Origin of the sequence: Cellulomonas humilata, assembly GCF_013359775.1 — a bacterium.
In the GTDB taxonomy this organism is placed as follows: Bacteria; Actinomycetota; Actinomycetes; order Actinomycetales; family Cellulomonadaceae; genus Cellulomonas; species Cellulomonas humilata.
The window spans coordinates 285,377-506,273 of record NZ_JABMCI010000070.1; the positions used below are offsets into that span (position 1 = coordinate 285,377).

General features: G+C 72.9%; 230 protein-coding genes, 1 tRNA gene and 2 riboswitches (2 of these 233 cut by a window edge). Of the genes, 131 read left to right on the forward strand and 100 right to left on the reverse strand.

The window, feature by feature from the left end:
- The 3 genes in view from HP550_RS18400 to HP550_RS18410 are tightly spaced (at most 13 nt apart) and all read left to right on the forward strand, a layout consistent with a single transcriptional unit that may run on beyond the window.
- A protein-coding gene (locus tag HP550_RS18400; protein WP_175349123.1) for a polynucleotide kinase-phosphatase crosses the window boundary here: on the forward strand, positions 1-893 show its final stretch. The gene continues 1,624 nt to the left of window position 1, outside the view; the window shows 893 of its 2,517 coding nt (coding positions 1,625-2,517); the start codon falls outside the window, past its left edge; the stop codon is at positions 891-893.
- A gap of 13 nt (positions 894-906) precedes the next feature.
- Positions 907-1,473 (forward strand): sugar O-acetyltransferase, encoded by a 567-nt coding sequence (locus HP550_RS18405; RefSeq protein ID WP_175349124.1) that lies wholly within the window; start codon positions 907-909, stop codon positions 1,471-1,473.
- Positions 1,473-2,423 carry an LLM class flavin-dependent oxidoreductase gene (locus HP550_RS18410; protein ID WP_175349125.1) on the forward strand — a complete coding sequence of 317 codons (951 nt, stop codon included), beginning with the start codon at positions 1,473-1,475 and terminating at the stop codon, positions 2,421-2,423. Before HP550_RS18405 ends, HP550_RS18410 begins: the two co-directional genes overlap by 1 nt.
- On the opposite strand, the gene HP550_RS18415 is transcribed toward HP550_RS18410, so the two are convergent.
- Complete coding sequence (locus HP550_RS18415) at positions 2,350-3,375, reverse strand: helix-turn-helix transcriptional regulator (RefSeq protein WP_175349126.1); 1,026 nt, start codon at positions 3,373-3,375, stop codon at positions 2,350-2,352. The two genes, HP550_RS18410 and HP550_RS18415, sit on opposite strands and share 74 nt — an antisense overlap.
- Positions 3,376-3,461: 86 nt before the next feature.
- On the opposite strand from HP550_RS18415, the gene HP550_RS18420 reads away from it, so the two are divergent.
- The 9 genes from HP550_RS18420 to HP550_RS18460 all read left to right on the forward strand — a co-directional run bounded on the left by HP550_RS18420 (position 3,462) and on the right by HP550_RS18460 (position 11,253).
- Positions 3,462-4,403, forward strand: coding sequence for an alpha/beta fold hydrolase (locus tag HP550_RS18420; protein WP_343048253.1), 942 nt, complete (start codon positions 3,462-3,464; stop codon positions 4,401-4,403).
- A 120-nt stretch (positions 4,404-4,523) separates the two neighbouring features.
- On the forward strand, positions 4,524-5,525 hold the full coding sequence (locus HP550_RS18425) for an NAD(P)-dependent alcohol dehydrogenase (protein ID WP_246281002.1): 1,002 nt from the start codon (positions 4,524-4,526) through the stop codon (positions 5,523-5,525).
- Complete coding sequence (locus HP550_RS18430) at positions 5,525-5,953, forward strand: hypothetical protein (RefSeq protein WP_056086680.1); 429 nt, start codon at positions 5,525-5,527, stop codon at positions 5,951-5,953. The genes HP550_RS18425 and HP550_RS18430 overlap by 1 nt, the downstream gene beginning before the upstream one ends.
- On the forward strand, positions 5,947-6,162 hold the full coding sequence (locus tag HP550_RS18435; RefSeq protein ID WP_175349128.1) for a helix-turn-helix domain-containing protein: 216 nt from the start codon (positions 5,947-5,949) through the stop codon (positions 6,160-6,162). The genes HP550_RS18430 and HP550_RS18435 overlap by 7 nt, the downstream gene beginning before the upstream one ends.
- A gap of 67 nt (positions 6,163-6,229) precedes the next feature.
- On the forward strand, positions 6,230-6,880 hold the full coding sequence (locus HP550_RS18440; protein WP_175349129.1) for a DUF4386 domain-containing protein: 651 nt from the start codon (positions 6,230-6,232) through the stop codon (positions 6,878-6,880).
- A gap of 9 nt (positions 6,881-6,889) precedes the next feature.
- Positions 6,890-8,689, forward strand: a complete 1,800-nt coding sequence (locus HP550_RS18445; protein WP_175349130.1) for an SLC13 family permease — start codon at positions 6,890-6,892, stop codon at positions 8,687-8,689.
- A gap of 11 nt (positions 8,690-8,700) precedes the next feature.
- Positions 8,701-10,179, forward strand: coding sequence for a leucyl aminopeptidase (locus tag HP550_RS18450; protein ID WP_175349131.1), 1,479 nt, complete (start codon positions 8,701-8,703; stop codon positions 10,177-10,179).
- Between the two features lie 7 nt (positions 10,180-10,186).
- Positions 10,187-11,068: a cation efflux transmembrane domain-containing protein gene (locus HP550_RS18455; RefSeq protein WP_175349132.1), complete on the forward strand. Its 882-nt coding sequence runs from the start codon at positions 10,187-10,189 to the stop codon at positions 11,066-11,068.
- Positions 11,065-11,253 carry a hypothetical protein gene (locus HP550_RS18460; RefSeq protein WP_175349133.1) on the forward strand — a complete coding sequence of 63 codons (189 nt, stop codon included), beginning with the start codon at positions 11,065-11,067 and terminating at the stop codon, positions 11,251-11,253. Before HP550_RS18455 ends, HP550_RS18460 begins: the two co-directional genes overlap by 4 nt.
- Before the next feature lie 629 nt (positions 11,254-11,882).
- Here HP550_RS18460 and HP550_RS18465 read toward each other — a convergent pair.
- The gene (locus HP550_RS18465) at positions 11,883-13,451 is read right to left on the reverse strand and encodes an AbgT family transporter (RefSeq protein WP_175349134.1); all 1,569 of its coding nucleotides are present in this window, start codon (positions 13,449-13,451) and stop codon (positions 11,883-11,885) included.
- Between the two features lie 83 nt (positions 13,452-13,534).
- Between HP550_RS18465 and HP550_RS18470 the strand changes: the two genes are divergently transcribed.
- The 4 genes from HP550_RS18470 (at position 13,535) to HP550_RS18485 (ending at position 17,687) form a co-directional block, all read left to right on the forward strand.
- Positions 13,535-14,506: an aldo/keto reductase gene (locus HP550_RS18470; protein ID WP_175349135.1), complete on the forward strand. Its 972-nt coding sequence runs from the start codon at positions 13,535-13,537 to the stop codon at positions 14,504-14,506.
- Positions 14,503-15,360, forward strand: coding sequence for an NAD-dependent epimerase/dehydratase family protein (locus HP550_RS18475; protein ID WP_175349136.1), 858 nt, complete (start codon positions 14,503-14,505; stop codon positions 15,358-15,360). The genes HP550_RS18470 and HP550_RS18475 overlap by 4 nt, the downstream gene beginning before the upstream one ends.
- Positions 15,361-15,486: 126 nt before the next feature.
- Positions 15,487-16,512, forward strand: coding sequence for a semialdehyde dehydrogenase (locus HP550_RS18480; protein WP_175349137.1), 1,026 nt, complete (start codon positions 15,487-15,489; stop codon positions 16,510-16,512).
- Positions 16,509-17,687, forward strand: a complete 1,179-nt coding sequence (locus tag HP550_RS18485; RefSeq protein WP_175349138.1) for an NAD(P)/FAD-dependent oxidoreductase — start codon at positions 16,509-16,511, stop codon at positions 17,685-17,687. Before HP550_RS18480 ends, HP550_RS18485 begins: the two co-directional genes overlap by 4 nt.
- Positions 17,688-17,784: 97 nt before the next feature.
- On the opposite strand, the gene HP550_RS18490 is transcribed toward HP550_RS18485, so the two are convergent.
- Positions 17,785-21,132: a discoidin domain-containing protein gene (locus tag HP550_RS18490; RefSeq protein ID WP_175349139.1), complete on the reverse strand. Its 3,348-nt coding sequence runs from the start codon at positions 21,130-21,132 to the stop codon at positions 17,785-17,787.
- A 288-nt stretch (positions 21,133-21,420) separates the two neighbouring features.
- Between HP550_RS18490 and HP550_RS18495 the strand changes: the two genes are divergently transcribed.
- The 8 genes from HP550_RS18495 to HP550_RS18530 all read left to right on the forward strand — a co-directional run bounded on the left by HP550_RS18495 (position 21,421) and on the right by HP550_RS18530 (position 25,913).
- Positions 21,421-21,999 carry a 1-acyl-sn-glycerol-3-phosphate acyltransferase gene (locus HP550_RS18495; protein WP_175349140.1) on the forward strand — a complete coding sequence of 193 codons (579 nt, stop codon included), beginning with the start codon at positions 21,421-21,423 and terminating at the stop codon, positions 21,997-21,999.
- An 85-nt stretch (positions 22,000-22,084) separates the two neighbouring features.
- Positions 22,085-22,531 (forward strand): SRPBCC family protein, encoded by a 447-nt coding sequence (locus tag HP550_RS18500; RefSeq protein ID WP_175349141.1) that lies wholly within the window; start codon positions 22,085-22,087, stop codon positions 22,529-22,531.
- Between the two features lie 36 nt (positions 22,532-22,567).
- Positions 22,568-22,738: a CsbD family protein gene (locus tag HP550_RS18505; protein ID WP_056086725.1), complete on the forward strand. Its 171-nt coding sequence runs from the start codon at positions 22,568-22,570 to the stop codon at positions 22,736-22,738.
- A 140-nt stretch (positions 22,739-22,878) separates the two neighbouring features.
- Positions 22,879-23,538 carry an ArsR/SmtB family transcription factor gene (locus HP550_RS18510; RefSeq protein WP_175349142.1) on the forward strand — a complete coding sequence of 220 codons (660 nt, stop codon included), beginning with the start codon at positions 22,879-22,881 and terminating at the stop codon, positions 23,536-23,538.
- 1 nt (position 23,539) lies between these two features.
- Complete coding sequence (locus tag HP550_RS18515; RefSeq protein ID WP_175349143.1) at positions 23,540-23,728, forward strand: hypothetical protein; 189 nt, start codon at positions 23,540-23,542, stop codon at positions 23,726-23,728.
- A 50-nt stretch (positions 23,729-23,778) separates the two neighbouring features.
- Positions 23,779-24,336, forward strand: a complete 558-nt coding sequence (locus HP550_RS18520; protein ID WP_175349144.1) for a GyrI-like domain-containing protein — start codon at positions 23,779-23,781, stop codon at positions 24,334-24,336.
- 177 nt (positions 24,337-24,513) lie between these two features.
- Positions 24,514-25,089 (forward strand): ECF RNA polymerase sigma factor SigK, encoded by a 576-nt coding sequence (gene sigK, locus HP550_RS18525; RefSeq protein WP_343048257.1) that lies wholly within the window; start codon positions 24,514-24,516, stop codon positions 25,087-25,089.
- Positions 25,086-25,913 carry an anti-sigma factor gene (locus tag HP550_RS18530; protein ID WP_175349146.1) on the forward strand — a complete coding sequence of 276 codons (828 nt, stop codon included), beginning with the start codon at positions 25,086-25,088 and terminating at the stop codon, positions 25,911-25,913. The genes sigK and HP550_RS18530 overlap by 4 nt, the downstream gene beginning before the upstream one ends.
- 259 nt (positions 25,914-26,172) lie before the next feature.
- Here the strand turns inward: HP550_RS18530 and HP550_RS18535 are convergent, their stop codons facing one another.
- Positions 26,173-26,853, reverse strand: a complete 681-nt coding sequence (locus tag HP550_RS18535) for a fasciclin domain-containing protein (RefSeq protein ID WP_175349147.1) — start codon at positions 26,851-26,853, stop codon at positions 26,173-26,175.
- A 126-nt stretch (positions 26,854-26,979) separates the two neighbouring features.
- Between HP550_RS18535 and HP550_RS18540 the strand changes: the two genes are divergently transcribed.
- The 3 genes from HP550_RS18540 to HP550_RS18550 all read left to right on the forward strand — a co-directional run bounded on the left by HP550_RS18540 (position 26,980) and on the right by HP550_RS18550 (position 29,805).
- Positions 26,980-28,881: a cytochrome c biogenesis protein DipZ gene (locus tag HP550_RS18540; protein WP_175349148.1), complete on the forward strand. Its 1,902-nt coding sequence runs from the start codon at positions 26,980-26,982 to the stop codon at positions 28,879-28,881.
- Positions 28,882-29,002: 121 nt separating this feature from the next.
- Positions 29,003-29,077, forward strand: a riboswitch (cyclic di-GMP riboswitch).
- A gap of 16 nt (positions 29,078-29,093) precedes the next feature.
- Positions 29,094-29,246 carry a hypothetical protein gene (locus HP550_RS18545; RefSeq protein ID WP_175349149.1) on the forward strand — a complete coding sequence of 51 codons (153 nt, stop codon included), beginning with the start codon at positions 29,094-29,096 and terminating at the stop codon, positions 29,244-29,246.
- A gap of 181 nt (positions 29,247-29,427) precedes the next feature.
- On the forward strand, positions 29,428-29,805 hold the full coding sequence (locus tag HP550_RS18550; protein WP_175349150.1) for a PLDc N-terminal domain-containing protein: 378 nt from the start codon (positions 29,428-29,430) through the stop codon (positions 29,803-29,805).
- Positions 29,806-29,830: 25 nt separating this feature from the next.
- Here the strand turns inward: HP550_RS18550 and HP550_RS18555 are convergent, their stop codons facing one another.
- Positions 29,831-32,368 carry a lysylphosphatidylglycerol synthase transmembrane domain-containing protein gene (locus HP550_RS18555; RefSeq protein WP_175349151.1) on the reverse strand — a complete coding sequence of 846 codons (2,538 nt, stop codon included), beginning with the start codon at positions 32,366-32,368 and terminating at the stop codon, positions 29,831-29,833.
- Positions 32,369-32,517: 149 nt separating this feature from the next.
- On the opposite strand from HP550_RS18555, the gene HP550_RS18560 reads away from it, so the two are divergent.
- Positions 32,518-33,105: an HdeD family acid-resistance protein gene (locus HP550_RS18560; protein WP_175349152.1), complete on the forward strand. Its 588-nt coding sequence runs from the start codon at positions 32,518-32,520 to the stop codon at positions 33,103-33,105.
- Positions 33,106-33,109: 4 nt separating this feature from the next.
- Here HP550_RS18560 and HP550_RS18565 read toward each other — a convergent pair whose 3' ends face one another.
- Positions 33,110-33,943 (reverse strand): CPBP family intramembrane glutamic endopeptidase, encoded by an 834-nt coding sequence (locus HP550_RS18565; RefSeq protein WP_175349153.1) that lies wholly within the window; start codon positions 33,941-33,943, stop codon positions 33,110-33,112.
- Between the two features lie 111 nt (positions 33,944-34,054).
- Here HP550_RS18565 and HP550_RS18570 point away from each other — a divergent pair, with 111 nt between their 5' ends.
- Genes HP550_RS18570 through HP550_RS18585 form a run of 4 tightly spaced genes read left to right on the forward strand, consistent with a single transcriptional unit; the run spans position 34,055 to position 36,660 of the window.
- Complete coding sequence (locus HP550_RS18570) at positions 34,055-34,696, forward strand: hypothetical protein (protein WP_175349154.1); 642 nt, start codon at positions 34,055-34,057, stop codon at positions 34,694-34,696.
- Complete coding sequence (locus tag HP550_RS18575) at positions 34,689-34,991, forward strand: transcriptional regulator (RefSeq protein ID WP_175349155.1); 303 nt, start codon at positions 34,689-34,691, stop codon at positions 34,989-34,991. The genes HP550_RS18570 and HP550_RS18575 overlap by 8 nt, the downstream gene beginning before the upstream one ends.
- Entirely contained in the window at positions 34,988-35,890 is a 903-nt protein-coding gene (locus HP550_RS18580) for an ABC transporter ATP-binding protein (RefSeq protein ID WP_175349156.1), read from the forward strand. Before HP550_RS18575 ends, HP550_RS18580 begins: the two co-directional genes overlap by 4 nt.
- Positions 35,887-36,660, forward strand: a complete 774-nt coding sequence (locus HP550_RS18585; RefSeq protein WP_175349157.1) for an ABC transporter permease — start codon at positions 35,887-35,889, stop codon at positions 36,658-36,660. The genes HP550_RS18580 and HP550_RS18585 overlap by 4 nt, the downstream gene beginning before the upstream one ends.
- Positions 36,661-36,663: 3 nt before the next feature.
- Here the strand turns inward: HP550_RS18585 and HP550_RS18590 are convergent, their stop codons facing one another.
- From HP550_RS18590 to HP550_RS18600, 3 genes are read right to left on the reverse strand one after another with little or no spacing between them, the layout of a single operon-like run.
- Positions 36,664-39,033 (reverse strand): heavy metal translocating P-type ATPase, encoded by a 2,370-nt coding sequence (locus HP550_RS18590; protein WP_343048258.1) that lies wholly within the window; start codon positions 39,031-39,033, stop codon positions 36,664-36,666.
- Positions 39,030-39,272, reverse strand: a complete 243-nt coding sequence (locus HP550_RS18595) for a heavy-metal-associated domain-containing protein (protein WP_175349158.1) — start codon at positions 39,270-39,272, stop codon at positions 39,030-39,032. Before HP550_RS18595 ends, HP550_RS18590 begins: the two co-directional genes overlap by 4 nt.
- A 24-nt stretch (positions 39,273-39,296) precedes the next feature.
- The gene (locus tag HP550_RS18600; RefSeq protein WP_056086768.1) at positions 39,297-39,578 is read right to left on the reverse strand and encodes a metal-sensitive transcriptional regulator; all 282 of its coding nucleotides are present in this window, start codon (positions 39,576-39,578) and stop codon (positions 39,297-39,299) included.
- A 94-nt stretch (positions 39,579-39,672) separates the two neighbouring features.
- Between HP550_RS18600 and HP550_RS18605 the strand changes: the two genes are divergently transcribed.
- A complete protein-coding gene (locus HP550_RS18605) occupies positions 39,673-40,131 on the forward strand; it encodes an RrF2 family transcriptional regulator (RefSeq protein WP_175349159.1) in 459 nt (152 codons plus the stop codon).
- Between the two features lie 6 nt (positions 40,132-40,137).
- On the opposite strand, the gene hemL is transcribed toward HP550_RS18605, so the two are convergent.
- The 6 genes from hemL to hemE form a co-directional block, all read right to left on the reverse strand.
- Complete coding sequence (hemL, locus tag HP550_RS18610; RefSeq protein WP_175349160.1) at positions 40,138-41,478, reverse strand: glutamate-1-semialdehyde 2,1-aminomutase; 1,341 nt, start codon at positions 41,476-41,478, stop codon at positions 40,138-40,140.
- Complete coding sequence (hemB, locus tag HP550_RS18615; protein WP_175349161.1) at positions 41,475-42,464, reverse strand: porphobilinogen synthase; 990 nt, start codon at positions 42,462-42,464, stop codon at positions 41,475-41,477. Before hemB ends, hemL begins: the two co-directional genes overlap by 4 nt.
- A complete protein-coding gene (locus tag HP550_RS18620; RefSeq protein WP_175349162.1) occupies positions 42,464-43,291 on the reverse strand; it encodes a uroporphyrinogen-III synthase in 828 nt (275 codons plus the stop codon). The genes hemB and HP550_RS18620 overlap by 1 nt, the downstream gene beginning before the upstream one ends.
- On the reverse strand, positions 43,288-44,259 hold the full coding sequence (hemC, locus tag HP550_RS18625; protein ID WP_175349163.1) for a hydroxymethylbilane synthase: 972 nt from the start codon (positions 44,257-44,259) through the stop codon (positions 43,288-43,290). The genes HP550_RS18620 and hemC overlap by 4 nt, the downstream gene beginning before the upstream one ends.
- Positions 44,260-44,438: 179 nt before the next feature.
- On the reverse strand, positions 44,439-45,731 hold the full coding sequence (locus tag HP550_RS18630) for a protoporphyrinogen/coproporphyrinogen oxidase (protein WP_175349164.1): 1,293 nt from the start codon (positions 45,729-45,731) through the stop codon (positions 44,439-44,441).
- 2 nt (positions 45,732-45,733) lie between these two features.
- Positions 45,734-46,798: a uroporphyrinogen decarboxylase gene (gene hemE, locus HP550_RS18635; protein WP_175349165.1), complete on the reverse strand. Its 1,065-nt coding sequence runs from the start codon at positions 46,796-46,798 to the stop codon at positions 45,734-45,736.
- Positions 46,799-46,844: 46 nt separating this feature from the next.
- Between hemE and HP550_RS18640 the strand changes: the two genes are divergently transcribed.
- The gene (locus HP550_RS18640; protein ID WP_175349166.1) at positions 46,845-48,104 is read left to right on the forward strand and encodes a glutamyl-tRNA reductase; all 1,260 of its coding nucleotides are present in this window, start codon (positions 46,845-46,847) and stop codon (positions 48,102-48,104) included.
- 194 nt (positions 48,105-48,298) lie between these two features.
- On the opposite strand, the gene HP550_RS18645 is transcribed toward HP550_RS18640, so the two are convergent.
- Positions 48,299-49,153 (reverse strand): hypothetical protein, encoded by an 855-nt coding sequence (locus tag HP550_RS18645; protein ID WP_210768312.1) that lies wholly within the window; start codon positions 49,151-49,153, stop codon positions 48,299-48,301.
- Between the two features lie 246 nt (positions 49,154-49,399).
- The gene (gene purB / locus HP550_RS18650; RefSeq protein ID WP_175349168.1) at positions 49,400-50,830 is read right to left on the reverse strand and encodes an adenylosuccinate lyase; all 1,431 of its coding nucleotides are present in this window, start codon (positions 50,828-50,830) and stop codon (positions 49,400-49,402) included.
- A 109-nt stretch (positions 50,831-50,939) separates the two neighbouring features.
- On the opposite strand from purB, the gene HP550_RS23120 reads away from it, so the two are divergent.
- The 7 genes from HP550_RS23120 (at position 50,940) to HP550_RS18685 (ending at position 56,711) form a co-directional block, all read left to right on the forward strand.
- On the forward strand, positions 50,940-51,662 hold the full coding sequence (locus HP550_RS23120; RefSeq protein WP_175349169.1) for a DUF4129 domain-containing protein: 723 nt from the start codon (positions 50,940-50,942) through the stop codon (positions 51,660-51,662).
- Positions 51,659-52,147: a hypothetical protein gene (locus HP550_RS18660; protein ID WP_175349170.1), complete on the forward strand. Its 489-nt coding sequence runs from the start codon at positions 51,659-51,661 to the stop codon at positions 52,145-52,147. The genes HP550_RS23120 and HP550_RS18660 overlap by 4 nt, the downstream gene beginning before the upstream one ends.
- Positions 52,140-53,120, forward strand: a complete 981-nt coding sequence (locus HP550_RS18665; protein ID WP_175349171.1) for an AAA family ATPase — start codon at positions 52,140-52,142, stop codon at positions 53,118-53,120. Before HP550_RS18660 ends, HP550_RS18665 begins: the two co-directional genes overlap by 8 nt.
- Complete coding sequence (locus HP550_RS18670) at positions 53,117-54,388, forward strand: DUF58 domain-containing protein (RefSeq protein WP_175349172.1); 1,272 nt, start codon at positions 53,117-53,119, stop codon at positions 54,386-54,388. The genes HP550_RS18665 and HP550_RS18670 overlap by 4 nt, the downstream gene beginning before the upstream one ends.
- Positions 54,385-54,900, forward strand: coding sequence for a hypothetical protein (locus HP550_RS18675; RefSeq protein ID WP_175349173.1), 516 nt, complete (start codon positions 54,385-54,387; stop codon positions 54,898-54,900). The genes HP550_RS18670 and HP550_RS18675 overlap by 4 nt, the downstream gene beginning before the upstream one ends.
- A 69-nt stretch (positions 54,901-54,969) precedes the next feature.
- Positions 54,970-55,215: a hypothetical protein gene (locus HP550_RS18680; protein ID WP_175349174.1), complete on the forward strand. Its 246-nt coding sequence runs from the start codon at positions 54,970-54,972 to the stop codon at positions 55,213-55,215.
- A complete protein-coding gene (locus tag HP550_RS18685; RefSeq protein ID WP_175349175.1) occupies positions 55,212-56,711 on the forward strand; it encodes a hypothetical protein in 1,500 nt (499 codons plus the stop codon). The genes HP550_RS18680 and HP550_RS18685 overlap by 4 nt, the downstream gene beginning before the upstream one ends.
- Here the strand turns inward: HP550_RS18685 and HP550_RS18690 are convergent.
- Positions 56,701-57,111 (reverse strand): phage holin family protein, encoded by a 411-nt coding sequence (locus tag HP550_RS18690; RefSeq protein ID WP_175349176.1) that lies wholly within the window; start codon positions 57,109-57,111, stop codon positions 56,701-56,703. The genes HP550_RS18685 and HP550_RS18690 overlap by 11 nt on opposite strands.
- A gap of 104 nt (positions 57,112-57,215) precedes the next feature.
- On the opposite strand from HP550_RS18690, the gene hisC reads away from it, so the two are divergent.
- The 9 genes from hisC to HP550_RS18735 all read left to right on the forward strand — a co-directional run bounded on the left by hisC (position 57,216) and on the right by HP550_RS18735 (position 65,524).
- Positions 57,216-58,283, forward strand: a complete 1,068-nt coding sequence (gene hisC, locus HP550_RS18695) for a histidinol-phosphate transaminase (RefSeq protein WP_343048259.1) — start codon at positions 57,216-57,218, stop codon at positions 58,281-58,283.
- Positions 58,284-58,448: 165 nt separating this feature from the next.
- A complete protein-coding gene (gene pdhA / locus HP550_RS18700; RefSeq protein WP_175349178.1) occupies positions 58,449-59,582 on the forward strand; it encodes a pyruvate dehydrogenase (acetyl-transferring) E1 component subunit alpha in 1,134 nt (377 codons plus the stop codon).
- Positions 59,579-60,565: an alpha-ketoacid dehydrogenase subunit beta gene (locus tag HP550_RS18705; protein WP_175349179.1), complete on the forward strand. Its 987-nt coding sequence runs from the start codon at positions 59,579-59,581 to the stop codon at positions 60,563-60,565. Before pdhA ends, HP550_RS18705 begins: the two co-directional genes overlap by 4 nt.
- An 11-nt stretch (positions 60,566-60,576) precedes the next feature.
- The gene (locus HP550_RS18710; RefSeq protein ID WP_175349180.1) at positions 60,577-62,019 is read left to right on the forward strand and encodes a 2-oxo acid dehydrogenase subunit E2; all 1,443 of its coding nucleotides are present in this window, start codon (positions 60,577-60,579) and stop codon (positions 62,017-62,019) included.
- 28 nt (positions 62,020-62,047) lie between these two features.
- On the forward strand, positions 62,048-62,695 hold the full coding sequence (locus HP550_RS18715) for a hypothetical protein (RefSeq protein ID WP_175349181.1): 648 nt from the start codon (positions 62,048-62,050) through the stop codon (positions 62,693-62,695).
- Between the two features lie 76 nt (positions 62,696-62,771).
- Positions 62,772-63,308 carry a hypothetical protein gene (locus tag HP550_RS18720; protein WP_175349182.1) on the forward strand — a complete coding sequence of 179 codons (537 nt, stop codon included), beginning with the start codon at positions 62,772-62,774 and terminating at the stop codon, positions 63,306-63,308.
- Positions 63,309-63,336: 28 nt separating this feature from the next.
- Positions 63,337-64,359 (forward strand): amidoligase family protein, encoded by a 1,023-nt coding sequence (locus HP550_RS18725; protein ID WP_175349183.1) that lies wholly within the window; start codon positions 63,337-63,339, stop codon positions 64,357-64,359.
- Positions 64,356-64,892, forward strand: a complete 537-nt coding sequence (locus tag HP550_RS18730; protein WP_175349184.1) for an RNA polymerase sigma factor — start codon at positions 64,356-64,358, stop codon at positions 64,890-64,892. The genes HP550_RS18725 and HP550_RS18730 overlap by 4 nt, the downstream gene beginning before the upstream one ends.
- A complete protein-coding gene (locus tag HP550_RS18735; protein WP_175349185.1) occupies positions 64,889-65,524 on the forward strand; it encodes a hypothetical protein in 636 nt (211 codons plus the stop codon). Before HP550_RS18730 ends, HP550_RS18735 begins: the two co-directional genes overlap by 4 nt.
- On the opposite strand, the gene HP550_RS18740 is transcribed toward HP550_RS18735, so the two are convergent.
- From HP550_RS18740 to HP550_RS18750, 3 genes are all read right to left on the reverse strand, one after another.
- Positions 65,490-65,882, reverse strand: coding sequence for a hypothetical protein (locus HP550_RS18740; RefSeq protein WP_175349186.1), 393 nt, complete (start codon positions 65,880-65,882; stop codon positions 65,490-65,492). The two genes, HP550_RS18735 and HP550_RS18740, sit on opposite strands and share 35 nt — an antisense overlap.
- Positions 65,883-65,885: 3 nt before the next feature.
- Positions 65,886-66,314, reverse strand: a complete 429-nt coding sequence (locus HP550_RS18745) for a QcrA and Rieske domain-containing protein (protein WP_343048260.1) — start codon at positions 66,312-66,314, stop codon at positions 65,886-65,888.
- 168 nt (positions 66,315-66,482) lie between these two features.
- A complete protein-coding gene (locus HP550_RS18750) occupies positions 66,483-68,270 on the reverse strand; it encodes an MDR family MFS transporter (protein ID WP_175349188.1) in 1,788 nt (595 codons plus the stop codon).
- Between the two features lie 140 nt (positions 68,271-68,410).
- Between HP550_RS18750 and HP550_RS18755 the strand changes: the two genes are divergently transcribed.
- The 3 genes from HP550_RS18755 (at position 68,411) to HP550_RS18765 (ending at position 71,934) form a co-directional block, all read left to right on the forward strand.
- Positions 68,411-69,055, forward strand: coding sequence for a hypothetical protein (locus HP550_RS18755; protein ID WP_175349189.1), 645 nt, complete (start codon positions 68,411-68,413; stop codon positions 69,053-69,055).
- Between the two features lie 67 nt (positions 69,056-69,122).
- The gene (locus tag HP550_RS18760) at positions 69,123-69,785 is read left to right on the forward strand and encodes a copper resistance CopC family protein (RefSeq protein ID WP_175349190.1); all 663 of its coding nucleotides are present in this window, start codon (positions 69,123-69,125) and stop codon (positions 69,783-69,785) included.
- Between the two features lie 46 nt (positions 69,786-69,831).
- Positions 69,832-71,934, forward strand: coding sequence for a bifunctional copper resistance protein CopD/cytochrome c oxidase assembly protein (locus HP550_RS18765; protein ID WP_175349191.1), 2,103 nt, complete (start codon positions 69,832-69,834; stop codon positions 71,932-71,934).
- A gap of 71 nt (positions 71,935-72,005) precedes the next feature.
- Here HP550_RS18765 and HP550_RS18770 read toward each other — a convergent pair whose 3' ends face one another.
- Both HP550_RS18770 and HP550_RS18775 read right to left on the reverse strand, forming a co-directional pair.
- Entirely contained in the window at positions 72,006-72,767 is a 762-nt protein-coding gene (locus HP550_RS18770; protein ID WP_343048261.1) for a hypothetical protein, read from the reverse strand.
- A 107-nt stretch (positions 72,768-72,874) separates the two neighbouring features.
- Complete coding sequence (locus tag HP550_RS18775; RefSeq protein WP_175349192.1) at positions 72,875-73,327, reverse strand: DUF6318 family protein; 453 nt, start codon at positions 73,325-73,327, stop codon at positions 72,875-72,877.
- A 513-nt stretch (positions 73,328-73,840) separates the two neighbouring features.
- Here HP550_RS18775 and HP550_RS18780 point away from each other — a divergent pair.
- The 3 genes from HP550_RS18780 to HP550_RS22505 all read left to right on the forward strand — a co-directional run bounded on the left by HP550_RS18780 (position 73,841) and on the right by HP550_RS22505 (position 77,323).
- Positions 73,841-74,641: a hypothetical protein gene (locus HP550_RS18780; protein ID WP_343048262.1), complete on the forward strand. Its 801-nt coding sequence runs from the start codon at positions 73,841-73,843 to the stop codon at positions 74,639-74,641.
- 229 nt (positions 74,642-74,870) lie between these two features.
- Positions 74,871-76,922 (forward strand): S9 family peptidase, encoded by a 2,052-nt coding sequence (locus HP550_RS18785; protein ID WP_175349193.1) that lies wholly within the window; start codon positions 74,871-74,873, stop codon positions 76,920-76,922.
- 92 nt (positions 76,923-77,014) lie between these two features.
- Entirely contained in the window at positions 77,015-77,323 is a 309-nt protein-coding gene (locus HP550_RS22505) for a DUF6458 family protein (RefSeq protein ID WP_246281005.1), read from the forward strand.
- A 46-nt stretch (positions 77,324-77,369) separates the two neighbouring features.
- Here the strand turns inward: HP550_RS22505 and HP550_RS18795 are convergent, their stop codons facing one another.
- From HP550_RS18795 to HP550_RS18820, 6 genes are all read right to left on the reverse strand, one after another.
- Complete coding sequence (locus HP550_RS18795; protein ID WP_343048265.1) at positions 77,370-78,068, reverse strand: anti-sigma factor; 699 nt, start codon at positions 78,066-78,068, stop codon at positions 77,370-77,372.
- 7 nt (positions 78,069-78,075) lie between these two features.
- Positions 78,076-78,690: an RNA polymerase sigma factor gene (locus HP550_RS18800; RefSeq protein ID WP_175349195.1), complete on the reverse strand. Its 615-nt coding sequence runs from the start codon at positions 78,688-78,690 to the stop codon at positions 78,076-78,078.
- Between the two features lie 59 nt (positions 78,691-78,749).
- Entirely contained in the window at positions 78,750-79,361 is a 612-nt protein-coding gene (locus tag HP550_RS18805) for a class F sortase (RefSeq protein ID WP_246281007.1), read from the reverse strand.
- Positions 79,362-79,468: 107 nt separating this feature from the next.
- Entirely contained in the window at positions 79,469-80,293 is an 825-nt protein-coding gene (locus tag HP550_RS18810) for a DUF4397 domain-containing protein (protein ID WP_175349197.1), read from the reverse strand.
- A 99-nt stretch (positions 80,294-80,392) separates the two neighbouring features.
- On the reverse strand, positions 80,393-82,084 hold the full coding sequence (locus tag HP550_RS18815; RefSeq protein ID WP_175349198.1) for an RCC1 domain-containing protein: 1,692 nt from the start codon (positions 82,082-82,084) through the stop codon (positions 80,393-80,395).
- Between the two features lie 87 nt (positions 82,085-82,171).
- Positions 82,172-82,873 (reverse strand): alpha/beta fold hydrolase, encoded by a 702-nt coding sequence (locus tag HP550_RS18820; RefSeq protein ID WP_175349199.1) that lies wholly within the window; start codon positions 82,871-82,873, stop codon positions 82,172-82,174.
- Between the two features lie 64 nt (positions 82,874-82,937).
- Here HP550_RS18820 and HP550_RS18825 point away from each other — a divergent pair, with 64 nt between their 5' ends.
- The 6 genes from HP550_RS18825 to HP550_RS18850 all read left to right on the forward strand — a co-directional run bounded on the left by HP550_RS18825 (position 82,938) and on the right by HP550_RS18850 (position 90,334).
- Positions 82,938-83,651, forward strand: coding sequence for a helix-turn-helix transcriptional regulator (locus HP550_RS18825; RefSeq protein WP_175349200.1), 714 nt, complete (start codon positions 82,938-82,940; stop codon positions 83,649-83,651).
- Between the two features lie 78 nt (positions 83,652-83,729).
- Positions 83,730-85,613 (forward strand): ABC transporter ATP-binding protein, encoded by a 1,884-nt coding sequence (locus HP550_RS18830; protein ID WP_175349201.1) that lies wholly within the window; start codon positions 83,730-83,732, stop codon positions 85,611-85,613.
- On the forward strand, positions 85,610-87,397 hold the full coding sequence (locus HP550_RS18835; protein WP_175349202.1) for an ABC transporter ATP-binding protein: 1,788 nt from the start codon (positions 85,610-85,612) through the stop codon (positions 87,395-87,397). The genes HP550_RS18830 and HP550_RS18835 overlap by 4 nt, the downstream gene beginning before the upstream one ends.
- Before the next feature lie 80 nt (positions 87,398-87,477).
- Positions 87,478-88,473, forward strand: a complete 996-nt coding sequence (locus HP550_RS18840; protein WP_175349203.1) for a chymotrypsin family serine protease — start codon at positions 87,478-87,480, stop codon at positions 88,471-88,473.
- 55 nt (positions 88,474-88,528) lie between these two features.
- Entirely contained in the window at positions 88,529-88,744 is a 216-nt protein-coding gene (locus HP550_RS18845; protein WP_175349204.1) for a hypothetical protein, read from the forward strand.
- Between the two features lie 153 nt (positions 88,745-88,897).
- Positions 88,898-90,334 (forward strand): GGDEF domain-containing protein, encoded by a 1,437-nt coding sequence (locus tag HP550_RS18850; RefSeq protein ID WP_175349471.1) that lies wholly within the window; start codon positions 88,898-88,900, stop codon positions 90,332-90,334.
- A gap of 4 nt (positions 90,335-90,338) precedes the next feature.
- Here HP550_RS18850 and HP550_RS18855 read toward each other — a convergent pair whose 3' ends face one another.
- The 5 genes from HP550_RS18855 to HP550_RS18875 form a co-directional block, all read right to left on the reverse strand.
- Entirely contained in the window at positions 90,339-90,716 is a 378-nt protein-coding gene (locus tag HP550_RS18855; protein WP_210768271.1) for a hypothetical protein, read from the reverse strand.
- A 149-nt stretch (positions 90,717-90,865) separates the two neighbouring features.
- Positions 90,866-92,821 carry a thioredoxin-like domain-containing protein gene (locus HP550_RS18860; protein ID WP_175349205.1) on the reverse strand — a complete coding sequence of 652 codons (1,956 nt, stop codon included), beginning with the start codon at positions 92,819-92,821 and terminating at the stop codon, positions 90,866-90,868.
- Between the two features lie 28 nt (positions 92,822-92,849).
- Entirely contained in the window at positions 92,850-93,515 is a 666-nt protein-coding gene (locus tag HP550_RS18865) for a hypothetical protein (RefSeq protein ID WP_175349206.1), read from the reverse strand.
- Between the two features lie 32 nt (positions 93,516-93,547).
- The gene (locus tag HP550_RS23125; protein ID WP_343048266.1) at positions 93,548-94,690 is read right to left on the reverse strand and encodes a methyltransferase; all 1,143 of its coding nucleotides are present in this window, start codon (positions 94,688-94,690) and stop codon (positions 93,548-93,550) included.
- Between the two features lie 6 nt (positions 94,691-94,696).
- On the reverse strand, positions 94,697-95,326 hold the full coding sequence (locus HP550_RS18875; RefSeq protein WP_175349207.1) for a TetR/AcrR family transcriptional regulator: 630 nt from the start codon (positions 95,324-95,326) through the stop codon (positions 94,697-94,699).
- Between the two features lie 137 nt (positions 95,327-95,463).
- On the opposite strand from HP550_RS18875, the gene HP550_RS18880 reads away from it, so the two are divergent.
- The 5 genes from HP550_RS18880 to HP550_RS18900 all read left to right on the forward strand — a co-directional run bounded on the left by HP550_RS18880 (position 95,464) and on the right by HP550_RS18900 (position 100,638).
- Positions 95,464-96,720: a sigma-54-dependent transcriptional regulator family protein gene (locus tag HP550_RS18880; RefSeq protein WP_175349208.1), complete on the forward strand. Its 1,257-nt coding sequence runs from the start codon at positions 95,464-95,466 to the stop codon at positions 96,718-96,720.
- 196 nt (positions 96,721-96,916) lie between these two features.
- Positions 96,917-98,440: an acetaldehyde dehydrogenase ExaC gene (exaC, locus tag HP550_RS18885; RefSeq protein WP_175349209.1), complete on the forward strand. Its 1,524-nt coding sequence runs from the start codon at positions 96,917-96,919 to the stop codon at positions 98,438-98,440.
- A gap of 61 nt (positions 98,441-98,501) precedes the next feature.
- A complete protein-coding gene (locus HP550_RS18890; RefSeq protein ID WP_175349210.1) occupies positions 98,502-98,891 on the forward strand; it encodes a DUF779 domain-containing protein in 390 nt (129 codons plus the stop codon).
- A 63-nt stretch (positions 98,892-98,954) separates the two neighbouring features.
- Complete coding sequence (locus HP550_RS18895) at positions 98,955-99,482, forward strand: DinB family protein (RefSeq protein ID WP_175349211.1); 528 nt, start codon at positions 98,955-98,957, stop codon at positions 99,480-99,482.
- A gap of 226 nt (positions 99,483-99,708) precedes the next feature.
- Positions 99,709-100,638 carry a hypothetical protein gene (locus tag HP550_RS18900; RefSeq protein WP_175349212.1) on the forward strand — a complete coding sequence of 310 codons (930 nt, stop codon included), beginning with the start codon at positions 99,709-99,711 and terminating at the stop codon, positions 100,636-100,638.
- Position 100,639: 1 nt separating this feature from the next.
- Here the strand turns inward: HP550_RS18900 and HP550_RS18905 are convergent, their stop codons facing one another.
- Both HP550_RS18905 and HP550_RS18910 read right to left on the reverse strand, forming a co-directional pair.
- The gene (locus HP550_RS18905; RefSeq protein WP_175349213.1) at positions 100,640-101,554 is read right to left on the reverse strand and encodes a transglutaminase N-terminal domain-containing protein; all 915 of its coding nucleotides are present in this window, start codon (positions 101,552-101,554) and stop codon (positions 100,640-100,642) included.
- Positions 101,551-104,136: a circularly permuted type 2 ATP-grasp protein gene (locus HP550_RS18910; protein ID WP_175349214.1), complete on the reverse strand. Its 2,586-nt coding sequence runs from the start codon at positions 104,134-104,136 to the stop codon at positions 101,551-101,553. Before HP550_RS18910 ends, HP550_RS18905 begins: the two co-directional genes overlap by 4 nt.
- 23 nt (positions 104,137-104,159) lie before the next feature.
- Between HP550_RS18910 and HP550_RS18915 the strand changes: the two genes are divergently transcribed.
- Positions 104,160-104,627 carry a nuclear transport factor 2 family protein gene (locus tag HP550_RS18915; protein WP_343048267.1) on the forward strand — a complete coding sequence of 156 codons (468 nt, stop codon included), beginning with the start codon at positions 104,160-104,162 and terminating at the stop codon, positions 104,625-104,627.
- Positions 104,628-104,629: 2 nt separating this feature from the next.
- Complete coding sequence (locus HP550_RS18920; RefSeq protein WP_175349215.1) at positions 104,630-105,739, forward strand: alpha/beta fold hydrolase; 1,110 nt, start codon at positions 104,630-104,632, stop codon at positions 105,737-105,739.
- Here HP550_RS18920 and HP550_RS18925 read toward each other — a convergent pair whose 3' ends face one another.
- On the reverse strand, positions 105,740-105,979 hold the full coding sequence (locus HP550_RS18925) for a hypothetical protein (RefSeq protein ID WP_175349216.1): 240 nt from the start codon (positions 105,977-105,979) through the stop codon (positions 105,740-105,742).
- 73 nt (positions 105,980-106,052) lie between these two features.
- Between HP550_RS18925 and HP550_RS18930 the strand changes: the two genes are divergently transcribed.
- Complete coding sequence (locus tag HP550_RS18930; protein WP_175349217.1) at positions 106,053-106,658, forward strand: GNAT family N-acetyltransferase; 606 nt, start codon at positions 106,053-106,055, stop codon at positions 106,656-106,658.
- A gap of 4 nt (positions 106,659-106,662) precedes the next feature.
- On the opposite strand, the gene HP550_RS18935 is transcribed toward HP550_RS18930, so the two are convergent.
- A complete protein-coding gene (locus tag HP550_RS18935) occupies positions 106,663-107,430 on the reverse strand; it encodes an ion transporter (RefSeq protein WP_175349218.1) in 768 nt (255 codons plus the stop codon).
- Positions 107,431-107,746: 316 nt separating this feature from the next.
- Here HP550_RS18935 and HP550_RS18940 point away from each other — a divergent pair, with 316 nt between their 5' ends.
- Positions 107,747-109,351 carry a methyl-accepting chemotaxis protein gene (locus HP550_RS18940; protein WP_343048268.1) on the forward strand — a complete coding sequence of 535 codons (1,605 nt, stop codon included), beginning with the start codon at positions 107,747-107,749 and terminating at the stop codon, positions 109,349-109,351.
- A 64-nt stretch (positions 109,352-109,415) separates the two neighbouring features.
- Here the strand turns inward: HP550_RS18940 and HP550_RS18945 are convergent, their stop codons facing one another.
- A complete protein-coding gene (locus HP550_RS18945; RefSeq protein WP_175349219.1) occupies positions 109,416-110,207 on the reverse strand; it encodes an SRPBCC domain-containing protein in 792 nt (263 codons plus the stop codon).
- Positions 110,204-110,785: a winged helix-turn-helix domain-containing protein gene (locus tag HP550_RS18950; protein ID WP_175349220.1), complete on the reverse strand. Its 582-nt coding sequence runs from the start codon at positions 110,783-110,785 to the stop codon at positions 110,204-110,206. The genes HP550_RS18945 and HP550_RS18950 overlap by 4 nt, the downstream gene beginning before the upstream one ends.
- 121 nt (positions 110,786-110,906) lie before the next feature.
- Here HP550_RS18950 and HP550_RS18955 point away from each other — a divergent pair, with 121 nt between their 5' ends.
- Positions 110,907-111,323, forward strand: coding sequence for a hypothetical protein (locus HP550_RS18955; RefSeq protein WP_175349221.1), 417 nt, complete (start codon positions 110,907-110,909; stop codon positions 111,321-111,323).
- A gap of 42 nt (positions 111,324-111,365) precedes the next feature.
- On the opposite strand, the gene HP550_RS18960 is transcribed toward HP550_RS18955, so the two are convergent.
- The 3 genes from HP550_RS18960 to HP550_RS18970 all read right to left on the reverse strand — a co-directional run bounded on the left by HP550_RS18960 (position 111,366) and on the right by HP550_RS18970 (position 114,969).
- A tRNA-Gly gene (locus HP550_RS18960) sits at positions 111,366-111,439 on the reverse strand.
- Positions 111,440-111,497: 58 nt separating this feature from the next.
- Complete coding sequence (locus tag HP550_RS18965) at positions 111,498-112,478, reverse strand: aldose epimerase family protein (RefSeq protein WP_175349222.1); 981 nt, start codon at positions 112,476-112,478, stop codon at positions 111,498-111,500.
- Between the two features lie 28 nt (positions 112,479-112,506).
- On the reverse strand, positions 112,507-114,969 hold the full coding sequence (locus HP550_RS18970) for a glycoside hydrolase family 94 protein (RefSeq protein WP_175349223.1): 2,463 nt from the start codon (positions 114,967-114,969) through the stop codon (positions 112,507-112,509).
- Positions 114,970-115,243: 274 nt separating this feature from the next.
- On the opposite strand from HP550_RS18970, the gene dcd reads away from it, so the two are divergent.
- Genes dcd through HP550_RS18990 form a run of 4 tightly spaced genes read left to right on the forward strand, consistent with a single transcriptional unit; the run spans position 115,244 to position 117,952 of the window.
- Complete coding sequence (gene dcd / locus HP550_RS18975; RefSeq protein WP_175349224.1) at positions 115,244-115,819, forward strand: dCTP deaminase; 576 nt, start codon at positions 115,244-115,246, stop codon at positions 115,817-115,819.
- A 3-nt stretch (positions 115,820-115,822) separates the two neighbouring features.
- Complete coding sequence (locus HP550_RS18980) at positions 115,823-116,962, forward strand: hypothetical protein (RefSeq protein ID WP_175349225.1); 1,140 nt, start codon at positions 115,823-115,825, stop codon at positions 116,960-116,962.
- A 13-nt stretch (positions 116,963-116,975) separates the two neighbouring features.
- Positions 116,976-117,491: an AAA family ATPase gene (locus HP550_RS18985; protein WP_343048269.1), complete on the forward strand. Its 516-nt coding sequence runs from the start codon at positions 116,976-116,978 to the stop codon at positions 117,489-117,491.
- The gene (locus HP550_RS18990; protein WP_175349226.1) at positions 117,488-117,952 is read left to right on the forward strand and encodes an NUDIX domain-containing protein; all 465 of its coding nucleotides are present in this window, start codon (positions 117,488-117,490) and stop codon (positions 117,950-117,952) included. Before HP550_RS18985 ends, HP550_RS18990 begins: the two co-directional genes overlap by 4 nt.
- A gap of 6 nt (positions 117,953-117,958) precedes the next feature.
- On the opposite strand, the gene HP550_RS18995 is transcribed toward HP550_RS18990, so the two are convergent.
- The 5 genes from HP550_RS18995 to HP550_RS19015 are packed head-to-tail and all read right to left on the reverse strand — an operon-like array spanning position 117,959 to position 122,160.
- Positions 117,959-118,774, reverse strand: coding sequence for an MBL fold metallo-hydrolase (locus HP550_RS18995; protein WP_175349227.1), 816 nt, complete (start codon positions 118,772-118,774; stop codon positions 117,959-117,961).
- A gap of 5 nt (positions 118,775-118,779) precedes the next feature.
- Complete coding sequence (locus tag HP550_RS19000; RefSeq protein ID WP_175349228.1) at positions 118,780-119,397, reverse strand: DinB family protein; 618 nt, start codon at positions 119,395-119,397, stop codon at positions 118,780-118,782.
- A gap of 41 nt (positions 119,398-119,438) precedes the next feature.
- The gene (locus HP550_RS19005; protein ID WP_175349229.1) at positions 119,439-119,921 is read right to left on the reverse strand and encodes a hypothetical protein; all 483 of its coding nucleotides are present in this window, start codon (positions 119,919-119,921) and stop codon (positions 119,439-119,441) included.
- The gene (locus tag HP550_RS19010; RefSeq protein ID WP_175349230.1) at positions 119,918-120,265 is read right to left on the reverse strand and encodes a VOC family protein; all 348 of its coding nucleotides are present in this window, start codon (positions 120,263-120,265) and stop codon (positions 119,918-119,920) included. The genes HP550_RS19005 and HP550_RS19010 overlap by 4 nt, the downstream gene beginning before the upstream one ends.
- Positions 120,262-122,160, reverse strand: a complete 1,899-nt coding sequence (locus HP550_RS19015; RefSeq protein WP_175349231.1) for an ABC transporter ATP-binding protein — start codon at positions 122,158-122,160, stop codon at positions 120,262-120,264. The genes HP550_RS19010 and HP550_RS19015 overlap by 4 nt, the downstream gene beginning before the upstream one ends.
- A 140-nt stretch (positions 122,161-122,300) precedes the next feature.
- Between HP550_RS19015 and HP550_RS19020 the strand changes: the two genes are divergently transcribed.
- The 3 genes from HP550_RS19020 (at position 122,301) to HP550_RS19030 (ending at position 125,648) form a co-directional block, all read left to right on the forward strand.
- Positions 122,301-122,714, forward strand: coding sequence for a MarR family winged helix-turn-helix transcriptional regulator (locus HP550_RS19020; RefSeq protein ID WP_343048270.1), 414 nt, complete (start codon positions 122,301-122,303; stop codon positions 122,712-122,714).
- Positions 122,715-122,805: 91 nt separating this feature from the next.
- Positions 122,806-124,296, forward strand: coding sequence for an HNH endonuclease signature motif containing protein (locus HP550_RS19025; RefSeq protein ID WP_175349232.1), 1,491 nt, complete (start codon positions 122,806-122,808; stop codon positions 124,294-124,296).
- A gap of 86 nt (positions 124,297-124,382) precedes the next feature.
- Positions 124,383-125,648, forward strand: a complete 1,266-nt coding sequence (locus HP550_RS19030; RefSeq protein WP_175349233.1) for a threonine/serine exporter family protein — start codon at positions 124,383-124,385, stop codon at positions 125,646-125,648.
- Between the two features lie 3 nt (positions 125,649-125,651).
- Here the strand turns inward: HP550_RS19030 and HP550_RS19035 are convergent, their stop codons facing one another.
- Positions 125,652-127,424 carry an ABC transporter ATP-binding protein gene (locus HP550_RS19035; RefSeq protein ID WP_343048271.1) on the reverse strand — a complete coding sequence of 591 codons (1,773 nt, stop codon included), beginning with the start codon at positions 127,422-127,424 and terminating at the stop codon, positions 125,652-125,654.
- 174 nt (positions 127,425-127,598) lie between these two features.
- Here HP550_RS19035 and HP550_RS19040 point away from each other — a divergent pair, with 174 nt between their 5' ends.
- From HP550_RS19040 to HP550_RS19070, 7 genes are read left to right on the forward strand one after another with little or no spacing between them, the layout of a single operon-like run.
- On the forward strand, positions 127,599-129,038 hold the full coding sequence (locus HP550_RS19040) for a pyridoxal phosphate-dependent decarboxylase family protein (protein ID WP_425484466.1): 1,440 nt from the start codon (positions 127,599-127,601) through the stop codon (positions 129,036-129,038).
- Positions 129,035-130,288 (forward strand): lysine N(6)-hydroxylase/L-ornithine N(5)-oxygenase family protein, encoded by a 1,254-nt coding sequence (locus HP550_RS19045; RefSeq protein WP_175349235.1) that lies wholly within the window; start codon positions 129,035-129,037, stop codon positions 130,286-130,288. The genes HP550_RS19040 and HP550_RS19045 overlap by 4 nt, the downstream gene beginning before the upstream one ends.
- Positions 130,285-130,815: a GNAT family N-acetyltransferase gene (locus HP550_RS19050; protein ID WP_175349236.1), complete on the forward strand. Its 531-nt coding sequence runs from the start codon at positions 130,285-130,287 to the stop codon at positions 130,813-130,815. Before HP550_RS19045 ends, HP550_RS19050 begins: the two co-directional genes overlap by 4 nt.
- Complete coding sequence (locus tag HP550_RS19055; protein ID WP_246281009.1) at positions 130,812-132,566, forward strand: IucA/IucC family protein; 1,755 nt, start codon at positions 130,812-130,814, stop codon at positions 132,564-132,566. The genes HP550_RS19050 and HP550_RS19055 overlap by 4 nt, the downstream gene beginning before the upstream one ends.
- Positions 132,563-134,545 carry a penicillin acylase family protein gene (locus HP550_RS19060; protein ID WP_175349237.1) on the forward strand — a complete coding sequence of 661 codons (1,983 nt, stop codon included), beginning with the start codon at positions 132,563-132,565 and terminating at the stop codon, positions 134,543-134,545. The genes HP550_RS19055 and HP550_RS19060 overlap by 4 nt, the downstream gene beginning before the upstream one ends.
- A complete protein-coding gene (locus HP550_RS19065) occupies positions 134,542-135,099 on the forward strand; it encodes a GNAT family N-acetyltransferase (protein ID WP_343048273.1) in 558 nt (185 codons plus the stop codon). The genes HP550_RS19060 and HP550_RS19065 overlap by 4 nt, the downstream gene beginning before the upstream one ends.
- A complete protein-coding gene (locus HP550_RS19070; protein WP_175349238.1) occupies positions 135,096-135,872 on the forward strand; it encodes a siderophore-interacting protein in 777 nt (258 codons plus the stop codon). The genes HP550_RS19065 and HP550_RS19070 overlap by 4 nt, the downstream gene beginning before the upstream one ends.
- A 76-nt stretch (positions 135,873-135,948) precedes the next feature.
- Here the strand turns inward: HP550_RS19070 and HP550_RS22795 are convergent, their stop codons facing one another.
- Positions 135,949-136,392: a nitroreductase/quinone reductase family protein gene (locus tag HP550_RS22795; protein WP_175349239.1), complete on the reverse strand. Its 444-nt coding sequence runs from the start codon at positions 136,390-136,392 to the stop codon at positions 135,949-135,951.
- Entirely contained in the window at positions 136,389-138,455 is a 2,067-nt protein-coding gene (locus tag HP550_RS19080; RefSeq protein WP_175349240.1) for a heterodisulfide reductase-related iron-sulfur binding cluster, read from the reverse strand. Before HP550_RS19080 ends, HP550_RS22795 begins: the two co-directional genes overlap by 4 nt.
- A 208-nt stretch (positions 138,456-138,663) precedes the next feature.
- On the opposite strand from HP550_RS19080, the gene HP550_RS19085 reads away from it, so the two are divergent.
- From HP550_RS19085 to HP550_RS19115, 7 genes are read left to right on the forward strand one after another with little or no spacing between them, the layout of a single operon-like run.
- Positions 138,664-141,771, forward strand: a complete 3,108-nt coding sequence (locus HP550_RS19085) for a Na+/H+ antiporter subunit A (protein WP_175349241.1) — start codon at positions 138,664-138,666, stop codon at positions 141,769-141,771.
- 5 nt (positions 141,772-141,776) lie between these two features.
- Positions 141,777-142,262, forward strand: a complete 486-nt coding sequence (locus HP550_RS19090; protein WP_175349242.1) for a Na(+)/H(+) antiporter subunit C — start codon at positions 141,777-141,779, stop codon at positions 142,260-142,262.
- A complete protein-coding gene (locus HP550_RS19095; RefSeq protein WP_175349243.1) occupies positions 142,259-143,803 on the forward strand; it encodes a Na+/H+ antiporter subunit D in 1,545 nt (514 codons plus the stop codon). Before HP550_RS19090 ends, HP550_RS19095 begins: the two co-directional genes overlap by 4 nt.
- Positions 143,800-144,351, forward strand: a complete 552-nt coding sequence (locus HP550_RS19100) for a Na+/H+ antiporter subunit E (protein ID WP_175349244.1) — start codon at positions 143,800-143,802, stop codon at positions 144,349-144,351. The genes HP550_RS19095 and HP550_RS19100 overlap by 4 nt, the downstream gene beginning before the upstream one ends.
- Entirely contained in the window at positions 144,348-144,761 is a 414-nt protein-coding gene (locus HP550_RS19105; protein WP_175349245.1) for a monovalent cation/H+ antiporter complex subunit F, read from the forward strand. The genes HP550_RS19100 and HP550_RS19105 overlap by 4 nt, the downstream gene beginning before the upstream one ends.
- The gene (gene mnhG / locus HP550_RS19110) at positions 144,758-145,159 is read left to right on the forward strand and encodes a monovalent cation/H(+) antiporter subunit G (RefSeq protein ID WP_175349246.1); all 402 of its coding nucleotides are present in this window, start codon (positions 144,758-144,760) and stop codon (positions 145,157-145,159) included. Before HP550_RS19105 ends, mnhG begins: the two co-directional genes overlap by 4 nt.
- Before the next feature lie 16 nt (positions 145,160-145,175).
- On the forward strand, positions 145,176-146,672 hold the full coding sequence (locus tag HP550_RS19115; protein WP_175349247.1) for a phytoene desaturase family protein: 1,497 nt from the start codon (positions 145,176-145,178) through the stop codon (positions 146,670-146,672).
- Here the strand turns inward: HP550_RS19115 and HP550_RS19120 are convergent.
- A complete protein-coding gene (locus HP550_RS19120; RefSeq protein WP_175349248.1) occupies positions 146,626-146,913 on the reverse strand; it encodes a DUF4235 domain-containing protein in 288 nt (95 codons plus the stop codon). The genes HP550_RS19115 and HP550_RS19120 overlap by 47 nt on opposite strands.
- Positions 146,914-147,002: 89 nt before the next feature.
- Positions 147,003-147,118, forward strand: a riboswitch (TPP riboswitch).
- 66 nt (positions 147,119-147,184) lie between these two features.
- Between HP550_RS19120 and HP550_RS19125 the strand changes: the two genes are divergently transcribed.
- From HP550_RS19125 to HP550_RS19140, 4 genes are all read left to right on the forward strand, one after another.
- Positions 147,185-148,222, forward strand: a complete 1,038-nt coding sequence (locus HP550_RS19125; protein ID WP_175349249.1) for a thiamine ABC transporter substrate-binding protein — start codon at positions 147,185-147,187, stop codon at positions 148,220-148,222.
- Positions 148,223-148,227: 5 nt separating this feature from the next.
- Positions 148,228-149,970 carry an ABC transporter permease gene (locus tag HP550_RS19130; protein ID WP_175349250.1) on the forward strand — a complete coding sequence of 581 codons (1,743 nt, stop codon included), beginning with the start codon at positions 148,228-148,230 and terminating at the stop codon, positions 149,968-149,970.
- Positions 149,967-150,953, forward strand: a complete 987-nt coding sequence (locus HP550_RS19135) for an ATP-binding cassette domain-containing protein (RefSeq protein ID WP_175349251.1) — start codon at positions 149,967-149,969, stop codon at positions 150,951-150,953. The genes HP550_RS19130 and HP550_RS19135 overlap by 4 nt, the downstream gene beginning before the upstream one ends.
- A 68-nt stretch (positions 150,954-151,021) precedes the next feature.
- Positions 151,022-151,804, forward strand: a complete 783-nt coding sequence (locus HP550_RS19140) for a hypothetical protein (protein WP_175349252.1) — start codon at positions 151,022-151,024, stop codon at positions 151,802-151,804.
- Here HP550_RS19140 and HP550_RS19145 read toward each other — a convergent pair.
- Positions 151,791-152,900 carry a GNAT family N-acetyltransferase gene (locus HP550_RS19145; RefSeq protein ID WP_175349253.1) on the reverse strand — a complete coding sequence of 370 codons (1,110 nt, stop codon included), beginning with the start codon at positions 152,898-152,900 and terminating at the stop codon, positions 151,791-151,793. The two genes, HP550_RS19140 and HP550_RS19145, sit on opposite strands and share 14 nt — an antisense overlap.
- A 69-nt stretch (positions 152,901-152,969) precedes the next feature.
- Here HP550_RS19145 and HP550_RS19150 point away from each other — a divergent pair, with 69 nt between their 5' ends.
- Both HP550_RS19150 and HP550_RS19155 read left to right on the forward strand, forming a co-directional pair.
- The gene (locus HP550_RS19150; protein WP_175349254.1) at positions 152,970-153,602 is read left to right on the forward strand and encodes a YgjV family protein; all 633 of its coding nucleotides are present in this window, start codon (positions 152,970-152,972) and stop codon (positions 153,600-153,602) included.
- Positions 153,603-153,695: 93 nt separating this feature from the next.
- The gene (locus HP550_RS19155) at positions 153,696-154,943 is read left to right on the forward strand and encodes an Nramp family divalent metal transporter (RefSeq protein ID WP_175349255.1); all 1,248 of its coding nucleotides are present in this window, start codon (positions 153,696-153,698) and stop codon (positions 154,941-154,943) included.
- A 74-nt stretch (positions 154,944-155,017) separates the two neighbouring features.
- On the opposite strand, the gene HP550_RS19160 is transcribed toward HP550_RS19155, so the two are convergent.
- The 6 genes from HP550_RS19160 to HP550_RS19185 form a co-directional block, all read right to left on the reverse strand.
- On the reverse strand, positions 155,018-155,959 hold the full coding sequence (locus HP550_RS19160; protein ID WP_175349256.1) for a hypothetical protein: 942 nt from the start codon (positions 155,957-155,959) through the stop codon (positions 155,018-155,020).
- A gap of 158 nt (positions 155,960-156,117) precedes the next feature.
- The gene (locus HP550_RS19165; protein ID WP_425484467.1) at positions 156,118-157,551 is read right to left on the reverse strand and encodes an RNA polymerase sigma factor; all 1,434 of its coding nucleotides are present in this window, start codon (positions 157,549-157,551) and stop codon (positions 156,118-156,120) included.
- Entirely contained in the window at positions 157,548-157,778 is a 231-nt protein-coding gene (locus HP550_RS19170; protein ID WP_175349258.1) for a YciI family protein, read from the reverse strand. The genes HP550_RS19165 and HP550_RS19170 overlap by 4 nt, the downstream gene beginning before the upstream one ends.
- A complete protein-coding gene (locus tag HP550_RS19175; RefSeq protein WP_175349259.1) occupies positions 157,775-158,179 on the reverse strand; it encodes a YciI family protein in 405 nt (134 codons plus the stop codon). Before HP550_RS19175 ends, HP550_RS19170 begins: the two co-directional genes overlap by 4 nt.
- A gap of 80 nt (positions 158,180-158,259) precedes the next feature.
- Positions 158,260-158,610 carry a YciI family protein gene (locus HP550_RS19180; protein WP_175349260.1) on the reverse strand — a complete coding sequence of 117 codons (351 nt, stop codon included), beginning with the start codon at positions 158,608-158,610 and terminating at the stop codon, positions 158,260-158,262.
- Positions 158,607-158,969, reverse strand: a complete 363-nt coding sequence (locus HP550_RS19185; RefSeq protein ID WP_175349261.1) for a YciI family protein — start codon at positions 158,967-158,969, stop codon at positions 158,607-158,609. The genes HP550_RS19180 and HP550_RS19185 overlap by 4 nt, the downstream gene beginning before the upstream one ends.
- 110 nt (positions 158,970-159,079) lie before the next feature.
- Here HP550_RS19185 and HP550_RS19190 point away from each other — a divergent pair, with 110 nt between their 5' ends.
- Together HP550_RS19190 and HP550_RS19195 are read left to right on the forward strand one after the other, a co-directional pair.
- On the forward strand, positions 159,080-159,367 hold the full coding sequence (locus tag HP550_RS19190; protein ID WP_343048274.1) for an ArsR/SmtB family transcription factor: 288 nt from the start codon (positions 159,080-159,082) through the stop codon (positions 159,365-159,367).
- Entirely contained in the window at positions 159,367-159,762 is a 396-nt protein-coding gene (locus HP550_RS19195; RefSeq protein WP_210768272.1) for a VOC family protein, read from the forward strand. The genes HP550_RS19190 and HP550_RS19195 overlap by 1 nt, the downstream gene beginning before the upstream one ends.
- Before the next feature lie 34 nt (positions 159,763-159,796).
- On the opposite strand, the gene HP550_RS19200 is transcribed toward HP550_RS19195, so the two are convergent.
- Complete coding sequence (locus tag HP550_RS19200) at positions 159,797-160,165, reverse strand: YciI family protein (RefSeq protein WP_175349262.1); 369 nt, start codon at positions 160,163-160,165, stop codon at positions 159,797-159,799.
- A gap of 138 nt (positions 160,166-160,303) precedes the next feature.
- Between HP550_RS19200 and HP550_RS19205 the strand changes: the two genes are divergently transcribed.
- Together HP550_RS19205 and HP550_RS19210 are read left to right on the forward strand one after the other, a co-directional pair.
- Positions 160,304-160,753, forward strand: a complete 450-nt coding sequence (locus HP550_RS19205) for an SDR family NAD(P)-dependent oxidoreductase (RefSeq protein WP_175349482.1) — start codon at positions 160,304-160,306, stop codon at positions 160,751-160,753.
- Positions 160,754-160,891: 138 nt separating this feature from the next.
- Positions 160,892-161,623 carry a PadR family transcriptional regulator gene (locus tag HP550_RS19210; RefSeq protein ID WP_175349263.1) on the forward strand — a complete coding sequence of 244 codons (732 nt, stop codon included), beginning with the start codon at positions 160,892-160,894 and terminating at the stop codon, positions 161,621-161,623.
- 63 nt (positions 161,624-161,686) lie between these two features.
- Here the strand turns inward: HP550_RS19210 and HP550_RS19215 are convergent, their stop codons facing one another.
- Positions 161,687-162,517 carry a DivIVA domain-containing protein gene (locus HP550_RS19215; RefSeq protein ID WP_175349264.1) on the reverse strand — a complete coding sequence of 277 codons (831 nt, stop codon included), beginning with the start codon at positions 162,515-162,517 and terminating at the stop codon, positions 161,687-161,689.
- 44 nt (positions 162,518-162,561) lie between these two features.
- Here HP550_RS19215 and HP550_RS19220 point away from each other — a divergent pair, with 44 nt between their 5' ends.
- Positions 162,562-162,753, forward strand: coding sequence for a helix-hairpin-helix domain-containing protein (locus HP550_RS19220; RefSeq protein ID WP_175349265.1), 192 nt, complete (start codon positions 162,562-162,564; stop codon positions 162,751-162,753).
- A gap of 6 nt (positions 162,754-162,759) precedes the next feature.
- On the opposite strand, the gene HP550_RS19225 is transcribed toward HP550_RS19220, so the two are convergent.
- On the reverse strand, positions 162,760-163,476 hold the full coding sequence (locus HP550_RS19225) for a YqjF family protein (RefSeq protein ID WP_343048276.1): 717 nt from the start codon (positions 163,474-163,476) through the stop codon (positions 162,760-162,762).
- Positions 163,477-163,743: 267 nt separating this feature from the next.
- Positions 163,744-164,796, reverse strand: a complete 1,053-nt coding sequence (locus HP550_RS19230; protein WP_175349266.1) for an NAD(P)-dependent alcohol dehydrogenase — start codon at positions 164,794-164,796, stop codon at positions 163,744-163,746.
- Positions 164,797-164,919: 123 nt separating this feature from the next.
- Here HP550_RS19230 and HP550_RS23130 point away from each other — a divergent pair, with 123 nt between their 5' ends.
- The gene (locus HP550_RS23130) at positions 164,920-166,140 is read left to right on the forward strand and encodes a histidine kinase (RefSeq protein ID WP_175349267.1); all 1,221 of its coding nucleotides are present in this window, start codon (positions 164,920-164,922) and stop codon (positions 166,138-166,140) included.
- Positions 166,137-166,784 (forward strand): response regulator, encoded by a 648-nt coding sequence (locus HP550_RS19240; protein ID WP_175349268.1) that lies wholly within the window; start codon positions 166,137-166,139, stop codon positions 166,782-166,784. Before HP550_RS23130 ends, HP550_RS19240 begins: the two co-directional genes overlap by 4 nt.
- Here the strand turns inward: HP550_RS19240 and HP550_RS19245 are convergent.
- Genes HP550_RS19245 through HP550_RS19255 form a run of 3 tightly spaced genes read right to left on the reverse strand, consistent with a single transcriptional unit; the run spans position 166,781 to position 168,632 of the window.
- Positions 166,781-167,116 carry a hypothetical protein gene (locus HP550_RS19245; RefSeq protein WP_175349269.1) on the reverse strand — a complete coding sequence of 112 codons (336 nt, stop codon included), beginning with the start codon at positions 167,114-167,116 and terminating at the stop codon, positions 166,781-166,783. The two genes, HP550_RS19240 and HP550_RS19245, sit on opposite strands and share 4 nt — an antisense overlap.
- Positions 167,113-167,928: a class I SAM-dependent methyltransferase gene (locus tag HP550_RS19250; protein ID WP_175349270.1), complete on the reverse strand. Its 816-nt coding sequence runs from the start codon at positions 167,926-167,928 to the stop codon at positions 167,113-167,115. The genes HP550_RS19245 and HP550_RS19250 overlap by 4 nt, the downstream gene beginning before the upstream one ends.
- A complete protein-coding gene (locus HP550_RS19255) occupies positions 167,928-168,632 on the reverse strand; it encodes an SAM-dependent methyltransferase (protein WP_175349271.1) in 705 nt (234 codons plus the stop codon). The genes HP550_RS19250 and HP550_RS19255 overlap by 1 nt, the downstream gene beginning before the upstream one ends.
- Before the next feature lie 121 nt (positions 168,633-168,753).
- On the opposite strand from HP550_RS19255, the gene HP550_RS19260 reads away from it, so the two are divergent.
- Together HP550_RS19260 and HP550_RS19265 are read left to right on the forward strand one after the other, a co-directional pair.
- A complete protein-coding gene (locus HP550_RS19260; protein WP_175349272.1) occupies positions 168,754-169,542 on the forward strand; it encodes a DUF6345 domain-containing protein in 789 nt (262 codons plus the stop codon).
- A 28-nt stretch (positions 169,543-169,570) separates the two neighbouring features.
- The gene (locus tag HP550_RS19265; protein WP_175349273.1) at positions 169,571-170,362 is read left to right on the forward strand and encodes a hypothetical protein; all 792 of its coding nucleotides are present in this window, start codon (positions 169,571-169,573) and stop codon (positions 170,360-170,362) included.
- A 54-nt stretch (positions 170,363-170,416) separates the two neighbouring features.
- On the opposite strand, the gene HP550_RS19270 is transcribed toward HP550_RS19265, so the two are convergent.
- Entirely contained in the window at positions 170,417-171,064 is a 648-nt protein-coding gene (locus tag HP550_RS19270) for an NADPH-dependent F420 reductase (RefSeq protein ID WP_175349274.1), read from the reverse strand.
- A 52-nt stretch (positions 171,065-171,116) separates the two neighbouring features.
- Between HP550_RS19270 and HP550_RS19275 the strand changes: the two genes are divergently transcribed.
- From HP550_RS19275 to crcB, 3 genes are read left to right on the forward strand one after another with little or no spacing between them, the layout of a single operon-like run.
- The gene (locus HP550_RS19275) at positions 171,117-171,632 is read left to right on the forward strand and encodes a universal stress protein (protein WP_175349275.1); all 516 of its coding nucleotides are present in this window, start codon (positions 171,117-171,119) and stop codon (positions 171,630-171,632) included.
- Complete coding sequence (locus HP550_RS19280) at positions 171,629-172,039, forward strand: CrcB family protein (RefSeq protein ID WP_175349276.1); 411 nt, start codon at positions 171,629-171,631, stop codon at positions 172,037-172,039. The genes HP550_RS19275 and HP550_RS19280 overlap by 4 nt, the downstream gene beginning before the upstream one ends.
- Complete coding sequence (crcB, locus tag HP550_RS19285) at positions 172,036-172,401, forward strand: fluoride efflux transporter CrcB (RefSeq protein ID WP_175349277.1); 366 nt, start codon at positions 172,036-172,038, stop codon at positions 172,399-172,401. Before HP550_RS19280 ends, crcB begins: the two co-directional genes overlap by 4 nt.
- Here crcB and HP550_RS19290 read toward each other — a convergent pair.
- The 3 genes from HP550_RS19290 to fabI form a co-directional block, all read right to left on the reverse strand.
- Positions 172,398-172,709 (reverse strand): DUF2249 domain-containing protein, encoded by a 312-nt coding sequence (locus tag HP550_RS19290; RefSeq protein WP_175349278.1) that lies wholly within the window; start codon positions 172,707-172,709, stop codon positions 172,398-172,400. The two genes, crcB and HP550_RS19290, sit on opposite strands and share 4 nt — an antisense overlap.
- A gap of 75 nt (positions 172,710-172,784) precedes the next feature.
- Positions 172,785-174,239 (reverse strand): nitronate monooxygenase, encoded by a 1,455-nt coding sequence (locus HP550_RS19295; RefSeq protein ID WP_175349279.1) that lies wholly within the window; start codon positions 174,237-174,239, stop codon positions 172,785-172,787.
- A gap of 83 nt (positions 174,240-174,322) precedes the next feature.
- Complete coding sequence (gene fabI / locus HP550_RS19300) at positions 174,323-175,090, reverse strand: enoyl-ACP reductase FabI (RefSeq protein ID WP_175349280.1); 768 nt, start codon at positions 175,088-175,090, stop codon at positions 174,323-174,325.
- Between the two features lie 112 nt (positions 175,091-175,202).
- Here fabI and HP550_RS19305 point away from each other — a divergent pair, with 112 nt between their 5' ends.
- Together HP550_RS19305 and HP550_RS19310 are read left to right on the forward strand one after the other, a co-directional pair.
- Positions 175,203-175,787, forward strand: a complete 585-nt coding sequence (locus HP550_RS19305) for a TetR/AcrR family transcriptional regulator (protein WP_175349281.1) — start codon at positions 175,203-175,205, stop codon at positions 175,785-175,787.
- Positions 175,788-175,807: 20 nt separating this feature from the next.
- Complete coding sequence (locus HP550_RS19310; protein ID WP_175349282.1) at positions 175,808-176,677, forward strand: alpha/beta fold hydrolase; 870 nt, start codon at positions 175,808-175,810, stop codon at positions 176,675-176,677.
- Here HP550_RS19310 and HP550_RS19315 read toward each other — a convergent pair.
- Both HP550_RS19315 and HP550_RS19320 read right to left on the reverse strand, forming a co-directional pair.
- Positions 176,674-177,309 (reverse strand): cation diffusion facilitator family transporter, encoded by a 636-nt coding sequence (locus HP550_RS19315; RefSeq protein WP_175349283.1) that lies wholly within the window; start codon positions 177,307-177,309, stop codon positions 176,674-176,676. The genes HP550_RS19310 and HP550_RS19315 overlap by 4 nt on opposite strands.
- Entirely contained in the window at positions 177,300-177,632 is a 333-nt protein-coding gene (locus HP550_RS19320) for an ArsR/SmtB family transcription factor (RefSeq protein WP_175349284.1), read from the reverse strand. Before HP550_RS19320 ends, HP550_RS19315 begins: the two co-directional genes overlap by 10 nt.
- A 60-nt stretch (positions 177,633-177,692) precedes the next feature.
- On the opposite strand from HP550_RS19320, the gene HP550_RS19325 reads away from it, so the two are divergent.
- Both HP550_RS19325 and HP550_RS19330 read left to right on the forward strand, forming a co-directional pair.
- The gene (locus HP550_RS19325; RefSeq protein WP_175349285.1) at positions 177,693-178,895 is read left to right on the forward strand and encodes an MFS transporter; all 1,203 of its coding nucleotides are present in this window, start codon (positions 177,693-177,695) and stop codon (positions 178,893-178,895) included.
- On the forward strand, positions 178,892-179,227 hold the full coding sequence (locus HP550_RS19330) for an ArsR/SmtB family transcription factor (RefSeq protein WP_175349286.1): 336 nt from the start codon (positions 178,892-178,894) through the stop codon (positions 179,225-179,227). The genes HP550_RS19325 and HP550_RS19330 overlap by 4 nt, the downstream gene beginning before the upstream one ends.
- A 1-nt stretch (position 179,228) precedes the next feature.
- Here HP550_RS19330 and HP550_RS19335 read toward each other — a convergent pair whose 3' ends face one another.
- Together HP550_RS19335 and HP550_RS19340 are read right to left on the reverse strand one after the other, a co-directional pair.
- On the reverse strand, positions 179,229-179,720 hold the full coding sequence (locus HP550_RS19335; RefSeq protein WP_175349287.1) for a GNAT family N-acetyltransferase: 492 nt from the start codon (positions 179,718-179,720) through the stop codon (positions 179,229-179,231).
- On the reverse strand, positions 179,717-180,091 hold the full coding sequence (locus tag HP550_RS19340) for an ArsR/SmtB family transcription factor (protein ID WP_175349288.1): 375 nt from the start codon (positions 180,089-180,091) through the stop codon (positions 179,717-179,719). Before HP550_RS19340 ends, HP550_RS19335 begins: the two co-directional genes overlap by 4 nt.
- Before the next feature lie 106 nt (positions 180,092-180,197).
- On the opposite strand from HP550_RS19340, the gene arsM reads away from it, so the two are divergent.
- Together arsM and HP550_RS19350 are read left to right on the forward strand one after the other, a co-directional pair.
- Positions 180,198-180,965, forward strand: coding sequence for an arsenite methyltransferase (gene arsM, locus HP550_RS19345; RefSeq protein ID WP_175349484.1), 768 nt, complete (start codon positions 180,198-180,200; stop codon positions 180,963-180,965).
- A 3-nt stretch (positions 180,966-180,968) separates the two neighbouring features.
- The gene (locus tag HP550_RS19350; protein ID WP_175349289.1) at positions 180,969-181,157 is read left to right on the forward strand and encodes a hypothetical protein; all 189 of its coding nucleotides are present in this window, start codon (positions 180,969-180,971) and stop codon (positions 181,155-181,157) included.
- 15 nt (positions 181,158-181,172) lie between these two features.
- On the opposite strand, the gene HP550_RS19355 is transcribed toward HP550_RS19350, so the two are convergent.
- Genes HP550_RS19355 through HP550_RS19365 form a run of 3 tightly spaced genes read right to left on the reverse strand, consistent with a single transcriptional unit; the run spans position 181,173 to position 183,714 of the window.
- A complete protein-coding gene (locus HP550_RS19355) occupies positions 181,173-182,402 on the reverse strand; it encodes an APC family permease (RefSeq protein ID WP_343048277.1) in 1,230 nt (409 codons plus the stop codon).
- Positions 182,399-182,812, reverse strand: a complete 414-nt coding sequence (locus HP550_RS19360; protein ID WP_175349290.1) for an arsenate reductase ArsC — start codon at positions 182,810-182,812, stop codon at positions 182,399-182,401. The genes HP550_RS19355 and HP550_RS19360 overlap by 4 nt, the downstream gene beginning before the upstream one ends.
- Positions 182,809-183,714: a metalloregulator ArsR/SmtB family transcription factor gene (locus tag HP550_RS19365; RefSeq protein ID WP_175349485.1), complete on the reverse strand. Its 906-nt coding sequence runs from the start codon at positions 183,712-183,714 to the stop codon at positions 182,809-182,811. Before HP550_RS19365 ends, HP550_RS19360 begins: the two co-directional genes overlap by 4 nt.
- Before the next feature lie 124 nt (positions 183,715-183,838).
- On the opposite strand from HP550_RS19365, the gene HP550_RS19370 reads away from it, so the two are divergent.
- On the forward strand, positions 183,839-184,516 hold the full coding sequence (locus HP550_RS19370; RefSeq protein ID WP_175349291.1) for a hypothetical protein: 678 nt from the start codon (positions 183,839-183,841) through the stop codon (positions 184,514-184,516).
- Positions 184,517-184,519: 3 nt separating this feature from the next.
- Here HP550_RS19370 and HP550_RS19375 read toward each other — a convergent pair whose 3' ends face one another.
- From HP550_RS19375 to HP550_RS19395, 5 genes are all read right to left on the reverse strand, one after another.
- On the reverse strand, positions 184,520-185,764 hold the full coding sequence (locus HP550_RS19375; protein ID WP_175349292.1) for an MFS transporter: 1,245 nt from the start codon (positions 185,762-185,764) through the stop codon (positions 184,520-184,522).
- Between the two features lie 34 nt (positions 185,765-185,798).
- Positions 185,799-186,236: a hypothetical protein gene (locus tag HP550_RS19380; protein ID WP_175349293.1), complete on the reverse strand. Its 438-nt coding sequence runs from the start codon at positions 186,234-186,236 to the stop codon at positions 185,799-185,801.
- A 21-nt stretch (positions 186,237-186,257) separates the two neighbouring features.
- Positions 186,258-187,034, reverse strand: a complete 777-nt coding sequence (locus tag HP550_RS19385) for an SDR family oxidoreductase (RefSeq protein WP_175349294.1) — start codon at positions 187,032-187,034, stop codon at positions 186,258-186,260.
- 72 nt (positions 187,035-187,106) lie between these two features.
- Positions 187,107-187,661, reverse strand: a complete 555-nt coding sequence (locus HP550_RS19390; RefSeq protein ID WP_175349295.1) for a GNAT family N-acetyltransferase — start codon at positions 187,659-187,661, stop codon at positions 187,107-187,109.
- Positions 187,658-188,065 (reverse strand): type II toxin-antitoxin system VapC family toxin, encoded by a 408-nt coding sequence (locus HP550_RS19395; protein WP_175349296.1) that lies wholly within the window; start codon positions 188,063-188,065, stop codon positions 187,658-187,660. Before HP550_RS19395 ends, HP550_RS19390 begins: the two co-directional genes overlap by 4 nt.
- Positions 188,066-188,130: 65 nt before the next feature.
- Between HP550_RS19395 and HP550_RS19400 the strand changes: the two genes are divergently transcribed.
- The 8 genes from HP550_RS19400 to HP550_RS19435 all read left to right on the forward strand — a co-directional run bounded on the left by HP550_RS19400 (position 188,131) and on the right by HP550_RS19435 (position 196,428).
- Positions 188,131-188,559 carry a nitroreductase/quinone reductase family protein gene (locus HP550_RS19400; RefSeq protein ID WP_175349297.1) on the forward strand — a complete coding sequence of 143 codons (429 nt, stop codon included), beginning with the start codon at positions 188,131-188,133 and terminating at the stop codon, positions 188,557-188,559.
- Positions 188,560-188,588: 29 nt separating this feature from the next.
- Positions 188,589-189,698: an AAA family ATPase gene (locus HP550_RS19405; RefSeq protein WP_175349298.1), complete on the forward strand. Its 1,110-nt coding sequence runs from the start codon at positions 188,589-188,591 to the stop codon at positions 189,696-189,698.
- A gap of 132 nt (positions 189,699-189,830) precedes the next feature.
- The gene (locus tag HP550_RS22520) at positions 189,831-191,957 is read left to right on the forward strand and encodes a DUF6055 domain-containing protein (protein WP_343048278.1); all 2,127 of its coding nucleotides are present in this window, start codon (positions 189,831-189,833) and stop codon (positions 191,955-191,957) included.
- 31 nt (positions 191,958-191,988) lie between these two features.
- Positions 191,989-192,606, forward strand: coding sequence for a class I SAM-dependent methyltransferase (locus HP550_RS19415; RefSeq protein WP_175349299.1), 618 nt, complete (start codon positions 191,989-191,991; stop codon positions 192,604-192,606).
- Positions 192,607-192,681: 75 nt separating this feature from the next.
- Positions 192,682-193,101 carry a YciI family protein gene (locus tag HP550_RS19420; protein WP_175349300.1) on the forward strand — a complete coding sequence of 140 codons (420 nt, stop codon included), beginning with the start codon at positions 192,682-192,684 and terminating at the stop codon, positions 193,099-193,101.
- The gene (locus HP550_RS19425; RefSeq protein WP_175349301.1) at positions 193,074-194,345 is read left to right on the forward strand and encodes a DUF6596 domain-containing protein; all 1,272 of its coding nucleotides are present in this window, start codon (positions 193,074-193,076) and stop codon (positions 194,343-194,345) included. Before HP550_RS19420 ends, HP550_RS19425 begins: the two co-directional genes overlap by 28 nt.
- Positions 194,346-194,437: 92 nt before the next feature.
- Positions 194,438-195,433, forward strand: coding sequence for an ABC transporter ATP-binding protein (locus tag HP550_RS19430; protein ID WP_343048279.1), 996 nt, complete (start codon positions 194,438-194,440; stop codon positions 195,431-195,433).
- The gene (locus HP550_RS19435; protein WP_175349302.1) at positions 195,430-196,428 is read left to right on the forward strand and encodes an ABC transporter permease subunit; all 999 of its coding nucleotides are present in this window, start codon (positions 195,430-195,432) and stop codon (positions 196,426-196,428) included. Before HP550_RS19430 ends, HP550_RS19435 begins: the two co-directional genes overlap by 4 nt.
- Before the next feature lie 5 nt (positions 196,429-196,433).
- On the opposite strand, the gene HP550_RS19440 is transcribed toward HP550_RS19435, so the two are convergent.
- The gene (locus tag HP550_RS19440; RefSeq protein WP_175349303.1) at positions 196,434-197,210 is read right to left on the reverse strand and encodes an ABC transporter permease; all 777 of its coding nucleotides are present in this window, start codon (positions 197,208-197,210) and stop codon (positions 196,434-196,436) included.
- On the reverse strand, positions 197,207-198,148 hold the full coding sequence (locus HP550_RS19445; protein ID WP_175349304.1) for an ATP-binding cassette domain-containing protein: 942 nt from the start codon (positions 198,146-198,148) through the stop codon (positions 197,207-197,209). Before HP550_RS19445 ends, HP550_RS19440 begins: the two co-directional genes overlap by 4 nt.
- Positions 198,149-198,234: 86 nt before the next feature.
- Here HP550_RS19445 and HP550_RS19450 point away from each other — a divergent pair, with 86 nt between their 5' ends.
- Entirely contained in the window at positions 198,235-199,011 is a 777-nt protein-coding gene (locus HP550_RS19450; protein ID WP_175349305.1) for a TetR/AcrR family transcriptional regulator, read from the forward strand.
- Positions 199,012-199,020: 9 nt separating this feature from the next.
- Positions 199,021-199,281 carry a GlsB/YeaQ/YmgE family stress response membrane protein gene (locus HP550_RS19455; RefSeq protein ID WP_175349306.1) on the forward strand — a complete coding sequence of 87 codons (261 nt, stop codon included), beginning with the start codon at positions 199,021-199,023 and terminating at the stop codon, positions 199,279-199,281.
- 91 nt (positions 199,282-199,372) lie between these two features.
- Here HP550_RS19455 and HP550_RS22805 read toward each other — a convergent pair whose 3' ends face one another.
- From HP550_RS22805 to HP550_RS19485, 6 genes are all read right to left on the reverse strand, one after another.
- Complete coding sequence (locus HP550_RS22805) at positions 199,373-201,271, reverse strand: glycoside hydrolase family 11 protein (RefSeq protein WP_175349307.1); 1,899 nt, start codon at positions 201,269-201,271, stop codon at positions 199,373-199,375.
- 249 nt (positions 201,272-201,520) lie between these two features.
- A complete protein-coding gene (locus tag HP550_RS19465; RefSeq protein WP_343048280.1) occupies positions 201,521-203,206 on the reverse strand; it encodes a cellulase family glycosylhydrolase in 1,686 nt (561 codons plus the stop codon).
- A 163-nt stretch (positions 203,207-203,369) separates the two neighbouring features.
- Complete coding sequence (locus tag HP550_RS19470) at positions 203,370-203,573, reverse strand: helix-turn-helix domain-containing protein (protein WP_056087253.1); 204 nt, start codon at positions 203,571-203,573, stop codon at positions 203,370-203,372.
- Positions 203,573-204,070, reverse strand: a complete 498-nt coding sequence (locus HP550_RS19475) for a DUF2975 domain-containing protein (protein ID WP_175349308.1) — start codon at positions 204,068-204,070, stop codon at positions 203,573-203,575. The genes HP550_RS19470 and HP550_RS19475 overlap by 1 nt, the downstream gene beginning before the upstream one ends.
- A gap of 72 nt (positions 204,071-204,142) precedes the next feature.
- Entirely contained in the window at positions 204,143-204,565 is a 423-nt protein-coding gene (locus HP550_RS19480; protein ID WP_246281013.1) for an iron chaperone, read from the reverse strand.
- Between the two features lie 34 nt (positions 204,566-204,599).
- Positions 204,600-207,029 carry an ATP-binding cassette domain-containing protein gene (locus HP550_RS19485; RefSeq protein ID WP_210768342.1) on the reverse strand — a complete coding sequence of 810 codons (2,430 nt, stop codon included), beginning with the start codon at positions 207,027-207,029 and terminating at the stop codon, positions 204,600-204,602.
- A gap of 74 nt (positions 207,030-207,103) precedes the next feature.
- Between HP550_RS19485 and HP550_RS19490 the strand changes: the two genes are divergently transcribed.
- Entirely contained in the window at positions 207,104-207,913 is an 810-nt protein-coding gene (locus HP550_RS19490; RefSeq protein ID WP_175349310.1) for an SDR family NAD(P)-dependent oxidoreductase, read from the forward strand.
- Here the strand turns inward: HP550_RS19490 and HP550_RS19495 are convergent.
- Positions 207,906-209,093 carry an RNA polymerase sigma factor gene (locus tag HP550_RS19495; RefSeq protein WP_175349491.1) on the reverse strand — a complete coding sequence of 396 codons (1,188 nt, stop codon included), beginning with the start codon at positions 209,091-209,093 and terminating at the stop codon, positions 207,906-207,908. The genes HP550_RS19490 and HP550_RS19495 overlap by 8 nt on opposite strands.
- Positions 209,090-209,530, reverse strand: a complete 441-nt coding sequence (locus HP550_RS19500) for a YciI family protein (RefSeq protein ID WP_175349311.1) — start codon at positions 209,528-209,530, stop codon at positions 209,090-209,092. The genes HP550_RS19495 and HP550_RS19500 overlap by 4 nt, the downstream gene beginning before the upstream one ends.
- Before the next feature lie 98 nt (positions 209,531-209,628).
- On the opposite strand from HP550_RS19500, the gene HP550_RS19505 reads away from it, so the two are divergent.
- Positions 209,629-209,979, forward strand: a complete 351-nt coding sequence (locus HP550_RS19505; RefSeq protein ID WP_175349312.1) for a hypothetical protein — start codon at positions 209,629-209,631, stop codon at positions 209,977-209,979.
- Between the two features lie 30 nt (positions 209,980-210,009).
- Here the strand turns inward: HP550_RS19505 and HP550_RS19510 are convergent, their stop codons facing one another.
- The 6 genes from HP550_RS19510 to HP550_RS19535 all read right to left on the reverse strand — a co-directional run bounded on the left by HP550_RS19510 (position 210,010) and on the right by HP550_RS19535 (position 217,672).
- Positions 210,010-211,644: an endo-1,4-beta-xylanase gene (locus tag HP550_RS19510; RefSeq protein WP_175349313.1), complete on the reverse strand. Its 1,635-nt coding sequence runs from the start codon at positions 211,642-211,644 to the stop codon at positions 210,010-210,012.
- Between the two features lie 162 nt (positions 211,645-211,806).
- The gene (locus HP550_RS19515; RefSeq protein WP_343048281.1) at positions 211,807-212,013 is read right to left on the reverse strand and encodes a YbdD/YjiX family protein; all 207 of its coding nucleotides are present in this window, start codon (positions 212,011-212,013) and stop codon (positions 211,807-211,809) included.
- Entirely contained in the window at positions 212,010-214,262 is a 2,253-nt protein-coding gene (locus tag HP550_RS19520; RefSeq protein WP_175349314.1) for a carbon starvation CstA family protein, read from the reverse strand. Before HP550_RS19520 ends, HP550_RS19515 begins: the two co-directional genes overlap by 4 nt.
- An 80-nt stretch (positions 214,263-214,342) precedes the next feature.
- The gene (locus HP550_RS19525; protein ID WP_175349315.1) at positions 214,343-216,028 is read right to left on the reverse strand and encodes a glycoside hydrolase family 9 protein; all 1,686 of its coding nucleotides are present in this window, start codon (positions 216,026-216,028) and stop codon (positions 214,343-214,345) included.
- Between the two features lie 22 nt (positions 216,029-216,050).
- A complete protein-coding gene (locus HP550_RS19530) occupies positions 216,051-216,833 on the reverse strand; it encodes an MBL fold metallo-hydrolase (protein ID WP_175349316.1) in 783 nt (260 codons plus the stop codon).
- 2 nt (positions 216,834-216,835) lie between these two features.
- A complete protein-coding gene (locus HP550_RS19535; protein ID WP_175349317.1) occupies positions 216,836-217,672 on the reverse strand; it encodes an alpha/beta hydrolase in 837 nt (278 codons plus the stop codon).
- 230 nt (positions 217,673-217,902) lie between these two features.
- Between HP550_RS19535 and HP550_RS19540 the strand changes: the two genes are divergently transcribed.
- Positions 217,903-219,828: an oxidoreductase gene (locus HP550_RS19540; protein ID WP_175349318.1), complete on the forward strand. Its 1,926-nt coding sequence runs from the start codon at positions 217,903-217,905 to the stop codon at positions 219,826-219,828.
- A gap of 28 nt (positions 219,829-219,856) precedes the next feature.
- On the opposite strand, the gene HP550_RS19545 is transcribed toward HP550_RS19540, so the two are convergent.
- Positions 219,857-220,360 (reverse strand): hypothetical protein, encoded by a 504-nt coding sequence (locus HP550_RS19545; RefSeq protein WP_175349319.1) that lies wholly within the window; start codon positions 220,358-220,360, stop codon positions 219,857-219,859.
- 115 nt (positions 220,361-220,475) lie between these two features.
- Positions 220,476-220,897 carry the 3' end of an RNA polymerase sigma factor gene (locus HP550_RS19550; protein WP_343048282.1) on the reverse strand. It continues 748 nt past the right edge of the window, so only the last 422 of its 1,170 coding nucleotides appear in the window; its start codon lies off the right edge, out of view; its stop codon occupies positions 220,476-220,478.

Sequence of the window (220,897 nt, forward strand, 5' to 3'; positions counted from 1 at the left end):
CTCCCGACGGCGAGACCGGGGCGGTCTGGACGAGGACCGGGCGGGCGTTCTTCGACCGGCCGCTGACCGAGGTGTTCCTGGCGGGTGTCCGCGCCGCGGTCACGCGAGCCGGGCTCTGGGAGGAGCTCGGCACCGACTGGCTGCTGCTGGACGCCGAGCTGCTGCCCTGGTCGCTCAAGGCCGCACCCCTGCTGCGCGAGCAGTACGCCGCGACGGGCGCGGCCGCGCGGGCGATGCTGCCGTCGGCGGTGTCCTCGCTCGAGGCCGTCGCCGGTCGGGGGCTGGAGATCGGCGACCTGCTCGACCGGACGCGGCGGCGGGTGGAGGACGCCGGTCTCTTCGTCGACGCCTACCGCCGCTACGTCTGGCCGACCGACGGGCTCGAGGGCGTCCAGCTGGCACCGTTCCAGGTGCTGGCCGCCGCGGGCGCCACGTTCCACGACCGCGACCACGGCTGGCACCTGTCCGTCATCGACCGGCTGGTCGACGCCGACCCGGCGCTGCTGCGCACCACGAAGCGGCTGGAGGTCGACGTCGCCGAGCCGCAGCCGGGCATCGACTGGTGGGAGGAGCTCACCGCGGCCGGCGGGGAGGGGATGGTGGTCAAGCCGTTCGCCAACCTGGTGCACGGCCGGCGCGGGCTGGTGCAGCCGGGCCTGAAGGTCCGCGGGCGCGAGTACCTGCGGATCATCTACGGCCCGGAGTACACCCAGCACCTGGACCGGCTGAAGGTGCGCTCGCTCGGGCGCAAGCGTGGTCTGGCGCTGCGCGAGTACGCGCTCGGGCTGGAGTCGCTGGACCGGCTGGTCGCCGGGGAGCCGCTGTGGCGCGTGCACGAGCCGGTGTTCGCGGTGCTGGCCCTGGAGTCCGAGCCGGTGGACCCGCGGCTGTGAGAGCGTCGGACGCATGACTGACGAGGACACCCGGACGCAGTACGAGCGCATGGTCGCCGGCGACTGGTACGAGGCCGACGCCCAGATCCAGGAGCTGACCGGCGCCGCCCAGGCCCGCGCGGAGCGGTTCGCGCAGGCCGTGAAGGACGGCGACGACGACGCCGTCGACCGCCTGCGCGAGCTGCTGGGCTCACTGGTCGAGGACACGTGGATCCGCCCGCCCCTGTACGTCGACTACGGCGTGCACCTGCACGTGGGTGCGCGGACGTTCGCCAACTTCGGGCTCGTCGCGCTCGACGTGGCGCCCATCCACATCGGCGACGACGTGCAGATCGGCCCGAACGTCCAGCTGCTCACCCCGATCCACCCGGTGGACCCCGAGCCGCGGCGGAACAAGCTCGAGGCCGCCAAGCCGATCACGATCGGCAACAACGTCTGGCTCGGCGGCGGGGCCATCGTCTGCCCGGGCGTGACCATCGGCGACAACACGGTGGTCGGCGCCGGCGCCGTGGTCACCAAGGACCTGCCCGCCAACGTCGTCGCGGTGGGCAACCCCGCGCGGGTGATCAAGGAGATCTGATGACTGAGCGTGCCATTGGCGTCATGCTCCCGCGGGACCTGCCCGCCGACCTGTTCCGGACCTTCGCACGGCGGGCCGAGGCGCTCGGGTTCGACGAGCTCTGGGTGGTCGAGGACTGCTTCTTCCGCGGCGGCGTCGCGCAGGCCGCCGCCGCTCTGGCGATGACCGAGCGCATCCGGGTCGGCATCGGCATCCTGCCGGCGGCGGTCCGGAACGCGGCGTTCACCGCGATGGAGGCCGCGACGCTTGCGGAGCTGTTCCCGGGGCGGATCGACGTGGGCATCGGGCACGGGATGCGTGGCTGGATGACGCAGGTCGGCGCGTGGCCGGCCAGCCCGCTGACCATGCTCGGGGAACACCTCGACGCGGTGCGGGCTGTGCTCCGCGGAGGGCCAGTGGACGCCGAGGGCCGCTACGTGAACCTCGACGCGATCGACCTGAACACCCCGCCGAGCAGCGTGCCGCGCGTGCTGGCCGGGGTCCGCGGACCCAAGTCGCTCGCGCTCGCGGGCCGCTCTGCGGACGGCACGATCCTGGCCGAGCCGGTCACGCCCGAGTATGTGGCCGACGCGCTCCGGCACATCGCGCCGACGCGGGAGCACCGGATCGTCGCCTACTGCGTCGCGGTGGTCGACGACTCTGCCGACGCCGCCCGCACCGCCGCCCGGCCCGCGCTGGAGTGGATCGGCGAGCCCGACTGGGACGTGCACATCGCGCCCCTGCCGTTCGCCGACGAGTTCCGCGCGCTCCGGGCGTCGGCGGCGACCCGGGCGGAGTTCGTCGCGGCGCTGCCCGACGGGTGGGTCGACCAGCTCGCCGTCGTCGGGACGACGGACGACGCCCGCACCCGCATCGGGCAGCTGCACGACGCGGGGGTCACGACGACGGTGCTGATCCCGGTCGGCCCGGACCCGCTGGTGGCGCTGGAGAACCTGGCGCGGGTGCTCTAGCGAGGTTCGAGGCGAGCCGGAGGACCGTGTCGGCGAGCTCGGCTGGTTCGACGACGGACACCGGGCCGGTGAGCGCGATGCGGGCGACGATCACGGCGAGCCACTCGAGATCCTCGCTGCGGATCTGGACGACGCACGAGTCCGCCTCCGTCTCGACCGGTGTGTGGTCCACCCAGCGGAGCGCACCCTCGAGCTCGTCGAACGGGGCGCCGATGACGAGCGTCGCTCGGTGCTGACGGAACAACGAGCCGAGTGAGCTCGCGACGAAGCTCGCCGCATCGCCACCCGGGATCTGGCGCGGCGCGAAGTGACTGCCCGCCGGCCGGGGCTCCCGAAGCCGGTCCAGCCGGAACGTGCGCCAGTCGTCGCGCCCCTGGTCCCAGGCCACGAGGTACCAGCGACGGCCGGCGGTGACGAGCTGGTGTGGCTGGACGAGCCGTCGGCTGGCCGTGCCATCACGTCGTCGGTAGTCGAAACGCACGTCCTCACGGTCGCGGCACGCCGCGGCGAGCACGCTGAGCGCCTCGGGGTCGACGACGTCGTCCTCGGCCGGAGATCGCATCGACGCGACGCTCGAGCGGAGCGCCGACACCCGTCGGCGGAGGCGATGCGGCAGCAGCTGTTCGATCGTGGTCAGTGCGCGGAGCGACGCCTCCTCCATGCCGCCGATCGCCGCCTCGGCGGCGTAGCGCAGCCCGACGGCGACCGCGACGGCCTCGTCGTCGTCGAGGACCAGGGGTGGCAGGTGCGCGCCCGTGGCAAGTCGGTAGCCCCCGTGCTTTCCCGACGTGGCGTCGACCGGGTAGCCCAGCTCGCGCAGCCGGTCGACGTCACGGCGCACCGATCGCTCTGTGATCTCGAGGCGTTCCGCGAGCTCGGCTCCACGCCACCAGCGATGGGTCTGCAGGAGCGAGAGCAGCTGGAGCGCTCGACCGGTGGGGTCCTTCCGCATGGTCGAAGTCTGGCATCGATCGAGGACCGATCCTGTCCGCAATGCTTCCTACGGTGATGGCGTCACCCACCGAGAGGAACGTCGCCGTGTTCGATCCCACCAGTTTTCCCGAGCCGACCTTGATCTCCGTCAACGGCGTGAAGTTGGAGGTGTTCGACGCAGGCGCGCACAACGCCGGACGGCCCGTCGTGCTCTGTCACGGCTGGCCGGAGCACGCGTTCTCCTGGCGCCACCAGGTGCCCGCCCTCTTCGCAGCGGGCTACCACGTCATCGTCCCGAACCAGCGGGGCTACGGGAACTCGTCCCGTCCGACCGAGGTGACGGACTACGACATCGCGCACCTGACGGGCGACCTCGTGGCACTGCTGGACCACTACGGGTACGACGACGCCACGTTCGTCGGGCACGACTGGGGGGCCAACGTCGTCTGGGGGCTGGCCCAGCTGCACCCGCACCGCGTGAACAAGGTGATCAACCTGAGCCTGCCGTACATGGAGCGCGGCCCGGTGCCCCCGATCGAGTTCCTGGAGGCGGTGTTCGGCGGCGACCTCTACCTCGTCCACTTCAACCGACAGCCCGGTGTCGCAGACGCGGTGCTCGAGGCGAACACCTCCCGGTTCCTGCGCAACCTGTACCGGAAGAACGAGCAGCCCGCGGAGCCGGCGCCGGGTATGGCGATGATCAACCTCGCCCTGGCGGAGACGCCGAGGGGTGAAGCCGTCCTGAGCGACGACGAGCTGGCCGTCCTTGTCTCCGCATTCGAGTCGTCGGGGTTCACGGGCGGCCTCAACTGGTACCGGAACCTCGACCGCAACTGGCACCTGCTGGCGGACGTGGACCCGATCGTCCGGCAGCCCGCCCTCATGATCTACGGCGACCGGGACACGGTCGCGAAGTCCGAGAACCTGACCGACTTCGTGCCGCGCGCGGACGTGGTCAGCCTCGACTGCGGTCACTGGATCCAGGAGGAGAAGCCGGAGGAGACCAACGAGGCGATCCTGACCTGGCTGGAGCAGCAGGAGTCGTGACTGGACGCGGCGCGGGTCGGTCCCCGCGCCGCGCCCCTTCCGACGTGTAAAGAACTCTTGACACGGTGTCTGGTTCGCCATACCTTCGCCGTGTCAACAATTCTTTACACGGAGGCTCCGATGAGCGTCGAGACCGAGACTCGCACCATGCAGGCGATCGTCCAGAGCGCGTACGGAGCGCCCGAGACCGTCCTCACCCACCGGACCGTCGCGCGGCCGGAGCCGAAGCCGGACGAGGTCCTCGTCCGGGTGCACGCGTCCTCGCTGAACTTCGCCGACGTCGCCATGGTGACCGGCAGGCCGTCGCTGATCCGGGCCGCCATGGGGTTGCGGCGGCCGCGGTACACCGTCCCCGGCAGGGACCTCGCCGGGGTCGTCGAGGCTGTCGGTGCGGACGTCACCGACCTGGCGGCAGGTGACGAGGTCTACGCCGAGGCGTCCGCGGGCTCGTGGGCGCAGTACGTGGCCGTGCGGGCGAAGCTCGTCGGTCGCAAGCCCGTGAACCTGAGCTTCGCGGAGGCCGCCACGCTGCCGCTGGCCGCCGGCACCGCTCTCGACTGCGTCGCCGGGGTCCGGCCCGGGCAGAAGGTGCTGGTCAACGGCGCCTCCGGAGGGGTCGGCTCGTTCGCGGTGCAGGCGGCCAAGGCGCTCGGCGCCGAGGTGACCGGGGTGTGCAGCGGTCGGAACGTCGAGCTCGTCACGAACCTCGGTGCGGACCACGTCGTCGACTACCAACGCTCCGACTTCACCAGCGGCAGCACCCGGTACGACCTGATCATCGACCTCGTCGGCAACCGGAGCCTCGCGGCGTACCGGCGGGCACTGGCCCCGCGCGGCACGCTCCACCTGTCCGGTGGCGGCGGCGGTCGGGTGATCGGGCCGATGGCCCGGCTCGCGCAGGCGCTCGTCGTGAACCCGTTCGTCTCCCAGCGACTGCGCCCCGTCTTCGCGACGCCGAGCCGCGCCAAGCTCGACCGGCTCCGCGAGCTCGCCGAGGCAGGGTCGCTCACCCCCGCGATCGAGCGGACCTACCCTCTGAGCGACGCCCCGGAGGCCGTGCGCCGGCTGATCGCCGAGCACGCCCGTGGCAAGACCGTCCTCACTGTCGCCCAGGAGCGTTGATGTCCTACGAAGAGCGGAACGTCTGGGTCTCCCTCGTCGTCTCCGTGCTCGCGTACGGGGTCTACGTCGTGGTGGTGCTGGCCCGGGCGCGGGACACGCCCCTGACCGAGGTCGCCTACGCCGGTCCGCTGCTGTGGTCGATCGGCGGCGCGATCGTGTTGGCCATCATCGGGTCCATCGGGGTCGCGCTGGCCAACCGCCGCGACGGGCACCTCACGGACCAGCGTGACAAGGAGATCAGCCGGCTCGGCGATCGCACCGGCCAGTCGTTCGTCGTGATCGGTGCGCTCGCCGCGATGGTCCTGGCGCTGCTCGAGGTCGACTGGTTCTGGATCGCCAACGCCGTCTACCTCTGCTTCGTCCTGTCCGCGATCCTCGGCGGCGTCACCAAGCTCGCCGCCTACCGACGGGACTTCTCCACGTGGTGAAGCCCACGCAGGTCACGAACGCCATCCGCGCCCTCCGGTTCACGCACGGGGAGATGACCCAGGCCGAGCTGGCCGAGCGCATCGGCGTCACCCGCCAGACCGTCATCGCGATCGAGCAGGGCCGCTACTCCCCGTCGCTCGAGATGGCCTTCCAGATCGCCCGCGTGTTCGACGTCCCGCTCGACGACGTCTTCCAGTACCCGGGCTGACGCCAGGTTCCACCCGCACGAGGCCACGCGGTCTCGCGATCCGTCCTGCCCACAGAGAGGCACTGCCATGCGCACTGCTCGACTTGCCGGTCTGCTCTACCTCGTCGTCGCCGTCTGCGGTGGGTTCGCGGAGCTGGGAGCGCGATCGACCATCAAGGCGTCCGACGACGTCGCCCAAGCCCTCCGCGACAGCGCCGGGCTCATGAAGGTCGCGTTCGCCGCCGACGTCGTCGCCTACACGTGCTTCCTGCTCGTCGGCCTCGCCCTCTACGCGCTGTTCAAGGACGTCCACCGCGTCGCGGCGGTCGCGATGCTCACCATGAACGCGGGCAGCGTGGCCATCCAGAGCCTGGACCTCGTCAACCACGCGGGCGCCGTGCTCGCGGCGCAGCGGGGGGCCGACGAGCTCGCCGTGCTGTTCCTCGACCTGCACGGGGTCGGTTACCTGATCGCGCAGGTCTTCTTCGGCGGCTGGCTCATCCCGCTCGGCTACCTGGTGGTCCGGTCGGGAATGATGCCGCGCGTGCTCGGGTACGCCCTGATCGTGGGTGGAGTGGGGTACCTGCTCGGGCTCGTCGTCGAGCTGGTCGCGCCGGGTGCGGACGGCGTCGCGCTCGCCCTGGGTGTGGTCGGGGGGATCTCCGAGATCGCGTTCCTGCTGTGGTTGCTGGTGAAGGGTGTGTCGGCACCCGTTCGCGAGCGGGTGCTCGTGCCCTAGTTTGGCGATATGTCCGACGCTACCGTCAGCCTGCTGGTGCTGGCGGGCTGCGTCGGGCTGTTCGTCTGGAACCGCCTCTCGGTCGGCGTCGTCGCGATCCTCACCGCGCTGACCCTCTACGCCACCGGCCTGATCACCGCCAACGAGGCGGTCGCCGGGTTCGGGGATCCGGTCGTCGTGTTCATCGCGTCGCTGTTCGTGCTCAGCGAGGGACTCGAGTCGTCGGGCGTCACTGCGTGGGCCGGTCAGCAGCTGATCGCCCGCGCGGGGACGGCACGGAACCGGCTGCTGATCGCCCTCATGTTCTTGTCCGCACTGATGGCGGCACTGGTCACCCCCAACGGCGCGGCCGCCGCGCTGCTGCCGGTGGTGGTGCTGGCGTCGCGACGCTCGAAGCAGTCGACGTCGCAGATGCTCATGCCGCTCGCGTTCGCGGCCAGCGCCGGGGCGCTCCTGGTGCTCAGCGGCAGCACAGTGAACGTCATCGTGTCCGACGCGCTGGTCACCGCCACGGGCGAGCAGTTCGGGTTCTTCGAGTTCGGCCTGATCGGGCTGCCGCTGGTGCTCGCGACGATCGCGGTCTCGGTGCTCGTCGGCCAGCGCCTGCTGCCCGACCGCTCGCCCACCGCGCTGCCCGCCGACTACTCCCGGCACGTCGACACCCTGGTCGAGCACTACAGCCTGGACGTCGGCTTCTTCCGCCTCGCGGTCGACCCGGGGTCCGACGTGATCGGCAGCCGGCGCGTGCAGGTCGAGGTGCCGGACGGCGTGGTGCTCATCGGGGTGCAGCGGGCCACGGGTGAGCCTGCCGCCGAGGACGAGACGCTGAGCGTCGGGGACGTCGTCGTGGTGACGGGCGACAACGCGGGGATCGCGTCATTGGTCGAGCGGCACGCGCTGACCGTCGCGACGACCCCGCTGTCCCGGGGCACGCGCGAGGCGCTCCTGGGCCGCGAGGTGGGCGTCGCGGAGATGGTGGTCCGGCCGCGCTCGCGGGTGATCGGCCAGGTCGTGTTCGCGGGGCTGGTCCGCTCCGGCGTCACGGTGCTGGGCGTACGCAGGCTGGGCAAGGACCGCGGGGCCGACCACCTGGTGCTGGCCGAGGGGGACTCGCTCCTGGTGCACGGCCCGTGGCCCGCCGTCGAGGCGTTCGCGGCCGGGGACGACGTGCTCATCGTCGACAGCCCCGAGCTGGTCCGGCGGCAGACCGTGGCGCTCGGGCCGAAGGCGTGGCGGGCGGTCGCGGTGCTCGTCGTCACGGTCGCGCTGCTGGCCACCGGAGTCGTCCCGCCCGCGATCGCCGGGCTGATCGGGGCGACGCTCATGGTGATGACCGGCGTCGTCGGCGTACCGGAGGCGTACCGGGCGGTGTCGTGGCAGGTCGTCGTCCTGGTCGGCGGGCTGATCCCGCTGTCGGTCGCGATCGCCTCGTCCGGTGCCGCCGACCTGGTGGCCGGCCGGTTGGTGGACCTGATCGGCGACGGGGGTCCGCGCGTCGTGCTGGCCACCCTGTTCGTCCTGACGCTCGCGCTCGGCCAGGTGGTGAGCAACACGGCCACCGTGCTCATCGTCGCGCCGATAGCGGTCGCCATGGCCGACGCCTCCGGGGTGGCGCTCGCGCCGGTCCTCATGCTCGTCGCGGTGGCGGGAGCCGCGTCGTTCCTCACCCCGATCGCCACCCCCGCGAACATGATGGTCATGGGTCCGGGCGGCTACACGTTCAGCGACTACTGGAAGCTCGGCCTCGCGACCACGACGGCGTGGTTCGTCGTCGCCATCCTGCTCATCCCAGTCATCTGGCCCACGTAAGGAGCACGACGATGACGTTCGACCCGATCCCCTCACGCGCGCTGTTCGAGGACGTCTCGGTCCGGGTGGCGCCACCCGGTGCGGGAGCCGGTCGCGCTCTCGGGCTGGCCGTGACCGCCACCGGCGAGGTGCCCTCGGGAGTGCCCCTGGACCGCGCCGGGCTCACCGAGTGGGGGTTCCGCGGGTCCGTGGGCGAGGTCCTGATCCTGCCGCGCGAGGGGGGCGCGGTGGTCGCGACCGGCGTCGGCGACGACCCGTCCGCCGCCTCGTTGCGCGACGCGGCGGCGGCGTTCGCGCGAGCCGCGGGTCGCGACGACGTCCTGACCACCGACCTGGTCGGGGCCGGTGCCTCGGTGGCGAGCGCGGCCCAGGCGGTCGTCGAGGGGATCCTGCTCGGCCGCTACCGGTACGACGCGCTCAAGACCGACCCGTCGACGGTGCCGGTCCGGGAGATCGTGCTCCTCGTGGCCGACGAGTCCGCCGACGATGCCCGCCGCGGTGCCGACCGAGGTGTCGTGCTCGCCCGGGCAGCATCCCTGTCCCGCGACCTGGCCAGCACCCCCGCCGGACACCTGACCGCCCCGGACCTGGCCGACATCGCCGTCTGGCTGGCCGGCGAGCACGGGCTGGACATCGAGGTCTTCGACCAGGAGGCCCTGATCGAGATGGGCTGCGGAGGGCTGCTCGGCGTGAACGCGGGGTCGGTGGTCGAGCCGCGCATGATCGTCATCCGCTATGTGCCCGCGACCGAACCGACAGGTCACCTCGGGTTCGTCGGCAAGGGCATCACCTACGACTCCGGCGGGATCAGCCTCAAGCCGTCCAACGCGATGCACGCGGCGATGAAGATGGACATGAGCGGTGCCGGCGCGGTGCTGGCGGCGATGACGGCACTCGCGGACCTGGACGTCCCCGTGGCGGTCAGCGCCTACCTGGCCTGCACGGACAACATGCCGTCGGGCTCGGCGACCAAGCTCGGGGACGTCCTCACCAGCCGCAGCGGGCGGACCATCGAGGTGGTGAACACCGACGCCGAGGGGCGCCTGGTCATGGCCGACGCGATCGCGCTCGCGAACGAGGACGGCGTCGACGCGATCGTGGACATCGCCACGTTGACCGGGGCCGCCCTGGCCGCGCTCGGCATGCTGACGGCGGCAGTCATCGGCAACGACGACCGCATGCTCGACCTGGTCGAGGCCGCCGCTGAGCACACCGACGAGCAGGTGTGGCGGCTGCCGCTGGACCGGCGGTACCGCAAGCAGCTGGACTCCGAGGTGGCGGACATCAAGAACCTCGGCGGCGAGTACGCCGGGGCCATCACCGCCGCCCTGTTCCTGGCCGAGTGGGTGGGGGACACCCCGTGGACGCACCTCGACATCGCCGGGACCATGCGGTCCGACGCCGACGACGCCTGGCGGACCAAGGGTGCGACCGGGTTCGGTGCGCGGCTGCTCGTGGAGGTCGCGTCGACGTTCGCGGCCGCCCGGTGACCGCGACGTGACCGAGCGGCGCGCGATCCACGAGTCGATCGCCGGAGCCGCCGTCCTGGGCACCCTCGCGGTCGTCTGGGGCATCGCTGCCCAGTCGCGCGTGCTGCTGTTCGACGGCGCGTTCATCCTGCTCGGCATCGTGCTCTCGGCACTGTCCTTGATGGCGTCGCGCGCCGCCGCGGAGAGCCCCACCACCCGGTTCCCGTTCGGCAAGGCGGCCGTCACGCCCCTGGCCATCGCGGTCCAGGGGGTGGCGCTGCTGGGCACCCTGCTCTACGCCGCGGTCGACGCCGTCGCGATCATCACGGCCGGCGGCTCGGACGTCGCGGCCGGCACCGTCGTCGCGTACGGGCTGATCACGATGACGTGCTCCTACGCGCTGGCCCGCTGGCTGACCCACCGCGCACCCTCCTCGGAGCTGGTGGCGGCGGAGGTGGCGCAGTGGCGGGCGGGTGCGCTGCTGAGCCTGGTGTTCGCGGTCGGCGCGGGTCTCGCGTTGGCGCTGTCGTCCGTCGGCGACGTCGTCCGGTACGTCGACCCGGTGCTCGTCCTGGTGGCGTGCCTGGTGCTGGCGCCGATCCCGCTGCGGCTGCTGCGGGCGGCCGGGCTCGAGCTGCTGGAGGCGGCGCCGCCTCCCCTCGTGCAGAACACCCTCGACGCGGCGGTGGCGTCGGTGCGAGCAGAGTTCGGGCTCGACGAGCCGTTCGTCCGCTCCACCAAGCTGGGCAGCCGGCTGTACGTGGAGGTCGACTTCGTCGTGCCGTCCGGCGAGTGGGACGTGGCCGGCGAGGACCGCGTCCGCCGAGCGCTCATCGCCCACCTGGAACCGCTCGGGTACGAGCTGTGGGCCAACGTGGAGCTGACCACCGACCCGGAGCTTGCGCGGTGACGACGGTGCTCGACGCGCTGCTCGTGGTCTCGGGCCTCGGTCTCGTCGTGACGACCGTGGTGGACGTCACGCGCAGGCCACCGCACATGACCGTGCTCGAGGGGTGGGGCAACCCCTCCGGTCCGCGCACGGCGTGCGTGGCGGTCTTCGTCGTGACGGTGCTGGTCCGCCTCCTCGTGAGCTGACGGCTCCGCTACATTGCGCGCGTGACCGTGCAGGCGAAGGCGCAGAGCGTCGTGTCGACAGGCGTGGTCACCGCGTTCCACCGGCTCGGAGGGTGCGTTGTCTGAGGCGCTCGCAGTGGTGGCCGGGCTTCTCGGGTTGGTCGGAGCGTGGAGCGGCGGGGCGGTGTTCCACTTCGGGCGTCGCGACCGGTGGAACTCGGGGGGGCACTGGGGTGCGACCGCCGAAGCGCTGGGAGCGGCACTCGCCGGCATGGCTGCGTTCATCGCGATCCAGCACGGGAACGACGAGCCGATCGAACCCGGTGCACTCCTCAGCACGGTCGTGCTGGTCGGCGTCGCGGGCGTCCTGGCGGTGATCTACCTGTGCCTCCTGGTGGTCCTCACGCCGTCGGTCCCGGGATCGCGGCGACGACATCCGGCGCAGACCCTCGGGGCAGGGGGTCGTCGTGACGCTGAAGAAGCCGTCCGCGGTGAGCTGGGTCGTGATGGTGCTGGCGCTCGCCACGATCGTGTGGCTGGAGTGAGGGCGGCGCCCGAACCGTCCCCCGCAGGAGCCGCGTCCAGCCGTCCTCGTGTGAAGACTTCGTCGCTCTGAGCGCGACCAAGTCTTCACGCGAGCACCAGGAACGCTAGGTGAGGTAGATCGACGCCCCCGGGCCCAGCGGGATGCCCAGCAGGTACCAGACCACCAGGAGCGCGGACCACGTGATCAGCAGGACCACGGTGTACGGGAGCATCAGCGAGATGACGGATCCGACGCCGACCTTGCGGCGGTACCGCTCGGCGAAGATCACGATGAGCGCGAAGTACGGCATCAGCGGCGTGGCCACGTTCACGGGCGAGTCGCCCACGCGGTAGGCGGCCATGGCCAGGTCCGGGGAGATGCCCAGCTGGATGAACAGCGGCACGAACACGGGCGCGAAGATGGCCCACTTGGGCACGACGCCGCCGATGAAGATGTCGATGATCGCGGTCATCGCGATGAGCCCGAGGATCAGCCAGACGGTGCTCAGGTTGGCGGCCTCGAGGGTGTCGGCCATGTTCACCGCGGCGATGGTGCCCAGGTTCGAGTAGTTGAAGTACGCGATGAACTGGCTGATCACGAGGAGCAGGAAGATCAGCCCGGAGAGGCCGGCGATGGTCTTGGTCATCGGGTTGATGACGTCCATCGAGCCGTGGATGGTGCCGGCGCCCTTGCCGTAGGCCAGCCCCATCACGAAGAAGTACACGAGGATCAGGAAGATGATCGAGTTCAGCAGCGGAGAGTCCTCGATCAGGCTGCCGGTCTCAGGGTTGCGCAGCAGGGCGTTCGGCGGGAGCGAGAGCGCCAGCACGACCGCCGTGGTGCCGAGGAAGGCCCAGAACGCCCAGCGCAGGCCGTTCTTCTCCGCGTCGCTGAGCTCGCCGGAGGGTGGCTCGTCGGCCGTGTCGGGCCCTTCCGACGGGTGGTAGACGCCCAGGCGCGGCTCGACGAACTTCTCGGTGAGCAGCGTGACGACGACCGTGACCAAGAGCGTCGAGACGATCCCGAAGAACAGGTTGCCGGTGATGGCGACGTGGTTGGCCGGGTCGGCGATGGCCTCGTTGGTGATCTCCGCGAGCATCCCGTCGACGGGCGTGATCAGCACGTTCACCGCGAAGCCGCCGCCGACGCCGGCGAAGGCGGCCGCGAGTCCGGCCAGCGGGTGCCGGCCGAGGGACAGGAACACCGCGGCGGCCAGCGGGATGAGCACCAGGTAGCCGGCGTCGGTGGCGATGGAGGACAGGACGCCCAGGAGGACGATGATGAACGTGATCGCACGCGGCGGGGTGACCTTGACCAGGCGCTTGATGAACGAGGCGATCAGGCCGACCTCCTCGGCCATGCCCACGCCGATCATGGCCACGACGATGACGCCGACCACGCCGAAGTTGTTGAAGTTGGCCACCGGTGAGGTGAACACGAACCGCAGGCCATCACCGTCGAGGAGGCTCTGCGCGGCCACCGTGACGGTGACGGGTTCCTCGGCGCCGATCTGCGCCTGCTCGAACGTGACGGTGCTCCCGGCCGCCTGGAACGCCGCCGAGAGCACCATGATGAACGCGATGAGGATGAGGAAGATGATCACCGGATGGGGGACCTTGTTGCCCACCCGCTCGATCCAGTCGAGCACCCCTTGCAGGGGCGACGGCTTGGCGACGACCTCGGCCTGGCTCATGTGCGCTCCCCTGCTCGAACCGCTGTGCGCCTGACGCTAGCGAACGACCGGACATTTCTGACCCCCCGTGATGGGATGGCGTGATGAAGCAGCCCGACTACGCCCCTGGTCAGTCCGCCTGGATCCGCGACCTCGGCCCCACGGGCCTGAAGGTCTCGGCCGTCTGTCTCGGCGGTGGACCCCTCGGCAGCATGCCGGCGCTCTTCGGCCGGGACGTCTCGGCCGACGAGGGCGTCGCCACCGTGCTGGCCGCGCTCGACAGCCCGATCCGGTTCATCGACACGTCCAACGGCTACTCCGACGGTGAGAGCGAGCGCCGGATCGGTGCCGCCCTGGTCGAGGCCGGAGGCGTCCCCGAGGGCGTCGTCATCGCCACCAAGGTGGACCCGTCCGGCCGCGACTACTCGGCGGACCGGGTGCGCGCGTCGGTGGCGGAGAGCCGCGAGCGCCTCGGCCTCGACCACCTGCCGCTGGTGCACCTGCACGACCCGGAGTCGTTCGACTTCGCGGAGATGTCCGCACCGGGTGGACCGGTCGAGGCGCTCGTGCGCCTGAAGGAGGAGGGTCAGGTCGGCGCGATCGGCCTGGCGGGCGGCCGCGTGCAGGAGATCGCGAAGTACCTGGACCTCGGCGTCTTCGACGTCCTGCTGGTGCACAACCGCTGGACGCTCGTGGACCGCAGCGCGGGACCGCTGCTCGACGAGGCGGTCCGGCAGGGGATGGGGATCCTCAACGCGGCGGTCTACGGCGGCGGGATCCTGGCGTTCCAGTCCGGCGGTCCGTCGAGCTACGGCTACCGGCCGGCACCGCCCGAGACCCTCGCGGCGATCGACGCGATGCGGGGGGTGTGCGCCGACTTCCACGCCGACCTCGGCACGGCCGCGCTCCAGTTCTCGCTGCGTGACCCCCGCATCGCCTCCACGATCGTGGGCATGAGCCGCCCCGGCCGCGTCGCCCGCACCCTGGATCTGGCCTCCGAGCCGCTGCCACCGGCGCTGTGGCCGGCGCTGGAGGCCCTGGTCCCGCCGTCGCACGTGTGGCTGGACGCCTCATGAGCCGCGTCGTGGTGACCGGCGGCAGCGGCAAGCTCGGTCGTGCGGTCGTGGCGCACCTGGCCGAGCACGGGTACGACGTGGTGAACGTCGACACGGTCCTGCCACCGGAGGGTCAGAAGGCGGTGTTCAGCCGGGTCGACCTCACCGACCTGGGCCAGGTGACCGAGGCGCTGACCGGCATCGACGACCGGTACGACGGCGTCGACGCGGTGGTGCACCTCGCCGCGATCCCCGCGCCGGGCCTGCGCCCGAGCGGTGCCACGTTCGCCAACAACGTCGTCGCCACCCACCACGTGTTCAGCGCCGCGCGCCGGGCGGGCATCAAGAACGTCGTCTGGGCGTCCAGCGAGACCGTCCTCGGCCTGCCCTTCGAGACACCGCCGCCGTACGTCCCGGTCGACGAGGAGTACGCGGTCCGCCCGGAGAGCACCTACTCGCTGGGCAAGGCGGTCGAGGAGGAGATGGCCCGGCACTTCACGCGGTGGGACCCGGAGCTCAAGCTCATCGGCCTGCGCTTCTCGAACGTGATGGACGTCGCCGACTACGCCGCGTTCCCGTCCTTCGCGGACGACCCCCGCAGCCGGATCTGGAACCTCTGGGGCTACATCGACGCCCGCGACGGGGCGCTGGCGGTACGGCTCGCGCTCGAGAGCGACCTCACGGGGTTCGAGGCGTTCATCGTCGCGTCGCCGGACACCGTGCTGGAGAGGCCGTCGGCCGAGCTCGTCGCCGAGTACTTCCCGGACCTTCCCGTCACTCGTCCGATCGAGGGCCGCGAGACGCTGCTGTCCATCGACAAGGCCCGACGCCTGCTGGGCTATGACCCGCAGCACACCTGGACCACGGAAGTGTGAACCTGCGGGTGAACCCACCCGCGCGCCATCTCACCGACACATTCGCTTGCTTGGCTTCCCCTGTATCTCCGTGGTGCGTACGCGCCCCTTCGGGGCACAGACCCACCCGCCACAGGGGAGCAACCGATGAGCACCGCTGCACCGTTCGCTTTCCTGGTCCACCCACGGGGCCGCATCGCGCAGGACCTCGCGCGGATCTGGCGACCGCTGGGTCGCGTGCCGGAGGGGATCGTCGAGACCGCCGTCCGCCGCCTCCCGCCGTACGCGATGTCCCGGATCCTGCTCGACGACCGGCCGGTGGGCCACGTGGTGCTCGTCCCGTTCGGGGCGCGGCACCTGCTGTCCGAGCCGCACGAGGGCCGCGCGCGCGTCGGTCGGGCGATCGACCACGCCGCGCGGCTCGGTGCGGGCGTCGTCGGCCTCGGGGCGCTCACGGCGACGGTCACCGCGGGCGGCGCCACGCTGCGCGGGCGCACGGACATCGGCGTCACCAACGGCAACGCGTACACCGCCGCGATCGTCGAGGACCAGCTGCTGGACCTGGTGGCGGACCTGTCCGACCGTCGCGTGGCGGTCGTCGGCGCCACGGGGTCGGTGGGCACCACGCTGGTCCGCCTGCTCGCCGCCGGCGGCTCGGTCGACTCCCTGCTGCTGGTCGCCCGCGGGGCCGTCAAGCTGCAGGCGCTGGCCGCGGAGGTCGGGGGCCGGGTGCCGACGACCACCTCGACCGACCTTCACGACGTGCGCGGCTGCGACGCCGTCGTGCTGCTGACGGCGTCGGCGGACGCCCTGCTCGGCGCCGAGCACCTGGCGCCGGGCGCTCGCGTGCTGGACGCGACGCAGCCCCGGAACACCTCGCCCGACCTCGCGGCGGCGCGGCCCGACGTGACGCTGGTGGACGGCGGGGTCGTCGAGATCCCCGGCATGCACCTGCGCGGCGGGGACATCGGGCTGCCGCGCGGCCAGGCGTACGCGTGCTTCGCGGAGACGTTCCTGCTGGGGCTGGCCGGGCACGTGGGCCACTTCTCGACGGGAGTGCCGACGCTCGACCACGTGTCGCACATCCGGGGCCTGGCCGACCGGTTCGCGCACCACGGGTTCACCGCGGCCGCACCGGCGAGCTTCGGTCGGCCGTTGGCGGCCGCGCGATGAGGCGCGTCGTTCTCCTCGGCGGCGGTTACGTGACCCTGCACGCGTACGGCGCGCTCGTGCGCCGGCTGCGCGGGGCCCTGCGGCGTGGTGAGGTCGAGATCGTCGTGCTCAGCGCTGACACGGTGCACAACTTCCACGGGTTCACCGGGGAGGTGGTCGCCGGGCTGCTGCCGATCGCGCTGACGCAGACGCCGCTGACGGAGGCGATGCCGCGCGCCCGCGTGCTACACGCCCGGGTCACGCGGGTGGACCTCGTCGCCCGGCGGGTGCACTACTCCGGGGTCGACGGGGACGAGGACCTGACCTACGACGCGCTCGTCGTCGGGACAGGCGGGCGCGAGCCCCTGGACGCGGTCGACGGGCTCGCCGGTCGAGGGCTGACCCTGCGCGGACCCGGCGACCTGGCCGAGCTGCTCCAGCGGGTGCGCGTGGTGGACGGTCCCGTGGTGGTCGTCGGCGGCGGGCTCGCGGGGGTCGAGCTCGCCGCTGCGCTCGCCGCACGGGTGCCGCAGGTGGTGCTGGTGCAGTCGGCGGACCGGGTGGTGCCCGCGCTGCACACCGAGCAGCCCCGACTGGCCGCGCGCTGCACCACCGAGCTGTCGCGGCTCGGTGTCGACGTCCGCACGGGGGTGCGGGTGGTGGCGGCCGAGGACGGGTCGGTCACCCTGTCCGACGGGTCGGTGGTCCGCACGCACACCGTCCTGGCCACCACCGGTCAGCGCGCGGTCGCCCTGCCCGGTCTCGAGCGGCTGCCTCGCGACGACCGCGGACGCCTGGTGACCACGCGGGAGCTGCTCGTCGCACCGGACGTCTGGTCCGCCGGCGACGCGGCGTCGGTCGCGCACCCGCGCAGCGGGATCCCGGTGACCGCCAACGCGCTGTGGGCGATCAAGGCCGGCGACCAGGTGGGCCGCAACGTCGCCCGCGCGCTGGCGGGCCGTCCGGGCCGTCGGTTCCGGTACCTCGGGCTCGGGCAGGCGGCGTCGTTCGGGGTCGGTCGCGGTGTCGCCGACCTGTACGGGCTGCCGCTCACCGGGTGGGTGGCGTGGGCGATGCGGGTCGGGTTCTTCGTGCGGTTCATGCCGACGCGATCACGCGCGGTGCGCGTGCCCGGGGAGCTCATCCGTCGCGCCCGGGCAGCTCAGCCTCCCGCGCGACTCGCCGTCACGCGCTGACGTCTCCGTACGACGACGGACGGTCGGGACCGCACACCGACCGTCCGCCGTCGCCCGCCCGGGCCCTCGGGAGGCCCGGGCGAACCGTGGGGTGTGACTAGTTGCGGATGATCGTGAAGGTGGACGTCGTGTTCTTGATGTCCTGCGCGTTGTTGCTCAGGCGCAGGTTGGTGAACGTCACCGAGCCCACCGCCGGACCCTGACCCTGCTCGGGCATCTCGTTGGCCCAGATGCCGAACCCGGACTTGGCGTCCCAGGCGTCGCCGCTCTTGCGGGCCCCCGTGATCGACACGTTGGTGAACGTGGTGTCGGTGATGGGGTTCTGCGGTGAGGTGGGGCCGGTGTAGTTGGTCTGGAACATGATCCCGGAGTACGTCGGGTCGACGATGTCCACGTCGCTGACCCGGATGCCCTGGAACTTCTTGGACGCGGAGAACACCCAGATGGCGGGGAACGTCTGGTTGCCCCAGAAGTGGCCGCCCGCCCGCACGATCGAGATGTTCTGGAAGCTCGTCGGCGCCGCGGAGCCGAACTCGTCCATCGGGTACCCGAAGTCGAGCGAGCTGATCGTGATGCCGGAGTACACGAGCGTGTCCGCGATGTAGATGTTCCGGAACGTGTTTCCGTACCCGCCGTAGACCGCCAGCCCCGCCGCGCGCCACGTGACCAGCGACGTGAGGTTCTCGTAGACGTTGCCGGTCTGGCCCGTGCCGCCCGCGTCGGTGGCCGCGAACAGGGCGAACGAGTCGTCGCCCGTGCCGCGCGCCTCGATGTTGGCCACCCGGTTGTTGGCGCTGCCGTTGGTCATGTTGATGCCGTCGGCGAACGTGTTCCGGATGCGCGAGTCGGTGATGGTGCTGTTGTCCATGTTGGACGCCCAGAACATGCAGATCATGTGCTCGACCCAGAGGTCGTCGACCGTCATGTTGGCGACGTTGGTGAAGTCCAGCACCTTGCCCGGGCCGTCGATCCGCGACGTGTAGTTGCCGAAGTAGGCGAACCCGCGGAACTTCGACCCGTTGGACGACGCCTCTGCGCGGAAGCCGACGTCGGTGTTCTCCTGACCGATGGGCGCGAAGAACCGCGTGAACCAGGGGCCGGCGCCGACGATGTCGACCGCCTTGCCGTACACCTGGAACTTGCTCGACGTGGAGTAGTCGCCGGCGGGCAGGTAGACGCCCTTGACCGTGCCGGTGGTGTCCATGCGGGCCTTGTCGAGCGCGTTCTGCACGTCCTGGTGCGTGAACCCGGTGGGCTGCACGTACTGCGCCGGGTTCGGGTTCGGGTCGGCGGTGGCCAGCTCGGTGTTGATGAAGTCGATCGTCACCGGCTGCGGGTTGCTGGCCGTGCGCTGCAGGCGGATGGTCGCGCCGGCCGGGACGGTGGTGCCCAGCAGGGTGCTGGCCTCGTCGTAGACGTGCCGCGGCCCTCCGGAGCCCGGCTGGTTGTTGGGGCTGCGCTCGTCGCCGTACAGCCACGCGAACCGTGAGGTCAGGTCGAGGCGCTTGAGGTAGGTGCCGTTGACGACGATGTCGATGCTGCCCGACTGGCCCGTCCCGGCCGCGTTGTCCGGGATGGAGAAGCGGGTGACCAGGGTGTTCGTCGGGTTCTTCGTCGTCCACTCGACGTACGAGCCCGTGGCGGACAGGGTGGCAGCGCGACGGCCGGAGGCCTCGCCGGCGAGGTCGCCGACCGTGCGGTTGGGGCCGACGAGCACCGCGCCGCCGCCCGTGCGACCGTCCTCGGCCTCGTACATGTCGAACGGCAGTCGGGCGCCGCGGCCGACGAAGATGCCGCCGGTGACCACGTTGTTGGCCTGCTTGCCGGGCACCTCCATGGAGTCGGCGGCGACGGCGCTGGACACGTCGTACGTGCCGTTGCCGGCCGTCCAGGTGCCCAGGGTCACGGTCCCGCTCGTCGTCCCGGCGGCGATCGCGCCGCCGATCGAGCCGGTGAGCGTCTTCACCACCGTGCCGGTCGTCGAGTCCTTGATGGTGACCGTCAGTCCGTGCGCCGCGGTCGACGTGGCGATGTTGCCGTTGTTGGCGACCGCTCCGGTGAACGTGACGACCGCACCCGCCGCCGGGTTGCTCGGGCTCCAGCTGACCACGGGGACCAGGTCGGAGCTGGGCACGGGAGACACGACGAGCCGGGTGGGGTTGGTGAACGCGTTGTTGGACTCGTTCTGCTCGACCACGGTGTTGGCCGGGTCCGCCACCGCGCCGATCGTGTACGAGCCGGCGGCGCGGGCGCCGATCGATCCGCTCACGGTGGCCGTCGCACCTGCGGCGAGCGCACCGACGCTCGCGTTGACGGCGTTCTGGCCGTCGACCACGAAGGCGAGCGCCGTGGCAGCCGACGCCGACGTGCCGATGTTCCTCACCGTCGCGGTGAGCGTGACAGGCGTGGACTCGGTCGCGTTCGCCGGGCCGGTGACGCCGGTGACCGTGAGGTCGGGGTTCGGGGCCGCTGCGCCGAACACCTGCAGCTCGGCCACCTGGCCGTTGCCCGCGCCGGTGTTGCCGGCGAACACGAGCCGGACGTCGGTCGCGGTGCCGCTCACGGGCACGGTGACCGTGTTGCCGGTCGACGGGCTGAACGCGCGGGCGGCCGACGGCGCCAGCGTGGTGAACGCGCCGGTGCCGGTGCGGCCCTCCACGGAGAAGGTCTGGGTGCGGTTGCCCCACGCGCCGTCCGGGTTGAGCTTGACCGTCACCGCCGAGAGCTGGCTGGCCGACGCGAGCGTGACCGTGAGGTTGCCCGGGTACTGACCGCCGGCGCCCTCCCAGTACGTGCCGAGGTTCCCGTCGACCGCGTTCGCGGCCACGTAGGTCCACTCGGTGGAGGACGCGGCGATGGGCCGGCTGAGCGCGAGGTTCTGGCCGGTGGGAGGCGTGGTCGGCGTCGGCGTCGGCGTCGGGTCCGGCGTCGCGGTGCCGTGCACCTCGAGCTCCGAGAGCTGCCCCGCCGGCCAGCCGGTGTTCCCGGTGATGCTCAGCCGCACGTACCGGACGGACGTGTCGGTGACGTCGACGCTCACGGTGCTGGCGGTGCCCGGGTCGAACGTGTAGCCCGCCTGGGCCTTGAGCGTGGTGAACGTCGAGCCGTTGGTGGAGCCCTGGACCGTGAGGGTCTGCGTCCGCGCGCCCCACGCCCCGGTCGGCAGCTTCAGCGTGAGGTCCGTGACCGTGGCGGCGCTGCCGAGGTCCACCTGCACCCACTGCGGGAACTGGTTGTTGGCGGACTCCCAGTACGTGGCCTGGTTGCCGTCCGTGACGTTGCCGGCGCCGTAGACGTCCACGGTGCTGCTGGCGGTGGCGGGCCTGCCCGCGGCGAGGTTCGGGCCGGCCGCGGCCGCTCCCTGCGCGAAGACCGCGAGGCCGAGCGGTGCGACGAGCGCCGCCGCGGCGGTGGCCACGACGGCGAGCCTGACGTTCCTTCTCATGGGTCGTCCTCGTTCTCCCGCCGGGGCGGCGGGGTCGATACCGAGTGCGCTGCCCGTGTCTCGAGCGCCCGACGCTGGACGCAGGGGGCCGGACCGGCGGAGGGGCGTCGGTGCCCCAGGGCCGAGTAGTGCCAGTCTCCGCACCACTTTGTGCGTGCTGACTGTCGAATTCTTGCGAGGTAGTGACCAGACACTACGAACGGTCGCCCGCACAGTCAAGAGACCATCGAAAGACTGCACACGAGGGTGTGACTCGGAGCGGGCCGATCGTTCGGGTACGGTCCCGGCGTGACGCTCCGACGGACCCTGGCCCGCGCCTACTGGCGCCTGAGCCGCTGGACCCTGCTGACCGAACGCGTGCCGGTCGACGGCGCCGGCCTGCTGATCGGAGCGCCGCACACGTCCAACTGGGACTTCATCCTCATGCTCGCGATCAGCGGCGAGGCCGACCTGACCGTCAAGTGGCTCGGCAAGCACCAATTGTTCCGCGGACCCGCGGGACCGGTCATGCGGGCGCTCGGCGGCATCCCGGTGGACCGTCGCGACCCCGCCGGCCTGGTCGACGAGCTCGTGGCGCGGATCCAGGGCGGCGACCGCTTCTACCTCGTCGTCACCCCCGAGGGGACGCGCAGCGGCTCCGGCTGGAAGTCGGGGTTCTACCGGATCGCCCGCGCGACGGACCTGCCGGTGACGCTCGGCTACGTCGACCGGACCACCATGACGGCCGGCCTGGGCCCGACGCTGCACCTCACGGGCGACGTCACCGCGGACATGGACGAGGTGCGCGCGTTCTACGCCGACAAGTCCGGCTTCGCCCCGTCCCGGCGGACCGAGCCGCGCCTGCGCGAAGAGGCCGCCACCGACTGAGCCGGGCGGCCGGCGCCCGGCGCGCGGGGATCGCCACGATGTCCGACGATGGCAGCGAGACCACGCTCACCGCAGGGGAGGGTCCATGTCGGAGAACCATGTCGCCCGGGCATCCGTCGACGTCCCGGCGTCGGCCGAGACCGTCTGGGACACCCTCGTCGATCCGGAGGCCACCTGGATGATGGGCGCGCGCGTGACCAGCGCCTACGTGGTCGGCGTGCCCATCACCTTCGACGGCGAGTGGGACGGCAGACCGTTCCAGGACCACGGCGAGATCCTCGAGGTCGACCGTCCCCGACGCCTGCGCTACACGCACTACTCACCCCTGAGCGGGCAGCCTGACGTGCCCGAGAGCTACCACCACCTGACGTTCACGTTCGACGAGGACGAGGGGTCCACGACCGTCACGCTCGAGCAGGACGGGAACGGTTCGGCCGAGGAGGCGTCGCACGCCACCGCCAACTGGGAGCAGGTGCTGGGCGCCCTGCGCGACGCGGTCGTTGCGGATGCGGGGCGCGCGGGCTCGTCGTAGCGTCGAGGAGTTGCCAACCCGAGAGGAGTGATTCTGATGGGTCTCGACGACAAGATCAGCAACGCTGCGGAAGAAGCCAAGGGCAAGGTCAAGGAAGCGGCCGGCAAGGCGACTGACGACGAGCGTCTCGAAGCAGAGGGCAAGGGCGATCAGGCCAGCGCGAACGTGAAGCAGGCTGGCGAGAACATCAAGGACGCGTTCAAGTGATCTGACCCGTCCCCGCACCACGCGAAGGCCCCCACCATGGCGGTGGGGGCCTTCGTCGGCGGTGGGGGCCTTCGTCGTCCACAACATCTCTTTCGCAAGAACTATTGCGCAACGACCATTGCGCGTTCTACAGTCGCACCATGAGCACCGAGCAGACCAACGAGACCCGGCTGAGCCGGAGCGACCCGGAGCGGATCCGCGCGCTGGCGCACCCCCTGCGGCTCGCGCTGCTCGAGTACCTCGACGACACCGGCGAGGCCACCGCCACCCAGTGCGCCAAGCACACCGGCGAGTCGGTGGCCAACTGCTCGTTCCACCTGCGCCTGCTGGCCCGCTACGGGTTCATCGAGCCCGCCGAGCCGCGCGGACGTGAGCGGCCCTGGCGCCCCAGCACCCACCGCGAGCAGTTCGTGCCCGACGAGTCGGTCCCCGGGTCGGTGCGCGCGGTCGTCGAGCTGGCCGAGGTCGCCGTCCGCCAGGAGGCCGAGGGCTTCATCGGCTTCCTGCACCAGCGCGCCGACCGTGGCGCGGAGCTGGCCGGCCGGCCGCTCCCGGCGTCGATGACCAAGGACGCCTTCTGGGCGACGCCCGACGAGACGGACGCCCTGCTCCAGGCGGTCGGCGCCCTGCTCGAGCCGTACGTCGCCCGCACCAAGGACGCCTCGACGCGTCCGGCGGGCGCCCTGCTCATGCGCTGGTTCGCCACCAGCCACCCCGACCTCGCGGTCGATCCCGCACCCGGTCCGGAGGCGCCCGACGCCCCCCACCCGCTCTCTCCCGACGCATCCAAGGAGGCGTGACATGGTCGCGCTGACGTACGACGTGCGCACCGTGCGCATCCCCGTCCCCCGGCTGGCGCTCCGCACGCGAGCTCCCCGCCGGACCCCGCGGCCCCGGGTCGTCCTCGAACCCTGGCAGCGAGCCGAGCGGGAGGCCGCGGAGCGCCGTCACGACGCCCACCGCTCCGCGGCGCTCGCTCTGCACCGCTGAGGCTGCGGCACCCACCGCACGGTCGTAGCCTCTGCCCAGGAGGCTGAGCGATGACGCGTTCGACGGAGATCCCGGTGCTGGTGGACCGGCCTGCCACGCCCTACGTGGGCATCAGTGCGTCGGTCACCCCAGGCACGTTCGCCCGCGCCGCGGGTGGGTTCCCGGAGCTGTTCGCCTGGCTCACCGCGCACAGCCTGCACCCGGCCGGCCCGCCCTTCTTCCGGTACGCCGTGATCGACCCGGGACGCGGCATGGTCGTCGAGGCCGGCGTGCCGCTCGCCGAGGCAGTGCACTGGACGGACGGGGGCGTCGTCACCGGCGTCCTGCCTGCCGGTCGGTACGCGGTGACCAGCCACGTCGGTCCGCCCGACGAGCTGGTGCAGGTCGCGGCGGGGATGCAGGCGTGGGCCGCGGCCGAGGGGCTGCGGTTCGACCGCTGGGACACCCCCGAGGGCGAGGCGTGGGGGTGCCGGCTCGAGCTCCAGCTGACGGACCCGCTGATCGAGCCCGAGATGGCGCGGTGGGAGACGCAGCTCGCGCTCCGGCTCGCCGACGACGAGCCGGCCGCCGGCACCGGAGGGGACCTGGGGGACATCGGGTTGCTCTGAGCCATCCGTGCGGGCGTCGGCGTCGAACCACTGCTGACCCATCCGACCCGACGGACGACGGACCCGATGTCCCTGCTAGAGCTGTCGACTCCACCGGTGTGCCTCCCGCGGCGCACCGGCGTGCGGCGCGCGACCGTCGAAGGGCGAGCGGCGATGCGGTGGGGCACACTGGCCCGCGTGGAGCGAGGACCGGACGAGGCTGACGTGCCCCGCTCCGCCGAGTCCCTGCTTGCGGACGTCGCGCAGGGTGACGACTCGGCGTTCGCCGTCCTCTACGACACCCTCGGCCGCGGGGTGTTCGGCACCTGCCTCGGCGTCCTGCGGGACCCCGACCACGCCGCGGAGGTCGCGCAGGAGGTCTGGGTCGAGGTCTGGCGCACCGCCGCCCGGTTCGACGCCGCCCGCGGCTCCGCCCGCACCTGGACGCTGACGCTCGCCCACCGGCGGGCCGTCGACCGCGTCCGTGCCGTGCAGGCCCAGCGCGACCGCGACCAGCGCGTGCTCGACGCGAGCACCGAGCGGGAGTTCGACGTGGTCGCCGACGAGGTGGAGTCCGCTCTCGAGCAGGTCCGCGTCCGCGACTGCCTGGGCACCCTGACGTCCACCCAGAAGCAGGCCGTGGTCCTCGCCTACTACGGCGGCCGGACCTACCGTGAGGTGGCCGACGACCTCGCCGCGCCGCTGCCCACCGTGAAGAGCCGGATCCGGGACGGCCTGCTCCGCCTGCGCGACTGCTTGGGGGTGACGTCATGACGATCTCCGACGACGACCCCCGCTCCCTGCTCGGCGCGTACGCGCTGGACGCCGTGGACCCCGACGAGCGCGCGGTCGTGGAACAGCTCGTCGCCAGCGACCCCGAGGCCGCCGCCGAGCTCGCGCAGCTCGCCGCCGTCGCGGCGACCCTGGGCGACGCCGTCGCCGGCGAACCCCCGGCCGCGCTGCGCGCCTCGGTCCTGGCCGCGATCGCCGACGTGCCGCAGCTCGGCCCGCTAGCAGGCCCGCGCCACGCGGTGGCGGACGCTCCGGCGGGTCCCCCGTCCGCGTCGGATGGCGTCCCTGCGTCGCCCGAGGGTCCCGCATCGTCCGACGCCCAGACGCCGGGCGTCACGAACCTCGCCGACCGGCGTCGTCCGTCGCGCACGCGCTGGCTCGCCGTCGCGGCGGCCGTCGTCATCGGTGCCGCAGTGCCGACCGCGCTCGCGGTCCAGCAGGCGCAGCGCGCCAACGAGGCGGAGCAGCAGCAGCAGGCGCTCGCGGACCTGCTCACCGACCCGTCGGCCGTCGTCGTGCACGGCGACGTCACCGGCGGCGGCACCGCCACGGCGATCCTCACCGACGACCGTGCCCTGTTCAGCGCGACCGGCCTGCCGGACCCCGGCGACGACAAGGCGTACCAGCTCTGGGTCGTCGACGCCGACGGCGCCGCCTCGGCGGGTGTGATGGCCGACGACGCCGGCTCGGTCCGTCAGCTGGCCGACGACTTCACCGCAGGCTCTGCACTGGCGATCACGATCGAACCGGCGGCCGGCTCCACGCAGCCGACGACGGACCCGCTGGTCGTCCTCTCCACCACCTGACCGGCTCCGCCCGCGCCGTCCCGCTGCGCGCCGCCCCGCGCCGTCCCGCACGAGTTCGTGAGTTGCAGGCGTGATCGGCAGTTCGAGCTCACGAACTCGACCGGAACCCACGAACTCGAGGACGGGTGACGGCCGGCTGATCCGCACCCGGACGCGACGAAGCCCCCTCGCCGTACCCTGCGAGGGGGCTCCGCTGCTCGCCCGCTGACCGGGCGAGCGCAGACGGGCCGATCGCCTCAGCGACCGGCCCGTCGGGTCGTCACATCGTCGGCATGAGCACCGAGTCGATGAGGTAGACGGTCGCGTTGGCGGTGTGCACGCCTCCGCAGACGACGGTGGCGCCGTTGACCATCAGCGAGTCGCCGGAGCCGGTGACCTCGACGGTCCCGCCCTGGACGGTGGTCTGCGTGCCGGCCACCATGTCGGGCGACAGCTGCCCGGGCACCACGTGGTAGGTGAGGATCGACGAGAGCGTCGTGGCGTCGGTCTTGAGCGACTCGATGGTGGCGGGGTCGATCTTGGCGAACGCGTCGTCGACCGGCGCGAACACCGTGAACTCGGCACCGTTGAGGGTGTCGACGAGGTTGACGTCGGGGTTGAGCTGCCCGGACACGGCCGCGACGAGGGTGGTCAGCAGCGGGTTGTTGGACGCGGCCACGGCGACCGGGTCGGTCGACATGCCGGTCACCGAGCCGGGGCCGTCGGGGACGGCGGCGGCGTAGTCGGCACAGCCGGGACCGACGAGGTCGGCGGCCGGGTCGGCCGTCATCATGTCGTCCTCGGTCGCCATGTCCGACGGCGTCTCCATGGGCGTCTCCATGGCCGACGAGTCGGAGCCGGCGGTGTCGTCGCTCGCGCCGGAGCTGCACGCGGTCAGGGCGAGGCCCGTGACGCCGGCGAGCAAGACGGCGGCGATGCGGGTGCGGTTCGTGGTGCGCATGGTGACTCCTTTGACGGTTTCCGGTCATCTCTCGGGTGGGGTTCGGGACCGTCGGTGGAGCGGATGGGTGGGAGTTCCGACGAGTTCTCGACCCATCCCCGGGGGCCGCCGCGGCGAACCCCCGCCATGGACCTGCTCACGCTCGCGCTCATCGGGCTCGTCGGTGGCCTCATCACCGGCATCTCGCCGTGCATCCTGCCCGTGCTGCCCGTGGTGTTCTTCGCGGGTGGCGTGCAGGGGGCACGCGGTCGACCCGCCACGAAGGTGGTCTCGGGAGGCGCCGGCAAGGGCGCGGCCGGCTCGGTGGGGGCGATGGCGCAACCGTCGTTCCTCTCGGGGACCCGGGTCGCGACCGGCACCGGCACGACGAGCACCGGATCAGCCCTCGGTGGCGTCGCGATCCTGGAACCGCCTGCCGAGGAGAACGAGAAGCGCGACACGTCGTCGGCGCGCCGCCCCTACCTCGTCATCGCCGGCCTGGTCACCAGCTTCACGCTGGTCACCCTCGTCGGCACCGTGCTGCTGAACCTGCTCGGGCTGCCGCAGGACCTGCTGCGCTGGGCGGGCATCGCGGTGCTGGCGCTGCTGGGGGTCGGCCTGCTGGTGCCCCGGTTCGAGGAGGTCCTGGAGCGCCCGTTCCAGCGGCTGACCCCGAAGCGCGCGCCGGGTGCCGGCCGCGGCGGCTTCGTGCTGGGCCTGGGGCTCGGCGCGGTGTACGTGCCGTGCGCGGGACCGGTGCTGGCGGCGATCACGGTGGCCGGAGCGACGGGCTCGGTGGGCCCGGGCACGGTCGTCCTGACGGTGTCGTTCGCGCTGGGCGCGGCGATCCCGCTGCTGATCCTGGCGCTGGCGGGCCGTCGCGTGGCCGAGCGCATCGCCGCGTTCCGCACCCACCAGCGAGCGATCCGCGCGGCGGGCGGGGTGCTGATGGTCGCGCTGGCCCTGGCGTTGGCATTCAACCTCACCGACGCCATCCAGCGCGCGCTGCCCGGCTACACGGAGCAGCTCCAGGCGAGGGTCGCCGCCAACGAGACCGTGCGCGAGCAGCTGGACCTCGGCGGGCTGGTGACGGACGAGAACCGGCAGCTGGCCGAGTGCAGCAACAACTCCGCGGAGCTCGAGGACTGCGGACCCGCGCCGGCCATCCGAGGCATCGACACCTGGCTGAACACGCCGGACGGCGCCCCGGTGGACCTGGCGGACCTGCGCGGCAAGGTGGTCCTGCTCGACTTCTGGGCGTACTCCTGCATCAACTGCCAGCGCTCGGTGCCGCACGTCACGGCCTGGGAGGAGGCCTACCGCGACGACGGCCTGGTCGTGATCGGGGTGCACACACCCGAGTACGCGTTCGAGCGCGAGACCCGGAACGTCGTCGACGGCGCCGAGCGGCTGGGCATCACCTACCCCGTGGCGCAGGACAACGCGTACGCCACCTGGACCGCCTACCGGAACCGCTACTGGCCGGCGCACTACCTGATCGACGCCGACGGTCAGATCCGCCAGGTGTCGCAGGGCGAGGGCGGCTACGCCCAGACCGAGACCCTGATCCGGGAGCTCCTGACGCAGGCGGACCCGGGGGTGACCCTCGGCGCGCGGACGCAGGTGGACGACACCACCCCGGTGGCCGACGTGACCCAGGAGACCTTCCTGTCGGTGAGCAAGAAGTCCAACGTGTCCGGCGAGTACCGCGAGGGCGAGTCGACGTACACGCTCCCCGAGGACCAGCCGGCGGACACGGTCGCGCTCGGCGGGACGTGGACCACCGACTACCAGGGGGCGACCGCGGGACCCGACGCACGGCTGCGCCTGCGATACCACGCCGAGGTGGTGCAGGTGGTCCTCGGCGGGACGGGGGCGGTCACGGCCACCGTCCGCGACGAGGACGGGACGGTCGTGGACCGGGTGGAGCTGGCGGTCGACGGCTCGCCGCGGGCGTATGCGCTGGTCGATGACGATTCAGTACGCAGCGGCACCGTCGAGCTGACTGCGCAGTCAGGGGTCCAGGTCTTCTCGTTCACCTTCGGGTGACCGGCGACGAGCGTGGAGCAACCGCTCAGATACGCCCGAGCGGGTGAAAAGGGCGTATGTCCGGTTCTGGTTGCGGTGACACGCTTCCACGGACTCTCATGTTGCTCTAATGTCGGACTTGTCAGCGAAACGGCAAACCCTCTGCAAGGAGGGGACGCAAAGCCACGGGACCTACAGGGTCAGCCGGGCTACCGAACAGACAGGACAGTCCCATGGACCAGCGCGGATACTCAGCGGACCCTTCCGAGACCTCCAACATCACCCCGGTGATCCCGGCCCTGCGCGTCACCGCGTGGGCTGGGCTGGCTGCGCGTCGCAGCGTGATCGAGCTGGTTCCGGCCCAGCGTGAGCACGCGGCCGCCTGAGCACAGGCACCGCAACCCTCTTCCCAGAACCCCTCGGACCGTCATGGTCCGGGGGGTTCTGTGATGCCGCAGGTCAGGGCCGCGCAGCCGCACGTCGAGGGTGCCGTTTGCGTGGGATGTCCGATACTGTCGGACGCGAGCGAGCTCGCCGCTCGGGGGGCTGCCGTCGAGAGAGGGTGCCATGAACAGCTTCTTGGATTGGTTCTGGCTGCTGGTCTACTGGTTCCTGTTCTTCGCGTACCTCATCATCCTGTTCCAGATCATCGGGGACCTGTTCCGCGACCGGGATCTCGGCGGATTCGCGAAGGCCGTGTGGCTCATCGCGCTGGTCTTCCTCCCGTTCCTGACCGCGCTGATCTACGTGATCGCCCGCGGCAAGGGGATGGCGGAGCGCCAGGTCGAGGCGATCCAGAAGGCGAAGTCCGACACCGACACCTACATCCGCGAGGTGGCGGGCAAGTCTCCGGTGGAGCACATCGCGGAGGCCAAGGCCCTCCTCGACGCCGGCACCATCGACGCGGGCGAGTTCGCGACGCTCAAGGCCAAGGCCCTCGCCTGACCGGTCGCTCTGACCGACGAGCTGCCTAGAGCTCGCCGGTCTTCTGCAGCACCCGCATGGCCACCCAGCCGAGGGGGATGCGCAGCCAGTAGGTGGCCACGCGGAACAGCACGGCGATCGACGTCGCGATACCGGGGTTGATGCCGGTGATGAAGGTGAGCGTGCTCGCGAGGGACAGCTCGATGGTGCCCATGCCGCCGGGGGTCGGGACGAGGGCGCCCGCGGTGTTGCCCGCCAGGTAGACGAGTGCCACCTGGATGAGCGTGGCGTCCTGCCCGAACGCGGCGAGGCTCGCGTCGAACGCGAAGATGAAGCCGAGCGTCATCAGCAGGTTGCCGCCCACGGCCAGCGCCAGCCGCCAGGGCTGCCCGAGCACCTCGATGAGGCGCGGCCACGTCTGGCGCAGGGTCGGCATGGTCTTGGCCAGCGCCCACTGACGCACCTTGGGCACCAGGAGCGCCGACGCGACCAGCGCGGCGACGATCCCCAGGACGAGCAGGACGACGGGCGAGACCGGCAGCGCCGACTCCTTGTTGCCGGACGCGATGGTCAGGACCAGCAGCAGACCGAGCGTGACGACGAACTGGCTCACCTGGACGAGTGCGACGGTGGCCGCGGCCAGGGTGGTCGACACCCCGCGCTTGGTGAGCATCCGCAGGTTCAGCGCGGCGGGTCCGATGCCGGCGGGTGCGGCCAGCCCGACGAAGGTGGCGGCGGTCTGCACCAGCGTGGCGCGCCACAGCGGGAGCTTGACGGGCGAGAACGCGACGAACGCCAGCGCCGCCCCGACGAGTGTGATGAGCCCGAGCGCGAACGCGACCACCGTCCAGCGCCAGTCACCGGCGGCGAGCGCGGAGGTGATCTCGTCGACGTTGATGCTGGTGATGACGAAGACGATCGCGATGATCGGCACGACGATCGTCAGCACGGTGCGGGCGCCGAAGCGGACCAGCTGCTGCGGCTCCACGTCGGCCTCGGGGAGCCGGGCGACGAGTGCCGACCGGAGCTCCGCCAGCACCTTCTTGTCCGCCCGCATCTCGTCGCGGGTCAGGCGGGGCAGCGTGATCGTCTGGAGCAGGGGGCCGATCGCCGCGACGTGCTCGGCGGGGACGACGTTCGCGGCCGACTCGAGCGCGCGCGTGGCCCCCACCCGCAGGGCGAGCAGCGCGACCAGCTGGGTGACGTCCATGCGACGGGCCAGCTCCGAGGAGGCGACGTCGCCCTGCTCCCAGCTGGTCAGCCAGACGACGGGGCGGCCGACGACCGTCTCGACCAGCAGGACGTCGCTGGTCAGCGAGCGGTGGGCGATCCCGGCGTCGTGCGCGAGCTGGAGCTGCGCCCAGAGCTCCTGGAGGACCTCGTCGGTGAGCTCCTCGGTGGCCAGGTCGCTCAGCGGGACCGCGTGCCCGGGGCGCTCCTGGACCAGCAGCATGGAGTCGTCGGCCTCGGCGATGCTCAGCAGCTTGGGGGTGCGGACGCCGGCGGCGCGCGCGGCGTAGGCGAGCAGGGCGGTCCGCTCGGCCGCCTGTCGCAGCGACACCACCGAGCGCCCTTCGATCCCGCGCAGCCGCAGCGACCGCCACAGCCGGGTCAGCATGCCGACCACCTGCCGGTCGCCGTCCACGACCACCAGGTCCAGCTCGTCGCCGTCGTCGGTCGTCAGCTCGTACACGCGGTGGTCGGTGGAGCGGGTGAGCGCCCGGGCGGCGGAGTCGCCGTCGAGCTCGTCGGCCCCGACCTCGGACTCCGCCTCCGTCGTCGCGTCCGCCACCCGGCTCAGCTGGACGGGCTCGAACCCGGCGCGCCGCACGCCGGCCACCAGGCTCGCCCCGTACGCCCGCTCCGACTGCACGCCGGACAGGTAGCGCACCCCGAGCCCCGTCACCCGGCCGATCAGGAAGGAGACGGCCAGCCCCGGCAGCGAGACGCCGGCGGTGATGAGCAGCACGCCGACCGCGACCCAGATGAGGTTCCACGACCACTTGACCGTCCGGCGGCGACCACGCGGACCGACGACCGTGAGCAGGCCGACCAGCAGCGCGACGTACCCGGGGAGCGTGACGATCCACTCGTTGTCCGACCGGATCGACATGCCGATCACGAGCTCGTCGGACCCGAGCGTGGTGATCGCCCAGTAGACGGCCGCGTTGAGGGCGAGGGCGGCGAGCGCGGCGACCAGACCCTCGACCAGCTGCCGGCCGAGCCGGCGGATTGCGAGCTCGGTGATGACCGCGAGGGGGACGGCGACGATGACGAAGCCCTCGAGCAGCGTGACGGGGACGAAGAGGATCCGCTTGAGCAGCGTGGCGAAGCCCTGGACGTCCTCCGCCACGCCGGTGGTCGTGTTGTGGGCGTACGTCGCCAGCACCAGCACGAGCGCGATGCCGAGGGCGGACAGCACGGTGCCCAGCAGGTCGCTCGGGTGGTGCACGCGGACGGTGGGCACGTCGTGGATCACGACCTCGCGTGCAGGATCTGCCGCCACCTCGACCTCGGCGGGCGCGACGACGTCCGTGGGCGCAGCGGCGTCTGCCGCTGCGCGACTGGCGGGCGTCGCGGGCATAGGGGCGAGTCTAGGCAGCCACGCCGCACGCGCTCGGTAGGGCGCGTGACCTGCCGGGACGGGTTCGCGCGCGTCGGGGTGCTTCGTCCGGATCCTCCAACTAGCGTGAGGAGCGGGATCATGTCGCTCCAACGTGCCGGGAGGCTCCGATGTCCGACGAACTCACGGCCGACGTCTCGTCCGCGCTCCGCCGGATCTGGTGGCTCCCGATCCTGCGCGGCGTGGTGCTGGTGATCCTGGGGCTGTTCATGCTGGTGCAGCCGCTGGGCACGGTGAAGGCGCTCGTGTGGGTGTTCGGGGTGTTCGCGATCATCGACGGGCTGGTGGCCATCGCGCAGTGGCTGGGCAACCGCAAGGAGCCGGGTGCCGGCTGGTGGCTGATCTCGGGCCTCGTCGGCATCGCGTTCGGTGTGACCGCCGTGGTGTGGACCGGGCCGACCGCGCAGGTGATCTTCTACCTGATCGCGCTGTGGGTGCTGGTGCTCGGGATCCTGTCGGTGATTGCCGCGGTGGTCCTGTACCGGTCGCGGGACATCGGCTGGTACTGGGTGCTGACCTTCGGCCTGATCGCGTTCCTGTTCGGGCTGCTGCTGATCATGAACCCGCAGACGTCGGTGAGCGTCATCGTCGTGCTGCTGGGCCTGTACGCGTTCGTCGGCGGCGTGGTGCTCATCGTGAGCGGCTTCGCCACCAAGCAGCTGGCGAAGCAGCTGGACCAGGGGTCGGCCACGGTCTGACGACCTAGTTCAGCCCGATCGCCGCGAGCCACGCGGCGGGGACGAGCGCGTAGCCGACGAACACGACCATGTCCATGAGCGTGTGCGCCATGACGAGCGGCATGACCCGTCGCCTGCGCCGGTAGTACTCGGCGAACAGCAGGCCCATGATCGCGTTCCCGACGAACGCGCCCCAGCCCTGGTACAGGTGGTAGGAGCCGCGTAGGAGGGCGCTGGCCACGACGATCGCAGGCGCGCTCCAGCGCAGCTCGCGCAGCCGCTCCATGAGGTAGCCGACGACGATGACCTCCTCGAGCAGCGCGTTCTGCAGCGCCGCGAGCAGGAGCACGGGGATGGTCCACCAGGCGGCGTTCAGGGCGGACGCCTGCACCTCGACGGCCAGCCCGAGCGCCCGCGCCGCCGCGTACAGGCCGAGCCCGGGGATGCCGATCAGGGCGGCCAGGCCCACGCCCACCGCGAGATCCCGCCAGGGGCGCGTGAGCTCGAGCCCGATGCGGCGGACCGCCGACTTCCCGTTGGCCGAGAGCAGGTACAGGGCCAGCGCGACCGGGACCAGGGCGAAGCCGATCTGGAGCAGCTGGTAGGTCAGGTCGAGCCAGGGGCGCGGCGAGCGGCTGGGGTTGAGGGTGGTCGACTGGTCGGCCAGCGGGGGACCGGCGGTGAGCCGGTCGATGATGTTGACCACCGCGTAGAGCCCGGACTTGCCCAGCGACAGCCCGAGCACGATCCAGATCTCGGTGGTCAGCCGACGGCGGTAGGCGCGCTGGCTGGGCGGCGGGGCCGCGAGCGCCGAGGCGGCGAGGTCAGGGGTCGCGTCGGCGGGCGTCGGCGCAGTCATGGCTCGCAGCGTAGGCCGCGCACCTGGACGCCGGCTGGACCGGACCTGAAACTCCCCCTTGCCAGGATGCACGGTGACAAACTACTTTGTGGTGCAAACCTAGGAGGAGCGATGACGACCGAGCAGCCGCGCGACGCGAGCCCGGCCGGTGCGGACGAGGCACCGGACCCGGCGGACGCCCTCGCGATCATCGCCGCGCAGCGCGCCCGGGCCGAGGGCACCCGCCCGTCGAGCACCTGGATCTTCGGCCTCTGGGGCATCGCCTGGCTGGTCGGGTACGGCGCGATGTGGCTGACCGCCCGCGACGACCGCCGCCCGTCGGTGCTCGCGGTGGTCGTCGCGATCGGCCTCGGCCTGGTGGCCGTGACGCTGACGATCGTGCACGTGCTGCGCCGGACGCACGGGATCGCCGGGGCCGGGGCACGTCAGGGAGCCCTGTACGGCTGGGCGTGGCCGATCGGGTTCGCCGCGCAGAGCCTGATCGTCGCCGGGCTGGGCCGGGCGGGGGCGTCGGACGAGGTGACCGGGCTGGCCGCCAACGCGATCGCCGCCCTGGTGGTGGGCCTGCTGTACCTCGCGGGCGGTCTGCTCTGGCAGGACACGCCGATGTACGTGATCGGCGGCTGGATGGCGCTCGTCGGGGCGGCCGCCGCGCTCACCGGCCTGCCGGGGTCGTACCTGGTCATGGCGCTCGCGGGCGGCGGCGGGATGCTCGTGCTCGGACTCGTCTCGCGGCTGCGGTCCCGTGCCTGACGAGCAGCTGGACCCCGTCATCCACGCGCAGGCGCGGCTCCGGGTCGTCGCCACCCTGGCGTCCCTCGGTGCGCGCGACCGCATCTCCTTCCCGCGGCTGCAGAAGCTGCTCGACATGACCGCGGGGAACCTGTCCACCCACCTGCGCCGACTCGAGGAGGCGGACTACGTGCAGATCACCAAGACCCATGAGGGCCGGACCCCGGCCACGTACGTGGAGCTGACGCTGGCCGGACGGCTCGCGTTCGAGAGGTACACGCAGTCGCTGCGTGCTCTGTTGGGAGGAACGTCATGACCGCCGTCGTGGAGCTGGAGCGCGTCACCCGCACGTTCGGGGCGGTGACCGCGCTGGACGACGTGTCCGTCACGGTCGGCGAGGGGGAGCTGGTCGGGCTGCTCGGTCCCAACGGCGCGGGCAAGACCACGCTGCTCAGCCTGGTCAGCGGCCTGCGCAAGGCCGACTCCGGCACGGTCCGGCTGTTCGGCGGCGACCCCCGCCACGCCTCGTCGCGGATCGCGCTGGGGACCACGCCGCAGGAGACCGGGCTGCCGCCGACGCTGACGGTCGGGGAGGTCGTGGACCTCGTCGCGAGGCACTACCCCGCTCCCATGACGCGGGCCGAGGTGCTCGCGCGGTTCGGGCTCGAGGAGCTGGTCGCGCGGCAGACGGGCGGTCTGTCCGGTGGGCAGAAGCGGCGGCTCGCCGTGGCGCTCGCGCTGGTGGGCCGGCCGCGGCTGGTGCTCCTGGACGAGCCGACCACCGGGCTCGACGTCGAGGCGCGGCACATCTTGTGGCAGGCGCTGCGCGACTACCACGCGGACGGCGCGACCGTGCTGCTGACCAGCCACTACCTCGAGGAGATCGAGGCGCTCGCGGAGCGGGTGGTGGTGATCGGCGGCGGGCGCGTGCTCGCCGACGACACCCTGACCTCGGTGCTCGGGCTCGTCGGGCTGCGCCGCGTGCTCTTCTCGGTGCCGCGCGTTGACGCCGTCGACCTGGCGCGGCTGCCCGGAGCAGCCAGTGCGCAGCAGGGCGCCGACGGGCGCTGGACGGTGCTCGCGTCGGACGCCGACCGCGTGGTGCGCGCCCTCGTCGAGCAGGACGTGCCGTTCGAAGGCCTGGAGGTGCGCGGTGCCTCGCTGGAGGAGGCGTTCCTCACGCTCACGCAGAAGAAGGAGGAGGTCGTCCGATGAGCACCGTGCTCGCCCCACGCCCGTTCTGGTCGCTGGCCGTCCTGCACGCCAGGTTCCAGTTCCTGGAGACCGTCCGCATCCCCATCGCGGTGATCGGCAACCTGCTGTTCCCGTCGCTGGCGCTGCTGTTCTTCGTCATCCCGCAGCGGGCGGTCGCCGACGACCCAGGGATCGCCACCGCCGCGATCGCGCAGCTCGGGGTGTTCGCGGTGATGTCCACGTGCCTGTTCTCGTTCGGCGTGGGGGTCTCCGAGGACCGTGCGCTGCCGTTCGACCCGTTCCTGCGCACGCTGCCCGCGGGCGCCGGACCGCGGCTGGTCGGACGCGTGCTCAACGGCGTGCTCTGGTCCTACCTCGCCCTGGTGCCGCTGGTCCTGCTCGGGACGTTCCTCACGGCGGCCACGCTCACCCCCGGCCAGGCGGTCGCGGCGATCGCGATGGTGCCCGCCGTGGCGGTGCCGTTCCTGCTGCTCGGGCTGGCGATCGGGTACCGGCTGAGCTCGAAGGCCGCGATCGCGGTGGTCCAGGCGACGCTGTTCCCGCTCGCGTTCGCCGGCGGGCTGTTCCTGCCGCCGGAGGCGTTCCCGGGGTGGCTGGACACCCTGTCGAAGTTCCTGCCGTCGCGGGCCGCCCGTGACCTGGCCGTGCAGGCGGTGACCGGGTACGAGGCCTACGCGGGGGCGCTCGTGGTGATCCTCGCGTGGACGGCGGTGTTCGCGGCCCTCGCCGTGACGGCGTACCGCCGCGACGAGGGCCGCCGGTTCCACTGAGCCCTACTCGAACCGTCGCAGCCGCAGGGAGTTGCCCACCACCAGCACCGACGAGAGCGCCATCGCGGCGCCCGCGATCATCGGGTTGAGCAGGCCGAGGGCGGCCAGCGGGATCGCGGCGACGTTGTAGGCGAACGCCCAGAACAGGTTCTGCTTGATCACGCGGAGGGTGCGCCGGGACAGCCGGATCGCGTCGCCGGCGGAGCGCAGGTCACCGCGGACCAGCGTGATGTCGGCGGCCTCGATGGCCACGTCGGTGCCGGTGCCCATGGCAAGGCCAAGGTCGGCGGTGGCCAGGGCGGCGGCGTCGTTGACCCCGTCGCCGACCATCGCGACGCGCGCGCCCTCGGCCTGCAGCCGGGCCACGACCGCGACCTTGTCGGCGGGCAGCACGTGGGCGATGACGTCGTCCTCGGAGATCCCGACCTCGCGCGCGGCCGCGCGGGCCGCGCCCGCGTTGTCGCCGGTGAGCAGGACCGGGCGCAGGCCGAGCGCGCGGAGCTCGGCGACCGCCTGCGCGGAGGTCGCCTTGACCGGGTCGCGCAGCACCAGCACGCCGCGTGGCGAGCCGTCCCAGGCGACCATCACCGCGGTGGCGCCGTCGGCCTCGGCGGCGTCGAACGGGCCCTGGAAGCCGGTCGGGTCGATGCCCTGCTCCGTCAGCCACGCGGGCTTGCCGACGAGGACGCGACGACCCAGCCCGACGCCCGCGTGCGCGGTGCGGACCACGCCGGAGACGCCGTGCCCGGCCTCGGCGCGGAAGTCGAGCACCTGGTCGGAGCCGATGATGACGCCGTCGCCCCCGGTCGGGCCGTCCGTGCGGCCGGCGGCCGCGGCGATGGCCTGACCGATCGGGTGCTCGGCGAGCTGCTCGACGGCGGCGGCGTACCGCAGGACCTCGTCCCCGCCGACCACCTGGACCAGGGACATCCGGCCCTCGGTCACGGTCCCCGTCTTGTCCAGCACGACGGTGTCGATGGTGCGGGTCTGCTCGAGGATCTCGGGGCCCTTGATGAGGATGCCCCGCTGCGCGCCGCGGCCGGTGCCGACCAGCAGCGCGGTGGGCGTGGCCAGGCCGAGGGCGCAGGGGCACGCGATGATCAGCACGGCGACCGCGGCGGTGAACGCGGCCTGCACGCCCGAGCCGGTGAGCAGCCAGGCGGCCAGCGTGCCGAGCGCGAGGACGAGCACCACGGGGACGAAGACCGCGGAGATCCGGTCGGCGAGCCGCTGCACGGGGGCCTTGCCGGTCTGCGCGGCCGCGACCAGCCGGCCGATCTGCGCCAGCCGCGTCTCGGCGCCCACGCGGGTGGCCCGCACGACGAGCGCGCCGGAGGTGTTGATCGTCGCGCCGGTGACCTCGTCGCCGGGGCCGACGTCGACCGGCACGGGCTCGCCCGTGAGCAGCGAGGTGTCCAGCGCGGAGGTGCCGCTGACCACCAGCCCGTCGGTGGCCACCTTCTCCCCCGGACGCACGACGAACTCGTCGCCGACGACCAGCCGGTCGACGGGGACACGCCGCTCGATGCCGTCGACCAGCAGCGACGCGTCCTTGGCGCCCAGGTCCAGCAGCGCGCGCAGGGCGTCGCCCGCACGGCGGCGCGACCGGTGCTCGGCGTACCGGCCGGCCAGCAGGAACGTGGTGACGACGGCCGCGACCTCGAAGTACAGCTCGGGGACCGTCATGCCCTCCTCGGCCGCCCGGGGCCAGAGCGTGGGCGTCATGGTCATGCCGGGCTCGCCGGCTCCGCCGACCAGGAGGGCCCACAGGGACCACGCCGTCGCGGCGATGATGCCGATGGAGACCAGCGTGTCCATGGTCGAGGCGCCGTGCCGGGCGGCCCGGAACGCGGCGCGGTGGAACGGCCAGGCCGCCCAGGTGACCACGGGCATGGCCAGCGCGGCGACGACCCACTGCCAGCCGGTGAACTGGAGCGCGGGGATCATCGAGATCAGCAGGACGGGGACCGTGAGCACCGCGGCGACGCGCAGCCGGCTGCGCAGGTCGTTGCCGCGGGTGTCGGTCGGGGCCGACGTGTCCTCGTCGGGGTCCATGTCGTGGCCGGGCGCCATCGAGTGGCCCGAGAGGGCGTGCTCGATCGGGTCCATGTCGGCGTGGTGCGGCTGCTGCTGGTGGGGCGGGGTGACGACCGTGGCGCCGTACCCGGCGGCGCGGACCGCGGCGAGCAGGTCCTCCGTGGCAGTGGGCCCGTCCACGCGGACGTGCGCCGACTCCAGCGGCAGGTTCACGGTCGCCTCGACGCCCGGCAGCCGGTTCAGCTTCTTCTCGACGCGCGCCACGCAGGAGGCGCAGGTCATGCCCTCGATCGCGAGATCGACGGTCCGCTCGGTCCGGGCCTCTGTCTCTGTCACAGCAGTGACCTGCGCGGGGTCACGGCGTAGCCGGCCTCGACGACTGCCGCCGCGATCGCGTCGTCGGCCAGGGGCGTGTCGGAGACGACCGAGACCGTCGACGACCCGCCGACCACCAGCTGGACGGTGACGTCCTTGACGCTCGGCACGGCGGACAGCTCGGAGGTGACCGCGGAGACGCAGTGGCCGCAGGTCATGCCGTCGACGCCGAACGTGGTGGTGATCGTGTTGGTGCTCATGGTGGTGCTCCTTGGTTGGGTGTCTTAGCTGCGGACGAGGCGGGCGATGGCGTCGGAGGCTTCCTTCACCTTCGCCGCTCCCTCCTCGGGGGACTGGCGGGCGGCGTCGACGACGCAGTGCGCGAGGTGGTCCTCGACCAGGCCGATGCTCACGGCCTGGAGGGCCTTCGTGACGGCGGCGACCTGGGTGAGGATGTCGATGCAGTACACGTCCTCGTCGACCATCCGGGCGATGCCGCGCACCTGGCCCTCCACCCGGCGCAGGCGCTTGAGGTAGTCGTCCTTGGCGTCCGTGTAGCCGTGCATGGGGGCCTCTTTCGTCGTCGAGCGGGTGCTCTTTGCGCAACACGATACCCCCATGGGGTATTCCGGACGCAGCCGGGGGGGCAGAATCAGCGGCATGCGGGTCTCGGCGAAGGCGGACTATGCGGTGCGGGCGTGCGCCGAGCTGGCGGCGTCCCCTCACGGGGACCCGGTGCGCGCGGACGACCTGGCCGGCGGGCAGCAGCTCCCGGTCGCGTTCCTGGAGCGCATCCTCGGTGACCTGCGACGCGGCGGCGTGGTGTCCAGCGTCCGCGGGCGGTCCGGTGGCTACCGCCTGGCGCGGCCGGCCGACGAGATCACGCTGGCCGACGTCATCCGCGCGGTCGACGGTCCGCTGGTCACCGTCCGCGACGAGCGGCCCACCGCGCTCGAGTACGGCGGGTCGGCGGAGGCGCTGCTCCAGGTGTGGGTCGCGCTGCGCGTGAGCGTCCGCGACGTGCTCGACCAGGTGACCTTGGCGGCGCTGGTGTCCCGTGAGCTGCCCCCGCACGTGCGGGAGCTCGGCGCCCGCGAGGACGCCTGGCTCAACCCGTAGGGACGGTCAGTCGGTCGGCGCCGTGGCCTGCGCGGCCGCGCGGACGGCGACCGGGAGGGCGGAGACGATCCGGTCCACCGCGGCGTCGTCGTGCGCAGCCGAGACGAACCAGGCCTCGAACGGCGACGGCGGCGCGTACACCCCGGACTCCAGCAGCGAGTGGAAGAACGGCGCGTACCGCCACGACTCGGTGGCCAGCACGGCGTCGTAGTTCCGAGCCCCGTGCGCGGCGGCGTCGGCACCGAAGAACGTGCTGAACAGGTTCCCCGCCCACTGGATCGCGTGCGGCAGACCCTCGGCGGACAGGGCGGCACCCAGCTCGGCGCGCAGCTGCGCGGAGACGGCGTCGACCCGCGCGTACACGTCCAGGTCGGCCAGCCGCAGCGTCGCGAGGCCCGCGGCCGTCGCCACCGGGTTCCCGGACAGCGTGCCGGCCTGGTAGACCGGGCCGACGGGGGCCAGCAGCGCCATGACGTCCCGGCGCCCACCGACCGCGGCGACCGGCAGGCCACCGCCGATGACCTTGCCGAACGTGTGCAGGTCCGCCGACCAGCCCTCGCGCAGGCCCTCGAGCCCCCACCAGCCGGAGTACCCGACCCGGAAGCCGGTGAGGACCTCGTCCTGGATGAGCAGCGCGCCGTGCAGGAGCGTGAGGCGGCGCAGGTTGGCGTTGAACCCGGGCAGCGGCGGGACCACGCCCATGTTGGCGGGTGCGGCCTCGGTGATCACCGCGGCGATGCGGTCGCCGTGCTCGGCGAACGCGGCCTCGAGGGCCTCGACGTCGTTGTAGGGGACGACGATCGTCTCGGCGGCGACCGCGGCGGAGACGCCGGCGGAGTCGGGCAGGCCGAGGGTCGCGACGCCGGAGCCGGCCGAGGCCAGGAGCGCGTCGACGTGGCCGTGGTAGCAGCCGGCGAACTTCACGATCAGGTCCCGGCCGGTGAACGCCCGGGCGAGACGCAGCGCGGTCATGGTCGCCTCGGTGCCGGTGGACACCAGGCGCACCTTCTCGGCCGGGGGGACCCGCGAGCGGATCTCGTCGACGAGGTCCACCTCGGTGACGGTGGGTGCGCCGAAGCTCAGACCGTGTCCGGCGGCCTCGCGGACCGCCTCCACCACCTCGGGGTGCGCGTGGCCGAGGAGGGCCGGGCCCCAGGAGCCGACCAGGTCGACGTACTCGTTGCCGTCGACGTCCGTGACGTAGGCGCCCTGGGCGGACGCGAGGAACCGGGGGGTGCCGCCGACGTTGCCGTACGCGCGGACGGGGGAGTTGACCCCGCCTGGGATGACGGCTTGCGCGCGCGCGAACACCGTCTCGCTCGTCGTCGCGTTGGTGGTGACGCTCATCGGATCTCCTCTGCCAGCCATCCGGCCAGCTCTGTCGCAGAGTACGTAAGCACGTGATCGGCACCGGCACGACGGATGCTGAGCACGGACTCCAGGATCGCCCGTCTGCGCTCGATCCACCCTCTCGCGGCGGCGGCCTCGATCATGGCGTATTCGCCGGACACCTGGTAGGCCGCGACCGGAACTGACGACATCGCGGCCACGTCGGCGAGGATGTCGAGGTACGCCAGGGCCGGCTTGACCATGACGATGTCGGCGCCCTCCGCGATGTCGAGGGCCACCTCGCGGACGGCCTCCCGACGGTTCGCCGGGTCCATCTGGTAGGTCCGGCGGTCGCCGTCGAGCTGCGACTCGACCGCGTCGCGGAACGGACCGTAGAAGGCCGACGCGTACTTGGCGGCGTAGGCCAGCACGGCGACGTCGTCGCGACCGGCCGCGTCCAGGGCGTCCCGCACGTACCCGACCTGGCCGTCCATCATCCCGCTGAGCCCCACCAGGTGGGCGCCCGCCTCCGCCTGCGCCAGGGCCATCTCCGCGTACCGCACCAGGGTCGCGTCGTTGTCCACGGCCCCGCCGGGCGTGAGCACCCCGCAGTGCCCGTGGTCGGTGAACTCGTCGAGGCACAGGTCGGCCTGGACGACGAGCGCGTCCCCCACCTCGGCGACCGTGTCCGCGATCGCGAGGTTGAGGATGCCGTCGGGGTCCGTGGCCTGCGACCCGACCGCGTCCCGCACCGTCGGGATGGCGAAGAGCATCACGCCGCCCAGCCCCGCGCCGGCCGCCTCGGCGACCGCCTTCCGCAGCGAGTCGCGGGTGTGCTGGTAGACGCCGGGCATGGAGCTGATCTCGCGCGGCTCGGCCAGCCCCTCCTTGACGAACACCGGGAGCACCAGCTGCGCGGCGTCGAGGCGCGTCTCGGCGGTCAGGCGGCGCAGCGCCGGGGTGGCGCGCAGGCGCCGGGGGCGGATCCGGCGTGCGTCCGTCATCAGAGCTCCTCGGGGCTGGGGATCGGGCCGGGCAGCACGGTGGTGACCGCGCGGGTCAGGGCGTCGACCATGCCGAGCATCGTCTGCTCGGTCGCGATGCCCGCCAGCGGCAGGCCCAGGCGGGCGGCCTCCGCGGCGGTCGACGGGCCGATGCCGATCAGCAGCGTGGTCGTCGGGGGTGTGCCCAGGCGCGCGGCGAGCTCCCGGACGGTGCTCGCCGAGGTGAGCAGGGCGGCGCGGATGGTGCCGTCGGTCCAGGCCTCGCGGACGTCGTCGGGGGGCGGTGCCGCCGAGATGGTCCGGTAGGCCACGACGTCGGTGACGTCCCAGCCGCGGTCGCGCAGCCCGTCGGTGACCGTCGCCGCCGCCAGGTCGCCGCGGGGGAACAGCACGCGGGCGGGATCGGCGGGTTCCGGCCACGCCTCGACGAGGGCGCGGGAGGAGGACTCGCCGCGCGGCACCAGGTCGGCCTCGACGCCGGCCTCCCGCAGCGCGCGAGCGGTGCCGGGGCCGATGGCGGCGACGCGCACCTTCCCGTCGGCGAGCAGCTGCGTCAGGCTGCCGGCGCTCTCCTGCGCACGGTCCACCAGCACCGGGACCGCGGCCGCGCTGGTGAGCACGAGCCACGAGTACCAGCCCGACTCCAGGGCCAGCAGGGCGTCGTCCAGCTCGGTGGGGTCCTCGGGCGGCACGGTCTCGATGAGCGGCACGACGACCGCCTCGGCGCCGGCGGCGGCGAGCGCGACCTCGGCGGGGCTGCGGCCGGCAGAGGGGCGGGGGACGAGCACGCGCCAGCCGGACAGGGGGAGCACGGGCGGCGCGGTCATCGGGCGGCGCCCAGGACGGCGAGGTCGGCGGCGCCGGCTCCGAGCAGGAGCTCGGCCAGCTCCACGCCCAGGCGGCGGGCGTCGGCGGCGCTGTCCGCGCCGAGCGTGGTCGCGGCGCCGCGGCGCAGGGACGCGGAGCCGTCGGGGCGGGCGATCACCGCCTCGAGGCTCAGCGACCGGCCGTGGTCGGCCAGCTGGGCGACGGCGCCGATGGGCGCGGCACAGCCGGCCTCGAGGCGGGCGAGCAGGGCCCGCTCGGCGACGACGGCCAGGTGGGTGGGTCGGTGGTCGAGCGCGCGCAGGGCCGCGTCGAGGGGGGTGCCGGGCACGCGGTCGGCGGTGCGGACCTCGACCGCGAGTGCCCCCTGCCCGGGCGCGGGGGCCATGACGTCCACGCCGAACGTCTCGGTGACCGCATCGAGGCGGCCCAGCCGGGCCAGACCGGCTCGCGCCAGGACCACCGCGTCCAGGTCGCCCGTCCCGCTGCGCGCGCCCGCCACGCGCCCGAGGCGGGTGTCGACGTTGCCGCGGATGTCGACGACCACGAGGTCGGGGCGGGCGGCGAGCAGCTGGGCGGCCCGGCGCGGGGACCCGGTGCCGACGGTGGCGCCCTGTGGCAGGCCCGCCAGCGTCAGGCCGTCGCGGGCGCAGAGCGCGTCGCTCGGGTCCTCGCGCGGCGGCACGACGACCGAGATGCCGTCGACGTCACCCGTGGGCAGGTCCTTGAGCGAGTGCACCGCGACATCGCAGCGGCCGTCGAGCAGGGCGTCGCGCAACGCGGTCACGAAGACGCCGGTGCCGCCCAGGCTCTGCAGCGAGCCGGTCAGCCGGTCGCCGTCCGTGCGGACGTGGACGGTCTCGAGGGTGAGGTCGCCGCGCCCCAGGGTGGACAGGGCGTCGACCACGTGGCCGGTCTGGGTGAGCGCGAGGGCGCTCGCGCGGGTCCCGACCCGCACGTGCTGGAGCATGCCGTCAGTGTCCCCCTCCGTCGCGGGGATGTCGAAGTGCGGGAGAAGTCCGGGGACTTCCGAGAAAAACTGTGACGCGGTGGTGACAGCCTGTCAGAAAATATCGGCGGAGAATGTGACCTGCGACATTCTTCCACCGTTGGCGACGCGTTGTCAGAAAATGACCCGGTGAATGTCGATCAGAGCACCGAGAGCGCTGCGGCGCGGGCATCGGGGATCACCGACGCGAGCCCGTTGCCGGCCACCCAGGCGCCGCAGACGGCCACCCCCGGCATCGCGTCCACCGCGGCCCGGACGTCGGTCACCACCCGCGCGTGCTCCGCGCTGGGCCGCGGGAGGGCCTGCGTCCACCGGACGGCAGCCTGACCGACCAGCTGGTCCCGGGTCAGCGGGACGCCCAGCAGCGTCGCCGCGTCGCGCAGGGCCAGGTCCACGTCGGGCTCGGGGGCGTCGACGCCCGCCCGGCCGTACGACAGCCGCACGACGTGCCGCCCGGGGCCGGCCGCCCGCGCGAGCCAGGCCCACTTGGCGGTGCCGTGCGTGAGCGCCTTGGCCGTGACGTCGGTGGCCTCGCGCGCGACGAGCACGCCGGTGCCGCGTGGTGCGGCGTCGAGCGCGGGGGCGTCGAGCACCAGCGTGACCAGCGTGACCTGCGCCCCCGGGTCGGGACTGCCGACCGACAGGCCGAGCAGGTCGCGCGCCGCCGGGGTGGCGAGCACCCAGCGGTCCGTGCGCTCGTCGTCCAGGGACGTGACGGTCGCGTGCGTGCGGACCGTGCCCCCGTGCGCCTCGATGTCCGCGACGAGGACGTCCACGAGCACGTGCAGCCCGCCGTCGATCCCCTGCACTGCCGAGCCGGCGGGCGCCGCCGCGCGCAGGCTCCGGACCGCCCGGGAGAGGGAGCCGCGCTCGCGGCGGAGGGCGTCGGGCAGGCCGGGTGAGACCGCGTCGACCGCGAGATCGTCGGGATCGGCTGCGTGCACCCCGCCGACCACGGGCCGCACCAGGCGGTCCAGCACCCGGGCGCCCATGCGTCGGCGGACCAGCTCGCCGAGCGTGTCCGCGTGGGTCGGCGGGAGCGCGAGGTCGAGGCTCGCGCGCAGCGCACCCAGCGGTCCGAGCGTGCGGCGCACGTCGGCCGCCCACGGGTCCGCGGGGATGCCGAGCAGGCCGGTGCGCGGCAGCGGGCCGTCGCCGTGCGGCAGGTGCACCCAGGAGCCGTGCGGCTCGGGCGTGCGGACGCGGTCGGTCAGGCCGAGCTCGTCGAGCAGCGCCGTCACCGTGCCGCCGCGCGTGGCGAAGGACTCCGCGCCGGCATCGAGCCGCAACCCGGCGACCGTGTGCCCGCGGACCGCCCCGCCGGGTGCGTCGCGCCCCTCGAGCACGAGCGTGCGCACGCCCTCGTGGACGAGCTCCCGGGCCGCGACGAGGCCCGCGATGCCGCCGCCGACGACGACCGCGTCCCAGGTCATCGTCAGATCTCGTGGACCAGCTGGGCCACCCGCGTCAGGACGGTCGGGTCGGTCTCCGGCGGCACGCCGTGACCGAGGTTCACCACGTGCCCGGGGGCCACCGACCCGCGCGCGACGACGTCCCGGACGTGCGCCTCCAGCACCGGCCAGGGGGCGGCCAGCAGGGCCGGGTCGATGTTCCCCTGGAGGGGCGTCGTGCCGCCGAGCCGCCGGTTCGCCTCGTCCAGCGGCAGCCGGTAGTCGACGCCGATGACATCCGCACCCACGTCCCGCATGGCGCCGAGCAGCTCGCTGGTGCCGGTGCCGAAGTGGACCTTCTTCACGCCCAGGTCCTGCACGTGGCTCAGTGCGCGGGCCGACGCCGGCGCGACGTGGGCCGTGTAGTCGGCCAGGCCCAGCGAGCCCGCCCACGAGTCGAAGAGCTGCGTCGCGCTGGCGCCGGCCAGCACCTGCGCGCGCAGGAAGGCCCCGGTCACGTCCGCGGCCCACTCGGTGAGCGCGGTCCACGTGGCCGGGTCGGCGTGCATGAGGGTGCGGGCGGCCAGGTGGTCGCGCGACGGCCCGCCCTCGACCAGGTAAGCGGCGAGCGTGAAGGGCGCACCGGCGAAGCCGATCAGGGGTGTGGAGCCGAGGGCCGCGACCGTCAGCGCGACGCCGTCCGAGACCGGCTGGAGCGCCTGCGGGGTCAGCGGGCCGAGGTCGCGCAGGCGCGCCACGTCGTCGGCCGTCCGGACCGCGGAGCCCATCACGGGGCCGACGCCCGGCTTGATCTCCACGTCGACGCCCGCGAGCTTGAGTGGCACGACGATGTCCGAGAAGAAGATCGCCGCGTCCACGTCGTGCCGGCGCACCGGCTGCAGGGTGATCTCGCTGGCCAGCGCCGGGTCCAGGCAGGCGTCCAGCATGGCCGTGCCGACGCGCGCCTCGCGGTACTCGGGCAGGGACCGTCCGGCCTGCCGCATGAACCACACCGGCCGACGCGCGGGCCGCTCGCCGGAATAGGCGCGCACGAGCGAAGAATTCTCCGTGCGGCCGTCGACGAGGGGGTGCGAGGAAGGAAGGATCACGGGTTCGATTGTGCCGGACAATTGTCGAGATGATTAACTCGGGGACGTGGTGCTGCTGTCCCTCGCTGCCAGCCACCACGACCTCGACCTCGATGTGCTGGAACGTCTCTCGTCGGACGTGCAGGCCGTCGCGTCCGAGCTCGTGGGCTCGGTCGCGTCCGTGTCCGGTGCCGTCGTCCTGGCGACGTGCAACCGGTTCGAGCTGTACCTGGAGGTCGACGACGCCGCCGACACCCCGTCGGCTCTGGCCACCGCTGCCGTCGCCGTCGCCGGCCGCTCCGGCTACACCGCCGACCAGGTCTCCGGCCACCTCCGCGTGCGGACCGGGACCGAGGCGGCCGCCCACCTGTTCTCCGTCGCCAGCGGCCTCGACTCCATGGTGGTCGGCGAGCGGGAGATCGCCGGTCAGGTCCGCCGCGCGCTGACCACCGCCCGCCGCGACCGCACCACCACCTCCGGCCTCGAGTCCCTGTTCCAGGCGGCGTCGCGCGTCTCACGCTCGGTCGAGAGCCGGACCGGGCTCGGCGCCACCGGACGCTCGGTGGTCGGCGTCGCGCTGGACATCGCCGAGCAGCACCTGCCCGACTGGTCCGCCGTGCGCTGCGTGCTCATCGGCACCGGCTCCTACGCGGGGGCCTCGCTGGCCGCCCTCAAGGCCCGGGGCGCGCGGGACATCCGCGTCTACTCCGCCTCCGGCCGCGCCGGTTCGTTCGCGGCCGCCCGCGGCGTCCGCTCGCTGCCGGCGTCGGCCGACCTCGCGGCCGAGGTGTCCGACGTGGACCTGGTGGTCGCGTGCAGCGGTGCCGCGGGTGCGGTGCTCGGCGTCGACGCGCTCGCCGCCGCGCGCGTCGGGACGCCGTCCTCGCTCACCGTCGTGGACCTCGCCCTGCGGCACGACGTCGATCCGGGCGTCCGCAGCCTGCCCGGCGTCCGGCTGGTCAGCCTGCACACCGTCGCGGAGCACGCCCCCGCCGAGCACGCCGCGGTGCGCGCCGCGCACGAGGTCGTCGAGGCCGCAGCCGAGGCGTACGAGGCCGACCGTCGGGTGCGCGACTGGAACCCGGCCGTCGTCGCGGAGCGGACCCGCGTGCTCGGCGGGCTCGAGGCCGGCCTGAGCGCGCTGCCCACCGAGCTTCGCGACGAGCGCGCGGAGCGGGCCCTGCGCCGCCGCACCCGTGCGGCGCTGCACGCACCGACCGTCCGCGCCCGCGAGGCGGCCCGCGCCGGTGACGCGGCGACCTACGCGGTCGCGCTGACGGAGCTGGCGTCGATCCCGGTGCCGGCCGTGGCGGCCAACGCGCACTGAGCCTGCTGGGGCGCTGACCACGTCCTTGTGATCGCTCAGAGGACGGATACCGAGCTCAACGACATGGTCGTCGGCGATCCGGAGGTGGAGCGTGCCGGGCCTGGACGGGGGGGAGGGCCAGGCCCGGCACGCGTTCCGCGAGGGTCACAGCAGCTGTGGCGTGACCCTGGTGAGGAACCCTCGGGATGATGCGCTCAGGAGCGCACCACCTGCTGTCGGGGGGCAGCAGGTCCGGGGGCCCAGGTGTGAGGGACCACCTGGTTGGTCTGGATGTCGGTCAGCTCGGCGGCGTAGACGATGCCCTCGTACACGCCGGCCTCGACGCGGTTGAGGTGCAGACGCTCGGCACGCTCGATGTCGTCGCCCAGGTGCGAGATGCGGGCGACGACGTAGCGCTGGGCGTCCTGCCACTGGTCGACGACCCGGACGCTCAGGCCGTTCCAGCGGGCCGTCAGGTCCAGCTCGAACAGCTCGGTGACGTCCTCGCGGGCCACACGGCGGTACCAGCGGCCCGACGGCGACTGGTGGAACCCGGTCTCGGCCAGCGGGGGGTTGGCCAGGGCGAGGACCACGGTGTGGCCGTTGTCGACCACGTCGGCCTCGAGGTAGGCGCCGTGCCACTTGGCGACGGGCCCGACGCAGCGGGACAGGGAGGCGAGCGAGGGGCGGGGCGCGCCCAGCTGCGTGACGGTCCAGCCGGCGCCGACGTCGCCGTAGCGGGCCAGCAGCGTGGACGTGCCGTTGTCGTAGATGCGGATGAGCTCGGCGCCCGGGGGGATGCGGGAGTGGCGGAGCCACCACAGCGGCAGGATGTAGCCCGGCACGTCGCGGTACTGGAGCTGCGGGGACGACTCGAAGCGCAGCACGTCGATCGAGCGGTCGTACGGGCTGAAGGGGGAGCCCTCATAGCCCAGGCCGTGCACCTCGAACAGCTGGGCCGGAGTCGTCGCGAAGGCGACGTCCTCGGCGCGCACCACGTACCCCGCCAGACGATCGTGCCCCGCGGTGAGGTGAGCGCGGGTGAGCGCTGGCGTGATCGCCTTCTGCATGAGCGTCACGATGGGCTTCCTTGCCAGAAAAGGGATGAACCGGATGTTTCCGACCGGTCGGTGCACGATTGTGCAACCCAAATAGGGCACGTGTCCAGGAGGGATCACTCATTTGAGTGAAGATGCAGGTCAGAGGCCCTGAGAGCGGTCCCGTCGAACCGATTCGCCTTCCGTCGGGCGGCAGGCATAAGTGGCAAAGTGGACGCCCCGCGTTCACCCGAACGGCCTAGTTGCTCTGGCGGTCCGTCAGGCGTCGAGGTATACGACCAGATCGCCCGCCAGTCCCGTGTAGGACGCGGGCGTGAGGGCGGCGAGGCGCGCGGCGACGTCGTCGGGAAGCCCGAGCCCGCCGATGAACTCGCGCATGTCGGCGGCCGTCAGGCGGCGGCCCCGGGTGAGCTCCTTGAGCCGCTCGTACGGGTTCTCCATACCGGTGACGCCGGCCACCGACGCGGCGCGCATCGCCGACTGCACGGGCTCGCCGAGCGTCTCCCAGTTCTCGTCGAGCTCGCGCGCCAGCAGGGCCGTGTCGACCGACAGCGCGCGCAGACCGCGGGCCACGTTGTCGATGGCCAGCAGCGAGTGCCCGAAAGCGGGACCGATGTTGCGCTGCGTGGTGGAGTCGGTCAGGTCGCGCTGGAGCCGGCTGGTCACCAGGGTGCTGGCCAGGGTGTCCAGCAGGGCCGACGAGAGCTCCAGGTTGGCCTCGGCGTTCTCGAACCGGATCGGGTTCACCTTGTGCGGCATGGTCGAGCTGCCGGTGGCGCCCGCGACCGGGATCTGGATGAAGACCCCGCGCGAGATGTACGTCCACACGTCGGTGGCCAGGTTGTGCAGCACGCGGTTGAACCGCGCGACGTCGGCGTACAGCTCGGCCTGCCAGTCGTGCGACTCGATCTGCGTGGTCAGCGGGTTCCAGGTCAGGCCCAGGTGCTCGACGAACGTCTTGCTGACCGCGGGCCAGTCCGCACCCGGGACCGCGACGACGTGGGCCCCGTACGTGCCGGTCGCGCCGTTGAGCTTGCCCAGGTACTCGTCGGACGCGATCCGCCGCAGCTGGCGCCGCAGCCGGTGCGCGAGGACCGCGAGCTCCTTGCCGAGCGTCGTCGGCGTCGCCGGCTGCCCGTGCGTCAGCGCCAGCATCGGCTGGTCCTTCAGCTCGTGCGCGAGCCCCGCGACCTGGTCGACGAGCTCCGTCGCCGCGGGTGCCCAGACGTCCTGCACCGCACCGCGGACCATCAGCGCGTACGACAGGTTGTTGATGTCCTCGCTCGTGCACGCGAAGTGCACCAGCTCGCCGACGTCCCGCAGCGCCGACCCCTCGGGCGCGGACGCGAGCCGGCTCTTGAGGAAGTACTCCACCGCCTTGACGTCGTGCACGGTGATCTTCTCGATCGCGGCCAGCTCCGCGACCTCGTCGGGACCGAAGGTGTCGACGACGTCCCGCAGGTACTGCTCGTCGGCCGCCGTGAGCGTGGGGGCGCCCGGGACGACTGGGCTTCCCGAGTACCCCGCCAGGTGGATCAGCCACTCGACCTCGACGTGCACCCGCTCGCGGTTGAGCGCGGCCTCGCTCAGGTGGTCGACCAGCGGCGCGACGGCGGCACGGTAGCGACCGTCGAGGGGGCCGAGCGCGATGGGGGGCGTGACGTCCGCGAGCCGGACACGAGAAGGCATGGGGCCAGTGTCCCAGAGCGGTCCGGTCGCGTGCGGCGGTGTCCGAGGACGCGGTCAGTAGCCTGACCCCACCGGCGCATCCCGTCGGTTCCCGACGACGAGGAGCTCCGTGGCGCCCCCAGCACGCAGGCCCGGCGCGGTCCTGCTGGTCGGCGCGTTCGTGGTGGTCGCGGTCGTCGGAGCCGCGCTGGCAGGTCCGTTCCGGCTCGGCCGGCGCAACGCGGTCCGTGAGCCGTTCACGTTCCCTCCGCCGGTGCTCGCGACGAGCACCGCCACCCCGATCCCCGTGGAGACGCCCCTCGACGGCGAGCTGGTGTCGCTGGGGGGCCAGCGCTGGGTCTACCTGCTGCTCACCGCGATCATCGGTGCGCTCATCGTGATCGGTGTCGGGCTGCTGGTGCGGCGGATCCGGGAGCTGTTCGGCCGGCGGGCACCGCAGGAGGTGGACTCGGCGGCGCCGGACATCGAGCTCGGTGGTGACGTCGTGGACAGTGCGACGCCCGCGCTGCGCGAGGGGGTCCGGCGGGCCGCGCAGGTGCTCGAGGACGAGGTGCCGCCCGGGGACGCGGTGATCGCCGCCTGGGTCGCGCTGGAGGCGTCGGCTGAGCGCAGCGGGCTCGTGCGGGACCGCGCGCAGACGGCGACGGAGTTCACCGTCGAGGTGCTCGATGCCACTCGGGCGGACCCGGACGCGACCCGCGCGCTCTTGCAGCTGTACCTGGCGGCGCGGTACTCCGAGCACGTGCTCACCCCCGAGGACGTCGCGCGCGCCAGGGACAGCCTGGCCGCGATCGCCGACGACCTCGGCCGACGGCCGGAGGAGGACGCATGAGGTGGTGGGACTGGCGACCGCTCGCCGGGTTGGCCGTCGGCTTCCTCGGAGCGTGGGCGGCGGGGCTGGCCGTGCAGACGTCCGCGCTGCTCGGCCTGATGGTCGCCGTCGGGGTGCTGCTGCTCACGCGCCTGGACGGCACCCCGGACCCCGGGTGGACCCGTGATCGCCTGGACCGCCGGCACGGTGCGCGTGGCGAGGTGCAGGACCTGGCGTGGGCGATGGTCGGGCGGGACGGGCGGATCGGCGAGCGCGTGCTGCGGCGGCTGCGCGAGGTGGCGCGGAGCCGGCTCGCCCGGCACGGGCTGACGATCGACGACCCCGGGACCGAGACCCTGCTGGGCACCCGCGCCGTCCGCACCCTGACCCGGACCAGTGCGCCGCTGCCGACCATCGCCGACGTGGCGCACACCCTGGACGTGCTCGACCGCCTCGGACCGAGGCGTGCCACCCCGACCGACGATGGAGCCCCCGCCGATGACTGACCAGCCCACGCCCCTGACCGTCGCGCAGGTCGCGGACCGTGGGAGCGCCGTGCTCGACGAGGTCGCGACGCTCGTCGTCGGCATGCGCGAGCCCCTGAAGGTCGCGCTCGCGGCCATCCTCGGCGGCGGCCACGTGCTCTTCGAGGACGTGCCGGGGCTCGGCAAGACGCTGGCCGCACGGAGCCTGGCCACCGCGCTCGGCCTCGCGTTCCGGCGGGTGCAGTGCACGCCCGACCTGCTGCCGTCGGACATCACCGGGTCCAGCGTCTTCGACCCGGCGACGGCGTCGTTCCTGTTCCGGCCCGGACCGGTGTTCGCGGGTCTCCTGCTGGCCGACGAGATCAACCGGACCGCCCCGAAGACGCAGTCGGCGCTGCTGGAGGCGATGGCGGAGCGGCAGGTGACCGTGGACGGGGAGACGTACCCGCTCCCCGACCCGTTCCACGTGGTCGCGACGTCCAACCCGGTGGAGTACGAGGGCACCTACCCGCTGCCGGAGGCGCAGCTCGACCGGTTCATGGTCCGCGTGGCAGTCGGCTACCCGGAGCGGGACGCGGAGGTCGACGTGCTGTCGCGGCGGCTCGCGCGGCGGCAGGAGATGGGGTCGGTGCGGACCGTCGTCGACGCCCCCACCCTGCGGGCGATGCAGGCAGGGGTCGAGGAGGTCACGGTCGACGGCGACATCCTGCGGTACTGCGTCGACCTCGCGGCGGCCACCCGCACGCACGACGCCGTCGAGGTGGGTGCGTCGCCGCGCGGGTCGCAGGCGCTCGTGCTCGTCGCGCGGTCGCTCGCCGTGCTGAGCGGCCGTGACTTCGTCACCCCCGAGGACGTCAAGGCGGTCGCTGTTCCCGCGCTCGCGCACCGGCTCTCCCTGACCCCGCAGGCGTGGGCCACCGGCACGGCGCCGCAGAAGGTCGTGGCGGACGTGCTGACGCGGGTGGCGGGGCCGACGACGGCGCGACGCGGATGATCTGGGAGCGCTCGCGCGCGACGGCTGCCGGGGTCGTCGTCGGCCTCGCGCTCGTCGCCGTCGGGGCGCTGGCCGGGCGGCCGGACGTCGCGGTGCTCGGCGCGGCGCCACTGGTCGCGGGGGTGTGGGACTGGCGTCGCCGACCGTCGACGGACCCGACCGTGCGGCTGGAGGCGTCGGAGGAGCCGCCCGCCGCCGGGAGCCTGCGCGCCGACATCGTGACCACCGCGCCCACCGACGTGCTGGTCGGGGTGCGCCGCGGGGCGCGCGTGCTCACGGAGGCGTGGGTGCGGGTCGAGCGCTCGCGGCGGCTCCCGCTCGTCGTCCACACGGTCCGGACGGGTCCGCAGGAGGTGGCGTTCGTCGACGTGCAGGGCGTCGGGCCCGGCGCCGCCAGCGTGTCGGAGCCCAGCCCGGTCGCGTCGCGCTCCGCCCTCGTGCTCCCCGCTCCTCGACCGCTCGGCGACCTGCCGCTGCCCCCGCGGCTGCGCGGGCTCACCGGCGCGCACGAGTCCCGACGGCCCGGCGAGGGCGGTGGCCTGCGCGACGTCCACCCGTTCTCGCCCGGCGACCGGCTGCGGCGGATCGACTGGCGCGTCACCGCCCGACGCGCCCCCGACCTGCACGAGCTCTACGTCCGGCGGGAGCACGCGCTCGCGGAGGCGGTCGTGGTGCTCGTCGTGGACTCGCGCGACGACGTCGGCCCCGACCCGATGACCTGGCGCGGCTCGACCCCGGCGAAGGCCGAGGACCCGACGTCCCTGGACCTGGCCCGGCAGGCTGCGACGTCCGCGGCGCAGGGGTTCCTCGACCTGGGCGACCGCGTCGGGCTCGACGACCTCGGCGCGCTGCGCCGACCGCTCCCGCCCGGCGGCGGACGCCGGCAGCTGGACCGCATCCGGCACGCGCTGGCCCTGACCCGGCCGGAGGGGGACCCGCTGCGCCGGCTGCGCGCCCCGCAGATCCCGTCGGGTGCGCTGGTCCTGCTCTTCTCCACGTTCCTCGACGACGAGGCCGCGCTGGTCGCCTCCGTCTGGCGGCGTGCCGGGCACCGCGTGATCGCGGTCGACGTGCTGCCCACCCTGCGCGAGCGCCAGCTGGGCGATCGCGAGCGGCTGGCGATGCGGTTGATCCGGGTGGCGCGCGAGGACCGGCTGGCCGAGCTGGTGGACCTCGACGTCGAGCTGGTGACCTGGCGCGACCAGCCGCACCTCGCGCTCGCGTCCCTGGCTCGGCGGGCGCAGCGGCGGGCGGGGGCGTCGCGATGAGCGAGATCACGCTGGAGCTGGACCGGCCGGTGCCCGCGTGGGCGCTGCGCGCCTCCCTGGCGCTCCTGTCGGCGGCCTCGCTGGCGGTGGTGTGCGCGGGCCCCGGCCCGCGGCCGCCCGCGGTGCTCGTCGCCGGGCTCGTCGCGCTGGTCGGGGCCGCGGTGCTCTCCCCGGGACTCGGTCTGGCCGCGCTCGTGGTGCTCGTCGCCGGGACGCGGCTGCTCGTCGGCGACCCGCCCGCGCTCTCCGTGGTGATGGTCCTCGTCCTGCTCGTGCACCTGACCCTGTGGGCGGGAGCCGTCTGCGCGCGGACGTCGTGGCGGACGCGGGTCGAGGTCGCCGTCCTCGTGCGCGGGCTGCGCGAGGTGGCGGTCGTGCAGGTAGGCGCGCAGCTGCTGACCGTGGTGGCGATGCTGCTGGTCGGCGTGGCGGAGGGCGACCTCTGGCGCGCGGCAGCGCTGGTGGCCGCCCTCACGCTCGCCGCGGTGATGCTTCCGCGACCGACCGCCTGATCCGCCCACAGCCCCCGGGCGCGCACAGGTCAGGTCCACAGGTTCGTCGGGCTTCGTAGCGTCCTGCGCATGCATCGCGACGCCGGACTCCCCCTCGTGCTCCGGGCCCTGGACGACGTCGAGGGCGCGACCCGAGCGCTGCGCGGCGCCGCGCAGACCGAGTGGTCCTCCGACGCCGCCGACCGGTTCCGCATCGCCCTGGACGAGGCCACGGTGTGCGTCGCGCAGGTGCGGACGGTGATCGAGCAGACCGTGCAGCCGGTCGCCGCGAGCGACGTGGAGGCGCAGTCGCTCGCCCCGGCGTGGTACCGGTGAGCGCGGTGGCCGACTGGGCCAGCGGGTACCGCGTCCTCGGCGGTCCCGGCCCGACGGTCGTCGACCTCGAGGAGCTCACCTTCGCGTGCCGGCTGCTGGAGGGCGCCGCGGACCGGCTCGACGCGGCGGCGTGGTCCCTGGGGCTGGCGTCGCGGACGTGCTCCGTGACCCCGGTCGGTGCCGAGGCGCGGCGCGCCCTCACCGACGCCCGGGAGGCGTCCAGCTCGCCGGGTCGGGTCGCGGACCACCTGCGCGAGCTGGCCGCCGCGCTGTGCCGGGTGGTCGAGGTGTACACGGAGGCCGAGTCGATGGCGCACCTTGCCCTGCGGGTGGGTGTCGTCACCACGGCGTCGCAGCTCGGCGAGCAGCCGGTCGCCGCGGGCCTTCTCGGGGCCGCCGGCGTCGTGCTCGGGGTGGCGGCGGTCGGCAGCGTGCTCGCGGGCAGCGTCGGACGCGCCCTGCTCCTGCGCCGGCCCGACCCGGTGCTCCCCTGGCTCGCGCGGCGCCTGGGCCCGGCGGCGCGCGAGACTCCCGGGATGCTCACGGCCGACGGCCGCGCGGAGCTGGGCATCCTGGCGGCCGGCGCGTTCGTTCGCTCGGCGGCGCCCGGGCGCCAGATCCCCAGGCTCCGGCCCGTGCAGGACGCCGCCGGGCTCCTGTCCGGTCTGCTCCCGCCGGCAGGTCCCACGGCTCTCCTGGTGCGGGCGCGTCCTCCGCAGCTGCCCGTGCCACGGACGACCGCGGGAGTGCTGGCCAACGTGGGCCGGAGCTACCAGGACGGCACGGAGACCGGCCTGGCGGGCACCCCCACGGGCGTCATCTCGGTGCAGCAGCTCACGCACCCCGACGGCACGCGCGCCTGGATCGTCGAGATCCCGGGCACGGAGAGCTGGCTGCCCAACGACGTGACGCCGCTGGACCTGACCACCGACCTGCGGCTGCTCGCCGCGCTGTCGGACGACGTGACGGACGCGGTGCTGGACTCGATGCGGCGGGCGGGGATCCGGGCCGACGAGCCGGTGATGCTCGCGGGGCACAGCCTGGGCGGGATGGTCGCCGTGTCGGTCGCCGCGGCCGTCGGGAGCACGTACACCGTGCGCGCCATCGCCACGGCGGGCAGCCCGGACCTCCCCCGGTCTGCACCCGCCGGCGTGGAGGTCCGGCACTACCGGCACACGGGCGACGCCGTCCCTCAGCTCGACGGCACGCCGGACACGACTGCCGGCCGGGTGACGGTGGTGACCCGCGACCTGGACGTGACGGGCGGCCCGCCCGTGCCCGACCCGGTGGGTGCGCACGCGATCGCGCGGTACGTCGAGACCGCGGACGTCGCCGACCGTGAGCTGGCGGGCAGCCCTGGCCTGCGGGCGTTCGACGCCGCCGTCGCGGACGTGCTCGGTCCGCCGGGCACCACGGGAGTGACCCGGCAGTTCCAGGCGACGCGGGACCCGGCGCTCGTCGCCGCGCAGCCGCCGAGGGTGTGGCCTAGTAGCTGACCTCGGTCGACGACGAGCTCCGCGTGCGGTCGCCGGGGATCAGGACCGACAGGACGAGGCTCACGATCGAGACGATGATCGCCCCCCAGCAGGCGGTGCCGAAGTTGTCGATCCGCAGACCCCAGCTGGTCGCCTCGGTGATCCAGGCGGTGAGCATGAGCATGAGCGCGTTCACGATGATGGTGAACAGGCCGAGCGTGAGGATGTACAGCGGGATCGAGATGAACGCGACGATCGGCTTGACGATCGCATTGACGAGCCCGAAGACCAGCGCGATGAGCAGGATGATCCCGAGGGTCTCCCAGTTGCTGTCGCCGCCGACGATGTGGAGCCCCGGCAGGATCAGCGTCGCGAACCAGAGGGCGACTGCGTTGATGAGGACGCGGACGAGGAAGGCCATGCGGTCGATCCTGCCACCGCAGACCGGGGCACTGTCGAGAACTACGGGAGTCGCGTTCTGCGGTCGCGCCGGGGTCCTAGGTGCGCGGTGGCATGCTGAGGCCCGTGACCCGCGTCCCCCTCCGCCAGGCACTGTCCGACCTGCCGCCGTACGTCCCGGGGGCGCGCGTCCCCGTCGGTGCGGCCGCGTACAAGCTGTCGTCCAACGAGAACCCGTACCCGCCGCTGCCCTCGGTGATCCTGGCCATCTCCGACGCGGCCGAGGACGTCAACCGGTACCCGGACATGTACGCCACGGAGCTGACCGGGGCCATCGCGGCGTCGCTGCGGGTGGCCCCGGAGAACATCGTTGCGGGCTGCGGCTCGGTCGCGGTGCTGGGCCACGTGCTCACCGCGGTGTGCGAGCCCGGCGACGAGGTCGTGGTCCCGTGGCGCTCCTTCGAGGCGTACCCGATCGCCATCACGCTGGCAGGCGGTGTCGGGGTGCACGTGCCGGTGCGCGACGACGGCCGGCTGGACCTGGAGGCGATGGCGGCGGCGATCACCCCGCGCACCAAGGCGGTGCTGGTCTGCACGCCCAACAACCCGACCGGCCCCGCGGTGCACGCCGACGAGCTGGCCACGTTCCTGGCCGCCGTCCGCAAGGACGTGCTGGTGGTGCTGGACGAGGCCTACGTCGAGTTCGTCCGCGACGCCGACGCCCCCGACGGCCTGGCCGTGTTCGCCGACCACCCCAACGTGGTGCTGCTCCGCACGTTCTCCAAGGCGTTCGGGCTGGCCGGTCTGCGGGTGGGCTACGCGGTGGCGCGTCCGCGGCTGGCGGCGGGGATCCGCGCGGCGTCGACGCCGTTCGGGGTGTCCCACGTCGGCCAGCTGGCCGCACTGGCGTCGCTGCGCGCGACGGCCGAGCTGATGACCCGGGTGGACGCGATCGTGGTCGAACGTTCGCGCCTGCTCGCCGGGCTGCGGAAGCAGGGGTGGACCGTGCCGGACAGCCAGGCGAACTTCGTGTGGCTGCCGCTCGCCGACCAGTCGTCGGCGTTCGCGGAGCGATCCGGCCGCGCCGGCGTGCTCGTCCGGCCGTTCCAGGGCGACGGCGTCCGGGTGAGCGTCGGGGAGCCCGAGGCCACCGACCTGCTGCTCGAGATCACCTCGGAGTGGCTGGCTCGCTGAGCGTGCTAGCCGATCCGTGGTGGGTGTAGACAGTCCACAAGGCCGTGCGCCGAGGCTTGTCGGGGTCCTTCGCGCGCTACCTACGGTGCCGTAGCCTACGCTGACGTAGGTTTCGAGACTGATCCCGGCGCGGCCCCCGCCGCAGCACCCGCGAAGGAGAACCGCGTGGTCCCGAACGGCCCGCTGACCGACGACGGCCTCGTGCAGCTGCTGACCCCCGCAGGTCACCGCACGGCTCACCCCGACTACGACCCCCGCGTCGCGCACCTCGACGCCGACGCCCTGCGCGGGCTGTACCGCGACATGGTGCTGGTGCGCCGGTTCGACAACGAGTCGACGTCCCTCCAGCGCCAGGGCGAGCTGGCCCTGTACGCCCAGTGCCTCGGCCAGGAGGCCGCGCAGGTGGGCTCCGGCCGCGCGCTCCTGCCGCAGGACCAGGTGTTCCCCAGCTACCGCGAGCACGGGGTCGCCCACACGCGCGGCGTCGACCTGGCGGAGGTGCTGCGGCTGTTCCGCGGCATCGACCACGGCGGCTGGGACCCGACGGCGTACGGGTTCCACCTGTACACGCTGGTCATCGGCTCGCACACGCTGCACGCCACCGGCTACGCGATGGGCCTCCAGCGCGACGGGGCGGTCGGCACGGGCGACCCGGCGCGGGATGCGGCCGTCGTCACGTACTTCGGTGACGGCTCCACCTCGCAGGGCGACGTGAACGAGGCGCTCGTCTTCGCCGCGGTGAACAACGCCCCGGTCGTCTTCTTCTGCCAGAACAACCAGTGGGCCATCTCGGAGCCCACGAGCCGGCAGTCCCGCGTTCCGCTGGCCGACCGCGGTCCCGGCTTCGGCATCCCGAGCGTCCGGGTGGACGGCAACGACGTGATCGCCACGTACGCGGTCACGGCGGAGGCCCTCGAGCGGGCGCGGTCCGGTGGCGGGCCGACGTTCATCGAGGCGTTCACCTACCGGATGGGCGCGCACACCACCTCCGACGACCCGAGCAAGTACCGCTCGGCCGCCGAGGAGGAGTACTGGCGTCAGCGCGACCCCATCGACCGGCTCCGGCTGCACCTCGAGGACCGCGGCGAGCTGCCGCAGGACTACGTCGACGGGCTGGCCGCCGAGGGCGACGCGCTCGGCGAGCGCATCCGGACCGCGGTGCGGGGGATGGGTCGCCCGTCGGCCGCCTCGATGTTCGAGCACGTGTACGCGACGCCGCACGCGGTCGTCGAGTCCGAGCGCCAGTGGTTCGAGGCCTACGAAGCCTCGTTCCTGGAGGGCGAGGGGAGCCACCGATGACTACGATCACGTTCGCCAAGGCGATCAACCTCGGGCTGCGCAAGGCGCTCGAGCAGAGCCCCAAGGTGCTCCTCATGGGCGAGGACATCGGGGCGCTGGGCGGGGTGTTCCGCGTGACCGACGGCCTCCAGAAGGACTTCGGCCAGGACCGCGTCGTCGACACGCCGCTCGCGGAGTCGGGCATCGTCGGGACCGCGATCGGCCTGGCCCTGCGCGGGTACCGGCCGGTGTGCGAGATCCAGTTCGACGGGTTCATCTTCCCGGCGTTCGACCAGATCACGACGCAGCTGGCCAAGATGCACTACCGGTCGAAGGGCCGGCTGACCCTGCCCGTCGTCATCCGCGTGCCCTACGGCGGCGGCATCGGCGCGGTCGAGCACCACAGCGAGTCGCCCGAGGCGCTGTTCGCGCACACGGCAGGCCTGCGCGTGGTCAGCCCGTCCAGCCCGGCCGAGGCGTTCGCGATGATCCAGCAGGCGATCGCGTCGCCGGACCCGGTGCTGTTCTTCGAGCCCAAGGGTCGCTACTGGGAGAAGGGCGACGTCGACCTCGACGGCGCGGTGGACGCCCCGCACCCCGCGCTCGACACGGCCAAGGTGCTGCGCGAGGGGACCGACCTCACGCTCGTCGCCTACGGCCCGACCGTGCAGACCGCGCTGAAGGCCGCCGAGACGGCCGCCGCCGAGGGCACGAGCGTCGAGGTCGTCGACCTGCGGACCCTGTCCCCGCTGGACACCGCGACGGTCGCAGCCTCCGTCAAGCGGACCGGCCGCTGCGTCGTCGTGCACGAGGCGCCCGTGCTCTACGGCACCGGCGCCGAGGTGGCCGCGCGCATCACCGAGGAGTGCTTCTACCACCTGGAGGCCCCCGTGCTGCGGGTCGGCGGGTTCCACACCCCCTACCCGGTGGCCAAGATCGAGCACGACTACCTGCCCGGGCTCGATCGCGTCCTCGATGCGGTCGACCGCTCGCTGGCCTTCTGAGGAGACACCCCGTGCCGACGTACCAGCAGTTCCCGCTCCCCGACGCGGGCGAGGGCCTGACCGAGGCCGAGATCGTCGCGTGGCACGTGGCGGTCGGCGACACGGTCGAGGTCAACCAGACGATCGTCGAGATCGAGACCGCCAAGTCGCTGGTCGACCTGCCGAGCCCCTGGGCCGGCGTCGTCACCCGCCTGATGGTCGAGCCGGGGCAGACGGTGGACGTCGGGACGCCGATCATCGAGGTCGACACGGACCCGACCGGCGCGGCGCCCGTCGACGAGACACCCGCACCGGTGGCGGCCGCGCCGAAGGGTGGCGCGATCGAGCACGGGCACCGAGGCGGCGGCAACCGGCACGCGGGCGTCGAGCCGGGCGGGTCCGACGAGATCGAGGCGGCACGTCCGGCGCGCGCCCCCGAGAAGGAGCCCGAGCCCGCCCGCGAGGCCGTGCTCGTCGGCTACGGGTTGGCCGAGACCAGCACGACCCGGCGGGACCGGACCCCCGACGGGACCCCGGCGGCGGCCACGCCCTCGCAGCGCGAGGCCACCCGGCACGCGCTGGCCAAGCCGCCCGTCCGCAAGCTCGCGCGCGAGCTCGGGGTGGACCTGGACTCGGTCTCGCCGACCGGCCCCGGCGGCATCGTCACCCGCGAGGACGTGCTCGGCCGTGCGGCCCAGGCCGAGGCGCGGACGCTGGCCACCTACCCCGGCGACGACGCGCCCTGGCTCGCCAGCGGCACGGTCTCCTCCGACGGCCGCCAGACGCGCGTCCCGGTGAAGTCGGTGCGCAAGCGGACCGCCGAGGCCATGGTGACCAGCGCGTTCACCGCCCCGCACGTCACGGTCTTCCACACCATCGACGTCACCAAGACCATGAAGCTGGTCGAGCGCCTGCGGGCCGACCGGGAGTTCGCCGACGTCCGCGTCACGCCCCTGCTGATCGCCGCCAAGGCGCTCATGCTCGCCGTGCGCCGGCACCCGGACGTGAACGCCAGCTGGGACGACGCGTCGCAGGAAATCGTCTACAAGCACTACATCAACCTCGGCATCGCGGCGTCGACCCCCCGCGGCCTGGTGGTCCCGAACATCAAGGACGCGCACCGCCTGGGGCTCAAGGAGCTGGCGACCGCCCTGGCGGAGCTCACCGCAACCGCCCGGTCGGGGAAGGCGACGCCCGCCGACATGTCCGACGGCACCATCACGATCACCAACGTCGGGGTGTTCGGCATCGACACGGGCACGCCGATCCTCAACCCGGGTGAGGCCGCGATCCTCGCGTTCGGCGCCATCCGCGAGCAGCCGTGGGTGCACAAGGGCAAGATCAAGATCCGCCACGTCACGCAGCTGGCCCTGAGCGTCGACCACCGGCTGGTGGACGGGGCGCTCGGGTCGCAGGTGCTGGCCGACGTGGCCCGCGTGCTGCACGACCCGTCCCACGGGCTCGTGTGGGGCTGAGCCTCGCCTGCCGTGTGACACTCGCGGGATGACCCGCACCCTCACCGCGCACGACGACCTCGAGCTGCACCGGGTCGGCTACGAGCGCGGCGACGTGCTGGTGCGCACCCCGCTGGGCCCGGTCGCGCACCGCTACCGGGTGGACACGACCAGCCCGCTGGTGGTCGACGGGCTGGTCCGCCTCGACGAGGTCGGGGACGACGGAGTGCGGTTCCTCGACACCAACCTGGTCCCGCTGACCGTCCGGGACCTGCGGCGGTTCCGGATCCTGGTGAAGGTGGCTGGTGCCGTCCGGTCGCCTTCGACACCGACCGGCACGTCATCCCCGGCGGGATCCCCGGACCTAGCCGACCTGCGCGACGACGCCCTCGACAACGGCCTGGTCGACGGCGCGGACTTCACGGTCGGCGGTCCGCCGGGCGACGAGTGCATCACGTTCGTGGACGGGCCCGACGGATTCGTCGTGGGCTACCGGGACGCCGGCGCCGAGAGCACCCTGTTCGCGTCGCGGTCGTTCGCGCAGGCGCGGGCGGTGTTCCTCGACGAGGCGTGCTGGCTCGGCGCCGAGCGGGGCCGCGGACCGTACGTCGGCCGCGACCAGGCCGTCGGCACCGAGGGCTGGACGTCTGCGCAGGTGGTGGCCGCCTACGAGCGCCGGCTGCTCGACGGCGCGTAGCCCGGACTGCACACCTGGGCGTCGAGCCGCGTTCTAGGGGGGTAAGCCCATCCGCACGCAGCTCCCGGAGGACGCCATGAACCCCAGCACCACCCGCACCCGACGCTTCGTCGCCGTCGGAGCCGTCGCCGTCGGCCTCTGCGTCGCCGGCACCGGCGTCGCCACGGCGGCCGCCCCCACCTCGGCCCTGTCGCGGTCGGTCACCGAGATCCTGCAGTCGGCGGGCGTCGACTGGTCGACGATGCCCGACGGGTACACGCCGGAGCAGTACCAGGCCTTCTGGGGTGCGGGGTACACGCCCGAGAACGTCGAGGAGCTGGGTGCGCTCTGGAACCTGGACACGACGGAGACCAAGGCGCGGGCCGGCCAGCTGCTGCTCGACGGGCAGCCCGTGCCGGTGGCGCCGGGCGGCGGCGAGTCGACCCCGACGGTCGAGATCACCGGCGCCCAGCTCGACGCGCTCTTCGGCGCCGGGTACACGGGGGAGGACGTCGAGGCGCTCGCCGAGCTCTGGCACAGCGAGTTCGGCGAGACCAAGGCGCGCGCGGGCCAGATGATCCTCGACGGGCAGACTCCTCCCGTGGCCCCGAGCGGTACCCCCGCCACCTCCTGACCTGACGACCTTCGCGAGGGGAGACGACGTGGACGTGCTGTCGCTGCGGACCGGCTTCGAGATCGAGCTGCTGGCGCCCGCCGGTTCCGACCGGCAGGTGCTGGCCGACGAGCTCGCGGCGCGCTGCGACGGCCGGGTGCGGCGGTCCTTCCACACCGACTCCGAGCCGTCGGTGGTGCCCGGCGTGGGCGTCTTCCGGCACCTGTCGCCGGCGTTCGACGTGGTCGACGCCGACGGTCGTCCGGTGGCGCGGCTCGTCGACGACATCACCCTCGAGGCCGATCTGCTCCCGGTGCCCGGACGCTCCGGGCACCGGGGCTGGTACCGGGTGCTGTGCGACGACGCCCGGCTGCTGCGCCTGGTCGAGCGGCACGCGGACCCGGACGCACCCCTGACGACGGTGCTGGACCGGGTGGCCGAGCTGTTCGGGGTGCGGGCGGAGGTCGTCGGCTCGGCGGTGCGCGTCGACGACACCCGCGGCGCCACCGTCGCCGTGGCGATGCCGCTGCCGGCGGGTCGGGAGCGACCCTGCGAGATCATCACGCCGCCGCTGTCCGCCGACCACGCCGTCGCGCTGGAGCGGCTGCTCGCCCCGGCTCGCGAGCTCGGCTTCACCGTTCCGCAGGAGGCCGCGGTGCACCTGCACGTGGACGGGGCACCGTTCCGCCGGCCGGAGTCGTTCGCCAACCTGGTACGGCTGTTCGGCCACCGGCGCGAGGAGCTGTGGGCCGCCCTGGGCACCAACCCCGCCTGCCGACGGCTCGCGCCGCTGCCCGACGCGTTGCTCGAGCTCGTCGAGCAGCCGGGGTTCACCGTCGCCGCAGCGCGCTCGATCGGCCTCACCAAGTACGCCGACGTGAACCTCACCCAGCTCGTCACCGACCGCCCCCTGCGCGACACCGTCGAGGTGCGGATCCTGCCCGGCGACCTCGACGGACCCGCGATCGTCAGGCGCGCCGCGTTGGTGGAGGCCCTGCTCGCCCGGTGCCTCGACCCGCGCCCCCTGCCCCGGGGCGCGCCGCTGGACGACCTGGCCGGAGTCCGACGATGAGCGTCGACAGCGCCGCGATCCCCGTGGTGGAGCCCGCGCTCGACGACCTCGTGCGCGTCCACCTGGCCGGGCTGCTGCGGTACGCCACCGTGCTGACCGGCGACGGCCACACGGCTGCCGACCTCGTGCAGGAGGTCCTGCTGCGTGCGCACGTGCGCTGGACCCGGATCGCCCTGCTGGAGCGGCCCGACCTGTACCTGCGCCGGATGGTCACCAACGAGCACCTGTCCTGGCGCCGGCGCTGGCACGTGCGGACCATCCGCCCGGCCACGGACGAGGTCCTGGCCGCCCACTCCGACGCGCACGGCGACCACGCCGACGACGTCGTGCACCAGGACGCGATGTGGAGACGCCTCGAGGCCCTGCCTCCGCGTCAGCGCGCGGTGCTGGTGCTCCGGTACTACGAGGGCCTCAGCGACATGGAGATCTCCCAGGTCCTGGGCACGTCCCCGGCCACGGTCCGCTCCCACGCCTCGCGGGCGCTGGCGACCTTGCGTGACACCGACAGCTCGACCCGAACGGAGAAGCGATGAGCGAGCACCCGCACGACGACGAGCTGATCGCCCGGATCACCCGTGCGCTGCACTCTCGCGACGCCGAGCAGCCCGACCCTGCTCTCGTCGCGGCCCGGCTCCGGGCCGAGCTCGCCCACCCGCCGGAGGCCACGGTGACCACCCTGCGGCGACGCGGCGGGAAGCTGGTCGCGGCCGGCGTCGTCACGTCCGCGCTGGCCGTCGCCGGGGCGGGTGCGGCCGCAGCGGCCAACCCGTACTCCGACGCCGCCCGCAGGTTCGAGGTCGTCGTGCAGTCGGTGGGGATCGACTGGTCGGCGATGCCGGCGGGCTACACCCGGGAGCAGTACGAGGCCTTCTGGGCTGCCGGGTACACCCCCGAGGACGTCACCGCGCTCGAGGAGCTGTGGCACACCGACACCACCGAGACGAAGGCGCGCGCCGGGCAGCTGCTCCTGGACGGCGACACGCCCCCCGTGGCACCCGGCCGGGTCGCGCTGCCCGGGCAGGCCGAGGCGGACGCGTTCTGGTCCGCCGGCTACACGATCGAGGACGTCGAGACGCTCAGTGCGCTGTGGCAGACCGACCCGTTCGAGACGAAGGCGCGCGCGGGCCGGCTCATCCTCGACGGACAGCAGCTCCCGCTGGACTGACCGCACCCCGGCGTTCCACGACGAGCGCCGCGCCGCCGAGCACGATCGCGCCGATCTCCGAGATGGCCGACAGCCACACCGGCAGACCCACCCAGCGCTCGTGCACCCCGAAGAACCCGCTCGGCGTCGTCGAGATGACGAACGCCGTCAGCGTGGCGACGCCGAACCCCACCGCGCCGAGCAGCGGGATCCAGTGCCGCCAGACGATCACCAGGACGGCGATCACCAGGCCGCCGACGCCGTTGAGCAGGAACGCCGGGCCGACGACGTCGACGGACTTCATCCCGTCCTGCCACAGGTAGAGGTGGACGACCGCCGACACCGCGACGCAGACCGCTGTGAGCACCCGCAGGACCATGGCTCAGGCCTTTCCCGCGAGGACCGCGCCGTCGCTCACGTGCACGTCGAACGCGGGCAGGGGCTTGTCCGCCGGTCCGGAGACGTTGGCACCGGTCAGGTCGAAGACCGACCCGTGGCAGGGGCACGCCAGCTCCTCGCCGTCGACCGCGACCGTGCAGCCCTGGTGCGTGCAGACGGCCGACAGGCCGACCACCGTGCCGGCCTCCGGCTGCACCAGGAAGATCGGCTTGCCGTCGGCGTCCGTCGCGGAGATCGCCCCGCCCACCGGGATGTCGGAGACCTGCGCCAGGGCACCCCCCGCCGCCGCGGACGACTCACCCGCCGATCCGTCGGACGAGCCTTCCGACGGGGTGTCCGTCCCGCCGCCGCAGGCAGCCAGGACACCCGCCGCGGCGACGCCCATCGTCACGAGGCCTGCCCGGACGAGCACCTCCCGACGTTCCAGACACCCGTCACACGTGTGCGAGTCGAGCGGTGCTGCTGCGGGAAGCTCCTTCGTCGACCGGGACATCTCCACCTCCGTGTCGGGACGTGCTCGGGACCATCACCCAGTGTCACGGTGCCGGGGCCGTCCAGGTTCACCGATCAGCAGACCAGTTCACTCGGTCCGGTGGGAACCCTGCGCGTGCGCGCGGTCGACGGCGGCCTCGTCGGCGACGATCCCCGCGACCCCGCCGACAGCGGTCGCGGCGGCGGCGGGCTGCGGCTGCGCGGCGGCCGCGGCGTCGTCGTCGAACCTCCCCTGGATGCCGGACACGTTCCGCAGCGGGAGCTCGGGGAGCAGGACCGTGAGGATCACGCCGAACGCCATGATGATCGCGGCGAGCAGCAGGACGGTGTCCACCGACTGCGCGAACCCGTCGAGGAACGGCTGCGCGAGGCGCGGGTCGAGGTTGTTGATGAACGACGAGTCGTCCAGCGACGGCACTCCACCACCGCCCTGCACCATCGCCAGGACCGGGGCGTTCGCCGGGTCGGCGACGACCGCGGGGTCCGCGAGGGCGGCCTGGAACTCGGGCGTCGCCGACGCGGTCCGGAACGCCGACGCGATGTTGCCGCCGACCGTGGAGAAGAGGACGGAGAGGAACACGGCGGTGCCCAGCGTCCCGCCCATCTGCCGGAAGAAGAGGGACGACGAGGTGGCGACGCCCATGTCCCGCACGGGCACCGCGTTCTGCACGGCGAGCACGAGCGGCTGCATGGTGAGCCCCAGCCCCAGCCCGAACACGATCGACACCGCGAACACGTAGGGCAGGCCGGTCCCGGCCTCGAGGCGCGAGAACAGCAGGGCGCCGATGCCCATGAGGATCGTGCCGATCACCGGGAAGATCTTGTAGCGCCCGGTGCGGGAGGTCATCTGACCCGCGACGATCGAGCCGGTCATGATGCCGAGCGTGAACGGGATGAGCGTCAGGCCGGCCTCGGTGGGCGACTGGCCCTTGACGATCTGGAGGTAGAGCGGGAGCGTCGCCAGGCCGCCGAACATGCCCAGACCGATGACGGTGTTGGCGCCCGCGCCGACCGAGAAGGTGCGGTTGCGGAACAGGTAGAGCGGCAGGATCGCGTCCGCCTTGGCGTACCGCTCGGCCAGGATGAACGCGACCACCCCGACCACCCCGATCACGTAGCAGGCGATCGAGCGGGTGGAGTCCCAGCCCCAGATGCGGCCCTGCTCGGCCACCACCAGCAGCGGGACCAGGGCGACCACCAGCGCCAGCGCGCCCGGGTAGTCGATCCGGTGGTCGACGCGCTTCAGCGGCGGCAGGTGCAGCACGCGCGAGATGACGAGGATCGCGACGATCCCGATGGGCACGTTGATCAGGAAGACCCAGCGCCAGCCCTCCACCCCGAGGATCGTGTCGGCGCCCGCGAAGAACCCGCCGACCACCGGCCCGAGCACCGACGACGTCCCGAACACGGCGAGGAAGTACGCCTGGTAGCGGGCGCGCTCCCGGGGGGCGACGAGGTCGCCGAGGATCGTGATGGCCAGCGCCATGAGCCCGCCGGCGCCGAGGCCCTGCACGCCGCGGTACACGGCCAGCTGGTACATCGAGTCCGCCGTGCCGGACAGCAGCGAGCCGACGACGAAGATCGAGATCGAGATCATGTACAGCGGCTTGCGGCCGTAGATGTCGGAGAGCTTGCCGTACAGCGGGGTCGAGATCGTGGCGGTCAGCAGGTACGCCGTGGTGACCCACGCCTGGAGGGACAGTCCGTGCAGGTCGTCGCCGATGGTCCGGATGGAGGTGGCGACGATGGTCTGGTCGAGCGCGGCCAGGAACATGCCGAGCATCAGCCCGCCGAGGATCGTGAGGATCTCGCGGTGGGTCGGCGGCGTGAAGGTGGCCGGTGCGGCGTCGGCCGGGGCGGTGCTCTGCTGCGACATCGGACCTTCTCGCGGATTGATTGCGCAGGACAACCATCCTGCGACGTGTCGCAACAACCGGCCACCCGGGATGTGTTCCCCGTGCGGATAATCGCTTCGCACCTGCGGACGCGCGGTGCGCCGGCCGCTACCGTGTCGGGATGCCTGCGCCCGCGACCGGACCGTTGCGCCTCGTGCGCGCCGGGGTGGTCGCCGCCGTCACCGTCGCGCTGGCGTCGCTGGCGCACGTGCTGGCGGGCGGGGCGCTGCCGCCGACGGTCGTGCTGGTCACCCTGACCGCCGTCACCCTCGCGGCCGCCGTCGTGCTCACCGCGCGACGCGTCGGCACGGTCGGGGCGCTCGCGCTCCTCGGCGTGGGCCAGCTCGCCATCCACTCGTCGTTCAGCCTGTTCACCACGATGGCCTGCGTACCGGGTCCGGACGGCCAGGCCGCGCTGTTCGGGCACGTGCACCACGCGGGCATGGCGATGGAGCCGCTGGCAGCCTGCTCGGCTGTCGAGCAGACGCTCGCGCCGCCGCTGCTGGGCGCCTCGGCCGTGCTCGTCCTGCACGTCGCCGCGGCCGTCGTCGCTGCGCTCGTCCTCGCCGGCGCCGACCGCGCACTGTGGGGGATCGCCGCCTGGCTGGCGCCGCTGGTCGGCTCGGAGGCGGCCGCCGTCGTCGTCCCGCGGCCGACGCTGCCGACGCCCGTCGACGTCCCCTGGTCCGGGTACGCGTGGTGGCGCGACGCGGTGCCCCTGCGCGGTCCACCCGCCTGGCAGTCGCCCGTGGTCCCTCCGCGCTGATCGGTCGTCGAGGGAGCCGCCCGCCCGCGTCCGCCCTCACCCCTCGTCCCGATCCCAAGGATCCGTCATGCCCTCGCTCCGCCCTGTCCGCACCGCCACCCTCGCCGGGCTCCTCGGCGTCGCCCTCGCGCTCGCCGCGGTGGTCCTCGCCGCCCCCGCCGCGCAGGCGCACACCGTGCTCCAGAGCACCGACCCCGCCGCCGGCTCGACCGTCCCCGTGGTGCCGGAGATCATCACGATGACCTTCAGCGAGCCGGTGCTGGCCGTGGGGACGACGATCATGGTGCACGCGTTCGACGAGCGCATGGTGAACATCGGACCGCCGGTGCTCGTCGACAACACCGTCTCCCAGGCCGTCACCGGCGAGCTCCCGGCCGGCGAGTACACGGTCCTGTACCGGGTCACGGCGGCGGACGGGCACCCCGTCGAGGACCAGTTCCGGTTCACGGCCGCGGGGGCCACGTCGTACGGGGTCGCGACGCCTGCGCCGACCATGACGGCGTCGCCGACACCGACACCGACGCCCAGCACCTCGGCCGAGGTGACGCCGGCACCGTCGGCCTCGCCCACCTCCCTGGCCGCCACCGAGCTGGCGGGTCGCGTCTCCGGGCCCGTGCTCGTCGGCGTCGTCGCCGTGCTCGTCGTGGTCGGCGGCGTGGTCGCGTTGCTGCTGGTGCGCAGGCGGCCCGCACCCACGGCGACCGGGTCGTCGGAGGGCCCGACGCCGTGACCGACGGCATGTTCGACGGGCGCGCAGAGCGACCTACGCTGGTGAGATGACTGCGCCGGTGACGAGCGCCGGCCGCGCGGGCGCCGGCAGGCCCGGGGTCGACGAACGTCGGCCGCCGAGCCCGTGGCGCGTCCTCGCCCTGGTGGTCGCGGCCGTCGTCGCCGCGCTGCTGGGCGTCGCGTTCTCCGGAGCCGCCCTCCCCGCGCTGCTGCGCGACCCGGGCTCCGCGGTCCGCTGGGGTCTGCCCGCCACCGAGGCGCTCACCGAGCTCGCCGGGACGGTGACGCTCGGCGCACTCGTGCTCGCCGTGTGCGTGCTGCCCCGCCGGGCGGCCGTGGCGTCGACGCGCACCGCCCGGGCGGGAGTCGGCACCGCGGACGGGCGGGCGTACCCGCGCAGCACGGTCCTGGCCGGGTTCGCCGCCGGCGTGTGGACGCTCCTGTCGATCGCGCACCTCATCCTCACGTACGCCGGCGTCGCCGGCCGGAGCCTGGACTCCGCGACGTTCGGCGCCGAGCTCGGCGTGTTCGTCACGCAGATCGACCTCGGGCGCACCCTCCTGCTCGTCACCACGGTCGCCGCCGTGGTCACCGCCCTCGCGCTCGTCGTCGCCACACCCACCGGCGCGGCCTGGACCGCGGCGCTCGTGCTGGTCGCGCTCTGGCAGCAGGCTCAGCTCGGGCACGCCGCGGGAGCCTCGGGGCACGACATCGCGACGTCGTCGATGGTGGTGCACCTGGTCGGCGCGGCGATCTGGATCGGGGCCCTCACCGCGCTGGCGCTGCTGGTCCGGCGCGTCGGCACCGACCTGCCCGCGTCGGTCGCGCGGTACTCGGCCATCGCCGGCTGGTGCTTCGCGGCCGTGGCCGTGTCGGGGCTGGTCAACGGGCTGCTGCGCACCAGCGGCTGGTCGGACCTGACCAGCTCGTACGGTCTGCTCCTGCTCACCAAGGTCGCCCTGTTCGGCGTGCTCGGGCTGCTCGGTCTCGCGCACCGGCGGTCCGTCCTGCCGCGACTCGCGGCGCGCACCAGCGACTGGCTGTTCTGGCGCCTCGTGCTCGTCGAGCTCACCGTCATGGGGGCGGTCTCCGGGGTCGCGGTCGCGCTCGGGGAGACCGCGCCGCCGGTGTCGGAGGAGCCGCCGCTCGACCAGTCCCCGGCCTACCAGCTGACCGGTCACCCCCTACCGCCGGTTCCCACCGGCCTCCGCTGGCTCACCGAGTGGCGCTGGGACCTCGTGCTCGCGTCCGCGGCGGTGGCCGGCCTGATCGTCTACTGGCGCTGGGTGCTCCGGCTCCGTCGGCGCGGCGACACCTGGTCCTGGCTGCGCGCCGCGTCGTGGACCGTCGGCATGGTCCTGTTCTTCTGGGCCACCAACGGCGGACCCGCGCTCTACGGGCACGTCCTGTTCAGCGCGCACATGGTCCAGCACATGGTGCTCGCGATGGTCGTTCCCCTGTTCCTGGCCCTCTCCGCCCCCATCACCCTGGCCTTGCGCGCCCTGCCCGTGCGGTCGACGCAGCTGCGCGACGACGCCTCCCGCGGCCCCCGCGAGTGGATCCTCACGATCGTCGACAGCCGCGTCGGGCACTTCCTGGCGCACCCCGTCGTCGCCGCCGTGAACTTCATCGGGTCGATGCTGCTCTTCTACTACTCCGGCCTGTTCGAGTGGTCGCTGCGCAGCCCCGTCGGGCACCTGGCGATGGTCGTGCACTTCACCGCGGCCGGGTACCTGTTCGTCAACGCGCTCGTCGGGATCGACCCCGGTCCGCGCCGGCTGGCCTACCCGCAGCGCCTCCTGCTCCTGTTCGCGACGATGGTGTTCCACGCGTTCTTCGGAGTCACCCTCGTCACCGGGGACGTGCTGCTGGTCGCCGACTGGTTCGGCCTCATGGGCCGCCCCTGGGGCGCGTCCGCGATCGCCGACCAGCAGGCCGGCGGGGCGATCACCTGGGGCATCGGGGAGATCCCGACCCTGGCCCTGGCGATCGGGGTCGCGATCGCCTGGTCGCGCGACGACGACCGCACCGCCCGCCGACGCGACCGGCAGGTGGACCGCGACGGCGACGTGGAGATGGACGAGTACAACGCGATGCTGGCGCAGCTGGCCGACCGCGACGCGCACCCGGAGCTGCCCCCGAGGCCCTGAGCTGCCTCGGTTCAGCGCGGTCCTGCGCGGCCCCGCCCGGCCCTGCACGCGTCTGCTCGGCGTCTGCTCGGTCAGCCGCATCCGGGCTGGTCGGGGTTCTGGTTGCAGTCCTCGGCGACCAGGTGCGAGCGCCGTTCGACGATCTCGAACGGTGCCGTGGTGCTCGTCGTCTCGGCGGTTCCGACGACCTCGCGCCACGTGCCGTCGCCGTCGACCCGGTAGCGGCCGGACCACGTGGTGGTCAGGCTGATCGCGGTGGTGCCCGGTTGGTCGTAGACGTGGAAGACATCGAAGCCCGGGTATGGGTGGCCGGGGCTGTCCGTGGTGAGGTGCGTGGACTCGTCGCGGAAGTCCCACGTGTACTGGGTTGGCGTGGCGATGACGTCGATGCCGTAGCCGAACAGGTCCGTGCGGAACGTCTGCTCGGCGGGGTCGGTCAGGACGATGGTCTCCTTGTTCACCAGCACCCACCCACGGTCCGGCTGCATCTGGATGACCTGCGGGACGATCGGCAGACGGCGGAAGTCCTCCGCGGTGAGGGTGGGCAGCAGGTCGTCAGGGCACGACCAACCGGCAATCATGCGCCAGGGTTGCCACGGGTCGGTGGGCAGCGCACGGTCGCGGCGCCAGAGGGGTTGCACGGGTGGATCGCCGTCGCAGTTGGGGACGACCGACCCGTCGGCGGGGGCGCACACGCCGCCGATGTCGGACTCCAGGGTGCCGGAGGTGACATTGCACAGGGCGGCGCGGCGCAGCTGGTAGAGCTCGATGCGCGGCGAGACGGCGGCACGGACGTAGGCGCGCAATGCCTGCTCACCTTCGAATGCGGTCACGCTGACGGCATCGCCACCGGCCGTTCCGTCATAGCTCCTGGCCGCGGATGGGGCTGCGAAAGCAACCAGCAGGAACACCGCAGACAGAGCGATCGCGGCAGGTCGCTTCACGAGCCAGGCGCCCTTGTCGGGGTTGCCTCACGGATGGCCCACCGGCCCTCTTCCCAGACTGCGGCGATGTCGAAGTGGAATGCATGCGGCCCGGGATACTCCTCCACGGTCTCGCCTGCTGCGTTCACGGACCGCGACGCCGACTGAGTCAGGTCAATGTCCACCTTGTAGAACGCGCCGGGGCTCACTTCAGCACCACTCGCGGACTGGACGACGGCTTCTCCGCCTACGTCGTGAAGCCCCTGGGCAAGCTGATCCTGTACTTCCGTCCGGACATTGGCGCAGTAGAGGCACTTGGGATGGCCGAGCGCGTCCCACGGTTCTAGGTCGCCCGTCGCGAACGCGTACGGATAGAGCGCTAGGAAGTACTTCGCCACCGCCACCGCTCCCTCGACACTCGGCGGCTCGTCCAGCGCCGCCGGCCGCTCGGGTTTCACGGTGACGTCCACCGTGGGCGTGGGCGTCGGGGTCGGGGTCGGGGTCGGGGTGGGGGTCGGCGTAGGCGTCGAGGTCTCCACCGGGGGAGCCGTCGTCGACTCGGTCGCAGTCGGTGGACCTCCGGTGCAGCCGGTCAGGAGCAGCACGGCAGTCACAGGCACAGCGATCAGGGCACGTGCGCGACGACCGCTCCACCAGGGCATGCGGGCGAACGTACCGAAACCGGACACTCCCCGTCACGGCCGCCCACGCAACTGTGGACAACGGGTGTGACCCGCACGGTTCCCGCCATCCGTCCACAGCCCACCAGATGCGCGCTCGAACCACCGGTCGGACGGGTGTGCGCCCACCGCGGAGCGTCTGTGGCTGTGCTGGTGGACGTGCGTACTCCGCGGCCCGTGCCCCCGACGCTCAGGTCGCTCGCGTTTCGGCAGGAAGGGCTCCTGGCAGCGGCTCAGCTCGCGGCGGCTGGCGTCGACGCGCACCGACGCGGACGCCTCGTCGACGCAGGAGTGGTCCAGCGGGTGACTCATGGCGTCTACGACATCGAGCCGGCCCGGGATCGTCGGCGTGACGCGGATCATCGGCGTCGTCGTGCCGCGTGGATCGGTCTGCTCGCGTACGGACCCGACGCGATCGCGGTGGGGTCGTGTGCGCTCGCCCTGCTCGGAGTGGCGGGTCTGCCGCTGGACATCGTCCCCGAGGTGGCGCTGCCCGAGGGCCGGTTCGGGCGCGGCAGGGACGGGATCCGCGTACGGCAGGTGAGGGCGCCGGTCGTGGGCACGTTCGCCGGGCACGGGATCGTGGCGCTGGGCTCGGCACTCGTGCAGGCGCTGCCAGGGCTACCTCGTGCGAACGGGGTCGCGGTGCTCGACGACTGCCTCCGGCGGGGGCTCCAGACGCCTGCCGATCTCGACGACATCCGCCACCGCCTCCGGGGCCGACGCGGGAGCGCACGGCTCGCTGACCGGGTGTTCGGACACGTGGATCCCCGCGCAGAGTCTCCGCTCGAGACGTTCGCGCGGCTCCAGTGCGTGGACGCCGGTGTTCCGCCGCACCAGCTCCAGGTCGAGATCAGGTCACCGAGCGGTCGGTTCCTGGGCCGCGGCGACCTGGGCTGGCGGCTGGACGACGGTGGATGGCTGATCGCCGAGATCGACGGGCGGGAGTTCCACGAGACACCCGACGCGCTCTTCCACGACCGTCACCGGCAGAACGCGCTCGTCACCTGGGGCTCGGCACGGGTGCTCCGCTTCACGGCATCAGACGTCGCCACCGGCACCACGATCCCCACCGCGATCCGAGCAGCGCTGAGAACAACATGAGTCGCGCTTCGGGGCTGCATTCCGCGACTCATGTTGTTCTCACCGCCGACCTCCAACCACGACCGGGACCGTCGGTGCCGAGAACAACGAGGGTGGCGGATGGGCCGTCGAGACAGTCACTGGTGTTGTTCTCGCCGCCCGACCGGCGGCGGACCGCGCCGGCCGTGGGAACCAACCGGCCGCGCAACTCGGCGGACGGGGCCCAGGTCGGGGTGGTAGGACGGTGCGCATGACTTCGACGCCCTTTGATGACCTCGACCAGTACGTCGCCGTCCCTCGGCTGAGCGGCCTCGTGCTCGATGCGGACGGCACCCGGCTCGTGACCAGCGTCGCGACGCTCGACGCCAAGAAGACCAAGTTCGTGACCGCCCTCTGGGAGGTTGACCCGACCGGCGAGCGGCCTGCGCGCAGGCTCACGCGCAGTGCCAAGGGCGAGTCGAGCGCCGCGTTCACCAGCAGCGGGGACCTGCTGTTCACCAGCGCTCGGCCGGACCCGGACGGGAAGGACGGCGGCGACGACGAGCCGGTGCCGGCGCTGTGGCTGCTGCCGCGGGACGGTGCGGAGGCGCGCGTGGTGGCGGACCGGGCGGCCGGTCTGGGCGGGGTGCACGTGGCCAAGGACGCGGACGTCGTCCTGGTCGGCTCCGACGTGCTGCCCAGCGCCACGGACGCCGAGGCCGACGAGAAGCTGCGCAAGACGCGCAAGGAGAAGAAGGTCGCGGCGATCCTGCACGACGGCTACCCGGTCCGGTACTGGGACCACGACCTCGGCCCCGAGTCGCCGCACCTGTTCGTCGCGGATGTCGGCTCGGACGTCGTCGCACCCCTGGCCGACGCCAAGGACCCGCGGCTCACCCTCAAGGACGTGACTCCCGGGGCGCGGTCGGCGCTGGTGGAGCAGGGCTCGGCGATCAGCCCCGACGGTCGCACCGTGGTCACCGGGTGGAACCTGCCGTTGGCCAAGGGCGAGCAGCGGGGGCGGCTGGTGGCGATCGATGTGGCGTCGGGGGAGCACCGCGTCCTCGTCGACGACCTGGGCGCCGACCTGTGGTCGCCCGTCATCTCGCCGGACGGGCAGTGGGTCGTGTTCGCGCGCGAGTCCCTGAGCACGCCGCACGTCGCTCCGCGCGTCACCCTCCAGATCGTCCCGCTGGCCGGCGGCGAGGCGCGGACGCTCGTCGAGAGCTGGGACCGGTGGCCGTCGGCCTCGGTCTGGCTGCCGGACAGCACGGGCCTGCTGGTGACGGCGGACGACGACGGCCGCGGCCCGGTGTTCCGGCTCGACCTGGAGTCGGACGAGATCACGCGTCTGACCAGCGATGACGCGACGTTCACGGACGTGTCGGTCAGCCCGGACGGCACGGTCGCGTTCGCGCTGCGGTCGTCGTACGAGGCGCCCTCGCACCCGGTGCGGATCGACCTGGAGACGGGGGCGACGACCCCGCTGCGCAGCCCGGCCGCGACCCCGGAGCTGCCCGGCACGCTGACGGAGGTCGAGACGACCACGGAGGACGGCCGACGGGTGCGCGGGTGGCTGGCGCTGCCGACCACCACGGAGAAGGCGCCGCTGCTGCTCTGGATCCACGGCGGCCCGCTCGGCTCGTGGAACGCGTGGTCGTGGCGGTGGAACCCGTGGATCCTCGTCGCGCGGGGGTACGCGGTGCTCCTCCCGGACCCGGCGCTGTCCACCGGCTACGGCCAGGAGTTCATCCAGGACGGCTGGGGGGCGTGGGGCGCGGCGCCGTACACCGACCTCATGGCGATCACGGACGCGGTCGAGGCGCGCGACGACATCGACGAGACGCGCACGGCCGCGATGGGTGGCTCGTTCGGCGGCTACATGGCCAACTGGGTGGCGGGGCACACGGACCGGTTCCGGGCGATCGTCACGCACGCGAGCCTGTGGGCACTGGACCAGTTCGGGCCGACGACGGACGCGGCCTACTACTGGCAGCGCGAGATGACCGACGAGATGGCGCTGGAGAACTCCCCGCACCGGTTCGTCGACAAGATCGTCACGCCCATGCTCGTCGTGCACGGCGACAAGGACTACCGCGTGCCCATCGGCGAGGGTCTGCGCCTCTGGTACGAGCTGCTGGCCAAGAGCGGCCTGCCCGCCGACGAGGACGGCAAGACCCCCCACCGGTTCCTCTACTTCCCCGACGAGAACCACTGGGTGCTCAGCCCGCAGCACGCCGTGGTCTGGTACCAGGTGGTCGAGGCATTCCTGGCCGAGCACGTCCTCGCCCGATCGGGTGAGTATCCGCAGATCCTCGGGTGACGAGCGCTCTCGACGTGCGGGGTGGCCCGGTCGGCACCAGACTCACCGGTCAAGGCCGCGCGACACCCGCGCGCCTCGACGGAAGGACCGACATGGGTATCGGAGGCGGAATCGCCCTCATCGTCATCGGCGCGATCCTCTCGTTCGGCGTCAGCGACGCCGTCGAGGGTGTCAACCTGACGGTGATCGGCTACATCTGCATGGGCGCCGGTGTCATCGCGCTGATCCTGGCGATCGTCCTCAACAGCCAGCGCAACCACACGTCACACACGGCGGTCGTCGAGCAGCGCACCACGCCGAACGCGCCGCCCGCCCAGGCAGCTCCCGCGGCCCCGCCGGCCGCGCCGGTGCAGCAGACGTACCAGCAGCAGCCGCCGCCGGCGGCACCGCCCGCCGTCTGACGCAGTGCACCACGAGAACGCCCCCTCCCTCGGGAGGGGGCGTTTCTCATGCCTCGAGCGGTCCCCGCACGATCGAGTCGCCGGAGTGCGCCGGGTCGCCGTCGAACTGCTCCTCGGACACATCGACCACGGAGAACTGGCTGAGGTCGAGGCCCGCGGGCAGGTCGAACCGCCCGGACGTGCCCTCGAGGGTGCCCAGGCTCACCAGCCCGCTGACGTCGGGCTTGAGCAGCCAGACCTCGCGGAACGCGTCGTCCGACGGGGTGTCCTTGGCGAGGTCCACCACCAGCACGCGGCTGCCGTCGGAGCGCGTCTCGACGACCGCGGACCCCGACGCGTCCCAGCCCGGCAGGGGCTCGAGCACCGCGGTCGCCTGCACGGTCACCGGGTCGGCGCGGTTGGCCACCCACCAGGCACCGCCGCCCCCGACCACCAGGCCCGCGGCCGCAGCGCCGGCGATCCAGCCCCACGCGGTCGGGCGTCGGCGGCGGGAGTCCAGGGACACGACCGGTGCGGGCTCTGCCGCGGCGGCGACGGCGGCGAGGCCGAGCTCGCCGGCGATCCGGTCCCACACCTGCGGGGCGGGCGCGACGAGCGGACCGTCGCCGGTGCGGGCCAGGACCACGACGTCGCGCAGCGAGTCGAGCTCGTCGGAGCACCGCTCGCACTCCTCGATGTGGGCAAGGTCCGACGTCGACGCCACGGGCTCCCCGAGGGCGAGGAGCGCGAGCACGTCGTCGTCCACGTGGGACTCATCGAACGGCACCATCCACCTCCCATCGGGTCCGCAGCCGGGCGAGGCTGCGCCGGACGTGGCTCTTCACCGTGCCGAGCGGCAGGTCGAGCCGGGTCGCGATCTGGTCGTGCGTGAGGTCGTCGAAGAACGCGAGCCGCAGGATCGTGCGCTGCGGGTCCCCGAGCCGGTCGAGCTCGTCGGCGACGACCACCCGGTCGACCACCCGGCCGTCGACCGATGGCACGGGCAGGTCGGAGGCGCCGGCCACCGTCTTGTCGCGCAGACGGCGGTCGCGCGAGCGTCTCTCGTGGGTGTCGGCGACGACGTGCCGCGTGATGCCGAGCAGCCAGGCGGGGAGCCGGGACTTGTCCGGGTCGAACCGCTCGCGGCTGCGCCACGCCTCGACGAACACCTGCTGCGTGACGTCCTCCGCGTCGGTGACGCTGCCGAGCGAGCGGAGCGCGACCGTGTGCACGAGCGCGGACCAGCGCCGGTACGCCTCGGCGATCGCCGTCTCGTCGCCGCGCACGAACGCGGCACCGAGCTCCTCGACACCCTCGCCGTCGGGGTCGAGCCGATGCACCGCACGAGGGCGCGTCGAGTCAGCGGACCCGGTCCCGGGTGCGCTCACGGACGGCTCCTCCCTCGTCGGCCCCCGACGGACGGGAGCGCTCAGCAGCGTAGTCACGGCTACCCACCGATCGGCTCGGCGGTGACGACGACGTTGTCCGTATAGTGCCCGATGTCGCGGCGGAACGTGCCACCGCAGGTCACCAGCACGAGTCGCGGCGCGCCGGACCGGTCGAACCACTGGTCCACGGGCGCACCCTCCTTCGCGATCCTCTCGACGCCGACTACCCGGTACTCGCGCACGCCGCCGTCGGCCGACGTCACGGTGATCCCCGCCCCGACCGCCACCTCGAGCAGCCGGGCGAACTGGCCGATCCCGGTCTGCACGCTGTCCACGTGCGCGGCGACGACGGTCGCACCGGTGGGGTCGGCGGGCGCGGGACCGAAGCGGTACCACCCCGCGCGGTCGGCGTCCTCGGGGATCTCCATCTCGCCGTCGTCGCGCACCCCGACCGGGTCGACGGCCATGTCGATGCCCACGTCCGGCACGACGAGGCGCACGGGCGGGGGTGTCGCGGCGACGGGGGCGCCGAGGGCGGCGTCGACCACCGGGACCTGCGGGAGCACCGTGGTGGGGGTCGGTCGCGGCGTCGCCGTGGGAGACGGTGACGCCGCGACCACCGGTCCGGCAGAGGGTTCCGGGCCGGTGCACGCGGTCAGCGGGCTGATCATCAGACTCAGAGCAGCGCCGAGTGCGACGATGGCCGCGAGCGCGCGTGCCGAGGCCCGGGAGCGCGCGAACGCTCTCCCGGGCCGCGACGTGACGTTCATGTGCAGGATCAGCTCCGCTGCATCGCGGCGCGACGTGCGAACCCGGCACCGACCAGGCCGGCGACGGCCAGCCCCGCGATCGCGAAGGTCCACGCGGACGAGCCGTCGTCGGAGACGAGACCGACCTGGCCCGCGTTCACGCCGGACGGGTTGCTGTGCAGGCCGGCGATGGTCTGCGTGGCGAGCGCCAGGGTGGACGGCGACGCGGTCGCGTTGCCCCAGGCGTAGACGATCGTGCTGGTGCCCTCGACGATCGCGACGTCGGCCGGGCCGAGCAGCGCGGGCGTCGTGGTCCCGGTGGCGGTCACGCTGGCGGACACCGTGCCTGCCGGGAGGTTGAGCACCTTCTCGGTCGGGTTGGTGAGGTTGGTGATCACGGGCGTCGTGCCGGCGAGCACGTCGACCCCGGGGGCCGCGGCGACGTGCCGGACCGTGAGCCGGCCCTCGCCCGCGGCGGTGGTGGAGATGTCGTTGGTGAACAGGGTGGCGGTCGGCGCGGCCGCGGCGTCGAGGTGCGCGACGGCCGTGTAGTTCTTGCCGGCCTCGAGAGCGAGGTCGACCGGGCCGATGGCCGGCGAGCTGGCGTCTGCCGCGTCGGCCGCCGTGATGGCGACCGTGTACGTGCCGGCCGGCAGGTCGAGCGGGCCGGCGAGCGAACCCGGCGTGAAGTCGTCGAGCGTGCGCTCGCCGTTGACCCAGACGTCCACGGTGAGGCCGGGGACGCCGTGGAGCACGCTCAGCTTGGCGGGGTCGGCCGCGGTCGCGGGGACCGCGGCGAGCGTGACGAGGGCGAGGGTTCCGGCGGCGATGCCGGAGAACAGGCGTGTGCGCATGGTGCGTCCTTCGAGGACTGGCCCTGGCGGGTACGCCGGGGCGGCCGATGTGCTGACACCCCCTCTTCGGCCGCGTGCCCGTCCGTGGATGCACCTCGATCACTTGGCGATGGCGATGCTGTGCTGGAAGCCCGCGGCCGCGTCCACCCACTGCCGGCCGAGGCCCACCTGGACCGGCGTCGGGCGGGCGGTCGTGGTGCCGTCGCCGAGCTGGCCGTCGTCGTTGGCCCCCCACGCCCAGAGGCTCCCGTCGGCCCGCAGCGCGAGGCCGTGCCCGCCGCCCGCGGAGGCCCTGACCCAGCCCGCGTCGGTGCCCACCTGCGTGAGGGGCGTGAAGGGTCCGAACGTCCAGAGGGTGCCGTCGCTCCGGATCGCGACGTCGAAGCTCCATCCCACGTCGATCGCGACCCAGGTGTACCCGGCGCCGAGCTGGACGGCTGCGTCCATGAGCATCCACATCGTGCCGTCCTTCTTCAGCGCGACGGTGTGGGAGTCGCCGCCGGAGGAGACCACAGCCCAGTCGGTGTCCGTCCCTACCTGGAAGGGGATGGTTCTGGTCCCACCTGAGGGATCGCCGAACGGCCCGGGGTCGTTGGCGCCCCACCCCCAGAGCGTGCCGTCGGTGCGCACGCCGGCAGAGTGGAACAGCCCGGCGGCGATGGACGCCCAGTTCCGGTCGGTCCCGACCTTGACCGGCGCGTCCTGCGTCTGCGGTTCCGGCCCGGGGTACGGGCCGGTGCCGAGCGCGTAGTACTCGTTGTCGCCCCAGCCCCACAGGCTGCCGTTGGTCCGGATGGCCATCGTGTGCTGGTAGCCGGCGGCGACGACCCCCCAGTCGGCCTGGGTGCCCACCTGGCGCGGGAGCAGGGTCCCGTAACCCGGTCCGGTCCCTACCTGACCCCAGCCGTCGTTACCCCAGCCCCACAAGGTGCGGTCGGCCCGGATGGCGAAGTCCGACCACGTGCTGGTCTCGACGTCCGCCCACTCTCCGCTCAGGACGCGCACGGGCAACGATCGATCGGCGGTCGTGCCGTCGCCGAGCACGCCCGTCTGGCCGTCCCCCCAGGTGTAGACGCCTGCGGTGCTGGTGACGGTGACGGTCAGAGTGCCGGTGATCGTGGTGTCGGTGGCGGTCAGGGTGCGGGGTCCGGGGCTGCGCAGGACGAGGCCGGGGAAGGTGTGCACGCCGTTGTCGGTGGCGGTGAACGTGTAGGGAGCGGGCAGGGTGGCGGCGGGGTCGGTGCTGGTGAAGGTGATGGTGCCGCGGTAGGTGCGGGCGTAGTTGAACCAGGGGTCCTTGGCGACGACCTGCACGGTGAACGGTTGGCCGGGGTCGGTGGTGGTGGGGCCGGTGACGGCGAACCGGGTGGCGGCTGCGGCGGTGACGGTGGTGCGGGCGGTGCCGGTGAGGGTGGTGCCGGTGCCGGTGGCGGTCAGGGTGTGCGCGCCGGCGGTGCGCAGGGTGGCGACGAAGGTGTGCACGCCCTTGTCGGTGGCGGTGAAGGCGTAGCCGCTGTGCAGGGTCGGGTTGCGGGGGTCGTCGCTGGTCAGGGTGACTTTGCCGCGGTAGCCGGTGGCGATGTGCCCGGCCGAGTCCCTGGCGGTGACTGTCACGGTGAACGCCACGCCGGCGGTCGCGCTCGCCGGTGCCCGCACCGACAGGGTCGTCGCCGGACCGGGGCCGGCCGCCACCGAGGGCGGAGCCCCCAGCAGGACCAGCGCGACCAGCGCCCACGCGCTGACGAGGACCGTCAGAGTCCGACGGACCGAGGTGGCTGCTGCGACACCCATGCTTCCCCCGAGGGACGGCGCGACCAGGCACCCCCTGGCCGACGTCCGCGCCGTCCACCGTGCTCCCGTGGGACAAATCGTGTCAAGTCACGCGCGGGCGGCCTCCGCGAGGACCGCGGCGAGGTCCGCCGGCCGCGAGAACATCGGCCAGTGGCCCGTCGGCAGGTCCACCCAGGCGAGGTCGTGGATCTCGCCGAGCTCGGTGTGGAACGGCGGCCCGCCGTTCACCATCGTCTTGAGCTGCGCCGCCGGGATGCTCGTGCAGACCGCGGTGGCCGGCACGTCGAACCGCCGCGGGTCGCCCACGTGCACCGCGCCGCGCACGACCTCGGCCGGGTGCGGGACAGCGCGGCGACGGAACTCCGCGAGGCCCTCGTCGTCGATGCCCTCGGTGCTCGACCCCTGGGCCGCGAACTCCTCCCAGCTGGGCAGCGGGACCTCGACCTGCTCGGTCGCGGAGGCGTCGATCGCGGCGCCCTCGACGAGCGGGCCGGAGTCCACGTAGATCGCGCGCCGCACGCGGTCGGGTCGCTGGTCGACGACCTCGCCGACGAGCGCTCCACCGCCGCTGTGCCCGACGAGGACGACGTCGCCCTCCAGGGAGTCGACGAGGTCGGTGACGGCGCGGACGTGGTCGGCGCGCGTGATGCCGGCACGGTCGGCTCCGGGCTCGACACCGGGCAGGGTCGGTGCGTGCACGTCGAGCTCGTCGGGCAGGGCGGCGACGACGTCGTCCCACGCCCAGCCGCCGAGCCAGAAACCGGGGATGAGGATCAGTGAGGTGGTCATGGACCCAGCGTGAACCCGGGCTGGTGACAACGGGGTGTCACCTTTGTGTCACCATGCTGGAACCATGAACCGCACCGACCGTCTGTACGCGCTCGCCGAGGAGCTGCGCCGCGTCGGCCGCTCCGGCACGACGAGCACGCGGCTGGCCCGCCTCTTCGAGGTGTCGCCGCGCACGGTCAAGCGGGACGTGTCGGCGCTCCAGCAGGCCGGGCTGCCGGTCGTTGCGCAAGCGGGTCTCGGCGGGGGCTACGTGCTCGACTCGTCGGTCGGCCTGCCGCCGGTGAACTTCACGCCTGCGCAGGCGGTCGCCCTGTCGCTCGCCGTCCGGGCGCTGCCGGCGGGGAGCCCGTTCGGCACCGACGCCGCGGCCGCCCGCGCCAAGGTGCTCGACGCGCTCCCGCCGGCCGACCGCGCCCGCGCCGACGAGCTGGCCGGTCGGGTCTGGTCGCGGCCGGACCGGGCGGGGGACGACGTGCCACCGCAGGTGCTCCGCGGGGTCGAGGAGTCGCTGGGGCGACGCCGCGTGCTGGCCATCGAGTACCGCCGCACGGACGGCATGGTCAGTCGTCGGCGCATCGAGCCGGTCGTCCTCGCCCGGACCGAGGGCACCTGGTACGTCGTCGCGTGGTGCCAGGCCCGGCAGGACCTGCGGTGGTTCCGGCTCGGGCGCATCTTGCGTGCGGACGCGACGCCCGAGCCGTACGAGCCGCGTCCCGTGGCGGACATCGGAACCGCGCCACCGGACGCCCGCCCGGTGTCGTCACGCCCCTCCGACTGAGCCTCGCCAAACCTCGTGCACCGGGTGAGGCCCGCCACTAGGTTGGACGCGCTCCCACAGCCCGGTCGAAGGAGTCCCATGCTCCGGTCCTGGTACCGCACCGCGGTCCTGCCCCGCCGGGACATCGCGCGCCTGCTGCCCACGGCGGGCTCCGGCCTGGTGATCGGGCTGACGACGCTCAACCTGGTGCTCGGTCTCCTCCCGGTCGCGTTCGTGCTGGCCACCAGCGTGGTGGTCGGGCAGGTGCCCGCGGCGGTCGAGGGCGGCACGGGCTCTGCCGCGTGGAGCTCGCTCGTGCGGACCTTCGTGCTGGCGGCGGTCCTGTTCCTGGCCAGGCAGGTGCTCGCGCCCGTGCAGACCGCGCTGGGTGTGCGGATGCAGCGCCGGATCGACGGCGCCCTGCGCGACCGGGCGCTGCGCATCGCCCTGCGGTCCACCTCCATCGCGCCGATGGAGGACCAGGCCACCCTCGAGGCGCTGACGGAGGCGACGAGGGAGTTCGAGGCCGACTTCCGCAGCCCGGGGGCGTCGGCCGCGGGGCTGCTCGCCCTGGTCGCGCGGTACGTGCAGCTGCTCGGTTTCGTCGCAGTCATCGGCGTGGTGGTGTCCTGGCCGGCCGCGGCGGCGGTCCTCGCGGCCACCCTCGTGTTCCGGTACGGGCAGCGCGGCGGGCTGCGGCGGTACTCGCAGGTGTGGAGGAACGTCATCGGCTTCCGTCGGAGGTCCGTGTACCTGCGCGAGGTGGCCATGGGCCCGGCGGCCGCCAAGGAGATGCGGGTGTTCGGGCTGGCCGGCTGGTTCACCGACGAGTACAGCGACGCCACCCGGCGGATGCTCGACCCGGTCGCGGCGCGCCGCCGGCAGATCTACCTGGTCCCCTACCTCGTCTACACGGCGATCGGGCTGGTGGTCGGCGCCGCGGTGCTGGTGTCGATCGGGCGGTCGGCGGCCGCGGGCGAGATCACGCTCACCGCGCTGGCGCTCGGCATCCAGGCGGTCGTCGCCGCGATCGCGCTCGGCGAGTACTACCCGGAGTCGGACGTGCAGACGCAGTACGGCATGCAGGCCGTCGCGGCGCTGGCCGAGTTCGAGGAGCGGATGGACGCGGCCGAGGCGCGGCTGGCCTCGTCGGGACCCGGACGGCCCGTTCCGCCCGGGGCGCCCGAGGCGTCGGTGCGGTTCGAGGACGTGCACTTCACGTACCCCGGCAGCGGTCGGCCGGTGCTCGACGGCCTCGACCTGGACCTGCCGGCGGGGCTGTGCACCGCGATCGTCGGCGTCAACGGTGCCGGCAAGACCACGCTGGTCAAGCTGCTGACCCGGCTGCACGAGCCCACCGCGGGCCGCCTCACGGTCGACGGGACCGACCTGGCCGACCTCGACGTCGCCGCCTGGCGCCGCCAGGTCAGCGTGGTCTTCCAGGACTTCGTCCGCTACGAGCTGTCGGCGTCGGACAACATCCTGGTCGGCGCCGTGCACGCCCCGCGGGACCCGGCCGTCGTCCGCGGCGCGGCGGAGCGCGCGGGGATCGCCGACGCCGTTGACGCCCTGCCTGCCGGCTTCGACACCACCCTGTCCCGCGCCTACGAGGGCGGCGCGGACCTGTCCGGCGGCCAGTGGCAGCGGATCGCCATCGCGCGCTCGCTGTACGCGCTGGAGGCGGGAGCGCGGCTGCTGGTGCTGGACGAGCCGACCTCCGCGCTCGACGTCCGGGCGGAGGCGGCGTTCTTCGACCGGTTCGTCGACCTCACGCGCGGGGTGACCTCGGTGCTCATCTCGCACCGGTTCTCCAGCGTGCGCCGGGCGGACCGGATCGTCGTCATCGACGCCGGCCGGGTGGTCGAGCAGGGCACCCACGACGAGCTCGTCGCGGCCGACGGGCACTACGCGCGGCTGTTCCGGCTGCAGGCAGAACGGTTCGCCGCCGGGCTGGACGCGGACGGGAACGAGGTCGACGCATGAGGCAGACGGTGCGGGGGAGCTGGGCGCTGCTGCGGCTGGCGGCGAGCATCAGCCCCGGCAAGCTGACGCTCTCCGCAGTCCTCATGGTGCTGCAGTCGGTGGCGCTGCCGCTGGCTGCGCCCGCGCTCGCCGCGCTGACCGACGCGGCCGTGGCGGGGGACGCCCGGCGTGCGTCGGTGGCGGCGGTGCTCGTCGCGGTGCTGGTGGTCGCCGCGCTCACGGCCGGGCACTTCGCGCACATCTTCTACTTCGAGCTCGGTGACGAGGCGGTCATGCGCCTGGAGCGCGACCTCATCGGGCTCTCCCACGACTCCCCCGGCATCGAGCACCACGAGCGGCCGGAGTATGCGGACCGGCTCCAGGTGCTGCGCACCGAGCTCGACCGTTCCGGCTGGGGGTCCATGCAGGCGCTGCTGTCGGCGATCGGGCTCGGCGTCGCGCTGCTCATCACCGGCGTCCTGCTGGCGCAGCTGAACCCGTGGCTCCTGCTCCTGCCGCTGGCCGCCGTGCCGCCGCTGGTGCTCGGCCGCCGCGCGGAGAGCGTGCTGGGTGCCGCGCGGACCGCCGCCGCGACCGACAACCGCCGCGCACGGCACCTGTTCGTCCTGTCGCTCGACGCCAACGCCGCCAAGGAGCTGCGCACCTGCGGGCTGGGCGAGGAGGTGCGGACGCGGCTGGCTCGGTCGTGGGACGCGGCCACCGCGGTGCTCTGGGCGGGCGAGGTGCGTGCCGACGCCCTGCGTGCCGCCGGTCAGCTGGCGTTCGCGGTCGCGTACGTCGCCGCGACCCTGCTCGTCCTGCGCGACGCCGTCGCCGGCCGCCGGACCGTCGGCGACGTCGTGCTGGTGATCACGCTGGCGTCGCAGGTGAATCAGCAGGTCACCGCCGCGGTCACGATCCTCCAGCAGCTGCAGCGGGCAGCCCGGACCATGACCGACCTCGCCTGGATGCGGTCGCTGGTGCAGGCACAGACGGTGCGGGGAGCGTCCGTCTCCGCCCCGGACGTGCTGCGCGACGGCATCCGGTTCGACGGCGTCTCGTTCACCTACCCCGGCACGGACGCGCCCGTCCTGGAGGGCGTCGACCTGGTGCTGCCGGCCGGCACCAGCGTCGCCATCGTCGGCGAGAACGGTGCCGGCAAGACCACGCTGGTCAAGCTCCTGTGCCGGTTCTACGCACCGACGACCGGCACGATCACGGTGGACGGCGTCGACCTGCACGACCTCGACCCCGTGGCCTGGCGCGACCGCACGGCTGCGGGGTTCCAGGACTTCTGCCGGTTCGAGCTGCTCGCGCGGCAGAACGTCGGTGTGGGGGACCTGCCCCGGATCGGGTCCGACGACGCGGTGCTCGGCGCCCTGGACCGGGCGCACTCCGCGGACGTGCTGGACCGCCTGGAGGACGGGCTCGACACGCAGCTGGGCACCAGCCACGCGGACGGCGCCCAGCTGTCCGGCGGGCAGTGGCAGAAGCTCGCGCTCGGCCGGGCGATGATGCGCGAGCAGCCGCTGCTGGTGGTGCTCGACGAGCCGACGTCGGCCCTCGACGCCCAGGCCGAGCACGACCTGTACGAGCGGTACGCGGCCCACGCGAGGGCCGTCGGCGCGACGACCGGCGCCGTGACCCTGCTGGTCTCGCACCGGTTCTCCACCGTCCGCATGGCCGACCTGATCCTGGTGGTCGCCGACCGCCGGATCGTCGAGTCCGGCTCGCACGAGGAGCTGGTGGCCCGTGGCGGCCTGTACGCCGAGCTGTTCGGGATCCAGGCGGCGGCCTACCTCTGAACCCCTGCGCGTGTGGGCGGTGACCGGCAGACTGGCAGCGCTCCGGGACGGACCGGGCGAACCGACCAGCAGGGGGATGCATGGACAAGGGCAAGGCACGCGAGGTCAAGGCACAGGCGACGGACCTGGTCAGGGAGCTGTCCGAGCGGGTGGTGCGGCCGTCGGACCTCGCCGACGGCGGCCCGGCGCTGGCCATCGGTCTCGCACCTCAGCCCGACGGGTCGTACGCGCTGGCGGTCCGCTACCGCCTGGGGCTGCCGTCCGTCCGCAGCATCGCGCGCAAGGTCGTCGCCGAGGTCGGGCCGGACGTCGACGTCCGCCGCACGGGCCGGATCTCCACCCTGGCCGACGACCCGACCAAGGTCCGGCCGCGCCCCCCGGTGATCACCGCCCGGTCCCTGGGCGAGACCGGTCGCGTGCGTCCGCTGCGGCCGGGCGTCTCGATCGCCCACGTCGACGTCACCGCCGGGACGCTCGGCGCGTTCGTGCACAAGGACGGGGTGGTGCATGCCCTGTCCAACTACCACGTGCTCTCCGGCCGCCCGCAGGCCCGGGTGGGCGACGTCATCCTCCAGCCCGGGCCGGCGGACGGCGGACGGTCGCCGCGGGACCAGGTCGGCACGCTCGCCGCGCGGGTGGACCTGGAGCCCGGCCGTGACGCCACGGTGGACTGCGCGCTCGCCCTCCTGACCGACCAGGAGGTGGACCCGGAGTACCCGGTCGGCCGGATCACCACCACGGCGGTCGCGCTGGGCGGCGAGAAGGTCAGCAAGATCGGCCGCACCACGTCGATCACCTACGGGCAGGTGACGGCGATCGAGCTCGACAACGTGGTCGTCGGCTACGGCGAGGAGCTCGGGGAGCTGAGCTTCGACAACCAGATCGAGGTCGAGTCCACCGGCACCGGTCCGTTCTCCCGCGGCGGTGACTCCGGCTCGCTCGTCTTCCGCGAGGACGGGGTCGCCCTCGGTCTGCTCTTTGCAGGCTCGGAGTCGGGAGGGGACAATGGCACCGGGTTGACGTACCTCAACCCGATCGATGCCGTTCTGGACGCACTCGGGGTCACACTGGTCTGACGATCGTCGGACCGTAGCCCCCGCTGCGGTCGCGGTCGGCGGGAGGCGGGACACCATGGCGGACCTCGAGCAGGCCCGGGCAGCGAAAGAGCACCTGCGGATGGCCTTGAAGGGGCGCTCGGACGTGCGCGGGATCGGCATCGCCCGCGCCTCCGACGGCTACCAGCTCCAGGTGAACGTGTCCCGGAGCCCCGGACCGGACCTGCCGGGCGCGGTCGACGGGGTGGACGTGCGTGTGCGTGTGGTCGGTGCGATCCGCGCCAGCGCCTGACGAAGGCTCATCTCGGCCGTGCGCGGCGAGCTCCGGACCCACCCGCCGGGCGAGCACGCACCGCCGTCGGAATCGTTATCGCTTCCCCAAGACGGGTGATCTCACGCACCTCTCATCCGTGTGCGTCGCACCAGGCGGGATCGAGGGTCGATGATGGGCGACGTGACGCGACCAGGTACGGCCGCTCAGGGTGCGCGCGCGGAGAGCAGGTCTGCCGCGGGCGTCGTCGGCGTGCGCGCGCTCGCGCTCGCTGCGCACCGTCTGGAGCGCTGCCGGACGATCGACGAGGTCGCCCAGGTGGCGGCGACCACCGGCGTCGAGATGCTCGGCGCCCGGCGCATCGCGGTCTGCCGGATCGACCAGGACACGTGCCGGGTGGTGCTCGTCGACCCCGCCCCCACCGACCCCCGGGCGGTGTGGATGGCACGGGGGTCGTACCGCGCCGACGACCGCCCCGCGCTGCGCGCGCTCATCCGTGACCGCTCCAGCTGGGTGGCCCACGCCCGCACCGTGCACGACGAGCTGACCGTGCCGGACGACCCCGACGCGGGCGACCCGGTCGAGGTGGACACGCTCAAGGAGCTGGACGCCGCCAGCGCGCTCGCGGCTCCGCTGGTGGTGAACGGCAGCGTCTGGGGCCAGATCTACGCGGTCCGCACGCGGCCGGGCCCGCCGTTCCGGGTGGACGACATCGCCCGGGCCGAGGTGCTCGCGGCGCTCGTCGCCGGCGCGATCGCGCGGGTGGACCTCGAGGCGCAGGTCCGCCACCTCGTCGCCGACGACCCGCTGACCGGGCTGGCCAACCGCCGGATCGCCGACGCCGAGGCCGAGGCCGCGCTCGAGTCGGGCAACGAGACGTGCATCGTCATGTGCGACGTCGACGGGCTCAAGCGCGTGAACGACGAGCTGGGCCACGACACCGGCGACGACCTCCTGCGCTCGGTGGCGGACGTCCTCAGCCGCGCCTCCAACGCGCTGCCCGGCTCCACCGCCGCGCGCATCGGCGGCGACGAGTTCTGCCTGGTGACGGTCGGGCGCCGGCGCGCCGAGGTGGCGGACGTCATGGCCGCAACCATCGCCGAGTTCCCCCTGCCGCACGGCGCTGCGATCTCCTACGGCATCGCCTCCACGGCCGTGACCGGGTCGGTGTCCGCGCGGCACCTGTTCCGGCAGGCCGACACCGCGCAGTACAAGGCCAAGCGGGCTCGCGCCCGGGCGCTGCGGTCGATGGTGCCGGCCGCGGCCGACCCCGCGGTCACCGCCGAGCGCGTGCTGGTGGCCGCGACCGCCGCGATCGTCGCCGCCCAGTCCGGCGTCGTCCCGCGCCTGTGCGCGTTCGCGGCCGCCGCCACCGAGACGCTGGGCGGGTCCGCGTGGGCCGTCCTGACCCGGCGCAGCCCCGACGAGCCGCCGTCCGCGGTCGCCCGTGGCGGCAGCCCCGCCGAGATGGGCGTCGAGTCGTCGACCGCCGTCGTCATCCACGACCTGTGGCAGGTCGAGATCGGCATGTCGGCGACGGCCGCCACCGGCGAGGTCGTCGCGACGTCGCTGGACGCCCTCGCCGCGGTGGCGGTGCTCGGAGCGCGCTGAGCGCCTACTGCGACGCCTGCTGCGACTCCGCAGACTCGGCGTCCGCCTCGCTCAGCCGGACACCGTGCTTGCGCGGCGGCGCCTTGATGCCCACCATGACGTCGACCACGTCGATGTACGCCGCCTTGGCGCCCATCCGGAACTCGGTCGCGGCGGCGTGGATCTGCTCGAGGGTGTCGGCCTCGACGATCGTGATCTGGTCGTACTTGCCGTTGAGCCCGCTGGTCACCACGTGCGTGAGCAGGTCGGAGAACTTCGAGAGGTCGTCGGCGTGGCTGACGGAGACCTCATGGATTCCCTTGCGCCCGAGCGCGAAGTACTCAGGACTGATCTTCATGAACAGGAAGCCGACGTACTTGTTCTTCGCCGCGAGCCGGTGCATGGCCTACCCCCCAGGTCGGTGGCGGGCGAGAGTGAGTTCCCGCCGTCGCGGCTCCCTTGCCCGCTCACCCCGAGCGCCCGCCCTGCGCGTAGCTCGCCGCTCCCGATCCGTTCAGGCTCCTCGCGCGCGGTGCGAGGCGTCAACCCCGGTCAGCCGTGCAGGGGCAGGGTCAGGACGGCCGGTGCGCCCTCGACCAGGCGGATCGGTACGCCCCAGTCCTGCGCGTTGAGGTGGCACGCCGGGTACTCGATCGCGGGGTCGGCGTCGCAGCTGGCGGCGTGCGCCGTGACGTGCAGGACGCCCTCCGTCACGGTCGGGTCCAGCCGCAGCACCCGGTCCAGCGGGACGTCGTCGCCGGCGCCGTCGAGCAGCAGCCCGGGCGGCGTCGACGAGACCTGGAGCCGGGTGGACGGACCGTAGCGGTCGTCGTACTTCTGCCCGGCCGCCGGGGTGAACACCACGTCCAGCCGCACCTCACCGGGCGCCAGCTCGGTGACCGGGCGCTGCGTGCGGTGGCTGCCGGAGTCGAGGATCTGGCCGACGAGCCTGGCGGCCAGGGCGATCCGCGTGAGCCGGTGCGCCGCCGACTCGACGACGAGCAGGGTCGAGCCGCCGTCGAGCACGACGATCCCGCTGGGCTCCGCGAGGTCGGTGGCGAGCGTGCTGACCTCCCCGTCGGCATACCGGCGGACGGCGCCGTTGTAGGTGTCGGCGACGACCACCGAGCCGTCGGGCAGGACCGCCACGCCGAGGGGGTGCTGGAGGCGGGCCTCGGCGGCCGGACCGTCGCGGTGGCCGAAGTCGAACAGCCCCTCGCCGACGACCGTGTGCACGGTCCGCTCCACCGGGTCCACCCAGCGCAGCGCGGAGGTCTCGGAGTCGGCCAGCCAGATCCGGTCGTCGGAGGCGACCGCGAGCCCCGACGGCTGCGCGAACCACGCCTCGTGCAGCGGACCGTCGAGCAGGCCCTCGTTCATGGTGCCGCCGAGCAGGTCGATCGACCCCTGCTTGTCGTCGAACGCCCAGAGGGTGTGGTTGCCGGCCATCGCGACGACGAACGCGCCCAACGGCTCCGACCAGGCGACGTCCCAGGGGGAGGACAGCTTGTGCCGACGAGGGCCGGGGACGAACGTGCCGGCGCGTGCCGTGAGTCCCGCGACGGCGTCGCCCGGCTCCCCGATCACGGCGACGGACGCGAGCTCCTCGTCTGCCTCGTCCTCGTCCTCGTCCGACGCCAGGAAGTTGTCCGCTGCCCCGACCATGTACTGCTCGCCGGTCCCGGCCACGGTGGTGACCGACCCGTCCGCGAGGCGCACCCCGCGCAGCGCGTGGTTGACCGTGTCGGCGACGAGCACGTCGTAGCCGAGGACCGACCGCAGCTCGTCCGGGACCAGGCACAGGCCGTTCGGCTCGCTGAACCGGGCCTGGTCGGGACCGCCGTCCACCAGCCCCCGCTCGCCCGAGCCGATCCGCCGGACCAGCGTCTCGCCGTCCGCCTCGAGCTCGGCCAGGCTGTGGTGCCCGGCGTCCGCGACCAGCAGGTGCCCGTCGGGGAGCACGATCGCCTTGGCGGGGAACCGGAGCGTGCCCTCCGCGGGCGCCGGCGGGACGTAGGGTCCGTCGCCGCGGTGCAGCGTGCCCTTGGCCTCGTGCTCGGCGATCAGCTCGCCGACCAGGATCTCGACGTTGCGCTTGTGCCCCTCGCCGGCCATCTGCGCGACCACGTAGCCCTCGGGGTCGATGACGACGAGCGTCGGCCACGCTCGCGCGGTGTACGCCGACCACGTGACCAGCTGCGGGTCGTCGAGCACCGGGTGGTGCACCTCGTACCGCTCGACCGCGGCGGCCAGCGCCACGGGATCGGCTTCGTGCACGAACTTCGGGGAGTGCACGCCGACGATCACCAGCACGTCGCGATGCTGCTCCTCGAGCTCGCGCAGCTCGTCCAGGACGTGCAGGCAGTTGATGCAGCAGAACGTCCAGAAGTCGAGGAGGACGATCTTGCCGCGCAGGTCGGCCAGCGTGACGTCACGGCCGCCGGTGTTCAGCCACCCCCGCCCGACCAGCTCGGACGCACGGACCCGGGGCAGTCTGCTCTCACGCACGGGACCATTCTCACCGACATCGGTCGGGTCAGAGCGCGTTGTCCGCCTCCGGGAGGCCGCGGCGGGCGGACTCGACCAGGGCGGGCAGGCCGAGGATCGGGATGCCGTCGGGCTGCGGGTCGCCGGTCCAGGTGACGGCGCCGATGCCGGCCTCGACGGCCTCCTCGCCGAGCAGGGCGTCGAGGAACAGGAACGTGACCTGTCCGCGGACCTCCTCGGGCGCGCCGGCGAAGGCCGGGTGGCTGACGGCGACGTGCACCTCGCGACCGTCGACCTGCGGGACGACGGTCATCGAGGCGATGTCCACCACGGTGTCCCCGAAGCGCAGGGACGTGCCGGAGGGGTCGGCGACCGGCTGACGGAACGCGGCGTACTCGAACGCGTCGTCAGGCGCCGGCGCCGCGGCGAGCCAGCGCTGCGCGAGCTCCCGCAGGTTCGGGTCACCCGCGGCCGTCACGACGAGGACGTGCCGCGCGACCCTGCCGGGTCCGGTCTCGAACGCGAGACCCAGCGGGTCGGTCCTGCTGGCGACCGCCCTGGCGAACGCGTTGAGGTCCTGCGACGTCCGCGCGTCGTCGTCGAACACCGCGGCCGCCTGGTCGTGGCCCTCCGTCGACCACCACGACCAGAAGTCGGCGATGGCGGCGTCCTGGCGCGTGCGGACCTGCTCGGGGGAGCGGCGGAAGAGTCCCATGGCCGGGGAACGTAGCAGGTCGGAGGGGCGGATCAGGTGCGGTCGAGGACGTAGATGCGCGGGTGGTGGCCCTTGGCGAACACCCTGGTGGTGGAGCGGATCCGCCAGAGGGCGTCGGCGTCGCGCAGGCAGCGCTCCATGACCTTGACCTCGTGCGTGAGGACGACGAACCGCGCGCCCGGAGCGGCGGCGTCGTAGGCCGCCTGGAGCATCCCGGCGTGCACCTCGGCGTTGGTGGCGTGCGTGCCGTGCAGCGTGCCCCACGGGGGGTCGGCGAGCAGCAGGTCCCAGCCGGTGCCGACGGCCTCGACCAGCGCGGGGCCGGTGCAGTCGGCGGTCAGCAGTCGGGCGTCGCCCGCATGCGCGGCGGCGCCGAGGTTCTCCGCGGACGCGGTGAGGGCGTCGGCGGACAGGTCCACCCCGACGGCCTCGGCTGCGGGACCGGCGGACAGGCGCTCGACCAGCAGGGTGCCGGAGCCGCACATGAGGTTGAGCACGCGGTCCTGCTCGCGGACCTCGCCCAGCCGCACCATCGCGGCCGCGATCGTCGCGTTCACCGCGCCGGGGAAGTCGGTGACGCGCCAGCGGCGGGCGGACAGGGGCCGCGAGCCGAGCCGGACCAGGACGTCCCAGCCGGGGTCGCCGGACGGGCCCGGACGCACGCCGCGGCGCACGCGCAGGACGAGCTCGCCCTGCGCCTCGTCGTACCGCAGGCCGGTGGCCTCGGCGAGCAGGTCGGCCAGCCGCGCGAAGACCGTGGAGTCGCTGCCCGCGGCCTCGAACCGGAACGTCGAGGAGCTGCCCGTCCGCAGCGACGTGTACATCGCCTCGACGATCCGGGACAGGTGGTCGCCGCTGGTCAGCGACTTGGGGCGGGGGACGTCGAACCGGAGGACGAGGAAGGCCGCGACCGCGGTGCGCAGGCCGAGCACGTCGGCGGGCGGACCCCACGTCGCGACGTCGAGGGCGTCCTCGCGGCCGGGCACGGGCGTCGGTGCGCCGTCGAGCATGAGGACCTCGGCGGCCTCGTCGGCGACCGCGGACTCGAGCCCCGGCAGGAAGGTGAGCTCGAGCTCGGTGGACCGCCGCGGTGCGGGGCGGGTCCTGGGTCGTCGGTCGGAGGGGTGGCTGCCGTGGTGGGCGGGGGGCGGTCCGCCGCGTGCGCGCTTGGCCACCGGGGGTCAGGCCGACACGAAGGACGGCGCCGAGAGAGGCACGGAGGCGGTCGCCCCGACGGCGCGGAGCACGAACGCCTCGGTCTGCTCGATCGCCCGCTCGCGCTCGGGCCCCTCGGAGGGCACGCCGCGCCCCGACAGGCAGGCGTTGACCAGGGGAACCGTGACGTCCAGGTCCTGCGCGGGGAACGCGCCGGACTCGATGCCGGCCGCGAGGATCCGGCGCAGGATCTGCTCGACCACCATCACGTGCTCCCGGACGCGCTGCTGGGTGCCGCGGGACAGGACCGACCGCAGCTCCGGCCCGGGGGCCAGGTGGTAGACGCGGGTCAGCGCGGCCTGCTGGCGGACGTAGGTCTGGAGCTGCTCGGTCGGGTCCTCGATGTCGTCGAGCGAGCGCTGGAGCGTGGCCGCGTACTGCTCGGTCTCGTGCGTGATGAACCCGAGCAGGAGGGACTCCTTGTCGGGGAAGTGGTTGTAGACAGCCGTGCGACCGACGCCGGCGGCGGACGCGATCTCCGCCAGCGTGATGGCGTCGAACCCCTGCTCGGCCATGAGTGCCGAGAGCGCCGCGAAGAGCTTCTGGCGCGTCTGTTCCCGGTGCTCGTGCAGGGAGCCGCCGATGATCTTGGGCATCGTGACATCATCGCACGTTCTGTCACCAAAAGCGCACGGGCCGATCGAGCGGGATCTTCGTACACTGCCTACAGCGCGGGGGCCGGTCGGCCGCCGCGCGCGTGCACGATCTCGACGACGACGTCGAGGGGAGACCGATGACGGACCTCACCGACACCGCTCGTCTGCGCGCTGCCCACGAGCGGTTCGTCACCACCGGCCGCGCCCCTGACAGGACCGTCCGGACCCTGGTCGCCGACTCGTGGCGCCGGAGCCTGCGCAGCGGGGTCGACCCGGAGGTGCAGAACGCGCCGGTCGACATGGCCGGGAACGTCCTCGACGGGTACCGGAACGGGCTGCCGCTCGCGGTCGCGATGCCCGTGGTCCGCGACCTCCTCGTGGCCCCGGGATCCGACGCCGGCTGGGTCACGGCGCTGACCGACGACGTCGGCCGGCTCCTGTGGGTCGAGGGCGACCGCGCCCTGCGCCGCCGGGTCGAGGGGGTCGGGTTCGTCGAGGGGGCCGTCTGGCGCGAGGACTGCGCCGGCACCAACGCCCCCGGCACCGCGCTCGCCACGGACCGGCCGGTGCAGGTGGTGGGCAGCGAGCACTACGCGCGCAAGGTCCAGCCGTGGAACTGCGCGGCCGCCCCGGTGCACTCCCCGACCGGCCAGGTGCTCGGGGTGCTCGACGTGACCGGGGGACCGGCGGTGGCGTCGGCACTCGTGATGTCCCTGGTCAGAGCGACGGTCGCGGCGGTCGAGGCCGAGCTCGCACGTGTCGTGGCCCGCCCGTTCCTCGCCGGGCGGTCCGCGCCGACCCCGTCGCGGCTGCGGGTGCTCGGCACCCCGCTCCTGCACGTGGCCGGCTCGGACGTCCGCCTCAGCCTGCGGCACGCCGAGATCCTCCTGCTGCTCGCGCGCCACCCGGCGGGCCTGTCCGCCGACGAGCTCGCCGTGCTGCTCAGCGAGCACGAGCTCTCCGACGTGACCGTCCGCGCCGAGGTGTCGCGGCTGCGGCGGCTCGTCGGCCCCCTGCTCAGCGAGTCCCGGCCCTACCGGCTGACCGGCCCGCTGCGCACCGACGCGGACCGGGTCCAGGAGCTGCTCGCCGCCGGCGACCCCGACTCGGCACTGGCCTCCTACCCCGGTCCGGTGCTGCCCCGGTCGGTCGCACCGGGCATCGAGCGGATCCGTGAGGAGCTCTCGGCCGACCTGCGCGCCGCGGTGCTGGCCAGTCCGCTGCCGGGCGTCGTCAGCCGGTGGGTCGCGTCCGACGAGGGCGCCGACGACTGGCAGGCGTGGGAGCGTCTGGCGTGGCTGGCGCCGAAGGGCTCCCCGGTGCACGTGCGCGCCGCGGGCCGCCTCGACCTGCTGGGCCGCCGGCTGGACCCGCCCCCGGCCCGCCGGACCTGACGTCCGCTGCCCGTCCGCCGCCCCCGTCCGCCGCTGCCCGAGAACAACCTGGGTCGCGTTCTGCGGGCCACTGGCGCGACCCAGGTTGTTCTCGCGCCCGCGAGCCCCGGCTGCAACCCTCCTGCAACCTCGGCCGACCTAGCGTCCGACTCGGACGCGGCAACGGTGCCGCGGCCAGGAACTGCCAGGAGGCGCGATGACCGTCTACGCAGCACCCGGGACGCCCGGGAGCATCGCCACGTACCGCGACCGCTACGACCACTGGATCGGCGGCGAGTTCGTCGCCCCGGCGGCCGGCCGCTACTTCGAGAACCCGAGCCCCGTGACCGGCAGGACGTTCTGCGAGGTCGCCCGGGGGGACGCCGACGACATCGAGCGGGCGCTCGATGCGGCCCACGGCGCGGCGCGCAGCTGGGGCAAGACGTCCCCGACCGAGCGCGCGGTGATCCTCAACAAGATCGCCGACCGCATGGAGCAGAACCTCGAGATGCTCGCCGTCGCGGAGTCGTGGGAGAACGGCAAGCCGGTGCGCGAGACCCTCGCGTGCGACATCCCGCTGGCGATCGACCACTTCCGGTACTTCGCGGGGGCGATCCGGGCGCAGGAGGGGTCGATCTCGCAGCTCGACGAGGACACCGTGGCGTACCACTTCCACGAGCCGCTCGGCGTGGTCGGGCAGATCATCCCGTGGAACTTCCCGATCCTCATGGCCACGTGGAAGCTGGCGCCGGCGCTCGCGGCGGGCAACTGCGTGGTGCTCAAGCCGGCCGAGCAGACGCCCGCGTCGATCCTGCTGCTCATGGACCTCGTCGGGGACCTCATCCCGGCAGGTGTGCTCAACATCGTCAACGGGTTCGGGGTCGAGGCCGGCAAGCCGCTGGCGTCGTCGCCGCGGATCCGCAAGATCGCGTTCACCGGCGAGACGACGACCGGCCGGCTGATCATGCAGTACGCGTCGCAGAACATCATCCCGGTGACCCTGGAGCTGGGCGGCAAGAGCCCGAACCTGTTCTTCGAGGACGTCGCGCGCGCGAACGACGAGTTCTACGACAAGGCGCTCGAGGGCTTCGGCATGTTCGCGCTCAACCAGGGCGAGGTCTGCACGTGCCCGTCGAGGGCGCTGATCCAGGAGTCGATCTACGACGGCTTCCTGGCCGACGCCATCGCGCGCACCGAGGCGATCGTGCAGGGCAACCCGCTGGACACCGAGACGATGATCGGCGCGCAGGCGTCCAACGACCAGCTCGAGAAGATCCTCAGCTACATCGACATCGGCAAGGCCGAGGGCGCCAAGGTGCTCACAGGCGGAGGGCGCAGGCACCTGGACGGCGACCTCGCCGACGGCTACTACGTGCAGCCGACGATCTTCGAGGGCAAGAACTCGATGCGGATCTTCCAGGAGGAGATCTTCGGGCCGGTGGTCGCGGTGACGAGCTTCTCCGACTACTCCGACGCCATCCACATGGCCAACGACACCCTGTACGGCCTGGGTGCCGGCGTGTGGACCCGGGAGGCGAACATCGCCTACCGCGCGGGCCGGGACATCCAGGCGGGCCGCGTCTGGACCAACTGCTACCACGCGTACCCGGCGGCGGCCGCGTTCGGCGGCTACAAGGGCTCGGGCGTCGGACGCGAGAACCACAAGATGATGCTCGACCACTACCAGCAGACCAAGAACCTGCTGGTGTCGTACTCGGGCGCCAAGCTCGGCTTCTTCTGACAGGTCCGGTGCGTCGGGCGTGGGCCGGCGGGGAGCCCACGCCCGACGAGAGGGAGGGTCGATGACCATGGCGGACCGGGTTGATCTCACCGACGCCGCGGCGAGACTGCTGCGGCAGCTGCGCGCGCAGCACGGTGAGCTGATGTTCCACCAGTCGGGGGGCTGCTGCGACGGGTCGTCGCCGATGTGCTTCGCGCAGGGGGACTTCCTGACCGGCGACGCCGACGCCTACCTCGGCGACCTCGCGCTCGGGGACGGCGGCGCGGTGCCGTTCTGGATGAGCAAGGCGCAGTACGAGTACTGGAAGCACACGCACCTCACGGTCGACGTGGTTCCGGGCCGCGGGGCCGGGTTCTCGCTGGAGGCACCCGAGGGGGTCCGGTTCATGATCCGGTCGCGGCTGCTCACCGACGAGGAGGTGGGGGACCTGCGCGCCGCGGGGGTGCTCTGAGCTGGCGGGAACTCGATGGTCGGTGGCGGACGATCCGGCGGTCCGTCGTCTAGCGTGCCGTGCATGAGCAACGAGGAGATCCAGCCGGACACCAAGGACTGGACGTGGGTGCTGTCGCAGCGCTGCCCCGAGTGCGGGTTCACCGCGACCGACGTCGACGGGCCGGCCATCGGCGGCACCGTCCGGGACCTCACGCCGCGATGGGTGTCCGCCCTGCACCGCCCCGACGCCCGCGTGCGGCCGGCGCCGACCACGTGGTCGACCCTCGAGTACGGCGCGCACGTGCGGGACGTCCTGCGGATCTTCGACGGCCGTCTCGAGCTGCTGCTCACGCAGGACGACCCGCTGTTCGAGAACTGGGACCAGGACGCCACGGCGCTCGCGGACCGGTACGACCTCCAGGACCCGCTCGTGGTGGCCGACGAGCTGGCGGACGCGGCCGAGGTGGTCGCCGACCGGTTCGACTCGGTGGCCGACCCGCAGTGGGACCGGGCGGGCCGACGCTCGAACGGGTCGGAGTTCACCGTGCTGACCCTCGGCCAGTACTTCCTGCACGACGTCGTCCACCACCTCCACGACGTCCACGGGTGACGGGAGCGTTGGTCCGGAGTGCAGCGGAGGGTGGGGGCGCGCCAGCGCACCCGCCCGCAGCGGAACGCAGGAGCAGAGCGACCTGGAGTTTTGTCCACAACGTCCGTCCACAGACGTGAGCAACAACGTTTAAGTTGTGGATAACCCGGTGACCAGCGCAGACTCGCCGAGCAGGCGCGCCGGGACGTAACACGCCCGCATCACAACCTGTGTACCGTCCGGCCGCATGATCCTGCCGCTGGTCGTCCTCCCGAGGGAGCTCGACGGCCGCCACGTCCTCGTCGTGCCGCGCGGCGCCGACGTCGTCGCGATGGCCACCGCGTGGTTCCCCGACGCGGCATGGAGCCGCGAGCCGGTGACCGCCGCGCAGGCCTCGGCGAGCGCGCGACCCATGACCGGCGCGCGGTTCCGGGGCATCGTCGCCGACGTGGCCGAGCCGACGCCGGGCCTGCTGCGGCTGGACGGAGCCGCCTCGCTCGAGGGTCCGACGCCCGCCGGCCCCGCGGACGCGCAGGCCGCCGGTCTGTCACCCCAGGACGTCGACCTGTACGCCCTCGTGCCCGCCGACCCGCGCGCGTCGCTCGACCTGGTCTACGGCTGGATGTCCGCGGCCGCCCGCCGTGCCGCCGGCAGCATCGTCCCGGCGGAGCGCACCCAGGTCGTCGTGCCCGATCCCGGCTCCGCGATCGACCTGACCCTCTGGTCGCCCATCCCGTTGTCCGCGCAGGACGCGCTCCCCCTCGTGCGGCCGGCGATGACCGGCGCGCGGGTAGGCCCCACCGACGTCCCGCGCCCGCAGCAGGCCGAGGGCAGCTCCGGCCCGCCGACGTTCTCCGTGACCGCGACGTTCGAGTACGACGGCGCGATCACCGTGAAGACCGGCCGCTCCAGCGAGGTCCCCGTGGCGCTGTCCCGGCTGGACTGGCGGGAGTTCGGGCCCTGGTCGTACCACGTCAGCTGGCAGCCGCCCGAGCCGGCCGAGCTGCGCAACGAGCACCCGTCGCAGCTGCATCTGATCGCCCGGTCGCGGGTGCAGCCGTCGATCGCGCGCGTCGCGGCCGCCCTGTGGCGGGCCGTCGGCGGGACGGTCGTGGACAACGGCGGGTTCGTCGTGTCGCCCGACGAGCTGCGGGACCGGGCGACCGCGCGACGCTAGGTCAGAGGTACGGCTCCGCGCCGGACGGGACCAGGTCGACGGACACGGTCAGGCGCGAGCCGGAGCCCTCGGTGAAGATGACCCCGCGCAGCGGCGGCACGTCGTCGTAGTCGCGGCCCCAGCCGAGCAGCACGTACCGGTCGTCCACCAGCTGGTCGTTGGTGGGGTCGACCTCCACCCAGCCGGCGCCGGGGACCCACGCCGACACCCACGCGTGCGAGGCGTCGGCGCCCCGGAGCTTCTCCCGCCCGGGGGCCGGACGCGTCTCGATGTAGCCGCTGGAGTACCGGGCGGGCAGCCCGTGCAGGCGCAGCGCGGCGATCATCAGGTGCGCGAAGTCCTGGCAGACCCCGGCCTTCTGCGCGAGCAGCTGCGCCTGCGTCGTGTGCACCGTGGTGGAGCCGGAGCGGTACGCGATCTCCGTGCGGATCCGGTGCGCCAGCTCGACCAGCACCTCGACCACCGGCCGGTCCGTCTCGAACGTCGGGGCGGCCCAGTCGCGCACCTCGTCGGCGAAGGCCACGTGCGGGGACGGCAGCATGGCCTCGCGCAGGTCGACGATGCTCGGGTCCAGGCGACCGACCTCGCCGGTCGCGACGCGACGCGCGACCTCGTGCCACCCGACGGTCGGCAGCGCCGCGGGGTCGGGGGCGTGCCGGGTGACCTCGATGGTGGAGCGCGCGGTGACGACCAGCCGGGTGTGGGGCGTCGTGACCCCGAAGTAGGTGGTCCGGTTACCCCAGTAGTCCACGTGCGCGGCGGTGTCGGAGGGCGACGGCTCGATCTCGACGGTCGTCGACAGGCAGGCCTGCCCGGGCACGTCCCGCGGGGTCATCGTCGTGCGTCCGTAGGAGTCGGTCACCACGTTGGCGTAGGTGTACGTGGTGCGGTGCACCAGGTCGTAGGTGCGGGTCACTCGCCACCACCGTCCCGGGCGTCCCACGGGTCCTCGAGCGCGCGGCTCGGGGCCAGCCGGACGAAGTGCACGCGTTCGATCTCGTCGGCCGCCGCGTGCAGCCGCCAGAGCATCGACTCGAGGGCCTCCGCCAGCCGCGCGCGCCGCCCGTCCTCGGTGACCGCGCCGGCGATCGCCACGGGGTCCACCTCGGCCAGCAGGTCGACGACGTCGGACAGCAGGTGGTCGCGCTGGTCGGGTGCGCGGCCGGCCAGGGGGACCAGCGCGAGCGACTCCTGGAGCCGGTCCAGCTGGTAGGCCAGCGAGCGGGGGTTGGTGGGGTCGAGGAGGAGCAGCTCGAGCACCTCCGCCAGGCCTGCGCCGGTCTGGTGGCGACGCCGGAAGGTGATGGCCGACTCGTGCGCCAGCAGCACCGACTCGCGGACCACCGAGTCCACGTCGGCGGGCCGCTGCTGCACCACGGTGGCCAGCAGGCTCTCCACCAGGTGCTGCGCGCGCTCGATGCGCCGACCGGCGTCGAGGAACTGCCAGCCGACGTCCCGCACCAGCCCCTCGGCCGTGATGCCGGCGATGGCGAGCAGGCCTTCCAGCACCTTGTCGAGCACGGGTCGCAGCCCGGCCGTCGCCGCGTTCCCGCTGACCACCCCGAGGTCGAGCGAGTCCGTGCCGGGCGTGCGGCCGCGGGTCTTGTTGCGCTCGTCGCGCAGCGCACGCTCGATGCGGGCGAGCGGTCCGAACGTGTCGGTCGAGAGCTGGTCGCGGACCGCGGCGGCCGACGCGGCCAGGCGGCGGACCGAGCGGGCGACCGTGCCGGACGTCTGGGGATCCAGCACCAGGTCCCGGAACGCGGGCGTCGACTGCTCGGTGGACGTCAGCGACGAGAGGAGCACCGCGAGCGCGCGCCCGCCCGCCGAGCCCGGACGCTGGTGGAAGTCGTCCCAGCGGTCGACGACCACGCGCATCACCCGGCTGGCGTCCTCCGCGCGCTCGGCGTAGCGGCCCATCCAGTACAGGTTCTCCGCGGTGCGCGGGGAGATGCCCGTGGCCGGACCGCGAGGGACCGGCACCTCGCTCGCCGACGACTCGTCGGACGGCACCCACGGCTCCAGCGGCGCGTCCGGCTGCGTGGAGAGCACCCACACGTCCTTGGCGGCGGCGCCGAGGGCCGACGAGACGACGTGCCCGGACGCGACGCGCGCCAGCCCGCCGGCCATCACGGTGTACGTCGCGCGGTGCGCCACCGCGTAGGTCCGCAGGACGGCCGCGCGCGGTCCGAGGTCGGCCGGGCCGATGCCCTCGGCGGAGGGGAGGTCGCTGCCGACGCCGACGGGCGCGCCGTCGATCGTCGGACCGGCCGGACCCACCGGCTCCTGGCCGACCCACAGCCACGGCTCGGCGCTGATCCGGGCGGCCAGCTGCTCGCGCTCCCGGTGGCTCAGGGTCCAGCCGAGGATCGTGCCCACATCGGTGCCGCGGACCGTGGGCAGGATGACCAGCTGGTCCAGGCGCGTCAGCACGTGCTGCAGGGACCGCGGCTCGCCGCACCACCACGTGGGGGCCGACGGCAGCGCGAGGTCCTGGTCCAGCACCGCGTTGGCCAGCCGCGGGAGGTAGGTGAGCAGGGCCGGGTTCTCCAGCACCGAGCTGCCCAGCGGGTTGACCACGCTGACGGTTCCGGCACGCACCGCCCGGACCAGCCCGGGGACGCCCAGCCGTGACCCCTGCCGCAGGTCCAGCGGGTCGCACCACTCGGCGTCGACGCGCCGCAGGACCACGTCGACCGGCTCCAGGCCCTCGACACCGCGCATCCACACGCGGCCGTCGCGGACCAGCAGGTCCGACCCCTCGACCAGCGGCAGGCCGAGCATGGAGGCCAGGTACGCCTGGTCGAACGCGGTCTCGCTGGACGGTCCGGACGTCAGCAGGACCACCCGCGGCTGCTCGGCGTGACCGGGGGCGACGGCCCGCAGCGCCAGCCGCAGCGCGCGGAAGAACGGCCCGAGCCGTTGGATCGACGCCTGCCGGTAGACCCCCGAGAGCACCTGCGCCACGATGCGCCGGTCCTCCATCGCGTACCCGACGCCCGAGGGCGCCTGGGTCCGGTCGGCGACCGCGCACCAGGCCCCCGACCCGTCACGCACCAGGTCGGTGGCGGTGAGGACCAGCTCCCGGCCGCCCGGCAGCCGCAGCCCGTCGACCGCGCGCACGAAGCCGGGGTGGCCCAGCACGACCGTCGGGGGCAGCAGCTTGTCGCTGAGCAGCAGCCGGTGGCCGTACGCGTCCTGGAGGATCGCGTCCAGCAGCTCCGCCCGCTGCACCAGTCCCGCGTCGAGGCGGGCCCACTCCGGCTCGTCGACGATGACCGGCAGCGGGTCCAGGTGCCAGGGGTGCTCGCCGTCCTCCTGGTCCGCGCCGTACGTGACGCCGTGGTCGGCGAGCAGCCGCTCGGCCTCGTCGCGGGCGCGCGCCAGGCCCGACGCGGTCGGCACGTCCGCGGGGTCGGGGAGCCAGGACCAGTCGGCACGGTGGTCGACTGCCCCCGGTTCGCCCAGGGGGCGCGGGGAGGAGAGCAGGTCGGTCACACAGAGGAGTGTGTCTTACGACCGTGCCTCCTGCGCAGGTCGGCGCGCAGGTCGGCGCGCTGTGGGTGGCCGGGTGGAGACTCGGTGGCACGATCCGAGCGGAGGAGGCGTCGATGGGCAGGGATGCGGTCACGGGCTGGGTGGAGCGGTACGAGCACGCGTGGCGCACGCAGGACGTGGACGGGCTCGACCGCCTGTTCGCGGAGGACGCGCGGTACCTGCGCTCGCCGTACGACCCCGAGCCGCTCGAGGGGATCGAGGCGATCCGGGGGTTCTGGGTGGACCCCACGCCGTTCACCATGACGTTCGAGGTCATCGCGGCCGACGGCCAGGACGCGGTGGTCCGGGTCGAGGTGCAGTACGGCGGGGACAAGCCGCAGGAGTACAAGGACCTGTGGGTGCTGAAGTTCGGGCCGGACGGACGCGCCGAGCTGTTCGAGGAGTGGGCGTACTGGCCGGAGAAGACCTACTCGGCGGCGGGCGACGCCTGACGGTGCAGCCGTTCACGGTCCGCGTGCCCGGCGAGGTCCTCGACGACCTGCGCGACCGCCTCGTCCGCACCCGCTGGCCACAGACCCTGGAGTCGGCCGGCTGGTCGCGTGGCGTGCCCGCGGACCAGCTGCGCCCACTGGTCGCGGACTGGCACGACGCGTACGACTGGCGTGCGGTCGAGAGGCGGCTGAACGCGGTCGAGCAGGTCCGCACCGAGATCGACGGGCAGACGATCCACGCGCTGCACGCCCGCTCGGCGGACCCGCACGCCCTGCCCCTGGTGCTGACGCACGGCTGGCCCGGCTCGGTCCTCGACTACCTGGACCTGCTGGGCCCGCTGACCGCTCCCGGGCCGGACGCGTTCCACGTGGTGGTCCCGCACCTTCCCGGCGTCGGCTGGTCCACCCCGCTGTCGGCCGAGGGCTGGGACCATCGCCGGATCGCCCGGGCGTGGGCGGTGCTCATGGACTCGCTCGGGTACACCCGGTACGGGGCCGCGGGCGGGGACACGGGGTCGGTGGTCTCGCCGGAGCTCGGCCGCGTGGCGCCCGGTCGCGTCGTCGGCGTGCACGTGCACGGCAACCTGGACGTGCCGCAGATCGGGCCGGACGACCGGCTGACGGCTGCGGAGTCCGAGCGGCTGGCCTGGGCCGACCGCCGTCGCGCGACCGACACCGGCTACGCCGCGCTGCAGTCCACCCGGCCGCACACGATCGGCTACGCCCTGGCCGACTCGCCCGTCGCGCAGCTCGCGTGGATCGTCGACAAGCTGCACGACTGGACCGACCCCGCGATCGACGACCCCGCAGAGGCGATCGGTCGGGACCACGTGCTCGACCTGGCGACGCTCCTGTGGGTCACCGGCACCGGCCCGACGTCCGCCCACCTGTACTACGAGAACCGGGTCGCTCCTCCTGGCACCCGCGTCCGCGACGACGTCCCGTTCGGCCGCGCGCTCTTCCCCACCGACCCCGCCGTCCGGCGCGCCGACGAGCGGGACCACCGGCTCGTGCACTGGACCGAGCACGACCGAGGTGGCCACTTCGCGGCGCTCGAGGCGCCGGACCTGCTCCTCGCCGACCTGCGGGCGTTCTTCCGCCCGCTGCGGTGATCAGTGCAGCAGGCTGACGATCTCCCACGCCCAGGGTTCGGGCTGGAGGGCGATCCGGTCGCGCGCGAGGGCGAACGCTTCCTCGGGCGTCGAGACGACGACGCTGGCGTGGAAGGTGGTCGCGGTGCTGAGCACGCTGTAGAGGGGGCCCAGGGGGTTCCCGTCGTCGTCACACTTGCCGACGGCGACGATGAATGCCTGGTGCATCAGGTCGGGGGTGGTGTCGGTGAGGAGCGTCACACCCTAGTCATCGGCAGGTTGACCCTGGACCTGGAACCCCGAGGGTGGGTGAGCCCGTGAGAAGGTCGTGATCATGCCCGCTGCCATCCGGCCGTTCCACCCGTCCGACCTGCCCGCGCTCTACCGGATCTGCCTGCTCACCGGCGAGGCGGGTCGCGACGCCACGGCGCTCTACCACGATCCTGACCTGCTGGGACACGTCTACGCGGGGCCCTACCCGATCGCCGATCCCGGCCTGACGTTCGTGGTCGTGGACGAGCTCGGCCCGGCGGGCTACATCCTGGCGACAGCGGACACCCAGCGGTTCGAGCAGTGGCTCGAGCGGGCCTGGTGGCCGACGCTGCGGGCGCGCTACCCGCTGTCCGAGGACCCGCACGACGGCACCGAGGACCACGTGCTCGTCGGCCGGATCCACGAGTGGACGGCCGCCGACGAGTCGCTGGCGGACCGGTTCCCCGCCCACATGCACATCGACCTGCTCCCCCGCGCGCAGGGCCAGGGCCTGGGGCGCCGGCTCGTCGAGACGCTCTCGGCGGCGCTGCGCGAGCGCGGGGTGCCCGGGCTGCACCTCGGCGTCGACAGCCGGAACGAGGGCGCGATCGCGTTCTACTCGCGCGTCGGGTTCACGGAGGCGCAGCGGCACGGCTGGGGCAGGACGCTCACGCTCGACCTGACCTGAGCGCTCAGTCCGGGCGCCCGTCGCGGTGCAGGGCGAGCACGCGACCGACGTCCTCGACCGTGACGCCCGGCAGGTCGAGGACGTGCCGCAGCTGCGTGAGCGCATCGACCCGCTCGGGAGCCTTCCGCGGGGTCAGGAACAGGTTGGCCAGGTAGCCGGTGAACGTCCCGAAGATGCCGACACCGACCACGATGATGATCGCGCCGACGATCCGGCCGGCGGTCGTCACGGGGAACTGGTCGCCGTAGCCGACGGTCGAGATGGTGACGACGGTGTACCAGAGGGCGTCCGACGCGGTCGTGATGTTGGCGTCCGGGGCGTCGACCTCGACGCGCAGGATCGTGAGGCTGCCGAACTGGAGCACGAGGATGCCCGTGAGCAGGAGCGTGAACAGCGCGCTGCCTGCTCGGTCCCGCACGAGGGTCCGCAGGACGGAGCGGCCGCCGACGCCCCGCATGAGCCGGAAGACGCGGACCAGGCGGAAGATGCGCAGGAACTTGAGCTGGGCCAGCGGCAGGCTGGCGAGCAGGTCGGCCCAGCCGAAGTGCCGGAAGAAGTAGTCCTTGCGCGAGGGTGCGGTGGTGAGCCGGTAGGTGAAGTCGATGAGGAAGACGCCGCTGAAGATCGCGTTCATCGCCAGCAGGACGTTCTGCAGGTCACCGTCGCCCCGGGCCACCGCGACGAGGACCAGGTTGAAGATCGACAGCAGCGACAGCGCGCCGATGAAGATCTCGTACCCGATGTTCTTCAGCTCGCTGCGCTGCGCGCTCACGCGACGAGTGTGGCACCCGGCCTGGCCCCGACCGGTACCCCGCACTCCGTGTCGCACCACCTTCCCGTCATGGCGCTCGTGTGACGGGCGTCAAAGACTGCTTGACTCCGGAGGGCACGAGGGGGCACTCTGGTCATGACGTCGCAGGGCCGGTCTCCAGGAGGGTGGGGACCGGCCCTGCGCGACGTGGTTGCCCACCGGTACCCCTCAGTTCGAGGGGGCCCCGGCCGATCAGAGCAGGTGCCCGCGTGTGCAACGTCGCCAGCGACGCACCTGCGGTGCGCTCGGGCGCCACTGTCACGTCAGGAGCCCTCCCGTGTCCGTCTCGACCCGACTCTCCCGCGCCTCGATCCGCGTCAAGATCCTGGGACTGGTCGCCGTGTTCGCCATCGCGTCGAGCGCACTGGGCGCCTTCGCCGTCGTGCAGGTGCAGAACATCAAGGGTGACGCGACCGAGATGGCTGCCACCCAGTCCACCGTCGGGACATCGCTCGCGGCACTCAAGGACGCGCTGTGGACCGTGCGGATGTTCATCCCGCTGGTGATGGCGTACGAGGGAGAGGGCAAGCAGGCGCAGTTCGACAAGCTGCAGGACGCCTACGCGTCGATGGACACGGCGTCCAGCGACTTCGCGGCGGCGTACCAGGGAGTGCACGGCGGCGACCTCCCGGCCAACTGGGACGAGTTCACGACCTCGTGGGCGAACTACCGCGCCATGGTGGACGGTGACCTCATGGCGGCCGCGATGGCCGACGACCGGCCGCTGTTCGCCGAGGTGCGCGCCGGCGGCGCTGCCGACCTGGGTGCCGCGATGATCGCCAGCCTGACCGAGGTCGATGCTCAGGTCACCGAGTCGATGGACGCGATCACCGACCGGGTCGAGGCCGAGGCGTCGGCCTCGACGAGGTGGACCGTGGCGATCCTGCTCGTCGGCGTCCTGCTCGCGTCTCTGCTCGGCGTCCTGCTCGCCGGGTCGATCCGGCGCGCCGTGGTGGACGTCAAGCGTGCCGTCGACGCGATGGCGACCGGCGACCTCACCGTCGCGGCGACGCCCCGCTCCGGCGACGAGATCGGCCAGATGGCGGCGGCGCTCGGCGTCACCCAGGCCGCGCTCCGGGCCGTGATCTCCAAGGTCATCGAGATGTCGCACACCGTGGCCGCCGCCGCCGAGGAGCTGTCCGCAGCCAACGGCGAGGTCGCCGCCGGCTCGGAGGAGACCAGCGTCCAGGCCGGCGTCGTGGCCGCCGCCTCGGAGCAGGTGTCCCGGAACGTGCAGACCGTCGCCGCGGGGGCGGAGCAGATGGACGCCTCCATCCGGGAGATCGCGCAGAACGCCAACGACGCCGCCCGGGTCGCGGAGCGCGCCACGGGCGTCGTCGCGAGCACCAGTGCGACGGTCGGCAAGCTCGGCACCAGCTCGCTGGAGATCGGCAACGTGGTCAAGGCGATCGCGTCGATCGCGGAGCAGACCAACCTGCTGGCTCTGAACGCGACCATCGAGGCCGCTCGGGCGGGGGAGTCGGGCAAGGGGTTCGCCGTCGTCGCCGGCGAGGTCAAGGAGCTCGCGCGGGAGACCGCCCAGGCGACCGAGGAGATCACCCGTCAGGTCGAGGCGATCCAGGCCGACACCGGTGGAGCGGTCGACGCGATCGGGGAGATCTCCGCGATCATCGCGTCGATCAACGACTACCAGACGACGATCGCCGCGGCGGTCGAGGAGCAGACCGCGACCACCAAGGAGATGTCCCGCTCGGTCGCGGAGGCCGCCACCGGCTCCGGGGAGATCGCCGTCAACATCTCCGGTGTGGCGTCCGGCGCGGCATCCTCGTCCCAGACGCTGGTGCAGATGGCGTCCTCCGTGGGTGAGCTCGCGCGGCTGTCCGCCGACCTGCGGGCGGAGCTGGCGGCGTTCACGTACTGAGCGGCGGAACCGCCGACCGACGGCGCGGGTGACCCCGGGGCGATGGGGTCACCCGCGCCGAGGATCAGGCAGGGACCGACAGGCCTTGCAGCCACGCCTGCCAGGCGGGCTCCTCGCTCCGCACGTAGTCCGCCGCGTCGGCCGAGAACAGGTACGCCCGGACTCCCGCCGTCGCGGTGCCGTCGCCCATGCCCCACGAGTAGACGCTGAGCATCCCGGGCACCGGCGCAGTCAGCCGGATCAGCGTCTGTCGCTCGCCGACCCGCTCGACCGTGCCGGTGGCGCCGCGCACGTCGACCGTCGCGCCCTCGTCTCCCAGGCCGAGCGACGTGCGCAGGGCCGACCAGAGGGCCTCCGGGTCTCCGGGGTGGGTGGCGGCGGCCTCCAGATGGGTGGCTTCCTGGCCCGGGAAGTGCGCCAGGTAGAGGCGCAGGTTGTCGAAGAACGGCATCCAGCCGGGAGCGAGCGTGTCCCACCACTCCTGCTCCCAGTCCGCACCGATGCCGAAGCCGCTGCTGGTGACGCGCACGACGCAGGTGCCGCCGGACTTCGCCTCGACCACGAACTCGGACGTCAGCGGGCTGAGGGACTCCGGGTCCTTGCCCATCAGGGCGGCCCAGTCCTCCTCGTAGACGAGGCGGCGCGGCGGCTCCCAGCCGGTGACCTGGCCGGTCGAGTCCATCTCGGGGCCCATGACGAAGCGCAGGGAGCCACCTTCGTGCTCCTCCAGCTCGGTCGGCCCGAACCACGCGCTCATGCCCTTGGCGGTGGCGATGGCGTCCCAGACCTGCTCGGGGGTGCCGGGGACCTCGACGCTGAACTCCAGGCGGTACGGGACGTTGGTGATCGTGCTCACGGGTTCATCTCCTCTGGGACGGGGTGGGCGGCGACGACGAGCCGGTGCAGGCGCCCGTCGTCGTGGTGGTAGCGCGCGGCCAGGTCGAGCACCGCGGCGGTCAGGTCGTCCGCGAACGCAGCCCGGTCGGCGGCCGACCGGAAGCCGATCTGCGTGTCGATGGTCAGCGTCGGCAGGCGTCCGCCGGAGGTGCCGGCCCGGCGTGCCAGGGCGCCGACCTCGCGCACCAGCCGGCCGGCCAGCGCGACGAGGTACCCCGCCGACAGGTGGTCGGCGTTGGCGTCGGGGTCGGCCGCGGACACGCTCACGGCCGCCGGCGACACGACGTACGACGTCGCCGACGCCTGGAGCACCCGCTCGGTGATGCCCCCGTGCCGACGCTCCTCCGACAGCTCGACCAGACCGTGCGCCTCGAGCGACTTGAGGTAGTAGTTGACCTTCTGGCGCGTGATGCCGACCCGGGCGGCGAGCCCGGCGGCGGAGGCGGGCACGGCCAGCTCGCTGAGCAGCCGGGCCCGCACCGGATCCAGCGCGGCGGCGGCTGCCTCCGCGCTCTCGATGACCTCGACGTCCTGCATGAGCATCACGATGCCCTTGACGAGAAAACTTGTCAAGGGTCCCGCGCGACCCGGTGCAGGCCGTGCACGATTGGTCCGAACCCGCCCTGGCCGACGGCGGCCGGTGTGGAACGATCGCCGGATGGCGCACACCGGGACGAACTGGTCATCGTGGTCGTTGGGGCTCGGAGCTGTGCTGTGCCTGGCCGCGTGCTCGAACGCGGATCCCACCGAGGAGTCACCGTCCGCCCCGCCCGCGACAGAGTCGGCCGAGAGCGCTCCGCCGAAGGCCGAGGAGAGTGCGGCACCTGACGCCGAGAGCAGTGTCTCCGGCGCGGACCTGTGCGAGTACCTCGCCGGCCAGCTGCCCCAGCTGCGGGAGATCGGCTCGGAGGTGGGGGCGATGGCCAACGTGACCGTGAACCTCTACAGCTGGTACGAGGGTCAGGGCGCGGTGCCCGACGGCACCGAGATCGACACCCTGATCGCGCAGGAGTGCCCCGAGGTCGGCGCTGAGGTGCTCACGCTCGCCGGGATCGAGAGCTTCGCGACGCTCTAACGGCGCCGACACCTCCGACGCAGGCCCTGACCTGCAGACACATGGAGCGGGTGACGAGAATCGAACTCGCGCTATCAGCTTGGGAAGCTGAAGTTCTGCCACTGAACTACACCCGCGTGGACCGTCGTGATCGGTCCGCCAGGAATCATACCCGGACCGGTCACGACAGCGAACTCAGCTGCGCAGCGTCATCGTGAACCCGCCGCAGCGCTCCTCGCCGGGCTCCAGGACGAAGACGCCGGTGCCCGGGACGCCCGCGGCGTGCAGCGAGAACCCGTTGTTCACGTTGGTCACCGGCTCCACCGCGAAGTACGGCCGCTTGCGGGGCGCGTACAGGACCAGGTGCGCGTAGACGGGGTCGGCGTGCAGGTCGACGCTCACGCCGAGGTCCTGGTAGCTGATCCGCACGGGCGCGCCGGGCTCCCACGCGGTGAGCACGTCGTCGACGAACGTCGAGGTCAGCGGGCGGGCCACCCGGAAGTCGGCGCGCTGCGGCAGGGCGCCGGCGGGGCCGGACGCGAGGGCGTTGACCAGCGAGTACCCCTGATGCGCGGGGACCTCGAGCACGGGCTGCCCCGGAGTCGGGGGCGCCGAGGTGCCCACCGGCGACAGCGTGCGCTGGAAGTACGGGTGGTGCCCGAACCCGGCGGGGAACGGCTCGCGGTCGACGTTGCGCACCGACGTCCCGACGACGAGCTTGTCGCCGGCCAGCGCGTAGGTGATCTGCGCGCGGAACTGCCACGGGAAGTTCACGCCGACCAGGCCGGTGGTGTCGAGCTCGAGGACCACGCGCGTCTCGGTGCGGTCGGTCGCCGTCCAGGCGGAGTGCCGGGCGGCGCCGTGGATGGCCGTGCCGTCAGCCCCGTTGCGCTGGAGCTGCCAGGTGCGGTCGCCGAACGGCAGCACGCCGTCCCGGATGCGGTTGGACCACGGGACCATCGGGAAGCTGGAGCACTTCTCGGGCTCGCCCAGCACCGTCCGCCGGGTCGGGCGCAGCAGGTCGCGCCAGACCCCGTCCGAGGTGCGGATCCGCCCGCCGGCGAGGGACGCACCCGTCGCCGGCAGCACGTCGAGCTCCCAGGTCCCGTTGCGGAGGGTGACCATCCGCTCCGCGACGACGGACGGAAGCGCTTCGATCTCCTGGACAGCCGTCATCACAGCATCCCGTCAGCGCCCCGCGGGGTCAGACGGTGACCTCGACGCGGACGACCGAGCCTTCGGCGGCGTACGGGACGAGGTTGCCCTCGACCGGGGTGCCGTCGACCGTCAGGGTGCCGCGAGCACCCTCGACGCCGGAGTTGGTCACGTGGATCTCGTACGTGGCGCCGCGGGCGACGCGCGTCACGGTGAACGAGGGGACGTCCGGGCCGATTTGCGGGTCGACGACGAGGCCGTCGTAGTCCGGACGCACGCCGAGCAGGTACTGGGACACCGCGACGAAGTTCCACGCCGCCGTGCCGGTCAGCCAGGAGTTCTTGGCCTCGCCGGCGCGCGACGCCTGCTTGCCCGCGATCATCTGCGCGTACACGTACGGCTCGAGCTTGTGGACGTCGGAGATGTCCTCGCGGTACGCCGGGGTGATCCGCTTGTAGTAGTCGAACGCCTTGGCGCCGCGGCCCACCACGGTCTCGCCGATGATCACCCAGGGGTTGTTGTGGCAGAAGATGCCACCGTTCTCCTTGTACCCGGGCGGGTAGGTGGAGACCTCGCCGAGCTCGATCTGGTACGTCGTGTACGCGGGGTACTGGAGCACCAGGCCGTGCGGGGTGCCCAGCATCTCGCCGACGGAGTCGAGGGCCTTGATGGCCGGGGAGTCGGTCGATGTGCCGTCGACGCCGATGCCCGCCATCACGGCGAAGCCCTGCGGCTCGATCCAGATCTTGCCCTCGGGCTTGGCGTCGGTGCCCACGGGGTTTCCGTAGAAGTCGTACGCGCGCAGGAACCACTCGCCGTCCCAGCCGTGCTCGAGCACGGCCTCGCGGACCTCGTCGACCACCTTGCGGGCCTGCGACGCGACCTCGGGGAGGCCGCGGCGCGACGCCAGCTCGGCGAACTCGGCGCCGTAGAGGACGAACTGCGCGGCGATGAACACCGACTCGGCGTGGCCGCCGGCCTGGTTCTCCGTCGTCTGGAACGACTCGCCGGGGGTCGTCGAGAAGCAGTTGAGGTTGAGGCAGTCGTTCCAGTCCGCGCGGCCGATGAGCGGCAGGCCGTGCGGGCCGCGGTTGTCGACCGTGAACTGGAACGAGCGGACCAGGTGCTCGAACAGCGGCACCTCGGAGCCGGGCGCGTTGTCGAACGGCACGGGCTCGTCGAGGATCCCGACGTCGCCGGTCTCCTTGATGTACGCGGCCACGCCGGCGATGAGCCACAGCGGGTCGTCGTTGAAGCCAGAGCCGATGTCGTTGTTCCCGCGCTTCGTCAGCGGCTGGTACTGGTGGTACGCCGAGCCGTCCTCGAACTGCGTCGACGCGATGTCGATGATGCGCTCGCGGGCACGCTCGGGGATGAGGTGCACGAAGCCCAGCAGGTCCTGGTTGGAGTCGCGGAAGCCCATCCCGCGGCCGATGCCGGTCTCGAAGAACGACGCCGAGCGCGACATGTTGAACGTGACCATGCACTGGTACTGGTTCCAGATGTTGACCATCCGGTCCAGCTTCTCGTCGTCGGACTTCACCGAGTACGTGGACAGCAGGCCGGTCCAGTGCGCGCGGAGCTGCTCGAAGGCGGCGTCGGTCTGCTCGGTCGTCGCGAAGCGGCCCAGCAGCGCGTGCGCGGGCTCCTTGTTGATGACCTGGTGGGCGTCGTCGGCCCACTTCTGCTCGTCGGGGTTCTCGATGTAGCCGAGCACGTAGGTCAGCGCGCGGGACTCGCCCGGTGCCAGCGTGAGCTCGACCGAGTGCGAGCCGATCGGGTACCAGCCGGACGCCACGGAGTCGGTGGACTTCCCGCTGCGGGGGACCGCTGCCTCACCGAGGCCGTTGTAGGCGCCGACGAACGTGTCGCGGTCGGTGTCGAAGCCGGCCGCGTGCGTGTTCACGCCGTACACGGCGTAGTGGTCGCGGCGCTCGCGGTACTCGGTCTTGTGGAACACCGCGGACCCGTACGGCCCGTCCTGCTCGACCTCGACCTCGCCGATCGACAGGTTCCGCTGGTAGTTGGTCTGGTCGTCCTGCGCGTTCCAGAGGCAGAACTCGACGAACGAGAAGAGGGAGATCGACTTCTCGGCGTCGGACGTGTTGGTGACCGTGACCTTCTGGATCTCGGCGGTCTCGCCGATGGGCACGAAGAACAGGGTCTCGACGGAGATGCCGCGGCGCTCACCCGTGATGCGCGTGTAGCCGAGGCCGTGGCGCGTCTCGAAGTGGTCCAGGTCCGCCTTGACCGGCAGCCACGACGGGGTCCACACGTCGCCGCCGTCGTTCACGTAGAAGTACCGGCCGCCCGCGTCCGCGGGGATGTTGTTGTAGCGGTACCGCGTCAGGCGGCGCATCTTGGCGTCGCGGTAGAACGAGTACCCGCCGGACTGGTGCGAGATGAGCGAGAAGAACTGCTCGGAGCCCAGGTAGTTGATCCACGGATAGGGCGTGTGAGGCGTCTCGATGACGTACTCGCGTGCCTCGTCGTCAAAATGGCCGTACCGCATGGACTTGCCCCTCGAGTGCTCGGCAGTGGCGCCTGCGGCTCCCCGACCTCCCCCCGCACCAGTGCGGGTGGTGCGTCGTGCTTCCGGCGCGATATCAGTGTGCGAGAGCGCTCCCACGCAACTCCCGGACAGGAGCATAGCCGCCCGGATCGCATGGGGGAACGGGCCAGGGGGTCAACGAGGGGGAAATCCTGGTCGGAGCGGCCGCGATCCCGCTCCGGTCCACCGACCGGACCTGCCCGGACCGCGCGGCCAACCGGACTACCGTGGCCCCGTGCTGCTCTCCGACCGCGACATCAAGGCCGAGCTCGAGTCGGGCCGCGTGGCCCTCGACCCCTACGAGCCGGCCATGCTCCAGCCGTCGAGCATCGACGTGCGCCTCGACCGGTACTTCCGGCTGTTCGACAACCACAAGTACCCGTTCATCGACCCCGCGGCCGACCAGCCGGAGCTCACGCGGCTGGTCGAGGTCGGCGCCGGCGAGTCGTTCGTCCTGCACCCCGGCGAGTTCGTCCTCGGCTCGACGTACGAGGCGGTGACCCTGCCCGACGACATCGCCGCGCGGCTCGAGGGGAAGTCGTCGCTGGGCCGGCTCGGCCTGCTCACGCACTCGACCGCGGGGTTCATCGACCCCGGGTTCTCCGGGCACGTGACCCTGGAGCTGTCGAACGTGGCCACGCTGCCGATCCTGCTGTGGCCCGGCATGAAGATCGGCCAGATGTGCTTCTTCCGGCTGTCGTCGCCGTCCGAGCACCCCTACGGGTCCTCGGAGTACGGCTCGCGGTACCAGGGGCAGCGCGGGCCGACGGCGTCGCGGTCCTGGCAGAACTTCCACCGGACGGACGTCTGAGCGATGGCGAGCCTGCCGCGCATCCAGGCCGGCGACCCCGCGCTGCGCAGCCGGCACCTGCTGGGGCTGCCGGAGGACGTGGGCGCCGACGAGGTCGAGGTGCTGGCGATCAGCCGGTTCGCGCAGGCGCGCTGGGAGGACTCGGACGTGGTCCCGCAGCCGCGCGGGATCATGGGCCCGATGACCGCGGCGCTCGGCATCCGCGCCGTGGGATCGTCGACCACCCCCGCCCGCACGCTGCGGCTGGCCCGGCTGTCCTCGCTCACCGGGCCCTACCGCGTCGAGGCCGAGGACGCCGTGAGCCTGGGCCTGCCGACCACCTCGACGCTGGCGTACGTGCTGGTGGCCCCGCGGGAGCGCGGCGAGAAGCCGTACCCGGGCGGTGACCGCGACGGGCTCAAGCGCGCGTTCCCCGAGGGCATGCCGATCCGCGAGGAGGAGCGCGTCCTCCAGTGGCTCGTGGCCGCGGCGCGACGCCTGGGCGGCTCCGTGCGGATCGGGGAGCACGGCACCGTGCTCACGCCGGACGTGGACAGCGCGATCGACCTGACCGTGCTCTCCGACGCCTGGCTGGAGCCCGCGGAGGCGCTCGCCGTGGTCCAGTCGGTGCAGGCCAGGGCGCGGCTCAGCGAGGCGACCGGCACGTGGACCGGGCCGCAGCGGGGCGCCGGGCGCGACGCGGCCGGGCGGCCGGGGTGGGTGGCCGAGGCCGGCGGTCGCGGGCTGTCCGCGGCGCTGGACCGGTACGGGGTCGACGACGAGGCAGAGCGCCAGCGCCTGATGGACGAGGCGTCGGCGTTCGACGAGCTGATGATCGCGGTGCCGCCCGTGCCCGAGGCGTACGGCGTGCTCGTGGACCTGGGGCACGACGGGATGCTCTCGGTCGAGGCCGGCGTCGAGACGACCCTGCCGCCCCTGATGCGCGACCTGGCGTGGACCCAGGACGGCGTCGTGGCCTACCGCGTGCACTGGGAGCCCCAGTTCATCGAGGAGCTCGAGGCCGAGCGGCCGTCGTTCGAGCACCGCGTGGCCCGGTCCCGCGCCGCTCCGCTGGTGCAGGCCGTCGCCCGCGCGGTCCACGGGGCGATCGGCGGGGAGATCGCCGACGAGGCCGACTTCCTGGTCGACCCCGAGGACGTCTGACCGTGGCTGCCCCGTGACCGGCACCGTGGTCCTGATCACCGGGATCATGGCCGCCGGGAAGTCGACCGTGGCGCAGCTGCTGGCCGAGCGGCTGCCACGGTCCGTGCACGTGCGGGGCGACGTGTTCCGGCGGATGGTCGTCTCGGGACGAGCCGAGGTAGGGACCGACCTGTCGGCGGAGTCGCTCGCGCAGCTGCGGCTGCGCTACCGGTTGGCCGCGATGGTGGCCGACGAGTATGCCGACGCCGGGTTCACCGCGGTCGTCCAGGACATCGCGCTCGGGGACGACCTGCCCTCGTGGGTGGCGATGTTCCGGAACCCGCCGTGGGTGGTCGTGCTGGCGCCGTCCGCATCGACGGTGGCGGCGCGCGAGGCGGGGCGGGGCAAGACCGGCTACGGGGCGTGGACCGTCGAGCAGCTCGACGCCGGACTGCGCGACGGGACGCCGCGGACAGGGCTGTGGCTGGACACGTCCGAGCAGACGCCGGACGAGACCGTCGACGCGATCCTGGCGGGGCTGCCGCTGTGAGCGCGCGGACGAGCGCGGGGATCCTGCTGTTCCGGCGCACCGCCGGGCTCGAGGTGCTGCTGGGGCACATGGGCGGGCCGTTCTGGGCGCGCAAGGACGAGGGCGCGTGGACGATCCCCAAGGGGGAGCCGTCGCCGGGCGAGGACCCGTTCCAGACCGCGTTGCGGGAGTTCGCGGAGGAGCTCGGGGTGGCCGCGCCGTCGTCAGAACCCCTTCCCCTCGGGGACGTGAAGCAGAGCGGCGGCAAGGTGGTGACCGCGTGGGCGCTCGAGGGGGATCTGGACGCGTCCGAGATCGCCAGCAACCTGGTGGAGGTCGCCTGGCCGCCGCGGTCGGGCAAGACGCTCCTGGTCCCCGAGCTGGACCGGGCGGGATGGTTCGCGCCGGACGACGCTCGTCGGCTCGTGGTGAAGGCGCAGGCGGCGTTCGTCGACCGGCTGGAGGAGGCCCTCGGCTCGTAGGGGCCGTCAGGTCAGGTGGTCGAAGTCGCCGTTCACCCAGCCGATGTGGCGGTCCGCGGAGCGGCGGACGACCGCCTTGGCGTCGGACGCGATGACGTTCGCGAAGTTGCCGTAGAGGCGGTCGAACTCCAGGCGGTCGAGGTGGTCGGCGACCCGGCGAGTGACGGCGCCGGACAGCGGCAGGTGGTTCGGGTAGCTGCGCATGAACGCGACCGACTTGCGGTCCGGGTTGGCGAAGACCGTGTCGCCGCTGAGCACGACGCCCAGGCCCGCCGCGCCGGCCGCCCAGTGCGCGATCGCGCTGCCGGGGAAGTGGCCGCCGGGCTGCGACAGGGTGACGCCGGGCAGGACCTCGAGCTCGCCGGACCACGTCTGGATCACGTGGTCCGGCCGGTTGAGCCAGCGGGCGTCGGTCTCGGCGACGAGCACCGGTGCGTGGCCCAGCGCGCGGCTCCACTCCACCTGGATGCCGTACATGTGCGGGTGGCTGGCGACGATCGCGCGGACCGGGCCGAGCGCGAGGATCGCGTGGACGACCTCGTCGTCGAAGAAGCCGATCGGGTCCCACAGCAGGCTGCCGTCGGGGGTGACCAGCAGCTTCGACTGCTGGCCGATGCCGGCGGCCGGGGTGCTGGTGATCGCGTAGAGGTCGAGCTCGAGCTCCTCGAGGTGCGCGCGGTAGCCCTCCGCGCGGAGGTCCTCCAGGGTGGTCCAGCGCTGGCCGGTGGCCGGCACCCACTGGCGCTCGTCGGCGCAGATGGCGCACACGTCGTCCTGCTCGGCGCTCTCCACGGCGCACGTGCCGCAGATCCAGAAGGTCACGCTCGTCACGCTAGCCGCAGGTAGAGGTCCCGCAGAAGGGCGATCTCGGCGCCGTGGTGGACGACCTCCTGGTTCATCCACCAGACGACGTCGAGGAAGACGTCCTCGGCGTCGGAGCCGTTCGGGTACGTGCTGTAGCCGACCGTGTCGAGAGCGGCGTCGTCGGCCCCCAGGAGCGTCGCGCGCCAGGCCGCGAGGGCCGCGGTCAGGTGGTCGATCGCTCCCGCGGCGGTGCCCTGCGGCTCGTCGCCCTGCTCCGTGTGGGTGTGGGTGCCGTCGGTGTGGTCCGCCCGCCCGGCCAGCGTCTTGGTCACGTGGTTGATCCGCCAGCCGATGGAGGTGACCGGCGGCGGCCAGGGGTGCGGGCGGCCGCCGTCGTGACCCCACTCGCCCGACCCGACCAGCCGCGTCGCGCCCAGACCCCCTGGTCCGTCCGCCTGGCGGCGGATCGTCCACGCGCCCGGCACTGGCTCCCACAGGAGCTCGGCGTCGGTGAGCGGTGGGACCTCGACCTGGAGGCCGTCGCCGCTGTCGACTGTCGGTCCGGTCAGTCGGTGCACCAGGCGCTCGCTCGCGAAGTCGTACTCGGCGAGCAGGGGCGCGAGGCGAGGAGGGACGCTCATGCGCCGACCGTGCACCGTCGGCACGACGACCGCAACAGGTTTCAGGAGAGGCCGAGCGCCTGGAGGGTCGCGGGGGTGAGCTCGACGGGGTTGTCGGGTGTGGCGACGGCACGGCCGTCCTCGACCGGGTAGAAGGCCTGGGAGATGTTCACCGGCGTCGGCAGCGCATCATCGGCGGGGTCGGAGAGCAGGAGCACGTACTCGTCGCCGACCTCCAGGCCCAGCTGCACGGCGTCGTCGCACCGGGTGTAGGCGATCTCCAGGGCCGACCCCGGGGTCGCGTCGCCCGTCGCGGTCGCCACGACGTCGACCATCGCGACCGTGCGCGGGTAGCCCTCGGTGTCGTCGTCCTCCAGCGCGGTGAACGTGCCCCGCACGATGAGGTCGGCGCTGTCCTCGAGCTCCGCGGTCGTGCCGTAGGAGGGGTAGTCGGCCTGGCACGACGCCCCGGACGCGCCGGGCACGCACGAGGTGACACCGAGGACGAGGATCGCCGCGACGAGCAGGGCGGCGGCGCGCGTCACGCGGGCTTCACCACGCACCACTCGTTGCCCTCCGGGTCGAGCAGCACCTGGAACGAGCCGGCGGTGTCGTCGTGGACCTCACCGAACCTCGTCGCGCCCAGTGCCTCGGCCTGCTCGGTGGCCGCCGCGATGTCGGCGACCTCGACGTCGAGGTGCAGGCGGTTCTTCACCACCTTGCCCTCGGGCACCCGCTGGAACGCGAGGCGCGTCCAGCCGGGCGGGTCGACGTAGTGCCAGTCGTCGTCGCGCGCCCGTGGGGTGCCGCCGAGCACGTCGGCCCAGAAGCGCGCGAGCGCCCCCGGGTCCGCGCAGTCGACGACCACCTCGTCGATCCGTCCGATCATGCGGCGACGGTAGCGGGCTCCGCGCCCTCCGTGCTGGCGAACTGGGTCCGGTACAGCTCCGCGTACACACCGCCGCGGGCCAGCAGCTCGGTGTGCGTGCCCTGGTCGATGACTCGGCCGTGGTCGAGGACCACGATGGCGTCGGCCTGCCGGATGGTGGACAGGCGGTGGGCGATGACGATGCTCGTGCGGCCGGACAGGGCCTCGTCGAGCGCCGCCTGCACGGCAGCCTCCGAGCCGGAGTCGAGGTGCGCGGTGGCCTCGTCGAGGATGACGACGTCGGGCGCCTTGAGCAGCATGCGCGCGATCGCGAGCCGCTGGCGCTCCCCACCGGAGAGGCGGTAGCCGCGGTCGCCGACCACCGTGTGGATGCCGTCGGGCAGGGTCGCGACGAGCTGCGCGATGTGGGCCTGCTCCAGCGCGCGCTCGATGTCGGCGTCCGTGGCCTCCGGGCGGGCGTAGCGCAGGTTCTCCGCGATGGTGTCGTGGAACAGGTGCGCCTCCTGGCTGACCACGCCGACGGTCGCGCGCAGGGACTCGTGCGTCACGTCGCGCAGGTCGGCGCCGGCGATTCGCACCGCGCCGCGCGTCGGGTCGTACATGCGGGTGACCAGCTGGGAGATCGTCGTCTTGCCGGCACCGGAGTGGCCGACCAGCGCGACCATGTGGCCCGCGGGAACGGTGAAGCTGACGTCGCGCAGGGTGTCCTCGATCGGCTCGTTGCGCAGGGTCGCGACGGACTCCAGGGAGGCCAGTGACACCTCGTCGGCCCCCGGGTAGCGGAAGCCGACCGCGTCGAGCTCGACGGTCGCGCCGTGCGTGGCCTTCTCGACGCGCAGGTCGATCGCGTCGGGCTTCTCGGTCACCGTCGGCTCCAGGTCGAGCACCTCGAGCACCCGCTCGAAGCTGACCAGCGCGGTCATGACGTCCACCTGGACGTTCGACATCGCCGTGAGGGGCCCGTAGAGACGGGCGAGGTAGGCCGTCAGCGCGACGACGACGCCGACGGTCAGCTCGCCACGGATCGCCATCACGCCGCCGAGGCCGTAGACGATGGCGACCGCGACCGATGCGAGCGTGGTCAGGCCGACCCGGAACCAGGTGGAGTACAGGGCTCGGGTGACGCCGATGTCCCGGACGCGGCCGACCTGGGCGGCGTAGTTGGTCGACTCCCGCTCCGGGTCGCCGAAGATCTTCACCAGGTGGGCGCCCGCGACGTTGAACCGCTCGTTCATGATCTGGGCGGCGTCGGCGTTGAGGGCGTAGCTCTCCCGGGTGATCGCCGCGATCTTCTTGCCGAACCAGCGGGCGGGCAGGACGAACGCGGGGAGCAGGACGAGGCTGAGCAGGGTGAGCTGCCAGGACATGCTGAGCATGGCGGCGAGCACGAAGACGATGGTCAGCGAGTTGCTCACCACGTTCTGGAGCGTGGACGTGAACGCCTGCTGCGCACCCAGCACGTCGCCGTTGAGCCGTTGCACCAGCGCGCCCGTCTTGGCGCGGCTGAAGAACGCGAGCGGCATCCGCTGCACGTGGTCGAAGACCTCGGTGCGCAGGTCGAGGATCAGGCCCTCGCCCACCTGCGACGACACCCAGCGGTCGGCGACCGACAGGCCGGCGCTGACGATCGCCAGGACGGCGACGATCGCCGCGATGACGAGGACCACCCGGGTGTTGCCGGCGGTGATGCCGTCGTCGATGAGGTGCTTGAACAGCAAGGGGGTGACCGCGCCGGCCGCCGCCTCGAGGGCGATGAGGCCGACGAAGACCGCGAGCTTGGCCTTGTAGGGGCGCGCGAACTGGAGGATCCGCCGCAGGGTGTCGCGGGTCAGCTTGTGGTCCGCCACGGTGCGGTCCTTGGCGAAGCTGCGCATGTTGGGGCTTCCGGTCGTCATGGACACGGGCCCACCTCCTTGGTTCTGGTGCGTCCCTGGGGGAACCGGCCGGGGTGGTGGCTGATTCCGGGGACTCGTGATGCCGATGCTGAGGTTAACTCACTATGTGCTTGGATCACAACTTGGGATAGTCTCTGCCCGTGAACGAGTCCGGTGAGCTGCTCGAGCTCCTGCATGGCGTGCTCCGTGGCGTGCGGCGCGATGCCGCTGCCCAGCTCGAGGTGCAGGGCACGACGCCCGGACAGCTGCGGATGCTGCGCACGCTGGAGCGGTGCGACGGGCCGTGCCGGCTGGGCGAGCTGGCAGCGTCGCTCGACGTGGCACCGCGGTCCGTGACGTCGAAGGTCGATGCCGCCGAGGCCGACGGGCTGGTCCGACGACTGCCCGACCCGACCGACCGGCGCGCGACCCTGCTGGAGCTGACGCCTGCCGGGCGTTCCTTGTTGACGGCGATCTCCGCGCAGCGGCACGAGGGGGCGGCGGAGCGGCTGGGGCGGCTGTCGCCGGACGACCAGGCGGAGCTGCTGCGGTTGCTGCGGGTGGTGGGCGACTAGGGGCTGTGGGCGGCTCGGCGCAGGGGTCTGTGGATATGTTTCCGCAGGTCAGGAGTTGTTTCTCCTGTTCGAATCGCCTACAGTCGTACGTATGTTCGAAGCCGTGCACGAAGGATCGACGAGGGCTGCCGAGCCCCTCGCGCACCTGCGTGCGTCGGCGTCGGCCCTCGTCGAGCGGGTCGCCGAGTGTGCGGACTGGTCGGGCTCCGAGCGGTCGGCGGCGCTGACGTCGCTCGACCTCGTCGCGGCGCAGCTCTCCCGGGCACGCGCGCGGTTGCTCGTGGCGGAGCGCGACGCCGGCACGTCGCAGCGACCGGGGGACCGGTCGTTCGAGGCCGCACGGGCGCGGCTCACCCGCACGGGAACGGCGGAGGCGACCCGCGAGGTCCGGCAGGCCGACGCGCTGGTGTCGATGCCGGCCGTGGCGGACGCGGTCGGCGACGGGCGGGTGCCGCTCGGCCACCTGGACGTCCTGGCGCGGGTCGCCGCGACCGCGTCGCCGGAGGTCGCACAGGTGCTCCGGTCGGCGGACATGCAGGCGACGGTGGTGCAGCTGGCGTCCGCGCAGTCGGCGCCGGACTTCGCGCGCTCCCTCGCGCAGCTGGCCGCGGCGCAGGACCCGCAGGCGCTGGAGGACTCGCACGAGGCCGCCCGGCGCGAGCGGTCGCTGGTGCTCTCGCACCAGGCACGGGGGACGTACCTGAAGGGGTTCCTCGACCGGGTCGCCGGTGAGGCGCTCCAGGCGGCGCTGGACTCCACCGGGCAGGCGCCCGACGAGACGCGGTCTCCCGCGCAGGCGAACGCCGATGCCCTGGTGGCGCTGGCCCGGCGCGCGTGTGCGGGGCTGGAGGCGGGACCGGCAGCGGCCGGCGGTGCGACCGCGCCCGGAGCGGGCAGCAGGCCGCATGTGTCGCTCATCGTGCCCGCGGAGACGTTCGCCGCCTTGCGCGATCACCAGCGCAGCCGCGAGGCAGTGGTCGGCCCCGAAGAACGTGCCGTGATGGTCGACGACCTCGGCTCAGTTGGGTCAACGAGTCCAGCACCTGTGGCGTGGGCACCGGTGGTGCCTGCGACGCTGGAGGACGGGACGCCCGTCGCCATGTCGGAGCTGGCGCAGGCGCTGTGCGACTGCGAGATCGCGCGGATCGTCATGAGCGCGGAAGGAGTGCCGCTGGATCTCGGGCGCACCAAGCGCACCTACGCAGGCGTGCACCGGCGGGCGGTCGTGGCGCGGGACCGGCAGTGCGCCTGGAACGGGTGCCACACGTCGGCGCGCTGGTCGCAGGTGCACCACAGCCGCTGGTGGGACCGGGATCGCGGCTCGACCTCGATCGAGAACGGCGTGCTCCTGTGCGACTACCACCACCACGAGGTGCACCGGCTGGACCTGACGATCGAGCGCCACGCCAGCCGACGAGTCCTGTCCGGCCGGCCGCCCGACGCCGAGCCCCCGTTCGCACCGATGCGCTACACGTTCCGCCGGCGACGCGACGGTCGGACGATCAACGCGCCCGACGTGTCCGGCGGGACTGACGTGCGCTCGATGCGCGACGACGCACGGGGCTCGGCGAGCCGCCAGTGACGGGCAGGGAGAGTGAGGGGTCGCTCCAGCGAACCGTGGGGACGATCGGCCCACCGGGTGCTTCGTCGGCACACCATCATGGGTCCATGCCCACCGCGCCCGACGACGACGAGCTCGAGCTGATCCGCCGGTCCGGCGTCGTGCTGCGGGTCGGGCGGCTGAGCCTGTCGGCGGGGACGGGGTCGTACCGGGTCAAGGCGTCGATGGCCCGGGTGGCCCGGGCGCTGGGCATCGACCGGCACGAGGCCCACGTGACGCTGACGGAGATCACGACGACCTCGCACCGGGGCCCGAGCTTTCGGACCGAGGTCGTCGAGGTGCGCACCATCGGCGTCAACGTCGACCGGCTGACCAGCCTCGAGCACCTCGCCGGTCGGCTGGAGTCGGCCGGGCACGCGACCGTCGAGGCAGTCTCCGCCGAGCTGGACCGCATCGCCGGCAAGCCGCCCCTGTACCCGGTGGTGCTCAACGCGCTATGGGCGGCGATCGCGTGTGCCGCCTTCTCGTTCCTGAACAGCGGAGGGGTCGTCGAGGTGCTCGGGGTGTTCGTCGGGGCGTTCCTCGGCCAGGCCCTGCGGCGCACGATGCTCCACCGCGGGTTCAACCAGTTCGGCGTCACCATGCTCTGCGCGACGGTCGCGTGCCTGGGCTACCTGGGGTTCGTGGGCCTGCTGGACGTGACGGGTGCGACGGGTGCCGGGCACGACGCCGGGTACGTCTCCGCGGTGCTGTTCCTGATCCCCGGGTTCCCGCTGGTCACGGGCTTCCTGGACCTGGCCAAGCTGGACTTCTCGGCGGGGGTCGCGCGGCTGACGTACGCGCTGATGATCCTCACGTCCGCCGCGCTCGCGGTCTGGGCGCTCTCCCTGATCGTGGGGCTCACGCCCGACCCGCCGACCCCCGCCGCCCTGGACCCCGGCCTCCTGATGACTCTCCGCTTCGTCGCCAGCTTCCTGGGCGTCCTCGGCTTCGCGCTCATGTTCAACAGCCCGTGGCGGATTGCGCTCGCCGCGGCCGGCGTCGGCATGGTGGCCAACGTCCTGCGCATCGTGATGGTCGAGGGCGCCGTGCCCCCGCAGGCGGCCGCCGCGGTCGCCGCGCTCGTGGTCGGGCTGCTGACGGCGGTCGTCGCGCCGCGGCTCGACGTCCCCCGGATCACCGTCTACGTCCCGGCGGTGACGATCATGGTGCCGGGCGTGCTGGCGTACCGGGCGGTGTTCCACATCTCCAACGGAGAGACGGTCGAGGCGCTCTCGTTCGGGGTGCAGGCGGCGCTGGTCGTCGCCGCGCTCGCGATCGGGCTGGCGATCGCCCGCATGCTGACCGACCGGACGTGGGCGTTCGAGCGCTGAGGTCTACACCTGCTGCGCGCGCTGCAAACGGGCGTAGCGTCCGTCGGCGGCGAGCAGGTCCTCGTGCGTGCCGACCTCCACCACGCGGGCGCCGTCGAGGACGACGATCCGGTCGGCGGAGCGGATGGTCGAGAGCCGGTGCGCGACGACGAGCGTGGTCCGTCCGCGCATGAGCCGCGCCAGCGCCTCCTTGACGGCGGCCTCCGACTCCGGGTCGAGGGCGGACGTGGCCTCATCGAGCAGCAGGATGCGCGGGTCGCGGACGAGGGCCCTCGCGATCGCGATCCGCTGCCGCTGGCCGCCGGACAGCCGGGCGCCGCGCTCGCCGACCACGGTGTCCCAGCCGTCGGGGAGGGCGTCGACGATCTCGGCCGCGTTCGCGTCGACGAGCGCCTGACGGACGCGCGCGTCGGTGGCCCGCGGCATGCCGTAGGCGACGTTGTCCCGGATGGACCCCTCGAACAGCACCGACTCCTGGGGCACGACGGACACGTGCCGGCGGACGGAGCGCAGGTCGAGGTGGGCGGTGTCGACGCCGTCGAGCAGCAGCCGCCCGCCGGTGGGGCGCAGGAAGCCGAGCGCGAGGTTGAGCACGGTGGACTTGCCGGACCCCGAGGGTCCGACGAACGCGACGGTCTGCCCGGCCTCGATGTCGAGGTCGATGCCGTCGAGCGCATCGGTGTCCGCGTCGGGGTAGCGGAAGTGCACGTGCTCGAGGGTGAGCCGGCCCTCCACGTGGTCGACCCGGCGCTTGCCGGCGTTCTCCTCCAGGTCGGGCTCCTGCATGACCTCCGCGATGGACCGGACCGACTCGAGGCCCTTGGCGCCGATGGGCAGGAGCATCAGCAGGTTGGTCACCGAGCCGGTGATGAGCGCGAAGTAGGAGCTGAGCAGCACCACCTGGCCGGGCGTGATCGAGATGACGCCGGTGATCGAGACCCAGGCGGCCAGTACCAGGCAGAGGACGCCGAGCAGCTGGAGGCTGACCCAGCTCAGTGACGCGAACCGGCCGTTGAGCACGTCGAGCCGGTACCCGGCGGACCGGACACCCTCGGCGCCGACGGCGACGCGCTCCTCGGCGGTGGACTCCAGGCCGTGCGCGCGGGTGATCGGCATCAGCGTGGCCATCTCGCCGACGCGGGCGGAGAAGTGCTCGACCTCGCGGCGGAACGACTCGTTGCGCTCGCGCGACCGCCGCGCCAGCACGAACCGCAGCAGGACTGCGAGCGGGATGGTCAACGCGTAGACGGGCAGGAACTCGGGGACGGCCAGCGCGGTCATCACGATCGCGCCGAGCATCACCATGGTCGCGGACAGCAGGGGGTGGGCGATCTGCTGGAGCATCACCTCGACGTTCTCGACGTCGCGGACCACCTTCGTCTGCACGATCGAGGCGCTGACCCGCGAGTGGAACCCGATCGACAGGCTCTGCAGCCGGGCGGTCAGGCCGTTGCGCAGGTCGGCGCCGATCTGCCGGACCGCGCCCATGAACAGCTTGGTCCACTGCACGTGGTTGGGGTAGTTCTGCAGCAGGGCGGCGACCGCGACCGCCGCCCAGAGCCAGAGCTCGCTCGTCGGACCACCGGAGACGACGACGTCGATGACCTTGCCCGTGATCACGGGCATGAGCCAGAGCGGGACGTCCTTCATGGTGAAGAACGCGACGGCGGACAGGACCCGTCGTCGGTGTGCTCCGAGCAGGCGGACGACGGACCGGACCGGGTGGGCGCCGTCGATGTCGATCACGGCGAGGTGCGGGTGGGGGCCGGCTGTCACGGGTTCCATCGTGACATCCGGGCACGTCCCGTGGATAGCGCCTTCCGAGGTGAGATCGGATCGATTCGACGAGACCGTGCGTGGACGGCGGGTTGACGCCTGCCCGGATTCCACTAGGTTAGGCGAGGCTTACTTAGGACTACCTAAGAACCGTCGCGAGAAGGGGCTCTCCGCGTGCACGAGCTGTTGTCCGCCACGTCCGCCGACCGGTACGTCGAGGCGATGCGCGAGACCGTCGACCGGATCGCCGGCCGCCTGCGCGACACCCCGCAACCGTTCTCGGGCGCGAGCCGCGAGCAGCTCCAGGAGCTCGTGGACTCGGTCGACCTGGATGCGGTCGGCCTCGGGACCGCGACCGCTCTGCGGGAGGCCGACGACCTCGTCGGCGAGCACGCGGTCTGGTTCCACCACCCGGCGTATGCGGCACACCTGAACTGCCCGGTCGCGGTGCCGGCAGTGGTTGCGGAGGCGTTCATCGCGGCCGTGAACCCGTCGCTGGACACCTACGACCAGTCGACGGTCGGGACGCTGATGGAGCGCAAGCTCGTCGACTGGACGTGCGGCCGGATCGGGTTCGCGGCCGGGGACGGGGTGTTCACGTCGGGCGGCACGCAGTCGAACCTGCAGGCGCTGCTGATGGCGCGGGACGCGGCCGGCGCGCAGGGGACGGGGCTGGTCATCCTCGCCACTGCGTCCAGCCACTTCAGCGTCCAGAAGTCCGCGCGCCTGCTCGGGCTGGGCGACGAGGCGGTCCTCCTGGTCCGCACCGACGCGCACGGCCGGATGGACCCGGCGGCGCTGGCGGGTGCGCTGGACACCCTGGCGGCGATCGACCGGGTGCCGATGTGCGTCGTCGCGACCGCCGGCACCACCGACCGCGGACGGATCGACCCGCTGGACGCGATCGCCGACGAGTGCGACCGGGCGGGCGTCTGGTTGCACGTGGACGCCGCGTACGGGTGCGGGCTGCTGGTGTCGCCCACGCGGCGGCACCTGCTGGACGGGATCGAGCGAGCGAGGTCGGTGACGGTCGACTTCCACAAGAGCTTCTTCCAGCCGGTGTCCTCCAGCGCGGTGCTGGTGCGCGAGCCGGCCGACCTGCGGTACGTCACGTGGCACGCGGACTACCTCAACCCGGCCGACGCCGAGGAGCCGAACCAGGTGGACAAGTCGCTGCAGACGACCCGCCGGTTCGACGCGCTCAAGCTGTGGACCACGCTGCGGGCGCTCGGCGCGGACGGCATCGGGTCGATGTTCGACACGGTGCTGGACCTGGCCGCGCGGGTGCACGACGAGCTGGAGCGGGACGTCGACTTCGAGCTGATCGGCCGCACCCAGCTGAGCACGGTCCTGTTCCGGTACCAGCCGGTCGACGTGTCGGACGCGCAGGCGGACCGGCTGGTGCCGCTGGTGCGGCGCGTCCTGTTCGAGTCGGGACGGGCCGTCGTCGCGAAGACCGTGGTGGACGGGCGGCCGTGCCTCAAGCTCACCCTGCTCAACCCCGACACCACGCTGGACGACGTGCGCGGGGTGCTGGAGCTGGTCCGGGGAGCGGCCTCGGCGCTGGTCGAACGCGACGACCTGGTGGGCGCAGCCGAGGTGGGTGCCCGATGAGGGTCCACGACGTCGTCGGCATCGGGATCGGGCCCTTCAACCTGGGGCTCGCCGCGCTCAGCGCGCCGGTCGACGGCCTGGATGCGGTGTTCCTCGACGCCGCCGAGGAGTTCCGCTGGCATCCCGGGATGATGATCGAGGGCGCCACGATCCAGGTCCCGTTCCTCGCGGACCTCGTGTCCATGGCGGACCCGACCTCGCCGTACTCGTTCCTCAACCACCTCAAGGCGACGGGTCGGCTGTACCCGTTCTACATCCGCGAGAGCTTCTACCCGCTGCGCGCGGAGTACGACGCCTACTGCCGGTGGGTGGCCGCGCAGCTGCCGTCGCTGCGGTGGGGTCGGCGCGTCGTCGGGCTGGAGCAGGAGGGCGACCACTACGTCGTCACCACCGACCGCGGCGAGTCGTACCGGGGGCGGCACGTGGTGCTCGGGGTGGGGACGCAGCCGGTGGTGCCGGAGCACGTGCGCGGGCCGGTGGTGCACAGCGCCGGCTACCTGGCTCATCGGGACGCGCTGCGCACCGCGGGGTCCGTCACGGTGGTCGGCAGCGGGCAGTCGGCCGCGGAGATCTACCGGGACCTGCTGGGCACCACGCACCGGCTGGACTGGGTGACGCGGTCGCCGCGGTTCTTCCCGATGGAGTACACGAAGCTCACGCTGGAGCTGACCTCCCCGGAGTACACCGACCACTTCCACGCGCTCCCCGCGGAGCTGCGCAGGCGGCTGGGACGCGAGCAGCGGTCGCTCTACAAGGGGATCAGCGGTGACCTGGTCGACGACATCTACGACACCCTCTACCGCCTGAGCCTCGACGGCCCGGTGCCGACGACGCTGCTCACCGACACCGAGCTGCTCGGCGCCGCGTGGGACGGCGGCGCGTTCACCCTGACCCTGCGGCACGCCCAGCTGGACGAGGTCTACGAGCGCCGGACGGACGCGCTGGTGCTGGCCACCGGGTACACCGCGCAGGTGCCCGACTTCGTGCTCGGCATCCGGCACCTGCTCGACTGGGACGACACCGGGAGGTTCGCGGTCGCGCGGGACTACTCGGTCGACGGCGGGCGCGGGCGGGTGTTCGTGCAGAACGCCGAGGAGCACACCCACGGCCTGACCGCGCCGGACCTGGGGTTCGGGGCGTGGCGGAACTCCTCGATCCTCGCGTCGATCACCGGCCGGGAGGTCTATCCGATCGAGCGGCGGATCGCGTTCCAGCAGTTCGGCGTGCCGGCGGGGGCGGCGGTCCGATGAGCATCGAGATCCTGCCGCTCGACCGGCACCGGTACGCACCCCTCGTGCACGGCTGGCTCACGCATCCCGCGTCGGCGTTCTGGCAGATGGGCGGGCTGTCCCTCGACGACGTCCGCGACTATCTGGCCGGCGTCGCGGCCGACCCCCGGCAGGACGCCTGGATCGGGTTCGTCGACGACGTGCCCACGTTCCTCGTCGAGACCTACGACCCGACGGTCCTGCTGCTCGCCGAGGTGCCCGAGGTTCAGGCCGGCGACCTCGGGATGCACCTGCTGGTCAGCCCGCCGACCGGGGAGCCGGTGCACGGGCTGACGTCGGCCGTCATGGCGGCGACCGTGGCGTTCTGCTTCGGCGAGCTGGGGGCCACGAGGGTGGTCGTCGAGCCGGACGTGCGCAACGCGCGGATCGCGGCGAAGAACGCCGAGGTCGGGTTCCGGGTGCTGCGCGAGATCGAGCTGCCGGGCAAGCGCGCGTCGCTCGCGGTGTGCACGCGGGAGACGTTCGCAGCCGTGGGGAGCCGACGATGACCGAGCTGCTCACCCGACCGATGCTCGCGCCGCACCTCAATCCCGTGGCCATGGGCGTCGCGCACCGGCACCTGGTGACCAAGGCGCTCTCCGAGTTCGCCCACGAGCGGCTGCTCGCGCCCGCCGCGGATCCGGCGGGCTATCGGGTCACGCTGGGGGACGTGGTCTACCGCTTCCGCGCCCGCCGGCTGGCGCTCGAGCACTGGGCGATCGACGAGCAGTCCGTCACGCGCACCGTCGACGGTGTGGATGCCCCGCTCGACGCCCTCGCGCTGGTCCTCGAGCTCCAGCCGCTGCTCCAGATCCCCGACGCGCTGCTCGCCGTGTACCTCGAGGAGCTGTCCTCGACGCTGGCCAGCGCCGCGTTCAAGGCGTACCACGGCGGCCCGTCGTCGATCGACCTGCTGCACGCCGACCTGCCGACCATCGAGCGCGCGATGACCGAGGGACACCCGTCGTTCGTCGCCAACAACGGCCGCATCGGCTTCGGGGTCTCGGAGCATGCGACGTACTCGCCCGAGGCCGGTACCCCGATCCGGCCGCTGTGGCTCGGGGTGCGCAAGGCATCGAGCCACCTGGCGCTCGGGACCGGGCTGGACGAGGACGCGTTCTACCTGGACGAGCTGGGCCCGCGGACCCTGGACCGGTTCGAGGCCGTGCTGCGGGCGGAGGGTGCGGATCCCGCCGACTACCGCTACCTGCCGGTGCACCCGTGGCAGTGGGAGCACCGGGTGGCCGTGACGTTCGCGCCCGACGTGGCCCGCCGCGACCTGGTGCCGCTGGGCCACGGGGACGACGAGTACGTGGCGCAGCAGTCGATCCGGACGCTCTTCAACGTCACACGGCCGGGCCGGCACTACGTGAAGGTCGCGCTCGCGATCCAGAACATGGGGTTCCTGCGGGGGCTGTCGCCGGCGTACATGCGGGACAGCCCGGCGATCAACGACTGGGTGTTCGACCTGGTCGGCGTCGACCCGACGCTCGCGGAGTGCGGGTTCGAGGTGCTGCGCGAGCGGGTGTCGATCGGCTACACCGGCGACGTCTACCACCGGACCCCCGCGTCGAACCCGCACCGCAAGATGCTCGCCGCACTCTGGCGCGAGAGCCCGGTCCCGCTCGTGGGACCGACCGAGCAGCTGGCGACGATGGCCGCGCTGCTGCACCGCGACGCCGACGGCCACGCGTTCGTCACGGCCTGCGTCCGGGCGTCGGGACTGACCCCGCAGGACTGGGTGCGGCGATATCTGCGTGCCTACCTGCGCCCGCTGGTGCACTGTCTGCTGGTGCACGAGCTCGCGTTCATGCCGCACGGGGAGAACCTCATCCTCGTGCTCGACGGGCACGCGCCGGCTCGCGTCTTCATGAAGGACATCGGCGAGGAGGTCGCCGTGCTGGGGGACCGGCCGCTGCCCGAGAGCGTGTCTCGCGTCCGGCATCCTGTCGATGCCGACGAGCAGGCGCTCGCGATCTTCACCGACGTGTTCGACGGGGTGTTCCGGCACCTCGCGGCAGTCCTCGACACGGACGGCGTGCTGCCGCAGGACGCGTTCTGGGCGCTGGTGCGCGAGTGCGTCGACCAGCACGCCGCCGACCACCCCGGCCTGGAGACGGGCGTCGATCTGCGTGCCGAGCGGTTCGCGCACTCGTGCCTCAACCGGCTCCAGCTGCGGAACACCCTCCAGATGGTGGACCTGACCGACCAGTCGTCGTCGCTCATCTACGCCGGCACGCTCGCGAACCCGATCGCATGACCGTCTTCCGTGACGCCCTCGGCGTGCCCCACGTCCGGGCGGCGGACCCGCTGGCGGTGGCCCGCGAGCAGGGCCTGGTGACCGCGCGCGACCGGGCGTGGCAGATCGAGGTGGACCGGTGGCGGGCCGAGGGGCGGCTGGCCGAGCGGATCGGCGCCGACGGCCTCGAGTGGGACCGGTTCGCCCGTCGGGCCCGGCTGGCCGACACCGCGCAGCGGGCCCACGCGGCGCTCGCGGACGAGGACCGGGCATTCGTGGACGCGTACGTGGAGGGCGTGAACGCGGGGCTGGACCCCGACGACCCCTGGCCCACCTGGGTCCCGCTCGGGATCATGCTCGTGAACCACGCGCTGTTCTCGATGTTCCCGCGGCTGCTCTGGAACGAGCACGTGCGCCTGACGCTCGGCGACGACGCGATCGACCTGTTCGACTCCGCCGAGCCGGAGAGCTCCGGCTCCAACGCGTGGGCCTTGCACGGGTCCCGGACGGCCTCCGGGAAGCCGCTGCTCGCGGGCGACCCGCACCGGATGATCGAGCTGCCGGGCGTGTACCAGCAGGTCAGGCTCGCGTGCCCGGAGTTCGACGTGCTCGGGCTGGCGTTCCCCGGGGTGCCGGGGGTGCAGCACTTCGGGCACACGGGGACGGCCGCGTGGGGGATCACCAACGCGATCGCGCACCACGTGGAGGTGTTCCGGGAGCGGCTCTCCGACGACGGTCTGTCCGCGCTCGGCCCGGACGGGTGGGCGCCGGTGAGCCGGACCGTCGAGACCATCCGCGTGCGCGATGGCGCCGACGTCGAGGTGGACGTGGTCGAGACGGACCGCGGGCCGATGGTGCTCGACGGGCTGAGCGTCCGGTTCCCCGCGCGCGTCGCGTCAGACGTCGGCTTCTCCTGCCTGCTGCCCCTGCTGCGCGCGCGGACGGCCGGCGACGTGGTCGAGGCACTCCGCGGCTGGGTCGACCCGGTCAACCGCGTGCTCACGGCCGACGCCGACGGCACGGTGCTCAGCCTCGACGCGGGACTCGTCGTGACCCGGGCGGCCGCCGACCGACGCGTGCCGCACGACGCCTGGTCGGACGCGGCGCGCCCCGCCCCGTGGCACGTGCTGGCGGAAGCGACCCCGGTGACGGAGAGCGCGGTCGACGCCAACGAGAAGCCTGCGGCCGCCACGCGCGACCTCGGTCGCGCGTACGTGGCACCTCACCGTGCACGACGGATCAGGCAGCTGCTCGACGGAGGTGGACCATTCGCGCCGGCCGACATGGCCGTGATCCACGGCGACACCCTGCAGGGCAGCGCCGACGAGCTGCTGCGCTGGGTCAGGCAGGCCGTCGGACTCTCCCCGGCCGCCGCCGCGCTGCGGGATCGGCTGCTCGCGTGGGACCGGCACATGGACGCCGAGAGCACGGACGCGGGGGCGTTCGCCGCCTGGCGCACCGAGGTCGCCCTGCTGCTGACCGCCCACCCCGCACTCGCGCCCCTGCACGCCCCGCACGGTCGCGGGGTGCTGCTCGACCCGTGGCTGGGCGTCGGACCGCGGGTGGCCGACTCGCTCGCGCGGCTGCTGGGAGCGGCGTCGCTGGGGATCGACGGGGACGCCGTGGCGCGCGAGGCGCTGGAGCGTGCAGCGCTGGAGCGCCCCAGCGCGCGGTGGGGCCATCGCCACCGTCTCCAGCCCGTCCCCACCCTGCTGGGCTTCCCCGGCCCGGTGGTCGAGCCGATCCCGCTCTCCGGCGACACCGACTGCGTCCGTTGCACGGCGAGCGTGCCGGGCGTGAGCGACGTGTCGTGGCGCGGCTCGGTCGCGCGGTGGGTGTGGGACCTCGACGACCGCGACCGCAGCCGCTGGGGCGTCCCGTTCGGGGCGTCGGGCGACCCGGCCAGCCCGCACGCCACCGACCAGCTGACCACGTGGGCAGCGGCGCGGACGGTGCAGGTGGTCACCGACTGGGCGCTGCTGCGCGAGGAGCGGGCGTGAGGCGCGGGGAGGTGGTCGACGAGCGGACGGTCGACGGCCTGGGCCGGATCACCACGCGCGTCCTCGACCCGGACGCCGACCTCGACACGATCCACGCGTGGGTCACCGCGCCCGGCACCGAGTTCTGGGGGCTCGGGTCGCTGACGCGCGAGGAGCTGCGGGACACGTACGCGTTCGTCGACGCACTGCCCACCCACCACGCGTTCCTGGTCCACCGCGACGACGAGCCCGTCGCGCTCCTGCAGGCCTACGACCCGGCCGACGACCCGGTGGGCGAGTGCTACGACGTGCAGCCCGGCGACGTCGGGGTCCACCTGCTCCTCGGCGTGGGCGGCCGCCCCGGGTCCACCACCCGGCTGCTCGGCGCGATCGTCGCGTTCCTGCTCGGTCAACCGGGGGCGCGTCGCATCGTGGCCGAGCCCGACGTCCGCAACGACCGCGCGCTCGCGCGCATGACCCGCTCCGGCTTCGTCGCCGGCCCCGTGATCGAGCTGCCGCACAAGCGCGCGCAGCTGGCCTTTCTGACCCTGCCGACACCTTCGGAGACCGCATGAGCAGCATCACCGTCACGCACGCGCCGAGCGGGCTGGTGCACGCGCACGTGGCCCGCACTGAGCGCGTCACCCCGCACATGGTCCGGGTGACCCTGGCCGGCGACGACCTGCGCCGGTTCGAGTACCGCGGGTTCGACCAGTGGTTCCGGCTCGCGGTGCCGGTCGACGACCACGCGCGGTTCGACAACCTGCCCGACCGCTTCGACACCCGGTCCTACCTGCGCTACCTGGTGCTCCCGAAGTCGACCCGGCCGGTGATCCGCAGCTACACCGTGCGCGCGTTCCGGCCGGAGCTGCCCGAGCTCGACATCGACTTCGTCTGCCACGGCACCGCGGGCGTCGCCGGTCCGTGGGCCGAGTCCGTCGAGCCTGGTGCCGAGGTCGCGCTCATCGACCAGGGCTGCGGCTGGGCGCCCGTGCCGGCGGACTGGACGCTGCTGCTGGCCGACGAGTCCGGGCTGCCGGCCGTCGCGGGGATCCTGCGGGACCTCCCTCGGGACACGGTCGGGCACGCGATCGTCGAGCTCATCGACGCCGCCGACGCCCAGGACGTCGACGCCCCCGCGGGGATGACCGTGCACTGGGTCTCCCGCGCCGACGGCGGCACCGCGCTCGGCCGGCTCCGGGAGCTGGACTGGCCCGCGGGCACGCCGTACGCGTTCGCGGTCGGGGAGTCGGCGATCGCCACGGGCGTCCGCCGGCTCCTGGTGAACGAGCGCAGCGTCCCCAAGGCCAACGTCACGTTCTGCGGCTACTGGAAGGCACCCCGGTAGGAGCCGTGGTAGGAGCCGCGTTCGTGTGAAGACTTCGTCGCGCCCAGCGGAACGAGGTCCGCACGCGAGCGATCCGCTACCGCCACTCCCCGTCGCGCATCAGCCAGCGCCCGGCCAGCTCGTCCTCCTCGCGCCAGACCTGGATGCTCCGCGGGGTGAGCCGGAAGTACGGGAAGGCCGCCGCGATCGTGCGCGGGTCGAACCCGGTCTTCGTCGCGAACGCGTCCCCGAGCGCCTCCGGCACGGTCGGCACGACCTCGACCGTCCCCTGCACCAGCACCACGTCACGGGTGAGCCCGATGCCCACCTGCACGGACGGGTTCGCGGCGAGGTTCCGGCCGGTCGCGCCGGACGCGGACGTGGCGAACAGCAGCGTCTCGTCGTGCCACAGGAACGACAGCGGGGTCAGGCGGGGGGCGCCGGTGGCGGTGTCGGTGGTCGCCACCCAGGCGTCGACGTCGTGACCGAGCCGGTAGAGGGCGTCGTTGCGGCGCTGCTCGGTGCTGCGGGGGCCGATCACTCGCGCACCCGGTCCAGGAGCAGCAGGGCGATGTCGGTGACCTCGGGGACGCCCACGGTCTGGTCGGCGGCGGCGACCCCGTCGGAGAGCATCACCGTGCAGAACGGGCAGGCGGTCGCGACGACGGACGCGCCCGTGGCGATGGCCTCCTCGGCCCGGGCAGTGCCGATGCGGGTCCCCAGGGACTCCTCCATCCACACCCGCGCGCCGCCGCCACCGCAGCAGAACGCCTGCTCGCGGTTGCGCGGCATCTCGGCCAGCTGCACGCCGGGGATCGCGCCGAGCAGCTCCCGCGGCGGCGCGTAGACCTGGTTGTGCCGGCCGAGGTAGCAGGGGTCGTGATAGGTGATGGTGCGCTCGTCTGTCGAGGGCAGCAGAGTCAGCCGGCCGTCCGCGACCAGGGTGTTCAGCAGCTCGGTGTGGTGGACCACCTCGTAGCGACCGCCCAGCTGGGGGTACTCGCGGGCGATCGTGTTGAAGCAGTGTGCGCACGTGACCACGATCCGCTGGGCGCCGACCTCGTTGAGCATCTCGACGTTGGCGCTCGCGAGCATCTGGAACAGCAGCTCGTTGCCGGCCCGCCGCGCCGGGTCACCCGTGCAGGACTCGCCGTCACCCAGCACCGCGAAGCTGACCCCGGCCGTGTGCAGCAGCTCCGCGACGGCCTTCGTCGTGCGGATGGCCCGGTCCTCGTACGCGCCGGCGCAGCCGACCCAGAACAGGTACTCGACCTCGGCCGCCGACTCCACGTCGACGCCGACCACCGGCACCTCGAACTCCAGCCCCTTCGCCCAGGCGAGCCGGTTGCGCGCCGGCAGCCCCCACGGGTTGCCCTGCCGCTCCAGCTTGCTGAACGTGCCGCCCAGCTCCTTGGGGAACGCCGACTCCATGAGCACCTGGTAGCGCCGCATGTCGGAGATCGCGTCCACGTGCTCGATGTCCACCGGGCACTGCTGCACGCACGCGCCGCACATGGTGCAGGCCCAGAGGGCGTCGGGGTCGATGACTCCCGTGCCGAGCAGGTCGAGCCCCTGATGAGAAGCGGAGCCCGCCTGCAGGTACGGAGCCGTGGCCGCCGCGTGGTCCCGCAGCGCCAGCGTGACGAGCTTCGGGCTCAACGGCTTGCCCGTCGCCCAGGCCGGGCACTGGTCCTGGCAGCGGCCGCACTCGGTGCAGGTGGAGAAGTCGAGCAGGCCCTTCCACGTGAAGTCCTCGATGGCGCCGACGCCGAGGCGCACGTCGTCGGGCAGCTCGGCCTCGCCGAGCAGGTCCACCGGGAGCGGCTGGAGCGGACCGAGCGCCGGTCCGCCGGTGGCCTCGCGGCGCGCGTACACGTTGACGATCGCCAGGAACCGGTGCCACGCGACGCCCATCGTGGGCTGGAGGCCGACGACGACGAACCACGACATCGACACGGCGATCTTCACGGTCGCGACGACGACGACCGCGTTCTCCAGCGTCGCCGTCGGCACCCCCGTCCACGCCGAGCCGAACCATGCGGTCAGCGGGAAGTGCCACGCGCTCGCCGACCCCAGCGCGTACTCCAGCCCGCGCAGCACGAGCACGGCCAGCACCACGGCCAGCACGGTCGCCTCGACGAAGAACGCCTGCGCCTGGTTCGACCCGAAGAACCGGGAGTCCTTCCGCCGGGCGCCCAGCCGGATCCGCAGCACGGTCAGGGCCACGATGCCCAGCAGAGAGGCCCACGCGATCGCCTCGATCGCCCACTCCAGCGGCGCGAAGTGGCCGATCAGCGGCAGCGCGTACCCGGGATCGACCACCTGCCCGTACCCGGTCAGCAGTGTGAGGAACAGCACGGGGAACGAGACCATCACCACCCAGTGCGCCACCTTCACCACCGGCTTGTGCTGGAACCTGCCGTGCCCCAGCACCTCGCGCGCCAGCGTCGCCAGCCGCGGCCCCACGGGGGTCAACCGCGCGGCGACCGGCCCCCCGACCCGGACGGTCCGCACGATCGCGCCGATCCCGCGCGCGAACACCGCGACCCCGACGACGGTCGCGACGATCACCAGGACCAGGCACACCACCTGCAGCGCATTCACGCCGCCACGCTAGCGGCGCGAGGGCCGTCGACCGTGGGACCGACCGCCGTGGGAAGTGGCATGGGAATCCGGTTGGTAGAGTCTTGACCAAATCTTCAGTGCATCGCGGGGGCGCTAGCCATGGCTTCCGGCGCATGCCCGTACCTGCGCCTCACACCGAGAACTCGACGACCGACCGACCACCCGCCCCTACAGGACGGAGCCGGACGTGCTGCTGCTGCTCGCCGTTCACCTGGCCGCAGCCGTCGTCGCGCCCGCTCTGCTGAACTGGATGGGCCGCAAGGCGTTCTGGGTCCTGGCGCTCGCACCGGCCAGCGCCGCCGTCTGGGCGCTGACGTGGACGTCGCAGGTGCAGGCCGGGAACGGGCCGGTCGAGCAGCTCGAGTGGATCCCTGTGCTCGGGCTCGAGCTCACGTTCCGGCTGGACACGCTGTCGTGGCTGATGACCCTGGTGGTCGGCGGCGTCGGCGCCCTGGTGCTCATCTACTGCGCCGCGTACTTCAAGTCGAGCGCATCCGGGCTCGGGCGGTTCGGTGGCGTGTTCGTCGCGTTCTCGGGCTCGATGCTCGGCCTGGTCGCGGCCGACGACCTGCTGCTGATGTTCGTGTTCTGGGAGCTGACGACGGTGACGTCGTACGTGCTCATCGGGCACTACGCCGAGCGCAAGGCGAGCCGGCGCGCGGCCATGCAGGCCATCGTCATCACCACGGCGGGCGGGCTCGCCATGCTGGTCGGCCTCGTGCTGCTGGGCGAGGCGGCGGGCACCTTCCGGCTGTCCGAGGTGATCGCCGACCCGCCGCAGGGCACCACCACGGTCACCGTCGCGATCGTCTGCCTGCTGGCTGGGGCGGTCACCAAGTCGGCGCTGATCCCGTTCCACTTCTGGCTGCCCGCGGCGATGGCGGCGCCGACCCCGGTCAGCGCCTACCTGCACGCCGCAGCCATGGTGAAGGCCGGTGTCTACCTGGTCGCGCGGTTCGCACCGGCCTACTCGACCACCCCGGTGTGGCAGTGGATCGTCATCTCGCTCGGCTGCGGGACCATGCTGCTCGGCGGGTACCGCGCGCTGCGCCAGCACGACCTCAAGCTCATCCTCGCGTTCGGCACCGTCAGCCAGCTCGGCCTGATCGTGCTTCTGGTGGGGCTGGGCACGCGGGCGACGGCGCTCGCGGGGCTGGCGATGCTCGGCGCACACGCGATGTTCAAGGCCGCGCTGTTCCTGGTCGTCGGTGTGGTCGACGCCGCCACCGGCACCCGTGACCTGCGGCGGCTGTCGGGGGTGGGTCGCGAGCTCAAGCTGACCGCGCTCGCCGGCGCGCTGGCCACGGCCTCGATGATCGGGCTGCCGCCGTTCGCGGGGTACGTGGCCAAGGAGGCAGGGCTCGAGGCGGTCGGGCACCTCGACGCGCCGGTCGGCACGATCGTGCTGGTCGCGGTCGCCGTCGGCTCGGCGCTGACGGTCGCGTACGGGCTGCGCCTGTGGTGGGGAGCCTTCTCGACCAAGCCCGCCGTGGTGCCCGAGGCCGTGGTCGAGTCCGCGGAGTCCACCGCTCCCGGGACGTCGATCCACGAGGCCGCGCACGACGAGGCGGAGCCGGCCCGCATCACCCACCCGTCGCTGCTGCTGGTGTGGCCGGCGATGATCCTCGCGGTCCTCGGCCTGGCCGTCGCCCTGCTGCCGCAGCTGGGCGAGCACCTGCTGGAGCCGTACGCCGCCACCTACCCGGAGGGCGAGCCCGGGCACCTGGTGCTCTGGGCGGGACTCACGCCGACGTTCGTGCTCACGCTCGCGATCCTGCTGGCCGGCGCCCTGCTGTTCCTGGTCCGGGACCGCGTGGAGCGGTGGCAGACCGCGGCGTACCACGGCCCCGAGGCCGACCGGGTGTACCGGCGGTTCATGCGGCGCCTGGACGACGTGGCGGCCGACGTCACCGCGGTCACCCAGCGCGGCTCGCTGCCGCTGTACCTCGGCCTGATCCTCATCGTGTTCGTCGTGGCGGTGGGCGGCACGGCCCTGGGCAGCACGGTGTTCCCGACGCAGTTCACGTTCTGGGACAACCCCGCACAGCTGGTGTTCGCGGCCGGCACCATCGTCTCCGCCCTGCTGGTCACCCGCGCACGGCGGCGGCTCAAGGCGGTGATCCTGCTGGGCATCGGCGGCTACTCGATGGCCGGTCTGTACCTGCTGCACGGCGCCCCGGACCTGGCCCTCACGCAGGTGCTCGTCGAGACCGTGACCCTGGTCGTGTTCGTGCTCGTCCTGCGCCGGCTCCCCCCGTACTTCTCCGACCGACCGCTCGCCGCCAGCCGGTGGGTGCGGCTGGGCCTCGGCGTCGCGGTGGGGCTGACCGTGGCGGGGATCGCGCTCGTCGCGCCCAGCGCCCGGATCCACCTGCCGGTGTCCACGGACTTCGCGCAGGAGGCGGTGACCTTCGGCGGGGGCAAGAACATCGTCAACGTCACGCTGGTCGACATCCGCGCCTGGGACACGATGGGCGAGATCTCGGTGCTCCTGGTGGCCGCGACCGGTGTCGCGTCGCTCGTCTTCCTCTCCCGCCGCGGCGGCGCCATCTACCGGGCCGACGAGGCCCGCGTGGACCGGGCGGTCTGGGGCGGGACGGCCGATCCCATGGCCGCGCTGCGCCGGCCCGGGGGCGACTCCGCCGCGGTCGACGCCGGCGGGATGGTGGCCGACCGCGACGAGTCCGCGGTGCCGTCGAGCGCGTCCCGCGGCCGCGAGTGGCTCCAGGCCGGCCGGACGCTGGCGCCGCAGCGGCGGTCGGTGATCTTCGAGGTCGTCGTCCGCCTGCTCTTCCACACGATGATCGTCTACTCCGTGTACCTGCTGTTCAGCGGCCACAACGCCCCGGGCGGCGGGTTCGCGGCGGGGCTGGTCACGGGCATCGCGCTCATCGTGCGGTACCTGGCGGGCGGTCGGTACGAGCTGGGCGAGGCGGCACCGGTGCAGCCGGGCCTCCTGCTCGGGCTCGGGCTGTTCCTGTCGGCAGGCGTCGGGCTGCTCGCGCTGCTGGCCGGGGGCGAGGTGCTCCAGTCGTGGATCTTCGACATCCACCTGCCCGTGATCGGCGACCTGCACCTGGTCACGTCGCTCTTCTTCGACATCGGGGTGTACCTGGTGGTCGTCGGCCTGGTGCTCGACATCCTGCGCAGCCTCGGTGCGGAGATCGACCGGCGCGCGGAGACGGGCGAGGACCCGGTCGGGGGCGACGCGGCGGGCGGCGACGTCGACGGCGACGTGCCTGCCCAGGTGGCCGCCGGTGCCAAGCCCGCCGGCTGGGACGGGGGCGTGCCGTGATCGACATGAGCCCGAACATCGTCCTCGTCGTCACCATCGGCGTGCTCTTCGCCGCGGGCGTCTACCTGCTGCTGGAGCGGAGCCTGTCGCGCGTGCTCATCGGCGTCATCCTCATCGGCAACGGCGCCAACCTGCTGTTCCTGGTGGCGGGCGGCGCGGCCGGGCGCCCCCCGATCGTGGGCGCGACGCCCGAGGGGCAGATGAGCGACCCGCTGCCGCAGGCGATGGTGCTCACGGCCATCGTCATCACGCTCGGCATGACCGCGTTCCTGCTGGCCATGGCCTATCGCTCGTGGCAGCTGCACCGGCACGACGAGGTGCAGGACGACGTCGAGGACCGCAACATCGCCCGCCTGGCCGCCGCGAACGAGCGCGCGACCACGGACGCGGACACGGAGGTCGCCGCGGAGACGCTCGACGAGGAGGCCGCCGAGGCGCGCGACGAGACCGACGAGGGCGCACCCGCCCGCGTGCTGGAGGGGGAGCGATGAGCGACCTCTCCTGGATCGTCCCGCTGCCCGTCGTCATCCCGCTGTCCGCGGCCGGGCTCGCGCTCGCGCTCTACCGCCGGCCGAACGTGCAGCGGCTCGTGTCCGTGACGGCGCTGAGCCTCGTGCTCGCGGTCAGCGTGACGCTCCTCGTCCTCGCCGACGACGGCCCCCTGGTGGTCGACGTCGGCGGGTGGGCCGCTCCCGTGGGCATCGACCTGGTGGCCGACCGGCTGTCCGCGCTCATGCTCACCATCTCCAGCGCAGTCACCCTCTGCGTGCTCCTGTACTCCCTCGCACAGGGTGGCGAGGACGACGAGGAGTCCGCGCCCGTCTCCATCTACCACCCGACGTACCTGGTGCTGACGGCAGGCGTCGCCAACGCGTTCCTGTCCGGCGACCTGTTCAACCTCTACGTCGGCTTCGAGATCCTGCTGGCGGCCAGCTACGTGCTCATCACGCTCGGCGGCACCGGCGAGCGCATCCGGGCGGGGACCATCTACATCGTCGTCGCGCTGCTGAGCTCGGTGCTGTTCCTCGTGGCGATCGCGATGATCTACGCCGCCACCGGCACGGTGAACCTGGCGCAGCTGGCGCTCCGGCTGCCCGAGATCGACCCCGGGGTCCGGCTCGTGCTCCAGGTGCTGCTCCTGCTGGCGTTCGCCATCAAGGCGGCGATCTTCCCGCTGTCCGCGTGGCTGCCCGACTCCTACCCGACCGCCCCCGCACCGGTCACGGCGGTGTTCGCGGGCCTGCTGACCAAGGTCGGCGTGTACGCGATCATCCGCGCGCAGACCCTGCTGTTCCCCGACGGCCGGCTGGACGACGCCCTGCTGTGGGCCGCGCTGGCGACGATGGTGATCGGGATCCTCGGCGCGGTCGCGCAGGACGACATCAAGCGACTCCTGTCGTTCACGCTGGTCAGCCACATCGGCTTCATGGTGTTCGGCATCGCGCTGGCCACCGACCTGGGGTACACCGCCGCCATCTACTACGTCGCGCACCACATCACCGTGCAGACCGCGCTGTTCCTGGTGGTGGGCCTGGTGGAACGCGCGGGCGGGTCCACGTCCCTGACCAAGCTGGGCGGACTGGCCAAGCTGACACCGGTGCTGGCGATCCTGTTCTTCGTGCCCGCCATGAACCTGGCCGGCATCCCGCCGCTGTCCGGGTTCCTGGGCAAGGTGGGTCTGCTCGAGGCCGGTGTACAAGTGGGTACTCCGCTGGCGTACGTCCTCGTGGTCGGCAGCGTGGTGACCTCCCTGCTCACGCTCTACGCGCTGGTGAAGGCGTGGAACAAGGCGTTCTGGCAGACGCCCTCGGAGCCGCGCCCGCCGGTCCGGCTGCCGTTCGGCATGGTGGCGCCCACGGCGGCGCTCGTCGCGGTCGGGCTGCTTCTCACGGTCGCGGCCGGACCGTTGTACGCCTACACCGAGCGTGCCGCGGTGGACCTGGCGGAGCGCAGCCCGTACGTCGACGCCGTGCTGCCCGACGGTGAGCGGGGCCAGGGCGTGTCGGACGACGTGGCGGAGGACGAGGGATGAGCCTGCACCCGCGCCGGCGCCGCTGGCACACCCAGTGGGCCACGGTCGTCTGGCTGACGGTGGTCTGGGTGTTCCTGTGGGGCGACCTCACGATCGGCAACATCCTCGCCGGGCTGCTCATCGCGCTGGCGGTCACGGCCGGACTGCGGATGGCGCCCATCGACTTCCACGGGCGGTTCCGGCCGGTCGGCGTCCTGCGGCTCGTCGCGCGCTTCGCGGCGGACCTGGTGCGGGCGTCGTTCGAGGTCAGCCTCATCGCCCTCCGCCCGCGCTACGTGCCCCGCGGCGCGGTGATCGGCGTGCAGCTGCGCAGCCACTCGGACCTGTACCTGACCCTGACCGCGGAGCTGGCGTCACTGGTGCCGGGCTCCCTGGTGGTCGAGGCGCACCGCCTGACCGGGATGCTCTACCTGCACGTGCTCGACGTGCGGCAGAGCGGCGGCATCGAGGCCGCGCGGCAGTCGGTGCTGGACCAGGAGGAGCGGGTCATGCGGGCGTTCGCGTCCGACGAGGAGCTCGACGCCGCCGGGCTGGGGGTGCGCGCGTGACCGCCGTCGTCGTGGTCTGCGGGGTGCTGCTCACCATCGGCGCGTTCCTGGCCGTGATCCGGGCCGAGAAGGGTCCGTCGATGCTCGACCGGACGATCGCGCTGGACATCGTCGTCACCACGATGATCGCCGCGGTGGCCCTGTACGCGGCCGTCAACCGGCGCGCCGACGTGGTGCCGATCCTCGTGGTCCTGTCGCTGGTCGGGTTCGTGGGGTCGGTGACCATCGCGCGGTTCGCGTCCGTCGAGCCCGAGGGCGAGGGGCGTGTGCGGACGCGCGAGGAGATCGCGGCGCAGGAGGCCGAGCGCATCGACAACGAGGACGTCGCCGAGGAGAGCCGCCGCTCGGGGCGTCGCACGGAGACCGACGAGCACCACGGCGGCGGCGCCGAGGGGGAGGTCCGATCGTGACCACCGACCAGTGGACGACGGTCGCCGACGTGGCCTCCGCGGTGTGCCTGCTGGGCGGCGCGTTCCTCGCGTTCGCGGCGGGCGTCGGCGTCCTGCGGTTCCCCGACCTGCTGGCCCGCATGCACGCGGGAACCAAGCCGCAGGTGCTCGGCCTGATCCTGGTGCTCATCGGCCTCGCGCTGCGGCTGCGGTCCGGCGGCGCGGTGTGGGCGCTGGTCCTGGTGGCCGTGTTCCAGATGCTCACCGCGCCCGTGGCGGCGCACATGGTGGGCCGGGCGGGCTACCGGACCGGCAAGGTGCGCAGCGACCTGCTGGTGGTCGACGAGCTGACCAGCGACCAGGAGCGCGCGCGGGTGCGCGACCATGGTCGCGCGGAGGACGACGACCCCCGAGACTGAGGCTCAGGAGGCACGCATGACCCGACGGGACGTGGTGGTGGTCGGCTCGGGGCCCAACGGCCTCGCCGCGGCGGTCACCCTGGCGCGCGCCGGGCTGGGCGTGCTGGTCCTGGAGGCCGAGCCGACCGTGGGCGGGGGCGCGCGGACGCTGGACCTCGGTCTGGCCGACGGGATCACCCACGACGTCTGCTCGGCCGTGCACCCGATGGCGTGGGCGTCGCCGTTCTTCCAGGAGTTCGACCTGGCCGCGCGCGGGGTCGAGCTGCTGGTGCCCGAGGTGTCGTACGCGCAGCCGCTGCCGGGTGGGCGCGCGGGGATCGCCTTCCGGGACCTGGAGCGCACGGTCGAGGCGCTCGGCGTGGACGGCCCCACGTGGCGGTCGCTGGTCGGGGGGGCCGCGGACCCCGCGGTGCGCGTGGCGCTCGGGGACAAGCGGTCGATCCCGGTGGTCGACCCGCGCGCCGCGCTGCGCTTCGGGCTCGGGGTGCTCGAGCAGGGCACGCGGGCGTGGGACCGGCGGTTCGTCGACGAGGTCGCCCCCGCGCTGCTCACCGGCGTCGCGGCGCACGCGATCTCCCCGCTGCCGTCGTTCGCGGCCGCCGGTACGGCGCTCCTGCTGGCCACACTCGCGCACGCCGAGGGCGGCTGGCCGATCCCGCGGGGTGGGTCGGGTGCGCTCGTCGCGGCGCTGCGCGCGGACCTCGAGGCCCACGACGGCCTCATCCGCACCGACCACCGCGTGCGCCGGTTCGCCGACCTGCCGCCCGCGCACTGCTACGTCTTCGACACCACCCCCCGCACGCTGGTCGAGGTGCTCGGCGACAAGCTGCCCCCGCGGGCGCGCACCGCCCTGGACGCGTTCCGGTACGGCGACGCCGCCGCGAAGGTCGACTTCGTGCTCGACGGTCCGGTGCCGTGGACGGTGCGGGAGGTCGGGCTCGCGGGGACCGTGCACGTCGGGGGCACCCGCGCGGAGATGGCCCGGGCGGAGGGTGACGTGGCGCGCGGCGAGCATGCCGGCCTGCCGATGACGCTGGTCAGCGACCCGACCGTGGTGGACGGCACGCGGCTGGTGGACGGTCGGCGGCCGCTGTGGACCTACGCGCACGTCCCGGCCGGCTCGGACGTGGACGTCACCGAGGCGGTCACCCGGCACATCGAGCGGTACGCACCCGGGTTCCGCGACGTCGTCGTCACGTCCCGGTGCACCCAGGCGTCACGGATGAGCGAGCACAACCAGAACTACGTCGACGGCGACATCTCCGCGGGGGCCGCCAGCATCGGCCAGCTGTTCGCGCGGCCGACCCGGCGGTGGGACCCGTACTCCTCCGGCCGCGACGGGGTCTACCTGTGCTCGGCGTCGACCCCGCCCGGACCCGGCGTGCACGGGCTCGGCGGCTGGTACGCCGCGAAGCGGGTGCTGCGGGAGTTCGGGATCACCCGGCTGCCGAGCGTGGCGCCCGAGCTCAGTCGGTCGGGTTCAGGTTCGGCTTCGAGTCCACGCGCGCGGTGAACCGGGCGGTCCCGCGGGTGGCCAGCACCCGGGCCATCGCGACGAGGGCGCCGGTGAGCGCGGCAGCCGCGACGACCTCGGACAGCCCGGCATCGCCCTGGTCGTCGGCCTTCGGCGGCTTGTGACCGGTCTTGGCCTTCCACGCCTGCGCGAGCACCTGCTGGACCACGAAGGCGGCGGCCAGGGCCGCGCCGGTGCCGATGAGCTTGGCGACGAGGGACTGGGTCTGCTTGTCGTCCACGAGTGAGCCTCCGGGGTGGTCGATGGGTCTGGTGACGACCGTAGTCGGACGCGAGCGTCCGCGCTGCTCCACAGCGGCGTAGGATCTGCGGCGAACGACAGGGGAGCGTCGGACCCAACGGTCTGGACGCTGAGAGTGCGGAGAACCGCAGACCCTCGAACCTGATCCGGTTGATACCGGCGTAGGGAGTCGGGCTTCTCAGTCCTCGTGATCGGCCACCCGGCTGAGCGCGACGACCCCCTCCTTTTGCTATCGAGGAGGAGCATCACCCATGGCGAGGATCCACTCGCTCCGTGTCGTCGGCACCGCAGCCGTCGTGGCTGCCCTGGCCGGCTGCTCGGCCATCGGTTCCGACGAGCCGAGCGCCAGCGCGTCCAGCGACACGGTCACCCTGGTCACGCACGACTCGTTCGCGCTCTCCGAGGGCATCCTCGCGGACTTCGAGGAGCAGACCGGGCTGACCGTCGAGGTCGTCCAGCCGGGCGACGGCGGCACGCTGGTCAACCAGCTGGTCCTCACCAAGGACGCGCCGCTGGGCGACGTGGTCTTCGGCATCGACAACACGTTCGCGTCCCGGGCGGTCGACGAGGGCGTCGTCGCGCCGACGACCACCGAGGCCGAAGGCGTGTTCGAGGGCGCGCTCGTGCCCATCGACTACGGCGACGTCTGCATCAACGTGGACCACACCTGGTTCGCCGCGCACGGCCTGGCCGAGCCGGTGACGCTCGAGGACCTGACCGAGCCGGAGTACAAGGACCTGCTCGTGGTGCCCAACGCGGTGACCTCGTCGCCGGGGCTGTCGTTCCTGCTGGCGACCGTCGGCGCGTTCGGCGAGGACGGGTGGCAGGACTACTGGTCCGCGCTCAAGGCCAACGGTCTGAAGGTGGCCGACGGCTGGTCCGACGCCTACTACACGGACTTCTCCGGCGGGGGCGCCGACGGCCCGCGCCCGATCGTCCTGTCCTACGCGTCGTCGCCGCCGTACACCGTGCCGGAGGGCGGCACCGCGCCGACCACCGGCGCGCTCCTGGACACCTGCTTCCGGCAGACCGAGTACGCGGGCGTGCTGACCGGTGCGGCCAACCCGACGGGCGCGCAGCAGCTGCTCGACTTCCTGCGCACCGACGAGGTCCAGAACGACATCCCGGTGTCCATGTACATGTACCCGTCGAGCCCGACGGCCACGCTCCCAGCGGAGTGGGCGGCGTTCGCCCCGCTGGCCACCGACCCGTTCGAGGTCGACCCCGCGGACATCACCGAGAACCGCGAGGCGTGGCTGACCGAGTGGTCGGACACGGTGATCGGCTGACCCTGATGACCGTCACGCTCGACCGTCCCGACGCCGCCCCGTCCGCGGGTGCGTCGGGACGGTCGCGCGTCGTCGCGTTCTGGGTGGTGGCGGTCGCGGTGCCGCTGGTGTTCCTCGGGCTGTTCTTCGCGTGGCCCGTGGTCGAGATGATCGCGAAGGGGTTCGTCGTCGACGGGCACCTGGATCTCGGCGGCTTCGCGGACGTGTTCTCGCGCCCGCGCACCTGGCGGATCATCGGGCTGACACTGGCGCAGGCTTCCTTGGGGACTCTGCTGTCGGTCGCGCTCGGGGTGCCCGGGGCCTACGTGCTCTACCGGCACACGTTCCGCGGCCGCACCCTGCTGCGGGCGTTCGTGACCGTGCCGTTCGTCCTGCCGACCGTCGTGGTCGGCGTCGCGTTCCGGTCGCTGCTGGTCAGCGGCGGGCCGCTCGGGTTCCTGCAGCTGGACGGCACGTTCGCCGCCATCGTCGCGGCCCTCGTGTTCTTCAACTACGCGGTGGTCGTGCGTGCGGTCGGCGGGCTCTGGGAGCGGCTGGACCCCCGGGCGGAGCAGGCGGCGCGCGCGCTGGGTGCCTCGCCGTGGCGGGCGTTCCGGACAGTGACGCTCCCCGCGCTGACCCCCGCGATCGCGTCCGCGGCCTCCCTGACCTTCCTCTACTGCGCGACCGCGTTCGGCACCGTCCTGGTGCTCGGCGGGCTCCAGTTCGGCACCATCGAGACCGAGATCTGGGTGCAGACGACGCAGTTCCTCGACCTGCGCGCGGCCGCCGTGCTCTCGGTCGTGCAGCTGGTGGTGGTGGCCGGGGCCCTGGCGGTCGCCGCGCGCGCCCGCTCCACGCGCGAGCGCGCACTGGCGCTCACCCTCCCGGACGCGTCGGTGCGACCGCTGCGGCTGCGTCGGCCCGCGGGCATGCCGGCCGGCGACGGTCACGCACTGACCCTCGTCGCCACGACCGTCACGGCGGTCGTCGTCCTGCTGCTCGCCCTCCCGCTGGTCAACCTCGTGGTCCGGTCGCTGCGCACCGACGCCGGGTGGGGGCTGGACCACTACACCGCGCTCGGCACCACCGGCGGCGCGCTGACGGTGACCGTCTGGCAGGCCACGCTCAACTCGCTGCGGGTCGCGCTCGACGCCACCGTGATCGCCCTCGTGGTCGGCGGGCTGGTGGCGCTCGTGGTGTCCCGGCGGCCGCGCCGCGCGATCGGTCGGCGCGCGGTCGTCGGCCTGGACGCGCTGTTCATGCTCCCGCTCGGGGTGTCCGCGGTGACCGTCGGGTTCGGGTTCCTGCTGTCCATGCACCACCCGTTCGGGCTGCCCGTGGACCTGCGGACCAGCCCCGTGCTGGTGCCGATCGCGCAGGCGGTCGTCGCCGTGCCCCTCGTCGTGCGGACGGTCCTGCCCGTCCTGCGGGCCATCGACCCCCGGCTGCGCGAGGCGGCCGCCACCCTGGGCGCCGCGCCCGGCCGGGTGCTGCGGACGGTGGACCTGTCGATCGCCACCCGGTCCCTCGGCCTCGCGGTCGGGTTCGCGTTCGCCGCGTCGCTGGGGGAGTTCGGTGCCACGTCCTTCCTCGCGCGCCCGGACCGGCCGACGCTGCCGGTGGTGATCTTCCGGCTGATCGGGCGGCCGGGTCCGGAGTCCTACGGCATGGCGCTCGCCGCGTCCGTCGTGCTCGCGCTGCTCACGGCGGGGATCGTGGCGCTCTGCGAACGGCTGCGCGCCCCCGGCGCGGGAGGTGAGTGGTGAGGAGCGGTCTGTCCTTGCGGGACGTCGTCGTCCGGTACGGCTCGGTCGCCGCGGTGGACGGGGTGTCCCTCGACGTCCCGACCGGGTCCGTCGTCGCGCTGCTCGGGCCGTCCGGCTGCGGGAAGTCGTCGCTGTTGCGCGCGGTCGCCGGGCTCGAACCGGTGGAGGGCACCGTCGCGTGGGACGGCATCTCGGTGGCCGGGGTGCCCGTGCACCGGCGCGGGTTCGGGCTGATGTTCCAGGACGGGCAGCTCTTCGCGCACCGGTCGGTCGGGGGGAACGTCTCCTACGGCCTGCCGGCCCGGTCCGCCGTGCGCGTGGCGGAGCTGCTGGAGCTCGTCGGTCTCGCCGGCTACGAGTCGCGCGCGGTCGCGACCCTGTCGGGCGGGGAACGTCAGCGCGTCGCCCTCGCCCGTGCCCTTGCGCCCGCCCCGCGGCTGCTGCTGCTCGACGAGCCGCTCTCCGCCCTCGACCGAGCCCTGCGCGAGCGCCTCGCCGTCGACCTGCGCGCGGCCCTCGTCGCCACCGGCACCACCGCCGTGTTCGTCACGCACGACCAGGACGAGGCCTTCGCGGTCGCCGACCGGGTGGCCGTCATGGCGTCCGGGAAGCTGCTCCAGGTCGACGCACCCGCGGACCTCTGGAGCCGGCCGGCCTCGCGCGAGGTGGCGTCGTTCCTCGGCTACGAGGCGTTCGTCCCGCTCGACAGCCCCGCCGCTGCGCCGCTGCGTGAGGCCATCGGCGCGCGGCCGTCGCCAGCGACCCTCGCGCTCGCCGAGGGGGCGTTCGTGGTCGGCCGGTCCGGCGTCGCCAAGGGCACGGTGCGCGGCGTCTCGTCGCGGCGCGGCCGGTCGGAGGTCCGGGTGGACGTCGACGGCATCGGGGTCGTGACCGCACTCGGGCCGGTGGGCGGTCGGTGGGCCGCGGGGGACGTGGTGGAGCTCGCGGTGGACCCCGACGCGCTGGCAGTCCTCGACGACTGATCGCGGTTGTGGTCGCGTCGGGCTACGGTCGGAGTGTCCGAGTGTTGGCGAGCACCGAGGTGATGGCGATGACGCTGGAGCTCCGTGAGGTCGTGTCGGTGGACATCCCCGTGTCGCTGGGGACGGTCTGGTCCTACCTGCGCGATCCCGCGCTGGTGCGCCGCTGGTACGGGTGGGACCACCCCGGGCTCGACGCCGAGATCCGGCAGGTGTTCGTCGACGGTGCCGTCGAGTCGCAGGACGTCGTCGGCGACGAGACCATCCACTCCCTGTCCCTGCCGCACCACGACAAGCTCACGCTGCGCTCAGCCGTGCACGAGCCCCACCTCACCCACCTGACCGTCACCCGACGCAGCCACCAGGGGCTGGCCCTCTTCGACGGGGTGCGCGACGAGATCGACGAGGGCTGGATCGCGTACGCCCACCAGCTCCAGTTCGCGCTCAGCATCCACCCCGACCAGGACCGGCGAACGCTGAGCGTCTTCGGGCTCACCGCCGGCCCACGGGGGGACCGCCTGCTCGACCGGGCCGGCCTGATGGGGATCCACGGGGTGCCCGTCGGCGGGCACGTGCAGGCACGTCGCCCGGACGGGACCCTGCTGGGCGGCACCCTGATCTACCGGACGCCGCTCCAGCTCGGCCTGCGGCTGCACGGGATCACCGAGTCGTTCCTGGTGGTCATGGAGACGCCCGCGGGGATCGCCCCGCCCTACGGCACCGTCGACGCCATCCTGTCCACCTACGGGCTCGACGACGCGACCATCGCCGAGATCGAGCACCGCTGGTCCGGCTGGTGGCAGCAGTCCGTGCCGCGCTCGCGGGCCGGCACGGCCCACGTCAGCTCAGCTTGAGCTGCCACTCCCCGGAGCCGCCGGCGGGCCGGAACCCGAGCGCCACGTTGATGCCGAGCATGTAGGAGTTCTCCTCGGCGTTCCACGTGCCCACGCGCCGGACGGTCGGCCGCTCCGCCGCGAGCCGCTGCAGGTTGGCCGCCTTGATGAGCATGCCGAGTCGCTTCCCACGGTGCTCCTTCAGCACGAGGGTGTCGTCCTGGTGCACGAACTCGTCGCTGTTGGGGACCGCCATGAAGCAGGTGAACGCCGCGAGCGTGTGCGTCGGGATGTGCTCGGCGGCGAGCACCAGCAGCTCCAGCTCGCGCTCCTGGTACTGCTTCTCCAGGGTGCGGACCCGCTCCGCGTCCCAGACGTCCTCCTCGAGGTCGATCCCTCCCAGCGGCGCGTCCGTGCTCATCCGGGTGTTCAGCAGCGCGTACGACTCGATCCACTCCTCCGGCACGTGGCTCTGCCACGTCACCAGGCGGTAGTCCGGGCCGGCGTGCGCCTCCGCCTCCGCGCGCTGCTTCGCCATGAGCTCCGGGTCGAAGGGCAGGTCGAACACCGAGTACCGCTCGACCTGCTCGAGGGCGAAACCGCGCTTGCTCAGGAACCGGGGGCCGTCGGCGTCGATCGCCACCCGGCCCACTCCGGTCGTCGCCGCGAGCGTGCCAGGACCCTCGGGCGGCTCGACCTGCTGGTCGCTGGAGGCGGTGACCTGCGTGCGGCCGGCGTCGCGGACCAGTGCGAGGGCCGCGTCGAACAGCGACGACCCGATGCCCTGCCGGCGGTGGTCCGGGCGGACGCCGACCTCCACGTGTCCCGTGTGGGTGTTGTCCTGCTGCGGGAGGTTGATCATCGCGTAGCCCAGGACGCGGTCCGGGTCCGGGGCATCATGCGCGTCGTCGGCCACCGCGACCAGGCGCGGCTTCCGGTCGTACTTCTGGTCGTGCATCGACCCGAGGATCTCGGTCGCGGTGCGCTCGAAGTCGCGGTTCCCCCACGCGTGCAGGAGGCCGTCGTTCATCGCCCCCGTGTAGCCGTGCAGCAGCCACGCCTCGGGCGCGTCCGCCGTCTCGGACACCGGTACCTCTCGGATCGACCACGTCGTCATGTCGTCCACGATCCGCCCGTCGGCACCGTGCTGGCGAGACCTTTTCCGTGACGTCGCTACGCTCGCCGGATGGTGTGGTGGGAGATCGTCGGCTGGATCGGCTCGTTGCTGGTCATCATCTCGCTCACGCAGGCCAGGGTGCTGCGCTTCCGCGTGATCAACCTCGTGGGGGCCGTGATCGCCACGGCGTACAACGTGGTGATCGAGATCTGGCCGTTCGCCGTGATGAACGGGGTCATCGCGATCATCGACGTCTACTGGCTGGTCCGGCTGCAGCGCGAGCGCCACGACGCCCAGGTGTACGGGGTCCTCGAGGTGCCCTCCGACGACGCCGTGCTGCAGCACCTGCTGGAGTCGCACGCCCCGGACATCGCCCGGTTCCACCCGGGGTTCAGTGCCGCCGACCCAGCGCCGTCGGCGTCGTTCGTCGTGGTCCGCGGCGACGAGCTGGTCGGTGCGGTCGTGGTCCGGTCCGCCGGCGACGGGGTGGGCCGCGTGGACCTGGACTACGTGACGCCGCGCTACCGGGACTTCACGCCCGGGGAGTTCGTGTACCGGGACAGCGGGGTGTTCGCCTCGCACGGGTTCCGCCGGCTGGTGGTGGGCGGCTCGCCCGCGACCGAGGCGACGGCGTACCTGGAGCGGGTGGGCTTCCGGCCGACCGCCGACGGCTGGGAGCGCGAGGTCCCGACGGCTGCGTGACGGCCTCCGCGCGCGCCTCGTCATGTCGTTGCGCCGCAGGTTCCGTGTGTCCGCTAGCATGAGTTCGGTAGTCCGAACTTTCTGAGGTGGAGCATGGTCAGCAGCGCGACGGACGACGCCGTCCAGGTCGGGACGCCACGGCGTCGTCGTGCCCCGCTGCTGCTCGGACCGGCGTTCGTCGCCGCCATCGCGTACGTCGACCCGGGCAACGTCGCCGCCAACCTCACCGCCGGCGCCCGGTACGGCTACCTGCTCCTGTGGGTGCTCGTCGCGGCGAACGCGATGGCCGTGCTGGTCCAGTACCAGTCCGCCAAGCTCGGGCTCGTCACCGGCGACTCGCTGCCGGGGGTGCTCGGGCAGCGGATGCGGCGGGGGCCGCGGCTGGCGTTCTGGGCGCAGGCCGAGGTGGTCGCGGCGGCCACCGACATCGCCGAGGTGGTCGGCGGCGCGATCGCCCTGAACCTGCTGTTCGGCGTCCCGCTGCCGCTCGGCGGGCTGATCGTCGGCGTCGTGTCCATGCTGCTGCTGGCCACGCAGAACCGGTACGGGCAGCGGCGGTTCGAGTACGTCATCGTCGCCCTGCTCGCCATCATCAGCATCGGGTTCCTGGCCGGGTTGTTCGTCTCGCCCCCGTCCGCGAGAGGCATCCTCTCCGGTCTGGTGCCCCGGTTCGACGGCACCGACTCGGTCCTGCTCGCCGCCTCGATGCTGGGCGCGACCGTCATGCCGCACGCGATCTACGTGCACTCGGCCCTGGTCCGCGACCGGCACGGCCGCGCCTCCGGGTCCGCCCTGCACGGGCTGCTGCGCTCGACCCGGTGGGACGTCGGCGCGGCGCTGGTGGTCGCCGGGATCGTGAACATCGGGCTCCTGCTGCTGGCCGCGTCCGGGCTGCGCGGCGTCCCCGGCACCGACTCGATCCCCGGCGCCTACGACGCCATCGTCGCCGCGCTGGGCATCGGCATCGGCATCGCGTTCGCCATCGGCCTGCTGGCGTCGGGCCTGGCCTCCACCTCGGTCGGCGCGTACGCGGGCGCGACGATCATGGAGGGCCTGATCCACCGCCGCATCCCCCTGCTGGTCCGCCGCGTGGTCACCCTGATCCCCGCGATCGTGCTCCTGGCGATCGGCGCCGACGCCACCTGGACCCTGGTCCTGTCGCAGGTGGTGCTCAGCTTCGGCATCCCGTTCGCGGTCATCCCCCTGGTCGCCCTGACCCGCTCCCGCACCGTCATGGGCGACCACCGCAACGGCCCGTGGCTCCACGCGACCCTGGTCCTGGTGGTGGCGCTGGTGGTCGCCCTGAACGTGACGCTGCTGGCCCTCCTCCTACTGGGCTGACGGCGGGGGCCGGGCCGTGAGTTCGTGAGTCTCAGTCGAGTTCGTGAGCTGCACCTACCGAACTCGGCTGGAACTCACGAACTCAACTCTGGTCGTCGCCGCAGCGTCGCGGCCAGGCGAGACGGGATCAGGGGGAGCAGCCGACGGAGCAGCAGCGTGCCGCGGAGGTCCTCCTTCGTCACGCGGAGAGCTCGCCACCCGGTCTCGACGAGTGCGTCGTGCCGTCGCTTCTCCCGCATGAACACCTCCGTGGAGCTGTCCGCGTACTTCGAACGACCGTCGTACTCCAGCAGCAGCTTCCACTCGGGCCAGCCGAGATCTGCCCAGAACGTGCCGAGGCGCGTGGCGACGGGGATCTGGGTCGTCGGGACGGGGAGGCCGTCCCGCAGGACGATGAAGCGCGTCGCGGACTCGCCAGGTGACTCGGCGCCGTCGTCGGCGAACCCGACGACAGCGCGCGCCCTAACGATGCCGCGGTCGCCCCGCCGCGCGGCGAGCAGCTCGGTCAGGCGCGTGGCGTCGGCGCCGCAGCGGAGCGCGGAGTCGGCGATGACCAGTCCGTGCAGCGGAGCGAGGCTGGCTGCGCAGTCGACCACCGTCCGCTCGAGGGTGGTGGCGGGCAGCCCTCGGCGCATCGTCAGCTCGTCGTCGGACGTCCTGGTGAAGTGCCGGGTCACCGAAGGGTCACCTGCTGAGCTCGTCCTGTACTCCTGGATCACGTGCGTGGTGCGAGGAGCGACCCACTGGTCCAAGCCCCAGAGCAGGGCCGCCGACTCGTGGCTGAACCAGTGCGGGACCTGGAGTCGCCGATGGAGACCGATGATCCGGCCGAGAGCCACATCGGCGAGACGATCGGGCCCGGGTGCACCGGCGAGGTAGGTGCCTCGGCTGATCCGCTCCCACTCGCCGGAGCGATGTCGCTGTCGGACGACGGCGGGGTCGTTGTTCCTGGCGAGGCGCACCGCCGGAACCTTGAGGCTGTCGGGCGTGGAGCGGTCATCGGCTCGTCGAGGCATCCCGCCAGGCTGGCCGCGCGGGGGACGGTGCCGGCACGGGATGCCGCGACCAGTGGACGGCCCACCCGGCGAGCGTCGGTGTGGGCGGATCGGCGAGTTCGTGAGTTGCAGTCGAGTTCGGCTGGTGTGGCTCACGAAGTCGACGGGAACTCACGAAGTCAGCGGCGGCCCAGGGACGTCAGGCGGGACTGGAGGTAGGTGCGCTCTGTCGGGTTGGTGACCAGGGACAGGGCTGCGCGGTACGCGTCGGCGGCTGCCTCTCGGTGGCCTGCCCGGGCGAGGAGCTCCGCGCGGACCGCGGGGACTCGGTGGTGGCGGGGGAGGGCGTCGTCGAGGCCCTCCAGCAGCTGCAGACCTGCCTCCGGGCCTGACGCCTCCGACACCGCCACCGCGCGGGCCAGGCGGACGACCGGCGAGCCGGTGAGGGCCTCGAGCTGGGCGTAGAGGTTGGCGATGACGGGCCAGCGGGTGTCTGCGGAGGTGGGTGCGGTCGCGTGCTCGGCGGCGATGAGGGCCTGGAGGCGGTACTCGGTCGCGAGACGGGTCTGGTGGCCCGGGGCGGGCGCGTCGGCCAGCGGCGACGCAGGCTCGCGAGCCGCTGGGTCCGCGCCACGACCCGACGGCGCCGAGCTATCCGCGGAGTCGGTGGGGTCCGCGGTCGCGGTTGCACCCGCAGGCGCTGAGCGACCCGCAGGGGCGGCGGCGTCGGAAGCGGGAGCGGTCCAGCCGGCCCCACGGGCGGCCAGCGACTCCAGCAGCGCGACGCCCTCGGCGATCTCGTCGCGGTGCCAGCGGGAGCGGTCCTGGTCGGGGAGCAGGACCAGCGCCCCCGCGGTGTCCAGGCGGGTGTCGCGGCGGGAGTGCTGGAGGAGCAGCAGCGCCAGCAGGGCGCGGACGACGGCGCGTCCGGGGAGCAGGCCGTCGAGCACGCGCAGCAGCCGGATGGCCTCGTCGCCGAGGTCGACGCGCAGCGGGACCGCGCCCTCGCCGGGGTGGTACCCGGACGTGAAGGCCAGGTAGACGACGGTCGCGACGACGTCCAGGCGCTCGTCCAGCCGGGCTGCAGCGGGAGTCGCGAAGGGGATGCCGGAGGACGCCAGCCGCTTCTTCGCGCGGGTCAGCCGCGCGGCCATGGTGGACTCCTGGACGAGCAGGAGCCGGCCGATCTCGGTGGTGGTGAGGCCGACGACGAACCGCAGGGTCAGGGCGACGCGGTCGTCGGGCGCGATCGCGGGGTGGCAGCAGGCGAAGATCAGCCGGAGCTGCTCGTCGGCCACGTGGGCGCCGGGGTCGACGGCTGCTGCGGCGGCGGCACGCATCTCGTCGTCGACCACCATCAACGGCTCCTTCCGTCGCTGCACCGCCTCCGAGCGCAGGCGGTCGAGGACTCGGCGGCGCGCGGCCGTGAGCAGCCACGCGCCGGTGTTCGTCGGGACCCCGTCCACCGGCCAGTGCCGCGCGGCCGACTCGAACGCGTCGGAGACGGCGTCCTCCGCCAGGTCGGGGCGCGCGAACTGGCCGATGAGGAGGCCGATCAGCCGGGACCAGTGGTCGCGCCAGGCGTCGGCGAGGGCGGAGTCGGCAGGGGTCACCAAGCGGGTCGCACCTCGAACGTGCCGGTCGGGGGGAGGGACTCCAGCACCACGTCCAGGTCGGGTGCGTCGAGCACCTGGATGCCCGTCAGCGCCGACGTCGGGCCCTCGAACGCGCCGTCCCGCAGGGTGCGGTCCTGCACCGAGGTCGCCGTGTCCACGGAGCCCAGTGTGAGGCCGCCGGCGGGCAGCAGGGCGTCGTCGAACGCCAGGACGACGAACCTCACGACGCCGGCGCCGAGACCGCGTCGATCCCGTCCACGGGGACACCGTCGACGAACCGCACGGTCGGTCGGATCTCGACGGACTCCCCGTTGAGCACCAGCGCGCTGACGGCCTCGGTGAGCGCTCCCAGCGAGGTGCGGGCGACCAGGTAGAACCCCGCCACCTGCTCCGCGGTCTCGGCGTAGGGGCCGTCGGTGACGACCACCCCGGCGCGGCCGTCGGACCGCAGCGACCGACCCCGGGAGGCCGCTCCGAGGGCGCGCGTCGTGACGATCTCCCAGCCCTGCTCTGCGCAGTGCTGCTGGAAGCCGAGGTGGGCCGCCCACGCACGTGCGCGCTCCTCGTCGGTCAGCTGCGCGTCGTGCGCGTCGTCGCGGTGGAGCACCACGGTGAACTCGGCCATGTCGTCTCCTAGGAGGTGGGAGGACGCCCGGTGCGTCCCGCTGCCCCGATGACGAGCGGGTCGCACCGGGATCGACACACTCACATCTGCGCGATCTCGCGGACCTCGATCGTGTACTCGGGCAGCAGCATCGCGTGCCGCAGCACGGCGTCCCGGTCGGGCGCGGTGACCAGGTAGAAGCCACCGAGCTGCTCGACGGTCTCGGCGAAAGGGCCCTCGGTGATCTCCGCGTCGTCGCCGGACCGCCGCAGGGTGACGGCCGTGGTCACCGACTGGAGCGCCTCGCTGGCCAGGAACGTCACGCCGAAGTCGGCGGCCTGGTCGTCGTAGTCGCCGTGCTGCCGGTAGTACTCGGCCTTGGTCGCCTCGTCGGCCGCGTCCCAGTCGCCCTCGGTGGCGTACATGAGGAGGACGAACGTCTTGGCGCTCATGCGTCGTGCACCACGACGGGCCGCAGCTCGATGCCGCCGCCGTCGGTGAGAAGCAGCTCTCCGGTCAGCCGGGCGAGGCCCTGCACGTCGTCGGTCTCGATGACGTAGTAGCCGCCGAGGTGCTCGGCCAGCTCCACGTACGGGCCGTCGGTGATGGCCAGGGTGGCGCCGTCGGCGCGCACCGTGACTGCGTTCTTGGAGAAGCCCAGCTCCTCGCCGCCGAGGATCTTGTAGCCGCGCTCGTCGCACGCGTCGGAGTACGCCTGGTGCTCGTTCATGATGCGCTCTTGGGTCTCGGGCGACGCGCCTTCCCAGAAGTCCTCGTCGCCCCAGAGCAGCACTATCCACCGGTTGGTCATGTCGTCATCTCCCTCATGCGTCCACTGTGCCGGTCGGGGTGATGACGCGCGAGGGTTCCGGAAATCGACACCCCTTGACAGGCAAGTGACTGCTTGCCTATACAAGAGGCGTGGCAGCCGACATCTACAAGGCCCTTGCGGACGCCACGCGCCGCGCGATCCTCGACGAGCTCCAGGAGCGCGACGGGCAGTCCCTGTTCGAGCTGTGCACCCGGCTGACCATGCGGCACGGGCTCGGGTCCACGCGCCAGGCCGTCTCGCAGCACCTCGACGTGCTCCAGGAGGCCGGGCTCGTCACGGTCCGCCGCGAGGGCCGCTACAAGTTCCACCACCTCGACACCGGGCCCCTGCGTGAGATCACCGCGCGCTGGCCCGCCCCCGACCAAGGAGAGTCCTGATGATCCACCTCACCGTGACCAGCGTGTTCGTCGACGACCAGAGCAAGGCGCTGGACTTCTACACCGGCTTGCTCGGCTTCGTGCCCAAGAACGACATCCCGCTCGGCGGCGACGACCGCTGGCTGACCGTCGTGTCGCCGGCGGCCCCGGACGGCGTGGAGCTGCTCCTGGAGCCGAGCAGCCACCCGGCGGTCGGCCCGTACAAGGCGGCGCTGGTCGAGGACGGGATCCCGGCCGCGTCGTTCGGGGTCGACGACCTCGCCGCCGAGTACGAGCGGCTCACGGCACTCGGTGTGCGGTTCGTGCAGCCGCCGACGGACATGGGGCCGGTGATCGTCGCGACCCTCGACGACACCTGCGGGAACCTGATCCAGCTCGCGCAGCACCAGGGGTGAGCCGCAGGGTCCGCGCGAGGGGTGGTCGCAGCCGTCACAGGCCCTCCGGAGGAGCGATCGACTCCCGGATCTCCGCCACCTCGCCGGTCCCGCGGATCAGCTCGCCGACGAGGGCGGCCAGCCCGTCCACGTCATCGGTCGCGATCCGGTAGAAGCCCGCGAGGACCTCGGTGAGCTCGGCGAACGGCCCGTCCGTCACCGAGATCCGGCCGTCTCGGAGGCGCACCACCCGCGACACGGAGTGGTGGAGCTCGGCGCTGTCGTGGATGACGTGCCCGCCGTCGGCGCAGGCGCGTCCGAACTCCTCGTGCACCCGGTGGCCCGGGAGGCGGTCGGGGGCCCCGTCGCCGTGCCAGACCGTCTGGTCGCCGTACAGCGCCACGATGTACTCGGTGGTCGTCATGGCCGTCCTCTCGTGCTGGTCGTCGGTTCGTCGTGGCATGACGCACGTCGCAGATCCCGATCGACAGAGTCGCACGGCGGTGATTCGGTGGACCGATGAGGACTGCGGACGACGTGGTGATCGTCCCGCGGCGCCGGTCTGGCGGCGAAGGCCGACGTGTGGATCGAGGAGTTCCGCCTCAACGTGCTGACCACGGTGCTGCTGGGTGAGGCCCTGCTGCCGGCCATGCCGCGGCCGGGTGGGCGGATCGTCGCGATGAGCTCCGTGGCCGCTCTGCGGGGCGCCGGCTCGTACGGCGCCGCCAAGGCCGCGATCAACTCGTGGGTCACCGGGACCGCCGCCGCGGTGGCCGCTGACGGGATCGCGGTGAACGCCGTCGCGCCGGGGTTCGTGCCCGACACCGAGTTCTGGGCGGGCAGGCTCGACGACGCCGAGTTCCAGCGGCGCCTGGCGCGGGTGCCGATGGGCCGGCCGGGGACGGTGGAGGAGATCGCCGCGGCGGTCGCCTACCTGGCATCGCCGGACGCGGGGTGGACCACCGGCCAGGTGCTCGGGGTGCACGGCGGGGCGGTCCTCGCTCGGCTCTGAGAGCGAGGTATCGCTAGGGGTTGTCAAAGATCTATCGACGATATATCTTTGAGTCACCCGGTCGAGATCGCGAGACCTCCCGGATCCGCGACAGGGCCGCACCGGCCCGGCGGACCACAGCCTCGAGGAGACACTCCCATGCGACACCCTCACTCTCACCCCGACGGCCGCTTCGCCGGCCCCTCGTTCGACACCTCCGACCCGACCGCGCAGCGCGGCCGCAACCGTCGCCGACGCGGCGACTTCCCCGAGGCCCCCTACGAGGAGGGCTTCGACCCCCGGCGCGGCGGACCCCGCGGCGCCTTCCCGCACGAGCACCACGAGCACCGCGGTCGCGGGTTCGGCGGTCCCGGCTTCGGCCCCGGCGGACCGCGCAGCTTCGGCGGTCCCGGTGGCCGCGGCCCCGGCCGTCGCGCCGGTCGGGGTGACATCCGCGCCGCGATCCTGCTGCTCCTCGCCGAGGAGCCGATGCACGGCTACCAGCTGATCCAGCAGATCGGCGAGCGGTCGGGTGGCACGTGGCGACCCAGCCCGGGCGCCATCTACCCGGCGCTCAACCTGCTCGAGGACGAGGGCCTGGTGGCGATCACGGCCGAGTCCGGCCGCAAGATGGCCACCCTCACCGAGGCCGGTGGCACCTACGTCACCGAGAACGCCGAGCAGCTCGGCAGCCCGTGGGAGGACGCCGCGAACCGGCCCGCCTCCCCGGGTCGCGCGCTGCGCGGTGCCCTCGAGGCGCTCGGCGCGGCGGCCCACCAGGTCGCCCGCACCGGCACGGACCAGCAGGCGACCAAGGCGCTCGAGGTCCTCGACCGCGCGCGCCGGGACCTGTACCTGATCCTGGCCGGCGAGGCGACGCCGCAGGACTGACCCACCACTCCGAGGCACCCCGCAGCACCCGCTGCGGGGTGCCTCGGCGTGTCCGACGTCGACCTAGACGCCGTAGACCCAGTCGAGCACCGGGACGACCACGAGCATCCAGCCCACCGCGGCGAGCGTGACCGTCACGAACGGGTAGGCGTGGAACCAGGAGAACGCCTCGGGCCACCGTCGACGAGCGTCCTTGGGTCGGCCCATCACGAACCGCTCCTGCGTGACGGGGACGCCGAGCGGCTCCCAGAAGTCAGACGACGACTTCTGCGGGTGCGAGACCCGGAGGCGCACGCCTCCGGCGTGGTCGACGACGAGGGCGTAGCCGACCAGCGGTCCGGAGCTGCTGCTGCTCGCGTACTCGAGCCGCATCGTGGCGACCCGAGCGATCTCCGCGACAGCGAGCCGGCCCTCGCGCCCGCCCCGCGCTCGCCACGCGACGCCGTCGCGGGTGACCATGACGCGCTTGGCCGAGGCGCGAGCGGCTCGGGACGGTCGGATCGGGCGCGGCGGTCCCTCGGGCGGTTCGCCGACGAGCATCGACACCAGGACCGTCCGCACCAGGGCGAGGCCCGTCGGCCGCGGTCGGGGAGGCTCGTCGACCTGCCCGGGGGGCACCACAGGCCGGGGTGCCGCCAGGCTCACGCGGGCCTCGTCGAGGAACGCGTCGACCTCGGCGATGTCGTACCCCTCGCGCCACTGGGTCTGCGTGAGCCGGACCGAGCCGAGGTCGGCCACGTCGCCCCCGGTCCGCAGGGCATCGGCGACCCGGTCGAGCAGGTCGTCGACCTCGACCTGGTCGTACCCGGGGCGGAACTTCGTGGCGGCGAACCGCGCCTGCAGCACGTCGTCGGCGGAGAGCATGGCGACGATGATGACGCACGCCCGAGCCATCGACGGGGCTCGTTCACCTGAACGGCGGTGGGAGGATCGGGACCATGGCCGAGTCGACGACGCCCACCCCGCTGCCGCGCAGCATCGGCGCACCTGCCACCCGTGCGCTGGCGCTGGCGGGCATCACGACGCTCGACGACGTCCGTGGCGTGGACCTCGACGAGCTCCTGCGGCTGCACGGAGTCGGCCCGAAGGCGATCCTGGTCCTGCGCGAGACGCTGGCCGCGACCGACTGATCAGGGCTACAGCGGCATCGCGAACCGCGCGTGCACCCCCGGCGAGTACAGCACCGAGTCCGGCGGTCGCGACGCCACCCTGGGCAGACCGCCCGCGGCGACGAGCTCGTCGTCGAGCGAGACCAGGCTCGCCCGCCGCAACGGCCAGGGCTCGTGCTCGTTCGGCACGAACCGCGTCCGCCCGCGCAGGACGGTGTGCATGCCCCAGCGTGCGGTGAGGAAGTCGGCCATCGGGTCGTCGGCGACGACGTCCGACGACGGCCGCACGACGATCCGCGACGAGGGCCGGTCGCCGGTGAGCCGGGTCGACCGGTAGTCGAGGGCATCGTCGGATCGCCGGATCGACATCCGCGCCCACTGGTACGGCACGTTCATGACGGTCCGCGCGCCGAGCACGGTGACCGCCCGGGAGGCCTCCAGCGACCGGAACAGGACCCCGCGCCGGCCGTCGTCGTCGACCGTGTACAGCCGCACGTTGATCTCGGGGAAGTCGCCGATGTACGGCAGCGCAGGTCCGGGGACGAGCGTGAACCGCTCCATCCGGAACGCGATGAGCCCCACCCAGGAGCTGCCGTCGAACTCGTCGGGCCGGGTCCCCGCGGGAAGCAGCGGCGCGACGGTGTCGGACGGCACCCGCCAGTGCAGGAAGCTGACCCGTACCCAGTCCTGCGACAGGATCACCCGCCCACGCAGCGGGGGCGCGACGGCCTGGATGGGGTCCACCCGCCCACGGTAGGTGCCGCGCCGGAGTCAGGCGTGGTCAGCGGGCGTGCGGGACGGGGAGCGCAGCAGCGTGACGCCGAGGACCAGCAGGCCCAGGTACCAGACGGAGTAGATGGTCGAGCCGATCGCCCGTCAGGTCGTCGGCGCCCACGCCTGACCGCCCCGGCGCACGAGATCGGCAGTTTCCGACGAGATCGGCAGCTGCAACTCACGATCTCGTCGGAAACTGCCGCACTCGTCACCTGCGGCCGGGCGCGGCGCCGTACGTCAGCCGGCGGGGATCGTGGACGTGTCGATGACGAAGCGGTAGCGGACGTCGCTGTTCACGACGCGGTCGTAGGCCTTGTCGACGTCGTCGGCGGTGATGGTCTCGACGACCGAGCCGATCCCGTGCGCCGCGCAGAAGTCGAGCATCTCCTGGGTCTCGCGAATCCCGCCGATGTTGGACCCGGACAGGTTCCGACGGGCCGCGGTGAGCGAGAAGACGCGGAACGCCTGCTTGTTCTCGGGCAGCCCGACGAACACCAGCGACCCCTCGAACCGCAGCAGCGACAGGTACGCGTCGACGTCGATGTCCGCGCCGACCGTGCTGATGATCAGGTCGAACGAGCGGCGCAGGTCGCGGAACGTCTGCCGGTCGCTCGTCGCGTAGTAGTGGTCGGCGCCCAGGGCGAGCCCGTCCGCCTGCTTGGACAGCGACTGGCTGAGCACGGTGACCTCGGCGCCGAGCGCGTGCGCCAGCTGCACGCCCATGTGCCCGAGCCCGCCCATGCCGACGATCGCGACCTTCGTGCCGGGTCCGGCACCCCAGTGCTTCAGGGGCGAGTAGAGGGTGATGCCGGCGCAGAGCAGCGGGGCGGCGACGTCCAGGGAGATGCCCTCGGGGATGCGCAGGGCGTAGCTCTCGTCGACGACGATCTGCGTCGAGTAGCCGCCGTAGGTGGGGGTGCCGTCGTAGGCCTTGGAGTTGTAGGTGCCGACGTTGCCCTTCAGGCAGAACTGCTCCTCGCCCGCCAGGCACATCTCGCACTCGCGGCAGGAGTCGACGAAGCAGCCGACGCCCGCGCGGTCGCCGACCTGGTGCGTGGTGACGCCGGACCCGACCGCGGAGATCACGCCGGCGATCTCGTGCCCGGGGACCATCGGGAAGATCGCCCTGCCCCACTCCTCGCGCGCCTGGTGGATGTCGGAGTGGCAGATGCCCGCGTACGCGATGTCGATGAGGACGTCGTGCTCGCCCAGCTCACGGCGCTCGACGGTGCCGCGCTCGAACGGGGCGCCGGCGGAGGGGGTGAGCAGGGCGGGGACGGTCAGGGACACAGCGGGACTCCTCGGGATGGGCGGGCGTGTGCTGGGTACATCATGGCCCGATCCGGGAGGTGGAGTCCGATCTCCGCCGCGCGGCTGAGGCGCCGTGACCCGGGCACAGGTCACGATGTCGCCATGACCACAGCCGCGCCGCTCGCGCAGGTGAACCACGGTCGCCCGGTCGCCCCCGTCGCCGAGTGGCGCCCGTGGGTCACACCTGCAGTCTTCGCGGCGATCGTCGGCGGCTTCCTGGTGATCACACCGAGCTTCCTCGCCGGCTCGCAGAGCGGCGACCCGGCCTGGGTCACGGTCTCGAAGAGCCTCACCCTGGCCGCGGGGGTGGGCGTCGTCGCAGGTGTGCTGCTCGCGCGACGGTCCCCGGGCTGGGCGACGCTGCTGACGGTGGCCCCGTGGGTGCTCGTGCCGTTCACCGGGTGGTTCGTGTGGGGCTGGTGGCTCGGCACCGTGGCCGTGGCGGTGGTCGCCGCCCTCGACGGGATCCGGCGGGCGGTCCTGCCGTTCGTCGTGGCCGTCCTCATCATCACCTGGTACTGCGCGTCCGACGCGGAGGCGATCCTCCCGATCGGGCTGGTCAGCTCGGGGACGAGCGCCGGCTTCCAGGCAGTCGTGTTCGTCGTGTACCTCACGGTGATGGCCTCCGCCGTGGGCATCTCGGCGGCGATAGGAGCCGGGTACCGGTCGAGCGCCCGGCACGCCGCCGCGCACGTCACGGAGCAGCACGCACTGGTGGTCGAGTCCCTGGCCGGTGAGCGCGCCCGGCTGGCCCGCGACCTGCACGACGTCGTCGCCCACCACGTGTCGCTGGTCGCGGTGCGCGCGGAGTCGGCGCCCTTCGTCCACCCGGACCTGAACGACGACGCCCGCGGGGTGCTGGCCGCCATCGCGACCGACGCCCGCGAGGCCCTCACCGAGCTGCGCCAGGTGCTCGTCGTCCTGCAGCGCACGTCCGACGAGGGCGAGCGCACCCCGCAGCCGACCGCGTGCGACGTCGACGACCTGGTGGCCAGCGCGGTCGCGGCGGGCCAGGCGGTCACCCTCGACGGGGAGTGGCGCGACGTCCCGCCGGCCACCGGCTACGTGTTGTACCGGGCTGTGCAGGAGGGGCTGACCAACGCCCGTCGGCACGCGCCCGGGGTGACCGCGCGGTTGAGCCGGATGCAGGCGAACGGCGCGGTCGGCTTCCGGATGACCAACCCCGCCGAGCGCGTCGCCGAGCCGGGGCGCGGGCTGATCGGGATGCGTGAACGCGTCGAGGCGCTGGGTGGCACGATGACGGCCGTGATGGACGACGAGGAGTTCGTGCTGGAGATCCAGGTGCCCGTGGTGCCCCGGTGACCCGCGTCGTCGTCGCCGACGACCAGCCCGTCGTCCTGCTGGGCTTCGCCGCGATCCTCGGGTCGGCACCCGACCTGCAGGTGGTCGGCGCCGCGAACGACGGCCGCGAGCTGCTGGCGCTGGTCGCGGCCGAGAAGCCCGATGTCGCAGTGGTCGACGTGCGGATGCCGCACCTCGACGGGATCGCGGCCACTGCCCGCATCACGGCCGAGCACCCGGCCACCCGGGTCCTGATCCTCACCACGTTCGACCTGGACGAGTACGTGTACGACGCCCTGCGCGCGGGTGCCAGCGGCTTCCTGCTCAAGGACGTCACCGCGGCCCGGCTGGTCGAGGCGGTGCGGATGGTCGCGGACGGGTCGATGCTGCTGGGCCCGACGGTCACCCGGAGGCTGGTCGAGGACTTCACCGCGCGCGCACCGGTGCCCGCGCCGATGGCGGGCATCGCGGACCTGACCCCGCGCGAGCTGGAGATCCTGCGCGCGGTGGCCCGCGGGCTGTCGAACGCGGAGATCGGTGCGGAGCTGTGGATCGCCGAGCCGACCGTGAAGTCCCACGTGTCGGAGGCCCTGCGCAAGCTCGGCTGCCGCGACCGGGTCCAGCTGGTGATCGCGGCCTACGAGTCGGGGCTCGTCGGGGTCTAGGAGCAGAGCTCCAGCGGCTCGTCCGCGCCGGGCCGCAGGACGAAGTGCTCCTCGTGGCCGGCGGCGTCGGTGAACACGGCCTCGTCGCCGGTCACGGTGAGCGTCCCCGCCTGGGTGGGGTTGTCCCAGCCGACCGGCGGGTTGCCCGAGCCGTCGTCGAGCCGGCCGCCCTGCCGCACGTACCAGCCGCCGTCGTAGGTCAGCTCGTGGATGCCGCAGTGCGTGTACAGCGAGAACGTCGCGTCGAGCGTGGTCGGGAAGGGCTCGTCAGGAGCACCTGCGCAGCCCGCGAGCGCGACGAGCGCGACGACGACGGCCCGGGCGCGCCTCATGCCCTGCGCCCCACGTACAGCAGGTGGCCGGCGGTCGCGAGCGTGCCGGGGTCCGACGCGAGGGCCACCACACGGTCCAGCAGACCGAGGTACGCGGCGGGGTGCTCGACCCGCAGCCCCTCGAGCCCGTCCTCGACGCCGGTGAGGAACCCGTGCGTCGACGCCAGCAGCAGCGACGAGAACCCGTGCGACTCGAAGAACGGGCACACCTCGGTCGGCTGCACCCCGTACACGTGCGTGAAGCGCCCGGGCACCGCGTTCTCCAGGACGCCCTCGTCCAGCAGCCGGTCGACGAACGCCGGGTCGGCCAGCTGCCACCGCTCGTCGGGGAGCGAGAGCACGCGCCGGACGGAGGTGTACCGCGGCATGAGCGCGACGGCGACGACCCCGCCGGGACGCGTGACGCGGGCCAGCTCGGAGGCGGCGAGCGCGCGGTCGTGCGCGGTGGTCAGGTGGTACATCGGCCCGAGGGAGAGGACCGCGTCGAACGTCCCGTCGGCCCAGCGCGACAGGTCCCGGGCGTCGATCTCGACGACCTCCTGGACGGTGCCGGCGGGCAGCGAGGACTCGGCGATCGCGAGGAGCTCAGGGGACAGGTCGGCCAGCGAGACCTCCCAGCCCAGCTCGGCCAGCCACACCGAGTACGGTCCGGTTCCGCCGCCGAGGTCGAGCGCTCGGCCGGGCGCACCGAGGTGCGGTTCGAGGAGGCGGGTGGTCAGCACGCGCTCGAGCAGGCCCTCCGGGGAGAGGAGCCGGTCCCGCTCGTGCTCGCTCTTCGAGGCGTAGTAGGCGCGCACCGCCGAGGGGTCCATCAGGGGCGCCGCATGAGCGCGAAGACGCCCCAGCCCAGGTTCGGGCGCTGGTTCGTCACGTAGTCGAGCGGCCCCGTCGACAGCTCCTCGCGGAAGGCCGGGGCCAGCTCGTCGTCGGGGTGCTCGTCGAGGAACCGGCGGATGTTCAGCCACTGCGCGGCCACGTACCGGTCCCAGCTGTGCTCGTCGGCCAGCACCATCTCCACCAGGTCCCAGCCGGCGTCGCCGAGCTGCCGGACCAGGTCGGGCAGGGACAGGAACTCGTTCGGCGGCCCGGCCCGCCAGAACGGCTCGCCGATCAGCGCGATGCCGCGGGGCTTCAGGGACCGCCCGAGCAGCTCCAGGGTGCCGACGACTCCGCCGCCGATCCACGTCGCCCCGACGCACGACGCGACGTCGACCGGCTCGTGGGCCACGTACGAGGAGGCGTCGCCCTGCACGAACGTCACGTCGACGTTCAGCGAGGTGGCCCGCTCCCGGGCCGCGGCGACGAACACCGTGCTCAGGTCCACCCCCGTGCCGACCGTCTGGTGGTCCCGCGCCCAGGTGCACAGGAGCTCGCCCTTCCCGCACGCGAGGTCGAGCACGGTGGCGCCGGGATCGAGGCGCAGCGCGCGGCCGAGGGTCGCCAGCTGGTGGTCGGTGAACGGGTCGATGATCCGGTGGCTGGTCTCGCGGATCGTGTGGTGACGGGGCAGGTCCATGAGCCGGACGGTACGACCGGGCGCGCACGCGAGCGAGCAGATATGACCCGCCGCGTGCGTATCACCACCCCGCAGCGCCTCTCTTCCCAGGTGACAGGTCCGGCGACGAAGGGGGATGGCGATGTCGTACGGCATCGGCACGGAGTGGATCAACGCGTACAACAACCTCAATCCGCTGACGCACGAGCACGAGGACGCGGGCGGGTTCTGGGACGAGCTGCGCAACCACGACAGCGGGACCGGGATCTTCAACTGGGGCGACGGGAACGCGTTCGAGGACGACTTCAAGGCGAACGCCCGCGGTGGCCACGCCGATCAGTGGGTGGAGCAGGCGGACATCGTCTACTTCACGGGCCACGGCAGCCCGAGCGGCTTCTACTTCCGCAGCGACGTGCCGGACGACTCGCAGGTGCGGGGGGACTTCACCTCGACGTCGGCCGGCAACGACGGCGACCTGCGTCTGGGCCACGGCGACCTGGAGTGGCTGGGTCTGGAGGTCTGCAACACGCTGCAGATGGACGCGGTCCAGCAGGGCGCCAACCGGGACGTGTTCGACCGGTGGGCCGACGCCTTCGAGGGCCTGCACGCGATCCTCAGCTTCACCACCACCAGCCTCGACCTGGCCAACCCGGGGCGGGCGTTCGCCTCCGCGATGGACGGACGCTGGCTCACGGCCATGTACGGCATCCCGGAGTTCCTCATCGGGCGCCACCCCATGCGCGTGATCGACGCGTGGTTCTGGATGGCGGAGTTCACGCAGCCCAGCTGGGTGGAGTCGGCGGTGCTCTACGCCAACGCCCCGGGCACCAACACCGGCGCCGACTTCCTGCACGACCACGGGTTCGTCAGCGCCGACCCGCACCGCGGCGGCTCCTGGTTCTCGTGGACCTGGATCCCGCACGCCTGCTGAGCACCCCCGACTCTCGAGAGGAACCGTCATGACCACGATCTCGGTCGCCCGCGTGCGACCTGCTGCCCTGGACGACGAGCGCCTGCGCGCGCTCGCCGAGGCGTTCCGCGTCGACGGCGACGTCGTGCGCACCGAGGAGGCGTACGCCGTCGTCGGCAAGGAGGCGACGCTCGTGCACGGCGGGCCCGGCAACCGGCTGGCCGGCGTCACGACCCTCGTCGACCTCGCCCGCGGTGTCGCCGCCACCGACCCGGAGAAGGACCCCGCGGAGCCGTTGCCCGCCGACAAGGCCGTCAGCGTGGCTTCCGAGCTCACCGAGCGGTACGGGCTCGGCCCGGCGGTCGCGCGGATCGACGGCGTGCGGCTGGAGTCCAGCATCGACGCGATCGTCACCCACGCCGTGCGGTTCGACGGCAAGGAGCGGACGCGGTTCGCCGTGAAGACCGACGTGCGCGCCCGGGTCACGCTCGACGGCATCCCGGTGACGGGTCCGCGGGCGGGCGTGAACGCCACGTTCCTCGACGACGACCGCCCGCTGCGCCTGATGGCGACCACCTGGGACGCCGTCGAGCTGTACCGCGAGGCCGAGCTGGTCGAGGAGGGCGAGGTGCTCGAGCGGGTGCTGGAGGCCGCGCGGCACCGCGCGGGCCGGACCGAGAAGCTGTCGGTCGTGTCCAGCGTGCTGGCGTACTGGGCCGCGCCCTACGAGGGCGGAGCCGACCTGCTGGAGCCCAGCTGGTTCGTGGAGCTGGGGCACCCGTCCGACGAGTACGGCAACGACGGGCCCAAGCAGCTGGTCAGGGTCCCGGCCACCCGCTGAGCCACCGGACGGCCTGCGCGGCGAGGGGAGCGCAGGCCGTCCGGTACTTCTGCGTCACATGTCGCGGTAGCGCACGGCCTTCGACAGGGCGGCGCGCAGGCCGTCGGCGTCGAACCGCTGCACGTAGGCCGCGGTGTCGCGCTGGTAGCGCCAGCCCTCCGCCAGCGGGCCGACGTCGACCGCGTCGAAGCCGAGCTCGTCGATCAGCTCGGACACGGCGGCGCGCGCCTCGTCGGAGTCGCCGGCCACGGCCAGCGCCCGGCGCTGCGGGGTGCCGGCGGGGACGCCCTGCGTGGCGAGGTCGCTGAACATGATGTGGTTGAACGCCTTGACCACGTGCGACGCCGGCAGGTGCGACTGGAGCAGCTCCGAGACTGTCGTGGACTCGTTGTCGAGCGCCTCGATCTGGCCGTCGCGCTGCGGGTAGTAGTTGTTGGTGTCGATGACGACCTTGCCGGCGAGCTGCTCGACCGGGACGTCGTTCACGTTCTTGGTGGGGATCGTGACCACGACGACGTCCCCGGCGGCGGCGGCCTCGGCCGACGTGCCCGCGCGGGCGCGGTCGCCCAGCTGCTCCACCAGGTCGGTGAGTGTCTCCGGTCCCCGGGAGTTGCTGACGACGACGTCGTAGCCGTGCGAGATCGCGAGCTGGGCGAGCGTGCCGCCGATGTGGCCTGCGCCGATGAATCCGATAGTGGTCATGGGTCATCGCAACCTCCGCGGCCCGACCGGTGTTCCCGCGTAGCCTCGGCGGGTGACCCGTTCCGCACCGCACGCGTGGCACGGCGTGCCGACGCCGGGCGGTCCGACTGTCGTCGTCGGGGTGATCCCGGGCCAGTCCCCGGCGGTCGTGCACCGGGCGGCGGACCTCGCCCGCGCGATGGGCGCCGCCCTGGTCTGCGTGTGGTCGGACGCCGCCCGCACGTTCGTCGCGCGGGAGCCGGACGGCACCCTGGTCACCACGCCGCTGGACCCGGACCACGTCGACGAGCGGGAGGACGAAGTCGCCGCGGAGACGTCGACGGCCGCGGAGGTCGAGCGGAACTTCGCGGGCATCGACGTGCCGTGGCGGTTCGTCTACACCGTCGGCGAGGCGTCGCGGGAGCTGGCGCACGTCGGGCGGCAGACGGGCGCCTCGATGATCGTCGTCGGCAGCCGCCGCCCCGGCCTCGGCGGCTGGATGAACCACCTCATCGGCGGCTCGACCGCCGGGCACCTGGCGCACACGCAGCCGCTGCCGGTCACGATCGTCCCGCAGGACCATCCGTGACCCGACCCCCGCACCTCGATCCGAGGCTCGTCGCGGTCGTGGCGCTGGGCGGAGCGGTGGGGACGACGGCCCGCTGGGCGGTCTCCGAGTGGTTGGGCACGTCCGCCGCCGGGTGGCCGACGGCGACGTTCGTCGTCAACGTGCTCGGGTCGTTCCTGCTCGGCGTCCTGCTCGAGGCGCTGCTGCGCCACGGTCAGGAGTCCCGACGAGGCCGGCTGGTACGCCTGGGCGCGGGCACGGGGGTGCTCGGTGGGTTCACCACGTTCTCCAGCCTGGCCCTCGAGATGGAGCGGCTGATCGCCGCCGACCAGGTGGCCCTGAGCGCGGCCTACGGGACGCTCAGCGTGGTCCTCGGGCTGCTGGCGTGCCTCGCGGGCGTCGCGCTCGGGTCCCGGCGGGTGCGATGACCGTCCTGCTCATCGCCGTCTTCGGCGGCATCGGCGCCGCGTCCCGGTTCGTCGTCGACGGCTCGGTCCGCACCCGCTGGAGCCGGGTCTTCCCGTTGGCCACCCTGGTGGTCAACGTGACCGGGTCGTTCCTCATCGGGCTGCTCAACGGCGCGCACCTGTACCACGGCCTCGGCTCGACGTGGCTGGTGGTGGCCGCGACCGGGTTCTGCGGCGGGTACACCACGTTCTCGACCGCGATGGTGGAGACCGTCCGACTGATCCAGGCCGGCGAGCTGCGCCGAGCGACCGCGAACGCGGTCGGCTCGGTGCTGCTCTGCCTCGGGGCGGCCGCGCTGGGCGTCGCCCTGATGGCTGCCTAGACGCGGGTGAGGCGCACCCGGCACTCGGTGGGCTCGTCGACCAGGAACTCGACGGCCAGCGCGCCGGGGGCGTCCTGCTCCAGCTGCGCGAGCAGGGGGAGCGGCTTGTGCGGCGCGACGAGCACCATCGAGCCACCGACCGGGATCGCGCTGAACGCGCCGCGGATCGCCGCGTGACGGATCGGGCGCGGCAGGCTGTGCACGTCGAGCACGATCTCCTGGTCGGTCGCGTGCCCGCAGCCGCACACGTGGGCCTGCTCGGCCGGGGCGGGCGTGGCGGTCGAGATCTCGACGTGCTGCGTGGTCATGGGGTCCTCCGAGGTCGGTGACGGGCGCTCACCGAGTATCCGTCGGACCCCGGCGCGCGACCGGGACCAAGGGCTCTACAGGGCCGGCTCGAGGAGCCAGTCGAGCACCTGGTCCGCCGACCAGCCGTCGGGGTGCAGGTCCGCCAGGCGGCCGGCGCCGTCGAGGTCGGTCCCGAGGGTGACCAGGGCCTCCTCCTCGCGCCCGTCCGGCCGGGTCTGGCCGAGGCCCACGTCGGCCGAGAGGGCGTTGCACAGGCATGCCCGACCCTCGGTGTCCTCCTCGGAGCCACCCTTCTTGACGTACATCGCGACCGGCTCGGCGGGGCAGCGGAACCCGACCTTGCCGTCGCCCTTGAGGTACGGGGAGCGCAGGTAGCCGAGGTCGCACAGCCGCGGCCGGGCGCTGCGGATCGCCGGGTCGGAGAGCGTCCCGGTCAGCTGGGCGACCTTGAACGGGAAGCCCGTCGGCGAGGCGTCGCCGTCGGTGAGCACCTCCAGGTCACCGGTGCGCAGCAGGGCGAGGAGGCGTTCGCGCAGCTCGTCGGTCAGGCCGGAGTCGGAGCTGAGCGCGAAGGCGGTCCCCACCTGGACGCCGGTGGCGCCGGCGGCGAGGGCCTCGCGGACCGCCTCGGGCGTGCCGAGCGAGCCGGCCAGCCAGAACGGCAGCCCGACCGCGGCGACCTTGCCGACGTCAGCCTGGTCACGGTCGCCGAACACCGGCTGGCCGCGCTCGTCGCGCACCGGGCGGCCGCGCGGCGGCGCGTTGTGACCGCCGGCCCGGGGGCCCTCGATGACGAACCCGTCGGGCCGGATGGCCGGGTCGCGGGTGAGGTAGGCGGCCAGGACCTCGCTGGACACGATCGCGAGGAAGAACGGACGGTCGAGGGCCGGCAGGTCGGGGCCGAGGAGGTCCGGCGGGTCGATCGCGACGACGTGGTCACCGCCCGGGTCGCCGGCGACGTCGACGGGCAGCTGGGTGGGGCGGTTGGCGGCGAGCTCGTCGAGCAGGTGCGGCAGGTGGCGGGGGATGCCGGCACCGACGAGCACCGCGTCGACCCCGGCGAGCATCGCGCCGTACACCGCGGCGGGCATCGCCATCTGGACCTTCTCCAGGCAGTTGATGCCGACGGGGCCGTCGTGACCCTCCTTGGCCAGCCAGACCTCGACGAAGCTGGCCAGCACGGTGAGCTCCTGGACGGCGCGTCCCGGGCGCAGGCTCAGCCGGGGGACCGGCGTGTACGCGACGCCCACCGCCCGGCCGCCGGGGCGCAGGTGCCGCTTGAGCACGCGCTCGACGATCGCCGGCACCGGGAACGCGGCCATCGCGCGGCGGGCCGAACCGTCGAGGTCCCCGTCCTCGAGGCGGCGGGCCAGCACGAGGTCGAGCGCGGTGCCGGACACCACGCCGAGCTGCCCGCGCCGGGCGACCGCCGAGGCCAGCCGCCACGACGAGACGGCGACGCCCATCCCGCCCTGGATGATCGTCGGCAGCGCGCGCCGCAGGGACGTCAGTGGCGGGGGTGTCGGCATCGAACCTCTCCAGACCTACGGGAGCGTAAGTTACGCAACCGTAGGTGAAGGGTGCGGCGTCGAGCCGGGACCAACGGCCCCTGTCACATCCCCATCGCGTGCACGCCGCCGTCGACGTGCACGATCTCGCCCGTCGTCGCCGGGAACCAGTCCGAGAGCAGGGCGACCACCGCGCGGGCCGTCGGACCGGCGTCGCCGACGTCCCAGCCGAGCGGTGCCCGGGCGTCCCAGCCGCCCTCGATGGCCTCGAAGCCGGGGATCGCCTTGGCCGCGGTCGACCGGATCGGGCCGGCGGCGACGAGGTTGCACCGGATGCCGTGGGGCCCGAGGTCGCGGGCGAGGTACCGGGACGTGGACTCCAGCGCCGCCTTGGCCACGCCCATCCAGTCGTAGACCGGCCACGCGACGGTCGCGTCGAACGTCAGGCCCACCAGCGAGCTGCCCCGAACCATGAGCGGCTGTGCGGCGACGGCGAGCGACTTGAGCGAGTAGGCCGAGATCTCCAGTGCCGTGGCCACGTCGGACCACTCTCCGCCGAGGAAGTTCCCGCCCAGCACGGCCTGCGGCGCGAAGCCGATCGAGTGGACCACCCCGTCGAGCCGGTCGGCGTGCTCGCCCACCGCACCCGCCAGCGCGGCCAGGTCCTCGGCGGAGGTGACGTCGAGGCGGACCACCGGTGCCGGTGCGGGGAGGCGTCGGGCGATGGCCTCGGTCAGCCGCTGCTGGCGCCCGAAGGAGGTGAGCACCACCTGGGCACCCTGCTCCTGGGCCAGCCGGGCGACGTGGAACGCGATCGAGCCCTCGGTGAGCACACCGGTCACGAGGATCGTCTTGCTGTCGAGCAGCGCCATGGCGTCGACGGTATCGCCCGGGGGGACGGGTGCCGTGGGTCGTCCGGCCGGATGACCCCGTCGGGGGACGTGGTAGATGCGCGGGACCGCACGATCGTGCTATTCATACTCCATGGGCAAGGGAGACGACACGCGTCAGGCGGTGATCGACCAGGCGGTCGAGATCGCCGGGCGCCTTGGTGTCGCCGGCCTGACCATCGGCACGCTCGCGTCCGCCACGGGCCTGTCGAAGTCCGGCCTCTACGCGCACTTCCGGTCCAAGGAGGCGCTCCAGCTGGCCGTGCTCGCCAGCGCGCGGCAGCACTTCGTCGACCAGGTGATCCGTCCGGCGCTCGCGGCACCCCGCGGGGAGCAGCGCGTCCGCACCCTGTTCGAGAAGTGGCTCACCACGTCGTCCTCCGGCGCGGCCGGCTGCCTGTTCGTCTCGGCGGCCACGGAGTTCGACGACCAGCCCGGCCCGGTCCGCGACCAGCTGGTCCGCGACCACTGGGACCTCGCCGAGTCGCTCGCGCAGGTCTACCGCTCCGGCGCCAAGGACGGGGCGTTCCGCGACGACCTGGCGCCCGAGCAGTTCGCGCACGACCTGCACGGGTTGATGCTCGCGCACTTCCACGCCTTCCGGCTGCTGCGTGACCCGGCGGCCGAACCGCACACCCGCTTCGCGTTCGAGCGGCTGCTGCAGTTCCTCCTCCGCTGACTTCTTCTGGGAGACCCGAAATGACCCAGCTGTCGACTGAAAAAAGCACGACCGTTCGTACACAGCTCCCGCCCGTTCCGCCGCTGGTCCGGGCGGCGGTGGGCGCCCTCGACCGCGTGGCGCCTGAGCTCGTCGCCCGTGGCGCGCTGCGGCTCTGGTGCACCCCGGCGCGCGCGAAGCACCCCGCGGCCATCCCCGGCGGCGCCGCCTTCCGCACCGGACCGATCGCCGGGCAGGTCTGGGGCGACGGGCCGACCGTCTACCTGGTGCACGGCTGGGGCGGGCACCGCGGGCAGCTGCGCTCCCTGGTCGAGCCGCTCGTCGCAGCGGGGCTGCGGGTGGTCGCGTACGACGCACCCGCGCACGGCGACTCGGGCCCCGGCGCCCTCGGTCGTCGGCGGACGACCCTGCCCGAGATGATGGCGGCGCTCGGCACGGTCATCGACGCGCACGGTCCGGCCCGTGCGGTCGTGGGCCACTCCATGGGCGCGGCCGCGAGCGCGCTCGCCGTCCTGGACGGGACGCCGACCGAGCGCCTCGTGCTGGTCACGCCGCTGGCCGACCCGTCCACCTACACGGTCGGCTTCGCGCACACCCTGGGGTTCAGCGAGCGGACCCGGCACCGGTTCGTCGTCCGCATGGAGAAGGTGGCGGGCCGCCGGCTGGCGGAGCTCGACATCCCCGTGCGGGCCGCCAACGCCGGCCGGCCGCTGCCCGCGACGCTCGTGCTGAGCGACCGCGCCGACAAGGAGGCCGACCACGCGGACGGCGTCCGGATCGCCCGCGCGTGGCCGGGTGCGGAGCTGGTGGTGAGCGACGGGCTGGGCCACCGCCGCATCCTGCGGGACGACGAGACGATCAAGCGGATCGTCGCGCACGTGACCGGCTAGTCGCCGTCCGACTCCAGCAGGGCGCTGACCGGCACGGTGCAGGCGTCCCCGCGCCACGCCTCGAGGCCCTCGCGCACCGCGAACCCGGCGATCACCAGCGCGGCGAGCGGGTCCGCCCACGTCCACCCGAGCGTGCTGTTGAGCACGAGACCCGCCAGCAGGACGCCGGACAGCCAGGCGCAGAGCAGGGTCTGCCTCGAGTCAGCGACCGCCGAGGCGGAGCCCAGCTCGCGACCGGTCCGGCGCTCGAACCACGAGAACAGCGGCATGATCACCAGGCTCGCGGCGGCCAGCACGATGCCGACCGTCGAGGGCTCCGGCTCCGAGCCGCCGAGCAGCGTCCGCACCGAGTCGAGGGTGACCACGAGGGCGAGCCCGAAGAACGAGAAGGCGATCAGTCGCAGAGCGGTGCGCTCGCGGCTCTCGGGATCGGGTGCCGCGAACTGCCACGCGACCGCGGCGGCCGACAAGACCTCGACCACCGAGTCGAGCCCGAACGCCAGGAGAGCCGACGACGACGCCATCTGCCCGGCGACCAGCGCGACCACCGCCTCCACCACGTTGTAGGCGATCGTCAGGGCGACGACCCACCGGATGCGCCGCTGCAGGACCGTGCGTCGGGTCAGGAGCATGTGCACCCGTCCGATCCGCAGCAGGAGGGGTCGACGGCGACGACGAGCCGGAGCAGGTCGTCGAGGGCGGGGGCCAGGTGGGCGTCGGCCAGCCGGTACCAGGTGCGCCGGCCGTCGGGGACCGCCTCGACGAGCCCGCAGCCGCGCAGGCAGGCGAGCTGGTTGGACATCACCTGACGGGAGACGCCGAGCGCGTCCGCGAGGTCGGACGGGTAGGCCGGGGCCTCGCGCAGGACGAGCAGGATGCGGGTGCGGGTCTCGTCCGAGAGCGCGTGCCCGAGCCGCGCGAGCGCGGCAGTGTGCGTGAGGGTCACTGTCTCCATCCGGCGAGAGTACAGCCGATCGTGTATTCAGTGCTTGCGTAGATGCGCAATAATAGAAGGATGCTCCGCGCCCTCGCCCACCCCGTGTACCGCCGGCTGTTCGCCGCACAGGTGGTGGCGCTGGCCGGAACCGGGCTCGCGACGGTCGCGCTCGGCCTGCTGGCGTACGACCTCGCGGGCGAAGACGCGGGCTCGGTGCTCGGCACGGCCCTCGCGATCAAGATGCTCGCGTACGTGCTCGTCGCGCCGGTCGCGGCCGTCGTCGTGGCGCGACTGCCGCGGAAGGCGGTGCTCATCGGGTCCGACGTGCTGCGGCTGCTCGTGGCCTCGATGCTGCCGTTCGTCGGAGAGGTCTGGCAGGTGTTCGTCCTGATCTTCGTGCTCCAGGCGGCGTCGGCGACGTTCACCCCGACGTTCCAGTCGGTCATCCCGCAGGTGCTTCCCGACGAGGACGACTACACCTCGGCCCTGTCGCTGTCCCGGCTCGCGTACGACCTTGAGTCGGTGCTGGCGCCCGTGCTCGCGGCGGCCCTGCTGCTCCTGATCCCGTCCGACGCGCTCTTCGTCGGGACCGCCATCGGGTTCGCCGGGTCCGCGCTGCTGGTGGGCTCGGTGGTCCTGCCGCGCGGAGCCGTGCAGGTGCAGGAGCGGTTCGTCGTGGAGGTGCAGCGAGGTGCGGCGCTGTTCGTGCGGACGCGGGCGCTGCGGCCGGTCCTCGCGCTCAACCTCGTGGTCGCGGCCGCGGGTGCGTTCGTGCTGGTGCAGACCGTGGTGATCGTCCGCGGCGAGCTCGGGCTCGGGGAGGGTGTGGTCGCGCTGGTGCTCGCCGCGCTCGGCGTGGGCTCGATGGCCGCGGCGGTGGCGCTCCCGCGGCTGCTGCGGCACGCCTCCGAGCGCCGCGTGATGCTGGGCGGGGCGGTGCTCCTCGCGACCACCACGGCCGCCATCCCCGTCGCACTGCACAGCCTCGCCGCCGTGACCGTGCTCTGGGTGCTCGTCGGGCTCGGCTGGGCGGCCGTCGAGACCCCCGTCGGCCGGCTCGTGCGCCGGGAGGTGCCCACCGAGGACCTCCCGTCGGCGTTCGCGGCGCAGTTCTCCCTGTCGCACGCGTGCTGGCTGGTCACCTACCCGCTCGCCGGCTGGCTCGGCACGGTCGGGCTGGGGGCGGCCGCCGTCGTGCTGGCGGTCATCGCCACCGCGGGAACGATCACCGCGACGCTCCTCTGGCCGAGCCCCGAGCGGGTACCGAGCCTGCGATCATGACGACGATGGCCACGAACCTCACCGACGCAGCCGACCTCGACCACGCGGTCGACATCCTTCGCCTGCTCGCCGACCGCACGCGGCTGGCCGTCCTCGCCCTGCTGGACGGGACGGAGCTGTCCGTGACCGCCATCGCCGAGGCGCTCGACCGCCCGACCCCCGCCGTCTCCCAGCACCTGGCCAAGCTGCGCGCCGGCCACCTGGTCACGGCCCGCCGCGACGGCACGACGATCTACTACTCGCAGGCCAACGAGCACGTGTCCGCGCTGGTCACCAACGTGCTCCAGCACACCGAGCACACGCTCTACCCGGTGCCGCCGCACCACCGCTGAGTCAGAGGCGCTTCTCGACGAGGACGACGTCCCGCCACTGGTCGGCCAGCGGCCCGTAGGTCATCCGGCCGAGGCGCTCGCGCGTGCCGACCACCCGGAACCCGGCGGCCGCGTGCACGGCCAGGCTCGTCGCGTTCTCGGGGAAGATGCCGGACTGCACGGTCCAGATCCCCTCCGCACGGGCGTTCTCCAGCAGCGCGCCCAGCAGGGTCCGGCCGATCCCGCGGCCCTGCGCGGCGGGGTCGACGTACACCGAGTGCTCGATGACCCCGGCGTACGCGCACCGGTCGGAGACGGGGACGGCGGCCGCCCAGCCGACGACGGCGCCGTCGTCGTCGACCGCGACGAGCCGGTGCGCCGGCAGCCGTGCCGCGTCGAACGCCTCCCACGTGGGCGGCGCGGACTCGAACGTCGCGTGCCCGGTGGCGATCCCGGCGGCGTAGATGCGCTCGACCGCGGGCCAGTGCTCGGCGGTCAGGGGGAGCACTCTCATGAGGCCGCGCCCGCGGTCAGGTGCGTGCCGAGCTGGTGGGTCACGGCGTCGAGCGCCCCGGGCACCAGCGCGTAGTAGGCCCAGACGCCGCGCTTGTCGCGCGTGACCAGGCCGGCGTCGACCAGGACCTTGAGATGGTGCGACACCGTCGGCTGGCTGAGCCCGACCGGCTCGGTCAGGTCGCAGACGCACGCCTCGGCGCCGTCGTGCGACGCGATGAGCGACAGTAGGCGCAGGCGGGCGGGGTCGGCCAGCGCCTTGAGCACCTGGGACAGGCCGACGGCTGCCTGCTCCGTGATCGCGTCGCGGGTCAGCGGGGTGCAGCACGCCCCGCCGGTGGCGGAGACGACGGGCAGGAGATCGAGAGCCATGGGACAAGTCTGCCTCAGACATTGACATCTGTCGATATTGACAACCGTCGATGGATGGGTGCATCTTCTCCATTGATGGTTGTCGATGCCTGAGGAGGCGGACGAGATGGACGAGGTGCGGGAGCAGGTGCGTCAGCGCTACGCGTTGGCGGCGGTGCAGTCACAGGCCGAGGCCGAGGGGTGTTGCGGCGGGAGCGAGTGCTGCACGCCAGGCTCGGCGGTCGACGTCGACGAGAAGTTCGGCGCCGGCCTGTACGACGCGCAGGACGCGGTGAGCATCCCGGCCGAGGCGCTGGCGGCATCGCTCGGCTGCGGTAACCCGCTGGCGGTCGCGGAGCTGAAGGCCGGGGAGCGTGTGCTCGACCTCGGCTCGGGCGGCGGGATCGACGTGCTGCTGTCCGCCCGACGCGTGGGCCCCGCAGGGTTTGCCTACGGGGTGGACATGACCGACGAGATGCTCGACCTGGCCCGCGCCAACGCGGTCAAGGCGGGGGCGACCAACGTGGAGTTCCGCAAGGGCACCATCGAGGACCTGCCCCTGGACGACAACGCGGTCGATGTCGTCATCTCCAACTGCGTGGTCAACCTGTCCACCGACAAGCAGGCCGTGCTCTCCGAGGCGTTCCGGGTGCTCACGCCCGGCGGCCGCGTGGGGATCTCCGACGTCGTCGCCGAGGACCACCTCACGCCCGAGCAGCGCGCCGAGCGCGGCTCGTACGTCGGGTGCATCGCGGGCGCCCTGTCCCGCACCGAGTACCTCGACGGGCTGTCCCGCGCCGGGTTCACCGACGCCGAGGTCACCTTTACCCACCAGGTCGCGGACGGCATGCACGGCGCCGTGGTCCGCGCCCGCAAGCCCCTCACCGAGGAGTAGGCCATGCACCCGGAGCTGTTCGCAGTGCTGTACGAGCAGCGCGAGCGCGAGCTGGAGCTGGAGCTGAGTCGCCGGTTCCTCCTCGAGGAGCGCGCGCCGAAGCCCGAGCGCACGCCGAAGCCGGTGCGCTCCTGGCGCCTTCCGCGGCTGACGTTCCGGGCGGCACCCACCGTCTGCTGCGCCGCGGCGTGACGAGCGCGGCCGCGGTCATCCGCGGCCGCGCTCTCGCCGGATCCACCAGACACCCGCGCCGACCAGCGCGACGGCGAGCCCGCCGAGCACCGACGGCAGCGGCAGCGTCAGCGCGAGGACCACGCAGCCGACCAGCCCGAGCACGCAGACCCAGCGGGGTGGTCGGCCCTCGTCAGCCCGCAGGCGCAGGGCGCTCGCGTTGGTCAGGGCGTAGTAGGTGAGGACGCCGAACGACGAGAACCCGATCGCGCCGCGCACGTCCAGCGTCGCGACGAGCACGATCACGACCGCCGCGACCGCAAGCTCCGCCCGGTACGGGACGCCGTACCGCGGGTGGACGGCCGCGAGAGAGGGCGGGAGCTCGCGCTCGCGGGCCATCGCCAGGATGGTGCGTGACACCCCCAGCACCAGGGCCAGCAGGGCTCCGAGCGACGCGACGGCGGCACCGACCTGGACGACCGGGCTGAGGGCGGCCCACGACCCCGCCTCGACCACCGCGCGCAGGGGTGCGGCGGTGGCGGCCAGAGCGTCGGGCCCGACCGCGAGCAGCGCGCTGACGCCGACCACCAGGTAGACCACCAGCACGATGCCGAGCGCGAGCGGGATCGCCCGGGGGATCGTGCGGCGGGGATCGACCACCTCCTCGCCCAGCGTCGCGATCCGCGCGTACCCCGCGAACGCGAAGAACAGCAGGCCCGCGGACTGCAGCACGCCGCCGAGGTCGACGCCCGCGAGGTTCTCCGTCGACGCGGTCCCGCCCGCTACCGACGCCGCGACGACGACCGCGAGCGTCACCAGCGTGAGGGCGACGATCACCCGCGTGACCACGGCCGACTTCCGCACGCCGCGGTAGTTCAGCGCGGTGATCGCGACGACCGCGAGGATGCCGACCAGCCGGGTGTGCCCGGGTGCGGCGTAGGACGCGAACGTCAGGGCCATCGCCGCGCAGCTCGCCGTCTTGCCGACGACGAACGACCAGCCCGCCTGGAACCCCCAGAACCGGCCGAGCCTGCGGCGCGCGTAGACGTAGGTGCCGCCCGACTCGGGGTACAGCGCCGCCAACCGTGCCGACGACGTGGCGTTGCAGAACGCCACCACCGCGGCGATCGCCAGCCCGATCAGCAGTCCCGACCCGGCGGCCTCGGCCGCGGGCGCGAAGGCGGCGAACACCCCGGCGCCCAGCATCGCGCCGAGCCCCACGACGACCGCGTCGGCGACCCCCAGCCGACGGACCAGGGCGGTCACGCGCCGACGGGCTCCACGCCCAGCTCGTCGAGCAGGGTGAGGATCCGGCCGCGGATCTCGTCGCGGATCGGGCGGACCGACTCGATGCCCTGACCGGCGGGGTCCTCGAGCACCCAGTCCTCGTACCGCTTGCCCGGGAAGTAGGGGCACGCATCCCCGCAGCCCATGGTCACGACGACGTCGGACGCCTTGACGGCCTCGGTGGTGAGCACCTTCGGCTGCTCGGCGCGGATGTCGATGCCGACCTCCGCCATCGCGTCGACCGCGACCGGGTTCACCTGGTCGGCCGGCATGGACCCGGCGGACAGGACCTCGACGGCGCCGCCGGACAGGGCCTTCAGGAAGCCGGCCGCCATCTGGGACCGGCCGGCGTTGTGCACGCAGACGAACAGGACGCTGGGCTGGGTCATGACACTCCAAGGGTGGTGAGCAGGGTCTGGACACGGGAGTCGATGTCGGCGCGGATCGCCGCGACGCCGTCGGGGGAGGCGAGGGCGGGGTCGCCCACCGCCCAGTCCTCGTAGCGGATGCCCGGGTAGACCGGGCAGACGTCGCCGCAGCCCATGGTCACCACCACGTCGGCGGCGCGGACGGCGTCGTCGGTCAGCGGCTTGGGGAAGCCGTCGGCCCCCAGCGCCGCGAGCTCCGGGCGGACGTGCGTGTGGATGGCGGCGGCGGGCGACGAGCCGGCCGACCGTGCCAGGACCGCGTCGCCCGCGTAGCGCTGGAGCAGGGCCGCGGCCAGCTGCGAGCGGCCGGCGTTGGCGACGCAGACGAAGAGCACGCGCGGGACGGCCGGGCCGCCGTCGATGCGCACGAGGTCGTCGAGGCGCTGCCGCGCGAACCGCTCGGTGAGCCCGACGAGGTGCGCCCGCGGACCGGTGCGCGCGAGCGCGGTCGAGGAGTCGCGCACGACGTCGCGGACCCGGGCGGTGCCGATCGTCGGATATCGCGCGGCGAGGTCGCCGGCGATGCGGTCAAGGTGCCGGTCGAGGTCCGGGACGGCCTCCGCCGGACGTCCCTCGGCGGCCTCGAATGCTCCCAGCACCGCGCGGACCGCGCCGCGGTGCTCCGGCGCGAGCCGGTACCAGACCCACGTGCCCCGGCGCTCGGCCGTGACCAGGCCCGCGTCCTTGAGCACCCTGAGGTGGTGGGAGACGGTCGGCTGCGACACCGACGTGAGCTCGCTGACGTCCTCGACGCACGCCTCGCCCGACGGGCTGGCGGCGATGAGCGAGAGCGCGCGCAGACGCAGCGGGTCCGCGAGCGCCTTGAGGGCGTGCGCCACGTGGTCGGCGGAGTCGGCGCTCATCGCGGACGAGGCCAGGGTGGTGGGCACCTGCCTATATTGATCGATCTCGATACAGCCGTCAAACCTCCAGCGAGCGCTGCCGCCTGCCGATGGACCGGTGAACCCCCTCGTCGGAAGGAGTGCGGTGCGCGGTCCTCGTACGGTGCTCGTCGTCGTCGGAGCGTTGCTGCTGTCGGCGTGCGGACCGGTCGGCGTCGAACGCGAGGCGCGTGCGATCACGCGGGTCGAGCAGCCCTCACCGACGGCGTCGCCCACGCCGAGCACCCCCACGCCCGACCCGACCGTCGAGGCACGGTGGGCCGAGGCGATCGAGGCCGCCTACTACGCCATGGAGTACGTGCTGGAGCCCGCCGACCTGCCCGCGATCTCGGCTGCCTGGGGCGCCGCGGTCACCGCGCAGTTCGGCACGGGCAGCATCACGGTGGACCCCGCGCTCTTCGCACCGGTGACGAACGAGTGGGGCATGACGCAGGCCCTCGACAACGGGGTCACCGTCGTCGGTGACGACCCGGCGGCCGTGCGCGTCGCCATGGCCGCCGCCGCTACGCGCTTCTTCGCCGTCGACGCCGAGGGCGTGGAGCACGCCGACGCCGAGTCGCTCGACCTCGCCGAGGGCAGGATCCTCGACTACGTCAGCGATCCGACCGACGACGGCACCGGCCTCGGGTACTGGATCGACACCGAGGGCGTCGGCTACCCGGAGGCGGCGCGGACGATGATGACGATCCTCGTCGAGGAGCTGGAGCGCGCCGGCGTGACGGAGGCGCGGCTGGTCCCCCTGGGACCGTCCGGGACCGGCTGAGGCTCAGGACGCCGCCGGTGCGTCCAGCTCGTCGGTGTGCGCCACATACCGCAGCTGGTGCCAGATGAGCACGACGAAGATCGCGGACCCGACGAACGCGAACCAGAACGGCGCGGTGACCCCGTACCGCTGCGCGAGCAGCCCACCGATCCCCGCGCCGACCACCAGCCCGCCGAACACCCCCACCAGGTTCACGCTCCCGACCCGGCCCTGGAGCTCGGTCGGCACCGCGCGCTGCCGGATCGTCACCGAGGTGGTGCCCCACACGAACGCGTGCGCACCGAACACGAAGAACACGACCAGCGCGAACCAGGCCGTCGTGGTGAGCGCCAGCGCGAGGTGCGTGAGGGTCTCGACGATCAGCCCGATCCGCATGAGGTTGGCCAGGCTGACCCGCCGGGTGATCCAGCCGTAGGACACCGTCCCGACCAGCCCGCCGACGGCCCCGACCGTGGTGATCAGCCCGAAGCCGATCGCCCCGAGCCCCAGCTGCTCGCGTGCGTACAGGACGAGCACCGACCACGCCGCCCCGAACGTCACGTTGAAGATGAGGATGGTGAGCACCAGGGTCCGCACGGCCGCGTGGTGCCGCACCCAGCGGACACCCTCGGCGATGTCGTGCCGCAGGTGGGTGGTCCGCGGTTCGCTCAGGTGCGGGGGCAGCGAGATCCGTGAGACGAGCACCGCGCCCGCCGCGACCAGCACCGCCTCGGTGGCGAACGGCCACGCCTGCCCGACCGCGAACAGGAACGCCCCCAGCGGCGGGCCGATCAGCTGGTTGACGGTGACGAACCCCGCCTGGATGCGGCTGTTGGCCAGCGCCAGGTCGTCGCGCTGGACGAGCATCGGCACCAGGGTGCTCGACGCGTTGTCGGCGAACGTCTCCGCGGTGCCCAGCAGGAACATCGCCACCAGGATGAGCACGATCGGCGCGGTGTCGAGGGCGACCGCGGCGGCCAGCAGCAGGAGCACGAGCGTGCGGAGCGAGTCGACCAGGATCACGAGCCGGCGCCGGTCCAACCGGTCCGTGAGCGCGCCCGCCCACAGGCCGAACAGCAGCGGTGGCAGCCACTGGAGCAGGGCCGCGAGCGCCACGAGGAACGCGTCCTCGGTGCGCGACGCCACGAGCAGGGGACCCGCCGCGATGACGATGCCGTCGCCGAGGTTCGAGCTCCACGACGAGGCCAGCAGCCACCGGAACCCGGTGCCCAGCCTGCGCGGGACGACGACGTCGACGATCCGGCTCACAAGGGCGAGACGGTAGCCGACGCCGGCGAACGGGTCACCCGAGATCTTCCGCCGAGCCGCGGTACCAGGCGACGAACGCCTCGCCCGGCTCCCCGACGTGTCGGCGCAGCGCTGAGCGGTCCAGGGTGATGGGCCGCCGGTCGAGCCAGCTGGCCTTGGGCAGGCCGGGTGTGCCCTGCGGCACCGGGAGGTAGTCGCGTCGGCCGGTGCGGTCCCGCGACGTGAACCGGGCGACCTCGCACGACCCGCCCAGCACCGACAGGACCAGCACGGGCCGGTCCTTGCTGCCGGTGCCGTCCTCGAACGGCACCTGCGCGAACCACACCTCGCCGGGCCGGGGTGCTGCACCTCGTGGCCGGTGCTCGGGCCGGATGCCGCGCGGCCGGAGCAGCCAGCCGATCAGGAGGACGGCGGCGATGACGCCGACGGTGGCCCAGGGATGCTCCGCCGGCAGCTGGGCGATCTCGCTCACGCGTGCGAGCGTAGAGCCCGCTCAGAGGGACGAGAAGCCACCGTCGGACGCGATGGTCTGGCCGGTCACCCAGTCGGCCTCGTCGCTGAGTAGCCACGCGACCAGCCGAGCGGCGTCGGCCGGGGTGCTCCACCGGCCACCGGGGCTGCGCGCGGAGACGGCAGCGTGCGCTGCGGCGTCGGCGTACCCGGTGTCGTTAGGTCCGGGGTTGACGCAGTTGACCGTGATGCCGCGAGGCATGAGGTGCACGGCAAGGCTCGCCGTCAGCTCGTGCAGGGCGGCCTTCGACGCGATGTACGGCAGCTCGTCGGGCATCGCGCCCCGGTACTGCCCAGAGGTGAAGACGACGACCCGCCCGCCCGGGGACCCGTCGTGCCGAGCGGCGAACGCCTGGACCAGCAGCAGGGTCGCGCGGGTGTTCACCGCGTACGAGAGGTCGATCTCGTGGGCGGTCAGCTGCTCCAGGTTCTGCCCCGAGCTGCGGGCATGGTTGGCCACGACGGCGTCGAGCCGCCCGAACGCGGAGTGGGCGGCGTCGACGAGCGCGTGCGGGGCTTCCGGGTCGGCGAGGTCCGCCGCGACGTGCTCGACCGTCCCACCGGCCGCGCGCAGCTCGGCGACCAGCGCGTCGACGCCGCCCTCGTCGGCACCCCAGGGCTGCTCCGCGTCGTGCGGCGACCAGGTGTGCAGCAGCAGCGCGGCGCCGTCAGCCACCAGCCGACGGGCCACCCCGGCGCCGATCGCGATCCGACGACTGGCGCCGGTCACCAGGACCACGCGTCCGGCGAGTGCGGGCATGACCGACCTCCTGTGCTCGGGCGGGCGTCACTCTGGCAGTGCCCCGGTCAGGAGCACCACTCGATTGCGAGATCACCGCACCGGTACGGTCTCGCGGGCGACCGGGACGAGCGCGAGGGTCGGTCGGGGGTCCGTGGCCAGGCGCGCGTGCGTCTCCACGTGGAACCGGTCGCTGCCGTACCGGAGCTTCGACCGTGCGATCCCCTCGGCGGAGAACCCCGCGGCCGAGGCCACCCGGCAGGACGCGGGGTTGTTCACGCGGTGCCCGAGCTCGAGCCGGAACAGGCCCAGGGTGTCGAACGCGTGGGCGGCGACCGTGGCGAGCGCGCGGGAGGCCAGGCCGTGGCCGCGGCGGCTGGCCGACACCCAGTACGAGGCCCACGCGGTGTCGTGCCTGCGCTCGATGTGGCTGAGGGCGACGTGGCCGACCGCGGTCCCGTCGACCCGGATGGCGAACGCGGCCGTTCCGTCGTCGTTGGTGAGGTACCGCTCGATGTAGCTGCGGGCCGCCGCGGGAGTGCCGAGCGCCCCGTTCCCGAGCTGGACCGCCAGGTCGGGGCTCTCCCGCACGGCGGCAGCGAGGGCCTCGTCGTCGTCGGTCGACCACGGGCTGAGCGTCACGTTCATGCGTCGGGGTCCAGCAGGGCCTCGAACGGCGCGGTCGCCACGACCCCGGCGACCGCGCGCACGAGGTCGTCGTCGAGGCTGACCAGGTAGTCGGCCTGGAGCCGTGTGAGCGCGACGTACTCGGCGGCGAACGTCGACTCCCAGCCGAGCTCGTCGGCGATCTTCCAGGCGGTGCTCCGCAGGACGCCGTCGCCGAGCAGCCGGATCCTCATCCGGTTCAGGCCCGCGAGCCGCTCGCGGGCCTCGGCGGAGGTGAGCTCGCCGCGGTGGACGGCCTCGTGCATCGCGGACAGCGCCTGCGAGCGCAGGAGGGTCGGGGCCAGCAGCACGTGGGCGCCGGGCACGGGGGTGTCCTCCGCCGCCAGCCGGAGCGCGGCGGCGGCGTCGACGACGAAGCGGGTCATCGGAGAATCGTCGCACCGCGGTGCGACACGTGCTCTCATCGAGTCATGTTCCTGAGACGCCGACCATGACCAGCACCGTCCTCATGCGGTCCCTGAGCTGGCTGCACCGCGCGATCGTCGGGCTGACCCGAGGACGGTTCGGCGGCGAGCTGGTCGGTCTGCCGTCGCTCGAGCTGGTGACAGTCGGACGCCGGTCGGGCCGCCCGAGGTCGTCGATGCTCACGGCACCGGTGACCCTGGGGGAGACGCTCGTCATCGTGGCGTCCGCCGGGGGGAACGACGAGCACCCGTCCTGGTTCCTCAACCTGCGCGAGCACCCGCAGGTGCGCGTGGCGGTCGGCGGCGGCCCGGCCCGTCCGATGCTGGCCCGGGTGGCGACGACGGACGAGCGCGACCGGCTGTGGCCGCGGATCGTCGAGGCGCTGCCGAACTACGCGCGGTACCAGGAGCGGACGTCCCGCGTGATCCCGGTCGTCCTCCTCGAACCGGTCTGAGCGTCGGCGCCCGCCGCTAGGGTCGCGCCATGATCCGGACGCTGGCGGTCGAGGGGTACAGAAGCCTGCGCTCCCTGGTGGTCGGCCTGGGCGGACTGACGGTGGTCACCGGTGCCAACGGGAGCGGCAAGACGAGCGTGTACCGGGCGCTGCGCCTGCTCGCCGAGGTGGCCCGGGACGGTGCCGTCTCGTCGCTGGCGCGCGAGGGCGGGATGCGGTCCGCGGTGCACGCCGGTCGACGTCCGGAGGGGCCGGTCGCGGTCCGGCTGGGCATCGCCACCGAGGACCTCTCGTACGCGATCGACCTGGGCCTGCCGCAGCTGGGACCGTTCAAGCTCGACCCGGAGATCAAGTCGGAGGTGGTCTGGGCCGGCCCGGTGCTGCGGCCGTCGACGCTCCTCACCGAGCGCACGGGCACGCGCGTCCGGACGCGGGACGACGACGGCGCGTGGATGACCGCGCCCCTCACCGTGAACGCCCACGAGTCGGTGATGGCGCTGCTCGCGGACCCGGCCGCCACCCCGGACCTGTTCGCGCTGCGGGAGCAGGCCCGCCGCTGGCGCTTCTACGACCACCTGCGCACGGACGCCGACAGTGCGGTCCGAGGACCCGGCGTCGCGACGTACACCCCGGTCCTGTCCGCGTCCGGCGACGACCTGGCGGCGGCGCTGCTGACCATCCAGCTCGCGGGTGACGCGGACGCGCTCCAGGCGTCGGTCGACGTCGCGTTCCCTGGTTCACGCGTGGTGGTCACCGAGGACGACGACGGCGCCTGCCGGGTCGCGATGACGCAGCCCGGCCTGCGCCGGCCGCTCTCCGCCGCCGAGCTGTCGGACGGCACGCTCACGTTCCTGCTGCTCGTCGCCGCGGCCCACGCCACCCGCCCGCCGGACCTGCTGGTGCTCAACGAGCCCGAGTCGAGCCTGCACCCCAGCCTCATGCCGGCCGTCGGCGCCCTGATCGCCTCCGCGGCGGAGCGCTCGCAGGTGCTCGTCGTCACGCACGCCGGGGACCTGGTCCGGGCTCTGCGGGGAGCGGGAGCGACGACGATCGAGCTGACCAAGGGCGCGGGCGGGGCGACGTCCGTGGAGGGTGCCGGGATCCTCGACGGCCCGGCGTGGACGTGGCCCAAGCGCTGAGCGCACATGAGGACTCTGTAACGGTTAAGGGGGTGGTTGGACGACTGTCCGGTATGCCAGGGTCACCCGACCCGGGAACCCGATCAGGGAGTTGGCATGCCGCTCGTCCGATCCGTCCGAATCCGCGCGATCGTGTTAGCGCTCACCCTCGTGCTCGTCCCGCTGGCGGCCGCCCTGCCCGCCAGCCCCGCGTACGCCGCGGACAAGACCGTGTGGATCCCCGAGCGCTGGCGCACCACGGGCGAGGTCGCCTGGGCGGACAACCGCAAGGCGGAGTCGGAGAACTTCGTCGTCCTGTGGGGGGAGCTCTCCGGCACCACGCCCACCACGGCGCCCACCGCGTACCGGTTCGACCCGGCGAACGTCCTGCGCGAGCTCGAGAGCGCGTACTCGTTCTACATCGACCAGATGAGCTTCACGCCCGAGGCCGGCCTGCTCGCCCAGCACAAGATCATCGTCATCATCACGACCACCTGGTCCAGCAACCCGAACCTCAACGCCTGGGCGACGGGCGGCTCCACCGACGGGCGCGTCGGCGTCATCAACCTCGCGCCCGGCGCCGCGCAGCCCGGGTCGTGGGGACTGGTGCACGAGCTCGCGCACGTCCTGCAGAACTACACGTTCCTCGGGCGCTCCGGCGTCGGGTTCACGCACGCGTCGGCCGGCACGTTCTGGGAGACCAGCGCCGAGTTCATGGCCATGCAGGCCCTGCCGGGCAAGGGCGCCGGTGACCTCACCCGGTTCATCCGCACCGAGAACCTGCCGCTCTCGTCCAGCCGGCACCACTACGGCGCGTGGATGCTGCTCCAGGCCATCACCGAGCGGCGCGGTCTGGCGTTCTTCAACCGCATCTGGAACGAGGCGCGCAGCACCGAGCACCCGCTCGAGACGTACAAGCGCATCGCCGGCCTCACGCAGGACCAGCTCGGAGCCGAGATCGCGCAGTACGCGATGCGCAACGTCACCTGGGACTACGCCAACGCCGCCGACGTGAAGCCGTTCATCAACTCCCTCTACCCGTTCGTGGTGCCGCAGAGCCTGGTTCAGGTCGAGGCCGTCAACGCCGCGCAGCAGCACTTCGCCGTGCCCGACGGGATCGCGCCGGGTGCGTTCGGCTACACCAAGATCACGCTCGTGCCGTCGTCCTCCGGCGCGCTGGTGCGCGTGCACCTCAAGGGGCACGTCGACCCGAACGGCGGCTCGGGCTGGTCGTACGGGTTCGTCGGCGTGACCAACGGCGTCGCCCGGTACAGCCCGATCACGCAGGGCACGGACACCGAGGCGACCTTCCAGACGCGCGCGGGCGAGCAGGTGTACCTCGTCGTGTCCGGCACCCCGACCGCCGTCCCGAAGCACGGGTTCCTCGACGGCTACCCCGAGAACTACCGCTACCCGTTCGAGTTCCGCATCGACGGCGCGCTGCCCTCCGGCCACGAACCCGGGTTCACGCGCGGCACCGCGCCCGGTGGCGGGCGCTGGCACGCCAACGGCGGCGGCTGGGTCGACTCGCGTGCCAACGTCGCATCGACGGCCTACGTCGGCCCCAACGCCGCCGTGTACGGCCGCTCGACCGTCAGCGGCACCGCGCGCATCGAAGGGCTGGCCTGGGTCAACGACGGCGGCACGGTCAGCGGCAGCGCCGTCGTGCGCGACTCTGCGCTCATCCAGGGCGGGGTCAGCATCGGCGGGACGGCCGTCGTCGGCGGCGACGCCGAGCCGTCCGGCACCTGCACCTCCGGGACCTACCTCATGTTCGATCCCGATCGGCGCTGCGACGGCGGTGCGGGCGAGACGGACGTGAACCGGGCGCACGGCCGGTTCACCAGCGCGGAGCTGGCGATCACGGGCGGCTCGACCCCGACGCCCAGCCCGACGCCCACCCCGACACCCACCCCGACACCCACAGTGACCGCCACCCCGACCCCGACCCCGACACCGACCCCCACTCCCACCCCGACGGCGCCCGCGGGCCGGTCCTGCACCGCCGCCTACACCGTGACGAGCACCTGGCCGGGCGGCTTCGTCGCGACCGTCCGGGTGACCGCCGGGACGCAGGCGATCGACGGGTGGACGGTCACGGTGAACCTGCCGTCCGGCGCGGTCGTGCACCACTGGAGCAGCGAGGTGCTGGGCACCGCCCCGCTCACCCTGGGACCGGCGGCGTGGAACTCCCGGCTCGCGGCGGGCGGCAGCGTCGAGATCGGGTTCCAGGGCACGGGCTCGTCGCAGGCGACCTCGGTGAGCTGCACGGCTCGCTGACGCGTCGGGTGCGGTGGCAACCTGGTCCCCCATGAGCGGCTCGCGTGCGGCGTACTGGGACGACCAGGCGAAGACCTACGACCGCACCACCGCGTTCCTCGAACCCCGGCTGTTCGCACCCGCGCGGCAGTGGATCGCCGACCGCGTCTCGGGCAGGACCCTCGAGGTCGGCGTCGGCACCGGCGCGAACCTGCCCTACTACGCCGACCGCGTCACCGACCTCACGCTCACCGACGTCAGCGGAGCCATGCTGCGGGCGGCCGCCGCGCGGGCGGCCGAGCAGGGCGTCGACGCCCGGCTGATCCAGGCCGACTCCGCGCACCTGGACCTGCCGGACGACGCGTTCGACACGGTCGTCAGCACGCTGGCCCTCTGCTGCGTCGACGACGAGCTCGCCGTGCTGCGGGAGCTCGCGCGCGTGCTGCGACCGGGTGGCCTGCTGCTGATGGCGGACCACGTGGAGTCGTCCGCCCGCCTGGGCCGCGCGGTGCAGCGCGCGCTCGAGGGCGTCAGCCCGCGCCGCGCCGGGGAGCACTTCCGCCGACGCCCCCTGCTGCTGCTGGAGCCGGCGGGGCTGGAGCTCGTCGAGAGTGCCGCGTCGCGGTGGCGGCTGGTCGAGCGGCTGTCCGCGAAACTCGTCGGGACGTGATGTCGATCTGGCGGTTCCGCCGCTCGACTGACGGGTGAGAGGGTCCGAAGGGGGCCCCGGACACAGGAGACGACCGTGAAGTACATGCTGATCATGCGCGCGACCGACGAGGCGTTCGAGGCGTTCCAGAACGTCGACTTCGAGCAGATCATGGAGGCGATGGGCCGGTTCAACGACGAGATGATCTCCGCCGGCGTCCTCGTCGCTGCCGAGGGGCTCGACGACGCCGCGGACGGGGTCGTGATCGACTTCTCCTCCCAGCCGCCCGTCGTCAGCGACGGCCCGTACGGCGAGACGAAGGAGCTGTTCGGCGGCTTCTGGATCCTCGACGTCGCGTCCAAGGAGGAGGCCGTCGAGTGGGCCAAGCGCGCACCGATGACGGGCCCCGGCCAGAAGACCGAGATCCGCCGGGTCACGTCGATCGACGAGTTCCCCCAGGACAACGAGTGGATCCAGAAGGAACGGGCGTGGCGGGAGCGGACGGGCCAGCTCTGACCCGGTCCGGGTCCGGTCGGGACGCCGTCGAAGCCGTCTGGCGGATCGAGTCGGCGCGCATCGTCGCCACCCTGGCCAGGTTCACCGGGGACTTCTCCCTCGCGGAGGACCTGGCCCAGGAGGCGCTGGCCGCGGCGCTCGTGTCGTGGCCGCGCGACGGCGTCCCGGGCAACCCCGCCGGCTGGCTGCTCACGGTCGGGCGACGTCGCGCGATCGACGCCTACCGTCGCCGGTCGGCGCTCGACGAGCGGTACACCCTCCTCGCCCGCGACCTGGGCGAGGAGGGCAACGACGACTGGGACCCCGACCGGATCGACGACGACGTGCTGGCCCTGATGTTCGTCGCGTGCCACCCGGTGCTCTCGCGGGAGGCCCAGGTCACGATGACGCTCCGGGTGGTCGGTGGCCTGACCAGCGACGAGATCGCCCGGGCGCTCCTGGTGCCCACCGCCACGGTCCAGGCGCGGATCACCCGCGCCAAGAAGACGCTCGCGGCGGCGCAGGTCCCGTTCGGCGTGCCGCCAGCCGACGAGCGCCGCGCCCGCCTCGCCTCGGTGCTGCACGTCCTGTACCTGGTGTTCACCGAGGGCTCGTCGGCCACGTCCGGCGCCGACTGGATCCGGACCGACCTGGCGCACGAAGCGATCCGGCAGACCCGTGTGCTGGCGCAGCTGGTGCCCGACGAGGCCGAGGTGCACGGGCTGCTCGCCCTGCTCGAGCTCACGGCCGCCCGGTTCCCGGCGCGGGTGCGCGACGACGGCGAGCCGGTCCTGCTCGAGGCGCAGGACCGTCGGCGATGGGACCGTGCGGCGATCCGGCGCGGGCGGGCTGCGCTGGCCACCGCCGGGCGTGTGGGCCGCGGGCTCGGGGCGTACGGCGTCCAGGCGGCGATCGCCGAGTGCCACGCGGTCGCGCCGTCCGTCGAGGCGACCGACTGGGACCGGATCGTGCTGCTGTACGAGGCGCTCGGCCGCCTGGCACCGTCCCCGGTGGTGGAGCTCAACCGGGCGGTGGCGGTCTCGATGGCGCAGGGGCCGGCGGCGGCTCTGCCGCTGGTCGACGAGCTCGTCGCGACGGACCGGCTCTCCGGGTCGCACCTGCTGCCGAGCGTCCGCGGCGAGCTGCTGACCCGGCTGGGACGGACCGACGAGGCGCGTCGCGAGCTGGAGCTGGCGGTGCGACTCTGCCGTAACGCGCGGGAGCGCGGCGTGCTGGAGGGCAAGCTCGCCGCGCTGACGCGCTGAGCTGCCCATCTGGTCCGCCCGGAACCGCTACGGTGCACGCGACCGGGCGCCGTGCTCGTTCCTCGCGTCCGACCGTCAAGGGGCACACCGCCGTGTCTACTGTTTCGTCCGATGGACTGGCCATCTCCACCCGCGGCCTGCGCAAGACCTACCGCAGCCGGACCGGCCGGCGGGCGGTCGCGGTCGGCGGGCTGGACCTGGACGTACCGGTCGGCGGGGTGCACGGGTTCCTCGGCCCGAACGGTGCCGGCAAGACGACGACCATCCGGATGCTGCTGGGCCTGATCCGCGCGGACTCCGGGACCATGTCGCTGTTCGGCCAGGAGGTGCCGCAGCGGCTGCCCGAGGTCATCGGCCGCGTCGGCGCCATCGTCGAGCAGCCCAAGTTCTTCCCCAGCTTCTCCGGCCGCAAGAACCTCTCGATGCTGGCCCGGGCGATCGACGCCCCGACGCGGCTGGTCGACGTGGTGCTCTCGGACGTCGGGCTGCTGGACCGTGCCGACGACCGCTACAAGGGCTACTCGCTCGGCATGAAGCAGCGGCTCGCCATCGCCGCCACGCTGCTCAAGGACCCGGACCTGCTCATCTTCGACGAGCCGACCAACGGGCTCGACCCCGCCGGGATCCGGGAGATCCGCGGGACCATGCGCGGGCTGGCCGACCGCGGCAAGACCGTGCTGGTCTCCAGCCACATCCTGGCCGAGGTGGAGCAGGTGGCCGACACGGTCTCGATCATCGCCCGCGGCGAGCTGATCGCGAGCGGTCGGGTCGCCGACCTCATCGGCACCGGCGCGGCTGCCACGGTCCGGGTGGGCGTCGCCGAGCCGGAGCGTGCCCAGCAGGTGCTCGGTGCGCAGGGCTGGACCGTGCGCCCCGACGGCCGGTACCTGCTGGTCGACGGTGGGGTGCCCCCGGCGCACATCACGCAGGCGCTCGCGGCGCACCAGCTGTTCGTCGAGGAGCTGGTGCCCCTGCGCGCCGACCTGGAGTCTGTCTTCCTCGAGCTCACGGCGGGCCGAGGTCCGGGGACGCACGCGCCACCGACCGGGGACGCCCGACCGACGCACCACGCCGGGGAGGAGTCGTGAGCCGGCTGCTGCGGGTCGAGCTGGACCGGTTCGCGTCCCGTGCGCTGATCCGCGCCGGGGTGGTCGCCGTGCTGGTCATCTGCTGCTTCGCGGTCGTCTCGGCGTGGAGCTCGGCGTCTCCGCCGTCGCAGGCCGAGCAGGACCAGGCTCGCGTCTACTACGAGCAGGCGCTCACGGACTGGGAGCAGAACGGCGAGCAGTACGTCGCCGACTGCCGAGCGCAGGAGGAGGCCGACAAGGAGACCGCCGACGACCCGGGACTGGTGGACTACGGGTGCGACGAGATGACGGCACCCAAGCTCCAGGACTGGATCGGTGGCGCGCCCAGCTTCGGTCGCGACACGGCCGCCCTGCTGACATCGCTCTCGCTGCTCCTCGTCCTGGCCCCGGTGCTGCTCGCCGGGAGCTTCGTGTCGGCGGAGTTCTCCACCGGCTCGATCGCCAACTGGCTCACGTTCGCCCCGCGCCGCGTGCGCGTGTACCTGAGCAAGGTGCTGGCGGCCGGGCTGGGGATCATCCCCGTGGCCGCCGTCGGCGTCGCGATCGTCCTCGGCGGGTCCTGGCTCGCCTACCGGAACTTCGACACGATCAACGCCGAGGCGTCGACGGACCTCGACTCCCCGGTCGCCGTCGCCCTGCGCCTCGTCGCCCTGACGCCGGTGGTCGCCGTGCTCGGGGCCGCCCTCGGCTTCCTTGCGCGGCACACCGCGGCTGTGCTCGGCATCGTCCTGGGCTGGGTCGTGCTCGTCGAGGGGATCCTGGTCAACTGGGTCCAGGCGCTGCGACCGTGGACCCTCACCCTCAACATCTCGGCCTGGGTGTCGGGCAGCGCCCCGTACTGGACGCAGGAGTGCACGACGACCGCGTCGGGCCAGTCGTGCCGGAGCGTCGAGCACGTCCTGTCCCAGACCCAGGGCGCGGTGTACCTGCTCGTGCTCACTGCGGTGGTCGCCGGCGTCGCGCTGCTGGTGTTCCGGCGGCGCGACGTCGGCTGACCCCGTCAGCGGCCCAGGTGCGCCCAGCGCCGGACCGCCAGCGTGCCGAAGATCGCGACGAGCACGATCGGCCAGACCACGGCCAGGAGCACCACGTTGTCGGACGCCCACCCGTCGGCGGCCACCGTCGGGTTGCCGAACAGGTCGCGCGTCGCGGCCACGGTCGCGGTGACCGGGTTCCACGCCGACAGCGTCTGCAGCCACCCCGGCATCGTCGAGATGGGGACGAAGGCGTTCGACAGGAACACGAACGGCCACACCAGGATCTGCACCGCCATCACGCCGCCCTGCCCGCGGAACAGCAGGCCGAGGTAGATGCCGACCCACAGGAACACGAACCGCAGGAGCAGCAGCAGCCCCACGCCGGCCAGCGCGCTGCCGAGCCCCTCGTGCACCCGCCACCCCACCGCCAGCCCGGCGACCAGCAGCACCGCGAGGCCGACGACGGTCGCGAGCATGTCCGCGGTCGCCCGACCGAGCAGCACCGCGGCGCGGGACATCGGCAGCGACCGGAACCGGTCGGTCACCCCGCGCTGCACGTCCTGCGACACCGCGGTCATGGTGCCCTCCAGGCCGAACGCCATGGTCACGGCGAGCATGCCGGGGAACAGGAACTCGATGTAGCCGCCGGGCACCTCGATCGCGCCGCCCAGCAGGTAGCCGAACATGAGGAGCAGCAGGATCGGGAACGCGAGCCCGATGAGCAGGTCCCACGGCTGACGCCGCCAGTGCCCGAGGTCGCGCAGGGTCACGGTCCACGAGTCACGCAGTGCCCAGGTCATGCGGCCTCCTTCGTCGTTCCGGTCAGGTGCAGGAAGACCTCGTCGAGGGTCGGCCGGCGCAGGACGACGTCGTCGACGACGATCCCGGCGTCGTCGAGGGTGCGGACGACGTGAGTGAGGGCCGCGACGCGGTGGGTGACGGTCGCGGTCACCCGACGTCCGTCGAGGTCGATCTCCGCATCGCCGGCCACCGCCTGCAGTGCGGAGCGGGCGGCGGGCAGGTCCGCCTCGTCGCGGACGACGACGTCCAGCCGGTCCTGGCCGATCGACGCCTTGAGCGCGTCCGGGGTGCCCTCGGCGGCGACCCGGCCGTGGTCGAGCACGGTGACCTGCGACGCCAGCTGGTCCACCTCCTCGAGGTACTGGGTGGTGAGCAGCACGGCGGTCCCGCCCGCGACGAGCGCCCGGACCGACTGCCACACCTCCCGCCGGCCGCCGGGGTCCAGCCCGGTGGTCGGTTCGTCGAGCAGCAGCACCGTCGGGTCGAGGACGAGCCCCGCCGCCAGGTCGAGCCGGCGCCGCATGCCACCCGAGTAGGTGGACACGGGCCGGTCGGCGGCGTCGACCAGGTCGAACCGCTCGAGCAGCTCGTCCGCCCGGAGGCGCGCCCGCCGGGTGCCCAGGTGGCTCAGCCGCCCGAACATCACCAGGTTGTCGCGGCCGCCGAGGATCTCGTCGACGGCCGCGTGCTGGCCGACGAGCCCGAGGTGGCGGCGCACCTGGCCGGGCTCGCGGACCACGTCGAAGCCGGCCACGCGCGCCGAGCCGCCGTGCGGGTCCAGGAGCGTCGACAGGATGCGCACGGCCGTCGTCTTTCCTGCGCCGTTGGGCCCGAGCAGGCCGTGCACGGTGCCCGGCTCGACCGCGAGGTCGAGGCCGTCGAGCACCGTGGTGTCGCCGTACCGGCGGGTCAGTCCGAGGGTCTGGATGGCTGTCATGGGCTCCTCCGTAGTCTAGCCGTACACTGTACGGTAAGGAACGCACGACGTCACCCCCGTGTTCCCGACGGGAGAGGATGGGTGCCATGACGGAGATCACAGGCACCGGCGACCCCGCCCGGAGCATGGCGCTGCTGTGGCGCGAGTCGGAGCCGGCCCCTCGCGGTCGCGGTGCCGCCGCCGGGCTCTCCGTCGACCGCGTGGTGACCGCCGGGATCGCGCTCGCGGACAGCGAGGGACTCGGCGCGCTGTCGATGCGCCGGCTCGCCACCGACCTGGGCGTCGGCGCGATGACCGTCTACACCTACGTGCCCGGCAAGGCCGAGCTGGTCGACCTCATGGTGGACGCCGTGCTCTCGGAGATGGCGGACCTGTACGCCCCCGCCTCGGACGACTGGCGCGCCCGCCTCGAGGCCGTCGCGCGCGCCAACTGGTCCCTGTACGAGCGACACCCGTGGCTCCTGCACGTCGCTGCGTCCGGCCGTCCCCCGCTGGGCCCGGGCGTGATGGCCAAGTACGAGCTCGAGCTTCGGGCGGTCGACGGCAGCGGGCTCGACGAGGTCGCGATGGACGCGGTGGTCACGCTCGTCGACGGCTTCGTGGCCGGCACCGCGCGGGGCGTCGTCGAGCAGGCGGCCGCCCAGCAGGCCACCGGGATCAGCGAGGCCGAGTGGTGGGCCGCCACCGAGCCGTTCGTCGCCCGCGTGTTCGACGCCGAGGCGTACCCCACGGTCGCGCGCGTCGGACCGATCGCCGGCGAGGCCCAGCAGGCGGCCTACGACCCGCGCCGCGCGTTCGAGTTCGGGCTGACACGCCTGCTCGACGGCATCGCGGTCCTGGTCGACGGGACGAACCGGTCATAGTCTCGGCTCATGCTCATCCTCGGACTGATCCTCTTCGGCATGCTGATCGGTGCACTGGCGCAGCTGATCCTCGGCAAGGAGCGCGGCGGGGTCGACTGGTCCATGGCGATCGTCGCCGGGCTGGTCGGGTCGTTCGTCGGGGGGCTGCTCGCCAGCCTGCTCTCCGGCGACGGGCTGGCGTTGCGCCCGAGCGGCATCATCGGCTCGATCGTCGGAGCGCTGATCGTGACGGCGATCTGGCGCGGGACCCGCGGCCGCGCGAAGGCCTGACGGCCGGACGCGCGAGAGCGGCAGTCCACCCGAGAACGGCACTGTGAACTGCCGTTCTCGCGGGAGACTGCCGCTCTCGTCGGACCGTCCGTCAGCCCGTCGCGCAGCTGGCGCTCGGTGTCGTCGTGCTGCCGTTCTTCATGATCGTGACGCCGAACGTGTTGCCGGCGCCGTTCGGCCGTGCCTGCCGGGTGGTGCCGCTACCGCTGAGCGTCGCGTTCCAGCTGTTCTGGACGCTCTGGCTGCCCGACAGGTTGAGCGTGACCACCCAGCTGCTACTGCCGCTGACCGCGTAGCTCACGTTGAACCGGTCGGACCACTCGTCACCGCGCGTGGCGGTCACCGTGCAGGACCCGGCGGGCGGGTTCGTCGTCCCGCCACCGCCACCACCGCCGGCGCTGGACGGTGCGATCGCGCGGCCGGTGCTGCTCGAGATGTGCCCGGTGCACAGGTTGCGGGACTTGAGGTCGTTCAGGATGTTCGGCAGCGCCTGCTGGGTCGCGGCCGGCCAGTCGTGCATGAGGATGATCTGGCCGTTGGTGAGGCGGGCGGCCGCCTGCCGGATGGCGTCGGCGCTCGCGTTGTTCCAGTCGTTCGAGTCGACGTCCCAGATGATCTCGCGCAGGCCGAGTGACGACTCGACGTTCTTGAGGGTCTGGTTGGTCTCGCCGTACGGCGGCCGGAAGAGCGTCGGGGTGACCCCGGCGGTCTGCTGGATCGCGGTCTGCGTGCGCGACAGCTGCGACTGGATGTCCGACTGGCTCAGGTTCACCAGGTGCGGGTGGTCCCAGCTGTGGTTGCCGATCTGCAGGCCGGCGTTCTTGTAGGCCTGCATGAGCGACGCGTTCGACTGGGCGTTGGAGCCGGTGGGGAACACGGTCGCAGTGGCGCCCGCGTTGCGCAGGGTGGAGATGAGCTGGTTGGTGGTGCCGGTGTTCGGGCCGTCGTCGAACGTGAGGCCCACGTAGCCGGCGGAGCAGCTCGACGTCGCCGGCGGTGGAGTCGTCGTGCCGCCGCCGCTGGAGGTGCCGCAGGTGGCCGACGGCGTCGTGCTGTTGCCGTTCTTCATGATCGTCACACCGAACGTGTTGGAGCCCGTGGAGGTGACGGTCCGGCCGTTGACCGACGCGTTCCAGCTGTTCTGCACGCTCTGGCTGCCGGTGAGGTTGAGCGTCGCCGTCCAGGAGCTGGCGCCGCTGACGGTGTAGCTCACGTTGAACCGGTCGGACCACTCCTCGCCGCGGGTGGCCGTGATGGAGCAGCCGCCGGTGCTCGGGGGAGGCGTCGTGGTGCCACCGCCGCCGGAGCCCTCGCTCACCGTGATGTTCGAGTTGCCGCTGCTCTGGTAGCCCTCGGTCGCCATGATCATGTAGTTGTGGGTGCCGAGGTTCATGCCCTTGCTGGCCCACGCGTCGAAGTGGTTGCCGGACGTGATGGTGCCGCCGGTCTTCTTCGACTGCCGCACGCTCCAGTACTGGTAGAACGTCGCGGTGCCCTGGATCGAGGGCTGGTTCACGCGCTGGGTGCGGTAGATGTCGTACGTGCCGCCGTCGCTGGTGACCGTGCCCATGAACGTGCCGGTGGGCCGGTAGGTGCCCCAGTTGTCGACGATGTAGTACTCGATCAGCGGGCTCGTGGTCCAGCCGTACAGGGTCAGGTAGGCGTTGCCGGAGGGGTTGAAGCTGCCCGAGTAGCTGACGGTCTTGCGGCCGCCGGTGCTCCAGCCCTTGCCCGCGACGAAGTTGCCCGTGTTGCTCCACTGCGTGGAGTAGTTGCCGCCCGAGCCCAGGTTCATCGAGACGGTGCCCTGCGAGTCGGTCCAGAACGAGTAGAAGTACCCGTTGTTGGTGCCGGTCTCGTTGGTCGACACGGCGCTGGCGGGGGTGGCGACGGCGAGCCCGGCGACGACCAGCGCACCGGCGGCGCCGAGTCCCACCAGTGCGCGGAACGACCGGCGTCGTCGCGGTGCGGTACCGATACTTTCGGACATCCTGCACTCCTTTGTGCGTGAGGGATCCGCGCCGGCTTCCCGCAGGGTGCCGACGCCGTACCGACGCACGGAGCGTCGATAACGTTATCGACGCCAGTGTGCAGACGTGTTCGTGCCAAGGGAACACTGTGGGGCGCAGTCGAACCGTTTAGGTTCTGGACTCCGAAACTATCGGATCACCAGGCAGAGAGGCGGGGGCGCCCGGCGTGCGCTGCGGCCGTGGACGGGCGCACGCCGGACGATCCGTCCTCAGCCGACGGTGCCGGTCACCGCCGTCCCGTTCCGGACCACCGTGTACTGGACGATCGCGCCGCTCCAGAAGTGGAACGTGAGCACCACGGGGGACGCGTCGGCGACCTCCGCGAAGAACGCCGGGCGCAGGAGGATCGACCCCGTAGCGGCGTCCGGCGCGAACGTCACGTCGAACTCCTTGAACGACGTCCACCCGTGCGGTCCGGCGTTGGACCCGTCGAGGTAGCGCGCCTCCATCGTGGCCAGCCGGTCGCCGCGGAAGGCGGTCGGCACGGCGAACGCGTCGGTGGTGCCGGTCGCGGCCGCGAGCACCGGGGTGTCGGCGTTGACGATCTCGATCCGCCACGGGACGCCCTGGGAGAACCGCGCGACCAGCTCGGCGCTCGTCCCGTAGGCACCGTCGCCGGACAGCCGCTGGAGGAGCGTGGCGGGCAGGGTCAGGGTGCCGCCGGACAGCTGGTAGTCCCGGCCCTGCTTGAGCTTCTTGCCTGCGAGCGACAGGTCCCGGAACGTCGTGCCGTTGAGGTGGAGCGTGATCGCCTGCTCGGTCACGGCACCGGGGTGCACGAACACCTGGTCGGTGGACGCCGTGCCGGAGCGCTTCCTCCAGCTGCTCGAGAGCTGCGCGAACAGAGCCGGGTCCCGCCACGTGAACGCGGTGCGGTCGAAGTGCTGGCCGTTGTCCCAGAGCATCGTCGTGACGCCGGAGGTGCGCGCCTGGTACCCCAGGTACTCGAAGAACTTCAGCTTCTCGCCCTGCTCGATCGTCCCGGTGTGCCGGTCGAACCCGAGCAGGCCGTACTCGCCGAGGATGACCGGGATACCGGCGTTCACCAGGGTGGTGCGCACCCGCGCGAACGTGTCGGTGACGTCCTGCTGCGCGGTCGCGTCGAACCGGGTGCCGCCCGCCACGTTCACGCTGAACGGCCAGTAGCCGTAGTAGTGGAAGGTCGCGGCCAGGTTCTGGTCGTTCAGCGCGGTGAACGTCTGGACCAGCGAGTCGAGCCGGGCCTGCCCGGAGTCGGTGTGCAGCGTGGGCAGCACCAGGACGCGGTCGGCGTTCCTGCCACCCGACGAGCGCACCACCTGGTGGAACGCGGCGTTCAGCTCGTCCAGCAGCGCGTACTCCTGGGCCTCACCCGTGGACCCGGCGAACTGCGGCTCGTTGATGCTCTCGAACAGCAGCGTGCGGGGGTGGTCGCGGAACCGCTCGGCCAGCTGCTCCCACGTGGCGGTGAACTGCGCGAGCACCTCGTCGTGCCGGGTGGGCATCGCGTTGGTCCACATCCACGAGTCGTGGTGCAGGTCCAGGAGCACCGACAGGTCCTCGTCGAGCGCCCAGTCGACGACCTCCTCCACGCGGTCGAGGACCACCGGGTCGATCGTGTAGTCCGGCGCCGGCCCCTCGTGCTGGCCGAGCGTGACGGGGATGCGGACGCTCTTGAAGCCCTGCTTCTCCACCTGGCTGAGCACCTTCTTGGTCACGCGCGGGTTGCCCCAGGCGGTCTCGTCGGCGCCGACGGCGTCGAAGGTGTTGCCGAGGTTCCAGCCGGGCTGCATCGCGGCGACCACCTTCGCGGCCGGCTTGGGTGGTGGGGCGGCCTGCGCAGGTCCGGCGAGCGTGGCCGTCAGTGCGGTGGCCGCGACGAGTGCCGCGAGGCTGGTCCAGAGGGGTCGTGTCACGGGGATGCCCTTCGTCGCAGTGTCGCGCGCGGCGGGGCGGCCGGCTCTCCGTCGAGCGCGTTGGGGGCGGCGTTGCCCCCGGCGTCGCGCTCGATCGTCGAAGCGCTTCGATCGGAGTGTAGGGACAGTGCGGTCCCGGAGGAAGGGGGCGAAACGGATAGGCCTACGGCTCGTGCCGCAGCAGGTCCCCGGGCTGGCACTCCAGCACGGCGCACAGGGCCTCGAGCGTGGTGAACCGGACTGCCTTGGCCCGACCGTTCTTCAGCACGGCGAGGTTGGCCGGGGTGATGCCGACGCGATCGGCCAGCTCGCCCACGGACATCTTGCGGCGGGCCAGCATCACGTCCACGTCGACGACGATCGGCATCAGATCACCTCGTCGAGCTCGGCACGCAGCGTGGTCGCCGTCGAGTCGAGGACCATCGCCTTGGCCAGCAGCACGCGCAGGACGAGCACCAGCAGCGCGATCCCGGCCGTGCCCATGCCGCCGATGACGACGAGCAGGACGATCCCGGGCGCCACCGCCTCGCCGGGTGCGAGCACGAACGACAGGATCATCGCCAGCACGGTCGCCGCGACCGCCGCGCCGATGATGACGTCGACGTACCGGAACGCCGCCGTGCTGAACACGGTGTCGCGCCGGACCAGGGTGAGCAGCTGCCACACGCACACGAGCGCGGCCTGCACGGCCAGCACGCCCAGGAACCCGACGACCATCACGGGCCAGCGCAGGTGCGCCACCGCGGCGCCGCCGTCGTCGATGTCGCGACCGATGGCCGGGATGATCATGATCTGCACCGCCAGCAGGCCGGCGAACATCAGCACGATCACCGCCCGCAGCGCGAGGATGGCCAGTCGGCTCATGGCAGTGCTCCTTGGTAGCGATCTATCGATTAACGAGAGAAACCTATCGATAGACCGCCGCCATGGCAACCGTCAGCTGACCGCCTTCTTCACGAGCTCGCCGATCCGCTTCTCGTCCGCCGGCGTGAGCGCGGCGATCGCGAAGGCCGTCGGCCACATGGAGCCGTCGTCGATGTTGGCCACGTCGTTGAAGCCCAGCGTCGCGTACCGGGTGTCGAACTTCGACGCGGCCTGGAAGAAGACGACCACCTTGCCGCCCTTCGCGTAGGCCGGCTGGCCGTACCAGGTCTTGGGCTCGAGCTCCGGGGCGACCTCGGTGACGATCGCGTGGATGCGCTCCGCCATCGCGCGGTCGGCGTCGGCCATCTCCGCGATCTTCTCGAGCAGGTCGGCCTCGCCGTTCTGCTTGCGGCGCGACTCCTTGGCGCGTTCCTTGATCGCGGCGCGCTCCTCCGCGGTGAACCCCTCGGACTCCGTGCTCGTGGCCTTCGCCATCATCTGCTTCCTCTCTGGACCGTTGCCGAGAACCCTAGGGAGCGACGGCGACGGAGGCTTCTCCATCCCTGCTCGATGCCGCACCCACGTAGGCGGCCAGGTGCTGGCCCGTGAGCGTGGGACGGCCGGCGACCAGGTCGGCCGGCGTGCCCTCGAAGACGATCCGCCCGCCGTCGTGGCCCGCGCCCGGACCGAGGTCGATGATCCAGTCGGCGTGCGCCATGACCGCCTGGTGGTGCTCGACGACGATCACCGAGGTGCCGGAGTCGACCAGCCGGTCGAGCAGGCCCAGCAGCTGCTCGACGTCGGCCAGGTGCAGGCCGGTGGTCGGCTCGTCGAGGACGTAGATGCCGCCCTTGTCGCCCATGCGCGTGGCCAGCTTGAGCCGCTGGCGCTCGCCGCCGGACAGGGTGGTCAGCGGCTGCCCGAGGCTCAGGTAGCCGAGCCCGACGTCGGCGAGCCGGACGAGAACCGCGTGCGCCGCCGGGGTACGTGCGTCGCCCGCGCCGAAGAACTGCTCCGCCTCGGTCACCGACATCGCGAGCACCTCGCTGATGTCGCGGCCGCCCAGGTGGTACTCCAGCACCGACGCCTGGAACCGCTTGCCCTCGCACAGCTCGCACGGGGTGGCGACGCCGGCCATCATCGCGAGGTCCGTGTAGATGACGCCGGCGCCGTTGCAGCTGGGGCAGGCGCCCTCGGAGTTGGCGCTGAACAGCGCGGGCTTGACGCCGTTGGCCTTGGCGAACGCCTTGCGGATGGGCTCGAGCAGGCCCGTGTACGTGGCCGGGTTGCTCCGGCGCGACCCCTTGATGCCCGCCTGGTCGATGGACACGACGCCCGCACCGGTCGGCATCGACCCGTGGATGAGCGAGCTCTTGCCGGAGCCGGCCACCCCCGTGAGCACGACGAGGACGCCGAGCGGGATGTCCACGTCGACGTCGCGCAGGTTGTTGGTGGTGGCGCCGCGGATCTCGAGCGTGCCCGTGGGCGTCCGCACCGACTCCTTGAGGGAGGCCCGGTCGTCGAGGTGGCGTCCGGTGATGGTCCCGCTGGCCCGCAGCCCGTCGAGGCTCCCCTCGAAGCAGACCGTTCCGCCCGCCGAGCCGGCGCCGGGTCCGAGGTCGACCACGTGGTCGGCGATCGCGATGGCCTCCGGCTTGTGCTCCACGACCAGCACGGTGTTGCCCTTGTCCCGCAGGCGCAGGAGCAGCGCGTTCATCCGCTGGATGTCGTGCGGGTGCAGCCCGATCGTGGGCTCGTCGAACACGTACGTCACGTCGGTGAGCGAGGAGCCGAGGTGGCGGATCATCTTGGTGCGCTGGGCCTCGCCGCCCGAGAGCGTGCCCGACGAGCGCTCCAGCGAGAGATACCCGAGCCCGATGCTCACGAACGAGTCGAGCAGCTCGCGCAGGGCCGTGAGCAGGGGAGCGACGGACGGCTCGTCGAGCCCGCGCACCCACTCGGCCAGGTCGCTGATCTGCATCGCGCAGGCGTCGGCGATGTTCACCGTGCCGATCCGCGACGACCGCGCCCCCTCGTTGAGCCGCGTCCCGTCGCAGTCGGGGCACGTGGTGAACACGACCGTCCGCTCCACGAACGCCCGGATGTGCGGCTGGAGGGCCTCGACGTCCTTGGCCAGGAACGACTTCTGGATCTTCGGGATCAGCCCCTCGTAGGTGAGGTTGATGTTGTCGACCTTGATCTTGGTCGGCTCCTTGTACAGCAGGTCGTTCAGCTCCTTCTTGGTGAACTTGCTGATCGGCTTGTCCGGGTCGAAGAAGCCCGAGCCGCTGAAGATGCGCCCGTACCAGCCGTCCGAGCTGTAGCCGGGGATGGTCAGGGCACCCTCGTTGAGCGACTTGCTGTCGTCGTAGAGCTGGCCGAGGTCGAAGTCGGTGACCGACCCGCGACCCTCGCAGCGGGAGCACATGCCGCCCGTGATGGAGAAGCTCCGGCGCTCCTTGGTGGTGGTGCCACCCTTCTCGATGGTCACCGCGCCGGCGCCCGAGATGGACGCGACGTTGAACGAGAACGCCTGCGACGAGCCGATGTGCGGGACCCCGAGCCGGCTGAACAGGATGCGCAGCAGCGCGTTGGCGTCGGTCGCGGTGCCGACGGTCGACCGGATGTTGGCGCCCATCCGCTCCTGGTCGACGATGATCGCCGTGGTCAGCCCGTCCAGGACGTCGACGTCCGGCCGCGCGAGGGTGGGCATGAAGCCCTGGACGAAGGTGGAGTAGGTCTCGTTGATCATCCGCTGCGACTCGGCGGCGATCGTGCCGAACACCAGCGAGCTCTTGCCCGAGCCGGAGACCCCCGTGAACACCGTGAGCCGGCGCTTCGGGAGCTCGATGCTGATGTCCTTGAGGTTGTTCTCGCGCGCTCCGTGCACGCGGATCCAGTCGTGGCTGTCGGCGACGTGTGCCCCGGGGTTCATCTCGTCGTTGCTCATCTCGTCCATCACCATGTGCGCAACGCTAGCGGCGGGCGGGGACACCGGTACCGTCGGCGCAACCGATCGGCAGGGGGCTGGCGATGAGGGTGGCAGGCAGGACCGTCGTCGTCACGGGCGCCGGCGATGGCATCGGGCGAGAGCTCGTGCTCGGGCTCCTCGGGCGTGGCGCGCGGGTCGCCGCGATCAGCCGCAGCGCTGAGCACCTGGAGGAGACTGCCGAGCGCGCGGGGCCGGCGGCGGACCGGCTGTCCACCCACGTCGCCGACGTCGCCGACCGGGAGGCCGTCGAGGCTCTGCCCGCGCAGGTCGTCGGTACGCACGGCCAGGTCGACGGGCTGGTCAACTGCGCCGGGATCATCCAGCCGTTCGTCTCCCTCGTCGACCTGGACTACCCGCAGATCGAGCGCGTCATGGCGGTGAACTTCTGGGGTCCGGTGCACACGACGAAGGCGTTCCTGCCGCACCTTGTCGCGCGTCCGGTGGCGCACCTGGTCAACGTCTCCAGCATCGGCGGTTTCCTTCCGGTGCCCGGGCAGACCGCGTACGGCGCCTCGAAGGCGGCGGTCCGCCTCCTGACCGAGGGACTGCACGCCGAGCTCGCCGGCACGTCCGTCGCCGTGACGGTGGTCTTCCCCGGGGCGGTGCGCACGGGGATCGTCGAGAACTCGGGCGTGATCGCCCCGGAGATCTCGGGTGCGACGGCCCGGCGCCTGGAACGGTCGATGACGTCCGCGCCGCGGGCGGCCCGGATCATCCTCGACGCCGTCGAGCGCGACGCCTACCGGGTGACCGTCGGCAAGGACGCGGCCGTGATGGACCTGCTGGCCCGCCTGGCTCCCGAGCGCGCGGCCCGGCTCGTCCGGTCACGGATGAAGGCGCTGCTCAGCTGAGCCGGGCCACCTGGGCGTCCAGGTACCGGCGCTCCGCCACGTTGATCGCTCGGCCGGCCGCCCGCCGGTAGTGGGTGAGCGCGAGGTCTGTCTCGCCGGCGCGCTCGTGCAGGTAGGCGCGCAGCTGGTCGACGCGGGGGAGGGCGTCGTCGATGCCGTCGAGGATCGCCAGGCCCGCCGCCGGCCCGTGGACCATCGCCGCCGCGACCGCGCGGTTCAGCGTGACCACGGGGCTGCCCGTCATCCTCTCGAGCAGCTCGTACAGGGCGAGGATCTGGGGCCAGTCCGTCGCGTCGGCGTCGGGCGCCCGGTCGTGGATCGCGGCGATGGCCGCCTGGAGCTGGTACTCACCGACCGCACCCCGGCCGATCGCGCCGTCGAGCAGCGCGGTCCCCTCGGCGATCATGGCGTGGTCCCACAGGCTCCGGTCCTGGTCGGCCAGCGTCACCGGAGTCCCCGACTGGTCGGTCCGCGCGGCCCGACGGGCGTCCGTCAGGAGCATGAGGGCGAGCAGGCCGCTGACCTCGGCGTCGACCTCGGCCGCGTGCACCAGCCGCGCGATGCGGATCGCCTCGTCGGACAGGTCGACGCGCGTGAGGTCGTCGCCGGCGCTGCCCGTGTAGCCCTCGTTGAACATCAGGTACAAAACGCGCAGGACGCTGCGCAGCCGGGTCGGGCGCTCGTCCGGCGCGGGCATCGAGAACCGTTCGCCCGCGACCCGCTGCTTGGCGCGGCTGATCCGCTGCGCCATCGTCGCCTCCGGCACGAGGAACGCCCGGGCGATCTCCGCGGTCGTCAGGCCGCCGACCGCCCGCAGGGTCAGCGCGATCGCGGACGTGGGGGTCAGCACCGGGTGGCAGCAGAGGAACAGGACGGTCAGGGTGTCGTCCTCCTGCGCGGCACCGCCGGACGCGGGCTGCGCGGCAGCACGGCGCTCGCGGTCGCGGCGGGCGACGTCGCGGCGCCACCGGTCGACCATCCGTCGCGACGCCGTCTGCAGCAGCCAGGCTCGTGGCCGCGCCGGGATCCCGTCCGTCGGCCAGTGCTGCGCCGCCGCGAGCAGCGCCTCCTGGACCGCGTCCTCGGCGGCGTCGAAGTCGCCCCACCGGCGCGCGAGCGTGCCGAGGACCTGCGGCGCCAGCTCGCGCAGCAGGTCCTCGACGTCGGGCGGGACGTTCAGCGGGCGTCGCTCGCCGTCTCGAGGAACGCGTTCATCTCCTCGACGTCCGACGGCCCGTCCTCCATGATCCGACGCACCTGGATCGGCTGCTGGGTCGGGACCCCGCCGCGCCCCGGCACCGCGGAGACCAGCGCGGCGATCTCCAGAGCCCGCGCCTCGGTCTCGGTCTCGACGATCTGGTAGCCCGCCACCCACTCCTTGAACTCCTGGAACGGCCCGTCCGTGACGACCGTCCTGGCGCCGTCCGACGTGACGACCTTCGCCAGGTCCGGACCGGTGAGGATCTCCCCGCCCACCAGCTCGCCGCTCTCGATCAGCTCGCGGTTCAGGCGCCCGTAGTAGTTGAGGTGCTCAGCGACCTCGTCGTCGGTCCAGGCCGACATCGGCGCGTCGTCCGGACCGCTCTGGAAGTCCACGATCAGCAGGTACTTGGCCATGACTGCTCCTTCGTCGTCGTGCCCAGACTGGCACTCTCACCCGAGGAACGGAGCCGTCCCGCGTTTCTCGACGTGTCCCGCAGGAGTAGTTTCCGCGCATGGACCCGATGTCCTCGACCCGGATGCCCGGCCGCCTCGTGCCCGCGAGCGGCGGTCACGTCCCCGTGCGGGTGCGCGGGTTCCTCGACTCAGCCGCGCCCACCCGTGCCACCCGGTCCGAGCGGGGGTTCGCCGTGGCGCTGGCCCGGACCGAGCACGACGTGGTGAAGGTGCTCGACGGCGCCACGGTCCTCGGGTTCCTCCCGGCCACCTGGTCGCAGACCATCGACTTCGAGCTGTGGTCGTGCGAGCAGGCGGGGGAACCGGCGCTGGCCCGCGCGGTGCTCGAGGGAGTCCCCGGGCAGCGCGACCTGTTCGTCATGCTGGACTGGCGCAGACCCCGTCCGTGACGCGGCCGTCCACGCGTCGGCACGGAGGGGTCAGTTCAGCCGGTCGGGGTCGACCAGGCCCCAGTACGCCGGCTTGGCTTGCAGGTGCGCGTCGAACAGGAGCGGTGCCTCGAACGGACGCTCTGTCGGCCAGGCCCGCAGCCAGCTCCGGGAGTCGTACAGACCCCACACGCTCAGCGAGGAGAGGGCGCCCGGGTGCCGCCGGAGCGCCGCCAGCAGGTCCCGGAGGTACCGGCCCTGCTCCGCGAGGCGCTCGGGGGGTGCCGAGTCGAGCACCTCGGTCGACTCGGAGATCGCGACGTCGAGCTCCGTGACGGCCTGCCGCACACCGAGGTCCTCGAACGTTGCGATGGTGTCCTCGATCCCCGAGACGGGCACCCGCAGGTCGACGTGCAGCTGGTGGCCGATCCCGTCGATCGGGACGCCCTCGTCGAGCAGGCGCTCCACGACTGCCGCGGCCGCCCGGCGCTTCGTCCGGTTCTCGGTGCCGTAGTCGTTCAGGTACAGGACCGTGTCCGGCCCGAACGCCTCGCGTGCGATCCGGAACGCCGCCGCGACGTAGTCCGGTCCCAGCACCGCGTACCACTGGTTGCGCCGCAGGCCGTCGTCCTGCTCCGGGTCGATCGCCTCGTTCACGACGTCCCACGACCGCACGGGGTTCCGGTCGCCGTATCGGTCCTCCAGGTGCGTCGCGACCGTCCGGACGTGCGTCTCCAGGCGGGCGAGCAGGAGGGCCTGGTCCGCCGGGCTCTGCCCGAGCTCGCGTCCGTCGGGCGCGCGGAAGAACCAGTCGGGGGTCGAGCGGTGCCACACGAGGGTGTGGCCGTGCACGGCAAGGCCGTGGGCGACCGCGAAGTCGAGCACCTCGTCGGCGCGCTCGAACGTGAACTCGCCCTCGCGCGGCTGGACGCTCGCGGGCTTCAGCGCGTTCTCCGGGGTGATCATCGAGAAGTGCCGCGTGAGCAGCTCCGCGGGGGCGCCGGCCAGGTCCTGACTGCCCACGGCGGTGCCGACGGGGAAGTCGTCCGCGAGGGCCTCGCGCAGCGCCGGGATGTCGGTCTGCACCGGCGGTGCCTGCCTGGTCACGGTGACGTCGTCGAGCAGGAAGTCGGCGAGCGTGCCGGTCGACTCGACGTAGAGCGCGGGGTGCTGCTGCGCGCGGTCGGGGAGGGTGTACTCGGCGCGGAGCTCGACCCATCCCTCAGCCCCGACGGGCGTGCGCACGAGGTGGTCGTGGACGCGCTCGCCGTCGACGTCACGGCGGACCGTCAGCTGGAGCTCGCCCGGGACGGAGGTCACGCCGGGCGCCAGGCGGACCCACACGGACAGCGTGTGCTGCGTGCCGGGGGTGAGAACCCCGGTGACGTCGAGCAGCGCACCGTTCCACGCCTCGGTGCGGCCGCTCGTGACCAGGCTCGAGCCCCCGGAGTGGGCGTCGCCCTCGCGGGCCACGACGTCTGCGGTGCCGAGGCCTTCCCAGCCGTCGGTGCCGTCCTCGAAGTCGCTCGCGAGCACCGTGCTGACCCGGTCGGGCGCGGCGGCCGGAGCGGCAGTCGCGGTGGGAGCCGGCGCCTGTCCGGGGCCAGGCGGGAGCGGACCGACGAGCAGCACGACCGCGAGGACGAGCGCGGCCACCACGAGCAGGGCAGGGATGAGTCGTCGCACGACGGCACAGCTCCCCCCGGTCGATGGCGCGTCGGTCGTGCCACCGTAGGCAGACGGACCAGGCCCGGGGCAAGCGCGCGCAGGCCCCACGAGCGCGGCGCCGTGACGCACCGCACACGAGCGCGACCTGTTCGGCCTGCTCGACCGGCGCCCCGGGGATGATCAGCAGCAGCGCGCGCCCGGGTGGGCGTCCTGCTCCGCGTGCCGCTCGCGCCAGTACGCCCGCTCCGACACCGGCGCCGTGCCGGGATGGACGCGTGCGAGGTGCGCGACGTAGCGGTCGTAGTCGCGGTCGCCTAGCAGCGCGGTCGTGTACCACCGCACGGCGTGGCCGGCCCGCATGAGGGCCTGCGTCAGGCCGGCGGTCACGACCCTGCTCCCGTCGGCGCGCGGTCCCGGTCGCGGGCGTCCCACAGCGCCTGGACCTCGCGCTCCGCGGGGGTGGCGACGAGGCCGCGGGGGGCGAAGAGGCGTGACGGCACGTCCGGCTCCTCGGTGGAGGGCAGCCCGCCGGCGCGCACCGACCGCACGATGACGACCGCGCCCACCACCACGACCACGAGCACCAGGACGGCGAAGATGATCGACAACGTCCCCTGGATCGCGGTGTTCCGGATCACCGCGTCCATCTCGGCGGGCGACGCGGCGACGCCGAACGACTGGTCACCGGCCGCCCGGGCGTCCTGGAACGCCCGGTGCTGCGCCCAGTACCCGATGCGCGGCTCGGCGGAGAAGATCTTCTGGTACGACGCGGTCATCGTCACGACCAGGTCCCACACGAGCGGCACCGCCGGGATCCACACCCACCGGTACAGCCGCTTCTTGGTCACGACCACCGTCACCACGGTGAGCGCGATCGCCGCGAGCAGCTGGTTCGCGATCCCGAAGAGCGGGAACAGGGTGTTGATCCCGCCGAGGGGGTCGGTGACGCCCATGAGCAGGATCGCCCCCCACGCCGCGACGACGACCACGGAGCACACCCACGCGCCGACGCGCCAGGACGGGTCGCGGAACCTGCGCATCGGTCCGCCGAGGTTGCCCAGGCTGTCGGAGAGCATGAACCGCGCGACGCGCGTCCCCGCGTCGACCGTGGTGAGGATGAACAGCGCCTCGAACATGATCGCGAAGTGGTACCAGAACGCCGCCAGCCCCGAGCCGCCGATGGCCGAGCTGAGCACCTGGGACATGCCGAACGCGAGAGTGGGCGCTCCGCCGGTGCGGGAGACGATCGAGTCCTCACCGACCGACGCCGCGGCACCCTCGATCTCCCCGGCCGTGATCGGCGTCCCGCCCAGACCGAGCCCGTTGACGTACTCGGCCGCCGTCTCCGCCGTCCCGCCGGTCGCGCCCGCCGGGGCGTTCATCACGAAGTAGAGGTGCTGGTCGATCACGACGGCGGTGACCAGGGCCATCACCGCGACGAACGACTCGGTGAGCATCGCGCCGTACCCGATGGGCCGCGCCTGGCTCTCCTTCTCGAGCAGCTTCGGCGTCGTCCCGGACGCGATGAGCGAGTGGAACCCGGACAGCGCGCCGCACGCGATGGTGATGAACAGGAACGGGAACAACGCGCCCGCGAACACCGGACCGTCGCCGCGCAGCGCGAACGACGAGACGGCCGGTGCCTGCACCTCCGGCCGCGCGATCAGGATCCCGACGGCCAGCAGCACGATCACGCCGACCTTCATGAAGGTCGACAGGTAGTCCCTGGGCGCGAGGAGCAGCCACACCGGCAGCACCGAGGCCGCGAAGCCGTACGCGGCCAGCCACCACGCGAGCGCCACGGGGCTGAGCGTGAACCAGTCCTGCCCCCACGCGGTCTCGGCCACCCAGCCGCCGGCGACGATGGCCAGCAGCAGCAGCGCGACACCGATGATCGTGACCTCGGTGATCCGGCCGGGCCGCAGGACGCGCAGGTAGACGCCCATGAACAGGGCGATCGGGATCGTCATGGCCAGCGAGAACACGCCCCAGGGGCTCGCCGCGAGGGCGTTGACCACCACGAGCGCCAGGACGGCGATGATGATGATCATGATGACGAACACGGCCACGAGGGCCGCGACGCCGCCGAACCGGCCGAGCTCGTCGCGCGCCATCTGACCCAGGCTGCGCCCGCGGCGTCGGGTCGAGATCGACAGCACGAGGTAGTCCTGGACGGCCCCGCCGACGACGCAGCCGACGATGATCCACACCGTGCCCGGCAGGTACCCCATCTGGGCTGCGAGCACGGGGCCGACCAGGGGCCCCGCGCCGGCGATCGCCGCGAAGTGGTGGCCGAACAGGACCCGCCGATCGGTCGGCATGAAGTCCTTGGCGTTGTCGTACCGCTCGGCCGGGGTGGCCCGGTCGTCGCGGGGGCGCACGATCTTGGCCTCGATGAGCCGCGCGTAGAACCGGTACGCGATCACGTAGGTGCACACGGCCGCGAACACGAACCACACCGCGTTGACGTGCTCGCCGCGCACCAGGGCGAGCACCGACCACGCGACCGCGCCGACCACGGCCACGACCGCGAAGACAGCGCGTCGGGACGCGGGCATCGGTCCGCGTTCCACCACCGCCACCGGGGGAAGGTCCGGGTCGGTGCGGATGTGCTCGATCTCGGTGCGCGCGGTCATGGTGCCCCCTGGACGTCGTCGTCGCTCAGCACGCTACGCGCGGCGACCGGAGCCGCAACCGGGCGACGCCCTCCGCCCGGTCAGCGGTCCAGGAACGTCGCGACCCAGACCAGGGGCGCGTTCCACCGGATGCAGACGTCGTTGGTGACCTCGGACGTCGGCTCGTCCAGGTAGCAGAGCTGGGGTGCGAGGCCGACGAGCCGTGGGTCGTAGGGGAAGTCCGGCGCGGGGACCGAGTTGGCGCCACCGGCCAGGGCGCCGGGCGGCGGCGGCGGCATCGCCGGGTCGAGGTCGTGCCCGAACTGGCGGGTGCGCTGGTGGTGGCTGTGGTCGGTGCCGTACCCGGTGACGTAGCTCTGCCCGAGCGCGTTGCGTCCCAGCAGGTAGTCCATGCCGGAGGCGACCGCGTCGCGGTAGGCGGTGCTGCCGGTGACCAGGTGGGCGACGCCGAGGACGACGAGGTTGTTGAGGATGCGGCCGTTCGACCCCCAGCCCCACCCGTCAGCCGGCGCGTAGGGCTGCCCCCACGGCTGGCGCGACTGCAGGTCGAGCAGACGGTCGGCGGCGCGGCGCAGACTCCCGACCACCCGCGCGTGGTCCTCGAGCCGGCCCCCGTGCAGTGCCAGGTCCAGGCGAGCGGGCGCGCTGACGCGGTGGAAGTCGAACCCGGCGGCGTCGAACGGGTCGGCGGCGTGCTCGGAGCAGTCGAGGACGTGCTCCTCGTAGACGCGCTCGCCGGTGGCCAGCCAGAGCTCGGCGGCCGCCCAGTAGAAGTCGTCGCCCACGTCGCCGTCGTCGTAGGGGCCGCCGCCGTGCTGGGCGTGGTCGTCCGGCGGGAGCAGGTCGGGGTGACGCCGCGCGGCGTCGTAGGCCGACCGCGCGGCCGCGAGCAGGCGTGCGGCGTAGGCGGGGTCGGTCGGGCGGACGTGCCGGGCGCCGGCTGCCGCGACCGCCGCCAGGTGCAGTGCGGCGATGGTCGACGGCCGGTGCAGGACGCGCTCCGTCGGGTCGAGGTGCGGCCATCCCGGCAGCGGCGACCAGGTGGTCCCGTGGACGCGGTGGAACGCCAGCCCCGCGAGCGGGCGACCCGGCGGCACCTGCATCCGCAGCAGCCAGTCGAGCTGCCAGCGGCACTCGGCGAGCACCGCGTCGGCCCTCGGGTCGTCGGGTGGCAGGACGTCGAGCGTGCCGAGCAGCTGCCACGCCGCGAGGGCTCCGCTGGTCGTGTACTTGCCGTAGTCGCCGGCGTCGTACCAGCCGCCCGAGACGTCGTACGTGCCGTCGTCGTGCCAACCGGGGTAGAGCCGCTCCGCGTCGGGACCCGTCCAGGTGGGCACGGCGACGTCTCCGGGGTGCCCGGCCGGACGCGCGTAGCCGGGCACGTCGACGGGCGCGCCCGACCGCATGAGCGAGAAGAAGCGCAAGGCGTCCGCGCCGAGGTCGGCGTGCACCCGCGCATTCACGCGGAACGGGTGGCTGACGTGGTCGGTGGTCCGCACGTGGAACGTCCCCTCGGGCAGTCCTGCGAGGTCGAGGACGTGGACCGGGAGGCCGGAGGTCGGTTCGGGCCGGACCGGCCACGGCTGCGACGTGCCGTCGAGGGCGACGAGCCCGTCGTCGCGGACGACCTGGAACGGCACCGGATCGATCGCGTCCGAGACGAGGGTGGCGCCCATCGGGCGGCCCGGGACGTAGCCCCTCTGGTTCACGCGCACGGCTGGTCGCTGCGCGAGGACGTCCTCGACGGACCACCGTGGCCAGCTCACCTCCGGCAGCCTAGGGGAGCGCTCAGACCTCGACCACGACCGGCCGGCCCGGCTCGGCCCACGTCGTGCGCCCGGGATCGGGAGCCAGCTCCGGTCGCTCGAGCGCGGCCGGCCGGTCGACGAAGTGCGACCACCCCTCGTAGTGCACGGGTAGCACCGTCCGGGGCTTCAGGGTTCGGCACAGCTCGCGGCCGTCGTCGACCGTCATCGAGTAGCGCAGCGGACCCGTCACGGGGAACCGGACCCCACCCAGGTGCAGCACCGCGGTGCCGACGCGCCTCCGCTCGGCCACCTGGCGCACCCCGCCGTACAGGACGGTGTCCCCGGAGAACCACAGCGACCCGTGCTGCTGGCCCTCCCACGAGAGGTCGAACCCGATGACGGCCCCCGCGACAGGACGGCTGCCGACGGGTCCGTGCCGGCACGGGGTCGCCGTGACGGTCAGCGTGGGACGGTCCGGGTGGGTGAGTGTCGTCGTGGCCCACGGACGCAGGCCCACCGCGGGCGGACCGAGGCGGCGCGCACCCGGCACGGTGGTCAGGATCGTGGGTGCGCCGCCGAGCAGCTGTCGGCCGGCGTCGTCGAGGTTGTCGGCGTGGTGGTCGTGGGTGAGCAGCACCGCGTCGACGTCGCCGACGTCCGCCGCCGCGACGGCCGGGCCGGTGGTCTTCCGGGACGACGTCCCCCAGCCGAACGCGTACGTCCGGCCGGGGGCGTCGAAGGTCGGGTCCGTGAGGATGCGCCAGCCGTCCACCTCCACGAGGGTCGTCGGCCCGCCGACGTGCGTGAACGTCAGGGTGGACACCGTCAGGACGCGGCGGAGCTCTGCGCGGGGGCCCAGGCCGCGTGCGCGAGCGCCCAGTCCAGGGCACGGTCAGCGATCTCCTCCCAGCCCGGACCGGCGACCATGAGGTGCGGTCGACCGTCGTAGGTCTCGTGCTCGGTGACGGTGCCTGCGCCGCGGTAGTGCTTCGCGTTCGACGCCTGCACCGACGGCGGCATGATGTGGTCCTCGGAGCCCGACAGGAACAGCAGCGGCACGCGGTTCGGGTTGCTGAAGTCCACCCAGGCGTCCTGGTGTCCAGGCTGGACGTTCGCGAGCACAGAGTCGATGAGCACGCGGCCCGACGCCGGGATGTGGTACCGGTCGTAGAAGTGCCGCGACTCCTCCTCCGTGTACGTGTTGGTGAACGCGTACGTCCACTCCTCGAACGACAGGCCGACCGCGCGGTGGTGGTTCGCCGGGTTCTTCACCACGGGGAACACCGACTTCAGCTGCGACCACGGGGTGGTCTTGACCCCCTCCACCGGCGCCGAGTTCAGCGCGACGCCCGCGCTGCCGTGCCCACGGTCGAGCATCAGCTGCAGGAACGTCCCGCCTGCGGAGTGGCCCATGAGGATCGGCGGCGTGGGGGTGTCCAGCGCGCTCAGGAACTCGTCGAGGTGGGACGCGATCGCGTCCGTCGTGAGGTCGGCGATCGGCGTCGGGTCGGCCCGCAGAGCCTCGACCTCGACCTCGAACCCGGGGTAGCCCGGCGTGTGGACGGTGTAGCCCTTGGCCTCGTAGTGCGCCTTCCACCCCTCCCACGAGCGGGGCGTGACCCAGAAGCCATGGATGAGCACGATGGTGTCCGGAGTGGTCATGACGTCTCCTCGTCTCGCGGCGGTCGGTCCCGGCCGGCCCGCTCAGCAGCACAGTGGCACCAGGTGCCCGGGGCGCACTGTGCTGGCCGTGCACGGTTCTGGTGCCCCTGTGCAGGACCCGGTTCACCCGGGACTTCCTACCCAGGAACCGCTTCGACGACCGGCGGACGATCACCTCACCACTGGCACTGCCCCGGCCGCATCGTCGCGCGCCGGAGGAAAGGACTCCGATGTCCGCGTTCGCCCACGTCATCGCACCCGGACGCATCGGCGCCCTCGAGCTGGCCAACCGCGTGATCATGCCGCCGATGGGGACCAGCCTCTCCGACGCGGACGGTCACTTCTCCGACCGGCAGGTGGCCTGGTACGCGGAGCGAGCCGGCACCGGTGCGGGCCTGGTGGTCACCGAGCTCACGGCCGTGTCCCGCGACCTCGAGCTCACGGCCGGCCTCGCCCACGCCGACTCGGACGCCGCCATCCCCGCCCTCACGCGGCTCGCCCACGCGGTGCACGCCAAGGGCGGCAAGCTCGGGGTCCAGCTCACGGCCGGCCTGGGCCGCAACAACGCCGCCTACACGCCCGAGCAGCCGCCGGTCTCGGCGTCGGACAACCCGAACTTCTTCGACCCGACGGTGCTGTGCCGCCCGCTGACCACGGACGAGGTCCGCACGCTCGTCGGCCGCTTCGCCGACGCGGCCGTCCGGTGCGCGGCCGCAGGCGTCGACATGGTGGACCTGCACGGTCACACCGGCTACCTGATCGACCAGTTCCTCGGCCCGCAGTGGAACCGTCGCACCGACGTGTACGGCGGCTCGATCAAGAACCGCGCCCGGTTCGCCACCGAGATCATCCAGGCGATCAAGGCCGCGGTGCCGGGTCTGCCGATCAGCTTCCGGCTGTCCGTGAGCAACAAGATGCCCGGCAGCCGTGACCTCGTGGAGGCGCAGCAGATCGCGCGTCTGCTCGAGGGTGCCGGCCTCGACCTGCTCATGGTCGACGACGGCGCCTACGACGCGATGGACTGGGTGTTCCCGCCCTACTACCTGGGCGACGCGTGCATGGTCCCGTCGGCGCAGGCGATGAAGTCCGTCGTCGCCATCCCCGTCATGGCCGTGGGGAACCTGACCCCGGAGAACGCCGAGGCCGTGCTCACCGTCGGCGACGCGGACTTCGTCGGCGTCGGCCGCGGGCTCATCGCCGACCCGGAGTGGGTGGCCAAGCTAGCGGACGGGCGTCGCGACGACATCCGGCCCTGCATCCGCTGCAACCAGCTGTGCATCGGCGCCATCTTCACCGGCGCGACCATCGGCTGCGCGGTCAACCCCACCGCCGGCTACGAGCTGGAGCGCGCCCTCGTCCCCGCGGCCGTGCCCAAGCACGTCGCCGTCGTCGGCGGTGGCCCGGCCGGCCTGGAGGCAGCGCGCGTCGCCGCCCTGCGCGGCCACGCCGTCGATGTCTACGAGAAGTCCGAGCACCTCGGTGGGGTGCTGCTGCCGGCCGCGACCCCGGAGTTCAAGAAGGAGCTGCGGGCCATGATCGGCTGGTGGGGGCGGCAGATCGCCGACCTGCCCGTCACCGTGCACCTGGGCACCGAGATCCTGGCCGACGACACCCGCCTGGCCGGTGCCGACGAGGTCGTGGTCGCCACCGGCGCGGACCCGCTCGTCCTGCCGATCCCGGGCGTCGACGGCGAGAACGTGCTCGAGGTGCTGGACGCGCACCTGCACCGGGACCGCGTGGGCTCCCGCGTCGTCGTGGCCGGCGGAGGGCTGTCGGGCGCCGACCTGGCGCTCGAGCTGGCCGAGGCGGGCCACGAGGTCACCATCGTCGAGAAGGCCGACGCGATCGCGGCGGACCTGCTGTTCATCAACGCGATCAGCCTGCTGCGCAGCCTCACGGACGCGCGCGTGCACGTGCTCACCGGCCACCTCGTCACCGAGATCGACGAGAAGGGCCTGACCGCCGTCGGACCCGACGGCGAGGTGCACGTGGACGCCGACACGGTGGTGACCGCGTTCGGCGTGCGGCCCGCGCACCGGCTGGCCGACGCGCTGGCCGCCACCGGGCTCAGCGTCCACGCGATCGGCGACTGCGTGCTGCCGGCGAAGGTGGGCGAGGCGATCAACGCGGGGTACCTCACCGCCGCGCTGCTCTGACCGTCCCCTCCACCGCCGGGCCGGCGCTCTACGCCGACGGTTCGAACGTGTGCGACCAGAGGGTCGAGCCGTCGGCGTTGGTGTAGGTGTAGGTGATCTTCGGGTCGGTGGAGACGCCGGCGCGCGCCATCTCCGGGAACACCGCTCGGTCGCACGCGGACTGCAACGTCGGGATCATGGCGTCGAACTCGCTGGTGGCGGTGGCGGCGTCCATCTGCTCCGCGTAGACGTACGCGTACTCGACCATGTCGGGGTGCACCCCCGTGATCGTGATGTCGGAGTACATCCCGCCGAACGAGTCCACCAGGGCGGGGAGCTGCGACTGCATGGCGGCGACGTACGCGTCCAGGGCGTCGCTCTGCTCCTGGAGCGCTGCGGCGGCAGGGTCGGCCGTGTCGGTCTCGGCGCTCTCGGCGCTCTCGGCGGCGGCCGCGGGCTCGTCCGACGGTGTCGGCTCGTCGGACGCAGCGGAGCACCCGGTCACCGTCCCCGCGACGAGAAGAACCGCGAACGCAGCTCGGGCGAGGTGCATGGGCAGGATCGTGCGTGTCATTCGTCCCCCTGGGTCGGACCGGTAGTCGTCGCACATCGTTGCCCGCCGCACCTGTGGTCGGAGGAGCTTCGCGGGGTGAACTTGGCGGTGGGCCTCAGCCCAGCTCGTCGCGGCGGCGGCTCAGGTAGGCGGTCTCGGCGGTGTTGCCCGCCAGCGCGATGGCCTGGTCGTACGCCTCGCGCGACCCGGCGGTGCGACCCAGCCGGCGCAGCAGCTCCGCGCGCGTGGCATGGAACGCGTGGTACCCGGCCAGCGCCTGCCCGAGCGGGTCGACGGCCGCCAGCGCCACCTCCGGGCCGTCGAGCTCGGCGACCGCCACCGCACGGTTGAGGGCAACCACCGGGGAGCGGTCGAGCCGGACCAGCTGGTCGTACAGGGCCACCACCTGGGACCAGTCGGTGTCGCGCGCGTCGCGGGCGGAGGTGTGCACCGCGTTGATCGCGGCGAGGATCTGGTACCGGCCCGGAGCCTGCCCGGTGGCCAGGCGCTCGCGGACCAGCCGGTGCCCCTCGGCGA

Bases quoted from the DNA above. Each gene is read 5' to 3' on its own strand.
- HP550_RS18405 (WP_175349124.1), top strand. From the start codon at position 907: ATGACTGACGAGGACACCCGGACGCAGTACGAGCGCATGGTCGCCGGC.
- HP550_RS18410 (WP_175349125.1), top strand. From the start codon at position 1,473: ATGACTGAGCGTGCCATTGGCGTCATGCTCCCGCGGGACCTGCCCGCC.
- HP550_RS18415 (WP_175349126.1), bottom strand. From the start codon at position 3,375: ATGCGGAAGGACCCCACCGGTCGAGCGCTCCAGCTGCTCTCGCTCCTG.
- HP550_RS18425 (WP_246281002.1), top strand. From the start codon at position 4,524: ATGAGCGTCGAGACCGAGACTCGCACCATGCAGGCGATCGTCCAGAGC.
- HP550_RS18430 (WP_056086680.1), top strand. From the start codon at position 5,525: ATGTCCTACGAAGAGCGGAACGTCTGGGTCTCCCTCGTCGTCTCCGTG.
- HP550_RS18440 (WP_175349129.1), top strand. From the start codon at position 6,230: ATGCGCACTGCTCGACTTGCCGGTCTGCTCTACCTCGTCGTCGCCGTC.
- HP550_RS18445 (WP_175349130.1), top strand. From the start codon at position 6,890: ATGTCCGACGCTACCGTCAGCCTGCTGGTGCTGGCGGGCTGCGTCGGG.
- HP550_RS18450 (WP_175349131.1), top strand. From the start codon at position 8,701: ATGACGTTCGACCCGATCCCCTCACGCGCGCTGTTCGAGGACGTCTCG.
- HP550_RS18465 (WP_175349134.1), bottom strand. From the start codon at position 13,451: ATGAGCCAGGCCGAGGTCGTCGCCAAGCCGTCGCCCCTGCAAGGGGTG.
- HP550_RS18470 (WP_175349135.1), top strand. From the start codon at position 13,535: ATGAAGCAGCCCGACTACGCCCCTGGTCAGTCCGCCTGGATCCGCGAC.
- HP550_RS18475 (WP_175349136.1), top strand. From the start codon at position 14,503: ATGAGCCGCGTCGTGGTGACCGGCGGCAGCGGCAAGCTCGGTCGTGCG.
- HP550_RS18480 (WP_175349137.1), top strand. From the start codon at position 15,487: ATGAGCACCGCTGCACCGTTCGCTTTCCTGGTCCACCCACGGGGCCGC.
- HP550_RS18485 (WP_175349138.1), top strand. From the start codon at position 16,509: ATGAGGCGCGTCGTTCTCCTCGGCGGCGGTTACGTGACCCTGCACGCG.
- HP550_RS18490 (WP_175349139.1), bottom strand. From the start codon at position 21,132: ATGAGAAGGAACGTCAGGCTCGCCGTCGTGGCCACCGCCGCGGCGGCG.
- HP550_RS18500 (WP_175349141.1), top strand. From the start codon at position 22,085: ATGTCGGAGAACCATGTCGCCCGGGCATCCGTCGACGTCCCGGCGTCG.
- HP550_RS18505 (WP_056086725.1), top strand. From the start codon at position 22,568: ATGGGTCTCGACGACAAGATCAGCAACGCTGCGGAAGAAGCCAAGGGC.
- HP550_RS18510 (WP_175349142.1), top strand. From the start codon at position 22,879: ATGAGCACCGAGCAGACCAACGAGACCCGGCTGAGCCGGAGCGACCCG.
- HP550_RS18515 (WP_175349143.1), top strand. From the start codon at position 23,540: ATGGTCGCGCTGACGTACGACGTGCGCACCGTGCGCATCCCCGTCCCC.
- HP550_RS18520 (WP_175349144.1), top strand. From the start codon at position 23,779: ATGACGCGTTCGACGGAGATCCCGGTGCTGGTGGACCGGCCTGCCACG.
- HP550_RS18530 (WP_175349146.1), top strand. From the start codon at position 25,086: ATGACGATCTCCGACGACGACCCCCGCTCCCTGCTCGGCGCGTACGCG.
- HP550_RS18535 (WP_175349147.1), bottom strand. From the start codon at position 26,853: ATGCGCACCACGAACCGCACCCGCATCGCCGCCGTCTTGCTCGCCGGC.
- HP550_RS18540 (WP_175349148.1), top strand. From the start codon at position 26,980: ATGGACCTGCTCACGCTCGCGCTCATCGGGCTCGTCGGTGGCCTCATC.
- HP550_RS18545 (WP_175349149.1), top strand. From the start codon at position 29,094: ATGGACCAGCGCGGATACTCAGCGGACCCTTCCGAGACCTCCAACATC.
- HP550_RS18550 (WP_175349150.1), top strand. From the start codon at position 29,428: ATGAACAGCTTCTTGGATTGGTTCTGGCTGCTGGTCTACTGGTTCCTG.
- HP550_RS18555 (WP_175349151.1), bottom strand. From the start codon at position 32,368: ATGCCCGCGACGCCCGCCAGTCGCGCAGCGGCAGACGCCGCTGCGCCC.
- HP550_RS18560 (WP_175349152.1), top strand. From the start codon at position 32,518: ATGTCCGACGAACTCACGGCCGACGTCTCGTCCGCGCTCCGCCGGATC.
- HP550_RS18565 (WP_175349153.1), bottom strand. From the start codon at position 33,943: ATGACTGCGCCGACGCCCGCCGACGCGACCCCTGACCTCGCCGCCTCG.
- HP550_RS18570 (WP_175349154.1), top strand. From the start codon at position 34,055: ATGACGACCGAGCAGCCGCGCGACGCGAGCCCGGCCGGTGCGGACGAG.
- HP550_RS18580 (WP_175349156.1), top strand. From the start codon at position 34,988: ATGACCGCCGTCGTGGAGCTGGAGCGCGTCACCCGCACGTTCGGGGCG.
- HP550_RS18585 (WP_175349157.1), top strand. From the start codon at position 35,887: ATGAGCACCGTGCTCGCCCCACGCCCGTTCTGGTCGCTGGCCGTCCTG.
- HP550_RS18595 (WP_175349158.1), bottom strand. From the start codon at position 39,272: ATGAGCACCAACACGATCACCACCACGTTCGGCGTCGACGGCATGACC.
- HP550_RS18600 (WP_056086768.1), bottom strand. From the start codon at position 39,578: ATGCACGGCTACACGGACGCCAAGGACGACTACCTCAAGCGCCTGCGC.
- HP550_RS18605 (WP_175349159.1), top strand. From the start codon at position 39,673: ATGCGGGTCTCGGCGAAGGCGGACTATGCGGTGCGGGCGTGCGCCGAG.
- hemL (WP_175349160.1), bottom strand. From the start codon at position 41,478: ATGAGCGTCACCACCAACGCGACGACGAGCGAGACGGTGTTCGCGCGC.
- hemB (WP_175349161.1), bottom strand. From the start codon at position 42,464: ATGACGGACGCACGCCGGATCCGCCCCCGGCGCCTGCGCGCCACCCCG.
- HP550_RS18620 (WP_175349162.1), bottom strand. From the start codon at position 43,291: ATGACCGCGCCGCCCGTGCTCCCCCTGTCCGGCTGGCGCGTGCTCGTC.
- hemC (WP_175349163.1), bottom strand. From the start codon at position 44,259: ATGCTCCAGCACGTGCGGGTCGGGACCCGCGCGAGCGCCCTCGCGCTC.
- HP550_RS18630 (WP_175349164.1), bottom strand. From the start codon at position 45,731: ATGACCTGGGACGCGGTCGTCGTCGGCGGCGGCATCGCGGGCCTCGTC.
- HP550_RS18645 (WP_210768312.1), bottom strand. From the start codon at position 49,153: ATGCAGAAGGCGATCACGCCAGCGCTCACCCGCGCTCACCTCACCGCG.
- purB (WP_175349168.1), bottom strand. From the start codon at position 50,830: ATGCCTTCTCGTGTCCGGCTCGCGGACGTCACGCCCCCCATCGCGCTC.
- HP550_RS18660 (WP_175349170.1), top strand. From the start codon at position 51,659: ATGAGGTGGTGGGACTGGCGACCGCTCGCCGGGTTGGCCGTCGGCTTC.
- HP550_RS18665 (WP_175349171.1), top strand. From the start codon at position 52,140: ATGACTGACCAGCCCACGCCCCTGACCGTCGCGCAGGTCGCGGACCGT.
- HP550_RS18670 (WP_175349172.1), top strand. From the start codon at position 53,117: ATGATCTGGGAGCGCTCGCGCGCGACGGCTGCCGGGGTCGTCGTCGGC.
- HP550_RS18675 (WP_175349173.1), top strand. From the start codon at position 54,385: ATGAGCGAGATCACGCTGGAGCTGGACCGGCCGGTGCCCGCGTGGGCG.
- HP550_RS18680 (WP_175349174.1), top strand. From the start codon at position 54,970: ATGCATCGCGACGCCGGACTCCCCCTCGTGCTCCGGGCCCTGGACGAC.
- HP550_RS18690 (WP_175349176.1), bottom strand. From the start codon at position 57,111: ATGGCCTTCCTCGTCCGCGTCCTCATCAACGCAGTCGCCCTCTGGTTC.
- HP550_RS18705 (WP_175349179.1), top strand. From the start codon at position 59,579: ATGACTACGATCACGTTCGCCAAGGCGATCAACCTCGGGCTGCGCAAG.
- HP550_RS18715 (WP_175349181.1), top strand. From the start codon at position 62,048: ATGACCCGCACCCTCACCGCGCACGACGACCTCGAGCTGCACCGGGTC.
- HP550_RS18720 (WP_175349182.1), top strand. From the start codon at position 62,772: ATGAACCCCAGCACCACCCGCACCCGACGCTTCGTCGCCGTCGGAGCC.
- HP550_RS18730 (WP_175349184.1), top strand. From the start codon at position 64,356: ATGAGCGTCGACAGCGCCGCGATCCCCGTGGTGGAGCCCGCGCTCGAC.
- HP550_RS18735 (WP_175349185.1), top strand. From the start codon at position 64,889: ATGAGCGAGCACCCGCACGACGACGAGCTGATCGCCCGGATCACCCGT.
- HP550_RS18740 (WP_175349186.1), bottom strand. From the start codon at position 65,882: ATGGTCCTGCGGGTGCTCACAGCGGTCTGCGTCGCGGTGTCGGCGGTC.
- HP550_RS18750 (WP_175349188.1), bottom strand. From the start codon at position 68,270: ATGTCGCAGCAGAGCACCGCCCCGGCCGACGCCGCACCGGCCACCTTC.
- HP550_RS18755 (WP_175349189.1), top strand. From the start codon at position 68,411: ATGCCTGCGCCCGCGACCGGACCGTTGCGCCTCGTGCGCGCCGGGGTG.
- HP550_RS18760 (WP_175349190.1), top strand. From the start codon at position 69,123: ATGCCCTCGCTCCGCCCTGTCCGCACCGCCACCCTCGCCGGGCTCCTC.
- HP550_RS18765 (WP_175349191.1), top strand. From the start codon at position 69,832: ATGACTGCGCCGGTGACGAGCGCCGGCCGCGCGGGCGCCGGCAGGCCC.
- HP550_RS18785 (WP_175349193.1), top strand. From the start codon at position 74,871: ATGACTTCGACGCCCTTTGATGACCTCGACCAGTACGTCGCCGTCCCT.
- HP550_RS22505 (WP_246281005.1), top strand. From the start codon at position 77,015: ATGGGTATCGGAGGCGGAATCGCCCTCATCGTCATCGGCGCGATCCTC.
- HP550_RS18805 (WP_246281007.1), bottom strand. From the start codon at position 79,361: ATGATCAGCCCGCTGACCGCGTGCACCGGCCCGGAACCCTCTGCCGGA.
- HP550_RS18810 (WP_175349197.1), bottom strand. From the start codon at position 80,293: ATGCGCACACGCCTGTTCTCCGGCATCGCCGCCGGAACCCTCGCCCTC.
- HP550_RS18815 (WP_175349198.1), bottom strand. From the start codon at position 82,084: ATGGGTGTCGCAGCAGCCACCTCGGTCCGTCGGACTCTGACGGTCCTC.
- HP550_RS18820 (WP_175349199.1), bottom strand. From the start codon at position 82,873: ATGACCACCTCACTGATCCTCATCCCCGGTTTCTGGCTCGGCGGCTGG.
- HP550_RS18825 (WP_175349200.1), top strand. From the start codon at position 82,938: ATGAACCGCACCGACCGTCTGTACGCGCTCGCCGAGGAGCTGCGCCGC.
- HP550_RS18830 (WP_175349201.1), top strand. From the start codon at position 83,730: ATGCTCCGGTCCTGGTACCGCACCGCGGTCCTGCCCCGCCGGGACATC.
- HP550_RS18835 (WP_175349202.1), top strand. From the start codon at position 85,610: ATGAGGCAGACGGTGCGGGGGAGCTGGGCGCTGCTGCGGCTGGCGGCG.
- HP550_RS18840 (WP_175349203.1), top strand. From the start codon at position 87,478: ATGGACAAGGGCAAGGCACGCGAGGTCAAGGCACAGGCGACGGACCTG.
- HP550_RS18845 (WP_175349204.1), top strand. From the start codon at position 88,529: ATGGCGGACCTCGAGCAGGCCCGGGCAGCGAAAGAGCACCTGCGGATG.
- HP550_RS18850 (WP_175349471.1), top strand. From the start codon at position 88,898: ATGGGCGACGTGACGCGACCAGGTACGGCCGCTCAGGGTGCGCGCGCG.
- HP550_RS18855 (WP_210768271.1), bottom strand. From the start codon at position 90,716: ATGCACCGGCTCGCGGCGAAGAACAAGTACGTCGGCTTCCTGTTCATG.
- HP550_RS18865 (WP_175349206.1), bottom strand. From the start codon at position 93,515: ATGGGACTCTTCCGCCGCTCCCCCGAGCAGGTCCGCACGCGCCAGGAC.
- HP550_RS18875 (WP_175349207.1), bottom strand. From the start codon at position 95,326: ATGCCCAAGATCATCGGCGGCTCCCTGCACGAGCACCGGGAACAGACG.
- HP550_RS18880 (WP_175349208.1), top strand. From the start codon at position 95,464: ATGACGGACCTCACCGACACCGCTCGTCTGCGCGCTGCCCACGAGCGG.
- exaC (WP_175349209.1), top strand. From the start codon at position 96,917: ATGACCGTCTACGCAGCACCCGGGACGCCCGGGAGCATCGCCACGTAC.
- HP550_RS18890 (WP_175349210.1), top strand. From the start codon at position 98,502: ATGACCATGGCGGACCGGGTTGATCTCACCGACGCCGCGGCGAGACTG.
- HP550_RS18895 (WP_175349211.1), top strand. From the start codon at position 98,955: ATGAGCAACGAGGAGATCCAGCCGGACACCAAGGACTGGACGTGGGTG.
- HP550_RS18900 (WP_175349212.1), top strand. From the start codon at position 99,709: ATGATCCTGCCGCTGGTCGTCCTCCCGAGGGAGCTCGACGGCCGCCAC.
- HP550_RS18930 (WP_175349217.1), top strand. From the start codon at position 106,053: ATGCCCGCTGCCATCCGGCCGTTCCACCCGTCCGACCTGCCCGCGCTC.
- HP550_RS18950 (WP_175349220.1), bottom strand. From the start codon at position 110,785: ATGCAGGACGTCGAGGTCATCGAGAGCGCGGAGGCAGCCGCCGCCGCG.
- HP550_RS18955 (WP_175349221.1), top strand. From the start codon at position 110,907: ATGGCGCACACCGGGACGAACTGGTCATCGTGGTCGTTGGGGCTCGGA.
- HP550_RS18965 (WP_175349222.1), bottom strand. From the start codon at position 112,478: ATGACGGCTGTCCAGGAGATCGAAGCGCTTCCGTCCGTCGTCGCGGAG.
- HP550_RS18970 (WP_175349223.1), bottom strand. From the start codon at position 114,969: ATGCGGTACGGCCATTTTGACGACGAGGCACGCGAGTACGTCATCGAG.
- HP550_RS18980 (WP_175349225.1), top strand. From the start codon at position 115,823: ATGGCGAGCCTGCCGCGCATCCAGGCCGGCGACCCCGCGCTGCGCAGC.
- HP550_RS19000 (WP_175349228.1), bottom strand. From the start codon at position 119,397: ATGAGCGTCCCTCCTCGCCTCGCGCCCCTGCTCGCCGAGTACGACTTC.
- HP550_RS19010 (WP_175349230.1), bottom strand. From the start codon at position 120,265: ATGATCGGACGGATCGACGAGGTGGTCGTCGACTGCGCGGACCCGGGG.
- HP550_RS19015 (WP_175349231.1), bottom strand. From the start codon at position 122,160: ATGACGACCGGAAGCCCCAACATGCGCAGCTTCGCCAAGGACCGCACC.
- HP550_RS19025 (WP_175349232.1), top strand. From the start codon at position 122,806: ATGTTCGAAGCCGTGCACGAAGGATCGACGAGGGCTGCCGAGCCCCTC.
- HP550_RS19030 (WP_175349233.1), top strand. From the start codon at position 124,383: ATGCCCACCGCGCCCGACGACGACGAGCTCGAGCTGATCCGCCGGTCC.
- HP550_RS19045 (WP_175349235.1), top strand. From the start codon at position 129,035: ATGAGGGTCCACGACGTCGTCGGCATCGGGATCGGGCCCTTCAACCTG.
- HP550_RS19050 (WP_175349236.1), top strand. From the start codon at position 130,285: ATGAGCATCGAGATCCTGCCGCTCGACCGGCACCGGTACGCACCCCTC.
- HP550_RS19055 (WP_246281009.1), top strand. From the start codon at position 130,812: ATGACCGAGCTGCTCACCCGACCGATGCTCGCGCCGCACCTCAATCCC.
- HP550_RS19060 (WP_175349237.1), top strand. From the start codon at position 132,563: ATGACCGTCTTCCGTGACGCCCTCGGCGTGCCCCACGTCCGGGCGGCG.
- HP550_RS19070 (WP_175349238.1), top strand. From the start codon at position 135,096: ATGAGCAGCATCACCGTCACGCACGCGCCGAGCGGGCTGGTGCACGCG.
- HP550_RS19090 (WP_175349242.1), top strand. From the start codon at position 141,777: ATGAGCCCGAACATCGTCCTCGTCGTCACCATCGGCGTGCTCTTCGCC.
- HP550_RS19095 (WP_175349243.1), top strand. From the start codon at position 142,259: ATGAGCGACCTCTCCTGGATCGTCCCGCTGCCCGTCGTCATCCCGCTG.
- HP550_RS19100 (WP_175349244.1), top strand. From the start codon at position 143,800: ATGAGCCTGCACCCGCGCCGGCGCCGCTGGCACACCCAGTGGGCCACG.
- HP550_RS19115 (WP_175349247.1), top strand. From the start codon at position 145,176: ATGACCCGACGGGACGTGGTGGTGGTCGGCTCGGGGCCCAACGGCCTC.
- HP550_RS19125 (WP_175349249.1), top strand. From the start codon at position 147,185: ATGGCGAGGATCCACTCGCTCCGTGTCGTCGGCACCGCAGCCGTCGTG.
- HP550_RS19130 (WP_175349250.1), top strand. From the start codon at position 148,228: ATGACCGTCACGCTCGACCGTCCCGACGCCGCCCCGTCCGCGGGTGCG.
- HP550_RS19140 (WP_175349252.1), top strand. From the start codon at position 151,022: ATGACGCTGGAGCTCCGTGAGGTCGTGTCGGTGGACATCCCCGTGTCG.
- HP550_RS19145 (WP_175349253.1), bottom strand. From the start codon at position 152,900: ATGACGACGTGGTCGATCCGAGAGGTACCGGTGTCCGAGACGGCGGAC.
- HP550_RS19150 (WP_175349254.1), top strand. From the start codon at position 152,970: ATGGTGTGGTGGGAGATCGTCGGCTGGATCGGCTCGTTGCTGGTCATC.
- HP550_RS19155 (WP_175349255.1), top strand. From the start codon at position 153,696: ATGGTCAGCAGCGCGACGGACGACGCCGTCCAGGTCGGGACGCCACGG.
- HP550_RS19160 (WP_175349256.1), bottom strand. From the start codon at position 155,959: ATGCCTCGACGAGCCGATGACCGCTCCACGCCCGACAGCCTCAAGGTT.
- HP550_RS19175 (WP_175349259.1), bottom strand. From the start codon at position 158,179: ATGGCCGAGTTCACCGTGGTGCTCCACCGCGACGACGCGCACGACGCG.
- HP550_RS19180 (WP_175349260.1), bottom strand. From the start codon at position 158,610: ATGAGCGCCAAGACGTTCGTCCTCCTCATGTACGCCACCGAGGGCGAC.
- HP550_RS19185 (WP_175349261.1), bottom strand. From the start codon at position 158,969: ATGACCAACCGGTGGATAGTGCTGCTCTGGGGCGACGAGGACTTCTGG.
- HP550_RS19195 (WP_210768272.1), top strand. From the start codon at position 159,367: ATGATCCACCTCACCGTGACCAGCGTGTTCGTCGACGACCAGAGCAAG.
- HP550_RS19200 (WP_175349262.1), bottom strand. From the start codon at position 160,165: ATGACGACCACCGAGTACATCGTGGCGCTGTACGGCGACCAGACGGTC.
- HP550_RS19210 (WP_175349263.1), top strand. From the start codon at position 160,892: ATGCGACACCCTCACTCTCACCCCGACGGCCGCTTCGCCGGCCCCTCG.
- HP550_RS19215 (WP_175349264.1), bottom strand. From the start codon at position 162,517: ATGGCTCGGGCGTGCGTCATCATCGTCGCCATGCTCTCCGCCGACGAC.
- HP550_RS19220 (WP_175349265.1), top strand. From the start codon at position 162,562: ATGGCCGAGTCGACGACGCCCACCCCGCTGCCGCGCAGCATCGGCGCA.
- HP550_RS23130 (WP_175349267.1), top strand. From the start codon at position 164,920: ATGACCACAGCCGCGCCGCTCGCGCAGGTGAACCACGGTCGCCCGGTC.
- HP550_RS19245 (WP_175349269.1), bottom strand. From the start codon at position 167,116: ATGAGGCGCGCCCGGGCCGTCGTCGTCGCGCTCGTCGCGCTCGCGGGC.
- HP550_RS19250 (WP_175349270.1), bottom strand. From the start codon at position 167,928: ATGGACCCCTCGGCGGTGCGCGCCTACTACGCCTCGAAGAGCGAGCAC.
- HP550_RS19255 (WP_175349271.1), bottom strand. From the start codon at position 168,632: ATGGACCTGCCCCGTCACCACACGATCCGCGAGACCAGCCACCGGATC.
- HP550_RS19260 (WP_175349272.1), top strand. From the start codon at position 168,754: ATGTCGTACGGCATCGGCACGGAGTGGATCAACGCGTACAACAACCTC.
- HP550_RS19265 (WP_175349273.1), top strand. From the start codon at position 169,571: ATGACCACGATCTCGGTCGCCCGCGTGCGACCTGCTGCCCTGGACGAC.
- HP550_RS19270 (WP_175349274.1), bottom strand. From the start codon at position 171,064: ATGACCACTATCGGATTCATCGGCGCAGGCCACATCGGCGGCACGCTC.
- crcB (WP_175349277.1), top strand. From the start codon at position 172,036: ATGACCGTCCTGCTCATCGCCGTCTTCGGCGGCATCGGCGCCGCGTCC.
- HP550_RS19290 (WP_175349278.1), bottom strand. From the start codon at position 172,709: ATGACCACGCAGCACGTCGAGATCTCGACCGCCACGCCCGCCCCGGCC.
- HP550_RS19295 (WP_175349279.1), bottom strand. From the start codon at position 174,239: ATGCCGACACCCCCGCCACTGACGTCCCTGCGGCGCGCGCTGCCGACG.
- fabI (WP_175349280.1), bottom strand. From the start codon at position 175,090: ATGGCGCTGCTCGACAGCAAGACGATCCTCGTGACCGGTGTGCTCACC.
- HP550_RS19305 (WP_175349281.1), top strand. From the start codon at position 175,203: ATGGGCAAGGGAGACGACACGCGTCAGGCGGTGATCGACCAGGCGGTC.
- HP550_RS19310 (WP_175349282.1), top strand. From the start codon at position 175,808: ATGACCCAGCTGTCGACTGAAAAAAGCACGACCGTTCGTACACAGCTC.
- HP550_RS19315 (WP_175349283.1), bottom strand. From the start codon at position 177,309: ATGCTCCTGACCCGACGCACGGTCCTGCAGCGGCGCATCCGGTGGGTC.
- HP550_RS19320 (WP_175349284.1), bottom strand. From the start codon at position 177,632: ATGGAGACAGTGACCCTCACGCACACTGCCGCGCTCGCGCGGCTCGGG.
- HP550_RS19325 (WP_175349285.1), top strand. From the start codon at position 177,693: ATGCTCCGCGCCCTCGCCCACCCCGTGTACCGCCGGCTGTTCGCCGCA.
- HP550_RS19330 (WP_175349286.1), top strand. From the start codon at position 178,892: ATGACGACGATGGCCACGAACCTCACCGACGCAGCCGACCTCGACCAC.
- HP550_RS19335 (WP_175349287.1), bottom strand. From the start codon at position 179,720: ATGAGAGTGCTCCCCCTGACCGCCGAGCACTGGCCCGCGGTCGAGCGC.
- HP550_RS19340 (WP_175349288.1), bottom strand. From the start codon at position 180,091: ATGGCTCTCGATCTCCTGCCCGTCGTCTCCGCCACCGGCGGGGCGTGC.
- arsM (WP_175349484.1), top strand. From the start codon at position 180,198: ATGGACGAGGTGCGGGAGCAGGTGCGTCAGCGCTACGCGTTGGCGGCG.
- HP550_RS19350 (WP_175349289.1), top strand. From the start codon at position 180,969: ATGCACCCGGAGCTGTTCGCAGTGCTGTACGAGCAGCGCGAGCGCGAG.
- HP550_RS19360 (WP_175349290.1), bottom strand. From the start codon at position 182,812: ATGACCCAGCCCAGCGTCCTGTTCGTCTGCGTGCACAACGCCGGCCGG.
- HP550_RS19365 (WP_175349485.1), bottom strand. From the start codon at position 183,714: ATGAGCGCCGACTCCGCCGACCACGTGGCGCACGCCCTCAAGGCGCTC.
- HP550_RS19385 (WP_175349294.1), bottom strand. From the start codon at position 187,034: ATGCCCGCACTCGCCGGACGCGTGGTCCTGGTGACCGGCGCCAGTCGT.
- HP550_RS19390 (WP_175349295.1), bottom strand. From the start codon at position 187,661: ATGAACGTGACGCTCAGCCCGTGGTCGACCGACGACGACGAGGCCCTC.
- HP550_RS19395 (WP_175349296.1), bottom strand. From the start codon at position 188,065: ATGACCCGCTTCGTCGTCGACGCCGCCGCCGCGCTCCGGCTGGCGGCG.
- HP550_RS19400 (WP_175349297.1), top strand. From the start codon at position 188,131: ATGACCAGCACCGTCCTCATGCGGTCCCTGAGCTGGCTGCACCGCGCG.
- HP550_RS19405 (WP_175349298.1), top strand. From the start codon at position 188,589: ATGATCCGGACGCTGGCGGTCGAGGGGTACAGAAGCCTGCGCTCCCTG.
- HP550_RS19415 (WP_175349299.1), top strand. From the start codon at position 191,989: ATGAGCGGCTCGCGTGCGGCGTACTGGGACGACCAGGCGAAGACCTAC.
- HP550_RS19440 (WP_175349303.1), bottom strand. From the start codon at position 197,210: ATGACCTGGGCACTGCGTGACTCGTGGACCGTGACCCTGCGCGACCTC.
- HP550_RS19445 (WP_175349304.1), bottom strand. From the start codon at position 198,148: ATGACAGCCATCCAGACCCTCGGACTGACCCGCCGGTACGGCGACACC.
- HP550_RS19450 (WP_175349305.1), top strand. From the start codon at position 198,235: ATGACGGAGATCACAGGCACCGGCGACCCCGCCCGGAGCATGGCGCTG.
- HP550_RS19455 (WP_175349306.1), top strand. From the start codon at position 199,021: ATGCTCATCCTCGGACTGATCCTCTTCGGCATGCTGATCGGTGCACTG.
- HP550_RS22805 (WP_175349307.1), bottom strand. From the start codon at position 201,271: ATGTCCGAAAGTATCGGTACCGCACCGCGACGACGCCGGTCGTTCCGC.
- HP550_RS19470 (WP_056087253.1), bottom strand. From the start codon at position 203,573: ATGCCGATCGTCGTCGACGTGGACGTGATGCTGGCCCGCCGCAAGATG.
- HP550_RS19475 (WP_175349308.1), bottom strand. From the start codon at position 204,070: ATGAGCCGACTGGCCATCCTCGCGCTGCGGGCGGTGATCGTGCTGATG.
- HP550_RS19480 (WP_246281013.1), bottom strand. From the start codon at position 204,565: ATGGCGAAGGCCACGAGCACGGAGTCCGAGGGGTTCACCGCGGAGGAG.
- HP550_RS19485 (WP_210768342.1), bottom strand. From the start codon at position 207,029: ATGGACGAGATGAGCAACGACGAGATGAACCCCGGGGCACACGTCGCC.
- HP550_RS19490 (WP_175349310.1), top strand. From the start codon at position 207,104: ATGAGGGTGGCAGGCAGGACCGTCGTCGTCACGGGCGCCGGCGATGGC.
- HP550_RS19500 (WP_175349311.1), bottom strand. From the start codon at position 209,530: ATGGCCAAGTACCTGCTGATCGTGGACTTCCAGAGCGGTCCGGACGAC.
- HP550_RS19505 (WP_175349312.1), top strand. From the start codon at position 209,629: ATGGACCCGATGTCCTCGACCCGGATGCCCGGCCGCCTCGTGCCCGCG.
- HP550_RS19520 (WP_175349314.1), bottom strand. From the start codon at position 214,262: ATGACCGCGCGCACCGAGATCGAGCACATCCGCACCGACCCGGACCTT.
- HP550_RS19535 (WP_175349317.1), bottom strand. From the start codon at position 217,672: ATGACCACTCCGGACACCATCGTGCTCATCCATGGCTTCTGGGTCACG.
- HP550_RS19540 (WP_175349318.1), top strand. From the start codon at position 217,903: ATGTCCGCGTTCGCCCACGTCATCGCACCCGGACGCATCGGCGCCCTC.
- HP550_RS19545 (WP_175349319.1), bottom strand. From the start codon at position 220,360: ATGCACCTCGCCCGAGCTGCGTTCGCGGTTCTTCTCGTCGCGGGGACG.